The organism is Lachnoclostridium phytofermentans ISDg (genome assembly GCF_000018685.1).
GTDB lineage: Bacteria > Bacillota > Clostridia > Lachnospirales > Lachnospiraceae > Lachnoclostridium > Lachnoclostridium phytofermentans.
The window spans coordinates 80,001-310,686 of record NC_010001.1; the positions used below are offsets into that span (position 1 = coordinate 80,001).

The window sequence follows — 230,686 nt, forward strand, 5'->3', positions numbered from 1 at the left end:
CGACGGGAGAAGCATTGTTAAGGAACTCGGCAAAATGACCCCGTAACTTCGGGAGAAGGGGTGCCTGGGCAACCAGGCCGCAGAGAATTGGCCCAAGCAACTGTTTAGCAAAAACACAGGTCTATGCAAAACCGAAAGGTGAGGTATATGGGCTGACGCCTGCCCGGTGCTGGAAGGTTAAGGGGAGAGGTTAGACGCAAGTCGAAGCTTTGAACTTAAGCCCCAGTAAACGGCGGCCGTAACTATAACGGTCCTAAGGTAGCGAAATTCCTTGTCGGGTAAGTTCCGACCCGCACGAAAGGCGTAATGATTTGGGCACTGTCTCGACAATGCACCCGGTGAAATTGAAATACCAGTGAAGATGCTGGTTACCTGCGCCAGGACGGAAAGACCCCATGGAGCTTTACTTCAGCTTGATACTGGGATTCGGTGCTGCATGTACAGGATAGGTGGGAGACTAAGAAGTAGGAACGCCAGTTCTTACGGAGTCGCTGTTGGGATACCACCCTTGTAGTACTGGATTTCTAACCTGTAGCCGTGACCCGGCTAGGGGACAATGTCAGGCGGGGAGTTTGACTGGGGCGGTCGCCTCCGAAAGGGTATCGGAGGCGCTCAAAGGTTCTCTCAGAATGGTTGGAAACCATTCGTAGAGTGCAAAGGCATAAGAGAGCTTGACTGTGACACCGACGGGTGGAGCAGGTACGAAAGTAGGACTTAGTGATCCGGTGGTATAAAGTGGGATTGCCATCGCTCAACGGATAAAAGCTACCCTGGGGATAACAGGCTTATCACTCCCAAGAGTTCACATCGACGGAGTGGTTTGGCACCTCGATGTCGGCTCATCGCATCCTGGGGCTGTAGTAGGTCCCAAGGGTTGGGCTGTTCGCCCATTAAAGCGGTACGCGAGCTGGGTTCAGAACGTCGTGAGACAGTTCGGTCCCTATCCGGCGTAGGCGTAGGATATTTGAGAGGAGCTGTCCTTAGTACGAGAGGACCGGGATGGACTGACCTCTGGTGTATCGGTTGTTCTACCAAGAGCATGGCCGAGTAGCCAAGTCGGGACGGGATAAACGCTGAAGGCATCTAAGCGTGAAGCCCCCCTCAAGATAAGATATCCCATAGCACAAGCTAGTAAGACCCCTTAAAGACGATAAGGTTGATAGGACAAAGGTGGAAGTGTGGTAACACATGTAGCTGATTGTTACTAATAGGTCGAGGGCTTAACCTAAAAGGTTTGTTTAAACTTTTTTAATTGACAATGTCAAAATCATTTGTTACAATGTAGAAGTATTCCTCGATAGCTCAATGGTAGAGCACACGGCTGTTAACCGTGGGGTTGTTGGTTCGAGCCCAACTCGGGGAGTTTTTTATTAGCATAATTTTGTGTTAATTAATATATAATATAATATGGCGACATAGCCAAGTGGTAAGGCATGGGTCTGCAACACCCTGATCATCAGTTCAAATCTGATTGTCGCCTCTCTTAGAAAAAGCTTCAAACCTTGTAGAAACATAGGTTTGAGGCTTTTTTTCATTTATAATAAGCTAAAAGTAAATGAAGCGTGCTTTTTCTTTATTTGAAAATATCTTGAAATTATTAAAAACTTCTGCTGGATATGTATTTACTGTAGACGATTTAATTATATACAAACAAAACCAGATATATTGATATTATAATGATGTTCTTACTCATTATAGCATTAGTAATTGAATTATTAGTTCATGTAAATATTAGAAGTTAAAAATAAAAAAATTAAGCGAAGATGGAGCTGAATATATTCAATGTTTAAATATGGTTGGCTTTGGATTTTAAATATTAGTACGGAAAAATAGAAATTACAAGTTTCTATCCATGTAAATTGAAAATCAACGCCCTTTCAGTTAATAGAAATTATTTAATATATGATTGTAAATAAATGTATATATGATATAATTTATTATAATTATGAATATTCTTTAGAATTATTATATAAAATTTAATAGAAATGGAGTAAAGAATGATAAAAAAGCAAATTGTTTATACTATAATTTTTTTGGTAGTACTATTTACTTCAGGATGTGAAAAAAAACAAGATTATTTAAATGGAACTGTTTCAGAAGTTTTCGATACGTATATTATAGTAACTCCAAAAGATGATGAATTATTAAAAGAGAAAGCGGAAAAAATTGTAGTAACTAAAACTATAGCTCTAGCAACGGGATTTCCAGATTTAGATGTTGGGGACGAAATTAGAGTAGTATATTCTGGAATAAAAAAAGAAGATGATTTAATGATTTTAGATAGTGTATTTGCTGTATATAAATCTAATGAATTAAAATACTAATATAAATGGCTATACCACGTATAGTATTACTTTTATTTTGTAAGTTATAGTGAGTAGAAGGGGAGATTGAACGCATCGATAAGTTAGAATTAAGATCCATTGCTATTTCTGAGAAAGTAGTGTTATCAATGGGGTTACCAGTAGGAATCTCTATGTACATATCATTTTGCTTTTGATAATAGCTTAATGCACCTAAATAATAAAGGTCATTTTGATCATTGATGTACTTATTGCTTTCCGTTGTCGAGTATTCATGGATGATGTCTAATTTCTTATCATAAATTAAATAACCTCCAGTTAAAAAAGGCAGATAAAAATAACGCTCAGAATTATCATAATCTTTAAGTGATAGTACCGCAGAAAAATCACCTGTTTCATTTAAATTTTCTAATAGTGATAGTATAGCTTTGTTTTTCATTAATGAGTATCTATCAGTTTCTGCAGCTAGGGTTGTAATGCTATTAAATAATCCGGCTAATAAAGTACAAGATATAAGTATGCTTAATATTCTCTTTTTTATATTCATAAATTCATCTCCTTATTATTTATATTTGTTTGGTAGTTTATACAGTGCTCAAGGGTATCACCCACTTCCTGTAGAAAAATGTAAATATATACAATATCATTATATTGGAATCTGACATTTATCTTAAGTAAAAATTTGAAAAATATTATAAGCCTGAGCATCATGAAAATTTTACAGGAGCATTTTATTTCCCAAATTGCGATTTTGTTTGTGAATTAACAAAGGAAGAATTTGAACAGATAAGTGTATTAATTGAGGAATGATAATTAATATTTTATACTTATATTTAAAACATCATCTTACTATAATAGTTAAATAGTAGCTCTGTTTTAGTATTTGGATGTGGCTCCTCTGGAACCTACTAGATACAGGGCTATCTTTAATTTCAATTCTTGGGTTAAGATTGTTATCAATCATACTCCATTACTGAATAGAACAATAATTATATTTGGGGCCTATAACATATATTTCTGAGCATGCAAAATAAACCTCATGCTATTAATTGAAGGTATTTGGTTTATGGTGGTATATTTCGGTAGATTTCATATTAGTTGCTTCCTTTTTTATTGAAACCAGCACTTCCACAATCTGATAGATATCCCATAAATAGTATAGTATTTTCCAAATAGTCCATACTAAAGTTAAAATAATTTTGACGAGGATCAAAGATGAGAACAACCATTGACGAAAATATACACCGAAAAGAGGCTTGGGATAAAGTTACTGGAAAGGCACAATATACAGATGATAAACCTGTTACCGGTTATCTCCATGCCAGGATTTTAACCTCGCCTTATGCTCATGCAAAGATAAAATTCATTGACTATTCAAAAGCCATCCAGTTACAAGGTGTAAAAGCAATTATTACAGGCAGTGATTTTCCCGTATTAAGCGGAGTTCTTATAGAAGATAGACCCCCTCTTGCAAAAGATGTAGTAAGGTATGCAGGAGAAGCGATTGCTGTAGTTGCAGCTACGACAGAAGCCATTGCATTAAAAGCAGTCAGAATGATAGAAGTTGAATATGAAGTCCTAGAAGCTGTTTTTTCGCCTATGGAAGCATTAAAAAAGGATGCACCTTTGCTTCACCCAAACCTTGGTTACTATAAAAAAAAGATGGCGGATATACATCCTGTGGATCAAAGTAATATTGCATCCAAATTCCAGGTTAGGAAAGGGGATACAAAAGAAGGATTTGCAGAAAGTGACATTATCATTGAGAGAAGCTATAAACTTCCGCCTTCTGATCATCTAGCTATGGAAGTCAGGGCGGTAAGAGCCGAAATATCAGCGGATGGAAAAGTAAAAATTGAGACCTCCTCCCAAGCACCTTATACTGTTATAAAGCAAATATCAACTTGTTTTCAGATACCGGCAGGAAATATAGAAGTGCAAGTTCCCTTCGTAGGAGGTGCTTTTGGAGGAAAGGCACCTGTGACTCTAGAGTTTCTGGCATACATGATTTGTGTGAAAGTAAATGGAGCCCCTGTCCGTCTGACAGTACCAAGAGAAGAGGATATGACAACAGCCCCTTGCCGACTAGGGCTGGAAGCTGATTTAAAAATCGGTGCAAAATCAGATGGGACTATAACAGCAGCCAGATTCGTTTTTTATCTGGATACAGGGGCCTATGCTGATATTGGGCCTTATATGGCTAAATCCATAGTAGCAGACTGTACCGGTCCTTATAGAATAGAAAATCTATCGTGCGATTCCTACTGCATTTATACCAATCATACCTATTCCACTTCTTATCGAGGTTTTGGTCATTTGTGTTATACATTCTGTGTTGAGAGAGCAATGGATGATCTCGCCAAACGATGCGGAATTGATCCGCTTGAATTTAGAAAAATTAATGCTATTAAGCCAGGGGATTTAACGCCCACCCAGGTTGTCAGCACTTATAGCAATACAGGAAATACGGAGCTTTGCCTTAAAAAATTAAAAAAGCTAATCCACTGGAATGGAGAAAGTGTAAAGAAAATTGATGAAAATACAGTATCAGCAACGGGAATTTCCTGTCTATGGAAAGCAGCCGATACTCGTACAAACGCTATATCTGGTTCTATAATTACCTTCAATTATGATGGAAGCTTAAACTTAAACACAGGTGTTGTGGAAATGGGAAGTGGCGGTCAGACTTACCTAGCCCAGATTCTTGCAGATAAGCTTAAAATGGATGTAAAAGATATTCATGTAAGCCTTTCCGTTAATACAAGATTGAATCCGGAACATTATAAAACGGTTGCAAGTATGACCAATTACATGGCAGGCAACGCAGTGATGAAAGCGGCTGATGATGTAATAGAGCAATTAAAAGCCATGGGATCACAGATTTATTCCTGTAACCCGGGAGAAATCGAAGTTGCTGAAAGTAAGGTTTTTAAAAAAGCTCAACCGGACGATTATACTTTATTTAAAGATATTGTTTTAGGTTATAAGGCTAAAAACGGGGCATCCATTGGAGAACCGGTAATTGCAAAAGGTGGATTTATGTTAAAAGGTTTGTCCTTGTTAGACCCCAATACAGGAAAAGGAAAGACAGGGCCCGCTTGGACAGTAGGTGCACAGGCAGTTGAAATTGAGTTTAATCTGACGGATTTCACATATAAAATAATCAAAGCAACGACTGTCATGGATGTAGGGAAAGTTATAAATCCCAATGGAATGAAAGAAATGATATATGGCGGTATGGCTATGGGGTTAAGTATGTCCAGTAGAGAAGTTTATCATTATAATAAAGAAGGAAGAGTAAAGACTCCTAATTTACGAACCTATAAGCTTTTGCATATAGGCCAGGATCCGAAGTTTAAGGTGGAATTTGTAGAAACACCACAGGATGATTCCCCTTTTGGCTCCCGAAGTATTTCAGAACATGGTATTATAGGGATTCCGGCAGCACTTGGAAATGCATTGGCAGCTGCATCTGGAGTCTCTATTGATGAACTTCCTATGACACCGGAATATCTGTGGAGAAGGAGGAAGTTGAGCCATGATAGCAAATGATTTTATTTACTGTAAGCCTGAAAACAGAATAGAAGCAATAAAAGCCTATAAAACCTTAAGCAAAGAGAAGAAGGTATTTTACTATGGTGGAGGCAGCGAGATTATAACAATGGCTAGAGCTGGAAGTCGTATGCCGGATGCAGTCATTGATTTAAAAGGAATAAAAGAATGTAATCAATTAGAACTAACAGATGAAAATTTAGTAATAGGTGGAGCGGTATCATTAAATGCAATCGAAGAATCAGGATTATTTCCGCTCCTTGGCACAACAGGTTCCCGTATTGCAGATCATACCAATCAGTGCAGGATTACGCTGGGAGGAAATATCAGCGGAACAATTATCTACAAGGAAACGGTTTTACCATTACTGCTTACTGATGCCAGAATAATCCTCTATGGGCCACGGGGTTTTCGGAGGATAACGTTTAAAAATGCGTTTGATCAAGAAATCAAATTGAGAAACGGTGAGTTCATTTATCAGATTAAGATCAAAAAAGAAATGCTTTCTTTGCCTTTCACCCATGTAAAAAAGACTGCAATAGAAAAAATAGATTATCCATTGGTAACGGTCTGCAGCATTACCTATGAGAATCGTTTAAGATTTGCTATTTCTGGTCTTTGTCCTTTTCCCTTTCGGAGTTTAGAAATAGAGAAAATTTTAAATAACGAACAGCTATCATTAGAAGAAAAGCTTAAAAAAACACATGGTATTTTACCGGAATCACCAATCACAGATTATGAAGGTACCGGAGAATACAGGCTTTTTGTATTTGATAATATTATTAAATCTATTTTAGAAAGGCGAAATGATGAAGTATTATGAAAATGATTGCGTGATCGAACTTGATGTGAATAATGAGATAAGAAAAGCAGCAATTCGTCCTTCTGATGTCTTATTGGATGTATTAAGAGAGCAATTAGGACTGACAGGTGCTAAGCCAGGATGCAAAAATGGTGACTGTGGCACCTGTACTGTACTAATGGATGGATTGCCTGCTAAATCCTGTCTGGTTTTAGCTATAGAGGCTGTGGGACACAAAATTTTAACTGTGGAAGGACTTGGAGGACATGCACCTATACAGGAAGCATTTGTTCAATATAATGCTTTTCAATGCGGTTACTGCACTTCTGGATTTTTAATGGTTTGCCATGCCCTATCTGAGAAGAAACCAGGTGCAGATGAATTTGAGATGGAAAAATGGCTTCAGTCCAATATCTGCAGATGCACCAGTTATCAGGAAATAAGAGAAGCTGTGAAGAGTGTATTAAAGCAAGTTTAAAGGTGGGGTTATAAAATAGCTAATTCGTAGCTATTGATTAGATTTTTTGCTCTATTGTATTATTAAAACACAGCTTTCAGATTCCGTTCATTGAGGTATGTATTAGTGTATGTTCCCTTAGTAATTCAAATTTTAGTTCACGTAAATATTAAGAGCTTAAAGAAGAATTTTAAATAAGTGGTGACTGAATACATTTCTAAAAATCGAAAGGATATATTTACTTGTTGTACTAAGCGCTCATATACGATATGATAGCAAACGTAGTTTGTTTTCCCTAAAGGGGAATGTAATTGATATTTGAGGAGGAAGTACATTGTTAAATATTCCAGGAACATGTGTTAAGTGTGGCAATCATATAGAGCTTGAACGTCATGATAATCTTGCAGGAGCAGCTTACTGCCCAAGTTGTGATTTTGTATTAGAGCTAACAAAGGAAGAATTTGATCAGGTTAGTTTATTAATTGAGGAATAGTAGTTAAAGCATTTAACACTTATATTATTAAAACAGAAAGCCATCTTACTATATATAAAAATAGTAAGGTGGCTTTTAATCAGTGAATTAAAACATTGGTATTAAAAAAGTCTACATAAATGTACAACAGATTAGAGAGTTTCGTCTTTCGACTTTTCCTCATCTTCCGTTAGTGAATAAGAATCCAATTCTTCCGAATTATTTGTTATATTTGTCTGATCCTCTGTTACATTAGCCACCATTTCATCTGAATCATTCAGTACTTCTTTTTTTGCAGTAAGACTAAGAACTACAAAGAAAACAATACCTATGATTAGTAAAAAGATAGAGATAAATTGTGAGGTTGAAAATCGTCCAACATTACCGCGAACTAAGTCTCCACGGAAATATTCTAGTACGAATCTTCCGATGCTATAACATATTAAGTAAAGAGCAGCAACTTGTCCATTCGCCTTTTTACGTTTTGCATAAAACAATAGTAAAAAGCAGTGGAGGAAATCCATACCACTTGAAATTAACTGGGTTGGTACTAAACGTATACCATTTGGTGCGTATTCCGAGTTATGAAAAACAATTCCAAGAGCACAATTTGTTTCAACGCCATAACAACAACCAGAGAGAAAACACCCAATACGGCCAAAGCCTTGTGCTAATGCAATCGATGGCATTGCAAGATCAAAATATGTTAAGAAATTTAGTTTGTGCTTTATACAGAATAGAAAACCAGCAAAGATACCACCAATAATACCACCATATACAACAAATCCATCGGTCACTTTCCAAAGTATACTAGGATCATTTATGATTTCAGGTATTTGTGTTATGTAATATAAGAGTTTAGCTCCAAGAAGTCCGCCAGTAGCACACCAGATAACAAGAGAGAAAACTTTCTCGTGTTCTAGTTTTAATTTTTTTGCTCGGTATTCCGTAAGAGAATATGCTGATAAGATAGCAATCGCAATCATTAGACCATAACCATATACTTTAATTGGACCAATTGCTATTAATTCATTTTTCATAGGTTCATCCTTTCTTTTTATATGTCATCCATTCATATTTCTTCAATGTCTTATGTTGACATTATATAGCAAGGATTCCTAAGGTGCAATATATAGGTGAACTTATTATTTGATAGGGCGAAATCTATTATAGGAAACTTGCTAATAATTAACGAATGTAATCCATTCATTAGTGAACTTTTATAGGTAAAAAGCGTAATTCAATACTTGTTCTATCAAAGAGAAACATTTTAATATGACAAAGGACTTGTGGCTAGAGTGGGGATTGATGGATAGGAAGTCTGAACTTCTAAAAGGATCAGCCAACCAGAGGGAAAAGAACTAGTAGAAACAGTGAGGAATATAGACAGGATTACCAGTATGTGATAGAATACAGGCGTAGAAACCACCTTTGGACCATTGTGGCTCGAAGTAAGATGTTGACCTTTGGTAAATAAGGTGTAACACGACAAATCAGAAATTTTAAATACTCTTTGGTAAGATAGGGGGATTCCAATGGATAAATTAGTTGCGGATATTCATACACATACAATAGCAAGCGGACATGCATATGGAACAATCCGTGAAATGGCACAGGCTGCTGCTGAAAAGCATCTTCGGATTTTAGGAATCAGTGAGCATGCTCCCGGAATTCCGGGAACCGTTGATCCGTTTTACTTTCGCAATCTTGAAATAGTACCGAGAGATTTATACGGTGTTCATATTATTCATGGCTGTGAAATCAATGTGCTGAATGATGGTACTCTGTCTTTGCAACAGGAATACATTGACATGCTGGATTACGCTATTGTTGGAATCCATTGCCAGTGCTATGAAGATCAAGGCCGGGAAAAAAATACGGAAAACCTGATTAAATGCATGCAGAATGAGAAAGTGCATTTTATCTCCCATCCAGATGATGATCATACGCCATTGAACTATAAAGAACTTGTACAGGCCGCAAAAGAAACGCATGTGGCACTGGAGGTTAACAATAGTTCATTGATTAAGAAAGATAGACGGTTAAATTGTATTGAAAACTATAAAACCATGCTTCATTACTGTAAGCAGTATCACGTACCAATAATAATTAGTTCAGATGCTCATGATCCAAGTTATGTAGGAAGATTCAATCTCGCCGTAGACCTTATTGAATCGCAAAATTTCAATAAGGATTTGGTGTTAAATGTTGATTCAAAAAAATTAATAAGCTTTATCTATGACTAAAACAGTGAGGCATAGGAATAACGAATCACAGCCCGTAAATGGTTAATTTACTTGTTAGGAACTTATTCTACAAGAAGAAATGTATTAATATGATAGTTGGATTAATTCATTTGAAATAGAAACTAGATCTTTGCCAAGTACCAGATTATCTTCCAAATATTCTATGATTTCACACAGATTACGGATGCTTTTCTTATGTTCAATCAATGACTTTAATACAAATTGTATCTGAGCATAGGATAATTTATCTGGGATATAGCCGTCCACGAGGACAGGGTAAAGTTTCGACAAATTATCAATTAAATCTTTCACTATTTGACGATGAAGAAGTTTTTCATAATGAGCGGTACATGTTAGATTGAGCTGTTCAAAAATTTCTGGATATTCTGAACTGCTAGGATTTAAGTTATTCTGCTCATAGACAACCTTATCATAAAAAAGTATCTGAAAGCAGTGATTATCCAGTGTAATGTCATCTAAAATCCGTACTGTTGGTAACAGATATCCGCTTTCTTTTGCCATATTGATTCGAACCTGTTGAAGTTTTGGAAAACCCTGCTGATTCTCTTTCATAAGATAATCTACGAAGCCACATCCAACCTTAAGGGTAATTGGCTCCGAGAGAATAGCACGAAAAAGACGTTCTTTATCTTTATCATTATCGGATTCTGTTAATGAGGTTGGTAAATCTAATAGCTCATCCATAGAAAGAGATAGTACTTTACTTAGCTGGTATAGGAGCTCAATGTCTGGTAAGCTAATTCCTCGCTCCCACTTAGAGATAGCTTGAGGTGTCACGCCAACACGCAATGCCAACTCTTCTTGGGTTAATTGTAATTGTTGACGTTGTTTTAATAATTTTGCTGCAAATCTCTGATAATCCATAAAGAGATGTACCTCCTTAAAATATGTTCTATAATTAATGTAAGCTTATGTCTATTGGTATTGTATCTTATTACAAGGAATTAGTAAAACAACGGTTCATTGACCATATACTCAACTGCATTAAAAATAGTGAGGCATAGGAAGAAAGAATCTCATGCCTCACTAGATTAAATCATGACAAGGAAAAGTTCGCAAAGCGTGCTTTTTCCTGTTTACGGGTGAAAAAACAAGGTAAATATTTTTAGAAGAAATTTAGGTATTGATGGATAATGGGTTAGGATAATATCCTTTGCCATAGCCTTTGTTTGAATGGCATCGATAGAATAGCAATAGGTTCCATAGGATTCGTCACCTATGGCTAGATTACCGGAAGCCATTGCACCGACTGCTATTTCCTTAGCAACAGCCAGTGAGCCTAAGGAGTAAACTCCAATGGAAAGGGCGCCGATGGAAATGTATCCGATAGCAATAGAGCCAACTGCAATAGCGCCAAGGGAAATCGCACCAAAGGAAAGTAAGCCTAGTGCCAAGGCTCCTAGAGCAAATAAACCTAAGGAGAGGACGCCGATACTAAAAACTCCAACAGAAATAGCTCCAATTGCGATAATTCCCCTCGCCACTTTGATTCGATGTCTGGAGTATAAAAAGCAGATATGAATTAACGGCAAACCAAACAATGTTTTTTTACTTTTATACTCAAAGCCACGTGGTCTCTTAATATAGTCATTTATCTCATTAATTTGGGTTTCCAGTGATGAATAACGATTTTCTCTATTTGGTATATCTTTATCATCTACTGTATTATCTTTCTTTTCTCTTGTGCCAGAACGATCCATAATGTAATCTCTCATTAAATAATCTAGGGAAACCTCAAAGATTTCGGATAGTGTTATTAATTTCGAAAGTTCAGGCATCGTTTGATCAGACTCCCATTTACTTACGGACTGTCTGGATACATCTAGCTGGTCTGCTAACTGCTCTTGGGAGAGGCCACGCTCTCGCCTTAGTTCTATTAATTTATCACAAAATTTCATAAAACCTCTATTCTGGCACTTTTGTGCCCCATTTAGTTAGATTAAAAATTTTTTTACCGTATACTCACTTCATACCAAATCCGAAAGTAAATATGTTATTTTCATAAATAGGAATAAGCACGCACGTGAAGTAGTGGCGATGAGGTAGAGCTGGTAGCGGAAAAACTTGCCTGTAGGCAAGTAACTTGCTTATAGGCAAGTGGGAATATCCGCTTTGACGTAGTTACGACATATTAATGAAAGAGATTGTTCCGCGGTTTTTGAGTTGATAAGTAAAGTTTCTCTCAACTCCCCTTTCAAGTATTAATATATAGGAATGGAAGAAATATGGCAAGAAGATATGGGTTTGCAAATTGTCAACCATAGGTTGCATTTAACTGTTTGGGTCTGAAATGTTGAATTTATAAATAAAAACAGGTTCTATAATGTTGGGATACTCAAATAAGGGAGGCCCTATAATATCAGTTGGATATGAAATTAAACAGAATATATAATGTTAGGTATTTGTGTATATAAGGTTTGCAACTCCAGTTTTTTAAAGAAAAACCGCAGATTTATACTACGAATTCTATATACAGCTAATTCTATATACTACTTAATATAAAAAAAAGGGACAAGCGATATTTTCGTAAGCTATGAACTTATCGAAGAGGTATCGTTTGTCCTTGATTTATTAAGCTATTAAACTATAATTACAAGGTTTTCTCCTAAAAGAGAAGTAGTTACTGCTTAGGATAGGTAACCTTAAAACTATTAACTTCAGATGCTAATTCTAGTTCGATACCTTTGGTGGTATTTTCATTTATACCCTGCTTACGGATATAAATAGTGGAGCCTTCTGGAGCAGTCGTTGCTGTTATAACTTTTGCTTTGTTAGTATTCATCATAGTAAACGCAGTAGTTGTTTCATTAAAGGTGGAACCAGGTTTTACTATTGCATAGCTATATACATCTGTCTTTGATGCATTGTTAAATTGAAGCATCAGTTTTCCATTCTGATAATAGTAGGAAACATCTTTGCTATTATCACCAATCGTAGGAGCACCAGCTTGACCATTGATCTTTAAGAAAGCGGTTTTGCTATATGCTTTATTTGTTGTAGCTGCGGTACGAATTTTTAAGGTAACTGATTTGGAACCATTTCTAAAAAGAGTAGTAGGAGCGATGTCTTCGATTGTCATATTCTTATCGCATTCTATCCATACATTCTTTCTATCACTAAAATACTCCATAGAAAGGGTAGTGTTTAACATTAATTTATTTGCGTTTACTTTTACAGAAGGAGCATTCGCTCTTTTTGCAAGAGTGATGTTTACTTCCTTTGAAGGACGAGCACCAACATTTTTTTCATTCGTTCCAACCGTTTGTGGAATACGGAAGGATACTTTAGCACCTTTTACAAGCAACCCTTCTATTGTCTTTAAGAAAGACTGATAGGAAGCAGACTTCATATCTAAAGGTACTTTATTCCATACGTAATCATTCGCTTTCTTCCACTCAAAATGAGTAGCAGCATCGCAATTTTCAAAAGTAAAAGTATTATCAGTTTTATCCAATATAACTTTAAGTGAGGTATCCTTTGCTGGAAGTGTTACGTTCTGGATGGTCTTATCGTTTTCTCCTTTAAAGTAAAGGGTGATATCATCGGAAGAATTTACCCATGAGATATCCATAAGGAATGCATCATTTTCAGTTGTTTTATTTCCCTCTACCTCATACCAAGTTGTTTTATCAGTAGAATAATAGACTACGGTATTATTATTGGTATAAACATACATAGTCAAAGTGTCATAGTCAATCTTTCCAATCGAAACTGGTTTTGCTTCAGCTGCACTTATTTTTGCTATAGGTATGAGTAAGAGGAGACCAAATGCTATAAGTATAGGTGCAAGAAACAGTTTTTTGTTCTTTGTATTCATCTATTTAAGTCTCCTTTCTCTACTTTCCAGCATTAATAATTGTTAACTTACAACCTGATTTAATCACAAATCCGTTACTTAAGGTGATAACTAGATTATTGGTTGTTGATGAGGATGAAGTTAATTTATTAATCTTAGCGTTGGACAAGTAAACGGTTGCGGTTCCACCAGATACGGTTGCGGAACGTAATATGGAAGTACCACCCCAAGTTACATCGGATATACCAACTGCATAAGAGCTGTCATGTAGCTTTAACTTTAATTCATAAGTAATTGCTTCAACGGTTTCTGTAGTTTTACTTCCGTCCTCATTTGTAGTAACTTTAGTCTCAGTTTCCTTTAAGCTACCTTCCATAATGGACCAAGCGATTGGAGCATCTAATAAAGTCGCTGTATCTACTAGCTTAATTGTAACTTTATTGTCGATTTCTTCTCCATTATTCAAGGCAATTAGTAATGGAACAGCTTTTCCCTTGGTTGTTATAGTTGAAATAGTTTCAAACTTATTTACGTTAACAGTAACGGTTGCAGTACGAATCTTCTTACCATTATCATTCGTATAGGAACCATATACAACGTTGTAATCCGTAGTTGGTGCCAGAGTATATCCATCATACTTTATGGAGTTAATCTCTGTATCCTGTGTAGTAAAGTTTCCAATTGCAGAGGTATCTGGTACTTTCTCTGTACCTAAGTCAATTTGGAAGGTAAAGGAGGATTTATCTTTTGCCTCTGTCGAACCATATAAACGTTCGAATGCAGAGGTATATTCTTTATTCTCCTTGTTGTTAATTTTACTAGATGGATAGATGTATAGAAGCACTCCAGAATCAGTTGTACTTTCAATCACATCATTGTTTGACAATGTAATATAGGCATATAACTTTGTCTCAGTAAGATTATCTAGGCTTTCTGTGCTTGTAATCTTAGTTGTAATAATATATTGATCTGTAATAAATCTTGAAGCTGTATTTGTACTTACCGAACTCTTTACACTTACGGTACCCTTTGTATTGCCGTACTGATCACGGAAACTAATCGAAGATACGGTAGCTTTGGTTGGACTATAAAGAGTAAAAGTTAGGTTACCAGCAGAATTTTCACTGTTACATACCGAAGCTGTAGTGATTAAAGTTTCTAAAGTGGTTGCCTGTGCAGGGCTTGGGTACTGAACACCTTTGCTTCCTGTAATATCAAGCTCTTTCGATGCAAGAGAAAATTTAATATCTCCAGAAGCTGGTACACTCTTCTTTCTTACATAAACATGACTTCCTACTGGTGCTTTATCTGATTTTATTGTGATTTCTGCATTTGAAGTAATAGAAGTCCAAGATGCAGTTACATAGTCTAATGTATTATCAGGTTTTACGATGGTATATTCAAATGGTTTTGTTTCACTAGCAGCCTTAACCTGTAAAGTAAAGGTAGTTGAACTAGTGTAATTAATTTCTATACCATGATCGGAATCAGAAGGAGGAGCCTCTTGAACAGGAACAGTAACTGTTGAGATATGAGAAACCTGACTGGTACTGGTTGGGTTCTTTCTAAACTGAAGAGTAACTTCACATTGGGTTGTACCTGCATTGGTATACAGAGCACTACCTGCAATGTCTTTTAACCAAAGACTTGTTGTAGTAGTTATATTCTTCCACTCTCCAATGGTTCCATCACTTCCTACGGTGCGATAAGCAAGATTCTTATCTGCTTGGATAGAGAACTTGGAACCGTTAATTACGATGTTTGGAGCAGCTATCTTTTTCGCTATAACAAGTGAAATTTCTTTACTTGGACGCTCTCCCTCAGTTAATGTACCATTTACCAGATAACTATTGGTTGGTGCAAGTCTAAGATAAACGGTTGCACCTTGGGTACAAAGCATCTCAAGCTGTGAAGCGAAGTTATCAGTATTCACAGTATTCCATATGTAGCTATCTTTTTTTCTCCACTGGATAGTACGGTCATAATCATTGGTAAATGTAACAATACCTCTAACTTTATTATAGCTTGCCTTAAAGTTTGTTACCTGCTTTGGTATCGTAACCTTAACAGCTTCGGTTGAGGCATCACCTTTGAAAGTTAATACATACTTATTTGTTGGAGTAATCCAAGAGATATCAAGAGTTACCAAACGATCGGTACCAATATCTGTCGGAATTGTTTCCCAAGTTTTCATGTTTTCATCAGAAAAGTAAACCACAGTATCACCTGAATTTACTTTTACCGTTATTGTGCTATTGTCATAATTAATTTCTTGTATACTGATGCTTGCTCCGGCAGCATACGCTGTTTTTGGAGAAAAGACACCTAACGCCATTGTCAACATAAAAAAGATGCTAGCAATGATGCAAAGATAAGTGTTACGACTGCACTTTGCTGTAGTTTTTACAGCAATAGTTCCTGTTTGCATAGTTTGCATTACCTCCTTTGGTCATGTAGGTGGTTTCTCTGCCGTTCAAAACCACACCGCTTTCTCTTCCTGAGGCCAAACGGTTTTACATGTACTTGTGTTTTCATAAATTGAGTCTTATGTTCTGTATTTATTATCGGTTCAGAGAAGCGGATTCTTTAGTAAAAAAGCCATTGAAACGTATTATTGTACCAAATAAGGCTAAATTATTGCATAAGTTTTCCACTCTCCAACAAAAACAGTATAACATAGGTGTGTCAAAAATAAAGCAAAAGCGCGAAAATACTCGAAAATAGGAAGAAAGAACTGTTTTTAATTATCGGGAAAAAGCTACAAATTATGCTAAATTTATGACATAAAAGTAACACAAAACTAGAATAAAATGGGAGTAACAAGTAGATATTATAGGTAGGGAAGGTGGAGTTTATGTTGCTATTTAAAAAGAAGGTAAAATCGATCGTTTCTTTTAGCATCATTTTTATGCTAAGCATTGTTTTTTTCAGCCAGCCAAATTTTACAGCGTATGCAAGTAATGAGATGCCTGGATATGAAAATCCACAGGACATTATTATCGCTTCTCCAAAAAATAATTACACAACTACGGGTAGTAAGGTAAGCATCCTTGGTGCCTGTGATTATGAATATCCGTTGTATATGAATGGGGAAGAGATAGAGACAAGTGAGTATGGATTTTTTACGGTTTATGTTGAATTAGAAGTTGGAAAGAACGAGTTTGAATTTGAGAATAATGGAGTAATAAATACATTAACAATCACTCGAAATAAAGTAACAACTTCTTCTGGTAATAATTCCACAAGTGGAGGCAATACTACTCCAAAAGTGACCTACAAGGAGTATAAGAATGATGTTTATGGTGTTATAACAAGTAGTTACGCAATGCCAAGAAGCAAGATAAGTGAATCCAATGTAAATTTAATGCCATTAACACTTGGGACTACCTCACGTCTCTTAGGAGAAGATGGCAGCTTCTACAAATTAGCAGATGGTACGTATGTTTCAAAATCTAGTATCAAACGATATGATAAGACACTAGAGCCTAACAAAGTAACCAAGGCGAGTGTGAGTAAAGATACTGTTGCGAATCAATTAGTAATCGAATTATCAATGAATGTGAATGCTTTGTATTCTGTATCCTTTGAAGGGCAAAATATTTATCTGAAGTTATATGATACCATTGCAGCTGCGAAACCGATAACCACAGGGAATGGAATTATAGAGAAGGTAACAGTAAACACAGATAGTAAAAACAAAACAAAGACCTACTGCTTTACCATGTTTGACAATGCATCCATCTATGGATATGATGTAACCTTTAAAAACGGTGTGATGCGCTTTGAACTTAAGCTACCAGTAATATTAAAGGATTCAAAATCACTGGTTGGTGCTACCGTATTATTAGATGCGGGCCATGGAGATTATGATAATGGGACAGTTGGAGCGATGGGTGTCTATGGTCCAGTTGAAAAAGATATCAATTTAAATATTACCTTGTATACAAAACAGTACCTTGAAGCACTTGGTGCAAAGGTGGTCTTAATTCGTGAGGATGATACGTTTTACAGTCTATCAGATCGCGTGGAAACCATAAGAAAGGTAAAGCCAGATATTTCTGTCTCTATTCATGGCAACTCCCTAGATTACGCTAGCGATTATAGTAAATCAAGCGGATTTTTAACCTATTATAGCTACAATCTATTCGGAAATTTTCCAAATCTGATGAATAATAGTATTACAAATGAATTAGGATTAAAAAAACGTGACCCAAGACAAAGTAGTTTATCGTTAACTCGCCTTACAACATGTCCTTCTGTATTACTAGAAACCAGTTTCTTATCTAATCCATATGATTATGAATATTTAATACAATCAAAAAATCAAAAGGATTTTGGTATAGCAATTGGAAAGGCAATACAGGGCTATTTGCAAGGGATAGCAAAGCAAAATGACCAAGTATATGTGGTAAAGAAAGGTGATACTTTGGCTTCTATCGCCTTAAAATATGGCGCACCAATAAAGCGACTGGCAGAGTATAACAGTATCAAAGATATTGATTATATTATTGTGGGACAAAAAATTCTTATTCCGTAGGCACACTGGATGAAACAATGGAATAAAATAAGATAAAAGCAGACACATTGCTAGGCAATGGGGGAGATATATAGTTTGTCTCCTAGTTAGGAGTAGGATGGTTGTTTCTTATGATCCAGCATTGGCAGTTGCATACGCCGTACAATTTGGAGATCAAGAACAAAATGGAATATTTAAACGGATGTCAGAAGACTGTACGAATTTTATTTCGCAGTGCATTTGGGCCGGATATGGAGGTACAGAAGGGTATTCTTTAACAAGTGAGGCAGATATTTTGGCACTTAGAGAAAGAGTAGCTAAGAATTATCGTCAAACAAGCATCTGGTATGGGAGAAACTATGCCTCTCCTTCCCCAATTGCATCTGGGGCATTTATTAGAGTAGAGGAGCTGTGGAATTACGTTACAACAAATCGGGGGCCTGGACCTAAAGCTATTGGCTATAACAATCGGCAATACTGGGGTTATGCGCCTGTGGATTTAGCACTTGGAGATGTCTTACAGTTTTATCATAGTAATCTTGGACGGTACGGTCATACCGTAATGGTGACGGCTACGACTGAGAATCCGCAGCCAATTGAAAGTGCTTTGGGAAATGTCTATGTAGCACAACATACTGCAGATTATAGTTATCGTCCATTTAGCGATGTACTGGATACCAATGGTGGCATCGAAGGAGCGTGGATGCGGGTGCTAAAGTTTACGGATACTTATTTTTAAGTGTATAAATAGTAATTCGTAGTGATATATAAAAGTTCTTGATGAAACGAAGATATAAAAAAATTATGGGAAAATGCAGATACAAAAAGAATTCTTTATGAAAGCGTGTTAGCTTTATAAGGAATTCTTTTTTTGTATCTGTTTTTTCGGTATCATTCGTTGTGCTATAAAATAAACTATGATAAGATAATAGTTAAAGATGGAAAAAGCCTGTGTACGCAGATATCCATTCAATAATATGTGAAAGGTTTCGGTCTGTTACCTTTCATAAGGAAAGGTAGGAGAATCACAAAATGATATCAAAAAGTATTTTAAATGCAGTACTCGCAAAAGCGTTATCTACAGGGGCAGATTTTGCTGAAGTATTTGCGGAAAGAACGTTAAGTAAAAATATCAGCATGATAGACAGTAAGGTAAGTGAAATTACGGATTCCTTATTGTCCGGTGTCGGAATTCGTATACTTATGGGAACAAGAAGTGTTTATGCCTCAACTACCGATTTAAGTTATAGCGGTTTAATTAATTGCGCAGCGCAGGTAGCTTCTGCATTGTCTGGTGTACCAAATGGAAAAAGTATTCATTTAACAGAAAGAATTTTTGGTGACATTCATCCAATCCGTATTGTACCTTCCAGTGTTTCGAATGCACAGAAAATTGACCTTTTAAAAGAGGGCTATTTTAGTGCGAAGAATTACCATAAAGAAATAGCTCAGGTCATGGGAAATATTCTTGATGTAGATCATAATATTATGATAGCAAATAGTGATGGACTTTATACAGAGGACCGTCAAGTAAGAACAAGAATGGTAATTTCAGCAATTGCAAGTAAAGATGGTGAAAACCAGACGGGATCTTTTGCTCCAGGTAGACGCATGGGACTTGAGATGTTTGATATGATCTCCCCAAAGAGTATCGGTGAAAAGGCAGCAAAGCAAGCAATAACAATGCTTCATGCGGACTATTGCCCGGCAGGAAATTATCCGGTGGCAATTGAGAACGGATTTGGAGGAGTTATCTTCCATGAGGCATGCGGTCACTCCTTAGAATCGTCTTCCGTTGCTCTTGGACAGTCCGTGTTTAGTAATAAATTAGGAAAGCAGATTGCGAATCCAAAAGTAACTGCAATAGATGACGGAACAATTTCAAATGCTTGGGGATCAATCAATGTAGACGATGAAGGAAATTCATCTAGAAGAAATGTTTTAATTGAAAATGGTATATTAAAATCGTATATGATAGATAAACTAGGTGGACGTCGTATGGGTATGGAAGCAACAGGTAACTGTAGACGTCAAAGCTATGCTTGGGAACCAACCTCACGTATGACTAATACAATGATTCTGGCTGGTCAGGATAAGAACGAAGATATTATATCCTCTATGGAGTATGGATTATATGCTGCAGACATGGGTGGCGGATCAGTAAATCCGATTACCGGAGAATTCAACTTTTCTGTAAGAGAAGGTTACATGGTACGAGACGGTAAGATTTGTGAGCCAGTCCGTGGTGCTAGTCTAATTGGTAAAGGATCAGAGATTTTAATGAATATTGATATGGTCGGTACAAACCTTGCAACAGGACAGGGAATGTGCGGATCCTCCAGTGGTAGTATACCAACGGATGTTGGTCAACCATTACTACGAGTATCATCAATTACGGTTGGTGGAAGGTAGTACGAAATAATAGGTAGCTTACACTTCTTATTCATGACAAGGAAATGTTCGCGAAACGTGCTTTTTATAATACATGACAAGGAATCGTTAGCGAAGCGTGTTATTTCCTGTATATAGCATATCACATTGGTATGTAGGTGTGGTATGAAAGTGTTAATATAAACTTAGATCGAAAATAGAGGTTAGGAGGAACGCTATGAATTATAATGAATTTAAACAAGCAGTGATTGAAGCAGCAAAAGAGGCTGGTTTAACGGAATATGAGCTTTATTATAGTATGACGTCTAGTATTGATACCGAGATTCATAAGGAAGATGTTAAAAGCTTTAGTAGTAGTAAAAATGGTGGTGCATGCTTTCGTTGCATCATAAATGGGAAAATGGGATATGCAGCAACCGAAAAATACGATGAAGAAGAAGCGAGAAATATTATCATAAGAGCAATGGATAATGCTTCATCAATTGAAAGTGAAGATGAAGTAGTTCTTTATGGTGAGAGAGACACTTATGAACAGGTTACAAAAAAAGCTGAGACTCTTCCGAGTGCAGATTTATTAATAGAAAAAGCGATTGCATGTAATAAAGCAACTTATGAGCAGGATTCACGTGTCATTGATGCAACAGAAAGTGGAGCATTTGCATCTACCGTAAGTGTTAGCATCTATAATTCTAAGGGTCTTGACTTAAATCATGAAGTATCGCTATCTGCTGTTTATTCAGTAGCTGTTATAGAAGAAAAAGAAGAAATGTTAGATTCCTTCGATTTTCAATTAGGAAATATGGAAGCCGTTAATGTAAATAAAGTTGCAAAGAAAGCGGTAGAGGGTGCAGTAGAGCAAATCGGTGCTGTTAAAGCAGCTTCTGGTAAGACTAGGGTTGTATTTTCAGAAAAGATGATGGCAACTATGCTTTCTACCTTTGCAGAAATTTTTTCCGCGGAAAATGCACAAAAGGGATTATCTTTATTACAGAGTAAGGAAAATACTGCAATTGCCTCGGATGTTGTAACGATTGTGGATGATCCTTTTTATTTAGGTTCCACACTCCAGATGCCATTTGATGCAGAAGGTGTTGCTACCTTTACCAAAGAAATAGTTAAGGATGGAAGGCTTAACACACTTCTTTATAATTTAAAAACTGCGAAAAAGGCAGGAATTAAGAGTACAGGAAATGCTTCTAAATCAACATACTCCTCAAGTGTATCCACACTCCCATATTATTTTTATATAAAACCAAGCAGTAAAACAAAAGAAGAATTATTTACTATAGCAGGAGATGGGTTATACATCACAGAACTTCAGGGTATGCACGCAGGAGCAAATCCAACTACGGGTGATTTTTCATTAGGAGCTTCCGGATTTATTATCAAGGACGGAAAGAAGGGAAGTTGTGTAAAAGGATTTACAGTAGCAGGTAATTTCTATAAGCTTCTTCATAGTATTGAAGCAATTTCTAATGAGCTTGAGTTTATTCTTCCGAAGGGTCTAAGCAGTTTTGGAGCACCATGTGTCCTAGTATCAGAACTGTCAATCGCAGGATAATAAAAAAATAACCGTAATTTGTTGCTGTAATGCGCTTATTCCGTTGACTAAATCAACCTAGATGCTATACTAATCTTCAAAGCACAACATCAGTAATATAGAGTGAGATGTTGTATGAAGGACATGAGGGTTACAGTAATGAGGATAACAAGGGGGAAAAAAGAAAAGAGTGCGGAGATAATTGGATGGAGGAAGAAACTTCTATTCGGTTGTGTTTTTTTGCTTGCTACCCTTGTATTGGCAGTCGTATTTGCACCTTTTATATTGGTATATTACATTACAAGAGGACCAGTCCTTTACCAAGTGGAAGCTTCTTTTGATCATCCGTTACAAGAGGTTTATAAGGCTTCGGATTTTTTATTGGAAGATAAGATGCTTCCTATTAGAACTCAAGATGGTTTCTCCTTATGGGCATCTGAAATAGAGGTTGAGAATCCAAAAGCTATTGTTATCTATCTGACGGATCTCAAGCAACCTTCTATCACATATTTTTATGGTCATGCAAAATGGATGAAGGATAATGGGTATGCCTCGATACTATTAGAAACTAGAGGTCACGGAGAAAGTGATGGTGACGTAATAGGCCTTGGTTATACTGAAGTTAATGATGTAAAGGCTGTTGTCGAATATATACAGAAACAGGAATGCTATCGAGATGTTCCAATTGTTCTTCAAGGATTTTCTATGGGTGGAGCAGTTGCAATTAATGCCTTTGGGCAAATACCTGAAATTGATGCATTGATTGCGATGTCTGCTTATACGAGTACTGAAGATGCTATGATTGATTCGATGAGGGATCATGGAGTTCCAGAGTTCCTATGTAAAATTGAGCGCCCATTAATTAAGTTTGCTTTGTCCATAGTGTTTGGAAGAGACGCTGTAGAGACATTAAAGCCAATTGAACAGATTAAGAACGCGAATGATCGCCCCGTATTTTTTATTTCCAGCAAAGAGGATTTGAAAGTTTCATTAGAGAATATCAGACGATTTCGAGAAGTCAATCCTGAGGCGGAATACTGGGTAAGAGACTCTGCGGCACATTTAGATATTGATGATAACGATTTTACTAATGTAGAAAAAGATACGGAATATTGTAATCGAATCTTAGATTTTTTAGACAAAGTTAAAAAAGCAAAGCAAAACGTCCTGAGCATGACGAAAAAGGCTTATTTTTTATTGTAAAAAAGTATGTGATTTCTAAAAAATAGTTGTAATTTGTATCGTTTGTATTATAATATATAATACAAACGATACAAGTAAAATCTGGAAGATAGTTTTTTATTCCAGTTGAATACCAGGAGGTGATTTCATGTTACTTGCTCTTGATTTTTCAAGTGATGTACCAATTTATCTACAGATACGAAATCAAATTGTGCTGGGAATTTCTCAGGGTAAATTATTGCCTGGAGAAAAGCTTCCCACAATTCGTTGCTTAGCCAACGAAATCGGCGTGAATACGATGACAGTAAATAAGGCATACCAAGTTCTAAAACAAGAGGGCTATATTACAGCAGATCGTCGTAGCGGCGCTATGGTTAAGGTAAGAGAGAGCGATACGTTAGGGTGGAAAGAGAAACAGATTGAAGATTTACGGTTGGTAATTTCTGAAATTAAGTTATGTGGGATAGAAAAGGAAGAATTACTTAAAAAATGTGACTTATTCTATGAGGAGGTATCTCGTCATGATCGTTAATATTATCATGTTGATTTCAATGTTGCCAATACTACCAATTATTTATTATCTTATGATAAATGAGGCAGAACCTAAGAAGAATATTGTATTAGGGGTAACACTTCCTGCAGAGCAACTAGATAACTCTACAGTTTTACAAATTATTGCAAGATACAAAAAGGAATTAAGGATATGGACAGTGTGTTTGCTTCCTGTTTTAATTCTACCTTTTTTCATAAAGAGTTTCGCAATAGGATTTTCTATTCAGATGCTTTGGGTACTTATAGTTGCTATGTTAAGCTTCTATCCATTTGCGAAGTATAATATGCAATTATCTAAATTAAAAAAAGACCGCGAGTGGGGCGTGACTTATACGAATACGGTTGTTGTTGACATGAAAGCAGCCAGAGAAATTCAAGTAAGGGGGCTAACTATTTGGTATCTTTAATACTACCATGACGAGAATACGTCGCAAAGCATGGAATGATTGCTTTTTGAGTTTAGCGGTATGCAACACTGTTTATGTAGTTATCACTTACTTTTACTTAAATAACAAAATGATATCTACGATGAGTTTTATGCTATCCACTATGATTTATTCCGTTGTTATAGTATTTATCAGTATATATAGTGAATTAAAAGTACGAAAGTTACAAAGAAAGTACAGTATGGATCAGCCCATGGATGTCGTGGTGGATGATGATAGTAACTGGATTTTTGGTATGCTTTATTATAATCCAAGAGATAAACATACGCTTATAGCAAAACGAGTTGGTATGGGTACGACATGTAATCTTGCTACAAAAGCAGGTAAAGTTTTAGCAGGTTTCGTTATCATTGCCTTGTTATCAATTCCTTTATCTTGTGTATGGATATTCTTCGAAGAATTTACACCCATATCATTACAGGTGGAAAATCATGAATTAATAGCCACTCATCTAAAAGAAGAGTATAAGATACCTCTGGATGAGATCATTGAGATAGAGTATTTGACATCCTTGCCTAGGACATCAAAAAACGTTGGTACTGGTTTGGATAATCTTTATAAGGGTGATTTTTCAGTCAAAGGTTATGGAAGCTGTGAGGTTTTCTTAAATCCGGAGACGGAGGCATTTCTTGTTCTTCATACGAAAGAAGAGACTTACATCTTCAGTGATGAGACTACGGAGAAAACCATAGAGGTATATAAGAAATTAAAGGAAGTAGTTCAGTAATATTCACATCGGCGTGATGAATCCACAGGAGCTTATGAATTAAGCCTCTGTGGATTTTTTTATTGTGTAATTAGCTTACTGTTTTTTATTGTGCATTAGCTTAACGCTTTATTTATTGTGTATATAGGTTGTCATTTATTATTTTCTATTACATACTGGTTCAAATTTTTTATGTGTCAGACATATTAATTTATGAAAACATTACTTTTTTCACATCTGTTGTTCTCTCTTTTGGCACTATCAGAGGGAAGTGCTAAATGATACAATTATTTTGTAAAGTTCTTAAGGAGTCAGGAATAAAGTAGTTAGGTTGGAAAACAGGTTTCAACCGGTTGTGAAGCGAACGACACTCCATCATTTTTAAGGGGCGCTAAAGTGCCAGAAGTGAGGTTAGAATGGATGAAATTATTGTAAAACTTGAGGGATTAGCAAAACGCTTTGATACAAAAGTTGCTGTGGATTTTGTAAACCTGGAAATAAAAAAAGGTGAAATCTTTGGCCTTCTTGGACCAAACGGTGCAGGGAAAAGTACCACTATGAATATGATTTGTACTTTGGTGAAACCTACCTCCGGACAGATTGAACTGTTTGGTAGTGATATAAAAAAAGAGGAGAGGAAGAGCTTATCAAGAATAGGGTATGTTCCGCAAGATTTGGCGATTCATGAGGCCCTAAGGGCTTGGGAGAATGTAGAATTATTTGCCTCTTTATACGGCATAAAGGGAGAAGAATTAAAAAAAGCAGTGGACAATTCGCTTGACTTCGTTGGTTTATCAGAGCATAGAAAGGGGCTTCCAAAAAACTTTTCTAGTGGTATGAAGAGAAGGTTAAACATTGCCTGCGCATTGGGGCATCATCCAGAACTGCTTATATTAGATGAACCTACCGTAGGAATTGACCCACAGTCTCGCAACTTTATACTAGAAAAGATAAAATATCTAAATAAAATGGGTGTTACAGTGCTCTATACAAGTCATTATATGGAGGAGATTGAAGCAATTTGTACACGACTTGCTATTATGGATAATGGAAAAGTGATTGCCTGCGGTACAAAAGAGGAGTTGGTTCAGTTGGTTTCTGATGATCCAATGAGTGAAATAAGCCTAGAGCAAATCTTCTTAACACTAACAGGGAAGAAGCTTCGGGATTATGCGGAAGGAGAAATGTAATATGCTTACGTATCTCGTTAAAAATAATATGAAGCTTATTCTTCGCGGGAAATTAATCTTTATAATGATGATTCTTATGCCAGTATTTTTAATCACCTTATTATCCAGTACATTTGATAGTATGTTAAATGTTAATTATAGCTTAAAAGAATATGAAGTAGGATATGCAGTATCAGAAGATAGCTATATTCATCCCATGCTAGAAACTATGAAAACAGTCGGAGCTAAGAGTAAACTTAAGCTTATTCCGTATACAAAGGAGGTTGGATTAGAAAAGGTAAATGATCAAACCTTAGATTTATATGTTGAATTTGGTACGAAGGAATATGTTATCTATCAAACAGAAGAAACGAAAGCAGCAACAATGATACTTAAGAGTGTCATGTCTTCCTTAATGCAAAAAGATTCCATTCAAGAAGCTGTTTACCGTGTGGAAGATATCCCTGCAAATCCAATTCCAGCGGCAAAGAACTATTATGGAATTGTTGAGATCGTTTACTTTATGTGGTGCGGAATTTTATCCATCTCGGCGGTCATTAATAGTGAGCGAAAAGGGCAAATCCGCAGCCGAATGAAAATGTCTCCTACCAGTACAGCTTCTCTCTATCTTGGAAAATTCATACCATGTGTTATGGTACTGTGTATTCAGATGGGCATTGCAATGATTATTACCTTCTTCACACTTGGAATTGACTGGGGGGAGAAGATTTATTTAAGTTTAGGGATACTATTCCTGCAAAGTATGGCAGTCAGTGCTTTTAGTATTATGCTGTATCATATATTTCAGAATGTAGCAGCAGCGATTGTATCATGTTTTATCATTGTTTTTGGTTGGGGATTGTTTGGAGGCTCTTTCCAAACGTATATGTTTACGACTACAAGTGATACAATGGCAGCAATATCACCAATCTATTATCTGAACCGTACTTTAGTTGAATACTCCACAAGAGGATCTAGTGAGTATGCTCTTCCCTGTGTTTTTATATTGTTAACGATGATATTGATTGGTAGTACAGTTTCGATATTACTATGCAAATTTGGTAAGGGGGAGAGGGTATGACCGGATTTTTTACAATGTTTAAGGCAAATGTTAGGTTATTGTTACGAAACAAAGGCTTTGTTTGCTGTATTTTTTTTCTTCCATTGTTGACATTACTTTGGTTAGCAATGCCGCTTAAATACCCAATAGAATCTGAAGGTATTAATATCATAGAAGTAGAAGCAGGAGAGAGGATATTGCTTTCCATGGTGGATATTGAACTCTCAATAAAGGTATATGATGCATCGGATTCTAAAAGCTCTCAGTACTTATTAGATGGCTTGTTAGATACTGGCGGTTACAGCGTCTATCGCGAAAAGGTAACCGATAAGACAATAGCACAGATAAAAGAAGAGGCTACCTTGACTGCAAATCGAAGTAATCTTGGAATCCAGCTATATTTACCCAAGGATTTTGAGGAACGTATTTTAAGTGGAGAATATAAAGAGGCTATCTTAGTTTTAAAGAGTAATGAGGATGAGAGGATTCCCCTTTTGTATGAAAATCTGAATCGATTGGTTGGTGATATGGTAGAGCTTTCTCATATAGAGCCGCCCACAAAGGAGGATAGTATTCGTAGCTATCATGAATTATTGGAGGCCAAGGATGGAAGTATCGAGAATAGAGTAGAAACAGTTTCCACAAAAAACAGTAGGGTGATTACAGCTAAGGAACGGCATCAGAAAGAGAACTTTGGTTATACAATATCTTTTCTGTCCTTATCTTCTTTATTAATCGGTGTATTTATTACAGGAATATTCCTAAAGGAAAAGGAGTATCAAGTTCTTAAAAGAATTACTTTAACCCAAACAAAGATTGCTGGTTATGGTTTAGCTAAAATTATTCTAATAATCCCTACTACAATGCTGCAGACCGGTATATATCTCCTTGGTCTAAATACATTTGTGAAGGCAGATATTGGAGTCAATAATTCAGAGTTTACTTTGATGGCGTTTGGGATTGGATTTACGTTTCAGCTGCTTAGCATCACTCTTGGAACCTTATTTGATAATATCCTAACCGTGAGTTATGTTGCTTTCTTTGCATGGGTATTTACCAGTACGCTTTCCGGTCTTTACTTTCCTGTGGAAAAGGCGTCGTCTTTGATAAAATCGCTATCCTATTTAATGCCACAATCATGGACCATACGTTTTTTTGATGGTATAAAGGGAGCAAATACTGGGATTTATTCTATGTTTATCTTAATTATGCTGGCATTTTGTATTGTATTTTTAAGCATTGGTGTATTTGGTTTAAAAATTACAGAAAAGGAATGATTAGAAGCTTTAAATTATTTACTTTACAAAGTACGGAATAGACTTTTTATGAAAATATATAGAAACTAAGAAGGAGCGAAGGTGGTGTCATACTTCGCTTCTTATTATAGTACAGTAATTATCAGAATAACTGTGATAAGATAAAAAAATTAGCGCAAAACCATGTTTGACAGATTTGTCATAATTCATTATGCTAAGAAATATAGGGAGTACAAATTTTATAAAAGGGAGTGCAATGATTGAACGAGAATATCATTCGGTATCAATTTGTATTAATAAAGGGTCTCTTACTAGGAGCAGTTTTTTTATATCATGTTATGGAACAACAAAATAAGCTTTTGAGTCAATATGGAGTTTGGGTGATATATGCTCTTTTATTCGCTGCATTAATAGCGCAGGGGATTACTAAGAGGCATAAGGCTCTTTTGCTATTGATACAAACTGGTCTTGTAATTGTTATGATATCTTGGTTTGGAAGGGAATACGCTCTGGTCCTTCCAGTAATATTTTTAAGTATAGCTGGTAGTCTAAAGATTCGATATCCGTACTATGCGACCGCTATCTTAGGAGCATTTGTATATTCCGGTAATATAGCTGTGTATTTATTGTTTACTTTCGTTTGTATATTACTTTTTATCCAAAATGATGTCATTATAGATAAATATAAAAATTTACTACAATCCTATGAGCAAAACGAACAAAGGCTTAAGCATTCCATGGATAATCAAAGTCATATTTATAAAAAAGAATTGATAGAGAATAGCTTATTTTTTGAAAATAAACTGTTAGAGGAAAAAGGACGCTTATCACAGGCATTACATGATAAGTTAGGACACAGCATCAATGGGTCAATATATCAATTAGAGGCAACTAAGGTTTTACTAACAAGTGAGCCAGAGCAAGCAAATGGGATTTTACAAGCGGTTATTGATAACCTAAGAATAAGTATGGATGAAATACGGCAATTACTTCGCGGGGAGAAACCAGACAAACGAAAAATGGCATTACTTCAGCTTATGACCTTGTGTGATGAGTGTAAGAAAAAATACAATATCGAGGCTGAGGTTATTATGAGTGGAGATAATAAGTCGGTGCCAGAGTACATATGGGAAGTCATCTTAGACAATTCCTTCGAGGCGGTATCCAATGCCTTGAAATATTCAAAGTGTAAGCATATCACAATTCAAATCGTAATTTTGAATAAACTTGTGCGATGTACTATAGAAGATGATGGAGTTGGGTGTATGCAGATAAATGAGGGCATGGGAATTGCGGGAATGCGCAAACGGGTTCGAGCAATCAATGGAGTTCTTGATGTCACCGCTCAAATCGGGTTCTGCATTAATATGATTTTACCAATCTCCACATTATATAACAACGCAAGAAGCGAGAAATGAGGTTAATATGGAACCTATCAAGGTAATTATTGCGGATGATAGTGATTTTGTAAGAGATGGCATGCGCATTATATTAAGTGTTGACCCTGACTTTGAGGTAGTCGGATGTGCGAAAAATGGAAAGGAAGCAGTAGAACTAGCTTCTAAAAGTTCTGTGGATGTTATCTTAATGGATATCGAGATGCCGGTGATGAACGGCATTGAAGCAACAAAAGAAATCGTACTTCATAATCTTGGGAAGGTACTCATATTGACTACATTTGATGATGATGAATTAGTGGAGCAGTCGATTCAAAATGGAGCAAAAGGCTATTTAATCAAGAATCACACCCCGGAGAAGTTAAAGCAAATGATTAAATCAATCTATAATGGGGTCAATGTTCTGGATGAAAAAGTGTTTGAAAAGTTTACTTCCCGCAGCATTCATACAAATACGGGTTTTGATCCAAATGGGTATACAACAAGAGAACTTGACATCATCGCTTCGGTGGCGGAGGGGCTATCAAACAAAGAAATTGCTAAGAAGCTATTTATTAGCGAGGGAACGGTTAAGAATCACATTAGTACCATTTTAGAAAAGGGAGGCTTCTCTCATCGAACTCAACTTGCTGTTTATTATTTGACCGGGAAAAAACAAGGCGAGTGATGTTTATAATCGCAAGGAAACTATATCAGTAGGTGTTACAAAAGTCTACCTGTGGGAGATAATTTGTGGCACCTTTTTATTATGACACGAGAAAACTCGTAAAGCAGAGTTTTTCCGTGTTTTCCTATCTAATTCGTGAAGTAACACATGGTAAAGAATTTCTTTCAAACTTTACTAATAAAATAACCAAAATAATCAAATACTATTGGAAATTATGTGAAAAGGAGATTTGTGAAGTGAAAAAGTTTGTATGTAGTGTTTGCGGCTATGTTCATGAAGGTGATTCTGCACCAGATAAGTGTCCAATATGTAATGCGGATAGTAGCAAATTTATTGAAAAAAGCGGTGAACTTCAATGGGCTGATGAGCATGTGATAGGGATTTCCTCAGATGCCAACGATGAAATCTTAGAAGGTTTAAGAGCTAATTTTATGGGAGAGTGTACTGAAGTTGGTATGTATATCGCTATGAGTAGGCAGGCAGACCGTGAAGGGTATCCAGAGGTTGCGGAAGCATATAAGAGAATAGAGTATGAGGAAGCAGACCATGCATCGCGTTTTGCTGAAATGTTAGGTGAAGTCGTAAAGGCAAGTACAAGTGATAACTTAGCAGCCAGAGTTGATGCAGAATACGGTGCTTGTGAAGGAAAGAAAAAACTCGCGACTCTTGCTAAGAGCATGAATCTCGATGCGATACATGATTCTGTGCATGAGATGGCAAAGGATGAGGCACGTCATGGATGTGCATTTAAGGGGTTATTAGACCGCTATTTTGGAAAGTAAGAGGAAACGTGTATAAGTTAAAGAGTTTTAACAGCAACTTGTGCAGAATCACAAGGTTGCTATCATGATGAAAAGGCGCTAAAGCGCCAGAATGGAGGAGTTTATGTCTAACGTTATGTGTGGTGCAACCAACTGTTCCTATAACCAAGGACACGTCTGTTGTGCAAATACCATTAAAGTGGGTGGGAAAGCTGCAACAAGTGAGGAATCTACCTGCTGTGCAAGCTTTTTAAATAGAGCTGTTTATAGTAATTTAGCAGAGTATACATCAATGAGAGGTACTTCAAAGGAGATTCTTTGTAATGTAGCAACTTGTAATTATAATAGCGCTGATCACTGTAGCCTTGATGAGATTGAAGTTGGTGGCAGTAGTCAAACAAGTTTCTATACCGAAACGGATTGCTTAAGTTTTGATAAGCTCTCTTAAGGAGTGTATTAATGGATCCCAAAGCGTTTCATAAAATAAGCTATGGAGTTTTTATAGTCTCAGCAGAGGGAAGTGATCATAAAGCAGGTTGTGTTATTAACACCCTTACACAAGTTACTTCCTCACCGATGAAACTCTCCATTGCCCTAAATAAAAATAATGATACACTAGAGGTGATTAAAGAAGCAGGGACTTTTAGCGCAGTTGTGCTAAAAGAGGATGTAGACCTTGGGTTAATCAAAATCTTTGGTTTTTTTAGCAGTAGGGATAAAAATAAGTTTGAATCAATTTCTTATAAATTTGACGATAATAATAATCCATATCCAGCTGGGGGCATTGTAGCACAGTTTTCCTGTAGATTATGTGACTCTTTAGATGTTGGAAGCCATGTCATTTGCATAGGAGAGGTAACCGATGCTAACTTAGTTTCAGAAGACCCACCTCTTACCTATGCGGATTATCATTCAAAAAAGGGTGGTGCAACACCAAAGAATTCTCCTTCTTATCAAGAGGGAACAACAGGATATCAATGCACGGTATGCGGGTATATCGAAGAGACTGATGATTTGCCAGACGATTTTATTTGTCCAGTGTGTGGCAAGGATGCTAGTTATTTTCGTAAATTATAAGTTAACTTCTAAGCTATAAGTGGCTACCCATATCAGTGAAAATGTGATTTATATAAATTATTATTAATTTATTAGAAGTAAACTAATTACTTCTTTATCAATCTGTTTTGAACTAACTGATTAATTTTTGATTTTTTGGTTTAAGCGAAATAATTATTTTTAATCTATTTAAATTAAACAAAAATTAAACAAAATAATAATCTTGAAGCTAATTATGACGCCAGTAACCTTTATAACATTATGTTTTGCAAGGTGCTGGCGTTCTTTTTATTGGAACACTATTGATGACAATGAAAAGATTATGGACAAGAAAAGGTTATGGACAAGAAAAGGTTATGGACAAGAAAAGGTTATGGACAAGAAAAGCTTTTGGGACAAACAACGTATTATAAAGTAACATTTTCCCTGATTTTGCGCTAATTAATGCAAGAAACATTGAAATACCATGAAAATAAATTTATCAATCTTTATCAATGTGGTATAATTTACATCAACAATAATTTATCATAGGAAGGATATGAGATGAAGGTAGTAGTTTTGGCCGGAGGATTGAGTCCGGAAAGAGAGGTATCATTAAGTTCTGGAAGTAAAATTGCAAATGCGCTAATGGAAAAGGGATACGAAGTATTATTACTTGACTTATATCTAGGAATTAAGGATGTAACTAATATAGATTCCCTATTTCGTAAAATGGAGGATCAAAATCCATATCAGTATCAAGTTCCTAAGGAAGAACCTAACCTTACGAAACTGAAAGAGGATTCCGGAAATGGTGGTATATTGATTGGAGAAAATGTCTTGTTGTTATGCCAATATGCAGATAAAGTATTTTTGGCACTGCATGGTTCTATCGGTGAAAATGGTCAGCTGCAGGCTATGTTTGATATCTATGGAATTTCCTATACAGGAAGTGGATACATAGGAAGCTTACTTGCTATGGATAAAGGATTATCTAAAGTCATAATGCAAAAGCATGGAATTGAGACGCCGGATTATATTGTTGCGGATTTAACAGAGGAACAAGAATTAGAAAAAACGTTAATGCTTCCTTGTGTAATTAAACCATTAAGCTGCGGTTCCAGTGTTGGGGTATCCATAGTAAGAAGTCAAGAGGAATTAGGGAAGGCTCTTGATTATGCGAAAAAGTATGAAAATAAAGTGTTAATTGAAGAACTCATAGTAGGAAGGGAGTTTTCTGTTGGTATATTAAATCATCATGCTCTTCCTTTAATAGAGATTATACCAAAGACGGGATTCTACGACTATACGAATAAATATCAGGCGGGAATGGCGACGGAAGTATGTCCTGCACAATTAGAGGACGAAATCAGTATAAAGATGCAGGAGGCAGCATTAAAAGTTCATGAGGTATTACAACTTGGCTTTTATTCCAGAGTGGATTTCTTATTAAAAGAAGATGGAAGTTTTTATTGCCTTGAGGCGAATACTTTACCTGGTATGACTCCAACCAGTTTATTACCACAAGAGGCAGCAGCAATAGGAATATCGTATTCTAAGCTATGCGAACTAATTTTATTAGGATAAATACATTACTTTTACAAAAAGCAATTTCTTTCGATGATATAAGTCATTGCGTTTTGTGTAACAATCCCATAAAATAAAGTTAGGAAGGAATTCACAAGTGAGAAAAGAGGCTGTCTAATTAACAAAGGCCAAACAATTATCTAGGGGGCTTGTTATGAGAAAAAATAAAATTCTGATTTTATTTCTTGTAATTTTTACACTCACTACAACCAATATTGTCACGTTGTTATACTTAAATCACATCATTCACAGCAATAGTGAACAGTTAGTATTCGCATATGATGCTATTATGGTACGAGACAATGAGATTAGCAGGTTGGAAGGATTAGAGAATGAAAATAACCGATTAACCTTAGAAAACCAAACACTGAATACGACAAATGAGAACCTAACCAGTCAAAAAGAACAATTATCTCGTGAGCAGTCTTCACTAAAACAACAGGTCTCTGAACAATCAGAGGAAATCGTGGTATTAACAAATCAGAATCTTAATATGAATAGGGTTCTGGAGAAATATAGCTATTTTCTAGATTATGAGCCTGAAATATTAAATGAATATCAAACCTATATTAAAGAACTAGAGCAGAAAGTAGAAAGTTCAGGCAGTTTTGATATTTACGAAGTTCCAAAGAGAAAAAAGGTATATGAAGGTTATACTATTTGGTTAGAAGATGGGGCCAGTGAAAGATGGGCAGATCAAGCCATGGATTATTTAAAACTAGTACCTGCGAAAGCATTGGAAGTACTAAATAAAGATAAATGGTATCTAATCATCACTCCAAGAAGCTTAGAAGAAGTGTATCATAGCGGTGTTGAAAACACGATAGGGCTAACGATATATTATAGAAAGCGTATTTACATAAAAAATAATGAATTTTCAATTGATTCGTGTACGTTACATGAGATAGGGCATGCATTGGATGCCTTAAATAGCTACCAATCGTTTACGGAAGGATTTAATGATATTTTTAATGAGGAAAGTGCAGCGTCTGGCTTATCGAAATACTTTACAAGCTCTCCAACGGAGTATTTTGCAGAGACTTTTCAAAATTATTTCATTAGCCCAGAATTAACAAAAAGAAATGCACCAAAATCATATGCATTTATTGAAAAATTTCTTGAGAAATATGAGTAGATGGTATACTCTATTACGAGCATATTTTGACTACAAAAATGGAGCTTTTGTTAAATAGATGCTTACTTATCTATTTTGCAAAAGCTCCCTCCTGAAAACAACTCTAATTAAAGTTATCCCTTTAATTTAGGGATAACAGTATTATAGTAAAAATCCTTAACGGAATCCTTGGATACGCTGTAAATGGTAGGTTCATCGTCAATCTGGACAGAAACGCCGGATTGACAATGGCCAAGACAAAACACGGACTTTAATTCAATCTGCGAGCCATAGCTGTCTTCTTCCATGAGTTGCTGCATTTCGGTTATTACGTTGTAGGAACCTTTTAAATGGCAGGCGCTGCCAATACAAATGTTAATCAGCATAGGTGACCTCATTTCCGGAAGATTAGTCTTCCTTTCGATAGGATACGTGTAGCAATTCGTGAGTACGGTGTTTTAACATACCGTTGTACAAAGAGAGCATCAGAGGGTTCTCTTCACATCTTTTAATCTGTGAAACCTTATCAGCTTTGTACATACCTAATGCACGAGCATTTTTCTCTTCCTTGTGGCTAAATGGCTGACCTGCACCGGCAATACAACCACCAGGGCATGCCATTACTTCAACAAAATCAAAATGTTCTTCACCGCTTTCAATCTTTTCAATCAAAGCCTCTGCATTTGCTAAACCACTGACAACACCGATGCGGACAATAGAGTTCTCTTCCACCTGAAGTTCACAAACCTTTACACCCTCCATACCACGCAGACCTAAGAATTCAATGTCTTTTAGCGCTTTTGGACTCTTATCAGCGACAACACGGCGAACAGCAGCTTCTGTAACTCCACCAGTAACACCAAAGATAACACCTGCACCGGAGTACAAGGAGAATGGCATATCTGGAGCTTCTGGCTCAATTTCTTCAAACTGAATACCGATTTCTTTAATCATCTTTACGAGTTCTATGGTTGTGATTACGTAGTCCACATCAGGGATGTCGTTTCGTTTAAACTCTTCCCTAGAAGCTTCGTACTTCTTTGCAGAGCATGGCATAATTGCAACCGAAACTGTCTCGACACCTTCTGTGGAATCAAGTCCCTTAAAGTGCTCTTTAATTACAGCACCAAACATCTCCATCGGAGATTTACAGGTTGAAATGTACGGAAGTAATTCTTTATGCTTCGTTTCTGCGTAGCGGATCCAGCCAGGGCAGCAAGAAGTGAAGAGTGGGTATTTGTTTTCACCTGCTTCAAGCTTCTTTAATAGCTCTTTAGACTCCTCCATAATAGTTAAGTCAGCTCCAACAGAGGTATCAAATATCGCATCAAATCCTAATCTACGAAGCGCAGCCACAATTTTCCCAATGACATTCTCCCCAGCTTTCATATGGAATTCTTCTCCGAGAGCGACACGAACGGCAGGAGCAACTTGAACAACAACACGTTTTTTAGGATTGTAGATTGCCTTCCATACGTCCTTTAAATCTGATTTTACAGTAATCGCAGCGGTAGGACAAACGGCAGCACATTGACCACAGTTTACACAATTGGTCTCAGCAATTTTTTTATTAAATGCAGGGCTTACTATCATTTTAGCACCGCGGTGTGCAAAGTCAATAGCACCTACATTCTGTATTTCGTTACACATTCTAACACAGTCCCCGCAGAGAATACATTTTCCAGGATCACGAATAATGGAAGCAGAAGAGGTATCAAGTTCCATCTCTTCCGTCTTATTTTCAAAACGGACAGACTTAATTCCAAAACGGTGAGCTAACTCTTGAAGGCGACATTTACCGTTTTTGTCACAAACCGTACAGTCCCTGCAATGTGCAGCAAGTAATAACTCTAATATCATCTTTCTATGTTGATGAAGTTTTGGTGTATTTGTTTTAACTTCCATCTTATCCTTAGGAGGAGTGGAGCAGGAGGCAATAATGCCACCCCATTGATCTTCTACTACACACATTCTGCAAGCTCCGTAGATGGATAAATCAGAATAGTAACAAAAAGTGGGAAGATCGATACCTGCTTTACGAACTAAAGCAAGGATATTTGGCTCATCGTTAAATTCCACTCGGTTGCCATCAATAATCATATATTTTGCCATCGTTATTCTCCTTTCTCCTACTCTTCAATGATTGCTTTGAAACCACAGCTATCTTTACAAGCTCCACATTTGATACACTTCTTTGTATCAATACTATGAAGCTTCTTAACTTCACCGGAGATTGCGGAAACAGGGCACAGTCTAGCACATTTCGTACATCCTTTACAAAGTTCAGGAATAATCTTTAAGGTCATTAATGCCTTACACTGACCGGCAGGACATTTTTTATCAACGACATGGGCAATGTATTCGTCTCTAAAGTACTTGATGGTTGAAACAACAGGAGATGCAGCTGTTTTACCAAGACCACAAAGAGCAGTAGCAGAAATGGTTTCCGCTAATTCTTCTAATAGATCTAGGTGCTCAAGTGTCCCTCTTCCCTCTACAATATCAGTTAAGAGTTCTAACATTCGTTTGGTACCTTCACGGCATGGAACACATTTTCCACAGGATTCGTTCTGGGTAAAGTTCATGAAGAACCTAGCGACTTCCACCATACAGCTCTTATCATTCATAACAACAAGACCACCGGAACCTATCATTGCACCTACTTTTTTTAAGGAGTCAAAATCAAGTGGCATGTCAAGATGGTCATTCTCTGCATTTAATACAAGACACCCACCGGATGGACCGCCAATTTGTACCGCTTTAAACTCACCACCCTTTACACCGCCACCAATATCATAGATAACCTTACGAAGGGTAGTACCCATTGGTACTTCAATTAAGCCGGTATTCATAACATTACCTGTTAAGGCAAATGCTTTTGTTCCATAATTTTTTTCTAAACCATAAGTCTTATACCAGTCTGCACCTTTTAAGATGATAGACGGCACATTACAGAAGGTTTCTACGTTATTTAATACGGTAGGCTTCTCAAATAATCCCTTTTCTACCGTTCTAGGTGGCTTTACTCTAGGCATTCCACGGTTACCTTCGATGGAAGCGGTTAAGGCAGATCCTTCTCCACAAACAAAGGCACCTGCTCCTTGGCTAATTTTTAAAGCAAAGGAAAATCCAGAACCTAAGATATTACACCCGAGTAATCCTAAGCTCCTTGCTTGTTCGATTGCTGTCTCCAAACGGTGTACTGCAAGTGGATACTCTGCACGAACATAGATATAACCATAATGTGCTTTTGTTGCAATTCCTGCGATTATCATACCTTCTATCATTCGATGAGGATCACCCTCCATCATACTACGGTCCATAAAAGCACCTGGGTCACCTTCATCACCATTACAAACCACGTATTTGGTTTCTTCGGTCTGGCGAAGTACCTGTGCCCACTTCTTTCCGGTTGGGAACCCGCCGCCCCCACGACCACGAAGATAGGAATCGGAAATTTCATCTACAATAGATTCAGAGGTCATATCAAAGAGAGCTTTTGCTACTGCTTGATAGCCTCCCATAGCTATGTATTCGTTAATTGATTCTGCATTGATATGTCCGCAGTGTTCTAGGGCGACACGCGTCTGCTGTTTATAAAAAGGTATGTCTTCTTGTTTATTATAGGAGTTACCTTCGCTATCCTTATACAGAAGCCTTTCTACAACTCCATCTTTTATAATACTTTGCTCTACGATTTCTTCACAATCTTCTACTTTCACCTTGATGTAGAGAACTCCTGCCGGTTCGATACGAAGTAAAGGTCCCATCTCACAAAAACCATGGCATCCGCTCTTTTTTATACCTACAGCTTCATGCGGCTCATCCTCTAAGGATACGGAAACATCAAGCCCACTTTCCTCGATTAGTTCTTTTAGTCTGGCATAGATGTTTAAGGATCCACCAGCTACACAGCCAGTTCCACCACAGATTAGTATCTGTTTGTATTGGCTTTTAAAAGACTTTTGATAGCGGACTTTTAAGGCGTCCAATTCTTCTCTGCTTCTAATTAACATTGGAAAGCCTCCTCTCTTAACTGTTCAATGAGTGCTTTTGCTTTTTCTGGTGTCATTGCAGCATGAACGACATCATTTACCGTACATACTGGTGCTAAGCCGCATGCGCCAAGGCAGGATACTGTTTCCACGGTAAATATCATGTCATCTGTGGTTGGATTTTTCTCTGTAACACCAAGAACTTTACGGAATTCCTCCAAAATAGGGATGGACTTTCTAACATGGCAAGCAGTTCCGTCACAAATTTTTATAACGTATTTTCCTTTTGGCTCTAAGGAGAAGTTTTCATAAAAGGTTGCAACTCCATAGATCTTAGCTTCACTTAACTTTAGTTTTTCTGCTATGTAACAAAGTACTTCCTCCGGTAAATAGCGATATACTTTCTGTACTTCTTGCATAATCGCTATTACATGTGACTTATTATAGTCATGGGCTGTGAGGATGTTATCAATGAGCCCTTTTTCGTCTTGCCCTAACATAAGGTAGCTCCTTTCTCAATCCATACTTTTAGAAAAGCGACAGATTACTGTCGATTAATCTCAATAGGTGAATAAAAGATTGATAAATATTTATCAACTAGAACATATATTATCATGGATTTTGAACAAATACAAGAAGATTTATGAAATTCAAAGTTCAGAATAAGCACTAAAATTTGTATAATTGAACAATAAATGTATTTAATTTACAAAATTACTTAGGAATAGTACGAATTACATGAATTTAATTAAAAATTTAAGTACTCCACATAATGATAAAAATATAACGAGCTTATTGAAAAAAAGATGCAAATAGTATGGTTATGAGAGCACATCGCTCCTCAAAACATACTATTTGCATCTTTAATTATATTATGATTTCTTTATTTGCCTTTTTGCAAGTTAGTAAAGCATAATGAAAATTAGCAAACTATTATAGAAACTAATAACCTATTTATAGAAACTAATAAACTTATAGAAACTAACAAACTATAATGGAAACTAGAGAACTAGTGGCGATGCATCTGGATATTTAAATCCTGACAAGAATCTACGGTATCATAAATCTTACGATCATCTGCGGAGCTTAGTAGTTTCGCACGATTTTTAGCTGCAAATCGTCCTGTTAAGATACTTCCAGGTCCGTTGACGCAGCCACCTTCACAGCACATACCTTCCATAAAGTCCTCAGGGAATTTTCCTACTTTTAAAAGTGTGAGCGCTTTTTTACATTCCGCAGCTCCGTTACAACCAGCTACTGTTATTGGAGCGTCAATTCCTTTTTCCTTTAAGGCCTCTACGACAGAAGCAGTTACTCCGCCAGCTACAGCAAAGTTCTTAGCGAAAATACTACCTTGCTGTATGTTCTCACCAATTGTTTCAAGGTTAATATCTTTCGCACGTAGCATAGCGTATAATTCATCAAAGGTTAGAGCATAATCAGCTCCACCTTCTGCAATATGATCGAGTACTTCACCTTTCTTTGCAATACATGGGCCAATAAAGACAGTGATGGCATCTTCATGAATTGCCTTAATGTATTTGGCAGTTGCCTGCATAGGGGAAATCGTACTGGAGATATGTTCTACTAAACTAGGGTAATGATTTTTAATCATCTTAACAAAGGCAGGACAGCAAGAGGTAGTTTTTTTCATACCTTCCTTATAAGCCTCGGCCCATTCTTCTGCTTCAGAAGCAGCAACTAAATCTGCGCCAAGAGCAACTTCGTATACGCCGGTAAAACCTAACTGTTTTAATGCTTCTGTCATTACACCAGTGGTAGCGGTGGCACCAAACTGACCTTCAATTGCAGGTGCAATCATTGCATAAATTGGCTTATCTATACTTAATAAGTTAATAACATCTACCATAAAGGAGCGGTCAGAGATGGCACCAAATGGACAGTTATTAATACATTGTCCGCAATTGATACATTTTTCTTCATCAATGACTACAATATTGTTCTCATCCATAGAGATCGCATCAACTGGACAGCTTTTCTTACATGGACGCTTTAAATCGGCAATCGCATTGTATGGACAGGCACTCGCACACATTCCACATTCCTTACATTTGGCTGGATCGATGTGAGCACGGTCATGAGACATTGAGATTGCTTGAAAGTTACAAGCTTTTTGACAGCGTTTTCCCATACATTTTTGACAATTGTCTGTCACGAGAAATCGTGTAATAGGACATTCTTCGCATGCAGAAGAGATAACCTGTACGATGTTGCTGCTATCATGACTTAAGGATGGGGATTTTCCTTGTGCTAGACGAATTCTTTGACGGATGATTTCACGTTCTTTATAGACACAGCATCTAAAATTAGCCTGTGGTCCTGGTATCATCTCATAAGGAAGAACATCTTCCTTATCTGCTAATTGATTTTTAAATGCTAGTTTAGCTACCTCAAAGAGTACCTCATGTTTTATGGTTCCGATGTCATTATCTGTTTGTAACATATGTGGTTCCTTACCTTTCCAGACCGATTTTCGCGGTCACAACAAATTAATAGTACTTTACAATAGCTTCCTTTCCCATCTTATGAACGATATCAATAATCTGGGTAACGAGATTCATACGAATACTTAAATCAAAAGGAAGACTAGGGTTTTGATGCGCTTCGTTCATGGTACGACCAACAAAAAGATGAAGCTCCGTACATTCTTCGATAATTATTTTGGCAATCTTAGAACCGCCATTATCCTTATCTAACTCTAAGAAGAAGTCTTCATTTACCTCTTTTTCTACATATTCTCGCATGAGCTTTAGAGCCCTTGTCAGTGTTAATACTCCTTCCGTAACTAAATCAATCCCTTCAATATATGCAATTGGAGGCATATTTGGATCGGTATAGTTTAAGGAGGTGTGTATCGGACGATTTAATACACGTGCAACGATATTTGCTGAAGTACCGCCGCTAACGATTCGTGTAGCAGTACCTTCTAGAAACGCATAAACAGCTGTGGTATCATCCACCGGATTTAATGGGGGTCCGGTAAATAAATGCACTGGTTTTGAGTCGATGACTCTGGCAACCGCAACCGTAGTATCATCACCTGGTGATTGCATATACAAATCATCGCAAGCCTTACTAAGGATTGATACCAACCGTGATGCAGAAAGAGTTGAGTTTGTTGCCTGTACAGAGTACTCGGCCATATTAGTCCAGGTCCAACCAAAATTTAAGGCTTTGCCAACACCAGCATGAATTACTCCATCGCTCATTAGAATAAAGCAATCATTTAAGGCAACCTCAAAACGGTATTCACGAATGCACTTACCCTCTATCATACGTTCTTTGTATGGCACTGTCAATAGTGCACCATCACGAATAAAAACGCATGCTGGGTTATCAAATTCTACTAAATAAGCATCTCCGGTCTTAAAAATCTGTAGAATGCTAAAAGTAGAATAAGCAACCTGTCTAACTTGACATACGGGTAAGGTCTTAACGATTGTTTGTACACATTCTTCAATCCCAGCACCGTTTAAAAACATGGTTCCAAGAATTTTTGAAGTTAGAGTAGCGAGGATATTTGCTTTTACTCCGCTACCCATTCCATCAGCCAGTATGATGATATTAGAATCTTTTGTTTTTAAAATCTCAACTTTGTCACCACAGAGTTCTTCATTGTTCTTATTAAGACTCTTATAAGAGACATCGATTGTTACGCTCATCTTAACTCCAATTCCTGCGACTTGGCGCATTTTCGATTGTATTATATTCTAAAAAATATCATAAGGTTTCCCATCGTTTAGTATCGTATCCCGTAGTTTGGTTAGGGTAACTTTTGTTTCTGCTGTGGTTTCACCAAGTAAACCTGCAATTTCCTGTGCAACCTTCATCTGTTTATCAATAACACGTTGTGCCATCTCAATGGTTTCCACCTTCACTTTGTAAGCCTTACGGTCGAGTTCTTCTTGGTGTGAGATATCCTGAAAGATACCCAGTACACAGTTTTGTTCTTTAGAATATACAATGGTCTGCAAAGTTGCAAGATTTCGGTCTTCGTAGATGACTCTCTTTCCGATGATGTCTTTTTGTGTCTCTAGTACTGCCTGAAAATTACTATGGTCAATAAATTCATAGAGATACATTTCCTTAGCTACAGAGCGGGGAGTTCTAAAATATTTTTCAGCCGCCGCAGAAAACTCCATAATTTTCATCTCTGCATCTACGATAATAATAATATTTGGAGTCGTATCAAGAACGAAGTTGGCCATGGATTGTGCACGTTCGTGCATATAGGGGATGCACATATTAAGCTCTGCTTTCCCTTGGTAAACAGCATTTGCTTTATCACGGCAGGTAGCATAACCACAAGCACCGCAGTTTAACATATCCTCAGGTTTTGTTTTACCGATTTTCGCTAGTATCTGCATCACCTCTTTTTCCGTTGGGACCGGGTCCTTTGGGGATCGGCCAAGAAAGAACTTATCAAAATGAATTGGAGATTTCGTAAAAAAATCTTCCTCGGTAATTGGCGCCTTAGGAATGGATTCTTCCATGTCAAGTTTCACTTTAAACCGTGAGATTCGGGTTCGATCTATTGCAGGGCCTTTGATACAACCACCATTGCAGATATTTGCTTCGATGAAACAACCAGTTATTTCACCACGGTTCATGCTTTCTAGTAAGTCGATGCAGTTATTTATACCATGCACGTAAAATTTTCGATAATGATCGGACGTATTTTTGGATGCTACGACAGAGGAGAGAACACCGCTACTGATTGGATAGAGGCGATTTACAAGTGGATTTGGATTATCTGGAGGGGTATCTGGCTGTTTAAAGATATCAATACCTTCCTCTAGTAACCATTCTTCCAATTCTTTAAAGTTAATAACGGCATCAATAATACCAACTGTTCTTGGGTCACTTTCTGCTTCTCTTTTTTTTGAGATACAAGGACCAAGGAAAACAACTTTTACATTAGGACCATATTGTTCTCGTATAATTTTACCGTGAGCTATCATAGGAGATACAACCGGTGCTAAATATTTCGTTAGGGAGGGGTAGTAAATTTCTACGAGATCATTCAGACTAGGGCAGCAGGTAGTGATGATATTTTCCATCTCTCCTGCTGCAATTAAATTATCATATTCCCTCGTAACATAAGCCGCACCTTCTGCAGTTTCTCTGACTGCTGTGAAACCTAACTTTAATAAAGCACTAATTACCTGTCCGGGAGTGTTATAATGTAGCACACCCAGATAGGCAGGTGCAAGAGAAACTACAGTTTGGTACCCCTCTCTTAGATATCCTTTTACGCGTTCTAGATCACTGATTAGGGTTTTTGCATTCTGTGGACAAACTTCAAGACAGTGTCCACATAATATGCATTTATCATTCATAATATAAGCTTGTGCATCCTTAACAGTGATCGCTTTCACATCGCAGTTACGCACACACTTATAACAGTTTTTGCACTTTGCTTCTTTAAATCCAATCACATTCATTATGTAAGTCTCCTTAAAATCTCTCCGTGAAAGAAACTATCCGTATCCTTTGGAGTCAGGGAAAATGGTTCACCGTCTAGTTTTATGCAAACACCTTTTACACATTGCCCCATACAAAAAGCACCATTTAGTTCGACTTTACTTTTAAGTTTGTTCTCCGTAATTAAGGTTTCCAGTCTCGTTATTATTTCTCTGGAGCCTTTTAGATGACAGGAGCTCCCTACACATATTGTAACTACCATACCGTACCTCCTTATAGCGTGTGCTAAAAATTTAACAAAGATAAGGTTATTATAGCACTTCTTATTAAGGGATACAAGATTTCTTAAAGAAGCTTAGCATGGATTTTTATTCCATGCTAAGTGATTGAATTGCAATGCATCCAGGTCCACCCTGCGTAGTAAAAGCTGGGCTTAATTTATATATTATTACGTCAGAATGAGGGAAAGCTTCCTTTAATAATTCACTCGCTGTTATAGCAAGCGACTCCGCAAGAGAGTGAGAAACATAAAGCTTATGATGTTCTCCTATGTTATCGTCTTCTAGACTTCGAATAATTTCATGAATAGCTTTTTTAAAATTACGCTTTATTGAAAAATTACAAAGTTGCTTGCAATCCTTTGTTAAAGTCATAACAGGGACAAGATGAATTGTTTTGCCAACGAAAGCTGCAAGGTGACTTAATCTACCACCTCTCCGTAGATAATCGAAGTCTTGTGGTATTAGGAAAGAACGGGAACTTGCTATCATCTTTTCTAATTTAGATACGATTTCTGATATCGTGTGATTTTGATCAGCTAGATGTTTTGCATGCTCAACAAGCGTTCTGTGTGGGCCACACAGTGTCTTTGAATTTAGAACAGTGATTCGTTCGCTGTCCTTGGCCATGTCTTTCGCTAGTATAGCGGATTGATAAGTACCTGATAATCCATCTGCCATTGTGATGTTTAGAATCTCATCTTCTGGAAATCGATTATATAGGTCTACGACTCTGCCTATTGCAGGCTGTGAGGATAGAGGGATATGGCCTTGATGTATTAAGTCAACAAATTCCTCCGTTTGTATGTCATTAAACTCTTCGTAGGTAGTATCATTAATAGTTACTGCTAAAGGAGAAACATAGATTCCTTTTTCTTCTGCCTCACTTACGGAGTATAGAGTAGATGTGTCTGAAATTATTCTAATCATGAGTTCCTTTCTATGCGTTGGATTCATCCATACCTCATTCATTTTTTCATGACAAGGAAAAGTTCGCGAAATATACTTTTTATTTTATAAGTCTTGCTCATTATAGCGGAAAGTGTCGAAATATGAAAGAAGATAATTTTAATATTTATAAAGATTTAATATCGGTGCGAGATTAGTAATTTTATAAAAGAATATATAGGGATGGAAACCAGTATATTTTCCTTATAAATGGGTGGAGAAATCATCCTGTTTTACCTGTTTTGAAGAAAAATTGTTTAAATCCATTGAAAAATATACAAAATAAAGAAGTATTTTGTTACCCAACTATTGAAATTGTGAGGGTTCTCATACTATAATAGAGCTATCTTTGATAAAGAACATTTCAACCACTGAATCAATGGGAAAGTCTTAAGCTTAAGTCATACAGGCAAGTAAGACACGCTTTCTTAAAAATCAAGAAATTGATTATTGAAAAAAATTAAAACAAGAGAGGTTTATTTTGTAGCATCACTTGTTAAGAATAAAGAAAACGGTAATTGCAGGTAGCACAAGAGTCAAACCTTACATTTGTATAACAGGGATGTTGTTAAGCAAGATAAGGGGGATATTAGTGGAGTGAAAAGGAAGAAAAAGAATGGGATATAGGAAAGGAGAAATAGGGATGGAACTTGTACAAGTAAGAGAACTGTTTCGTAATAAGGAACAATATCTAGGAAAGAAAATAACAGTCGGTGGCTGGGTACGTAGTGTCAGAGACACAAAGACCTTTGGCTTTATCGTAATGAGCGATGGTACTTTTTTTGAAACATTACAGATTGTTTATACTGACAAGCTAAGCAATTTTGCAGAAATCTCTAAATTCAATGTAGGTTCTGCAGTTGTTGTAACCGGTACGCTTGTTGCTACTCCAGATGCAAAACAGCCATTTGAGATTCAAGCAGAGGAGGTACTTTTAGAGGGAGCTTCTACTTCTGATTACCCACTTCAAAAGAAAAGACACTCCTTAGAATTTTTAAGAGCAATGACACATCTTCGCCCAAGAACAAATACTTTCCAAGCGGTATTTCGTGTTCGTTCTTTAGTTGCTTATGCAATTCATAAGTTTTTCCAAGAGAGAGATTTCGTTTATGTTCATACACCATTAATTACTGGAAGTGATTGCGAGGGTGCTGGAGAGATGTTCCAGGTAACTACTCTTGATTTAAACAACATTCCAAAGACAAAAGAGGGTCAGGTCGATTTTGACCAAGATTTCTTTAATAAGCCAACCAACTTAACAGTTAGTGGACAGTTAAATGGCGAGACTTATGCGATGGCATTTAAAAACATCTATACCTTCGGACCAACCTTCCGTGCAGAAAATTCGAATACCACAAGACATGCTGCAGAATTCTGGATGATTGAGCCAGAAATTGCTTTTGCTGACTTAAAGGATGATATGATTTTAGCAGAGTCTATGCTTAAATATGTAATTAAGTATGTATTAGAGCATGCACCAGAAGAGATGGAGTTCTTTAACTCATTTGTAGATCAAGGTTTACTTGAGAGATTACAGCATGTTGCTAACTCAGATTTTGGTCATGTAACATATACTGAGGCAATTGAAATCTTAGAGAAGAATAACGATAAGTTTGAGTACAAGGTTTCCTGGGGATGTGACTTACAAACAGAGCATGAGCGCTTTTTAACAGAGCAGATATTTAAAAAGCCTGTTTTCGTTACTGATTATCCAAAGGAAATCAAAGCATTTTATATGAAGTTAAACGAAGATAATAAAACGGTTGCAGCGATGGATCTTTTAGTTCCTGGCATCGGTGAAATTATCGGCGGAAGTCAGAGAGAGGATGATTATGACAAGTTAGTCGCAAAGATGAAGGAAAGCGACTTAAACGAAGAAGATTATGATTTCTATCTCGACCTAAGAAAATATGGTTCTGCAAGACACGCAGGATTCGGTCTTGGTTTTGAGCGTTGCGTAATGTATCTTACAGGTATGGGTAACATCCGTGATGTTATTCCATTCCCAAGAACAGTTAATAACTGCGATTTATAAAAAATTGTAGCACCTCCACTTGCAGAGGTGGTATGTATGTTAATATCCTACAGAAGCTCTTAATTTCAGGTAAGATTTTTTGAGATTTAATGTAACTATTAGCATATGTAAAATCTAAAAGTCCCTCTCGAAGACCTTTGATCGAGAGGGATTTTTTCTATTATACAATGTCATATTTATCTTTAGATTTTGCAAAACCAGGAATATAAAAAATCTTTTTATATGGTTTTAAGCAATATAATAATATAATACCTATAATTCCACAAGAGATTACTTCACCAATACCAACGGTTAACATCATGAAAGGGATGGACATAGCTTCGCCATAAGCAAAACGTAAAACCCAAGGAATGATTACTGTGTTAGCAACGATTGGTGGAATAGGAACAAGGAACTTATATCTTCGTAAGGAGTAAGAACCAATTGCACCTAGTAAGGTGGCAAGAGTTCCGAAGACAATATCAAGCATATCGCATCCTGCAATAACATTACCAAGCAAACATCCAATCGCAACTCCCGGAATTGCCGCTGGAGTAAAGAAAGGAAGGATAGTCAAGGCTTCTGCAAAACGCACTTGAATATAAGAAACGCTGATTGGTTGAAATAGGACAACCAGCACAACATAAATGGCCGCAATCATCGCAGAATGCAGCAAGAAATAAAGAGTTTTATCTTTCATAATAGTCTCCTTTAGTTTTGTTTTACGTGTGGAAGGTCCCGAACACACGGTTTAATTGCCCTATAGACCTTGTTTTTATGGGCATTTGCGACGTTATTAGTATAACAGGAAAATGAGGGATGTCAAGCGTTACTGAATATGTACGCAGAAGGAAACTTACTGTGTTAGCCGAAATGCTGGTTGCAGGAGATATTAATGTTTGTTTACTCTACTCCTTCTTTTTCAGATGCAACCAGATAAAAAGAAATAAAAATAAAATTACTTAAAAAGTCCTCCATGGGAAGGATAAAGGCTGATAAAAATCAGGTAATAGGGATTACTCAGTAAAAATATGGTAACCAATACTTTACAAAAAGAAAGGCTACTGCTATAATATAGGTAACAGGAAACATAGGATTAAAACCTATGATTGCCCTAATCGGTTAAGAAATGATTATCCTAAACTTTCTCAGGGGTCAGGATAATCATTTTTTGTTGTTCATTTTTATCAAATGAACAACAAGAGTGATTAATGCTATAACAAATGTAGCAAATGCTATCATTAAAGATAAAGCTTCTGCAACTGTCATAAGGCTCACTCTCCTTTCTATGTAATCTAGTCAAGGTAAGTTCACCTCCTCCTATAAAAATAAGAGGGCAAGCACTCGTAATTATCCTATGTCAATAAAATTGACGTTTTCCTGTTACCATAAGAGCATTTTAGCATAGGAAATGGGAAAAGTCGACAAGAGTTGGAATAAAATGGTTCATTTGTTTTAAAGCCACATTTGAATTAAGCCTACAATTGCTTCTTAACAAGGTAGAGAGTATACTTAAAGATTATAACCGTTAAATATAGTATTTATAGTTTGCCTTTCTAATGAAAAAAGCTAATACATAACAAACTCCACGTTAAGTAGACAAATTGGAACACACCGTTTGTATTGGAATTCTAATATATGTTGTAATATTTACCTAATAATAAAAGGAGGGAATATTATATGGATACAGAAAAGATTGGAAAATTTATAGCTGACCGCAGAAAAGTAAGAGGTCTTACACAGCAACAGCTTGCCGATGATTTAGGATTAACGAATAAGGCAATATCAAAATGGGAAACAGGGCAGGGAATGCCAGATATTACGACTTTACCGATACTTGCTGAAATGCTGGGTATAACGGTGAATGAGCTTTTAAAAGGAGAGTTGAATCAAAGTATTGATAAGAAAGAAAATGGGATAGAGACCAATTATAGCGTACACAAAAGCGTTTATTGGTTTAAAGCCATGGCTTGCCTATCAATATTCATTGCACTTATGGGTAATATCGTCCCATTATTTATGCTCAGGGAAACATCAACGATAGCAGCGTTCTTGTTTGGTTGTTGGTTTGAAGTATGTAGTTTAGCAGTGTTCGTGGTATTTTATTTAAGAATGAAAGGTGAGATAGAGTTTAATAGTAAGACCTCAGTTTTAAAGATGAATTCATTGTAATCAGAAACCAATTTATGAAGTATGAACTTTGGTTGTGGTTGCTTGCACCATCTGCTTTACTTGTGACTATGGTATTTAAAGCGTTATCCTGGAACAATCTTGTTATGCATATATTAGTAACAATTGCTATCACCATAATTGTTGGATTACAATTATTTTTTAGAATTATGAATACCGCAAAAGTAACAACGAAAGTAAAATGATAGAAGCAGGTAATCTAAAAATGTATCTTTGAATACAAATAGATTATTAGATAACTTTAAAGATAATAGTATAGAGTCCAATAATAATATAGAGTCATATAATAATCAGATTCAGAAAATAGAATGTTATATTTTATGACTCTATTTATTTAAAGCGCTTGTGGTTCGTCCTCGATTTCAACCAATATTAACGTAACATAATCGTCTCTATCTCTTGTACCTATTTCAAATATAAGATAATCCTCATAAGCATTTTCTCCAAGTTTTATCTTGTGTTCCTTTGCGTACTGCATAATCTTTGTATACATTTCACTGATATTACGATAACTTCCTTTATAATAAACCTGAAGATACCACCCCTCTTTTCGCACCAGGGTGTTATTTTTTTTATCAGCATTGTTAGATTTCGTATACAGATAAGAAAAGCTGTCGAATCTTTTTTCGCGGATATTATCAATGGTAAGTGATGCTCCCAGAAAATCAATCATACTTGCATTACTATTATTTCGGAATGCAATCAGTTCTGTTAAAAAATTTGAATAAGAATTGTCATTGCTGTTATCCATTAAGGTACTGCATAGAGCTTTCATGCTTTTATGATAAGCTGGCTCAATAATATTGTATTCTACGGATAAGGCGTTTTTGGTTAAATCCTTAAGAGCATCGATCTCACGTTTGGTGTTTTTTAATTTAATAATTTCCTTAGCCGCTTCATTTGATTTTTGTTCTAGTAATTCTATCAATTTCGCAGGATTTCTTTCATCCATGTACTGTTTAATTTCTTTTAATGGCATTCCCAACATTTTTAGCGCAGAGATAATAGAAAAAGTATCGAATTGGCGGAAGGAGTAATAACGGTAGCCATTTTCTTTTATGATTTCAGGTTGAAAAAGCTTTATCTGATCATAATGAAATAAAATGTGTTTTGGAATTCCACAGATTTTTGCAAATTCTCCTGTTGTTAAGTATTCATTTTTATTTTCAGACATAAATTACCTCAGTTCTTTGCTGCTTTTTCATTTTTCATATTTGCGGTAGCAGCACAGACACAAACCAGATTTTTGAAACTTTGATGCATATATTTCATCTTAGTTAGCAAATGTTTAAAAAACAGGAAATATCAAACAATAATGCTAGGTTATCAAATTTGGAAAGTTTAAATTTCCTGTTTCACAATCCTTTTTTAAATTTAATGCACCTTAGTAAGGGATTTTTATTGTACGGTTTTCTTCTTGACTATAAGACGACCTTATAGTTTATAATAGTCAAACGGCCCGATCCTGTCAAGGAACGTGGCAAAAATTAAGTATTTATTTAGTAAAGCTAGAAGGAGTTATGTTATGAAATTAATGTTAAAATATTTGAAAAGATATCCGAAACTAATTCTTTTAAACATCTTAGGAATCTTTAGTTTCGTAGCGGTACAGCTCGGTATTCCCACAGTCATGGCATGGATGATTGATAACGGTATTGGTAACAGTGACATTGCCTATATCAAGAAAATGGGGGGTATCATGCTAATCGTCTGTGTTCTTGGAGGTGCAGGAACTATTTTACTTACTTACGCCTCATCAAGGATTTCAACTAATATGATTCGTGACATCAGAAATGATGTTTTTATCCAGTCACAGAATTTCTCCCACACAGAATATAATAAATTTGGTGTATCTTCCATGATTACAAGAACAACCAATGATGCATTTCAGTTAATGCTATTCTCCAATATGCTGTTTCGAACTGCACTTTTGGCACCGGTAATGATTTTCATTAGTGTTTTCATGACAATCAAAACTAGTGTTAGTCTCTCTCTGGTTATCGGAGGTAGTTTTCCATTTATAGTAGCTGGCGTTATTATCATTGCCAAATTAACCAATCCACTTTCCAAGAAGCAACAAAAAGGTATGGATCAGTTGAATCGTATTTCAAGAGAAAATTTAACAGGAGTTCGTGTAATCAGAGCCTTTCGCAAAAGTGAATATGAATCAGAACGTTTTGCAGAAACGAATGATAACTATGCTTCTAATTCAAAGAAATTATTTAAAATTATGTCATTTACACAGCCAGCCTTTTTCTTCTTATTGCATCTTGCAATGATGGCGGTGTTTTGGATATCAAGTTTAATGATTGATAAAGGGACCCTACAGGTTGGACAGTTAGTTGCATTCTTAGAGTATCAATTTCATGCAATGTTCTCTATTATGTTATTTTCTATGGTATTCGTAATGTATCCGAGAGCGCAGGTATCCGCAAACCGCATTCAGGAATTGTTAGATGAAGAACCATTGGTGAAGACCCCTACTAATGGCATTACAGCTGAAAATAAAGGTGTCGTAGAATTTGATCATGTTACGTTCCAATATCCGGATGGCGAGCTCCCGGTTATAAAAGACGTATCCTTTACAGCAAACAAAGGGGAAACAGTAGCATTTATCGGTAGTACAGGTAGCGGAAAGAGTACATTAATTAATTTAATTCCAAGATTTTATGATGTAACAAGCGGTTCTATCAAAATTGATGGAGTGGATACACAAAATTATGACTTAAAGGCACTCCGCCAAAAAATCGGCTTTATCCCTCAAAAAGCATTTTTATTTAAAGGAACCATAGAAGATAATCTTAGATTCGGTAATCCAAACGCTACACCTGAAGAAATCAATCATGCCATCGAAGTAGCTCAGGCAAAGGAATTTATTGAGAATAAGCCGAAAAAATTACAGGAATATATAAGTGAAGGTGCTAAGAATGTATCGGGAGGTCAAAAACAGCGAATTTCGATTGCAAGAGCATTGGTAAGAAAACCTGAAATCTATATTTTTGATGACAGCTTTTCTGCGCTTGACTATAAAACAGATGCAACCTTACGAGCTGCACTTAAGAAAGAAACAAAAGAATCCATTGTATTTATTGTTGCACAAAGAATTAGTACAATCATGAATGCGGACAAAATAATAGTACTAAATGAGGGCGAAGTGGTCGGCATGGGAACTCATAAAGAACTATTAAAGTCATGCAATATATATTATGAGATTGCGGATTCACAATTAACAAAGGAGGAACTAGAGCGATGAAAAAATTATATCCATATATAAAGCCATACTTGAAATTTTTTATAGTTGCTATTCTCCTTACGATTGGATACGCTGGCTTCTTATCAGCTGCACCGATGGTGGAAGGTTTTATTACAACTAGGCTAAAAGATGATGTTGTAAATATCGCGAACAAAGTCCCTGGAGCAGCCATCAGCTTTTCTTATATTATAAAGATCTTAAAGCTGTTACTTGTGATTTATATCGGAAATGTACTTTGCAGCTATGGTTCACAATATTTTTTAACAACCGGTATACAAAATACAATGCGTGATTTAAGAAATGATGTGCAAAGAAAGATTGCAAAGCTGCCAATCAGCTATTTTGATAAGCGTACAGTTGGAGATATTCTCAGTATCATATCAAATGATATCGATACCATGTCAAATGCCCTACAGCAGAGTTTATCAAGGATACTGAGTGCTTTTTTATCCATTACTCTTGCAATTATACTAATGTTTTATATTAATCCGATTATGGGTGCGGTTGCAGTTTTATTGATACCGGGAAGTGCTTTTATTATGAAATTTATTATGAAGCGTTCTTCCGTTATGTTCAAGAAACAGCAGGTTGCACTTGGTAACTTAAATGGTTACATTCAAGAAAGATATACCGGTTTAACAGAGATTAAACTATATGGAAAGCAAGAGGACTCGATAGAACAGTTTAAAGAGATTAATAACAATCTTTGTGAAAATGGATTTAGGGCACAGTTTATATCCGGGCTGATGTCACCGTTAATTTCGTTTCTAACCTATATAGCGATTGTTGCCGTTACCATATTAGGTGCGACATTTACAATTACAGGTGCGATCACGGTCGGACAGCTTCAGGCATTTATTCGTTATATGTGGCAGTTAAATGAGCCGCTCGAGCAAGTAACACAATTGTCCTCCGCTATTCAATCTGCGATGGCAGCATCAGCAAGAGTATTTGAATTCCTTTCAGAGACAGAAGAAGTACCAGAGGCAGAAAATCCAGTTAAAATTAACGACTTGAAAGGAAATGTTACCTTTGAGAATGTATCTTTTGGTTACAACAAAGATAAAATGCTGATTGAGCATCTCAATGTTAACGTGAAAAGCGGTCAAATGGTAGCAATTGTCGGTCCGACCGGCGCTGGAAAGACGACGCTTATCAACCTCTTAATGCGTTTTTATGATGTAAATAATGGTGCAATCAAAGTTGATGGTGTGAATATTAAGGATATGAAGCGAGACGATCTACGTTCTATCTTTGGTATGGTGTTACAGGATACCTGGTTATTTAATGGAACGATTGCCGATAATATAAAATACGGAAAAGAAGACGCGACGCGGCAAGAGATTGAAAATGCTGCAAAAACTGCAAATGTAAATCACTTTATCAAAACACAACCGGATGGCTACAATATGATATTAAATGAAGAATCTTCTAACGTATCAGTTGGTGAGAAACAGCTTTTAACAATAGCGAGAGCATTCTTGGCAGACCCTGCTATCTTAATTCTTGATGAAGCAACAAGTTCGGTGGATACCAGACTAGAGTTAATGCTTCAGACAGCTATGAAGAATATTATGAAGGATAGAACAAGCTTTGTTATAGCTCACCGCCTTTCAACCATTCGAAATGCGGATTTAATACTTGTTATGAAGAGTGGAACGATTATCGAGCAAGGAACTCATGATGAATTAATGAAGAAAAAAGGGTTTTATGAAAAACTTTATATGAGTCAGTTCCAGAATCAAGCTTAAAAAAATATTTATAGTAATAGTAATAGCAATAGTAATAACTTTCCTGTTTTAAATCCCCTTTTATAGAGTTTTGTACTAAGAATTAGGATAAAGAATAAGTAATCAAAAAGGTAGGTTGGCTATCAAAATAATAAGCCAATCTACCTTTTTGAATATTAACCCATTAAGGAAGTCTCCCCCTCCTAAGCGAAGTATAAGCGGGGGTTAGACTTCCTTGTTTCAGTGGGAGTACAAGCACCCGTTGAAATAACAACGATGTTGCTAAGGGGTTACTAATATCCTTTGAATTAAAGAATAGAAGATATCCTAAGTTCTTTGTGTTTAGATAAATCAATGAACTGCTCGTCTACTTTTACGACCGGGCGGGATAGTTTGTTTTTATTAATCATTACGACTTCTCCAACTAAGGAATTACTAAGACGCACAGATGCATTAATATAACACTGCGCGAGCCCTTCAAGAAAAGGAAGAAGGTAGGCAGCATCGTATTTTTGGAATCCTTCTTTTTCAAAATTTTCAACAACATCAAAAGGACAAATTTCTTTACGATATACACGCTTAGCAGTCATTGCATCATACACATCAGCTATCGCTAATATTTTTCCAAAAGGAGAGATGTCTTTCGAGGAAAGTTTATTCGGATAGCCACTACCATCACAACGCTCGTGATGCATGAGAATAGCTTTCTTAACACGTGGATCAATTTTCCTATCTTTCACAAGATCATATCCCGTCACGGGGTGCTGATGTACGTGTTCGAGCTCTTTTTTATTGAGTGCTGCTGGTTTCTGAATGATATCCTTTGGTAGTTTAAGTTTACCGATGTCATGTAATAGTCCAGCAAGCATGAGCTGTTCTGCATCATGTGCATTAAAATTTAACCATGTAGCAAAGGAAAAGCAAATCAGCGCTACATTTAGAGAATGTACATAGATTTGGTCATCTAAATCTCGAATGCATTGTAACATATCAAAAGTTCTTAAAGAACTTCGACATTCCTTTAAAAGCTGTTCCACTGAATCTAGCAGTTTATTTTCATCATAGGGAAGAGAAGATGTCCCAGTTAAGGATGAAAAAGAATCTTTTAAAGTTAGAATACTACCCAAATAAAACTTTTTGAATTTTTTAAATTCTTCGGAATTTTTTAAAGCAGTGATATGCTCTGATGGTTTGGTGGTCTGTTTCTTCACTAAAGTATTTGGTATGTAAACAAAAATCTCTTTAATTGCATGAAGTTTTAGTTTCGTAATACTTTTTGTGGTCACCATCGTATTGCGAGAAAGGATACGTTCGTTCCCGCTATTATACACATCCTCCGCAACAATCATTCCAGACACAACTTGAGCTACCGGAATATTTACTACGTTCATAGATGTTTGGAACCTCCCCAAAATTAATCATACAAAATCTACCACAATTATAAATGCTCTCTATAAAATAAACAATAGTATTCTGTGTTTTTATATAGAAGTATACAATTTTTTAGTGCCGGAATATGGCATGCTAAAAAATTGTATGCTATAATAAGGAAAATAAAATAAGGCTAGAAAGGTGGAGGTATCTTGAATTTTATACATGTTGCAGATGTCCATCTCGGTGCCACTCCTGAGTCGGATCGTGGTTGGGATATAAATCGAGAGAAGGAAATCTACGATAGCTTTAGGCGTGTAACAACAGAATGTGAAGAAAAGAAAATTGACTTATTATTGATTTCTGGAGACTTATTTCACAAGCAACCATTGCTTCGAGAGTTAAAAGAAGTTAATTATATATTTTCAAAATTAACTCATACCAAGGTAGTATTAATTGCGGGTAACCATGATTATATAGGCCCTCGCTCAAACTATCAAAATTTTAATTGGTGTGACTGCGTGACTATGCTAAGTGGCGGAGAAATGGACAGTATTTATTTTGAGGAACTAAATACGGAGGTCTATGGATTAAGTTATGTAAGTAGAGAAATATTTGAACCAAAGTATGATGCTATAATACCAGGAGTGGAAGAGCGTATTAATATTTTATTGGCACATGGTGGGAATGAGAATAATATTCCAATAAACTATAAAAAGGTAGAAGAAGCTGGCTTTGATTATGTTGCATTAGGCCATTTTCATAAACCGCAATTAATTACGGATAGAATGGCTTATGTTGGTTCTTTGGAGCCCCTATCCAAAGGAGAACCACTACCACATGGATATTATTATGGTGAAATAACGAAGGAGAAAAGAAAGACGGAAGAGCGTTATGAATCAAATCTATCCTTAACCTTTGTTCCTATTGCATGTAGAGAATATATGACGAAAGAAATAGAAGTAACACCAGATATGTTTGGTACTGGGATTGTTGATTTTGCTAGGAATATAATAAACGAAAATGGAAGCAGGAACTTTTATCAATTCCTTCTTGTTGGAAAAACAGATCCTTCCATTCTCCTTGATATAGAAGATTTTTATCGGTTGGGTTATGTAACGGAGGTTTTAAATCATACCCTCCCTGATTATGATTTTGGCTCTTTATATGGGGAAAACAAAGATAATCTAATTGGTAGCTATATCCGTCGTATCCGGGAAAGTGATGCAAACGAAGACCTAGTGGACAAGGCATTGTATTATGGAATCGAAGCATTGCTTAATACAAAGGAAAGGTAGGAGCTTAGGTGATTATTAAAGAATTAAACCCTGGGCATTTTGGTAAATTTCATAATGTCAATGTGGAACTTACACCTGGGATCAATGTGATATACGGGAAAAATGAAGCAGGAAAATCAACACTTCATGCGTTTGTAAAAGGTATGCTATTTGGTATTGAAAGACTGAGAGGGCGAGCTGGAAAAGAGGACCTTTATGTAAAATACCAGCCTTGGGATACTCCAGGGGCTTATCAAGGTAGTATGGTACTTTCGGTAGATGGAGAGGATTATCGTATAATCCGAAGTTTTTATAAAAAGGAAAGAAGTATTAAGATAATACGGGAAAGCACTGGAAGAGAATTAACCGATGCAGAGCTAGGAGTAAGTGCCATTATTCCAAAACTTACGGAAAGTATCTATAGAAATACCATTAGTATAGAGCAGTTAAGAGCCAAAACAGAATATGAACTTGCAGAGGAATTAAAAAACTATATAACAAACCTTTCTATGTCTAAGAGCAAGGAGGTTGATGTAAATGGTGCTATTAGCTATCTATTAGAAAAGAAAAAGAAATTAGAAAAGCGACTTCCCGATGATAGATTAGCTACATTAACTAGCGAATTAAAAGAATTACAAGATACTCTTAAAAAGTTAGACGATTTAAGCGGAGAGCTTGCTGAGTTAAAAAAGAGGTCAGAATACTTAGAAAACAAACAGAAGGAATATAATCGCAGTACCAATCAGGAAAGAATGAAAAAGGTTGCGTACTATCCTGCTATCCTTGAGAAGTTTAATCGTTTTTTGGAGATGAAACAATCTGCAAAAAATGCTGAGGAAAAAGTAGAGGGTTTAGGAGAGAAGACAAAAAAACAAGCAAGTGAATTAGATAGCAGTAACACCATAGGAGAGCATCTAAAAGAGCTTGGAGAATTGCGTCAAAGAAAGCAAGAGCTCGAAGAGGAACTTAAGGAAAAACGACAAGAAATTGAGCCTCATCTAAAGCAGGGTAGTATCTCTGGGCGTGTAATTGGTGTAATTATTGTAGTTCTAGGCTTAGCAATTTCCTCGATACCGTTTCCTTTTCCTTTCATGACGATTCTTATACGCTGTATTATCGGCATTGCATTTTTGGTAGCTGGAATTTCAAAATATATATTAACAGCTACAAAGGAAGAGAAAACCAAACAAAAGCTAGAGGATATGAAAACAGAATGTGAACGGCAGATTTTTTATCTTCATAGCAAATGGCATGATATTTTACTAAGTCATCGTGTTAGTAATGAGAGTCAATTGATGGTGAAATATAACGACGTCCTTAAAAATGAAGTAGAACGGGAGCAAGCATTAGAGCGAAAGATAGAGTATCAAGCTGCAGCCAAGCAATTTCATAATAAAGCAGACGAGTTAGAGTATGAAATAATCGACTATATGAAACATTTTCTCGGTAATCCTGAGGCGTCGAAAGAATGTATGCAGGAACTTTGGCAGGAGATAGAGGAATTTAAAGAAGAAATTATCAATGAAATGAGTGCTAACGAAGAAGAACATACAAATATTCGGTCTCAGATGGAGCGTATTCGCTGGACATTAGAATCTAATGTAGAGTGTGAAGTAAAACTTGACCAAAAGCAGACGGAACAGGAAGAACTATGTGAATTAAGGAAAGAGCTATTAGAGGAAATAGAGGCAATTACTTTAGGTATTCAAACACTAAAGGAACTTTCTACCGATATTCATGATAGTTTTGGAAGCACATTAAATCAGATGCTTTCAGAAATTGTATCCTCCATAAGTCAGGGCGAGTATACTTCAATCATAGTAGATGAGAAGTTAAACGTATCCGTCCTTCACCTGGGACAATATGTTTCCCTAGATAAACTAAGTGCAGGTACTATGGATCAAATTTATCTAGCACTTCGGTTGTCAGTCGCATCTCTACTCTTTCCAGAGGAGAATATGCCAATACTTTTAGATGATACATTTGCTTTATATGATGAAGAACGAACGAAAGCAGCCTTAAAATTACTTGCTAAGGAAACGAATCGCCAGGTGATAATCTTTACCTGCCATCGTAGGGAAAAAGAATTGCTTGAGGAGTGCAAGGTTCCTTATCATTATGTTGATTTAAATGAGATAGGTAAGAAGCCTTTTGAATATGCATAGGAATTTGTATACTTAAATGAGGAACGAGAAAGAGGTAACTGAATAATCAGTTACCTCTTTCTCACTTCGATGAAACATAACTGCCTCATCCTATATTAACTTCCTAGTTCATGAAAAGGAAAAGTTCGCGAAGCGTACTCCTTTTTAGTTATCATAAACTTTTATTATTTATTATTATACTTATTAAGAACACTTTGAATACGTTCTGTTGGGCTTAAGAATTCGCTAATGGAAGCATCATGATTCAATGCATCAATTAATAATGCAACATACTTACTCATATCTGCATTGATATAGTAAGGTCTGCTAAGTAATTCCTCTGTCTGATAAACAAGGTTTGTAGTCATTACGAAATCAATCAGTCCTTGTTCGTAAGCTTCATCAAATTTATCAAGGCCATTTGTGAATAAACCAAAAGTAGCGCATACAAAGATACGTTTTGCTTTTCTCTTCTTTAATTCTTTTGCTACATCCAACATACTTTCGCCTGAGGAAATCATATCGTCTAAGATCAGTACATCTTTACCTTCTACGTCTGCTCCTAAGAACTCATGAGCAACGATTGGATTACGTCCATTTACAATAGTTGTATAGTCACGGCGTTTGTAGAACATACCCATATCAAGTCCAAGAACGTTTGCAAAGTAAACAGCACGTCCCATAGCACCTTCATCAGGGCTGATTACCATCATATGCTTAGCATCTACTACTAAATCAGGAACATTCTTTAATAAATTCTTGATAAACTGATAGGATGGCATTACAGTTTCAAAACTCTTTAGTGGAATCGCATTTTGAACACGAGGATCATGTGCATCAAAAGTAATAATACTTTCTACACCCATGTTTGTAAGTTCTTGAAGTGCTAATGCACAGTCTAAAGACTCACGAGAACTTCTCTTATGTTGTCTGCTTTCATATAAGAAAGGCATAATAACAGTAATTCTTCTTGCCTTACCACCAACAGCAGCAATAATTCTCTTTAAATCTTGATAGTGGTCATCTGGGGACATATGATTGGTATGACCACATAAGGAATAAGTTAAGCTATAATTACAAACGTCAACAAGTAAGTATAAGTCATCTCCACGAACGGATTCTTTAATAAGACCTTTTGCTTCACCGGAACCAAAACGTGGACATTGATGCTTAATTAAGTAGGAGTCTCTTTGATAACCAGCAAATTGCATTGTTGTTGTATGCTCACCGGTGCGTTTTTTTCTCCATTCAACAATATAATCATTTACTTTCTGACCAAGAGCCTGGCTGCTTTCCAAGGCAATGATACCAAGAGTTCCTACAGGTAGGGTTTCTTTAAAATTATCTTGTGACATTGTTTTTCCTCCAGTATTGTACTAGACATAAGTTATTTGGGGTTTGCTTACGTCGCCTATAAGGGTATAAATTATAAATGATGGCAAGAGATTCTCTAGATTTCTTCTCTTGTTTTTTAGAATTATAAAATTGGCTTTTTTTATGAGAATTTCGGCCAAAATCATTCCGATTCAACCACTTCCGAAAGCTATATTACTATTATCCTCTTGTTTCGTCAAGATTAAACTCAACTTTTCGAGTGTTTCTTTAGAAGTTTCTGCAAACGAATGTCATCTCCTACAATTTTTAACAATAAATAGTTGCTAGAGATTCGAGAAAATATTCGCTCACTATAATTGGTTTTTAATTGGTCAAAAGACAAATTCGTTGAGATTACGGTTGAATTTTGCCTTAGGTGTCTTTCGTTGATGCATTGATAGAGCTGGGAATTGATGAAGGTGTTATTCATCTCTGTACCGATGTCATCAATAATAAGTAAATCGCAGTCAAGAATATAATCAAATTGATTTCTTATGTCATCCATATCCTCAGCAGAATTAAATTTATATTTTTCTAGGATTTCAAAAAGCTGAAAGGAAGTAAGATAAATTACCGTATGTGCATGATCCATCAGTTCTTTTGCGATACAATTTGTTAGAAAAGTTTTTCCTACACCAGTATTCCCGTAAATCAAAAGATTTTGATAGCTTGTATCAAATTGATTTATGAATTTCTTAGTTTCTGTTACGACTCTCTTAATATTTTCAAGGGGCGTTAACTTTGTAGTTTCATCATAGTAATCATCTGCGTAGTAATCATAAGAGAAAATTGAAAAATTTTCATATTGAACGGAATCTCTTACGTTTGATTGATGATAGAGAATGTCTACAATCGCTTGTTTAAAACAGTGGCATTTTTCATTTTCAATATAACCGGTGTCCATACAATCCGGACAGGTATACCACATTGTTAAATAATGATTTGGATAACCGGCTTTTCTAAGGAGCTCTTGCTTTTTCAAAGAAAGCGTTTCGTTTCGTTCCTTTAAATGATTAAGTGCGGTCTCATTGCCTGAGAGAGAGAGTTTGGCACTTTGAATCGAACCATTGATGATTTCTTCATCAATCAATGTAAGCTCCGGAATCTTTGCATAAACTTCTTCCTTCCTTTTTTTCAGTTCATACTGATTTTGCAGCCTTCGATTATCGTATTCTCTTAATATGGTATTGTACTGATAGTTTTTCAGTGCCATTAAAATCCTCCATTCGTCACCAATCCGTGAACTTGGGCAACAGCACAAATTCACGGATTGGCGAAAGCACAAATTTGCAAGTGAATCATTTTTTATTACTTCCCATTATGAACGATTATTTAAAAGACGTTGCTCCATTGAGAGAAAATCCTCTTCGGAGTACTTTCTTTGAGGAAATGCATTAAATCGGTTGTTTGCAGTAGGTTGTTTTGTGGATGCAGCTTGTTTATTCGCTGCGGAAAGGGCGGATTGTTTTGCATGTGCTTCATCTAATTTTACAATATCAGCGTCGCAGGTGACTCCCTTTTTATACCAGTTCTCAAGTATTTTGTCAGCATATTTAAAGTCTGGTTTCCCTGTTGCTAACATGGTACGATTACAAGCTTCCTCTATAATATTAATATCAAAGCAAAACTCATGAAACCAACGATGCATAAACTTTTTTTCAATAGTTCCTGGAGCTCTATTTAAACCAAATGCCTTGTTGATGGAATTATAATTATTGTTGTAAGAAAGTGTTGCAGCATCAGCTTTTTCAACAGTGTCAATTCCTTCTTCTGCCCAGGAAATCGCTACCGTCTCGATATAGCTTGCACTCCTTTTATTCTTTGATACGCAGTACTCATAGAGATAAAAGATTAATTCAGCGGAAAATCCAACGCTTTCATATAAAAACAGAATTAATTGAACGTCAGTTGATTTTAATAAACGCTCTAACAATCGTTCTACTGTATTCATAATCCACTTCACTTCTTCCATCTCAGTAAGCGCTTTGATCTGTGCCTCGGAGTAGTTTGGTTTATGAATGGTAGTTGCTTTTGAATTATCCTGTTCTTTCGCTGCTGCCTCTGTTACTGCTGTCTGCTCCATAACCTCTTGTGTGATAGAAGGCAAAGTTTCCTCTGTATTTAGATTATCGTTGGATGGAAAAGTAAATGTTATAGCAGTTATTTGACGATTTGCTGCCCTAGTTATAATAAGCAATTGCTCCTTTTCCCAATAACGGATTGCACGTTCAATATCCTTTTCGGTCTCATCTAATTTTTCAGCCAAGTAAGAAAGTGAAGTTTCTAAGGAAGGATCCTGAAAACAACGAAGTAGATAGAGATATATTTTTACGAAGGTACCATTGGCACGTGGCATGTATTCATCTAAAAATCTATTGGAAATTACAGTGATTCCTGCATCTGTGGTTGAAAAGAAAGAAATTTTACTCATAAATTGCCTCCAAGCTATATGAAATAAAAACCTTTTGGGTTGAAGTGAATTTCTTCAACCTATCCCCACTTTATGTAATATTATAAAATGTGCGGAGATTTTTAGAGGTTTCTATGTTGGTCTACCCTTGTTGCATGCACATTATAGCATACAAAAATTAAGAATGAAATAGGTCTTTTTGGAAGGAGGAGGGAATCAGATAAAATGTGAATTATGTGGATAATGTGGATAAAGCAGTGGATGAATTTTAGGGAAAAATGGGACATGCTTAAAAAAGTGGCTTAAACAAAGGGTTTTTACGAAACGAGTCGTTTCTTGTAGAATTTTAAGAAAATATAGAAAAATCCACAACCCTATCGGATAATAAATGTTGATAAGGTTGTGGATAATGTGGATAACTATTTCTGAAGTAGAGATTCTCCAATAGATACAACGTCTCCGGCGCCCATGGTTATCAACAAGTCACCGTTGGTACAATGTTCTAATAAAAATTTTTCTATTTCTGCAAAATCTGAAATATAGTAAGCTTCTTTCCCTATTTTAAGTAATTCGTTTTGTATATCCTTAGATGAAATATCACCTGGATTCTCTTCTCTTGCTGCATAGATATCAGCAAGGACTATTTTGTCAGCAAGTGCAAGCGCTGTTGTAAAATCATGAAAAAAGGATTTTGTTCGTGTGTAAGTGTGCGGTTGGAAGACACACCAAATATCTTTATGAGGATAGGATGCTGCAGCGATTAAGGTTGCTTTAATCTCCGAAGGATGGTGGGCATAATCATCTACAATTGTAATTCCATTTAGTACACCCTTACGCTCAAAGCGTCGTTCGGTTCCCTTATAAGCTAAAAGTGCCTTCTTAATTGCAGACATAGTACCACCAAGGGTATCTACAAGAGAAATTGCTGCTAACGAGTTTAATACATTGTGATCACCAATTACAGCCAGATTAATACGGTCTACAAACTTACCATGCTTATATAAGTCGTAGCTACGAAGGCCAAAGTCATCGCTGGTAACATTGCAGGCAGCATAATCATAACGATCTTTATTTTGTTCTCGCTCTTCTTCTGAGGAAAACATACCATAAGTGATAACGTTACATGAGAGGTCTTCTATCAGTTCCTCATAACGGTCAATTCCACCCCAGACCACTAAGTTTCCATAGTCAGGAAGTTTTTTTGCAAAGGTATGAAAAGAAGTTCTAATGTCTTCAATATCTTTAAAGAAGTCTAAATGCTCTGCCTCTATATTAAGAATAATAGCATGTGCAGGATTAAAACTTAAGAAGCTATTTTTATATTCACAGGATTCAACAATAAAATTTTCGGAATGACCAATACGAATATTACCTTCAATATTATCAAGAATACCACCAACTGATATGGTTGGATCAAAATTCCCTTCTAGCATCATTAAAGAAACCATTGAAGTTGTTGTTGTCTTTCCATGAGTACCGGAGACACCGATGGCATTTTTATATTGTAGCATTACCTGACCTAAGAAGTCAGCACGGTCAAGCATTGGTATGTTATGCTTTTGAACAGCTTGATATTCTACATTATCAGATTTTACTGCAGCAGTATATACTACAAGGTCGATATCCTCGGTGATATTTTCTGCCTTCTGTCCAATAAAAATGGTAATGCCTAAATGTCTTAATCGATCCACAATCTTGCTGTCCTTTGCGTCTGAACCGCTAACGGTGAAACCTTTGGTATGTAGTAGCTCAGCAAGGCCGCTCATACTAATGCCTCCGATACCGATAAAATGTACGTGAATCGGTTTGGTAAAGTCAATGTGATACATATAGAATGTCCTCCAGTCTTTATAAAAAGCGGAATATGAGTAAGTAACCGCTCTAATGCAGGAAACAATAATTCCTGATATAATACTTATGCTATAAGAAAAAAACGGTGCCTCTAGTACGAGGCCTATTTTACAAATGCATGAGAATTTTCATACAGAAATCACAGGATAGTGCAATCACTGTATTTACTTGCTATTATAACCGATTTGTATAAAATTACAATCGTTCGCTGGAAAATAGCAAATATAGGTAGATACTTATTAAGAGAAATGGGATTAGAAGAATAAAGCTAGATAGAAAATTTGGTAGATTCTTTTATATAATATGACAATAAGGGGCAGAGTATTACGTTAATGGACAAGATATATTAAGGCTACAATAGGATAATTATCAAGATGTTTTGCTAAAATGTTAAAAATACCGTAAATATTTCGTAAAAAATAGGATAGAATGTCTATGAAAATCGTAGAAAAATAGAATGATTTGATGATTTGAACAATAATTGATAAAAACTAAGAAAATAACTGGTAAATATATTCACAACTACGTAATAAAATGTTATAATGGAAATATAAAACAGCAAGGGGTGGTGGTATGATAAAAAAAGGAATAATCGTAATGCTATTAGCTGGTGGACAAGCAATTGCATTAATTATCGAGTAGTTACGGTGGGTGTATTAAAACCTCTATATTACAAGACCAATATGGATTTCTTAAATATAGACATAAGGGACTACTTTTTTAAACGGTATCCGGATGTGTATTCTAAGATTGATGACTTACCACCAGCTAATATAACGCTTCGTCGGTAGTTATGAATAGCTTAGTTTCCAGCGGATGTATTTATAAATGGCATGGAGTGTATATACACACTCGAAGAATCCGTGCTATTTAAAAAGGTATATGTAGGAAACAACTGCACCATAAAGAACTCCATAGTTCTTAATGATGTACATATTGGTGACAATACTTACATTGAGAATTGTATTGTTGAGAGTCGTGACACGATTCAGGCGAACACGACTCATGTCGGAGAAGAAGGAAATGTTAAGATTGTCATTGAAAAAAATGACCGTTATGTATTATAGAAAGCATTTATGGTCAATGACAAAAGAATGAGTGCTAAAGGGGGATGCTGTATGCAGATCACGGATGTAAGAGTACGTAGGGTTAGTAAGGAAGGTAAGATGAAGGCAGTGGTTTCAATTACCTTAGACAATGAATTTGTAGTACATGACATCAAGGTAATTGAAGGAGAGAAGGGGCTCTTCATTGCAATGCCTAGTCGAAAAGCTGGAGACGGGGAGTATCGGGACATCGCGCATCCGATTAACTCTATCACTAGAGATAAGATTCAGAGTATTATACTAGAAAAATACGAACTCGCTGCTTTGGAAGGTAATATAGAAGAGGCAGAATAGATTAACTTAGCTAAGGAGCTAAATTAAAACTGTTTAAAAAAGTTATTCATGTCCCAAAATACAGCTGCCAAAGAAAATGGCAGCTGTATTTTTAGGCTATGGCCTGATGCCTTTCGGTATTCTGGGTAGCTGTAATAAAAGGAAAAAATAAAATATTTTTGGGAATTAAAACCTATGAAAACTTATGAAAACTTATTGAAACTTTTTGGAGAATAGAGTACTCTATATATAATGAAGATGTTTTTAGAGTAAATCTTCATGCTTTGATAAGTAACAATATGGATAGAAAAAATGGCATGAAAGTTTACAGAGGTTCTCGCAGAGGACAATAAATGAGGTGGTGCTTGTCCCCCGTGGTAACATACAAAAGATTAAAATCACGCAAAAGTAGGCGTGACAGTTCCCCTAGTAATTATGTATGTAATAATGAAACAGATACGAAAGTGAATAAAGTAATGTAGGTAGTAGATCCCTAGACATAAATTTAACGAGCTATGAAAGACTTTAAAAGCATAGTGGATTTACCAATGTTCTGATAAGACAAAGAAACATCCTTTTGACGCTTACAAAGATGTTACAGTAATAGGCATAAGAGTGGAGGAAGCAACAGATAACTGTTAACTATTGATTAGGAAGGAAAATATTGTGAGACGTCGTAGAAGAAGAAATAGAAAATTATTGTATGCATTACAAATATCTTGGATTGTACTTGCTATTACAGCAACGATTGTAATAATAACACAAAGTAGTAAGTGGTTTGGAAATGGAGATAACGCGGAAGTGAATGCGGCAGGTACCATTGATAATAATGGAGAGCCAAATGGACCAACGGACCAAGATTCCTCCGGTGATATACATACCGGTACACCAACACCAGAAGTCACGATTACCCCTACAGTTTCACCAGAGGGAAGTGGTAATCAGGCAGAAGGAGATGGTACTGGGCAGGTTACTCCAAGTATAACACCTGGTGTGGGAGATAATGATGAGACTACGAACCAAGGAGAAACAACAACTCCTGTGGATAACGATGACTCTAGTGCATCTACCAGTAACTCTGATCGTGTAATTGATCCAGATAAGCCAATGGTTGCGTTAACATTTGATGATGGCCCATATCCACCGGTAACAAAGAGAATTCTAGAAACATTAGAAAAAAACGATGCAAGAGCTACCTTTTTTGTTATGGGAAATCGTGTGGATACCTATGGTGATACATTAAAGCTGGTTCATGATGCAGGAAACCAAATCGGTAACCATTCTTACAGCCATAAGGATTTAACAAAGCTTGATCAAAAAGGTATTGAACACGAAGTGGATTATTCCAACGAGTTAATTAATGAAAAGGCAAATGTAGGAGATGCATATCTTCGTCCTCCTTATGGAGCTAAAAGTGAAAAAGTATCTCAGTATGTCAAAGTACCTATGATTGCATGGTGCGTAGATACGTTAGACTGGCAATCAAGAGACAAGAATAAAGTATTTGAAGAGGTTAAGAGAAGTGTAAGTGACGGTGCCATTGTTCTTATGCATGATTTATATCCTTCCACTGCAGATGCAATTGAATTAATAGTTCCATGGTTAGTTAAACAGGGATATCAAGTTGTAACCGTTGAAGAAATGTTTAAAGCCAAAGGAATTGAGTTAGAACCAGGTAAGATTTATTACAATGCAAAATAATTTCTTAGAAATAGTAGCTATATGCTAAGAGTAAAATAAGGATAAGTCGATAGATTTTAGTAGAACATATTTGTTTCACTAAATCGATCGTCTTATCCTTTTTGTTCCGAAAAGCCAAAAAGATTATGTTGTAATAAGATTTCGAGTAAATTATAATAATAGAAGAGAACAAAAAGATAAATGAAAAATATAAGTAACTAAGTTAAGAAACCGCAGGTATTCCTTACCCAAAAACCATAGGGAGAGGATATGTGCGGTATACTGTGTTTGAAATAATTATATAGGATAAGGAAAAGTTGCGAAGCATACTTATTCTTGCTTACGAGGTAAATTAGCTTTTGCTAATTCATCTTGCACTCGAAATGGTACACGATTAGATAGATTAGAATAGATTATAATTTTAGTTTGCACGAAAAGCAGCGCAGAAATGAGGAATAACATGTATATCATTATAGGTTTAGGAAATCCAACAAGGGAATATGAGGCAACAAGACACAACATAGGGTTTGATGCTATAACGCGATTAGCGGATGATAATAATATTTCACTTGATACAAAAAAGCATAAAGCAATCTGCGGGAAGGGAATGATTGGTGGAGAAAAAGTAATCTTGGCAAAACCGCAGACCTATATGAATTTAAGTGGAGAAAGTGTTAGGGAATTAATAGATTTTTATAAAGTTACAAAGGAAGAGATCATTGTAATTTATGATGACATCAGTTTGGATGTAGGTCAGCTCCGAATTCGAACCAAAGGAAGTGCTGGTGGTCATAATGGAATTAAGAATATCATTGCTCATTTAGGTTCCGACGAATTTTGTCGCATTAAAATTGGGGTTGGTGATAAACCAAAAAATTGGGATTTAGCGGATTATGTATTGGCACGTTTCCCAAAAGAAGAAGAGCCTGCGATAAGAGAAGCATTAGAAAAAGTTTCGAAGGCGTGTGAGACTATCCTTAGAGATGGAGCAAAAGTAGCGATGAATCTTTTTAATAAAAAAGAGATAAACACATAAAGGAAATAACGCTAAAAGCAGCGCAGAAATGAGGTAAAACATGAAAACATTTACTGCACCCTTGCAGGAATATCGGGAGTTTCAAGTAATTGAGCAAAGCATTCAAAAAAATCAATTTCCACTCTTAATAACAGGATGTATCGATTCGCAGAAATGTCACCTGATACATGCGCTTTCTGAGGGGATTGTATGCAAGCTTGTGATTACTTATAATGATATAAAAGCGAAAGAAATCTATGAAGATTTAAAGCTTTATGATCGCAATGTGTATTTATATCCCGCTAAGGATATTATTTTTTACAGTGCGGACATCCATGGGAATGCCATAGTCAGAGAACGTATGAGAATTCTGAAGAATCTTCTAGAACGAAAACCAATGACGGTAGTGGCAACAATTGATGGAGGTATGGATAAGTTATTACCACTTGATTATCTTTCGGATAAAATTATATGTATTAAAGAAGATTCCACAATTGAAATTGAATGCTTAAGTGAAAAGCTAATTCACCTTGGCTATGAACGTCAGGGACAAGTGGAAAATCCGGGTGAATTTGCCATCCGTGGAGGAATTATAGATATCTATCCATTGACTGAGGAAGCTCCTTACCGTATCGAGTTATGGGGGGACGAGGTAGACTCTATTCGTACCTTTGATGTTGGTAGCCAACGCTCTATTGAAAGAGTTAGTACAGCAGTTATCTATCCAGCTTCTGAAATTATTTTAGAGCCAGAGGCACTTAAAAATGGACTTCATAAGTTAAATATAGAACAAAAAGAGTATGTTGGTAAGTTACGAGGAGAGCTAAAAACCGAGGAAGCTGCGAGGATTCATCAGATTGTAGAGGAGTTTAAGGAAAATCTTGAATGCTTACAAGGTTCTTTAAATCTTGATAGTTATATTCGTTTCTTTTATGATAAAACATGTTCTTTCTTTGATTACTTTGCCAATGATAGCTCTATTATATTTGCGGATGAACCAAACCGTCTGGCAGAAAAAGGCGAAGCTGTATTTACCGAGTTTTCAGAGAGTATGGTAGGACGTATTGAAAAAGGATATATCTTACCAAGCCAAATGGATGTTATCTATGACTATAAGGAATTGTTAGCAAACCTAAGTCGAAGAAACAGTGTATTAATAAGTACGATGGACCATAAGGTAATGCAACTTGCAGCAAAAAAGAAAGTGGATATTACCGTTAAAAGTGTGAATCCGTATAATAATAACTTTGAAATTCTAATAAAAGATTTACAAAACTGGAAGAGAAACGGTTATCGTGTGATTTTACTCTCTGGCTCCAGAACCAGAGCAGCGAGACTTGCACAGGATTTAAGAGATAATGAATTGCCTGCTATCTATAGTGAGGATGTAGATAGAATACCGGTAAAGGGCGAAATTGTGGTAATGCACGGCAGTGTTCACCGTGGATTTGAGTATCCGTTAATTAAGCTTGTTATTATCTCAGAAAGCGATATCTTTGGTGCTGAAAAAAAGAAGAAAAAGAAAAAGCCTAGTTATGAAGGTAAGCAGATACAAAGCTTTACCGATTTAAATATAGGTGATTATGTCGTACACGAAAATCATGGGTTAGGAATTTATCGTGGTATCGAAAAAATCGAAGTGGATAAAGTAAGCAAAGATTATATTAAATTAGAGTATGGTGGTGGCGGAGTACTCTACATCCTAGCGACTGGTTTAGATGTTATTCAAAAGTATGCCGGTGCAGATGCGAGAAAGCCAAAACTGAATAAATTAAACTCAGTAGAGTGGAAGAATACAAAAGCCAAAGTAAAGGGAGCAGTAAAAGAAATAGCGAAAGAACTAGTAGAGCTCTATGCGACCAGGCAGGCGAAGGCAGGTCATTCTTTTTGTGAGGATACGGTTTGGCAAAGGGAATTCGAAGAGATGTTCCCATATGAAGAAACAGATGATCAGCTAAGGGCGATTGATGACACCAAACGGGATATGGAAAGTAAAAAAATTATGGATCGTTTGATTTGTGGTGACGTTGGCTATGGAAAGACAGAAATAGCAATTCGTGCAGCATTTAAAGCAATTTCGGATGGAAAACAAGTTGTATTCTTAGTACCAACAACGATATTAGCGCAGCAGCATTATAATACATTTAGCCAGAGAATGATGAATTTCCCAATTAGTGTTGATATGTTATGTCGTTTTAAAACTCCAGCGCAGCAGAAAAAAACATTAGAGAATTTAAAAAAGGGACAACTTGATATCTTGATTGGAACCCATAGAGTTTTATCAAAAGATATTCAGTTTAAAAATCTAGGACTTTTGATTATTGATGAGGAGCAGCGTTTTGGTGTTACTCATAAAGAAAAAATCAAACAGATGAAAGGCGATATCGATGTTCTCACTCTTACCGCCACTCCGATTCCAAGAACCCTTCATATGAGCTTAGTTGGAATCAGAGATATGAGCGTTTTGGAAGAGCCACCGGTTGACCGTTTGCCGATACAGACCTTTGTCTTAGAGCATAATGATGAAATTATAAGAGAGGCAATCAACCGAGAATTAGCAAGAGGCGGTCAAGTTTATTATGTACACAACCGTGTTAATGGATTAGATGAGATAACAAATACAATAGCAAGGCTGGTTCCAGATGCCAATGTAGCGTTTGCTCACGGGCAGATGCATGAACATCAGCTGGAAAAGATTATGTTTGAGTTTATAAATGGTGAAATCGATGTTTTGGTCTCAACCACAATTATTGAGACCGGTCTTGATATATCCAATGTAAATACCATGATTATTGATAATGCGGATCAATTAGGGTTATCCCAATTATATCAGTTACGTGGACGTGTTGGACGTTCCAACCGTACCTCGTTTGCTTTCCTTATGTATAAAAGAGATAAGTTGCTAAAGGAAGTCGCAGAGAAGCGTTTGCAGGCAATTAAAGAATTCACAGAGCTCGGATCAGGATTTAAGATTGCGATGCGTGACCTTGAAATTCGTGGAGCTGGTAATCTTTTAGGTGCTCAACAAAGTGGTCATATGGAAGCTGTCGGATATGATTTATATTGTAAGATGCTAAACGATGCTGTGAAGGGATTAAAGGGAGAGATTAGTGATGAGGATACCTTTGATACCAGCATCGATATGGATATGGATGCCTTTATTCCGTCTACTTATATTAAAAATGAAATGCAAAAACTTGATATGTATAAGCGGATAGCTGGAATAGAGAATGAAGAAGAGTTTATGGATATGCAAGAAGAGATGCTGGATCGTTTTGGAGACATTCCAACCTCTGTAAATAATCTGTTAAACATCGCATTACTTAAGTCAATGGCGCATCAGGTGTATGTTAGTAATTTGGTCCAAAAAGGGACTGAGGTTAAGCTGTCGATGTACCCGAAAGCTAAGATAAAAGTTGAGATGATACCAGAACTTCTTCTAAAAGTAGGCAACAATCTAAAGATGATTCCTGGTGCCACACCGTTTTTTACTTATCATATGGCTAACGTGATTAAAAATCCTAAAGTTGGAACGATAGACACATTAGCAGTTTTTGAGAGTGTAAAAAATCTATTATTAGAGTTTCAAATCCTTGTTTAAGGAATGATAAATAGAAGATACCAAGGAGTTGGAGAATGAATTAATATCAAATAGGATAAGTACTTTGATGAAACTTTCCACAGCAGTGTTTTATAAATTAGATGAAACAAGCTTTAAATGCGCAAAAGCATGCGCAGGAATGGAGGATAAGATGAAAAAGATAAAGAGAATAGGCACGATAGTATTAGCGCTAACCTTAGCGACTTCCTTGTGGGCATGCAGTAAAAATAAAGGTAGTGATGTAACGAATGAAGATGGAATAACGGTAGTTCCTGAAGTGCCTGCGCAGGAAAAGCAAGGGAAAACAGTTCTTACTGTAAATAATCTAACGGTTAGTTATGAGGAGGCGGTACTATATCTTCAATCTAGAAAAGAAGAGATTGAAGAGTTATATGGCAAGGATGTATGGAGTCTTGTTGTTGATGAGGATGGTACCACCTACGAACAGTTATTAAAAGATTCGGTTTATGAAGAGATAGAATACTTAATGCTTGTTTGTTCTAAGGCAGAGGAATTAGGGATAACGTTATCAGAAGATGAGTTGTTGGATGCTGATGAATTTACAGCTGACTTTACTAGTAATTTTTCTCCGGAAGCATTGGATTACTACAATGTGAATAAAGGGGTTGTAAATAAGATCTATAGAGACAATATGCTTGCTAATAAAATATATGAAAGTCTAACCTTAAATGTGGATACGGAAGTATCTGATGAATTAGCAAGACAAGCGGTATTTCAATATATCCTTGTTGGAAAGTATGGATACGATGCCAATGGAAATCGAATTGAATACACAAAGGAACAATTGGAGGAGTCGAAAACTCGTGCGTATAAATTAAGAGAAGAAGCACTTGATGCAAAAAACTTTTACGATTTTGCAGCGGCGAATTCAGATGATGAAAACGAAGTTGAAATTACAGTTGGAAAAGGCGATATGAAGGAAAATCTAGAGAAGGTTGCATTTGCATTAGACGAAGGAGAAATCAGTGATGTTATTGATACTGCAGATGGCTATTTTATCTTTCGTTGTGTTTCCTTATTAGATCGTAACGCTACTGATAGCAAAAAGGAAGATATCATCATAAAGCGTCAAGAAGAAGCATTTGATGTAGAATACAATAAATGGCAGGGAGAGAAGGAAGTTAAGTTAAATAAAGAGATCTGGAACTCCATTGATATTACCGGTGAGTTAGTGAAATAAGTGTGAAGAGAATTTCTAAGGTGCCAAAAGACGCCACCTAAGAATTTTAAAACTTCACACTGGAGGAATAAATTAAGGGGGTGGGAGTATGATAGAAATCAATCATTTGACCAAAATCTATAAACTAACGAAGCGGCAAATGAGGCAGTTAAAAACAAAAGAGAATTTAAAATGTGCAGTGGATAATGTTAGCTTAACTGCAAAACAAGGGGAGATTTATGGATTGTTAGGTCCTAACGGTGCAGGGAAAACGACAACACTTCGTTGCGTAGCCACCCTGTTAAAGCCAACGAAAGGTTTTATTAAGGTGAATGGCTTTGATACAATTACGCAATCAAAGAATGTTAGGGAATCCATTAGTTTTCTAACGAATGAAATAAAGTTAGACCCGCAATTCTCTGCAAAGTATATGTTTCATTTTTTTGCTAATCTTCATGGAGTACCAGAGAAAGAATCGATAGAGAGAAGGGAAAAGTTATTCCATTACTTTGGTATCACCCCCTTCCAAGACAAAAAGATTGAAGAGTTATCTACGGGTATGAAACAAAAGGCCGCGATTGCGGTATCTTTAGCCCATGATCCTAAGATTATAATTTTTGATGAGCCTACGACTGGACTTGATATCGTAACTGCAAGGAGTGTAACTGATTATTTAAAGGAGCTCAAAAATGAGGGAAAACTTATCATTATCTCGACCCACATCATGAGTGAAGCAGAAAAGCTGTGTGATAGAATTGGAATTATCATTCAAGGAAGAAAGGTAATGGAGGGTACTTTATCGGAGATTCTAAAAGAGACTAAGACAAATGATTTAGAAGATGCTTTCTTTCAACTATACCAAACTTATATCAAGGAGGAAGCATAAGATGAAGGGTGCTAATATTATTTTTAAAAAAGAAATGAAACGCATTTTTCAAGATAAAAAGATGATATTTAGCTTATTTATACTTCCTGCAATCATTATTATCGGAATGTATTCGTTAATTGGGGTAATGATGAATCGGATGGTTGATGATATTAAAAAGCATGAATCTATCGTCTATATTCAAAACATGCCAAAGGAATATGAGAGTTTACTAAAAACTTCAGGATTTTTAGAGGTTGCTAAGGTTACCTATCTTACCAAAGAAAGTTCCGTTAAGGAATATGAAAATAAGATCTTAAAGGAGTCAATTGATTTATTGGTATCCTTTGAGAACAACTTTAATAATTCAGTGGCATCTTATGAGAAATCAGGCGATGTTATTCCTAAGGTAACACTATTTTATAATACTACAGGGAAGTACTCTACAGAGGCTGAGAGCAATTTTCGAACTTTGGTGCTAGAGCCACTACAACAACAGTTATTAGCGAAGCGTTTGGGTAATCTTGAAGTTTTGCAGGTATTTCAGATTGCAGAGAAGGTAATTGTAGATGCAGATAAACAAAATGGACAGTTTTTAGCGATGCTGTTACCATATATGATAACATTTATGCTATTTGTCGGTGCTATGAGCCTTGGTGTAGATGCCATTACTGGTGAAAAAGAACGCCAAACGATGGCGAAACTCTTATTAACACCGATTAACAGAAGTGAGATTGTTTTAGGTAAATTAAGCTCTCTTGCTGTGCTATCCAGTATTTCTGCCGTAGTATATGCCATTTCCATGATTATAGCGATGCCGATGATGGAAGGGAATATGGGCTCACAGGGGGGGGCGATTAGTGTACGATTTGGAGTGACGCAGGTAGTAGCGTTATTCATAACTATGATTGTTATGGTCTATTTGTATGTCGGATTGGTTGCCCTTGTTAGTGTATTTGCAAAGACAGCGAAGGAGGCAAGCTCCTACATATCGCCACTTTATATCGTAATCATTGTGGCCGGTATGCTGACAATGTTTCAAGGAGGAATAGAAAAGCCTCTTTATCATTATGCAATTCCGGTATATGGTAACTCACTCGCAATTCAAAATATTATGACAAATGAACTTACACTAGCTCAATTTCTCATATCCAGCTGTTCTACGTTAATCCTTGCAATTCTTGTAACGATAGCAATTGCAAAAGCGTTTAATAATGAAAAGATAATGTTTAATGCATAAGTTGTAGGTAGGGAATAAGTATAACATGCAATAGGTGACCTTATTGATTGAAAATCAACGTTGAATGTGCTAAAGCAAGCGCAGAAATGGAGAAAAGAAATGTTAGAGAAAAAAGAAACTTCAATGCCACTGGAACAATCTCAATTGCATAATCATGACGGAAGTCTTACGAAGCTATTGCACGACATTCCACAGGAGCATGAATTCTTAATGGCTGCAGAGGTTTTTAATCAACTAAGTGATGGCACAAGACTTCGAATTCTTTGGCTATTATGCCATAGCGAAGAGTGTGTAAACGATATAGCGGCTGCAGTTCGTATGACAGCACCTGCAGTATCACATCATTTAAAAACTTTAAAACAGAATGGGATTATTAAGAGTAGAAGACTAGGAAAAGAGGTCTTATATACATTAGAAGATACGCCAAAGGCAATCTTAATTCACAAGATGGTGGATAGCATCTTTGAGATCAATTGTCATACTTCAAGATAGGTTTTTAGCTTTTAATTTTGACTGTGAAAGATAGAAAGAGGAATCCAAGATGGAGGAACAGAGGAAGAATAAGAATGCAATCCCTAGGTATCAGCAGATTGCAGTGGAGATAGCATCAAGGATCGCAAGTGAAGAATATAAAGTCGGAGATAAGATATATGCTCGTTCTTCTATTGCAGGGCAGTATGGAGTTTCTCCGGAAACTGCCAGAAGAGCTATTTGTGTTTTGTGTGACTTAGAGATTGTAACATCTGAAAAAGGTAGCGGTGTTACAATTAAGTCAACTGAAAATGCGATAAAGTTTATTAAGCAGTACAACAAACGCCAAACGATTGATACAATCAAAGATAATATCCAACAAAGTATTATAAGGCAGAGAACGGAAATGGAAGTTATGAACCAACATTTGACGGAACTTATTTCTGCTTCTGAGCATTTTCGTTCGTTAAATCCTTTTATGCCATTTGAAATACTGATTACGAAAGAGTGTGTCTTTCTTGGTAAAACGGTAGCAGAATTACAATTTTGGCAGCATACTGGCGCTACTGTGATAGCAATTCGTCGAGGGGATGAAACCATGGTTTCGCCTGGTCCATATACTCATATTAAAGAGCATGATATCCTATATTTTATTACACAGGATGATGCTCCGTATCGAGTTAAAATTTTTTTATATCCAAATACAACGGAATAGTTAAGATAAAGCACTCACATATCGTCTCTGTAAAGTAGACAAAGAAAAAATATATATTTTGTACCGCCAATCATCTAGTCATGATTGGCGGTTTTTTTGCTCCATGTATGGCGCATATCTACCTTATTAACGAGCTACTTTTTATATTCTAGTGATCATATAGCCAAATTTCAATTTTATATAAATACAGTTTGTAATCTTAGGTATCGTTATATTGTTATCTGTTGATACTATATTTTAAAGCAATTATTTATTTTTTGCTTTTTATTTATTGCATACCATATCTGTAAATAGATGTAATATGCAATGGGAAAACGTGTAAATTATTTGATAATACACATGTGAAATAAGGATTTTTCTTGACATAGTAACAACTTTATATTAGTATTGAAGTTGTTACTTCTGTAAAAGAGGTATAGAGAGATATAATCTTCTCATAGAAAGGTTCTTTCTTTAGTGAGTTTTTTTCTCTCAAAATGTTTGTGTCTGAACTATGGTCACAAATAAAAAGTACGCAATAGACAGCGTAGGAATGAGGTGACTCAATATGATTAAATTTACTAACATAACAAAAAGTTTTAAGTCTAATAAAATACTAAAGGATGTTACTTTCAACATTGATACTGGTAACTTAGTGGCAATCATTGGTGAAAGTGGTTGTGGAAAAACAACATTGCTAAAAATGATAAATCGACTCATCAAGCCAACGAGTGGCTCTATTTCAATTGATGGTGAAGATATTCTATCTTTAGATGAGGTATCGTTACGAAGGAAGATTGGTTATGTAATTCAGCAAACAGGATTATTTCCACATATGACGATTAAAGAAAATATAGAGATTATACCAAAGATTCTTAAAGTAGATTCTGCAGAAATTATGGAAAATACAAAGAAATTGATGAACATGGTAGGCCTTGATTATGAGAATTTTATTGACCGATATCCATCAGAATTAAGTGGAGGACAGCAGCAAAGAGTTGGTGTGGCGAGGGCCTTTGCTAATAACCCTGATATTATATTAATGGATGAGCCATTTTCTGCACTTGATCCGATGACGAGGTCTGATCTACAAGATGAATTAGTAGAATTACAATCTAAGTTAAAGAAAACGATAGTTTTTGTTACACATGATATGGACGAAGCGATAAAGATAGCAGATAAGATATGTATTATGAGAGAAGGACGCGTACTTCAATACGACACGCCAGAAAATATCTTAAAAAATCCAGTTGATGATTATGTCTCAAACTTCGTAGGTAAAAACCGAATTTGGTCTTCTCCGGAATTTATCAAAGTGCATGACTTTATGATGAATAAACCAGTTACAGCAACAAAAGATCTCTCAATTTTAAAATGTATTGATAAAATGCGCCAAAAAAAGGTTGATAGCCTTCTAATTATTAATCCAGATAATCATCATTTGCATGGCATTTTGAAAGCTAGCCAGATAAGGAGTATTGGAGATAGGACACAATCTGCAGAAAACTTCATGGTTACAGACTTCCCAACATTAAATCCCGATAATACCATAGTTGATGCATTAAAGTTAGTAACAGAACAAAAAGTTTCAACAATTCCAGTTACCAAAGAGGATGGATATTTGGTTGGTTTAGTAACTCGTGGTAATTTAGTTACCACACTAAGTCAGCAGTACTATAACGGTGATGAGGAGGTGGATGTATGAACTTCATAGAATATATTACAAATAATTACGAGCAAATATTAAGACTTCTATTGGAGCATATAAAACTTACCGCAATTTCTGTTGGTTTTGCCATATTGATAGGGGTACCGTTAGGAATATTAATCTCTTATGCAAAAAGGGTGAGTAAGCCAATTTTAATGGTAGCAAACATAATACAAGCAATTCCTAGTATGGCATTGCTAGGCTTTATGATTCCATTTTTAGGGATTGGTATGGTTCCAGCAATAGTAGCTGTTATCTTGTATTCTCTCTTACCTATCATTAAAAACACATATACTGGAATCGATAATATCAATCCACAAACATTGGAAGCTGCAAAAGGTATTGGATTAACCCCGTTTCAGGTGTTGACCAAGGTTCAAATACCTCTTGCATTACCGGTTATTATGGCAGGTGTAAGAATTGCTTCTGTAACTGCAGTCGGCTTAATGACTATGGCTGCCTTTATAGGTGCAGGAGGACTAGGGCATCTTGTCTTTTCAGGAATTAGAACAGTAAATAACAATCAGATCTTAGCTGGAGCGATCCCTGCATGTTTACTTGCATTATTAGTTGACTTCTTGCTTGGACTTGTTGAGCAGTTGGTAGCACCGATTAGTTTGCAAAAAGGTGAAAATAACGTGAAAAAGAAAAAGCGTGGTATACAAAAAGGCATTCTTGCAGGAGCAGTATTTGCTATTATAGCCATTTTTGTTTTTACTGCAAAAGGAACAAATGCAAATAATCAAAAAGTTATTACGATAGGCTCCAAAGATTTTACAGAGCAGGCTATCCTTGGTAATCTTGTTGCAGATCTTATTGAAGGCAATACGGATATTAAAGTGAATAGAAAGCTTGACCTTGGTGGAACGCAAGTTTGTTTCTCAGCTTTAAACAAAGGTGAGATTGATATGTATGTAGAATATAGTGGAACAGCATATTTAAGTGCCTTAGGTCATACAGAAAAGAAAGATAAAGACCAGGTATTTGATATTGTAAAAGATGAATTCAAATCAAAGTATAATATTGATGTTCTAAAACAGATGAATTTCAATAATACCTATGCATTAGCGGTAACGAAAGAGGCCGCAGCGAAGTACCAACTTAAGAATATAAGTGATTTAGCAAAAATTGCCCAAACGATGAAATCTGGTACAACTTTTGAATTCTTAAACCGAGAAGATGGATTACCTGGCTTACAAAAGGAATATGGATTTACCATTGGAGAAACCGTTGCAATAGATGGGGCTCCAAGATACACGGCACTTGTAAATAAAGATGTGGACATAATAGATGCTTTTACTACAGATGGGTTATTAAAAAAATTCGGATTAGCTGTGTTAGAAGATGATAAAGCATTCTTCCCACCTTACTATGCTATGCCAATTGTTCGTTCGGAGAGCTTAGAACAACACCCAGAGATAATACCACTCCTAGAAGAGTTAGGGGATGTATTAACGAATGATATTATGCTTGAACTAAATTATCAGGTGGATGAGCTGCAAAAAAGCCCTGAAGCTGTAGCAAAGGAATTTTTGAAGAATCAAAATTTAATTCCTTCAAAATAATAAAAGAAAGACAATCTATAAACGGCAAGCAAGCTTAATATAGATTGTCTTTCTTTGATTTATAGGAAATTGCGGTGCAATCTCCTATAAATCAAAAACTCTCCGAGGGATGCGCACTCACCCTACGGGTTCGGCGCGACAAGGTGACCTCGCCTCTAAGTTTCAGACCTGATAAGCCTGGAGTGGCGAAGCCACCTTGTTTTTATAAAATTAACATTTTTCATATTGACAGCATAAGATAATGTGTTATAATAAAATCAATTAAATGATTGTTTAATTGTTCAACTGTTCAACTATTTTAAATAGAATTAAATTTTAAATAATTTAGAATAGTTAAGAAGAAAAGAATGATGCTAGGGAAAAAGAATTTTCAGTTGAGCTTCATCTTTTGAACATATGCGTTAAGTACGCTAGGATTTGAATAAAAAATGAAAGAAGAAGAGGAGAATCGGTATGAAAAAAGTAGTTAAACTAGAAAATTTAGATTGCGCAAATTGTGCAGCAAAGATGGAGGATGGAATCTCTAAAATTGCAGGAGTAGAGAAGGTTACAGTAAGCTTTCTTATGCAGAAGATGACAATAGTTGCATCAGAGGAACAGATGGAAGACATTTTAAATCAAGCAGAGAAAATTATTCATAAACTTGAACCAGATGTCGTGATAAAATAATAATTCAAAAGTAAGAAATCTAATTTAGAATAATATACAGTAATAACATAATTTTAAATAGAAGTAACATAGAAAGAGTAGGAGGTAGATCAATGAAAAAGCATAAAAAAAATTTAATTCGAATTATCATCAGTACTGCAATATTCTTATTGGCAATCCTCTTGCCATTACCTAAGATTGTAACCTTAATATTATATATTGCCGCTTATTTACTCATTGGCTATGATGTTTTATGGAATGCGTTTCGAAATGTAATCAGGGGGCATGTTTTGGATGAGAACTTTCTCATGTCAATCGCAACCATAGGTGCATTTGCAATTGCTAAATATGATGAGAGTATTTTTGTTATGCTATTTTATCAGGTAGGAGAACTTTTTCAGTCCTATGCAGTTGCGCAGTCTCGTAAGTCCATTACAGCACTTATGGATATACGACCAGATTATGCGAATTTAGTAAAGGATGGAGAAATCCAAGTAGTAGACCCAGAAGAGGTTATGCCGGGAGATCATATCTTAATTAAACCTGGTGAAAAGATTCCATTAGACGGTAAAATCGTGGTTGGCCAGACCTCCATTAATACCAGTGCCCTTACTGGTGAATCACTTCCAAGAGAATCTTCGGTAGGAGATGAAGTGATTAGTGGATGTATCAATTTAAATGGTACGATTGAGGTAGAAGTAACGAAGGAGTTTGAAGAGTCTACGGTTTCAAAAATTTTAGAGCTTGTAGAGAGTGCTAGTGACCGTAAGGCTAAGAGCGAAGCATTTATTACGAAATTTGCGAAGTATTATACTCCTACTGTTGTAATCTTTGCAGTGTTATTAGCAGTAATACCACCAATATTTGTGCCAGGTGCGTTATTTTCTGATTGGTTATATCGTGCTCTTATTTTCTTAGTTGTATCTTGTCCGTGTGCACTCGTAATCTCCATTCCGCTTGGATTTTTCGGTGGTATTGGAGGCGCTTCTAAGAAAGGGATCTTGATAAAGGGTAGTAATTATCTAGAGTCGCTATCGAAAGTTACAGCAATTGCATTTGATAAGACTGGTACCTTAACAAAGGGTAACTTTGTTGTCCATGATATTGTAACGGATTCCTTATCGAAAGATGAGTTACTAGAAGTGGCAGCTCTTGCAGAAAGTCATTCAAGCCATCCAATTGCAACATCGATTCGAGAAGCATTTGGAAAAGAACTATCTATGGATCGCATTCGTGAGGTACAAGAGGTTGCCGGATTTGGAATTTCTGCTATCGTAGACGGAAAGCAGGTTTTTGCAGGAAATAGGAAGATGATGGCAGAGCAAAATATCGAGGTTAAGCAGTTATCGGAAAACATTCCAATTGGAACAACGATTCATATTGCTATCGACGGTAATTATGCTGGTTATCTTGAAATTCGAGATGAGATTAAGTCAACAAGTAAGGCTGCAATAGAAGATTTGAGACACAGTGGAGTTCATTCACTCGTGATGTTAACAGGAGATGCTAAGGTTGTTGGTGAGGCTATTGCAAAAGAGCTTAACTTAGACCATGCATACACCGAGCTACTTCCAGCAGATAAGGTAGAAAAGTTTGAAGAGATGTTAGCAAAACGTGGTGAGAAAGACCAGCTTGCATTTGTTGGTGATGGTATTAACGATGCTCCGGTTCTTGCTAGAGCGGACATTGGAATTGCAATGGGTGGTCTTGGCTCGGATGCAGCGATTGAAGCAGCTGATGTTGTTATTATGGATGATGACCCAGAGAAGTTGGTAACAGCAATTAGAATTGCTCGTAAAACGCTTCGAATTGTAAAACAGAATATTATCTTTGCTCTTGCTGTGAAAGGTATTATCTTAATCCTTGGTGCAGCTGGATTGTCAAATATGTGGGAAGCTGTATTTGCAGACGTTGGTGTCTCTGTAATTGCTATATTAAATTCCATCAGAGCCTTAAAAGAATAGCATTCTCCTTAGAAGCAAAATGATACCTTGAGAATTCTTATTCTGAAAGTAAATATATATACCGGTGAAAACCCTAAATCCTTTGTATAAAATACAATTGGTTTAGGGTTTTTATCGTGACAAAAGAATAATCGTTAAGCGTATTTTTTCTTATTGATAAAAAAGGAGTGATTTATCACTTAAGAATAATAACTGGATAATTTAGGTTACGTACGGTATAATGAAGGTAAAATTTAACTCGGTAAATAACATAAATTAAAATCTTAATTAAGATAGTTACGTGACTTGCTCCCCACCACTTAAATCGCATATTTTGAGTGGGGGCTTAGTCTTGTAAGTATTAGATAAAGGTTAACACGCATCAGTCAGGAAAGGGTTTTAAGATGAGCAGAAGTGAAAAAGCGGTATTTACGAATTTGTGTATGATAACGAATGGTGATGAAATTTTAGTTCAAGAACGTAAGAATAGAGATTGGCCAGGAGTCACATTTCCAGGAGGACATGTTGAGGAAAATGAATCTTTTGTTAAGTCTGTAATCCGAGAAGTCAAAGAAGAGACCGGTCTAAGTATCAAGAATCCTATTTTATGCGGAATAAAACAATTTCAGACAAGAAAAAAGGAGCGGTATGTGGTCCTGTTTTATAAAACGGATCAGTTTGAAGGTAAGCTAACGTCCTCTGACGAGGGCGAGGTATTTTTTATACCACGTACCGACCTTAATAAGTATGTTTTAGCAGAGGATTTTGACCTTATGCTTAAAGTGTTTGAGTCAGAGGATTTAAGTGAATGTATTTATCAGAAATCAGGGGATGAGTGGGTATTAGAGTTACTATAGTCAAGTGTACAATGTAAAAAGACCATTTGCTTTAACTTTGCTACGTTTTATCTTATTATACGAAATGTGCAGACAGGAGAAAGGATAACTATGGAGAATTTAAGAACAGGTGATTCGAACCAGATCACCAGAGATTATTTTGATTCATTGCTAGTTGAAATGAGACATATTGACTCAGTAATACCATCCACAACACTTGAGCTTTATGGGGAAAGATTTGATACCCCTGTTATGATGGCAGCTTTATCACACTTAAACAAGGTTCGAGAAAACGGTATGGTAGAGATGGCTAGAGGAGCTTATCTTGCAAATGCTGTGAATTGGGCTGGTATGGGGGAGGAAGAGGAACTAGAAGCAATTACAGCGACAGGGGCAAAAACAATTAAAATCATAAAACCTTATGCGGATAATAAGATTATTTTTCGAAAAATTAAACATGCCCAAAAATGTGGCGCATTGGCAGTCGGAATGGATGTAGATCATTCCTTTTCAGGAAATGGGAAGTATGACAATGTTCTGGGTCATCCAATGACTTCAAAATCCTTAGATGAGATTAAAGAGTTTGTTAAGTCAACGGACTTACCGTTCATAATAAAAGGTGTGCTTAGTGAACAAGATGCATTAAAATGTCTTGAAGCAGGAGTGAAAGGTATTGTAGTTTCACACCATCATGGAATCATGAATTATGCGATACCTCCACTAAAGATTCTTCCTAGAATTGCTGCTATCGTAAATAAGCAAATTCCAATTTTTGTGGATTGCGGTGTTGCTAGCGGAATGGATGTCTTTAAAGCGTTGGCGCTTGGTGCTACCGCAGTATCTGCAGGTAGGATAATAATGGATCCTTTATCAAAAGACGGTGCAAATGGTGTAAAGGATACTATTATAAGAATGACAGAAGAACTGGCTGGTGTTATGGCTCGAACTTGTTCTTGTGATATGAAGCATATTGACCCTTCTGTTATTCATAATAAGTAAATTCGCTTACTAATTTAAATGATGTAATAGGGTTTAAATGTTTGAAATAGAGTTTAAACGTTTGTAATAGAGTTTAAATGTTTTAATAGAATTTAATCGTTTGCAATAAGCTTAATCTTTTGCAATAAGTTTAATCTTTATTGGTTTTAGGTGGTCGGATGATCACTTATTGTTTGTATCAGGGCTTTTTATAAGGGAAGGAGAATTGTTATGAGAATTGGCGGTGGATTAGAGAAACCATATTCGAATCCCGAAGAATGGTATCAGCTAGTGAAGGAGCTTGGATACCGAGCAGTACTGTCACCCATTGATTATAGAGCGAGTCAGGACGAAAAGAAAGCGTATCAACAATGTGTGAAAGAGCATGATTTGATTATAGGTGAGGTTGGGGCATGGAAAAATGCAATCGCTTTCGATGAGTTAGAAAGAAAAGAGGCTCTTACCTTTTGTAAAAATCAATTGGCATTAGCAGAAGAACTAGGAGCAAACTGTTGCGTCAATATCTCTGGTAGTCGTGGTGAACTATGGGATGGCTGCTATAAGGAGAATTACCAGAGCGATACCTATGCTCTTGCTGTAGATAGTATTCGAGAGATTATCGATGCAGTAAAGCCGACGAGAACTTTCTATACAATTGAACCGATGCCATGGATGGTTCCAGATTCACCAGATGAATATTTGAAGTTAATTGACGATGTGGACCGTAAAGCATTTGGGGTACATCTTGATTTTGTCAACATGATAAATTGTCCTAAGCGTTATGTCTATCATGAAGAATTTATCAAAGAATGTTTTGAAAAGTTAGGGCCGATGATTAAGAGTATTCACGGGAAGGATGTATGGATGGAAAATAAATATACAACTCTTATTCATGAAACCATGCCGGGGAAAGGAATTCTGAATTATCAATTGATTACACGTTTATGTGAGCAGTTAGGGCCAGATACAACACTATTTGTAGAGCATTTACCGGATTTTGATAGTTATAAGCAAGCGGCAGGATATGTGCGTCAGCAAGCGGTGCTTGCAGGGGTGTCACTACCGTAAGGGGCGATATAGAATCCAAATAACAACGTAAATAAAAAAGCAAAAATCATATAACATACATAACAAGTAAATTACGGAACAAAACTCATGGAAAATTAATTAGACTAAAATAAAAAAGTAATAAAAAGATGAAAAATAAAAGAGAAAAAATAAAAGAGAAAAACAAGAGAAGATATGGATAGACTGATATATATCTTCTCTTGTTTTCATTATAGTTTAATGAACTCCTGCGTCAAATCTTAAGGTATTACATAAGAATCGGTTGAACTTAGTGGTACATTATCATTGCCACTTTGTATTACTGTAATAACATCTCCGGATTTCAGCTCATTTATTGGAGCACTTATCATGGAACGGTTGATAAACTTTGTATCGTATATTTTATCATTTACTGAGATTTTACTAAATGGAGTGAAATTACTACCGGTGACAATTACCCTTGCGCTATCATCCCCAGTGGCTTCACCTTCCGGTGGAGCTGATACAAAGTGCGCTTCCGAAATTTTGATTGGAACAGTGCCCATTTGAAGGTCAGTTTTCGTATACGGATTTACCCCATTAAAGCAATCTAAGTCACCATATAACATATCATACTCGAGGACCTTTAACTCATCTAAGTAGATATCAGAATCTTTTTGTGTTTGATGAAGTTTTGTTATCAATCCATTATGAATGTCCAGGAGGTCAAGTACATGTGCGGATAATTGGTAAGCCTCTAAATCCTCATTCTGTTTTGTCATACCAAAGTTATCCCATACAATATATTCAGTCTGGAATAAGGAACCGTTCGTTAAATCGGTTTCTTCAAGTTGAAAACCTGGCAAATGATCACCGTACATAACAAGTATTGTCTCTTCCTTGCGGTTTGACAAGGATTCAATCAATTCTCCTATAAACTCATCCATCTCTTTGATTTGATTTGAATAATATAGAAGCGGATAATATAAACTATCAGAAAGATCTTCACTTAATGTTAAATTTATTCGTGGATTTTCAATAAGGGCACTATCAGGATAGCTTCCATGTCCTTGAACCGAGATGGCATAAATCAAGTCTTGATTCTTGGTTGTATTAAGTATCTGTAAAATCTCTGGTGTAAGGACCTTATCTTTTGCCCAGTTATTTTGATTACGCTCAATATCTTGCATGTATTCAATCGAAGTAAAGGTGTCAAAACCTAACTGTGAAAAGACCGAAACACGATCGTAAAAGGTAGCAACATTGTTGTGAATCGCATGAGTAGTATATCCGAGTGATTTTAAGTTATAGGAAATGCTTTCACAAGAAGTCTTTTGTAAAATTGTTTTATATGGATATTCACCAGGTCCAAAGAAATCAAGGTTCATCCCAGTAATAACTTCAAATTCTGTATTCGCTGTTCCTGCGCCGACACTTGGAACACTTAAATACCCGCTAGAGAACTTCTCTTTCAGTGCTCTATAATTAGGTATAGGGTCCTCTGTGAAGGTAACTCCTTTGATATGTGTTGGGTCAAAGAAAGATTCCAATTGTAAAAAGATAATGTTAGGAGTCTCTTTTGATGCTACTGTATCAGAGGTCGATGTAGAAAGGTCAACTGGTGGTGTTGGAGTTAGTGTTGGAATCGGTGAAGGTGTCTCCGATGGCTCTGGAACTTCAGTAGGCAAAATATCGGAAGAACTAACTATCTTTCCTTGTTCCACTCCTTCTACTATTGTATTTACAACATCGGTAGTATAAATATTAGGTTTATTAATACCGGTATTAATAACGCTATTAACAAAGCAATAAGGAAGACCGTATTGATGGTATGCGTTTGCAAGGTTACCGAAATTCCCAGCTAATACGTTAGTCTTTAGTCCAAGTTTTGTTAAAAGAGTTGAGGAAATTAAGGTAGTTGCAAAGAAGATTGTTATCTTTAATAGTGGTAAGCGGTTATCATAGCGTTTTACTTTTTTCCATACGATAACACAAGAAAAAACTGTAAGAGCGAGACCGATTGCAATAAACACCAAATGAAACCACTTCAAATAATACTGCCAAATCTGAGTAGCAGATTTCATTAATGTAATGTCAACAGCGGTAAATGGTGTTGTTCTAAATTTCAAAAGTATAAAGTCAGTAACACCAATGGCGACCCAGCTAAGAGAAACCAAATAATAAACAAACCATCTTCTCTTAAAGAATAAGGCTATGGACAGTGTTACTAAGATAATAAAGGTATTGTATATAAATACGTGTGGACTCGTAAATAAATAAGCAATGGCTTTAAACACAGAGCGGCGTGACATGATTTCAACAAAGATGTTGAGGGCTAGGGCTAAAAGCACACACTGTAAAAATGGTTTCTTACACTTAGTCTTTACTGAGTCCAATATAGATTTCGCTTTCTGTGGTATGAATTTCATATACTTGCCTCCAAGTAGTTTCCGTGAGAGTTATTAGTGTCTATAATGAATGTGATGTTCTCAATTGGATAATTCTTCGATGTTAGGGAATGAATGTAAAAAATATCCTATCCTTTTATGCTACAACAGTTTATCATATTTTGAAAAAAAAGCAATAGCGCAATTCTTAAGAATTTTTAAGTTATTATAACGAATTGTAGGGCATTTTCACAATGGATAATAAAGGTGAATATCTTACTGAAATCTGATGTAATATGGGGAGATATTCTTTTATAGAGAGTTATGAAGTAGAATATTATTCGAACAAGATTAATTTTAGTTACATAGAAATAGAAATTTCATATAAAATTAATGCAAATTAAATAAAATTTATAATTCGTTAAGAAAAATATTTAAAAAAATTTTGGTGACATATTGAAGAAATGGTTTCTTTTTCATATAATAGAACAACCATTATAAATAAAGTAACTACAACTAATTTAGTTTAGGATCATTTTTTACTTGAAATATTTAGAAAAAGGTTGTAAAATCTTAACTTAGTGTGGGTGCTAATAATTTAACGCTAAGGGTATATCAGTTTGAGGGAGAGCAAAGATGCCTGGTGAAATGGATAGAAAGCGCAACATAAAACTTATCATAAGCTACGATGGGACAAATTATAGTGGTTGGCAGAGAATTCCCAAAGCAGCAAATGGTGATCATTCTATTCAGGGGTTACTAGAAGAATTTTTATCTAAGGTTTTGCTAGAACCAATTAAGCTGATTGGCTCAGGCCGCACAGATACAGGAGTTCATGCTCTTGGACAGGTGGCAAATTTTTATTCGCGCTCCAATCTCGACGTAAATATTATAAGACAAAAGATGAATCAAGTTCTTCCGGAGGATATTAAGATACTACAAGCGAACGAAGTGGACTTAAATTTTCATTCCCGCTTTGATGCGGTAGAGAAAATCTATCAGTATATCATAGATACCAAAGAACGGGAAAGTGTATTTTTTCGTAAATATTCATATTCTTGTGGTAAGGATTTGGATATTGAAGCAATGAGGCAAGCTGCAAAATTACTCATTGGCACGATGGATTATAAGAGCTTCTGTACAGATCGTAAGGATGGTAAGTCGACTATCCGGACGATATCTGAGATAACGATAGAAGAACTACGACAGAATAGAAATCAACAGGGTATTATTTTTACGTTTCGTGGGAATGGATTTTTACATCACATGATACGTATCATTTCTGGAACACTGTTGGAGGTTGGGACACAAGAGAGAAGTGTGGAAAGTGTTAGGCAGGCTATTTTGGGGAAAAAGAGAGAATATGCCGGGATAACACTGTATCCGCAAGGGTTATTTTTAAAACAAGTCATTTATGATAAAAATAGTTAGTACTTAGGTTAACGTAATGGTGCGAGGGTGATTAAATAATGATGGGTTGCAACTATAGACAAAAGATGCCATCATTTTAAATATTTTATGAGAAATAGATTCTTATAATAGGTATAAATTCCTTGATTTTACAAACAATATAGTCATAGCAATATTTAAGTGACAAGCATCTTAGATTGAGAAGTAAATGGAGGAATATGCTACATGAAAGCAACAGGTATCGTACGACGCATAGATGACTTAGGAAGAGTGGTTATCCCAAAGGAAATTAGAAGAACTTTACGTATTCGTGAAGGGGATCCATTAGAAATTTTTACAGACCGTGAAGGAGAAATTATTTTAAAGAAATACTCTCCTATCGGTGAGTTAGGACAGTTTGCAAAACAATATGCGGATTCTATCGGTCATACGACTGGTCATATTGTTGCTATTACCGATAAGGATCAGTTTATAGCAATTGCTGGTTCCGCTAAAAAGGATTGGGTTACAAAACCAATCAGTAAAGAACTTGAGGCATTAATTAATGACCGTGAAACGGTAACTGCAGCGAAAGAAGAAAAAGGATTTATCCGTGTTTGCTCTGATGATGAAGATATTGCCTATGAAGTTATTTCACCGATTATTTGTGAAGGTGATGCTATCGGAGCAGTATTAATTCTTACAAGAGATGTAAAAACTAAGCTTGGCGAAGTTGAGAATAAACTTGCTGCTACTGCAGCTGCATTCCTTGGAAGACAAATGGAGAACTAATCTCTTAGAGAAAATAAAATAAGACAGGTTAGACATATAGCGGAGTAATTACCTTCTATGCCCGGGCATAGTACCAGTAAGGTTAATTCCTCCGCTTTTTTCGTAGGGTTAAGATTCTGTTCTACAACGGTTTAAAAAAAGATTAGTGTGAAAATAAAAACCAATTTTCACACCTAAATTTGTGCCTGCGTAATCCTCGGCACAAATTAAAATACGCAAAAAACTGCGGAGGAATGAGGTATTTATGCAGGAAAAACGTTATGGATTATTAACAGCTATTACTATGATTACTGGAATTGTCATTGGATCCGGAATCTTTTTTAAGTCGGACGATGTACTTCGTTATACCAATGGGAATATGCTTCTTGGTATCTTAGTATTTTTAATCGCTGCATTAGCGATTGTTTTCGGTTCCTTAACTATCTCTCAGCTAGCAAGTAGAACAGACGAACCGGGAGGTTTAATTAGTTATGCCGAAAAATTTGTAAACAAACGAACTGCAGGGGCTATTGGATGGTTTCAGCTTACGATGTATTTTGCTCCATTAGTAGGAGTGATTACTTGGGTATCAGGACTTTACTTTTGCCAATTGTTTGGCATTGAGAGCACGCCAAAAAATAGTAGTTTGATTGGTTTTATCATACTTTGTATGATATTTATATTGAATATTTTATCAGCTAGACTTGGTGGTGCGTTTCAGAATTTATCTATGATAGTTAAACTAATTCCATTGATATTAATTGCATTAGCAGGTTTATTCTTTGGAAAAGCACCTGAGATTATCGCAAAGGATGCAAGTGTAATGAAAGAGGCTATAGCTTCTCCTGGCTGGGTTGCTGCATTTGCACCGATTGCATTTTCATTTGATGGTTGGTCAATATCTACGACGATATGCCATGAAATCAAAAACAGTAAGAGAAATTTACCACTGGCTCTAATCTTTGCACCACTTATAGTATTACTGTGTTATGTGTTGTACTTTGTAGGAATCACCTCCTTAGTATCCGTAGATACAGTAATGCAACAGGGAAATGAGAGTACTTATCTTGCTGCAACTAAGGTATTTGGAAATATGGGAGCAAGACTGATTTTAGTTTTTGTTTTAATCTCTGTGGTAGGTACATTAAATGGTCTTGTGCTTGCTTATATTCAGCTTCCATATTCACTAGCATACCGAGGAATGTTACCTTGCAGTAATGCTTTAAAGAAGCAGTCTGAAAAATTAAATGGTATCCCAATCAATTCTGCTATTCTTGCATTTGTGCTAAGTTCTGTATGGGTTTTCATTAATTATCTTACCCAGAATGCAAACATGATTGGGGATGTATCTGAAGTACCAATATGTCTAAGTTATCTAATGTTTATCATACTCTACATTACAGTTATGAAGTTAAAGAAACAGGGTGAAATTAAGAGTATTTTTATGGGATATGTTGCACCGGTTTTAGCGATTATAGGTTCTCTTATTATAGTAACAGGAACCTTATCGCATCCATTCTTCTGGATTTTTGCTGTCCTTGGGGCGATTGTCGCGGCTTGCGGATTTTGGTATACAAAGAAATTTAGTGTTTCGTAAAAAGGATAGTAGTTTCTTGAAATAGAATCAAAAAATACAAAACATATTATAAAATTACGATGAGATAACAAAAGTTGCTATTGAAATTTTTTTGAAGGTTCGTTATAGTAAGACGGCAAGCTAGTTATCAAAGTATAAGTATCAGTCCTTTAGGACTAGAATACCAAGGAATAGAAAAGGAGCCCTAACCGTGGAAGAACTTACGACATTTCAACGAATATACGAGGTAGTTAAGGAGATCCCTTATGGGAAAGTTGCAACATATGGACAGGTAGCAGCCCTTGCTGGTAATCGCCATCTTGCAAAAGTGGTTGGTTATGCATTGCATGTGAATCCAAACCCGGTCATAATTCCGTGTTATCGTGTAGTAAATGCGAAAGGAGAAGTTTCGAAAGCATTTGCCTTTGGTGGAGTAAATCGTCAGATAGAATTACTTGAGAAAGAAGGAGTACAATTTCTCGAGGATGGAAGTGTAGATATGGAAGTATCTCGCTGGGCAAAGTTAGTGTTCTAAAAAAGCAGGCATAAAAAGAATACCTGTGTAACATACATGGATTTCTTCTTCTTAGCATATAGTTTACTAAATCTAAGGAGGAGTGATGGCCCATGTCAAAGAAAAAAGTGTTAGCTATTGACGGCGGAGGAATGAAGGGCATTGTCTCCGCTGTTTTGCTACGCAGTTTAGAGGATAGGCTACAATATCATAGCAATAATTACAAAGCAAGGATTGCAGACTATTTTGACTTAATAGCAGGAACTAGTACGGGATCAATATTAACAGCACTCTATTTGTTTCCAAATGAGCGGGGAGAATCAAAATTTTCTGCGAAAGAAGTATTAGAGAGCTATTATGAATACGGAGAGTACATATTTAAGAGACAAAAATTTTATCCATTCTGGGGACCTAAGTATACAAATAAGTATTTAGAGGAGATGTTACTAAAGTATTTTGGAGACGCAACCTTAGGAAGTCTTCGTAAACCTTGTTTAATGACCTCCTATGATACAACAACTCGAAGTGCAGTATTCTTTAATTCAGTCACAGGAAGAAAGGATGAAAATCGGAATTATCTCTTAAGGGATGCAATATTGGCTTCAACGGCAGCTCCAACATATTTTCCGCCAAGCTGTTTTCACGCAAAGGATAATTGCTATAACTGTCTAATTGATGGAGGTGTTTTTGCTAATAATCCAACACTTTGTGCATTAATTGAAGCAATGAAACTACCAGGATGTGACGGGATTGGCGATACGATTTGCCTATCGGTTGGAAATGTAAAGAATACGAAGTCCTATACCTATCAAAAAGTACGTAGATTCGGGCTTTTGCAATGGGCAGTGCCAATCTTTGATATTCTTATGGACGCCAGCGAACAAACAGTAGATTATCAATTGAAAAAAATATATAAATCCGTCAATCATCAGCAATATTATTACCGTATGGTTCTTAATACAGAAGAAGAGATACCAAAGATGGACGATTGCTCAAAAGAAGCAGTACATAAATTAACTCTTTATGGTGAAAAGTTAGCAAACCGAGAGAAATATCGTATCGATGAGCTTGCGAAGCGCTTAGTAATGGAGAAAGATAACGATAACTTTGTATTCTAAATTTGGTAATGAAATAAATTTAAGATAATAGATCAGAATTAAGCTGGTAAAAAAGTGAATTTAGGATAGTAGATTAGTGGTCCATGCTAATAATAAAATGATATAGGATAGTAAATCAGTAATTCACGTTAATAGTAAAATGAATATAGGATAGTAAATCAGTAAACCATGTTAGTTATAAAACTTCATGAATAATAATTTAAAATACCAAAAGAAGCGTTGACGCAACTTTTGGTATTTTAAATTTAAAGAATTGTTCACAATAGGAACAAACTTCTTACATATTTATTCAGTATAATAGATATACATGTGTGCTTTCTAGCAAAGGAAGGTACAAGTTTAAGTTGAGAACTTTGGTAAGTAACTGATGGAAAGTTTTTGCTGACAGAGAAATTGGCTGGGTGTTTCGATTTCCTAATTATGGAGAAAATTATAGTTGATAGATTCTATTAAACTAGTTAAAGTAAATATAGGATACTAAGAATCATGCTATTTTGTTTCGATGAACTTTCGTTTGGATTTGGAGGACATGATGAAAAATAGTCATACTATCTACTTAGAGATAAGTATAATACTTGTTGCAATATTTCTTTTTGGGTGCAGTAATGTTTCTTCAAACAAATCAGATTATGAAGGAATGGCTGAAAACCAAAAACAAAGCTCCGAAGATAATATATCAAAGGATATATTAAAGAATACTGGAGAGTCTTTATCAGCTGCCAATATGTCAGGGAATTTGATAGAAGATGGACTTTCATTTGAATCAGCGGATTATTATAAAGATTATAATGAAAGAAAAGTAAATTATATACAGTTAAATGATAGCTCTATTATATTTAGTGGAGAAGGTGCATTTGTCAGTGATAATAAGATTAGTATAAGTAAACCCGGTACTTATGTTATATTTGGCACGTTAAAAGATGGTCAGATCGTGGTGGAAGAAACGGCAGGTGGAATGGTCCATCTTATCTTAAAGAATGCATCCATTCATTGTGAGAATAGTGCGCCTATTTACATCAAAGAGGCTGGTAAAGTTGTGATTAGCATAGCACCAGGAACGAAGAATATGCTTACGGATGACTTAGCAAATCATGATAGTAAGTTAAGTGATCCGAATGCCACCATATATTGTACAGCAGACTTAACCTTAAATGGAGCAGGAAGTCTTGTTATTAATGCAGCTTATCAAAATGCCATATCTTCAAAAGGAGTTTTAAAAGTTGTTGAAGGAGACTATGATATTCATGCTGTAGGACATGGAATTATTGGGAAAGAAGCAGTACTTATTGATGATTCTAGGATAAAGATAGACTCTGGACGGGATGGGATACGTACAAACAATGACACGGAAGATTCAAAGGGACTTATCTTTATAAACCGTGGAGAGTTTGTGATAAACTCTAAGCAAGATGGAATTCAAGCGGATAAACGTTTAGTGATACAAAATGGAAGTTTTCAGATAATTACTGGTGGTGGAAGTACTGGTTCAGTGGAAAAAGAGGATAAAGAAGAACTGCTACTAAATGATTTAATGGAAATTACAGAATACGATAATAGTATGAGTGCAAAAGGTTTAAAAAGTGGAGAAGATATTCTCATTGGAAATGGTAGCTTTACTCTAGACAGTGCAGATGACACAATTTACAGTGATGGTAACATATCGATTGAAAATGGTTCCTTTACGATAGCTTCAGGAGGCGATGGTATGCATGCGGATGCTTCTTTAACTATTGCTAAGGCAAAGATTGCGTTAACATCTTCTAATTATGGAATGGAAGGATCTAAGGTTGAGATTAAGAGTGGTAGTTTAAATATTGTATCATCAGAGGATGGCATTCATGTGTCTGGTAATTTGAATAGTAACAAAGACAATGGAGATAAGGAAGAGGATACATTTATTGAAGAAAAAGGGATTCTCTTTCTTTCAGGTGGTAATGTAATGATCTCTGCGGGTGGTGACGGAATTAATTCCAGAGGTTTAGCGACAATGACAGGAGGTACGTTAATTATTGAGGGCTCACCTAGTAATGCAAACGGAGCTATAGTTTTTAATGGTGTGTTTGATATTAGTGGAGGAACATTGCTTGCAATAGGAAGTAGTGGTACGACAATGGCACCATCGATCACATCAAAACAAAGTTCTATCCTGCTCAATTTAGAGGAAACAGTAGAGGGAGAAACAGTTCTATGTTTACTGGAAGGAGAGGATAGAGTCCCTGTTATGGCATATTTACCAACAAAGTCTTATCAATCGATTGTATATAGCAGTCCTTTGTTGCTAGAAGGAAAAAGTTATACACTATCTACAGGAGGAGATACAACACCTAAGGAAGGTATGAATTTATATACTCCTAAGACCTATGAGGATGGTATAGATAACGCTAATGTTACTATTAACGGTACTGTGACCACATATGGCGAGGTGAAAGCTCCGATTAAGCTACCATCGGAAGGAATAATCGAATAGTTAGAAAGGAACAAAGGACATGAAACCAGAATATGATTTTGAACAGTTTTGTGATATCATAGAGAAACTTCGCTCAGAAAATGGATGCCCATGGGATAGAGAACAGACCCATGATAGTCTAAAAAACTGTATGATTGAAGAAGCATATGAAGTTGTTGATGGAATCAACCAGTTTACTAAGAATGGAGATTACGACAATCTAAGAGAAGAATTAGGAGATGTTTTACTACAGGTTATTATGCATAGTCAAATTGCGAAAGAGGCAGGACGATTTACTGTAGAGGATGTCATTGATGAGATTGCTAAAAAGATGGTGAGAAGACACCCTCATGTTTTTGGTGATGTTCAGGTGAAAGATTCCGAAGGTGTATTAACAAACTGGGAGGAAATCAAAAAGGAGGAAAAAAAGGGAAAGGCAGTAGAGTCCAATCCCCTTTATGTACCAAGTTCTTTTCCTGCTTTGCTCCGAGCACAAAAAATAGTAAAAAAAAGCAATAAATTTAGAAATACGGTCTATACTAAAGAAGAGCTGTTCTCTCAGATGAACAGCGAAGCAACAAGGCTACAAGCCTTATGCCACGAGGGGGCTTCCATTGAGAAACAAGAAGAGGCATATGGTGCATTACTGTATACGATGAGTGCTATAGGATTGGCTTTCAATATGGATGCAGAATCTTGTCTTACAGAAAAAATCAAAGAAGAGATATCAAAATTGGAGTCAAAAATAGGCTAAATTGATAACAGGGCCCATAGTAATGGAAATATTTAGGAGAAATTAGATGCTTAAATTATCTAAAATTTTTATAAATTTTATATTGTGTGAAAATTTATAAATGGTGTTTTATACCTATAAAAATAGCCAATTTCGGACTTAATTAGTCACCAAAAAATTCAAGTAGATAGAAATAAGCTTTTTTCTTCAAAAAACTCTGTCATTTTGGAAATAAATGCAGAAAATTCCTTGACAAATTGCCCTAATAAGTTTATAAATAGATTGAAGGTGATTTTTGAAGAAAAACCTACACCTAGTTGCCCAAGATAGAGTAAGACTCAATTATGGGGAAGCGTGATACAAGACGGACCTAGAAGCCACTCCGCTTGTGAAAAAAACTATATTTAATAATACGTTAGAGGAGGAGTTTATCCATGAACAAAGCAGAATTAGTTGCAGCTATCGCAGAAAAAACAGAGTTATCTAAGAAAGATTCAGAAAAGGCATTAAAGGCATTTATTGATGTTGTTACTGAGGAATTAACAAAAGGCGAGAAAGTTCAATTAGTTGGATTTGGTACATTTGAAGTATCCGCTAGACCAGCAAGAACAGGTAGAAATCCACAGACAAAGCAGACAATTACAATTGCAGCTTCTAAAGCACCTAAATTTAAAGCTGGCAAGGCATTAAAGGATGTTATCAACAAATAATAGATTGCAAGCAAACGATTGTAAGCAATGCTTGATTACAATGTGAACTTCTATAAATTATAGATGTTCTAGTAAACATAAGAACATAGGCTGTTTTGAGGGATTCTTCAAAACAGCCTTTTTCCATAGTTAATGTATCTCAGGTTGTGGCAGGATGGAGGATAGTTATTATGAGATTAGATAAGTATTTAAAAGTATCAAGATTAATTAAACGCAGAACAGTTGCGAATGATGCCTGTGATGCAGGCAGGGTTTTAATCAATGATAAGCCAGCAAAAGCATCAACGAATGTTAAGGTTGGAGATATTATAGAAATTGGTTTTGGTAGTAAAGCAGTTCGTGTTGAGGTACTTGACGTTCAGGAGACAACACGTAAAGATGATGCTAAGGAACTCTATAAATACTTATAGTAAATGAATGCTATGTCTTTAGAATTACTTCTGTAGTTCTTCACAATAACGTCCATGCATATATATGATAATAGCAGGGTAAGTGAAATGAGGAGAATGTATGGAAGATAGCAAACAAGTAAGAAAGAACCAATTGAATTTAAATGATCGAAAGGAAGCGCTAATTACTGGTGTTCGTGATGTCCGCTCTTTTGACGATCATGAAATTATTTTAGAAACTGATCTAGGTATTTTGATGATACGAGGTAGTGATTTGCATATGGGTAGGCTTACCCTTGAAAAAGGGGAAGTAGATGTTACTGGACGTATGGACAGCTTTGTTTACTCTGAACTGAAGGGATTTACGAAGTCAGGAGAATCCGTTTTTAAGAGATTATTTAAATAAACGGAGGGATGCTTATGAATACATCCATCTTTCTAGAACTTCGGTATCTTGCAGCTGCATCCTATTGGGGAATCATATTGTTTTTAATATATGACTTGCTTCGAATACTTAGGAATACCTTTCATCATGGAAAAATAGTGATTGGCATACAGGATATTTGTTTCTGGATTGTGGCAGGCATTTTGATTTTCCGAATGATGTATTTGCAAAATGACGGAATGATTCGATGGTACAGTACAGTTGCAATGGTTCTTAGTATGGTTTTGTATCAAAAGATTTTTAGTCCACTGATTGTTGGAGGCGGTACAAAGTTTACACTATTTATTAAAAATTGTATATTGCGGTTATTAAAACTATTAGTTTCACCGATAATGTTTATAATATCTAAAATAAAAAAATTATTTCGATTTCTTTTTGGGAAAGTCCGAAAATTTGGACGTTTTCTTGGAGGAAAAGTCAAAAAAAGAACTAATATTTTCAAGGCTTGTATTAGAAAACAATTGAAAAAGCACTTGAATAAGGTTAAAATAAAGAAAAGGAAACAAGTGGAGGAAGCTCCTCCGCCAAAAGTAGAACGTCCACGTGGTGTATTAGAATTAATTACACAGCCACAGGAAAAGGGTGAGGTAAGTGAGAAGGAATAAGAAAAGAAGGAACGGTTTAAGATTAATTGGGTTGATGGTTATGATAATCTGTTTCGTAGTTCTTTACAAATCAACCGAACTGAAAAGTGAAGCTAACGCCAAGGTTCAAAAAAAAGCCGAGTTAGAGCAGTTGATCTCTGATGAGAATGATAGAACCAAAGAGATTGAAGAACGCAAGTTATATCCAGGAACAAAAAAATACATAGAAGATGTTGCTAGATCACAGCTTGGATTGGTTTACCCAGATGAGATTATATTTGAACCGGAAAAAGAAAATAAGAAATAAAGAGAAGGTATCGGATGTGTGCGATGCCTTTTTTTTGTTCACCCAGCATAGGCACAATCTAATGGGTAGTAATACTATAAAAAATGGATGAAAATACATATTGACAATAAAAACAAAACAAGTTATAATTTACTTTGTGAATTTGGCGAAGTAGCTCAGTTGGCTAGAGCATACGGTTCATACCCGTAGTGTCGGGGGTTCAAATCCCTCCTTCGCTATTTTTAATAAAAAGCACAGGATAATCTCCTGTGCTTTTTTTGTGTGCGCAGGCATGAGGGTAAGCATATGAATAAAAAAGTAAAAATGTGCTGTCGAACAAAGGAATACATAGAGCAAAATTGCTTTCAAAAGGATATCAAACTTAGTTAAATTAGGGATTCCTATGAATAATTAGGTATAAAAAAGTATAGTAGAAGGCAACTTGTGCGCAAACATTTAAAACCTACTGTTGCAGTAATGAATAAACACATAAAAAATAGAGTCACAATATGTGGTAATACTCACTTACCTCATTCTACAAGATAATGTTGTTTAAGCCATAAAGGGAGGATAGGAAGAGTTATATTAAATGGTGAGAAATTGAACGAAAAGTAATGCATAATTTAAAGTTTAACCTTCTTAAACTAATTGAATTCCCTAAAATCGATTTCCTAAGTGATACAAAAGGATAAATTGTCATAAAGTTTTTGGAATTGGTACATCAATTTGACAAACATTTTACGCCATCAGTTTTATAATCCTAAATTAAACCGCCTGTTTTATTTTTACACGAAAACGATTCATGGCAAGGAAAAGTTCGAGATCATGCTTTTTCTTGTATGAGTTATTGCAGGAAAGCAGGGAGTAATACGGATTAGGGAAGGACGGCGTTCTTATGAAGAAGAGAAGAAGCTGGTTATTGCCATTGGCAGGAGTTGTTGTTGCGTTAGTTACTTTTTTTAATGCAAGTCCGAATGTTGTAGCAAGATATCTGATTATAGCTACCATCGTTATCATATTGATAGGAATCGCGGCAGTGATTGTTGGCTTGCTGCAAGGCAGTGGTTCGGTTGACAATGGAGAGAGTTATGTAAAAGATGAATTTCAAAACACAGCACGAAAGAAATTGGAGGGTATTTCTGGGTCTATTCATAAATTGGCGTCAAGCTTTGATTATATGGCATCCCCCAAGACGGTACTAAATACAGAGGACATGCAGTTGGTACTCGAGGACATTAGTACAAACCTCTGTAAAAATTGTAAAAAATGTGGAGTATGTTGGGAAAGAAATTTTAATCAAAGTTATCAAGCAACATGGAATCTACTTGAGACCGCGAAAGGGAAAGGAAATGTAACTGTAGATGATATGCCTGATATGCTAAGACTTCAATGTATTCAGGTTCCTGAATTTGTGGAGGAGGCAAACCGTAATCTTAGTATGGCTCGCCTAAAGATGGTTTGGCACAACCGCATTGTTGAGAGTAGGGAAGCGGTAGCTGGGCAGCTTGGGGAGATTGCAAGAATTGTGAAAGACTTCTCTGGAAACCTATGCGACACCGGTGAAGTAATAGAGTTAAAACGAAGAAAAATAAATCAAAAACTTCGTGTACATAGAATTAAAGTGCAGCGGGTCTTGATGTTTGAACGGGAAAATCGAGGAATGGAGCTGCATTTAAGAGCAAGATGCAAAAACGGCAGGTGCCTGACAACGAAGGAAGCAGCGATCTTAATTGGGAATGCTTTAGAAAGGAGGTTTGTGCCTAGAGAGGATTCAAGGAATGTCATTGGGCGAGAATACGATGATTATGTCTTTTGTGAAGATGCTAATTTTAAGGTATTAACAGGTGTATCCAGAGCGTCAAAGAAAAAAGGTGAATTAAACGGAGATAATTTTTCTTTTCTCTATCCAGATAGCCAGGATGTTGTAATGATGCTATCAGATGGTATGGGGAGTGGAAGCGAAGCTTATGAAGAAAGTGAAATGGTAATTGAATTATTGGAGCAGTTCTTAGAAGCAGGGTTTCGGGAAGAACCCGCAATTAAGCTTATCAACTCTGTCCTTGTTTTGCGCACCGAAAATTGCATGTCTTCCACAGTTGATTTATGTGTCGTTAACTTATGTGCGGGGACATGCGAATTTGTAAAAATCGGAGCAGCCACCACTTTTATTAAGAGGGATCATTTTGTTGAGACCATAAGTTCGAACAGTATGCCTGCAGGAATTTTAAATCGAGTTGACTATGATACTAAGAGCAAAAAGCTTTATGATGGTGATTATGTTATCATGGTATCAGATGGGGTGATTGATTGTGTTGAAGAGGAGGACAAAGAAGGGTATTTCATAAATTTTATAAAAAATATTCCTTTTAAGTCACCACAGGAAATTGCAAATGCAATTTTATCTGCTGCGCTAGAAAAGCATGGTTATGTGCCAGCAGATGATATGACTGTCTTAGTTACTGGTATTTGGAAAAAGTAAATCGGAAGGTTGCTATTTTATAAAAGAAGATATAAAATACAGGTAACCCTCTATAGAAATAGTTATATTATTGGAGCTAAAAACATGTTCTGATAATCGATTGACGGTGCAAAAGGGCGCACCTTTTATAAGAAGTTTTTAGAATAAACTTCTTATAAGCTATAATACTAGGTTTAGAAATGGTCTTACTGAGAAAGACTTTAAGAGTACGTTAAGAAAGTTGTGTGAGGATGTAATGTTAAAGAAAGTGGAGAACTTTATAAAAGATCAAGGGATGCTCTCGCCTTTTGATACTGTTATCGTAGGGGTATCTGGAGGTGCGGATTCGATATGCCTTTTAACTTGCCTTCATAGGTTGCGTGAACAGTATCATCTAAACCTGTATGCAGTTCATGTAAATCATATGTTGCGTGGGATGGAAGCGGATGAAGATGAGGCATTTGTTCAATCTATGTGTAACAGTTTATCCATACCTCTTCATTGTGTTCGTGAGGATGTTAAGCGCATAGCAGAGCTTTCTGGAACTACGATAGAGGAAGCAGGAAGAAATTTGAGATACCTTAGCTTCGAACAGGAATGTGAACGTGTGAAAGCTCATAAAATAGCGGTAGCGCATAATCGTAATGATAACGCAGAAACGGTGTTATTTCATCTGTTCCGTGGAACGGGTTTAACTGGTATGACAGGGATTCCGAAGAAGCGTGGTCAGATTATACGACCGCTTCTTTGCGTTACAAGAGAAGAAATTGAAACATTTCTTTTCAATGAGCATATCTTTTATCGTATAGACAGCACGAACTTATCAAATGATTACACAAGGAATAAAATAAGACTTAGTATTCTTCCGATTGCAACAAATGAAATCAATGAAAGAGCGGTAGAGCACATCACATCTTTATCAGACCAATTATTAGAGGTTGCAAACTACTTAGACCAAGTGACAGAGAGGGAATTTAAACGGATTGCTACTTTATCACAAGAGAGCGTAACGTTAGACTTAAGGGAATTTACTGCTATTGAGGATTTAATAAAGCGTGAAATCCTTCGCAAAGCAATCAAATTAATTAGTGGGCTTAAAGATATTGAGTCCATTCACCTCGTGGACGGAGTGAATTTGTGTAAATGCCAAGTTGGTAAGGAAATTCATTTGCCAAATCATATTATTGTTAAGCGAGGGTATAATACAATTATAGTTTTTGATAGTCTGAAACACTCGGATAAAAATGATATGATTAGGAATAACCAACTAGACGAAATTCCTCTTACAATTAAAAAAGAGGATAGTGTCACGAATTTGTGCTGTCACCCAAATTCGCAGGATTGTGACGGAATGGAGATTTTCATGAAAAATGGTACCGTTCAATTGGTAGATTTTTTGGGAAAACGCCTTGAAATAAGGGTGTTTCCATATGAGAATTCTTTGACTATTCCAAAAAATAGCTATACGAAATGGTATGATTATGATAAAATAAGAAATGCTGTTGTTATAAGAACAAGACGAGAGGGCGATTTTCTTATGATTCATCCACAGGGAAAAACAAAAAGTTTAAAATCTTTGTTGGTTGATCAGAAAATTCCGCGGGAAGAACGTGATAAAATACCCCTAGTAACATGTGATAGTCATGTACTTTGGGCAGTGGGTGTTCGCTCAAGCGAGGCTTATCGTATAGATAAGGATACGAACTGGGTGTTATCCATTACCACAGACAGGTAGAAGTAAAGATAAGAGAAAGAGGTGCAATACAATGGCAGAAAATATAAAAGTACTCATATCAGAAGAGGAAATAAGCAAGAAAATTAAAGAACTTGGTGAAGAGATTAGTAAAGAGTATGCAGGAAAGACTCTACATTTAATTTGTGTATTAAAGGGTGGTGTGTTCTTTATGACAGAACTCTCTAAGCACATCACAATACCAGTAACAATTGACTTCATGTCTGTGTCCAGCTACGGTGATTCTACGGTTAGCTCTGGACGTGTTAGAATTTTAAAAGATTTAGACGAAAGTATTGATGGTCGTGATGTTCTTGTAGTAGAGGATATCATTGATTCCGGAAGAACTTTAGCTTATTTATTAGATTTATTAAAAAACCGCCAACCAAACAGCTTAAAACTTTGCACGCTTTTAGATAAGCCTAGCAGAAGAGAGGTTGACGTTAATGTGGATTATACGGGCTTTCAGATTCCAGATGATTTTGTAGTTGGTTACGGACTGGATTATGCCCAGATTTATAGAAATCTTCCATACATTGGAGTGGTTCAATCAGAATAACATAAAGGAGGTTTTGTATTGAAAAAGTCGATGAGGGGATATGGCTTTTACGTTATTATCCTACTAATTATTGTCTCAGCAGTCTATTTATCTGAGAGTTTCGCTAGCAATAGCTCTGTAAAACACAGCTATGCGGATTATATAGCTGATTTACAAAGCGGTTCTGTAGCCTCTGTAGATATTTTTCAGAATCAAGAGGCGCCAACCGGTCGTGTTAAGGTGAATTTGTCAGATGGAAAAAACTATACCATCTATATAACGAGTGCAGCAACAGCGGAAGCGGATGCTGCAGCAAATGGTGTTGCTTCTTACGTGCATGATATTGAGAAACCAAGTTGGTTTTTAACAAGTGTACTGCCTTACTTAATTGGTTTTGTAATTATTATTTTAATGTTTTCTTTCCTAACCAGCCAAGTTAATGGTGGCGGTGGCGGTAATAACAAGGTGATGAACTTTGGAAAGAGCCGTGCTAAGATGACGATGGATGAAGGGAAAAATACAACCTTTAAGAATGTTGCAGGTCTGGCGGAAGAAAAAGAAGAGCTAAAAGAAATCGTTGATTTCCTAAAGAATCCTAAGAAATTCATTCAGGTGGGAGCTCGTATCCCTAAGGGTGTTTTACTTGAGGGACCTCCTGGTACTGGTAAGACATTACTTGCAAAGGCAGTAGCGGGTGAAGCAGGAGTACCATTCTTCTCTATTTCCGGTTCTGACTTCGTAGAAATGTTTGTCGGTGTTGGTGCATCCCGTGTTCGTGACTTATTCTCAGAAGCAAAGAAAAACAATCCTTGTATTATTTTCATTGATGAGATTGATGCTGTTGCCAGAAGAAGAGGTACTGGTATGGGCGGCGGGCACGACGAAAGAGAGCAGACCTTAAATCAGTTACTTGTTGAGATGGACGGTTTTGGTGCTAATGAAGGCATTATCGTTATGGCAGCTACTAACCGTGTTGATATCCTTGACCCAGCGATTTTACGTCCAGGACGTTTTGACCGTAAGGTATTAGTGGGTAGACCGGATGTGAAGGGTAGAGAAGAAATTCTTGCTGTTCATGCAAAGAATAAACCACTTGGTGATGATGTTGACTTAAAACAGGTGGCTCAGACAACAGCAGGATTTACCGGTGCTGATCTTGAGAACTTATTAAATGAAGCAGCGATTAGTGCTGCAAAAGATGATAGAAGCTTTATCCTTGGTGAGGATATTAAGAAATCCTTTATCAAAGTCGGAATTGGTACAGAGAAAAAGAGCCGTGTAATTTCTGACAAAGAGAAGAAAATTACTGCTTATCATGAAGCAGGTCATGCGATTCTTTTCCATGTCCTACCTGATGTTGGACCTGTTTATACAGTATCCATTATTCCAACAGGTGGAGCAGCAGGTTATACGATGCCGCTTCCAGAAAAAGATGAGATGTTTAATACCCGTGGAAAGATGCGTCAAGATATTATTGTAAGTCTCGGTGGTAGAATTGCGGAAGAATTAATTTTTGACGATATCACTACAGGTGCATCACAAGATATTAAGGTGGCAACAAAGACTGCTCGTAGCATGGTTACTCGCTATGGTTTCACTGATAGTATTGGTATGGTGAACTATGAGAATGACGATGAAGAAGTATTTATCGGAAGAGATCTAGCACATACAAAGAATATGAGTGAAGCAGTTGCAAGTAAGATTGATGAAGAAGTTAAGAAAATCATTGATGACTGCTATAAAGAAGCAAAACGAATTCTTACAGAGAATATGCATGTACTTCATTCCTGCGCTGATCGCTTGATTGAAAAAGAGCGTATTACAAGAGAAGAGTTTGAATCTTTATTTGAAGTGCCTGAGGTAGTATAATCGAGATATGTAATACAAAATAGCACCTGAATTCACTTAAGTGGATCCAGGTGCTTAATTAATGGTCAGAAATAATTTGAAAACTCTATAAACTATGTATAATTACAAGAAAAGCGACATCTTAATATTTCCTTTGTCTTTTTCATATCATAAAGTCAGTCTAAAAAGTATTAGGTAAAAGAATAGAAATTAAAAAGAAGGAGAGTAATCATAAAAAATGGAGAATAATATAAAAATTCAACTGCGTCCTTATCAGACAAGTGATTGTAAGGAAATGTCAGAACTATTCTATCAAACTGTACACAACGTAACTGTAAAGGACTACTCTCTTGAACAAAGGATGGCTTGGGCTAATGGAAATGTAAATCTTATGGTATGGGATGAATCTTTCCAAAGCCATTATACTTTAGTTGCTACAGATGGAACCTTAGTTCTTGGATTTTCGGATATTGATGCCACCGGATATCTTGATCGCCTTTATGTTCATAAAGATTACCAAGGGATTGGAATAGCGACTATGTTATGTGATGCCTTAGAAGCTTATTACTTCTCAAATGGAAGTGAGAAGATAACCACGCATGCTTCTATTACTGCGAAACCTTTCTTTCATAAACGGGGTTATCAAATTGTGAAAGAGCAACAGGTGATAAGAGGGGGAATTTCTCTTACTAATTATGTTATGGCATTAGAGAAAGAGAATTTTTAGGATGCATTATCTTCTCTATTTAACTGCTTTACTTTGTGGTAGACAGAAGAGAAAATATGCCAGGGACAAAGAGGGAACTTTACCCATGTCTAAATTTGACATATTTTACGTGCAATAAGTAAAATGAATCGAAAATGGTTGGCATTTTTACTAAAAACATTATTAATTTATTGTAAACTTTGTGCACACTTTAGCGTTACCTCATGCTATACTAATAAACGTAAACCCCAATACATTATATAGTTTTTGCTACACCCCATAAGTAACAAAAATACCTTCTCCGAAAAGGACAGCACCCGTGAAGCTGTCCTTTTTACTTTATAAAAATCAATTCATAGATAATTCTTCCTAAGCATAATCGTATAAATATTCCTGAAATCGTAAATGAAAAAATTACCATTAAAATATTTTAATTTTTTTTCAATAAGGGCTTGTACAATGAAGATAACTGTGCTATAATCAATCCTTGTCAGTACCATGGATGGGTTCCCGAGTGGCCAAAGGGGGCAGACTGTAAATCTGTTAGCGACGCTTTCGAAGGTTCGAATCCTTCTCCATCCACTTAGCCGGCGTGGCGGAACTGGCAGACGCACAGGACTTAAAATCCTGCGGGACTAATCTCCCGTACCGGTTCGATTCCGGTCGCCGGCATCTAATATCCTACCTTAGGATATTAGATACGAAATCACCTTAAGTTTTTCTAAATATCATAGTTACAAACATAGTTACAAAAATGAGATAGCCTTTATCTCGAACATAATTCACATGCGGGTGTAGTTCAATGGTAGAACACTAGCCTTCCAAGCTAGATACGTGGGTTCGATTCCCATCACCCGCTTTTTTTGTACGCAAAAATACCAGAAAGGAGCCAGCTATGAAAATCTTATTAACTGCAATCAATGCAAAGTACATTCACTCTAATCCTGCAATATACTATTTAAAGAGCTATGCAAAGGAATATAGAGATCATATCGAGTTAGCGGAATATACAATAAATCAATATACCGATGATATTCTGCAAAGCATATATAAAAAGAGGCCAACTATGTTAGCGTTCTCTTGTTATATCTGGAATATTAGTATGGTTGAAGAGGTCATACGGGAATATCGTAAGCTTGATGCTAGTGTTAAGATATGGGTTGGTGGACCTGAGGTAAGTTATGACCCAGAAGAATGTCTAAAGCGACTTCCTGAAATAGATGGAGTTATGATAGGGGAGGGAGAGGCTACCTTTACGGAATTAGCCTCGTATTATTCAAGTACTCAAAGTAATATAATTGAAGATGCAAGAAAAACTTTATCGGACATTTCAGGTATTGCCTACCGGAAGGAAGATGGAGAGATTATCAAAACTCGTGATCGTAAACCGATGGATTTTTCCAGACTTCCGTTCCTGTACAAAGAGGCGATGGAATTATCTGAGTTTGCGAATCGAATTATTTATTATGAAACCAGCAGAGGCTGTCCATTTTCTTGTAGCTACTGCCTTAGTTCGATTGATAAAAGAGTACGTTTTCGTGATCTTGATTTAGTTTATCAAGAGCTTGGTTTATTCTTAGATAAAAAAGTAGCTCAAGTTAAGTTTATCGACCGTACCTTTAATTGCAAGAAATCTCATGCTATGGGTATCTGGCAATTTATTAAAGAACATGATAATGGGGTTACTAATTTTCACTTTGAGATCGCAGCAGATATCCTAGATGAGGAGCAACTATCCTTATTAGAAACGCTTCGTCCTGGGTTAATCCAATTAGAAATCGGAGTGCAGTCAACAAACGATACTACAATTGACGCAATCAATCGTCGTATGGACTTAAAGATGGTAAGTGAGAATGTAGCCAGAATAAAAAAAGCAGATAACATCCACCAACACCTAGATTTAATCGCAGGGTTACCGTTTGAGGATTATACGAGTTTTGGGAACTCATTTAATGATGTATATGCTATGAAACCGGACCAGCTACAGCTTGGATTTTTAAAGGTATTAAAGGGCTCCTACATGGAGGAAGTAAGTAAAGAATATGGTATCATATATAAAGCGAAACCACCATATGAGGTTTTATACACGAAATGGCTTCCTTATGACGACGTGATACGTCTAAAAGGGGTAGAAGAAATGGCCGAAGTTTATTATAACAGCGGGCAGTTTAAGGAAACCCTTGCATTCTTAGAGCATTTTATAGAATCACCATTTCATTTTTACGAAGACCTTGCAAAATTTTATGAAACTTCCGGATTATTTGGATTAAACCATAACCGAATTCGTAGATATGAAATTTTGCTTGAATTTTTAATAGAACGATTTGATTCAAATATTGTATCTGTAGCAAAGCAGATGATGATTTTTGATTTATATAAAAGAGAACGTTTAAAGACAAGACCTTCTTTTGCACCATATCCGGAGGAGTATAAAAAGATTTTTAAAGCTTATATGACATCACAAGGAACGAATAAAAAGGGTGAACAAATACATTTAGAACACTTTGATTATGACATCATAGAGGCAGCTTCTACTGGGAATATTGTTAAAAAAGACCTTTTTATAAAGTTTGATTATCAGAAGAAAACAATACTTCATGGAGAAGCGGAGTTTACCATCCTTACGCAAAAGGAAATTGAAATTTGAGTTTCACAATGTTTCACGGATACTAGCAGGCATGATTTTTAGTGTGACTGAAAGGAGTATACAAATGGCACGTGAGGACGAAATCAAAAAAAAGAGACTTAGTAAAGCTGAAAAAGAGAGAATTGATGCGATTCTAGCTTTGTTAGATGAGCATTATTCTACAGAGTATAAATGTTACTTAAATCACGAAACGCCGTGGCAGTTGCTAATTGCTACGATTCTTAGTGCACAGTGTACGGACGAGCGTGTCAATATCGTGACGAAGGACTTATTTGTAAAATATAAAAGTGTTGAGGATTTTGCTAATGCAGATTTAAGTGAATTAGAGAAGGATATCCATTCCACAGGCTTTTATCGAAACAAGGCTAAAAATATTATTGCTTGTTGTCAAACGCTACTACGAGAATACCATGGGGAAGTACCAAATGATATTGATGCTCTAACAAACCTGGCTGGAGTTGGAAGAAAGACAGCCAATGTAATTCGTGGTAATATCTTTCATGAGCCAAGTATCGTAGTGGATACACATGTAAAACGTATCTCGAAAAAACTTGGGTTTACCAAAGAAGATGACCCTGTAAAGGTAGAATATGATTTGATGAAGATTCTACCAAGAGAGCATTGGATTCTTTATAACATACAGATTATAACTCATGGTAGAGGATTATGTACTGCTAGAAGTCCGCAATGTGACCGATGTTTTTTATCACATCTATGCAAAGAAAATATGAAAAATATTAGAGTTAGGAAGTAAGAAAAATCTTAATAAAATCTACAATGTTGTATGCTTGTTAAATGAATTAGAATGGGGGTTCGGATGAATTTCTTAGCTATAGATATAGAATCTACCGGACTTAGTCCGGAAAAAGACCGAATCATTGAAATAGCTGCCATACGTTATATTGATGGTAAGCCAAAAGAACGTTTTGAAAAACTAATTAATCCAGGGTGTCCATTACCAGAAAGAATCACTGAATTAACTGGGATCACAGAAGATATGCTTGCTGGTGCAATGACAGAGAGGGAAGTAATCAAAGAATTTCTAACTTTTGCTGGAGAAGATGTACTTCTCGGTCATAATGTATCTGTTGATTTTAGTTTTATAAAAACTGCAGCAGATAGGCTTAAGATAGGTTATGAGCGACAAGGTATTGATACGCTCTATTTATCCAGAACATTAAAATCAGATCTTGAGAAAAAGAATCTCGAATCAATGTGTGAGCATTATGGGATAATAAGAGAATGCAGCCACAGAGCATTGGAAGATGCGATTGCGGCTGCAACCTTATATCAGAAATTGTATGAAGAATTTAATAATAATTTCGAAGCATTATTTCTACCAGTTGAATTAAAATATAAGGTAAAGAAACAAGAACCAATGACAGAGAAACAAAAAAAGTACTTGCTTGATTTGGTCAACTATCATAAAATAGAGGTGCCATCTGGGTTTACTGATTTCAGTAAAAGTAAGGCTTCAAGGTTTATTGATAAAACAATTTTACATTATGGCAGGATGAAAAAATAAGTATTTCATCCCAGAAAAATAAATTTTATTTTTCATCTCGGAAAAATTAAACATCCTCTTTCCCATACATTTCATATAATTGATCTAAGATAGAATCTTTTAAGATGGTTTGTACATCTTTTGCACGGGTAATGAGAGATGATATTTCTTCCTTCCTATCAAACTCTAGATAAAGTTTAGCAAGTAAAGTGTAAGAATTACTGATGTCACTTCCAATTGAGAGTGCGAATTCTAACACATCAACTGCCTGTTGTTTTTCACCACTCTCATATAGCAGGGTTGCCCATTTGTTTAAGAGCCTTATGAGGATGGTAAAGTTTTGATCATATGAACTTAAAAGATTAAGGTTAGCAGTTCCATACTCAAGTTTTAATTCTGTATTGGTAATATGAGACAGATTGACAATCTTTTGTTCGCGAAGCTCATATAACTGTTTTTGAATATGAGCTAGTTCGGCATCACTGGTTTCCTTTAAAGATAGGGAGTCATAAGGAATCGTGATGTAAGGCAGAGTAGATAAGTCCTTTTTACGAACTAAATTGGACTGATTTTCTTTCTCCCAGAAAGCTTTGGAATCTTTTTTGGATCCTCTTTCAGATTTTCTTTTTTGGAAAGCAATCCAAGCTCCAAGTATAATAATGATACCAAGTATAATAGGCATAGTGTTATTCCTTTCTTTAGTTAATTTATTGGAAAAGAGGTGTATGTATGTTTCGCAATAAAAAGTCGCAACGAATCATGGCAATTGTACTTTGTGTAGTACTTATTTTAGCGATGGTGGTGCCAACAATATTAAGTATCTTCTCGTAACGAGAAATAAATAATGCGGTTACGCGTTTTAAAACGAATTTGCTATAGCATATACTTAAGAAAAATATACATAAATATATTGTAAATGTCAAACAATAGAACATAAGAGATATTGATGGAGGCAATCATGAAAATGAAACAAAATGTCCTTATGACCGTACTACTATGTTTGATGGTAATAATTTGTGTAGGATGCAATAATGAGGCCCCACCAAAGGAACAGGATCATTCTTTGGATGGGGCTTTACTTGATGTAACACCTTCCATATCACCAGAGTCGGTAACGGCAACACCAAACGCCGATTTCATTTCGGAGGAAGGGAAAGAAACGATTACGGAGAATACAACTCCATTAAAGCCAGGAAATGTAGAAATCGATGCCAATGCAATTTTGGGGCAATTTACAACTCATTTTTACAACTCATCGAAAGCAAGAAAAAATAATATTGTTAATGCAGCGAAGAAAATACATCTTAAAGTTGTAAACCCAGGAGAGGTATTTTCAACTGTTGGTGCTATTTCTCCTATTACAAAGGATAATGGTTATGATGATGCAGGTACCTATCAAGATGGTAGAGTTGTCAATGCTATTGGTGGAGGAGTTTGCCAAGTGTCCACTACACTTTACAATGCAGTACTTGGGGCTGAATTAAAAGTAACAGAACGGCACCCTCACTCCATGACGGTAAGTTATGTGGAACTTGGTAGAGATGCAGCTATCGCTGGTGATTATATGGATTTTTGTTTTCAAAATACATTAGAAACGCCCATTGTAATTGAAGCAATTGCGGATCCAGCTGGTAGTATAACAGTACGGATCCGTGGAGTTGAAACAAGAGATAAAAGTAAGCGAAAAGTTTCTTATGAATCCGTTATTCTCGAAACAATTGAGCCAGGGCCTGCAGTTATAACTTATGATAAAAATCAACCAAAAAATTATTTGAAAGTTACACAGTCTGCTCATAGTGGTTATAAAGTTGAACTATACCGTTTAATCTACTACCAAGGAGAGCTTATCGACCGTATTTTATTAAATACTAGTACGTATGAGGCAGCCCCACAATATTTAACCATAGGAATTAAATAGTTTATGGCAGAAATTTTCCAAGAATTTATTGAAAGTAATTCTAGGATGTTGTATAATAGCGCTTAATTGTACTGTGAAACCTAGAAATAATGCTAGATTTTATTAATTTTCAGAAATTATGAATGAGAAGCGAGGGGAGTATCTTAAGATAAATCGTTTCGAAAACTAGCACATTGTTTCTAGGAAAGTACGTTAAAAAGGATGGAGAAAGATATGAAAACGGGAAAAGTAAGCGAGGTTATTTTAAAACGTTCCGTCTTAAAGTTTTTAGGAACGAAACAAAGGAATACACCCGTGATTAGTCTGGATGCAGGTAAGATTGAATTTGATGAAAGTACTGATTTGCTTTTTGCAACAGCTTCTATGCAGGGTAATCAGTTTGGACTAATAGAATCAGTTTTTCACCGAGCAGTGAACAATATCTATGCTAAGGGTGGAAAACCGATTGCAGTATCTACTTCTTTAACACTGCGAAGTCATGCAGATGAACAGGAGCTAAAATTATATAGTAAAGAGTTGAATCGATTAAGTACATTGTATTCCATTCCAGTGTTATCTGGAGAAACGATGGTTGGTGCAGGGGCAACACAAAACACCATAACGATTCATGCAACAGGAAAAGTTAATAAGCAATCAAATACGATGGATAAAAAGCAGGAATCGATAGAAGATTCCGCAAAAGAATATCAAATCGTAATGTCTAAATATATTGGTTTATCCGCAACAAAACTTTTAATTGAATCTAGGAAAGAGAAATTAAAAGAACGCTTAACTGAGAGTTTTTTAGCAGGTGGTAAAAAAATTGGCGAACTTCTATCGATACAAAAAGAGATGGAAGTTTCAACGGATTTTGATATCCTATGTTCCCATGATGTGTCTGAAGGGGGTATCTTTGCAGCACTTTGGGAGGTTGGAGAATCTTTGCAGTGTGGAATGGAGGTTTCATTAGATTCCATCTTACTAATTCAAGAGACTATTGAAGTATGTGAGACTCTTGATCTTAACCCTTATTTACTTTATTCCGGTGGATGTGTTTTATTTGTAACAAAACAGGGAGAGGCATTGGTTGAGAAATTAAACAATGAAGGTATCCCTGCTTCTGTGATTGGTAAAACCACAAATTCTCCAGACAGGATTGTAAGGAAAGAGGATGAAATACGTTATCTTGAGCCTTTTAAGGGCGATGAGATATATAAAGGTCTATCCGAATAGACCTATTATAATTAAGTAAAGGAGAGGATTATCATGAGAGAGAAGATTTTGAAAGCGATTGACAAGAACAGTAAACTAACTGCCAAAGAACTAGCGGTGATGCTAGGCGCCGAGGAGGCAGCAGTCGCGGCCACGATCAAGGAATTGGAAGCAGAATCAATCATTTGTGGGTATCCTACTCTGATTAATTGGGATAAAACCGAGAGCGAGAAGGTTACTGCTTTGATTGAAGTAAAAGTTACTCCACAAAGGGGCCAAGGCTTTGACCGTATCGCGGAACGTATCTATAAATTTGAAGAGGTAGAATCAGTATATTTAATGTCTGGTGGTTTCGATCTTACCGTAATTATTGATGGTAAGAGTATGCGTGAGGTAGCGAATTTTGTATCGAGTAAGCTTGCCCCAATGGAAGCTGTTTTAAGTACAGCCACCCACTTTGTATTGAAGAAATATAAAGAGCATGGTATGCCGCTTGTTCATGAAGTCGAAGATGAAAGGATGCTGATTACACCTTGAGAAATCCATTAAATAATAAAGTCGTAAATATACAACCATCCGGAATACGTAAATTTTTTGATATCGTTAGTGAAATGAAAGATGCTATCTCCCTTGGAGTGGGAGAACCTGATTTTGATACTCCTTGGCATATTCGCGAAGAGGGTATTTATTCGTTAGAGAAAGGTAAGACTTTTTATACTTCGAATTCCGGACTTGTTGAACTTAGAAAAGAGATTTGTAATTATTTATACCGCAGATGCAATTTAACATATGATTACCGCCATGATGTATTAGTTACGGTTGGCGGAAGTGAAGCTATCGATGCTGCACTTCGTGCAATGATAGACGAAGGGGATGAGGTGCTAATCCCTCAGCCAAGCTATGTTTCCTACTTACCATGCGTATTATTAGCAGATGGAAAGCCAGTTATCATTGAGTTAAAGCATGAGAATAACTTTAAATTAACCAAGCAAGAATTGTTAGATTCTATAACAGATAAAACAAAAATTCTAGTCTTACCATTTCCAAATAACCCAACCGGAGCAATCATGACCGAAGAAGAGTTAAAGGAAATTGCAGAAGTAATTATTGAGAAGGACTTGTTTGTTCTATCGGATGAAATCTATAGCGAGCTTACGTATGGTACGAAGCACGTATCCATCGCAAGTTTACCTGGTATGAAGGAAAGGACTATCGTAATCAATGGTTTCTCTAAATCCTATGCGATGACAGGCTGGAGATTAGGCTATGCAGCTGGTCCAAAAGAGATTATTGAGCAGATGACTAAAATTCATCAATTTGCTATCATGTGTGCGCCAACCACGAGTCAGTATGCTGCAGTGGAGGCACTTCGTGCAGGTGATCCGGATGTGGAGATGATGCGAGATGATTATGATAAGCGAAGAAGATATGTAGTAAATGCATTACAGGAAATGGGATTGGAATGTTTTGAACCATTTGGCGCATTCTATGTATTTCCATGCATTAAGAGCCTTGGAATGACCAGTGATGAGTTTGCAAATGCTTTACTTCAGGAAGAAAAGGTAGCAGTAGTACCTGGTACAGCATTCGGAGATTGTGGAGAAGGATTTCTTCGTATTTCCTATGCTTATTCCATTGAGAATTTAAAAGAAGCATTAGGAAGAATGGCTAGATTTGTCAAAAAACACAGATAATGTGAAAAAAAGTTGATAATATATTCGAAACTATGATAGAATAGTAAGTAGACATAAAACATATAGAAAATAAGCTCACATAACTTATCGCTTAATAGTAGCTGTGTGAAAGAAAATTTAAATTTATTTCACACAGCCTTATGGATTTAGCGTTAAGTCTATGTGATTTGCTTATTTTCTTACTGATACCAATAATATAGAATCAAGCGTATTTCTACTGTATGGATAAAACGTGTTGATACATAGGAGGGAATATGGCGGTAATTAGCGCAGACTATATAAATCCGTTTTTAATAGCGGCAACTAAGGTACTGAAAGATATGGTAATGATTGATACCAAAGTAGGTAAGCCATACACAAAAGAAGCAGTTATTGCAGATCAGGCATTACTTATTATGCTTGGAGTAACTGGAGAGATGAGTGGTCAAGTTATCTTAAGTTTTGAAGATAAAGTGGCACTCGATATCGCATCAAAGATGTGTATGATGACCTTAAACGAACTAGATGAATTGTCTAAGAGCGCCATCTGCGAGCTATGCAACATGATTTTAGGAAATACAGCAACAGTTTTTTCTACCAAAGGAATCGAAGTAGATATCACACCTCCAACAATGTGCACAGGAACTGTGAAGTTTACAAATAATTTTGCTGCAAATATCTGTATTCCACTCATTTATGAGGATGGAAAAACAATCGAAATAAATGTTGCAATTAAAGAAAAGTAAGGATTAGACTACTCGGGTGCTGCCATTATGGTAGCACCCGTAAATGTTTTAAGAAAAAAAGTGAAGATAAAACTATCACTTAAGAAGTTTGCGCCTTCTAGGTATAAACTTTAGATGCGTAAAAAGATGCGCGAGAAAGGGGATAATTATAATTATGAATATTATACTATTTGAGCCAGAAATTCCTGCAAATACAGGAAATATAGGTAGAACTTGCGTGGCTACCGGAACAAAGCTACACTTAATTGAGCCACTGGGATTTCGTTTAGATGAAAAGGAAATTAAGCGTGCAGGCCTTGATTATTGGAAAGACTTAGATGTTACCGTATATGAAAACTATGATGACTTTTTACGAAGAAATCCGAATGCGAAAATCTATATGGCAACAACCAAAGCTAGACATGTCTACACGGAAGTTTCTTATGAACCGGATTGTTTTATTATGTTCGGAAAGGAAAGTGCAGGAATACCAGAGGAAATCTTACTAGAGAATAAGGAGACCTCCATTCGTATTCCAATGATCGGTGATATTCGTTCTTTGAATCTATCCAATTCTGTTGCAATTGTTTTATATGAGGCATTAAGACAGCAAAACTTTGATCATATGCGTCTACTTGGAAATCTCCATCATCATTCTTGGGAGGAAGCAAAGTAAGCTTACTTAGAATAAGAAGGGTACGATATTGAAAGAATTATAAAGCTACATGCTTTTGCATAGTTCTTTAGGATATCGTATCCTTTGTTGCTTTATGTCGAAATAGCTGAAATATTAGAAAGATATTGTTTTCTATAGCTAGAAACCGTTAGAGTTGTTTTACTTTTATTATAAAATATAGTAAAATAAGAATGCCTCTATCGTTGTGGACTTCAAAGGATTTGCATCTGAAGAATTGATCAGTGACAATGAGGGCGATGTTTGATATATTGATTTGATTTGAAGGAACTTCGTTCTTTCAAACAGAAGTTTCTGCCTACGTAATCCTCGGCACAAACTTCCGGCCTACTACAAAGCAGGTGTGTTTTCGAGTGTGAAAATTAGAAGCTTCACACTGTGTCAGAATGGAGGATTTTATTATGAATGAAAAAGCGTTACGTACATTAGAATATCATAAAATTATAGAAAAACTCAGTGCTCTTGCTGGTTCTTCCCTTGGACGGGAAAAATGTCATCAGCTATTGCCACTTGTTAAGTTAGAAGATATTGTTCAGATGCAGCAAGAGACAACGGATGCACTAACAAGACTCTATGCAAAGGGGACACTCTCCTTCTCCGGAATACCAGATATAAGAGATACTCTGATGAGATTAGAGATAGGTGCATCTTTGGGAGCTGGAGAGTTATTAAAAATCAGCTCTGTTTTAACTGCAACCTTAAGAGCTAAAAATTATGGCTATAATCAAAAAAATAACGAGGAAACAGAGGAAGCTGCACAGGATACCTTAACAGAACGTTTCCATTTGTTAGAACCGTTATCTCCAATCAATAATGAAATCAGACGTTGTATTATCTCTGAAGAAGAAATTGCAGATGATGCTAGCCCAGGATTAAAGAGTGTAAGAAGACAGATTAAAATAACAAATGATAAGATTCACGAATCGCTTGGAAGTATTTTAAATTCTGCTTCTACCAAGGGAATGCTTCAGGATGCTATTATTACGATGAGAAACGGTAGATATTGTCTTCCGATTAAGCAGGAATATAAGAATACCTTCCAAGGTATGATGCATGACCAGTCTTCTACTGGATCAACTGCTTTCATTGAACCAATGGCGATTGTTAAGTTAAATAATGAACTTGCAGAACTTGCGGTAAGAGAGCAAGAGGAGATTGAGAAGATTCTTGCTGAACTTAGTAATTTGGTAGCCACGGAGAAATATAATCTTAAGTATAATCAGACTACGCTTGCAGAACTAGATTTTATCTTCGCACGTGCGGGGCTGTCAAAGAATATGAAAGCAAGTCAGCCACATTTTAATAATCGTCACTATATTAATATCAAGAAGGGCCGTCACCCACTGATTGACCCAAAGAAGGTCGTTCCGATTGATATCTATTTTGGCGATAAATTTGATCTATTAGTAATCACAGGGCCAAACACGGGTGGTAAAACCGTATCATTAAAAACAGTTGGCTTGTTTACTTTAATGGGACAAGCGGGTTTACACATTCCGGCATTCGATGGTTCGGAATTATCAATTTTTGAGGAAGTATATGCAGATATTGGTGATGAGCAGAGTATTGAACAAAGTTTAAGTACCTTCTCTTCTCATATGACCAATACCGTGTCTATTTTAGAACATGCCAACGAGAATTCCCTAGTCCTATTTGATGAGCTTGGTGCCGGTACAGATCCAACGGAAGGTGCTGCACTTGCGATGGCAATTCTTAGTTACCTTCATCAAAGAAAGATTCGTACCATGGCAACTACACATTATAGCGAGTTAAAAATATTCGCTCTCTCCACAGATGGTGTCTCCAATGCATGTTGCGAATTTAGCGTGGAAACCCTTCAACCTACGTATCGTTTATTAATCGGTATTCCTGGTAAGAGTAATGCATTTGCAATATCTTCAAAGCTTGGTTTATCGAATTATATCATTGAAAAGGCAAGAGAATTTATCGGTACGAAGGACGAGAGTTTTGAAGACGTCATTAGTAATCTAGAGGCTAGCCGTATTGCGATGGAGAAAGACAAAGCAGAGGCGGAGCAATACAAAAAAGAAGTAGAAGAATTAAAACGAAAGTTAGCAGAGAAGAATTCAAAGATTGATGATGCAAAGGATCGAATTCTTAGAGAAGCAAATGAAAAAGCTAGGACTATTCTTCAGGAAGCCAAGGACTATGCGGATGAAACTATTCGTAAGTATAATAAATGGGGTGCGGGTGGCGCCAACAATAAAGAGATGGAGAATGAACGTGCTGCTTTACGTGAAAAGCTTGGAGATACGGATTCTAGTCTAGTTTCTAAAGCGAAGAAGAACCGCAAGCAGCATAAACCTTCTGACTTTAAAGTTGGTGACTCTGTCCATGTTATTAGTTTAAATTTAAAGGGTTCCGTAAGTACTCTTCCAAATGCGAAGGGAGACTTATATGTACAAATGGGAATATTACGATCCCTTGTAAATATTTCAGACCTAGAGTTAATCGATGAAGAAACTATTGTTGCGAAGGCTTTGACAAAGACCCAAAGCGGAAAGATTCGTATGAGTAAATCTATGTCAATAAGTCCAGAGTTAAATATTATTGGAAAACGTGTGGATGAAGCACTTCCACTCGTAGATAAATACTTAGATGATGCTTATCTTGCTCACCTGCCACAAGTTACGATTATTCATGGTAGAGGTACAGGTGCGTTAAAAGAAGCTGTTCATGCACATCTAAAAAGAACCAATTATGTAAAGGGCTATCGTGTAGGTGGATTTGGCGAAGGTGACCATGGGGTTACGATTGTTGAATTTAAGTAATCTGTCCAGATTCGTGGCAGAATGGAGGAAAGTATGGCAACAAAGCAAAAGATTTTAATTGTGGATGACGATGCTAATATTGCAGAGTTAATTTCACTGTATTTGATGAAGGAATGCTTTGATACCAAGATCGTCTATGATGGGGAAGAGGCGATTACACAGTATAGGGAATATCAGCCTAATTTAATTCTTTTGGATTTGATGTTACCAGGAATTGATGGATATGAAGTATGCAGGGAAGTTAGAAAGACTAGTACGATACCAATTATCATGCTCTCTGCAAAGGGAGAGATCTTTGATAAGGTCCTAGGGCTTGAACTTGGTGCAGATGATTATATGATAAAACCCTTTGATACGAAGGAGTTGGTAGCAAGAGTAAAGGCAGTACTTCGTCGCGTAGTGCCATCACAGTCAACATCAGAGCAAGTAATTACTCAGGAGCTAGGCGATTTTGTTTCTTATCCTGATCTTATCATTAATCAATCGAATTATTCAGTAACTTACTTCGGGGATTCCATTGAGATGCCACCAAAGGAATTAGAATTGTTTTATTTTCTTGCTTCTCATCCAAATCAGGTTTTCACAAGAGAACAGTTACTAGATCATATCTGGGGATATGAGTACATTGGAGATACTAGAACGGTAGACGTTCATATCAAGCGATTGCGTGAGAAAATAAAGGATCATATCTCATGGAGACTTTCCACGGTATGGGGAATCGGATATAAATTTGAAGTGAAGAAAAATTAGTTTAATTGTAAAAAATATTACATGAAGAATAGAGGATGCTATGAAGAGAACAGCATTTGTAAAATTAATTCTATGCTATTGCTTCGCTGCGATTTCGATGTTTCTGCTTTTGAATACCTTTGGGGTTAAATTTATGGAACAAAAGCTAATGGATCGAAAGAAGGATGAGCTTTATAAGGAGGCAACCATTATTGTTTCTGACTATGCTACAAAGCTATCTCATTCAGATATGGAAGAACAAATGCGAGTAATAGATAAATTCCTTGGGACTCGAATTTGGATTGTCAGTGAAGCAGGTATCGTAGTAGCAGATACAAGAAGTAATGCAAACAGAATGAATATTACAAATATGGATGTCAATTTTTTGGAGCAGACATTTTCGGAAAATGTATATTTTAAAGGGATATTTTCAGAACCTATGCTTAGTGTAGTAGTGCGTATTCCTTATAACTACTCCATTAAAGGGTATGTATGTATCCATATACCAATGGATAGCATTCGAAGTGAAAGTATTTATTATACAGATTTAGTCAGTGTCTGCTACTTAGTATTTTTAATCATATTATTCCTAATCTTTATGATTATCTACTATATTACGGTATTTCCTGTACGTCGTATTACAAAAGTTTGCAGTGAATATGCCAAAGGAAACTTTGATGAGCGGATGGAGATACGAACGAATGACGAGTATAGGGAATTAGCGAATAGCGTCAAATACATGGCAGATGAGCTTAAGAATCTGGATGATTATCAAAAGAAGTTTGTAGCTAACATTTCTCATGATTTCCGCTCTCCTCTTACCTCAATTGGAGGGTATGCAGAAGCAATGAGAGATGGAACGATACCATACGAGATGCAAAATAAATATCTTGATATCATTTTATTTGAAACCGAACGTTTGACAAAGTTAACGACTAACCTATTAGCCTTAAATAGTTTTGAAAATAAAGGTACGTTACTTGATATTTCTTCCTTTGATATCAATGCTGTTATACGAAAGACGGCAGCTACCTTCGAGGGACAATGTACAAAGAAGCGTATTGTGTTTAAATTAGAATTCTCAGCGAAGGAAACTTTTGTAGATGCAGATATCGATAAGATTCAACAGGTTCTATATAACTTGATTGATAATGCGATTAAGTTTAGTAATGTAGATTCCACTATCAAGGTGACAACGGAAGAGAAGGGGTCTAAGGTCTTAATATCAGTAAAAGACCATGGAATAGGAATACCGAAAGATAGTATTAAAAAGATATGGGAACGTTTTTATAAGACAGATTCCTCAAGAGGAAAAGATAAGAAGGGAACTGGCCTCGGGTTATCAATTACCAAGGAAATCATTACCTCCCACAATGAAAATATTAATGTTGTCAGTACGGAGGGTGTTGGTACAGAATTTATTTTTTCTCTAAAGAAAACAGATTATTAATAAAGCCGATGGTAAAGACTATGAATCGAATAATGTCAAAATACAGTAAATTACCGCAAAATCGTAGTTTTATTGTTTACAGATTCTTCATAGTTAGTTCATAAGTCTGTGCTAGTATGAAAAGACAGGCACAATTGATACTTATGTATGCGTAAGGAGAGCACATATGGAAACGAAGACACCTGAACCTGAGAAAGAGTTTCGCTTTATTCAGGAAAAAGTAGTACCGAGGAGGAAACACAGGGTTAAGAAAATGGCGTATGCCACTGCCTTTGCTGTGGCTCTCGCAATTATTTTTGGCTTGGTGGCAAGATATGTATTCATAAAATCCGATCATTTTTGGATTAAGGTGCTTGGAATTGATACGACTAAAAGAGAACCGATTACTTTTCCGTCCGAGGGGCAAGAGGATCCTAATGGAGTTGACGGAACTGGAGAGAATGTTACAATAACACCGAGTATCAGTACGACACCAGAACCAACTGTTTCTGTGACAGGGGCCCCAAGCGAGGGGAACGGGGATCAAGAGACGGTTGTTGAGAAGAAGATAGAAGCAACCATAGAAGATTATGAACGTATGCTATTTGAACTAAGGAAGGTTGGTACTACGGCTATGAGTGGTTTGGCTATGGTAACAGCCATAGAAAATCGAGTAGATTGGTTTGATGAAACGTATGAAACCAAACGCACTACTACCGGTATCGTAATTGGTGAAAATAGTGCAGAGATACTTATCCTAACGAGTCTAGATAAGATTAATGGTGCAAGTGATTTAGAAGTAACATTTAATTCTGGTTTTACCGCTTCTGGACTTACCGTTCCCGGTAAACTGTGGTCTTTTGATAAAGATTATAACCTAGCAGTGATTGCGGTTAAATTAAAAGATATACCACCACAGCAAGTGTCATCAATAAAGACTGCGAAACTTGGAGAATCCCATTCAGTTACGCTTGGTACGCCAGTGATTGCACTTGGTAAGCCTGATGGATATTTTGGCTCAATGATGTTTGGTATGATCTCTAGCAGAGGTGATTACTATTACATTATGGACAATCGCCTTGATGTATTTCATACTGATTTGAATGTAAATAGTAACAGTGATGGTGTCATTATTAATACAAATGGTGAGATTATTGGTATCATGACTCAAGCGATGAAGGATCCCGCAAATCCGAATGTAAGTACAGTGATTGGTATCTCTAGGCTAACATCAATCATGGACAAATTAGCTAATAAAACTGAGAGAGTTACTTTTGGAATTATTGGTGAAGATATTCCTTCCGATGTCTTACAATCGTTTAATCTTTCAGGAGGTATTTATGTTACAGAAGTTCGTTCTGATTCACCAGCATTTAATGCAGGGATTAAGCAGGGAGATATTATTACTCAGGTTAATGAATTCTCAATTTCTTCCGTAACTAATTTCAATACTATATTAAATAATTATAAGCCGAAAGAAACTGTAACTGTTGTTGTTCAACGAAAGGTTAAGCAAGAGCTTTCGGAAAGTAGTGTTAAGGTGGTACTGGAACTAAAAGAATAGAAATAATAAGGGGCTTTTGTAAAATAGATGAGTAATCAATCTATGGAGCATAAGCTCTTTTGATGTCTTAAAAGGAACAAAAGCAGATCCAGAGAGATCTGCTTTTGTAGTATATTAAGCATGAGATAGGTCTTGAAAATGCAATTTCAGACGTTCTATAGCAAGTAACTCTTCACCAAGAATAAATAAAGTACTATCCTCCTCATGATAAGTAGATACTTCGTATAAAGAGGTATGAAACGGGGTAAACCCTAACTCAATCGTTTCAATTTTATCACTATAAAATAAGGCGATATCCTTCGGTTCAATAATTTTTGAAGCAATAATTTGTTGAAGGAAAAGAATTTTTTCGTGGATTGTTGCTACGATGTAGGCATCTAGCTTAGGTAGGTAATAAATGTTATTAGAGTATGGACCCGTTAGACAAAAAGCCATAAGGCCAAAATTATCCATGGAGAAAGCTTCATTTGGGACGCTTTGTTTCGCAGCTTCTATTAAGAATTCTCTTTGATTAGGATCGGTAATATCTACTTTTTGAGGTTCGAAATCTTTACAATCTAAATTGTTTTTTAATTCGGAAGAATTTACGTGATAGCGATAGACATATTCGTTACTTTTGGTAAATCCAAACTTCGGATAAAACTCAAGCACACTGTCATTTGCAAAGAGATAAATTCCGTCCACTTTACCTAGATATTTTTCTAAAATTGATACCATCAATTGTCGACTAAGGCCTTGATTACGATAGGCAGGGTCTGTCATAACAGTTCCGAGTTGTAGGAAATGCTTCTTTACCCCATCGAGTGTCGTAGTCATATGATTGACGGAAATATTAGCAACAACAGTATTACCATCTATCATGGAATGTGGCTCATAGGATTCGCTCCAATACCCATTTTCATACCAATCCCCTAGTTGAAAATGAAATACCTTTTGGGTTAAGGCATGAAAACTATTTCTTAAAGTTGTGTCATTTTGAAAATTTACTTTATACTCCATAATTACCTCGTTTCTGAATTTGATCGATAGATTCCAGCAAATTCCATGTTAATTTTACCATAAGAGGAAAGAGAAGAAAACCTTAAATGTGGGTTAGAAAAAAGTTTAAGGTATTATTAGAAGGCAGAAGCAATTTCTTTTCGATAATGATAGAAAAATGTATAAGAGTTCTAGTATTTCACACTTTATATATTGACTTAGGTGGGGTATAATAGAATATAGGTGGTTGAAGTAAGAGTTAATTTCAATCGCAGTTGTTCTAGAATAGAAAGGCTAGGTAATAAAATGAGATATTTAGGTGAGTTACGAGACGGAGAAATGTTTAAGGAAACATATCTTTGTAAGCAACTTCAAATTTTAAAAACAAAGGCTGGAAAAAGCTATTATTCCATGTTAATACAAGATAAAACCGGAATAAAAGATGCTAAGGTATGGGAACTAGGCCCTGGAATTGAACATTTTGATACCATGGATTATATACATATCGAAGGGCAAGTAACTTGTTTTCAAGGCTCCTTACAGCTAAATGTAAAACGTGTTAGAAAATGCCAAGAGGGTGAATATGATCCTGCAGATTATATGCCGTCTACCGATAAGAATGTCGAGGATATGTATAAGGAATTACTAAGATATGTAGACAAAATAAAAGAGCCACATGTAAAGAAGTTAGCGCAAAGTTTTTTTGTGGAAGATAAGGACTTTGCATTACGATTTAAGAGGCACTCTGCTGCAAAGAGCGTACATCACGGCTTTATGGGCGGATTACTGGAGCATACACTAGGAGTGGTACGTTTATGTGATTACTTAGCGGATCAATATCCATTGATTCAAAGAGATTTATTATTAGTATCAGCGATGTTTCATGATCTTGGTAAGTTAGATGAAATCTCTAGCTTCCCTGAAAACGATTACACCGACGAAGGTAACCTCCTTGGTCATATCTTTATTGGAACTGCTAAGTTAAATGAAAGAATGAAGACAATTCCTGGATTTCCCAAGAAGATGGCGAGCGAAATTATGCATTGTATCTTAGCACATCATGGAGAACTGGAATATGGATCACCAAAGAAGCCAGCACTTATGGAAGCATTAGCTCTTAGTATGGCGGATAATTTAGATGCAAAGTTACAGACTATGAAGGAAATCTTAACAGGAGAAGAGGATAAGAATGATTGGCTTGGATTCCAGCGCTTATTTGAGTCTAACGTGAGAAGAACTTCAGATTATGAATAAAATGAATTGTTTTTAGTAAATTGATTACCATAGTATTATTAGAAGATTTGTGCCATTTTATTGTGGCACAAACTTCTTTTGCGTAAGAGCAGATTCTAAATTGGGTGTAATAGTAATTCCGATATAATAGAATACTTTTAAATCTCATGTGTAATTGCTATAGAAAGAGAGAGTAACAAGTTTGTGCTACGCCAAACTTGAGCCATTAGTTACTCCTAAAGAACAGTCGTAGCGTGGAGGCTAGATATGGAACAGGTTAAGATACCAGGGAAGAATGAAGTCGTACCAATAACGATAGAAGACATCGGTGCAGATGGGGAAGGGATTGGAAAGGTACATGGATTCACTCTGTTTGTAAAGGATGCAGTAGTAGGAGATGAACTTCTTGTTAAGGTAATGAAGACTAAGAAAACCTATGGTTATGCCCGTATCGAACAGATTGTAACCCCATCCCCTTACCGTGTTAATCCAAGATGTGAGATTGCATCAAAGTGTGGAGGTTGTCAGATTCAACAATTATCCTATGAGGAGCAATTACGCTATAAGCAGAATAAAGTTCTTAATTGTTTAAAGAGAATTGGTGGAATTGAAAATCCACCGATGGAGCCAATTGTTGGTATGGAGAACCCTTATTACTATCGTAATAAAGCGCAATTTCCAGTTGGAAAACGAACGGACGGTGAAGTAGTGATCGGATTTTATGCAGGTAGAACTCATTCCATTATCGATACTGCTAAATGCCACATAGGTGACGAAAGTACAGAACCTCTCATTGCTTGCATTCGAAATTTTTTGAAGCAGGAAAACATCAGTATTTATGACGAAGAAAGTCACCAAGGACTAGTAAGACACATCCTACTTCGAGTTGGATTTACTACAAAGGAACTAATGATATGCGTAGTTATCAACGGCAAAGAGTTACCAGCTAGCGATAAGTTAATAAAACAAATTTTAGCATGTCCGAACCTTCCAAAAGATTTTAGGGTCACCAGTATCTGTCTTAATAAGAATACCAAGAAAACGAATGTAATCTTAGGGGAGGAGATCATACCTTTATATGGTCCTACCTACATTACGGATTATATCGGTGATATAAAATATCAAATCTCACCATTATCCTTTTATCAGGTAAACCCAGTACAGACAAAGAAGCTATATGAGCTGGCACTGGATTATACAGATCTAACAGGGAATGAACTTGTTTGGGATTTATACTGTGGGATTGGAACGATTTCGTTATTCTTAGCCCAAAAAGCAAAGATGGTGTATGGGGTTGAGATTATACCGCAAGCTATCGAGGATGCCAAATCAAATGCTAAATTAAACGACATCAACAATGCAGAGTTTTTTGTAGGTGCAGCAGAAGAGGTATTGCCAAAACAGTATCAATTAAGCGGTGGTAAGATCTATGCAGATGTGATTGTTGTAGACCCACCTAGAAAAGGATGCGACGAAAGTTTATTAGAAACTATCGTTGCTATGGAACCAAAAAGAATTGTTTATGTTTCCTGTGACCCGGCAACACTGGCAAGGGATTTAAAATATTTGATAGAGCATGGGTATGATCTTAAGAAGGTTAGACCAGTTGATCAATTCCCGCACTCGGTGCACGTTGAATCCGTAACACTTCTTACAAGAAGGAATGAGTTGTAAGCAGATTGTACATCTCATGCAAAGATTCACCAAGAAATCTGAAGGGTTGATTGGCTAAGAATCGATTGTTGAGAGTATAATTCTGATGACGTATTGTGGTGACAAGGATAAAAAGTAGGGCTTGACACAATATCTGGCTAGTCTTTTTCAATGTAGATACAGATTAATATATAATGTATTGATTTACTAAAGTGGAGATAGTATGACATATTCAGTAGATAGAGAAAATTTAAACAATATCCTTGTTTCAAGTAAGGATATAAAAGAGTACAAGGATGAAATTCTTAGAATTGTTCCAGAACTTATTATTTGTGTTGACTGTGAACAGAATATGCCTGCTCATATTTATAATGTATTTGATCACATATTAGAAACAGTAAACAAAGTTGATTCTAATTTGATTTTAAAGATAGCAGCACTTTTACATGATATAGGTAAACCTTATAGAAAAACTGTTATTGATAATGTTGATAGTTTTAAGGGACATGAGGAAGCAAGTGAAATAATAGCAAATCTAATTTTAACAAGACTTGGATATGAAGAAGTTTTTAAAAATAAGATATGTAGACTTATTAAATATCATGACTATTATATCACCCCTACAGTAGAAGGTGTTAAGGAAGCTGTTGATTTGATAGGAGATGAGCTTATGCCATACCTTTTCTGTTTTCAAAAAGCAGACTTGTTAGCTCATTCAGAGCAACGCTACAAACCGAGATTACCTAAATTAAATGAGGCTAATGTAATATATGAGTCCTGTATTAGAGAGAGTTGTGGTATAAAATGACCTTCCATCAAGGGATTTGCGGTGCGGGTGGAATCAGGTCACTTTGGTGATATTCTTCATCAGGAGATTCAGCAGGAAGGTGCGGCTGCACTGACCCGTGTTCATTGTGTGTTGTTAAATCGTAAGGAAGACAGGCTGGTTGCGGTAAATATTGCGTTGGATCATATATTTATATATGCAGTAAATCAAGGTTATCTGACCTTGGAACGAATCATAAAGGCTCCGGAAGGCAGCGGCCCAAGGCATGCCCTGTTCTCAGAGAATGAGTCATATCTTTATGTAATCACAGAGTATTCCAATGAGATAAAAGAAAAAGCTTATTGAGGAGCACAAGGAGGGATAACCATGGAGGGCAATTTTAAGGGACGGAAAAAAAATGCACTGAATTTAAAAACACCTTCGGCATGGATCATTGTTGCTGCGACCGTATTCGTCTTAATCTTCAGTATAGTGTTTGCAACGAATAGAGCAAATGAAGGTATTGGCGATCATGATTTTTATAACTTTAATGTTAATGGGTTTACTCTCGGGGCTGACATAGATAAAATGGATACATCGGCACTTACTCCCACTGAACCTCTGAATATAAATAACGGATATGATTATAACTTTGAAGAAGTTCGTTATAGTGCTGATGAGAACACCGGGCGACTAAAGAAGATGTTTGTCAATGTCTACGATGGCGCTTATATTCCAGTTGTGACAATACATACGGGAGAAGCGGCGTCGTATATTCCCAATAATCTAACTACTATTGAGCAGATTACAACTATTTTTGGTCAAGGAAAGAAGGGCTGGCAGGATAGGGAGCAGGGGCTTCGCTATATGGAATATCGCCAGAAAGAGGGGCGCTTGTCGGCAACGGAATAGCAGCCTGTTTCATGCGGGGACCTTGCACCAAGTAATATTTTTGCTTATTATAGAATAAGAGAAAATTTAAATATAGCATACAATAATAAGAGGTAAATGAAGAATAATAAATCACACAAAAGGAAACAGTGATTTGGGATAGTTAAAGAAGGAGGTACTGTAATGTTAGAAATTAAAAAAGGCACTAAGAGTTTTTATATAGGAGATTCAGAAGAAAATCCGTTAGCAATAATGACATATATTTTTTCTGGTGAAAATCTGATTATAGTTGATCACACATATGTCTCGGACGAACTAAAGGGTCAGGGTATTGGAAAGCTGTTACTGAAAGAACTTGTTGATTGGGTAAGGAAAGAAAACAAAAAGATAATTCCTCAATGTTCTTACGTAAAAGCACAATTGGAAAAGAATAAAGAGTACCATGATATATTAAATTAATGGCAGTTGAGTCATTGAAATAATGATTAGCAGATACAATGAGATCTCTGAATGGGAAGCAATACGTTGGAGGAAGAGCAATGTACGAATTAATACAAGTAGGCGAAAAAACATATTATATCAATTGCCCTGCCAAAATAGGAATTTATAGAATAAATGAGAGTGATGTGTGCCTAATTGATAGTGGTAATGATAAAGAAGCAGGGAAGAAAGTACAAAAAATTCTTGAAGCGCACCATTGGAAATTATCAATGATTATTAATACACATTCACATGCTGACCATATTGGTGGAAATAGTTTATTACAACAGCGTTTAGAATGTCCTGCATATTCAGCAGGAATTGATAAATCATTCATTCAAAATCCTGTTTTGGAACCTTCTTTTCTATACGGAGGATATCCTTGTAAAGAATTAAGAAATAAATTTTTAATGGCACAAGCAAGTACAATTTCAGAACTGACAGAAGAAGTGTTACCAGAGGGGCTAGAGATGATTCGCTTAGATGGTCACAGTTTCTCTATGGTTGGATTAAAAACTTCTGATGATGTGTGGTTCCTCGCAGATTGTTTAACTAGTTCTAATATTATTAAAAAATATCATGTTTCTTTTTTATATGATGTAAATAAGTATTTGGAGACATTAGTAAAAGTAGAAAATTTGCAAGGAAAACTATTTATCCCTGCACATGCGGAGCCGACAGATAATATAAAGGAACTCGTGGACATAAATAGGAATAAAATATTTGAAATAATTGAATTGATTAAAAAAACATGTAAAGAACCCAAATGCTTTGAAGATATTTTAAAGAACATCTTTGATAATTTCCAATTAACAATGGATTTTACCCAATATGTACTTGTAGGTAGTACTGTACGTTCTTATTTGTCATATTTACATGATAAAGGGGAATTGGAAGTAGAATTTAAGGATAATAAGTTACTGTGGCTAGCAGGTAGCTAATGAGTGGGGGAAGTGTCAATACACTTGCCCTGCTTACGATTGTAGGCACGATTCCGGAAGGCTTTCGCTTAAAGGATGGTGTATATTCAGATATGCATATTATGTACCTCCCATTCAATTAATCGAAGTACAATGAAAAAATATAGGTTTCCAATGAAATGTCAATTATAAAGTATAGAGCAAAATACTTTAATTGACATTTTTTATATGTTATTATCAAATTAAACAAAGATAAAAAGGACGTCTAGTTAGCAAAACGGGAACAGCTTTCTAATGGAGTTACTGTTATACTAAAGTCACCGTACGGAGAAAGGCTTGGTGGAGGTGTTATTGAACTATAGAGAAGATATAGAAACATGTGTGGAATACATCGAAGAGCATATCAAAGAAAATATAACGATGGAGGAAGTTGCTAGCCAGATTGGCTATTCTCTTTATCATTTTAGTAGAGTGTTTAGCTTATGTAAGGGAATATCCGTTATGGAGTATATCAGAAACCGCAGATTATCTTTAGCAGCGACCCAATTATTTCAAGGAAGAAAGATTATTGACATTGCATTTGATTATGAATTTGAGACTCCAAGCGGGTTTGCGAATTCTTTTCGCAATGCATTTGGTTATAGTCCCACACAGTTTATGAAGCGGATGGCTGGTTATGCAGAAACGAAAACAACAGTAGAAATCGGAGGTTATATTATGAATCCTGCAATTGTTAAAAGACCTGAATTTATGGTAGCTGGTTATGGAATAAAGACCAATATTACCGGAGATGCGTACACAAAAGATGTTGCGTCCTTTTGGAGCAATTATGATGGTGAAAATCTAGAGAGTAAAATGTATAAAATCCTAAACCCGAAAAAACATGGGGAAGTAGGCCTTTGTGTACCCCTATCGGAAGATGGAAATGCAATCTATCTTTTAGGTGTTATAGTTGAAGATTTTTCAAAGGTTGAGGAAGATATGTTAACCGTAGTCGTACCAGAGGCTGTGTATGCCGTATTCACTACTCCTCCGGTCGATACGACAAAGGATATGGAACAAAAGGAATTTGCCAAGATCATTGCAAGTACATGGAAGTATATCTTTGAGGAATGGTTTAAAGATAGCGGATATGTTTATGACGAAAGTAAGCTTGACTTTGAATATTACGATGAACGTTGCCATCATAGACAGGATACGGTAATGGATATCTATGTTCCAGTGAAAGTGAAATAACATTCCTATTTCGAAAGGCAGATTTGATTTAATTTGATATGGAGGTATGGGGAAGTGAACATTAATAAATTAAAAAGAAAAGAAGATTGTTCAATGATAAGGACTTATAAATAGGATGAGTTAAATTGGAATATATCAAGACTAAGGTAAGGGGGTTCTATGAATATCATATTTAAATGTGAGAAAGGCATCGGTGCAATCTCAAATACAGTCAAAGCAAGTACGCACAAGCACTATATGTTACAATTGTTTTTAAGCAGTGAAGATAATCTTGAAATCATGATTGGAAAAGATATGATTCATTGCAGATGCATTATTGTAGATAGGAATGTACAGCATAATTTTACAACAGGTGATAAGGTACATTTCACTATGCTGATTGACCCAACATCAAGGTTCATAGAGACGGCGTTACATATGGATTTGATGAGCGTATTCACAGGCTTCTTTCTTACCTTGATCTATGTGAGTGTGGGGAAGAAGAGCATAAATTAAAGCATTTTGCTAGCCAATTGGCGCTATCGGAAAGTAGGCTGGCACATCTATTTAAAGAAGAAACGGGTATACCGTTAAAGAGTTACATCGTATTGTATGCTCTGCAAAAGGCTTATGATGTGGTATTTGATGGAGGAAGTATAACAAAGGCAGCGATGACAGCAGGCTTTGATACTCCTGCACATCTGGCTTATACTAACAAAAAAATGACAGGGATGTCTGCAAGCGGAATTTTAAAAGATAGCGAGTTTTTGAAAGTCTCTATCGACTCTCTATGATAAAGTAGAATCAACAAAACTTAAGTTTGTGGTAGTTGGAATGAAACACTACTTTGGTACTGAAGATTTGTAAGATGCTACTTGACACGAACAAATAGTGCAAATAGTTTGCACAAAAGTGAGGAAAATTATGGAGAAACATTTGAAAGCTACTTTACTATTAGATTACCGTGATAAGTCAATACAAGAACTAATCAGAATGAAAAACTGGGATCAGTCCAATGAATTTGATAAAATATTGCAAACATATAATTATGTTCGAGATGAAATCAAGTTTGGTTATAACGTGGATGATGCAATCCCTGCTTCCAAGGTACTTGCAGATGGTTATGGACAGTGCAATACGAAGCTTATCTTATTCATGGCACTTCTTAGAGCGCTTAACATTCCTTGTAGAGTTCATGGTTTTTCTATTGATAAGGAGCTGCAAAAAGGAGCTTTACCAACCTATCTATATAAATTTGCTCCTAAAAATATTATACACAGCTGGGTGGAAGTATACTATATGGGGAAATGGTATAACTTAGAGGGAATCATTATTGACTCACAGTACCTCCTTAAGTTACAAGAGAAATTTCCGGATTGCAAAGGACGTTTTTGCGGATATGGAGTATCCGTTGATAACTTTAAGAACCCTGTGATCGATTGGAGTGGCAATGATACTTATATTCAGAAGGAATCTATCAACGAGGATTATGGTACCTTTGATAATCCAGATGCATTATTTTCAAATTACCCTCAGAAGTTAAGTCTTTTAAAAAGATTCCTGTATCGTCATTTTGGTAGACATATCATGAACCGTAGGGTAGATAAAATCAGAAACTTATAAGAAGATGGGAATTCTTCCATTATACCATCATAGACAAAATATAATAAGGCCCATTCTAACCAGAACGTACGTCTAGCGCTAAACGCTCCGGTTAAAAAGGGCTATTTTTTTCTTGCTTTAATTTTTATAAATTCCAAGATATCATCTTGATCTTTTGTAGATATTTTTTCAAAGCAAAACAATAATTCTTTTTCTTTTCGATTAAGCATCTTAAGTTTCTTTTCATTATCTGGATTTCCCAAATAGTCCAAAAAGTCAGATAGCATATTGGAGGCAATGTTATTACTTTCAGGCGTTGTATAGGTTTCCTGTGGATGTGGAGATAGCAACTTTAGTAGATCATTGACTGGAATATGGTAAAGGGAAGCTAATTTATAAAGTGTATCGGTTGTAGGTGCATTCCTTCCAGTTTCATAGTGAGAATATGCCTGCCTTCCTATGTTCAAATAAGAGGCTACAAATTCTTGAGTATATTCAAAAGATTTTCTAAGTTCTTTTAATCGTTTCGCTATAAGTTCATTGTTCATGTAATCACCATCCTAAGAAAGATTATAGTAGCTTTTTAAGAAAGAAAGGATATTTTAGATAGCGATAAATTGTAGTATATGCTATAATAAGTAGCATATAAAAGAAAATCAGCTAATAATACGTTATCAATTCTATTGTTACCTATTTCGCAGTAAGGAATGTAAGAGTTTTCGATGATTTTATTAGGAAAGGTCTATGTTAGGTGGTAGGGATGAAAATTAATGTTTATAATACCATGCTAAATGAGGAAACAAGGCATAATGAATTAAAAATAGAAAAAAGTATTATTTGTGAGGATAACAATAAGTTAGAATCACCGTCTGAGATTCAAAAACTGATGAAAGAGCAATTTCAGATTCATAAGAAGGCAGAGGAATATGTTTATTTAGTTTCACTGGATATGAAATGTAACCCTCTGGGGATCTTTGAGCTATCGCATGGTACGGTGAATAGCTCTCTGATTATGCCGAGAGAAATATTTATACGTGCGCTACTTTCCGGTGCAGTTGGGATTATTATCGTACATAATCATCCATCCTCTGATATTACACCAAGCAAACAGGATTTGCTGGTAACAGAGAAAATAGCGCAAGCTGGGAATATGATTGGAGTAGAATTGCTTGATCATATTATTATTGGAGGAAATGAATATTGTTCCTTAAAAGAGATGGGAGTTCTATAGGGAAAGGTGGAAATATGCTGCTCTTTATGAATAAAAAAATCCTGGAAATGATATTAAGGCGGGAATTCTAGCCTTGATAAACTTTCCAGGATTTTCGTTTATTCTAACTATGACAAAAATGTACCAACGTGAATATAAGCTATTACAAAAATAATTATAGTGTATTAATTGATAGCATAGTAATTAATCAATGATATTCTGTACTCGAAGTTTATTGGTAATCAGATTCATAAATGCATGTAATATTAATGTCTCTACATCTGAGATATCCTCATTGAGTAACTTAACACCATAATTTGCTGTCAACTTAACAGCAGTTCCATTGATTTGAAAAGAAGTCTGATTAAAATTATTCTTTATATTATCTGCTGTATTACATGCGCTCTCGTAATCGGTATCATATAAAACTAATAAAAATAAACTACCAGCATAACGACCAGCCCAATCTTTTTTGTTTACTAAAGAAGACGTAATAAGACGGGTGAATTCTTTTAATATAGAATCGTAAGATTCATAATCACTATAGTTATCTATAGATTGCAGCTCATCAATAACGAACAATACAATGAACAACGATTTTCTCTCAAGAATGCTATGTCTCATGGAAACTGGTAATTGATCACTTATGTATCTTCTATTATAGAGCCCAGTGAGTTCATCCTTTTCCTCCCGAAACTTTTTATCAATTACAAGAGTAGGATTTTCTGGACTTTCTGCTTTTATGTTGATTGACAATTGTTTTGTTACATCTTTCATGATTTCTACAATATAGGTGTCTTTCCCAACTGTCTTTGGCGTTGCTATCATTAAAAAGGTATCGTTATCTCGATGTTCAATTTTAAAAAATGTATCATTATGCAAATAGGACTTCATGGAAATGCAGTTTTGACAAGATTCGCTTCTATACCAAAAGTGATAGCAGGTTTCTTCAGGGAATACCGTATCACTTGTTTTAATAAACATGGATTTATGACGTATCGGGTCGACAATTCGCGCTGCATCAAACAAATGTGAGAACATTGATATTTTATTATTTATCTGCTCAACTACATTTATTAGGCTATTTTCAAACTCGCTTGAATTTGTGTTTTGTTTATAACTCATGGTTTTTCTGTATTCCGTGGGTGTAAGATCGGTATATTTTTTAAATATAGATGCAAAATGATTTTGATAGTTGAAACCTACCCTTTGAGCCACATCAAGAATACTGATATTCATGTTTAAAAGTAAGGGTTTACTCTTTTCAATTCGAACTTTATTTACAATATCAGGGAGACTAAGGTCGGTTTCTTTCTTAATTAAATTGGATAAGTAAAAAGTACTAAGTTCGGTATACTCTGATAGTTTTTCCAAGGTAATTTTCTCGTCATAATGGCACTGAATATACTCCATTACCTGCCGGATAGGTTTAGAGTAAATGGTATTTCGATTCATCGCCACCGCTTTGGTATATGAAATCATTACTTCTTTTAAGAGAGCTATTATATCATTGATATTATCATTAGTCTCAATCTTAGAAATATAGTCATCTGAAATATCCATAACCTTTTCATATGAGGCATTTGCGTCTATAGCAGCGTAACAGCCCATCGAACAAGTTTTGATAAAGCTATTCTTTATAGAACGCATAATATCTGAGTCGTTTGACTGATTCATCAGTATTTCGCCAACACTAATTTCATTCATAGCACTTCGTAACCTTACCACATCACCACTTTTAATAATTTCTATAATCTGTAGATAGGTAGAAAATGGAGTGTATTTTACAGAAGATGTTATGACAATGTTTTGTTTTTTATTTGAGTTATGGTTTAATGCAGACGTTCTTGCTTTATGCTCAATTATGATTTGTTGTGGCATGTTTTCGGAATATGTCTTGGAAAGTTGATAAAGAACAGTGCCAATTGGTAATATATTTATGTATGGTATTACAGGCACTTTAAACAGGATATTTTCAAATGTTTTTTTATCTTGATTGGAAAGTTCGGATCGATTCAAAACCTTATCAAGGTCACTTTTGTTTAGTTTTTTTAATAATACTGGCTCTGTTAGAAAAGCCCCTATATAGCTATTTTCTTGAGTAAGAAAAGCAATATTGCAGAGGAAATTGTTTGGTAACACATAGGTATAAAATGCAGAGTTAGTACCTGGTTGCTCCGAAAAACGATCTGCTAAATAAGCCATAACCTCACTAATACCAAGAAAAGGATAATATGTGGTTAATTTTTCAGAAGCGCGGTGCATAATGAGATTAAGCTCGGTATCGAAGAAAATGGCTTCAATCCCAGTGGATTTATAAAATATATCTAATATTTGGTGGATATTTAATTGCTGACGCTTCATAATGTTAAAACCATACCTTTCCTAATATAAAATGGTGCTGCGACTTGGGTTCATACCAAAATATATAATAATAAGACATAAAATTCAATGAAATAAATTAATTTCTAAAGATTGTAACAATATTATCTCTAGAATGACAACTTTTTAGCAATGCATGAATTAACATTGATACATAATAGAGACATTGAATTTTGGAATGAAACAAGAAGATGCTCGCTTTGAGAACTTTTTTTTGCCGTGAATTAGAATTGATTTAATCAAGGAAAATGATTTAATAAAAATTTAAGGAGGAGGGTATGAATTTTATAGGAAGCATCATTAGAGAATATCGTTGTAAGTTAAAAATGAGCAGAACGATGTTAGCAGAAAATATCTGCTCGGAAAAATATATATATTTAATTGAAAAAGGAGAGCGTACCCCATCTGCTGATATGGTGCGATTATTAAGCGATAGGATGGGGGTAGACTTATTTGACCATTATCAGTACCTTGACTGTAGTAATCCAATCTCCGTACGAGAAACACTAAAGAATTTTGATATCTGTCAGAGAAAATCAGATTTCATAACTGCGAAGAGTATAGTGGATAAGGCTATGTATCTTGCGGATTTTAAGAATAAGCCATGGCTATATGAGCTTGAAGCAAATAGGCTTGGTTATATGGTTTTTATAGAAAATAAGTATGAGGAGGCAATTATGGATGCCAACAAAGTACTAGAAGACATGGAACCTAAATATTTAAGTAGTATTCATGTGGTAAATCTATATGTATTACTATCCACTTGTTATCAAATTATAGGTGACCTCAATAACGCTAAGTCTATAACTTTAGCAGCTTATAATATTGTGCGATCGAAATATAAGATTGAAAAGTATGATCATAACATTGTCTCAGTCAGATTAAATTTAATAACCTTATATTATTTAACGAAAGATTATGAAAAAGCAATAACGGAAGGTAAGGAGTTAATAGATTATCAGATTGAATTTAACTCCTATGCAAGAATACATATCGCCTATGCGTTTCTTTCATTTTCCTATTTTAAGAAAGATGCCTTTAAAGAAGCCTTTTTATATTTTAATCAAACGATTAGTGTATTAATGGCATTCTATAATCCTATTGATTTAAAGTACATAGTGGCACAGGATATATTTCAACTCATGGTAAAAGATGAGAGGGTAAATCACAAATTAGTAAAAGAATTTAAAATGAAATATGAGCTAAGTTATGATAAATAATATGTTATTCGGTAAAATGAAAAAGCGTTGATTATAATTGGTAACAATTGTTCCATGACCAATCCTACCTATATATGATAACATATCTCTTACATTTACAAGTGATGAAAGACAGATTTAAGATGTACATTTATATCAATAACCTTCAAAATTAAATAGCAGTATAATGGTGTAACAACGAATGTAGGTTATTTTCCTTACAATTACCATATTCGCTGTCCATAGATTTTGCTGTTTTTTAAGGAGCGCTGTAGTATGAAACAAAAACATAATGGAGTAAGACGTATTCATCAAGATAACATGAGGGAAAACAATCAGTCGAGAACTTCCATTCTTTTCGCTATTGCTCTATTGATTTATATTGTTCTTAGTATTTATCAATTACAAATTAGGAATCAGTTAGTCAAACAGATACTGTTACATTTCCAGGTTATTCTTACAGTTTCATTTGTGATTAGTGAGATAAAGCATAGTTACTTGATTTCTATTCTGGTAACTCTTTTTTGCTTTCTTTTGTCTTTTCTATCGTTCTTTACAGATGAGAATGAGCAAGCGATTCATGCAATGATAATATATGGGACTACGATAGTGATAATAAGTTTAATACACAAATATAGAGTAAAGCTTACAGGTAATCTGGAACATGCTATTAGACATAATAAAAAATCTGATGAATTGATTAAAGAATTACGAAAGAAGAACAAACAGCTGTCAAAGTTAAACAAGGATATGAGAGAAAAAGAGAAGCAATTAAATCAGTTGGCATTTTACGATATTTTGACGAAGGTTGCAAATCGGAAAATGCTAATTAATCAAATGGATTTCTTAATCAGCATATCAAAAAACTTTTCAGTTGTATTTATTGATCTCGATAATTTTAAGAAAATAAATGATACGATGGGGCATCAGGCGGGAGATTCCTTATTAAAAGCAGTCACGTTACGAATTGGTGATTATATTCATCCCAAAGATATGTTTGGTCGATTAGGTGGAGATGAATTTGTATTAATCGTACAAAGGGAGTTAGGAAATGAGGAAATACTGTCCTATGTCGAAGGGTTAAGGCAACAACTTATTAGACCTTTTAGAATAAAAAAGGCCGAACTTACTATCACTGCAAGTTTTGGTATTTCAGCTTTCCCAAAGGATGGTAGAACATCTTCCGAGTTGCTAAAGTTTTCTGATATTGCTATGTATCAGGTCAAAAGTATGGGGAAAAACGATGTCGAGTTTTTTACTATGAGTATGAAAAGGAAGAAGATAAAAAAATTATAATTCTATTCACCGTCATAAAGGCTTGCTTTATTTGCGTTCTTAAAAAATGTAATAGGTCCATTTTGTAGTTTGATACCTACCTTATCAGAGTCTGGATATTGTATAATATCTGGTGAATTTGCAGTATCAAAATCAATGTATTTTAAAGGCTCTGATTCGGAATTTTATCGTTCATAGAAAACCTCACTTTCTATAAAAATTGCAGTCCTCAATTCTACCTCGTTTTCAGGATTTAAGAGAGGCAACAATAGGGGGGCTCCGCGCTTTAGAGGACATTTCATTTGAAGATAGTAAGGTAAAACCATTTTACGCATTAATCGATGGTTCCTATATTTTTATAGGCGACGACTGTGAAACCTTATATGGGGAAGCGCATTGGATTGAGAATGGTACGATAACAAAGATATGTGATAAGGGAGAATGCAAACAATTAACATTAGATAAGGGTAATTCTTAAGGATTGTGGATAATATAAAAAATAAGGATTAAAACTGTGTATAGTTTATGTAAGAGAATCATAGGTATCTGTTATTCTTAATATCAACAGATGTAATATTTTACGCTATTTAAAATGCATTTTTTGTTTGAATTATCAAGTATTAGCCAGCTTTTTCAAGCTGTAAAATTGAGTAAGTAATTAAAGAAGATAAATAGTAAATTCAAGTTTAAACTACATTCGAATATTTCAAAACTAAAAAGGATGGTCACTCATAGCTATGAATTAGCTATGAATTAGCTATGAATTAGCTATGAGTGACCATCCCTTCTTTTTTTATTAAGTCAAAACCTAAGTTAGTAGGAAGTAATTAAACTAATTATATTACATTATACTCCTTAAGAAGTTTTTCGATTTCAGTATCTTTTAACTTCTTAAGTCCTTCCTTTAACGCCATTTTCCCCTTGAATCCTAAATCAACATCGGTAATCTTTTTACCATCTGTTAATTGAACGGATGCATTTAATAAATCGCGGACATCATAAACGCTACCCCAAACTTCTGGTACGCCACGGTCTATATCAAGTAAGGTATATACAGCTTCCATACCGGTACGTACAGAATATTCGGTTGTAAATATAGTATCACGTTTTGTCTCAGCAAATTGTCCAATAAATGCAAAGTTTACGCTTCCTTCTGGAACAACCAAAGGACGGTCCTCAGTGTTACGTGGCATAAAGAAAGCTGTGATATAAGGCATCATACAAGGAACAGTGTTTGCACTATTTTCTGCGAGTTGTTCGATTTGATTTTCAGGAACTCCCATATGGTATAACCATTCCATACAGATTTCTTTACCAGTACATTCGCGCATTGTTTTCTTCACAAAGTTACCTGGTACATCACTAAATAATCCATAGATCCAGCCAACTAATTGATTCTTTGGCTGATTTCTAAACTGTGGCTGGCGGTTAAAGGTCCAGCTAAGAAGCCAGTTAGAGTCAGTTGCTGTAACAATACCACCAGTAACAACTTTGCCGCTAAATGGATCACGCTTACAGATGTTTTGAACATAAGGAGGAATTTTATCATCTAGTGTAGTTACTGTGGCAGACATCCAATTTGTTTTTTCTGGATCACCACAGAACTTATCTGGATTACCAAAGGATGGGTCTTGTGCTGCAATCTTACGCCACATATCCCAGCCACTGCCTGCTTTTATTTCGGTATTATACTCAGCTGTATGATTTTGATCGCCTAAAGAAGAATTTTCAACACAGCCACCATTGCTGATAAATATAAGATCATCTTCACTTAAATCAATGGATTCTTCCTGATTCTCATGAATACAAACAATACGTTTAGCAACCTTTTTATCTTTTTTGATATCAAATTCCACATTAACTACCTGTGTATCATAATGGAACTGAACATTATGTTCTTCTAGATACTTCATCATTGGAAGGATTAGTGATTCATATTGATTGTACTTTGTAAAACGAAGTGCTTTAAAGTCTGGTAGACCTCCAATGTGATGAATATAACGCTGGATATAACGTTTCATCTCAAGGGCACTATGCCAGTTTTCAAAGGCGAACATAGTACGCCAGTACATCCAAAAGTTTGAGTTTAATACTTCCTTAGAGAATAATTCATCAATACGTTTTTCAAATAGCTCTTCATCTGGTGTGAAAAATAGATGCATAATTTCCATAGCACCTTTATCGGATAAACCAAACTTACCATCAGTATGTGCATCTTCTCCGCGGTTTACGGTAGCACGCATAAGGGAATAGTTTGGGTCACTTTTATTTAACCAGTAATATTCATCTAAAACACTAACACCTTCTGTTTCAATCGAAGGAATGGATCTCATGATATCCCACATGCATTCAAAATGGTTATCCATTTCTCGGCCTCCACGCATAACGAAACCACGGTCAGAGTATTTATAACCATCGCAGGCGCCGCCAGGGAGTTTATCCTTTTCAAGTATGTGAATACGTTCTCCTTTTAACTGACCATCTCTTACCAAAAAGCAAGCTGCTGATAAAGATGCAAGTCCAGAACCAATTAAATAAGTTGATTTACGATCAGCACCTTCTGGTTTTACTGGTCGTGCAAATGCTTCATAATTACCACTGCTATAATACATATAAATTCCTCCTCTTAAATGTTGTATTTTTTTCTTCTTCCCTAATTTATCAACTTTTGAAAGGAGTCACAATGGACAATGAAATAGCGGTGGTCGAAAGTCGAACACCGCCACTAATTTGTTGGGTTTTTAGACATTTGATCTCAAGTGTCTAATTGACATGATAAGGATAAGTGCGAAGCGTAATATTTTTTGTTTTACCAAGAATCATTTAATTTAGCGCTTCTTTCTAAAGACAGAGCAATATTGCCATCGAAGAGAAGTCCAATTCTATGAATTACTTTTGGAGGGTCCTCCTTCATTCCTGAAGATATCCAATGGAGAAGCATCTCTGTGAGCGCACTTTGATAAAAGGACACAATAAGTCTCTTATCTTCTCCCGAGGCTTTTAAATCTTTACTGGCATCCTCAACATAACGTGTCATAACATTACCTGCAACATTAAATAAGTATTTTTCCAACTCTTCTTTTTGAATCGAGTTATAGACATGGTAAATAGCGATTTTATTCTCAAGTGCAAATTTCGTAGCTGCTAGAAAACTTTCTTCCCATGAAAGGGTATCGTTATATTCCTCAATAACCGTTTGAAGCTCTGTCTGAAATATTTCTGCAAGTATCGCATAGAGATCCGGATAATAATAGTAAAATGTATTGCGATTAATCTCACATTCATTAACAATATCCTTTACGGTGATTTTACTCAGTGGACGCTCATTTAACATCTGTACAAATACTTCGCGAATAACTTTTCTGGTATACTGTTGTGCCATAGTAACACCTCCGTAAATAAAAATTAGCAACTTATATGTTCTTAAAATATATAAACCATTATATTGCCTAAAAAATTGAGATGCAAGAAAAAAGTACTGGATACTATCTTACTTTCCTTTTCTTACAGTTTTGGTAAATTAGAAAATTAGTTTGATTACTTTATTGAAATACTTATTAAAATACTTTTATTGAAATACTTTATTGAAATACTTCTAATATAGAATATTATTTACTATTCTCCGCTTAAGATTCTATACATTATCTGTCTTAAAAAATGAATTTCTGTAACCATTTATTTATGATATAAATAGTATTTGTCCTTTTTGATTTTACCATGTTGACTTTACTCACTTTTCTACATAAAATAAGTGTTAAAACTTGAGTCTAATTTGGATTTATGTGAATGTGAACGGAAAATTGGGAAAATAGGAGCAGGGATAGAGAATACTATGGATAGAAAAGTCAGTTTAAGTGAAATCTCCGATGGAAAGTTGTATGGATTAAATGATATGGTGAAAGCAGGATGTAATGATTGTAAAGGATGTTCTGCTTGTTGTAAGGGGATGGGAAAATCTATTATATTAGACCCATTTGATATCTTTCGATTCACAACTAATCTTGGGAAAAGCTTTGAGGAATTACTAAATGATAAAATTGAGCTAAATATTGTAGATGGGGTTATCCTACCGAATCTTAAGATGGTAGGGGAATCCGAAAGTTGTGCTTTTCTTAATAACGAGGGAAGATGTAGTATTCATGCGAATCGCCCAGGAATTTGTAGAATATTCCCGCTTGGGAGATATTATGAAGATCATGCGTACCAATACATACTACAAATTCATGAATGTAAGTATAAGAATCGTTCCAAAGTCAAGGTGAGCAAATGGATTGACACGAACGATTCCAAAAGAAACGAACAGTTTATTATCGACTGGCATTATTTCTTAAAAGACTTACAGGAGCAAATAAAAAAATCAGCAGATTCTACTTGGATAAGAAATATAAACTTATATTTGTTAAATGCCTTTTATCAAAAGCCTTATGTGAAAGACAAAGATTTTTATTTACAATTTGAAGAGCGATTGGAGCTAATGAAAAGTTATCTGGTTTCTTTGGAAAGATAAATCTTTATAATTAGATGAAGTATTACCTTAACTTTAATGATAGGATGAAGTAAAATGAGTAAAACATTTGATAGGGAGGAAAAGATATGGATTTTGAGAGCTTAAGAAGGTTACAAAAAGATTCCGAACGTGTCGATGCATTATATCAGATAATGAAAGAAGATAGCAGGTTAAACCATTCCAAAGCAGCACGAGTTGAGTTTATTACAACTACAACTTATATCGAAAAATACCTAAAAGAAGGAGATCGCATCTTAGATCTTGGCGCTGGTGCAGGGGAGTATAGTCTATACTTTGCAAGAAAAGGTTATGAAGTAACTGCTGTGGAGCTTGCAAGTGCTAATATAGAGGCATTTCAAAAGAAGATAACAGGGGAAGATAAGATTGAACTAATCCATGGCAATGCGCTTGATCTTAGTTGCTTTGCAGAGGATAGTTTTGATGTAGTGCTTCTCTTTGGACCGCTCTATCATTTATCAAAAGAAGAAGACCGTCAAAAGTGTATTACTGAGGCGAAAAGAGTATTAAAGCCAACAGGAACGATTTTCTTTGCTTTTATATTAAATGATATGGTTATCTTAACCGAACTTTATTATCGGCAAGATTTCTTTCTTGAGAATAGTTATGACCATGAAACCTTCAAAGTCGAAGATTTTCCGTTTGTCTTTTTTACAGTGGATCAAACTCGTGAAATGTTACAGGCAGCAGGGATACAGATATTAAAAGAAATTGCTTCTGATGGAGTTAGTGAATTGCTAGAAGACAAGATTAATGCGATGGATGAAGAAAGCTATAAGCAATATGTAAGATATCATCTGTATTGTTGCGAGAAACCTGAGATGTTAGGACGAAGTAACCATCTCTTAACCATAGGGAAAAAGTAGATAACGATAGCAGAAATATACATGCCTTACCTTGTATTCATTTAAAAGGAGTGCCTTGATTAAGTGGAGAAGCACCATCTTAAATAAGGCGGCCGCACTCGTATTGATATAGAGAATAAGGTAGTGCACTTCCTTGACACAAACATTATCTGCGTGTATTCTTAATTTAGATTAATATCTAAATAATAAGGAGATGAGAAATTGAGTTTTCAAGAGAGTTTTAAGGCTCTTTCTGACCCGACTAGACGAGAAATCATTAATATTTTAAAACGTGGGAAATTAACTGCTGGGGAAATTGTAGAGCATTTTGATATGACAGGGGCTACGATTTCTCATCATTTAACAATACTAAAGGCTGCAGGGCTTGTTACGGATGAAAAAAAGGGAAAGTATATTTATTATGAACTTAATTTATCCGTTGTAGAGGAAATTATGACATGGTTTGCAAGTCTTAAGGAGGAGTAAGAGTGATTCACTCGGCAAGTTTGTGCTGCGCCAAGCTTGAGCCATTAGCTGCTCCTAAAAGATAGTCGCAGCATGGAGGCTAGTAATGAAAAAGTTGTTTCATCAGGATAATTATAAGCTATGGCTGATTGCTATTATCGCATTGCTTATTGCAATAATTGCATATCCATTTTTACCCGCGGAGATCCCTTTCCACTTTGGCGCTAACGGGGAGGTGGACCAATATGGAGGACCATGGACGATATTTTTAATGCCAGCGATTATTATAATTCTTATCGTTTTAGCTGAACTACTTCGTATTATTGATCCGAAGAGACAATCCTATGCTAAATTCTCAAGGCATTATTATGGGGTATATTTCTTAATCTCCCTGTTGTTTATGTTCTTGGAAATCTATATTATCGCAATGAGTTTTGGGATTGAGGTAATGAATATCAATCATCTTATGCCTGCTATTATTGGTATATTGTTTTTGGCACTTGGTAATAGTATGCCAAAATTTAAGCATAATTACTTTTGTGGGATAAGAACTTGCTATACATTAGCAAATGAGGATGTTTGGTTTATGACCCATCGTTTTGCGGGTAAGCTATGGTTTCTTGGAGGTTTTTGTATGATATTAACCATATTGTTACCAGCCAAAGCTAATTGGATCGTTTCCTTTATAATCGTTGCAATTCTTGGAATCATACCGGTTCTGTATTCATATTTTGCATATCAACGTATAAATAAGAAATAGGATAAGTTAACTATTCAGTGTGGTACTTATTGCTGTTATGATGATGAATAAGAAATAAAGTGAAATAATTCTATGGTTGTGGCATGATAAATTGGAGCATGTCCCTAAGAAAATAGATAAAAAAGCCTTCTAAAATAGAGTTAATAATTGAATATGAATGAAAAGATAGGAAGAGAGATGAAATTATTTATTTGGAAGTTAAAAGACTTTTATTTAAAATAGTTTCTCTCTTTTTTAGTAATAAACTAAATATTTTATCAAAGTGATTTTTTGAATTATTACCTTATCCATGTATTTCACTTGACAAGCATATGAAAAAACTATAATCTAATCCATAGAAAAACTGTAGGAATTATAGTGAAGGAGACTTTTCATGATATATCTTGATTATGCAGCAAATACACCAGCATCTGAAGAAGTACTTAAGGTGTATTTGGAAACGGAACAGCAATTTATAGCAAACCCCAATTCCTCACATCCGTTAGGAATATTAGCAAAAGAACGATTGACAGAAGTGACCAAGGAGTTAGCAACACTCCTTAAGGTTGAACCAGAGCAGATTATCCCGACTTCTGGTGCAAGTGAAGCAAATAACCTTGCAATCAAAGGAATTACTTATGGCTACCGTGAAAATGGCAGACATATTATATCTACATGCTTAGAACATCCATCGGTAAGTGGAAGCTTAACATTCTTACAAAGTCTTGGCTATGAGATCGATTTGGTAGACATTTTGCCAAATGGACAGGTGGATTTAGAACATTTAAAGGAGCTGCTTCGTAAAGATACGGTACTTGTATCAATCTGTACGGTTGACAGCGAGTTAGGAACGGTTCAACCTATCAAAGAAATTGCAAAAATTCTTGAAAGTTATGAGAACTGTTTCTTCCATACAGATGCAACACAAGGCTTTGGAAAGATAGAGGTAGACTTATCCTTAGCAGACCTTACTACCTTTACTCCTCATAAATTCTATGGATTAAATGGAACCGGTGTCTTAGTAAAGAAAAAAGATGTGGTATTGCTACCACAAATCCATGGTGGTAGCAGTACCACAATTTATCGTAGTGGAACACCTATGCTATCGAATGTAGTTGCATTAACGGAGGCGGTAAATCTTTCGTTGGAGCATTATGAAGACAGGCTTAACAGAGTGGTCTCATTGCGTAAACAATTTGAATCAAAATTAAGTAAATACCCAAATGTTCGTATCAATAGTACAGAGTGTGGGGTTCCCCATATCCTAAACATCAGCGTGAAGGGTGTTAGAGCGATTACGATGAAGGAACATCTTGAGGAATATGGCATCTGTATCTCGATTAAATCTGCTTGCTCGGCTACAATGACACCTTCAAGACCAGTCTATGCAGTTACGAAAGATAAAAAAAATGCATTATCTTCTTTTCGAATTAGCCTAAGTCATTTGACGACAGAGGAGGAAGTAGAAAAGTTTTTCGAAGGTTTTGATGCAAGTTATCAAAAGGCTATGAAGAATTAAGGATTCTTATTAAGAATACACGTAAATTTACCATCCCAGGTGCTGTTTTTTATCTGTTAGTGTTATGGACTTTATGATATACTAGCTCTATCATAACCTTAGGATTAACAGGATACAGGAAATTAAAAAAGGAAACGATAGGGTAACATATAGATTAATGTAAAGGATAGTAAAAGCATGGAACGTTATCAGGAAATAGAAAGAAGTATTGTAAAGAAATATCGAAAAGAAATATGGCGTCCGTTTGTAAAAGCGGTACAGGAATATGAACTAATCAAAGAAGGAGATAAAATAGCAGTTTGTATCTCCGGAGGCAAGGATTCTATGCTTCTTGCAAAGTGTATGCAGGAGCTTCAAAAACATGGTAAGATCCCATTTGAATTGGTATTCCTCGTAATGGACCCAGGGTATAATGAGATTAATCGTCAGACGATTATTAATAACGCAAAACTATTAAATATACCGATTGAAATTTTTGAATCGAATATCTTTGATATTGTAGCGGAAGTAGATGAAAGTCCTTGTTATTTATGTGCTAGAATGCGCCGTGGGTATCTTTATAAGAATGCAAAGGCACATGGATGTAATAAAATTGCATTAGGTCATCATTTTGATGACGTGATTGAAACTATTTTAATGGGTATGCTTTATAGCGGTCAGATTCAAACTATGATGCCAAAGCTTCATAGTACGAATTTTGAAGGAATGGAGCTAATCCGTCCAATGTATTATGTAAAGGAAGATGCAATTCTTCATTGGAAACAGTTCCATGAACTTCAATTTATCCAATGTGCATGCAGATTTACAGAAAACTGTACATTATGTGATAATGGAGGCGGCGGTTCAAAACGTCAGGAAATGAAAGCGTTAGTTAAAAAGTTCCGTAGCCAAAGTAATATTATTGATAGCAATATCTTCCGAAGTGTAGAAAATGTGAATTTAGATACGGTTATAGCGTATAAAACCAAGGGTACAAAACATCATTTCCTTGATACGTATGATAGAGAAGATAGTGTAGACTTAAAGGACACGGACTTGCAGTAACTGCTTTCGCCGTATGAGGAAGAAGCAAAAATAGGTAATAACTATATTTAATTCAGATAAGAATAGTTAGTCCTGTTATATATATATTTGGTAAAATCCCCATACTATAATGTCAATTCATGGTGGAGTGAAATGACATTATAGCATGGGGATTTACTGACTAAATTATATTATAATAACTATAAAAATAAAAGTTCTAGTCCGTTAAAGTTTCGCTAAGAAAAATAGATGATAATAGTGCGGATATATACATTTAACCCGATTATTAGAACATGAGGATTCATAAAGTGACACCTTCCTGATAGCAAGAATTTTTACTTTACTTCTAAAACAAGAAATATACATATAGTATCATTTTTAATATGACGTTGGATGTCATATTTATATAGTATACTAAGATTAGACTCTTATCTTATATAGAGTTTGTAATAACAAGCAATGATATTTTACTTAGATTTTTGTTATGAAATAGTTTATTTACCATAGTAATCTCTACCAAACAAAGAAGGGAGATAAGAAAGAACTGTGCACTATAAAGAAGCGAAAGGAATTCTATCGAGTACCAATGGAATGAATTTATATAGGGGCTGTACTCATGGCTGTATCTATTGCGATGCTAGAAGTAAGTGTTACCAGATGGACCATGAGTTTGAAGATATCGAAGTAAAGATAAATGCACCGACGTTATTGGAAAGTGCTCTTCGTAGCAAGAGAAAAAAGTGTATGATAGGAACTGGTGCAATGAGTGATCCCTATCTTTCTCTAGAGCCTGAATTAAAGCTAACTAGAACCTGCTTATCTTTAATTAATCAATACGGGTTTGGTCTTAGCATTCAAACAAAATCAAACCGGATCCTTCGTGATATTGATCTCTTAAAAAGTATTCATGAAAAATCAAAGTGTGTCGTTCAGATTACCCTAACTACCTATGACGAAGAGATATGCAAAATCATTGAACCGGGGGTATGTACCACTAGAGAACGGTTTGAAGTGCTATTAAAAATGAAAGAGAATAACATACCAACGGTAGTATGGCTTGATCCAATCTTACCATTTATTACGGATACAGAAGAAAATTTAAGAGGTATCTTAAATTACTGCGTAGAAGCCAAGGTATATGGAATCATTTGCTTTGGAATGGGACTAACGTTAAGAGAAGGAAATCGAGAATATTTTTATCAACAATTAGACAAACATTTTCCGGGGCTAAAAAAACGATACCAAGAAACCTATGGCTATGCCTACGAGATAATGAGTAAACATAATGATAAACTTATGAAAATTTTCTATGATATTTGCCAGAACAATCATATCGTATGTGACAACAAAAAAGTTTTTCAATATCTTCATGAATATGAGGAGAAAAATAAGACGGAGCAGTTGAGTTTATTCTAGATAACACAATGGATTTATGAAAGAGTGAAAGTTTAAAATGTAACTTTAAGTTTATGTCAGCGTTGCACTCATAGTTGTAGGTCACAGTAAGCAGCGCGGAAAGAGGAGGATTATGGGTGAAATCGTGAATACTCGAGTAAAAAGATTGTATGACAGCATTGAAAAGCATGTTGGAAAAGAAAAGGCAGATACGCTTCTTACTAAGATAACATTACCAAAATCCGCTTCACCCCAAAAACGCTTTGAGTGGGCATGCAATGTATGTACACTCCTAGAAGAAAACTTTGATGAAGATACGATTTGTGAGATTCGTATGGACTGTTGTTGTAAGCCATCTATGTTACATATGAAAAAATTAAAAGAACTTTATTCTAAGTCGGAAAGTCTTCCGGGTTATGCGAACCTTGCAAGCAATGAAACTCCTGCAAAGTTTTGGGCAGAAGGAAGTGTTTTGTATATGAGTTATCCAGAATGCTATTGTTCCGATGTAAAACATACCAAAGGAACAATGTCGAAAACATGGTGTTTATGTACGTTAGGATATACAAAGTATATGTACGAATATATCTTTGGTTGTGCTGTTAAAGTAGAACTGCTTGAGAGTGTAAAGTTAGGAAACAATCGTTGTGTAATAAGGATTGAATCGGAAGAAAAACCAGTTTAGAATAGAGTAAAAATGAAAGTTTTGTATTATGAATAACATAGGTATGATAGGAAATGAAATTTAAGAAGAATAACAAGTGAATTAAAGCGAAGAGAAAAGGATATGAAAATCTTAAATATTTTCATATCTTTTTCTTTTGGGAAAGATATTGGAACATTTGGGAAAAGGATGTTGACATTATATTACTTTAGATATATAGTTAGCTACATAAGCAACTAACTGATTATGTAATTAATATAAAAAATCAATAAGTTAATAAACAGAGCAAAAAATTAATTTCAGGAAGGAGGACTTTCATGAAAATTGATTTTGAAAGTGGTAAACCAATCTTTCAACAGATAGCAGAGCAAATTGAAGATGCCATATTTATTGGAGCTTTTGAAGAAGGTACACAAATACCATCTACTACGGAAGTTTCAACGTCATTTCAAATTAATCCAGCAACTGTATTAAAGGGAATGAATCAGCTTATGGAAGACGGAATTTTATATAAGAAAAGAGGGGTTGGAGTGTTTGTCTGTGAAGGAGCAAGAAACCAGATCGTTGGAAAAAGAAAAGAAAAGTTTTATGAAAGTTATGTAGAAAGCTTAATAACAGAAGCAAGAAAACTTGATTTAACAAAACAAGATATTATTGAGTTAATAGAGAGGGGGTTAGCAAAATGAATGGAATTACGATTGAACAAGTGAGTAAAAGATTTGGAAATGTTGTTGCATTAGATAACATCAACCTATCGCTTAAAGCCGGAAAAATCTATGGCCTTCTTGGTAGAAATGGTGCTGGTAAATCAACATTATTAAATGTAATAACCAACCGATTATTTGCAGAAGATGGAAAAGTAGTAATTGACGGGGAGAATGCAACTGAAAATGATGAGACATTATCTAAGATTTTTTATATGAGTGAAGGTAACTGTTATCCTGAAAACTACACAGTAAAAGATGTTTTTCAAGCAGCGAAGTTATTTTACGGTGAATTTGATTTTGAATATGCGAAGAGGCTTTGTAAAAAATTTGATTTGAACATTAAGAAGAAAATTAAGGGCTTATCAACTGGGTATGGTTCAATTTATAAAATTATCACAGCATTGTGTTTACCAGTACCCTATCTATTATTAGATGAACCTGTATTAGGACTGGATGCAAATCATCGAGAACTATTTTACCAACTAATCTTAGAGGATTATAACCGATATGAAAGAACGATTATTATCTCAACGCATTTGATTGAGGAAGTGTCAGGACTAATTGAGGAAGTAATCATAATAAATAAGGGTAAGGTAATTCGACAGGAGTCATGCGAGGAAATATTAAGTTCTGGTTATACAGTTTCCGGAAATGCAAAAGATATTGAACAGTTCATTAAGGATAAGAATGTGTTAAGTGAGACTAGTCTTGGTGGGCTTAGGAGTGTATGTATTCTCGGAAAGTTAAATCGTGCAGAGATTCCAGATACCTTAGAGATTACGAAGTTAGATCTTCAGAAATTATTTGTTAATCTTACAAGTGAAAAGGAGGAGATGGAATAATGAAGTTAGGTAGAGCATTTAAATTTCAAATGAAGGAGATTATAAAATCGATAGCTACTTTTTATGGATTTCTATTTCTATTTCTTTTTCTGTTTATCACTATTTCAAATAACTCTGGCGATAGGAATGGAAGTATTGGGGGATTTGAACTCTTTACCATGGTGATGATTTTTATAACTATGCTTAATATAATCCGATCCGATTTTCATTTGTTTTTGCAACATGGTTACTCAAGAAAAACTTTATTTTTAAGTACAATACTTTGCATAATAACCACCTCGTCGGTAGTTGCTTTAATGGAATCAATTCTCTTTAAGATATTCAGTCACTTTGTAACATACAATGGGATGTATATTCAAGGTTATGGAGCTGCATATCTTAGTGATGTAGGAGTAAAAGGAATGGTTGATGAGTACTTTTGGAAATTTTTCCTTTACATCTTAGCAGGAGCCATCGGTATTTTTATTTCTCTTCTTTATTACCGTATGAATAAACTGCAAAAAATGATAGTCAGTGCAGGTGTTCCAGCCTTATTATTCGTTATATATCCGATTTCGGATGAATTCTTATTTGATGGTGCTTTATCAAAAATTTCAGCAAAGATAATGAATTTTTATACTGGTTATGCCTTTGGCAGCGAACCATATGTTAATGTGCTATGTAATATTGCACTGTTCGCTTTATTTGGTGCTTTCAGCTTCTTACTGTTAAGAAGATGTAATTATAAAAAATAGTATTAAGGATACACACAATAAAAAGCGGCTTGCGGTAAATAACATATCGCAAGACGCTTTTATTTGAAAAGGCACCCACTTCATTTAGGTTTATGATATTGATAAATAATTTTACCATCGATAATGGTATAGAGACAGTTTGTAAAGACTTCTAATGGGTTTCCATCAAAGATGGCGATGTCAGCATCTTTTCCAACCTCCAGGCTCCCTATACGATGGTCAACTCTACATATTTTTGCAGCGTTTATTGTGATTGCTCTTAGTCCGTCCTCCATCGGTAGCCCATTCTTAACAGCGAACCCAGTGCAAATAGGAAGGGTTTGTATAAGACTAACTGGATGATCAGTTGTAATAGAAACTAAAACACCTGCTTTGCTAAGTTCACCTGCTGTCTTAAATGCCATGTTTTGTACTTCAATTTTATTGCGGGAGGCAAGGTCGGGACCAACAATGGCGGGAAAACCAGAGTCTAAGATTTCCTCAGAGATGAGATGGCCTTCCGAACAGTGATCTAAAGTCATATCCAATTCGAACTCTTTTGCAATACGTATCGCTGTTAGGATGTCATCGGTACGGTGGACATGTGCTTTAAGAGGAATCTTTTTTTCTAAGACGGGTATCCATGGCTCTAATCGAAAGTCCTCATCAAATTCCTCTGAAGTTTCTTCAGCCTTCTTCTTTTTCTTAAGATACTGCTTAGCTTTCCATAATTCTTCCCGAAGTAAGAACGCAATACCCATTCGGGTGAATGGCATCATAGCTTGTTCCCCATAAAAGGATTTTGGATTTTCACCAAATGCAACCTTCATTGCTGCTGGATTTAAGATAGCTAAATCCTCAATGCATCTCGAACCCGCTGTTTTTAAAAAAGTAAATTGTCCACCTACGACATTTGTACTTCCTGGCCCAACCATAATTCCCGTAATACCTGCTCGTATGGCATCATGAAAAGCTGGATCTAGCGGATTGATAGCATCGATTGCCCGTAGATATGGAGAGACCGGATTGCTTGTCTCGTTCGAGTCGTCTCCTTCTTTTCCTTTCTTTTCTTCAGAAATACCGACGTGACAATGCGCTTCAATTAATCCTGGCATCACAATACAGTTTGTTGCAGGTATGGTTATGAGTGAATTATCCTCACTGATTGAGATTGTAGGGGCGATTTCTTTAATTTTTCCATCCTCTATTAATAAATCACCGGGTTGATACTTTGTTTCGGACATCGTTAAGATGATTCCGTTCTTAATTAATAGTTTCATAGTGACTCCTTAGTTAACCATAGAGTTAAGTGACGATCTATGGATATTAGTTTATTCATGACAGGAAAAGTTCGCGTAGCGAGCTTTTTTCTGTTTATGGCATTACTACATCTGCAAACAACAGTGATATGCTATGGCTGTGCGTGCGATAAGATATAATTTCAAATTTATGAATTTCTTACATGTGTAGTATTAACAGACGAATTAAAAATATGAAGATGAGTTTACATTCGTAACTGTTTTTTCTTGTATAATAAAAAACAGTATGCTATTCTAGGTGATAATAGAGATTCAGGAGGCGTTATAACGTCAGAAAAGGAGTTAACATATGGAACGTAGAGACAAAGTGAATTACTATCTTGATATTGCAGAAACAGTTTCCAAACGTAGTACTTGTCTTAGAAGAATTTATGGAGCAGTGATTGTAAATAATGATGAGATTATTGCAACCGGCTATGTCGGAGCGCCCAGAGGAAGAGCAAATTGTTCTGATCTGAATTATTGCATACGCACTAAACTTTCGGTACCACGAGGAGAACGTTATGAGCTATGCCGTAGTGTACATGCAGAAGCAAATGCAATTATTAGTGCACCAAGAGAAAAGATGCTTGGATCAACGCTTTATCTGGTGGGATTTGAAATGCCAGATATGACTTATATTCAGAATGCTAACAGCTGTTCCATGTGCAAACGTATGATTATTAATGCGGGAATCGAAAGTGTAGTTATTAGAGATAGCAAAGAAGATTATCGAATTATTGAAGTTAATGATTGGATCGAAAATGATGAATCTTTGGATGGTGTAAGAGGGTATTAGTGAGTATAAAATTTCTTCAAGAAAAGATTTGAGGAGATTATGGAAAAGGTAAATATTATTATGCTGAGATATTTCGATAGCAATCTCTATAAAAGAGATAAATTAGAATAGCATTAGTTATGACAAGAAAAATTTTGAAAGCGTACTTTTTCTTGTTTAGAATAGAATGTACAGAAACAACGAAACTATTGAATTTACCACCGAGGAGAAAGAGATGAATATGACAAATAACAAAAAATTAATACCAGAAAAAGCAGTGAAGTCATTTCTTAAACAAATACAGGGTGACCGAGTGAATCTGCATGGTTTTCTTATGATGTTAGAGGATGAAGTTATTTATGAGGGCTACTGGGAGCCATTTCACGCAGAATCGATGCATCGTATGTATTCTGTTGGAAAAAGTTTTACTTCAATTGCAATTGGCCTGCTTGAGGAAGAAGGGAAACTGAAACTTACAGATACAATCTGCCCTTATTTTGAAGATAAGTTACCGAAAGAGGGAGTACATCCATGGATTAAAGAAACCACAATTCGTGATATGCTTTGTATGACAACAGCTCACCATACAACGACATATAAGAGATTTCCAGAGGATGACTGGGTAAAATCATTTTTTCATGTTGAGCCTACTCATAAACCAGGTACCATTTTTTCTTACGATACCTCTTCAACACATGTTCTATCCGCTTTGGTAGAAAGACTAACAGGAATGGAGTTACTTGATTATCTAAGAGTAAAATTTCTAGATCGTATAGGATTTTCCAAAGATGCTAAGATTCTAAAAGATCCTATGGGGGTTTCTCAAGGTGGTTCTGGACTGATTTGTACACTAAGAGACTTAAGTTTAGTAGCCAATGTATGTCTTCATATGGGAGAGTATAGGGGAGAGCAGCTATTACCAAGAGAATACCTGATGGAGGCAACAAAAAAGCAGGTAGACACAGTACTACAACCATATCTTGATGAACAATTTGGCTATGGATATCAAATATGGAAAACAAGACATAATGGATTTTGTTTCTACGGAATGGGCGGGCAGCTTGCGGTGTGCTTTCCAGAGCATAATTTTGTATTTGCAACCACAGCGGATACACAAGGCTCACCTAATGGACTTAAAAATATATATGATGCGTTTTATCAGCAAGTATATCCGTATTTAGAAGGTGTTACCTTAGATGATTCGGAAGAAACTCTTTCCGATATAATAAATCATCTAAGAGTCCCTATAGCTTCTTCTATTTTTGAACCATACATAGAAGGAAAGAAAATAATGGCACAAAGTTATAGGATGCAGCCAAATCAGATGGGATTAGAGGAATTAACTGTTACTATAGATGGGGAAGTTGGACATTTTGATTACAAAATGAAACAAAAATCACATCGATTAACCTTCCATCTAAAGGAAGCATACCATCAAAACTTCCCTGATACACAGTTTGAGTGCATGTGTTCTGGGGTATGGCTTACAGAAGATGTACTTTATATTAAGACGAATATTATAGAGGAATATTTCGCTTCTATGAATATGCTGCTAGTATTCCGAGAGGATACGGTAACTATTTGTATGAAGAAGGCAGCAGAGACGATTTTACAAGATTATGAGGGTTTTGCTACTGGAACGAGAACATATGGAGGTCAGGCATAGATGAGACAAGAATATTGTAATCCAGTACAACGAGGATTTTTCCCAGATCCGTCTGTTATTCGCGTTGGAGATGATTATTACATGGTGAATTCCTCCTTTCAATACTTCCCGGCAATTCCTATTTCACATTCCAAGGATATGGTTCACTGGCATATTATAGGACATGCGATAACGAATCCTGAATATCTTCCATTAGAGGATATCAAAGATTCACACGGTATTTGGGCACCAGATATTTCGTACCATGATGGAACCTTTTACATTTATGCGACACTTCGTTTAAACGGTAGCGGTACCAGAGGAAATAATGTTCTTCGAAGACAGCTTTTGGTTACTTCAAAGACACCGGAAGGTCCTTACTCTGCACCTACTTGGCTCGAAGTAGATGCGATTGATCCATCCCATTTTGTCGATGACGATGGAAAGCACTATATGGTAATTGCGAAAGCAGCTACCGTTATTCCATTAAGTGATGATGGAAAACGTGTGATTGGTGAACCATTTGCAGCATGGACTGGAACAGGAGAGTGTTGTCCAGAGGGACCACACATTTTAAAAAAGGATGGGTACTACTATGCTATCGTTGCAGAAGGTGGAACTGGGTATGGGCATGGAATAAATGTGGCACGTTCTAAAAACTTATATGGTCCTTATGAGGAGTGCCCTTATAATCCAGTACTGCGTCAGTTTAAGGAGGATTCTCCTATTCAGCGTACCGGTCATGGGAAATTGGTTCAGACACAAAATGGTGACTGGTGGATGTATTATTTACTTGGTAGACCAAACCAAGGGAGATATACGACCGTTGGTAGAGAATCTGGCCTTGATCCAGTTACCTGGACAGAGGATGGCTGGTTTATCGTAAATGAAGGGAAAGGTCCAAGTGAAAGACAGATAGCTCCAGACCTTAAACCACATGTCTTTGAGAGAAATTTAAAGGACGATTTTGAGGAAGAGAAGCTTAATTTAGATTGGGAATTTGTTCGAAATCCTGACTATGGTAGCTGTTCGTCAACAGAGAGACCTGGATACTTTCGCATCTGGACAAGAGATGGTAGATTAGATGAGATTCGTGCTAAGAATACTTTAGTTCGTAGAGAGCAAGAACTATCTTATGAAGCAGAAACAAAAGTAGAATTCTACCCAACCAAAGATGGTGAGCAGGCAGGTTTAACTTGTTATTATAGTACGGCCACTTATGCAAGATTTTCTCTTTGCTATGAAGGAGGAAGAAAACTTCAGCTTGTAATAAATCGAAATCATGGAGAAGAATTGATGGCGGAAGTTCTAGACATCAAGGAAAGAGCAGTTTATCTAAAAGTAATAGTGGAGAAGTTAACCCGTAGTTTTTATTATAGCTACGATGGTAAGGAGTGGACTTTGGCTGGAGTATTAGAAAATTGTATTTACCTTTGCGATGAGGGTGTTCCAGATGATCCAAAGCGCCATACCGGCACTTTAGTAGGCATTTATGCCAACAACGGAGGTTGCGGTTCTAGAATACCAGCAGACTTTGATTATTTTTATTATCAGGAATAGTTTACCATAATGATTAGGATCAATGGTTGAAAGTATTCAGTAAACAACAGCCTCAAAAGGAGGAGAAGCGACACCAAATTGGTCTCACTTCTCCTCCTTTATTAATGTCTTTACTTCAGAGTTTCTTTGATAAATATCATTCTCACTTTTTCAGTGCTATCGCTGGCTCGGTACGTATTAACTTATAGCTCGCTACAGCACTTAGAAGCATAACAATGGCAAAGGTAGCCACTATGGATAAAACGACCTGCGCTCCTGTAAAAATCAGCGCGAAATCAAGCAGTTTACCAAGTAATATGCTGGCGAAAAGGAGAATGAGGTTTACTACTGTGGCGAGGGAGGACAGCAACAAATTTTCACATCGAATCATCGAGCTGATTTGCTGTCTGCTAAACCCAAGAGCTGACAACAGTCCTATTTCGTGATAACGAGTGTTTTGTAGCTTGTTCAGCAAAATAGTGCAGATGAACAAACTAATTGCCAAAATCAAAAAGGAAATCACAAGAAATAATTTATTAAGACTGTGAAACGTGTTTTGTAGCGCGTACACCTCGTCAGAGGCCGTTTTGGCAGTGATTCCCCGTAACTTTAGGACGTTGCTAACCCCTACGATATCGGAAAATTCCTTGACATCATAGCTAATAGAATAGTTTTTTTCATCCGTAATATTTTTATAAAATTGTTGCTCAATATCAGAGCTGACAATAAAATCATCATAGCCAGCGTTATAGATTCCACTCATAGTAAGCTTATGTTTTTGTCCATCCAGTTCTAATATAAACTCTTTTCCTAGAAGTTTCTTAATGTCTGAATCAAATTTCTTAGCAAGGCTTGGTGTGATTGCAATCTCATTTTGTCCGAGACGAGGCATCACACCATAAGATAAGCTCTCGGTCGCTTTTGGCGTCGGAAACTTCTCCGCTATCTGCTCTGATTTATCACCTGTCGATAAAGTGAGATTACGAAGCTTATACTGATAATACACGTTTTCGATGCGTTCGTCCTTCTTAAGATATTCGAGTATTGTACCATCGTCCGCACCCTTGATATAGCCATTATTAAAGGCGGTGTTCTTGGTCTTAAAGTCGTCGATAGAGCGTTCCATCACATTGCCAAAGGATAGAGAAAACAGGAAGGCAAGTAAGCCAATGGAGATAGAGAGAGATACCGCAGCATAACGCGTTAAGTGCACCTTAAAGTTTTTCACAGCGCGAGAGAATATAGAAATCTTAGGCGACGAACCGACTACCAACGCTTTTTCGTCTGTCACATCGCGTCTTATTACCCGCTCCTCTATGATTTTTTTCTCCTTAATGTGAATGATCTCATCGGCAAATTCGCAAATTTTTGCATCGTGAGTAATTACCACAACAAGTCTGTCCCTAGATATTTCTTGCAGCAGCTTCATAATTTCTGTTGAGGTCGTGCGGTCAAGAGCACCGGTAGGCTCATCAGCGAATATGATTTGCGGGTCACTCATCAAGGCCCTGGCGATCGCAACACGTTGCTTTTGCCCGCCAGAGAGGTTTTCCACTTTTTGATTTTCCTTTTCTCCAATTCCTAGTCGCGTTAAAAGTGTTGCGGCTTTTTGTCGGCTAGCATCTGGAGAATCTTTCGACAGTGCGGATGCAAGTAGCACATTTTCCGATGCGGTATAACCTGGAAGCAGGTGATAATTTTGGAACACAAAGCCGATGTTATCCCGGCGATACTGACAGAGCTTTTCAGCGTCCATTCCGCTAATTAATGTGCCTCCTACCAGGATTTCTCCTTCGTAATCAGTATCGAATCCAGCAAGAAGGTTAAGCAGGGTGGTTTTACCACCACCAGACGCACCCATTAGGCACACGATACCTTTGGAAGGAAAGGTATAGCTACTGTTTTCTAATATAATGGCATTTCCATATTTTTTTGTCACATGATTTACTTGTAACATAATTAACGATCTCCTGTCTTTAGTGAGGCAGACGCCTTAGTCATAATACCTGCAATGGTTGTGGTTGTACAGGCAAGGATGCCCATTACAAGGACAAGTAACACTCCAGCAAAAAGTAGATTTCCGTTTAATATATTGACACTCCAAAGTGCAGTGGTTGCTAAGTTTATAAGAGGAGAAATGCATAGGAATAGAATGCCAGATGCTGCTGCTAAAATCATAAATTCCGAAGCCGTCATCAGTAAGAGGTGCTGGTTTGCATATCCACTTACTTTAAAAATCGCATATTCTCTCCTACGTGTTAGAGCGGTCATTAAGGATACCGAAAGAATGATTACTGCTGCCAAGATACCGATAACGAGGATAGCAGAACCGGACTGTTCGGTAGTCTGGTCATTTAAACGTACCATATCCTCCACCAGTTCAAAACGCCCTAGTGGGACGATACCTTCTGCATTGAGTTCATCCTTAATAGCAATTAGATCAGCAGGTGTCTTGGTGCGGATTGTAAAATTCCCTTCGCCGTTTTTTATGTCCGCTTGTGTGCGCATCTCATTTAGTGCAGATCTACTAAAAAAGAAGGCGTCATCCACGGAATATTCCATCAACTGACCACCGTATTCATATTTGACTGTGGTGTCTACCACACCAACGATGTTCGCTGTGGTAGACACCGGCATTGAAACAGGCTCACCACTGTCCCAGTTATAGATGTTTCCTTTAAAGTCAATGGTTTTACCTAGTGCTTCTTCCGCTGAAACACCTAGCTTTTCAATAAAGCTTTTTGGGACAACAATTTCGTTATCTTCTCCCATAGGCATTTTGCCTGCAATTAGCTTGTTGACAGTAGGGACGGAACTGCCTGTGTCGATGCTGTACTCTTTGCCATCTGCTGATACCTTAATGTCGTTGTAGTGTTGCGTGAATACGATGTGGGACACTCGCTTGTCATTCAGATATTTATCATACAGCCCATCAATATTTTGGTCTACATTGGCGTTTGGCTCATCCTTTTGGGAGCCATCTGTTCCACCTGCACTCATAAAGCTCCCCACGATGCTGATATCCAAAATGCTTTCACCATAGGTTTCAAACAATTTGTCGAAGGCAGATTGACTACTGTCTGTAATCGCACCACTGACTGTGACTAACAGAAGGGTTGCAGCAACCACCAGTGAAAGCGCGGTAGTAATTGTACGATTCCACTTACTTTTGATGTTACTTAAAGACAGTTTACAGGCACTCGCAAAAGAAAGCTTGTGAGGTTTTAATGTATCAGCTTTTTCTTCCTTTATGGAAACCTCCTCGGTAGCAGCGGTCAATTCACCCTTATCAAGCTCATAAACCTTGGCACTCTGGTCAATCAGCGAGGTATCGTGAGTAACCACAATCACAGTTCTGTTTTTGGCAATGTCACGCAAAATATCCATTGTAGTTTTTGAGGATTTTTCATCCAAAGCACTGGTTGGCTCATCTGCAATGATGACTTGTGGATTTTTCATCAGCTCTCTAGCTATTGCCACACGCTGCTTTTGACCGCCAGATAACTTACCTACCTTTTGATTGTCAAGCTCACTAATTTTTAGTTCGCGTAACACCTTCATAATTGCTTTTTTATCTTGACCATGTTTTAAAAATTGTGGAAGCATGATGTTTTCCAAAACTGTCAAATCATCTAACAGGTTAAAATCCTGCCACACAAAGCCGAATATATTATTATAGTAATAGCTTTTTTCCTGCTCGGTGAGTGCTTTTACATCTTGCCCACAATAAAAAACCTCACCGTCAAATTTTTGTTCCATACCACTGATGATTTTTAGCAGCGTAGTTTTACCGCTGCCAGAGGAACCAATAATAAAATTCAGCCCCTTGCCAATGGTCATAGAAATATTTCTAAGGGCATATTCATCCCCGAATTGCTTGGATACATTTCTTATTAAAAACATCTTAATCTCCTTTACTTACCGAAAGCTTCCTCCTGCAACTCTTCAAAGGTTGCATTGCTATTGTTATTTTTCCATTGCTCTTCAATTTTTTCATTACTCATGGGAATCATTGTGCAGGACGATTGAAGCTGTCCTCTGCTGTTTGCCAGTCCAGAAACAGGATCGCCTAAGTTTGGCATTACAATAAATTGAGAGTAAAGTTCCTTATTGTTTTCGTAAAACTCCTTTGAAAAGAAATTGGAAATACCATTGTATCGAGATGCGACTTCATCATTCCAAATAATGTTGGTAAAGCCTAAGTTCGTAGTCATCTCCTTGGCTTTGTCGGAGTTCTCTTCTCCATCCATGACGATACCTACGATTTTATAGCCATTTTCCTTAGCAATAGGGAGCATATCATTTAACCGGGTAAGCTCTGTGAGACTCTTATCGTTATCTGTTTGCCAGAATACAAGCCATACGCCACGCTCTGTTCCAGAAAAAATCTCATTAGTGACAGGTGTACCATTGGTATCTTTGGTGTGAAAGGTCATATCCACCGTTTGGTCAAAGCCTTCCGCCATAGCCATGGGTGCGCCTTCCTCTCCAAGGAGCTTGCCAGGGCAAATGTCCTCGTCCTGCGCCGTCTGCTTTTTTGCACAACCAGTGATAGAAGTTGCGATTAGCGCAGCCATTAATATTGTGATTAATTTTTTCATGATCTTACCTCTTATTTCATTTTGATGAGGCTATTGTAGCAAAGATGATATAAAATCCGTGTTAAGAAAATCTGATAAGGTACCGCTTGTTTTTATATAAGTGGAAGCAATCTTATTCCTTCTGTGAGATTGTTTCCAATGGAAAGAAGAAGACCACGAACAAATCTGCTCATGGTCTCCTTTTTATAATTGTATGGTGAATCGACTGCCCGCTGTTTCATTTTCGGAAACGGACACGACCCCGTTATGCTTTTCTATTATTGTTTTCACGGTTGACAGTCCTAAACCTGCGCCACCTATTTGTCTTGAACGAGATTTATCCACACGAAAGAAGGGTTCAAAAATTAACTCTTCTAGCTCCTTCGGTATTCCGATACCTGTGTCCGCAATCGTTACAACAGCATGGTCTGCCGAATCCCCAATGCAAATGTCAACTGTTCCGTTTTCGGTATTATATTTGATGGCGTTTTCGACTAGATTGTAAAAGGCTCTGTGCAGCAGACTTTTGTTTCCAGCTATGCTTTTTGATGTGCCATTTACATTAATCGTAATATTTTTTTCTTTCGTAAGAGGAATCAACTCCTCCACAACATCTTGGAGCAATGCGTTTAGTTCGATTTGTTCATCATAGTCTAGATCGTCCATATTGGTCAGGTCTAATAAATCCTTCACTAGCTCTGACAGTCGGTTTGTATGAGTGGTGATGACCGATAGTAAATTATCATATTCTTCGGATGTATGTTCTTTTTTCTTTTTAAACACATCCACCTTTGTTCTTAGCACTGTAAGCGGCGTACGTAGCTCATGGGCGGCACTTTGGGAAAAACGTTTTTGCATGGCAAAGGCTTCTTCTAATTTGCTGGACATTTGGTTAAAGGAAACCGTCAGATCTGCAATCTCATCGTGAATTTCTGGCACCGGTAAATCCTCAGACAGATTGTGCACCGTACGATTTTTCATCTGGTGACTCAACACCCGTAACGGCATTAAGGCTTTCCCTGTAATATAGTAGGTAAGTCCACCGCCTATGGTCACGATCAACACCATATATATAATGCTTTGATATAAGAAACGAGTTCGCGCTATTTGGGAGCCTTCTGACGGTGTGGTTGTTGTCCTACTAAGCAAGGGGGCTTGTTCTATAGCAGTTGCATCCTTAGAAACCTCGTATGCCGGCGTGATTGGAATAGCTTCGATTACATCTGCCATGTGATATGCAGAGAGGTTTAAAATAGTAGTTAAGCCAATACAGCAGGTGGTAAGTGCTAAGATACTAAGAGCAGTAAGACGAGCACGAATGGATAGCTTTTTTATCATAGTGATCCACCGCCGTTCAAAAAATAACCCTCGCCGATTTTGGTTGCGATGGGATCATATCCAAGTGCTATCTTAAGCTTTTTACGCAGAGAAGCAATGTGCACTCGCACAGCGTTACTAAAGCTATCTGCTTCCATATTCCAAACGTGCTCCATCAGCTCTTCCTGACTGATGACCTTGCTTTGATTCAAAAGAAAATACTCCAACAAGGCCAGCTCTTTTTTGGTCATAGTAACATCGATGCCACTTACAGATACCGTGCGTCCAACTGTATCTAAGGAAATTTCGTTCCATACGAGCACCGAGTTTTCCTGTACGAAGGAGCGTCGCAACAGACTACGAATACGTGCTTCTAGTTCCTCAAAAGCAAAAGGCTTTGCTAGGTAATCATTTGCACCGATATCTAACCCCAAAACCTTATCGGACACGCTGCTTCGAGCGGATAAAATAAGAATTTTCATATCCTTATTTGTTTTTCTAAGATCTGACAAGATATCAATGCCATCCATACCAGGAAGATTTAAGTCCAACACAACAAGATCATAGGTTTCTGTGGAGATAAGTTCATATGCCACATCTCCATGATAACAGGTATCAACGGCATATCCATCTATTTGTAATCCCTCTGCGATGGTATCGCATAAATCAATTTCATCCTCAACGATTAAAATCCGCATCGAAACACCTCCAATTTTTTATTTATTATACCACATCAACATAAATTCTACGTTAAGGAAATTCACATTTCATCTTAACACGGATTTTATGTGTCACTTGCTACAATGATTGCAACAAAACGAAAAACGAAAAGGGAGGATAACGACTTGAAGAAAACAACTGTAGCTTTATTTACCGCACTTCTGGTGCTTTCTCTTGCAGGCTGTAGCTCTGCGCCATCAGATGAAAAAATCAAAACCGCTTTGGAGGACGGTACCATTACCATCGAAGATGCAAAGGAGAAGGGTTGGATTGATGATGAGTGGGTTGAGGCAAATTTTGAACCGATTAAGGCGAAAACAAAAATCTATCTGTTTGACTCGTTTCAAACCACTTACCTTGATGGAACACCTGCTTCCTCTGAACTGATTGAGGGAAAAATGTGTCTTGTATTTTTTAACACTGCAAAAGATGGCACCATGGATAAACTTAAGGTGTTTAATGACATACGTGAAGAAATGGAAGACATCGGTGTTCCTATACTAGGTATCATTACGGACGAACAACTAGAGGATGCAAAGGAAAAGCTAAACGACATCAAGTTCCCAATTCTTGTTTATAATGAGGAAATGCAAAAATCGCTTGCAGAATTCAATGAGCTGATTGATAGCGATGTAGTTTCTATTTTTACCAAGGAGGGAGGATTTTACTCCGCCTGGAATAGTGGCTGTGACTCTGAGTCCTTGCTAGACTTTGCACGAGGGCTTGCTGATGAAGAATAAGCTACCGATTTTCCTATTCTTTTCAGCCATTACTTTGATTGGAATCGGTGCTTTTCGTGGCGAGGCACTGGAAGTGTTAAATAAGGGAATCAATCTGTGTTTGGAGTGCGTGGGTATTGGCTAAGAATAAAAACAGATGGAAAGTGCAAGCAGCCGCCACGCTACTGACTAACTCCCATATAAGTGGATTTTTTACAGGAAAAATCTATAAAGGTAAGCTGAAAAGCATTTGTGTTCCAGGGCTTAATTGTTATTCCTGCCCTGGAGCGATAGGCTCCTGTCCCATTGGCTCTCTGCAAGCAGTAATCGGTTCCTCAAAATTTAAATTCTCCTATTATATTGTAGGGTTATTGATTTTATTTGGCGTCTTGCTTGGACGGTTAGTATGTGGATTCCTCTGTCCATTTGGATGGTTTCAGGAACTCCTACACAAGATTCCGACTAAAAAATTCAGTACAAAAAAGCTGAAAGCATTGACCTATATGAAATATGTTATTCTAGTTGTATTTGTCATTATCCTACCTATGACCATTATAAACGAGGTGGGAATGGGCGATCCATGGTTTTGCAAGTGGCTTTGCCCTGCGGGTATATTAGAGGGCGCACTACCACTTTCCATTGTGGACAGCGGAATAAGGGCAGCACTTGGTACGTTGTTTACATGGAAAAGCTGCTTGCTGGTTGGAATTGTTACCTTGTCCGTTTTCTTCTATCGCCCATTCTGTAAGTGGATCTGTCCTTTGGGAGCTTTTTACGCTCTGTTTAATAAATTGTCTTTTTATCGGTTTAACATTGATAAAGAGAAATGTACAAGCTGCAAAGCCTGTGCAAAAGTCTGTAAAATGGATGTAGAGGTTTATAAATCACCCAATCATAACGAATGTATCCGCTGCGGAGATTGTATTCGTACCTGTCCCCACGGCGCAATTTGTAAAAGTATCAATTTAAGAAAAGAGGATAAGAAAAATGAAAAAATGGCTTAGCATGTTAATACTGGCTATATGTATGTTTTCGCTTGTTGCTTGCAGCAACAACGAAATTGAGGGTACAAAGCAGCCCTTTCCTGAATTTGAAGGAGTTGACTTTGAAGGTAATTCCGTAAGTAACGATATTTTTAAGGATTATGATGCGACAATTATAAACTTTTGGACAAACGGATGTGGTAGCTGTATCGCAGAGATGCCAGAACTTGAGGAATATTATCAAAAATTTAAGGAGAAAAACATCAATCTGATTGCAGTAGCAGCCAGCGCGGGTGATTCTGACGAGATGAGATTAGGAGCGGAGAAGATATTAAAAGAAAAAGGAGTTACTTTTACCAATATCATCCCTGATATTAATAGCAGCTTTTATAAGGACTTTATTTGTGAAATAACGGGATTTCCTATTACCTACATTGTGGACAGCGAGGGAAATATGATTGGAGCTCCACTTATTGGTGTGGTAAAAAAACAGGAGGATACGCTGATGAAACGGTTAGATAAGATTACAGAGCAGTGATATTAGACGAGTGGCGGACAACGATATACGCTGTCCGCCCTATACATAGAGAATTATATCTGAATTTTAGTTTTGTCCCTATGGACATCTGAAAACTTATTGTTGACTTTGTTATGAGTCATTCGAATAATTTATAATTCATTATCTGTAGAATGGATTTTCTGTTGGATACATCATGGAGGCTGGTCTATTAAATTCAATATCAGCTACATCAAAGTATTTAAATACTTCAAAAATTGCCTTACCGAAATGTCCGAATGCAACAGCTCCGTGATGAGGGTAATTCTTTTCTACTAATACATGACGGTAGAAACGCTTCATCTCTGGAATAGCAAATACACCGATGCTACCAAAAGACTGAGTCGGAACAGGAAGTACTTCACCTTCTGCAACATAAGCACGTAATACAGTATCAGCAGTGCTTTGAAGACGAAAGAATGTGATTTCACCTGGAGCGATATCACCCTCTAAGGTACCTCTTGTGATGTTTGGTTCCTGATTTGGCTCAAGGCTTCTAGCCATAATCTTCTGATTCTTCATAGAACAGGAGGATAATTTCTTAGATGGTGTATTTCCACAGTGGAAGCCCATGAAGGTATCGGTTGGCTTATAGTCAAACTTGCCTTTGATAGAAGCATCGTACATATCAGCTGGTACAGTGTTGTTAATATCAAGAAGAGTAACGGAATCTTCACTGACACAAACTCCAAGGTACTCACTTAATGCACCATAGATATCAACTTCACAGGAGACTGGCATACCCTTACTTGCAAAACGACTGTTTACATAACATGGTACGAAACCAAACTGAGTCTGGAAGGAAGGCCAGCACTTATTAGCGAATACAACAAACTCTTTACAACCCTTGTGAGCCTCTGCCCAGTCAAGTAATGTAAGCTCGTACTGTGCAAGCTTAGGAAGGATGCCAGGCATATTATTTCCAGTACCAAGTTCTTCTTCCATATCTTTTATCACATCTGGAATTCGTGGATCATTGGCATGATCGTTAAATGATGCGAATAAGTCAAGCTCAGAGTTTTCTTCAATTTCAACACCTAGGCTGTATAACGCTTTGATTGGAGCATTACAAGCAAGGAAATCCTGAGGTCTTGGACCGAAGGAGATAATCTTTAAGTTCTGTAAACCGATAATTGTACGAGCGATTGGTAAGAAATCTTCAATCATAGTAGCAACCTCAGTTGGTGTACCAACCGGATATTCTGGTATGTATGCACGGATATTACGTAACTTTAAGTTATAGCTTGCATTTAACATACCACAGTATGCATCGCCACGTTCATCTGCAAGTATAGAGGTAGTTTCCTCTGCAGCTGCAGCAAACATAACAGGACCATCAAAATTCTTTGCTAATAATGTTTCGCTGCTTTCTGGACCAAAGTTACCAAGGTAAACAACGAGAGCATTACAATTTGCTGCTTTTACATCAGCAAGTGCTTTTAACATATCTTTCTCATTTTCAATCGTGATTGGACATTCATAAATTTCAAGCCCTTTTTCGCGATAAGAGGAAACAACAGCTTCTCTTCTTCTGTTGGAGAGACTCATAGGGAAACAGTCTCTACTTACGGCAACAATGCCGACATTAATGTTTGGAATGTTATTCATTTGAAAATACCAAACCTTTCTTAGTAATGGGTGTTGTAAGTTGGTTTCGGAATAATTAGTTTAGTCATAAAACTATGTAATTGTATTATAAGTTTAACTACACGAAATGTCAAGGAAGTACAAGTTATATACAAAGAAAAATACAAAACAGTTTATAAAAAAATACAAGATATTTGTAAAAAAAATACAAGAGATTTATAAAGAAAATATAAGCGGGAATTTATAAATTCAAAGGGATACCTTAAGAAAAAAAGTTCCATGAGACACTTTTTTGAAAAAATTAATATAAGCGCTTTAATATGCAACACAACTTGTCGATATATGTTGAACTTAGTTGTATCTTGTGGTAATTAATGTATAATAGAATTAGGAATGACATCATTGAAGAACTGGAAAAGTGTAGTAGATAGCAGTAATTTTAAGAAAGTGCGGAATTCTTTTATGAAAAATATGGCTGAGAAAGCTGTAAATTTACAAATTAAAGGAAGGTTCATTATGATGAAAAAGAAGGGGAATCAAGAAGAATTTAAGGTAAAGCGATTAAAAAGACAATCGAAGAAGGAAGAAAACATTGAGAAGTTATACAAGCTAAATAAAGAATTAAAGCAAGAGAAAGAAATTAGACAAGATAGGTATTCAAAGAAAAGGGAGAAAAAAAGGATCTTTGGAATTCGCTTAAGGTTAGCTTTGGCGTTTATGGTACCAATCGCCTTCATTATCATTCTAGGAATTACATCATATAATAAAGCGTCAGAAGCAATGTTAAAAAGCTATGAAGAATCATCCTTTCAAGCTCTTAAGACTACAACAAACTATTTCGAATTAGCAATGCAAACGGTAGAATTACGTTTAAATCAGCTAAAAGGCTATGAGAATTTAAAGAATTACTATTCTGGTACATATAAAAGTGATCCAATAACGGAGATGACTACATATAAGAATCTTCAAGTGTATATTGAAACAACGACGTATTCGGATAATGTTTTGGCTAACTTATACGTATTTAGCAAACGTGGTAATAACTTAAGTAACTACGGGAGCATGGATTTAAGTGGTGCAGAGTTGGTGGAGGCTTATCTTGAAACTGAAGAAGGAAAAAGAGATGAAAAAGAGAATGGAGCATATTCTTGGTCTGGCAAGCATCAGTTTGTCGATGAGCATTTTGTGCAGGATAAGAGTAAAATTACAATCCCATATGCTTTTTCCGTATCCTCAGCCTTTTTTGGGAATGGATTTAAACAAATCGGTTATATGGTAGCAGATATTAGGTTAGACTTATTTCAAAAGAAATTATCAGAGCTTGAACTATCTGAAAACTCTATCTTTGTAGCTATCTCAAAGGATGGTTATGAAGTGCATAGTAATGAGGCTGAGGGCGTTTTGATTGCTGACAAATCGTTTTATACCGATGCATTAGCAAGTTCAGAGCTAAGTGGAACTAGCTATGTAGACTTTAATGGTGAAAAGCACCTATTTTTATATTCGAAAGCTACGAAATCAGGAATTACCGTATGCGGGCTGGTTCCATACTCCTATTTGATATCACAAGCAAAGGCTATTAGAACATCAACTGTGATATATGTTCTTATAGCAGTGGTCAGTGCTTTGTTCATTGCAGTCATTATGTCAACCGATATGGGAAGTGCTATTAATAAAATTATTGTCGCACTAAAAAAGGCTTCGGAAGGAGACTTAACGGTATCTGTTAATTGCCAAAGAAAAGATGAATTTGGTATGTTAGCGGATAGCGCTAATAATATGATCTCTAATGTAAAAGGGCTTATTGATAAAGCACAGAAAGTAAAGGATACTATTTCATTATCTACGGATGAGGTATCGGATTCTGCAAAGCAGCTTTTAATAGCGACTCAGAATATTTCTACTTCGATTGAAGAAATTCGTCAAGGTATTGTACAACAAGCGGAAGATTCTGAAAAATGCCTTCGTCAATCAGACGAATTAACAACGAGAGTGAATCAGGTATCCTATAATGTTACAACGATTGAAAAACTGACAGAGGACTCTAAAGCGGTCGTACAGCAAGGATTAGTTTCCATTGACATTTTGCGAGATAAGTCAGAAGAAACAACTAAGATAACAAATAACATTATCGGGGATATCGAATCGTTAGAGGCAGAGAGCGAGTCCATTGGTAAGATTATTGGTGTTATTAATGATATTGCTGAGCAGACGAATTTGCTATCTTTGAACGCGTCAATTGAAGCAGCTAGAGCAGGGGATGCTGGTCGTGGATTTGCAGTCGTTGCAGATGAGATAAGAAAACTTGCAGAACAATCAGTCAGGGCATCTGGTGAGATAGCAACTATCATTAGTAGCATTCAAGGAAAAACGAAGCTTACCGTAACCACAGTTCAAAAGTCAGAGAATATTGTAAAATCTCAGGGAAATGCGTTATTAAATACCATCGATTTATTCCAGAAAATTGATGCATCAGTTGGTATGATTGCAAAAGAGCTTACTGAAATTACGTCTGGTATATCGGGGATTAAAGTTGCTGAAAATACTACATTAAATGCGATAGAGAGTATATCTGCGGTTTCGGAAGAAACAGCTGCATCCTCAGAAGAAGTAGATAGTGCGGCAAATCGCCAAGTAGAATCGGTATCGAAATTAAGAGAGGCAACTTTGCATTTAGAAGCAGAAACGAAAGAATTGAATGAAGCGTTGAATCAATTTCGTATATAAGTTTAGGAGGTAACAACGATGGCCATGCCGGAGTTATTAACAGAAGTTAATGTAGTATCAACAACCGTCCGCCTGCTGTTAGCATTAGTTTGCGGTGGAATTCTTGGGATTGAACGAGGACGGAAAAAACGCCCGGCTGGTTTTCGAACTTATATGTTGGTCTGTATAGGATCAACCTTAGTAATGATTACGAGTCAATACATCTGTTCACTGTATCAAAATTCTGATCCTGCGCGTATGAGCGCGCAGGTTATCAGTGGTATCGGTTTTCTTGGTGCAGGGACAATTATCGTGACAGGTAGAAATAGAGTGATGGGGTTAACAACAGCTGCTGGACTTTGGGCATCAGCTTGTATTGGTCTTTCCATCGGTATTGGTTTTTATTCTGGTGCTATTATTGGTTGTATTCTCATTTTTTTTGTAATGTCAGTACTTCATCGATTAGACGAGCGTGTGATATCCTCTGTAAAGATTATTAATCTCTATGTAGAGTTATCACAAATGAGTGATGTCGGGCATCTTATGAGATTTGCAAAAGAGCAGGATTTAAAAGTAAATGATGTTGAATTTGTAAGAGGAAAATCAGCTTCAGGGCTAGCCTTAACACTTACGTTAAAATTTCCGAAGTGTTATACGCAGATCGAAATTATAGAGCTATTCAGTACAATTGAGGGAGTTACTTATATGGAAGTAATCTAAAGTAGCAAAAAATCAGTATTTAGTAAAAAGATTGAAAATAAGCTGGTTGAATGAAAGCGCTTTCATATGCTATAATTAGATATCATGCGTATTATCTTTCATTGATCTTAGATTGATATGCCATAATAATCGCACTGTAACAACATAGTTACCAAGAATACTAGGAGGATTAGACCATGGATATGATTGTAAAGTACATTAATGAGTTACTTGATAAGAGTACACCAGAAGTACCGATGTGGAACATAGAAAAAATTAAGAGCGGCGAAAAATCAGAATGGAACTACATTGACGGTTGTATGATTAAGGCTGTTCTTGAGATGTACGCAATAACAAAAGAAGAGAAGTACCTAAAATTTGCAGATGATTTTATTGATTATCGTGTGGATGAGGAAGGTAATATTTCCGGGTATGAAGTGGAAAAGTTCAACATTGACGATGTAAATGCAGGTAAAACATTATTTGAACTTTATGATTTAACTGGGAAAGAAAAGTACCGCAAAGCAATTGATATCATTTATAAGCAAGTAAAAACACAGCCAAGAACTAGAGAAGGTAACTTTTGGCATAAACTAATTTATCCTCAACAGGTATGGTTGGATGGTTTATATATGGGTCAGCCATTTTACATGGAATATGAGACTCGTTTTAATAATAAAAAGAACTATGAGGATATCTTTCATCAGTTCTTTAATGTATATGAGATGTTAAGAGATGAAAAGACTGGTTTATATTATCATGCATTTGACTCTTCAAGAGAAATGTTCTGGTGTGACAAAGAAACAGGATTATCCAAGCATTTTTGGTTAAGAGCTCTTGGCTGGTATGCGATGGCACTCTTAGATACTTTAGATAAGTGCGAGCCAACTGGTTATGAGAAAGAGTATGAAAGATTAAAGCAAATCTTTATTGAATATATGGAAACAATTTTAAAATATCAGGATGAAAGCGGTATGTGGTATCAGATTCCTGATATGGGTGGACGTGAGCGCAACTACCTTGAGACAAGCGGAAGTTCTATCATGGCATACGCATTACTAAAGGGTGTACGTCTTGGTTTCTTACCAGAGAGCTATCGTGAGAATGCAAAGAAGGCAATGGACGGTATCTGTGAGAAATACCTTCATACAGAAGAAGGCAAGATGAGCCTTGGAGGAATTTGTCTTGTGGCTGGTCTTGGCGGTAAGCAAATGAGAGACGGTACTTATGATTATTACATGTCGGAGCCTATTGTAAAAGACGACGCTAAGGGTGTTGGACCATTCCTATTAGCATATACAGAATTACTTCGTCTTCAGAAATAATAGAAAGCTATAAATTTTATTTAACAAGCGTTGTCGTAATATATTGTTGGTTTATCAAATAAATAATCGATTTATAAATAAAAAATCCCAAATTCGACAAAAAAACAAAAAAGGAAGCCTCCCAAAAAGTTTAAAATTTCTGTGAACTTATTTGGAAAGGCTTTTTTTTTGCAATAAAGTGTGGTATAACTAGATACACAGACTGTTTACTAAAATAGAAACGGTATGCCTTAAATTAGCAAAACAAGATGCTTTGCTTTGTGAGGGCTAGTTCATGCATGGGAATATCCTGTGGGGGAAATTTTTAGTTGCATAGTTAAAAAAAGTAGAATATAAGAGAGGGTTTAAGATGAAGAAGAAAGCATTATTACTTGGGCTTTGTGGATGTCTTATGCTATCAGTGGTAGCATGTAGCAAGAAAAGCAGCGGCGGTGTTGATGTAACATTAGGGCAATACAAAGGAATAGAAGTTACGGTAGAGCCTGTTGAGATTACAGAAGAGCAAGTTAATCAACAATTAGATAATTTTAATAAACAAAAAGGTAAGGACGTTAAGATAACAGATAGAACCGATGTACGTAATGGTGATACGGTAAACATTGATTACGTTGGTAAGGTTGATGGTAAGGAATTTGATGGCGGAAAGGGTGAAGGTTACAATTTAGAAATTGGATCCAATTCTTTCATTGATGGATTTGAGTCTGGCTTAATCGGTAAGAATGTTGGCGAAACTGCTGATGTCCCTGTAACATTTCCTAATCCATATGATAGTAACCCTGACTTAGCTGGAAAGGATGCAGTATTTACTGTTACAGTTAATTACCTAACAGATGGTAATAAAGAGCCTTTAACAGATGAGGTAGTAAAACAGAATTCAGATTATGAGACAATCGATGCTTATAAGGATTATATTAAGACAGCATTAACTGAAAGTGCAGAGCAACAAGCACAAACACAGAAAGAAATTGACATTATTCAAAAGGCAATTGATAACACTACCTTTAAGAACTTAGAGCAGAAAGAGTATGATGCGGAAGAAACAGATATGAGAGCTTATTATACAAGCGTAGCTTCTCAGTATGGTGTTGATTTAAAGACTTATATTCTTTACTTCTTTGGTATGTCAGAAGAACAATTTAATACTGAAATCAAAAAAGCAGCAGAGTTTAATGTAAAACAAAGACTTATGTTAGATGAAGTTGTAAAGACTGAGAAATTAGATATTACAGACGAAGAATATACAGATAAAGTAACAGAATATACAGAGCAGAATAACTATAAAACTGTTGAAGAATTTGAAGAAGCATACAAAGGCAAGGAAAATGTTAAGATTGCTTTATTAAGAGAAAAGGCACTTGATTTTGTAATTAATGCTGCTGTTGTAAAATAATTAGATGGCTTTTGTGGCTTGCTTGAAGCGACCAATTGCCATCTAAGGACAAGGGGTATCTTAAAGTGATTTGACTTTAGGATACCCCTTTTTAACTCTTATTTAAATTATAGGTAAATACAGAGCAATTTCCTAAAAATATTTGTATTATCCATTATTTCTAATAAATTTGAAACTGACGATTGTAGAGATAATATACGAAATCCCAATTGATAAGATCAAACCATTCGTCGATATAATCGTTACGCCTATTTTGGTAATCAAGATAGTATGCATGTTCCCAGACGTCAATTGGAAGAAGTGGAATGAGACCTAAAGTAAGCGGTGTATCTTGATTCGCAGTTGTAACGATTGATAATTCACCACGCGAATTAGACACAAGCCAGGCATAACCAGAACCAAAAACTTGTAATGCAGCTTCCTTCATTTTGGCTTTAAATTCATTAAAATTGCCAAAGGTTTGGTTAATTAGATTTAGAAAATCATTTCCTGTTACTTGGCTGGTATTTTGTGCTGGTGGCATGGATGGTTTACTTGGAGATTTCATGGAGTAAAAGTATAGATTATGATTGTATACTCCGCCTGCGTTATGTTGTACTGGTATTTGAATTGCGGATGGAAGAAGATTGTTATGAACAATTAATTCCTCAAGATTCCATGATTGAAATTCTGGATAATCTTTAAGTGCTTTATTGAGATTATCGACATAGGTCTTAAGGTGTTTTTCATGATGAAAATAGAGAGTATATTCACTTATGTTTGGAGAAAGAGCATCGCGTGCATATGGCAGCGGAAGCAATGGAAATGGATAAGTTTGATTGTTTTGACTCATAATGAGAACATCCTATCGTATTATTTACTATAGTTTATGTAAAAAACGACAGAGTGTGACGGCGATAAGAGTTTGTAATAAAATATGGAGGTGGATTGATGAGTTATCAGTATTTAGAGTATCCGAAATGTACAACATGTATAAAAGCAAGAAAATGGTTAGAAAAAAATCAGATTGCTTTTGAATCAAGAGATATTACAGTAAATAATCCTACGAAGGAAGAACTAAAACTTTGGCATGAGAAAAGTGGATTGACACTTACTAAATTTTTTAATACCAGTGGACTTCTTTATCGAGAACAAAACCTAAAAGAAAAGGTTAAAGTAATGACAGTTGAGGAAATGATTGAAATATTATCTACCAACGGCATGTTAGTAAAACGACCAATTTTAGTTGGCGATGACTTTATACTTGTTGGATTTAAAGAAGATGAATGGAAGAAGAGATTGCTTCCACCAGTTTTGAAAAGGTATTAGTAGCGTTTATCCATAATGTATCTGGTATTTAACAAATTTATCCGACCTGTTCGGATAAATTTGTTAAAACATTATTAAAATTCAAAGAAATCTGATGAATCTTGTTAATATAGCTGTTATAATAAGCAAAGATTAAAGTTAACTAAAGTATTAGTTGGAGGATTCGATGTTTGGTTATATAGGAATACATAAGCCGGAACTTAAAATGAAGGAATACTATAAATACCGTGCATACTATTGTGGCCTATGTCAAGTTCTAAAAGAACGCTATGGACGTTTTGGACAGATGACACTGACTTATGATATGACATTTTTAATTATACTCTTAACTTCCTTGTATGAAAGCAAAGTGACAGAGGAACAGCATCGATGCCTTGCACATCCAACGAAAAAACATTGGATGCTTCGCAATGAAATAACGGAGTATGCAGCCGATATGAATATTGCGTTAACTTATCACAAATTTCTAGATGATTGGAACGATGAGAAAAGCTTGGTAGGGCTTAGCGCAAGCAAGCTATTCGTTAGAAAATATCACAAAATAGAGAAGAAGTATCCTGAAAAATGCCAGATGATTGCGGAGTGCTTGGCAAAGTTACAAAAATATGAAAAAGAAAATGTTACTGACCTTGATAAGATAGCAAAATCGTTCGCTGATTTGATGGGAGAGATGTTTGTCTACCGTAAGGATGAGTGGGAGGACACGTTAAGAAGGCTAGGTTTCTTTCTCGGAAAATACATCTATTTATTAGATGCTTATGAGGATGTTAAGGAAGATATAAGAAAAGATAATTATAATCCATTAAAGGAGAAGATAGGCGAACCTTCCTTTGAGGAGGAATATCGACAAATATTAATCATGATGATGTCCGAATGCTCCAAGGAATTTGAAAGGCTGCCATTAATCCTTGATGTCGAACTGTTAAGAAACATACTATATGCGGGGGTATGGAAGAAGTACGACGAACAAGGTACAAAGAGTTGTAACAAGAAAGCAATTGACGAAGAAGGGAAAGGAATATAGTATGACACAAGATCCATATCAGGTACTTGGGATAAGCAGAACAGCTACCGATGACGAGGTAAAAAAAGCTTATCGTGAATTAAGTAGAAAATATCATCCAGATTCTTATATAAATAATCCTCTATCTGATTTAGCAGAAGAGAAATTTAAGGAAGTACAGGAAGCATACGACACCATTATGAATGAACGTCAAAATGGTGGTTATTCCACATTTAACGGTAATTTCAGTGGGCAATCCTATGGAAACCAGACATATTCTGAAGATGGTGTCCTTGCTGATGTCGCTTCCAAAATTAATGGACGTCGCTTTAGTGAAGCCCTTAGCCTACTCTCAGGCATTAGTAATCGTACTGCCAGATGGTATTATTATAGCGCAATTGCTAATCTTGGTGTTGGTAATAATGTACTTGCAGCGGATCATGCGAGAACTGCGGTTTCAATGGAACCAAATAATTCTGAGTATATTAATCTATTGAATCAGTTACAGTGGGGAAGCCGAAGATATACGCAAACCGGATCTGGTTATGGTCGTGGTATGGATGCAGGCGATATGTGCTGTAACTTATGTATTGCAGATGCTTGCTGCGAATGTATGGGAGGCGATTTGTGCACATGCATCTAAGCACAAAAAAAATAGCGTTTTCAGGGTTATTACTAGCATTAACTATTTTATTTACGATACTTAGTTCTGTATTTGAAACAAGTACTTTCTTTTTTCTTGCAGCGGCATCGTATCTAGTGGGTATAAATTTTAGAGAGAGTGGAGTTAAGTTTGGTATTGGATTCTACTTATCAGCCATCTTACTTAGTATAATACTAGTTCCAAATAAACTCTATTGCCTAACCTTTGCAACCATTAGTGCTTACATTGTCATAATGGAAATTATCAGAGTATACTTAACCAAAAAGGAATTAAAAAAATTAGCTACAACAAACAGAGATTCTATCGAAAAAAAGTCCAATGCTTTTTTTTATAGCATTAAGTTTGTTGTGTTTAACGTTCTTTATCTACCATTTTTGTTTTTATTTCCGGGTTTATTGTATAGTGGTGAAATCTCACCAATGGTTTATATACTATTCATCATAGGCGGTCAGATCATATTTGTCATCTACGATATGGCATATGATGTATTTATTCAAAAGTACTGGAAACGAATCAAAAAGAGTATCATCCGAAATTAAAAGTAATGGTCTTAAAATGGTTATTTAAAAGCCGTTAATTAAAAACAGTCATTTAAAAAACAGTTATTAAAAACAGTTATTAAAAGCAGTAAAAATAGTTATATAAAAACCATTATTAAAAACCATTATTAAAAACTTTATATTACTTCATAATGTAAAGAGGCTCCACATTAAATCTTGAGACTAAGACTTAATGTAGAGCTATTTTTATGTTTTCTCTTTACTAATGCTTTTTAAGTATTTATATTTCTCTATTCTAATTTCTAATAAATTTTAAGCATTTATTTCTCTCTATTTCAAGTTCTAATAAATTTTAACCATTTATGTTTTCTCTATTTTGTTTCAAATAAATTTTAAGGTTTAAGTTTAACTAATGCTATGATTGTACTGGAAGCTGATTCCATTTGTCTGCGCATTTATAATAGCTTCATCATCCGTAGTTTCATCCTTTCGTGAGGTGTAAAGGACTTTCACTTATATACTCAACAAATAGTTTGATTGGTTGCAGGAATCATAAAATAATAATTTAGTTTGTGGAAAAGAGAAAATTACATGTTCTATAAATATAGTAATTCCTTAATTTACAAAAGTATTTGTATATTGCATAATTTATCTGTACATGGAATAGATTATAAAAACAAGTATTTCAGGTGGAACTTCCATGAAAGGCTCCAATTTGTTTAAGCATAAACAAATCGAGGAACGTGCTGCTGAGATTGCTGCATTCATTATTGAAAACAATGCAACAGTCAGACAGACCGCAAAGCAGTTCGGTATCTCTAAGTCGACGGTACATAAGGATGTTACCGAGCGTTTGTTACAAGTAAATCCTTCTCTGGCAGAGCGAGCACGTGTCGTTTTGGATTTGAATAAGTCAGAGAGACATATCAGAGGTGGATTGGCTACCAAGGAGAAGTACCTACATAAAGGAAAGACAGTGCAAGGATATTAAAATGGGTTAGTGGTGTTCGTTACAAATGTTTATGAATATTGTTAATGAAAATTCGTTCGTGAGCATTAAGTAAGATCGGAATGTTTGTTGGATAACTCAGACATTCCGGTTTTTCTATGTGCTAAGCCAAGAAGCAATCATTCTGTTATTTTAGCAAATTTCATGTTTCAATAAGGATATAGACTTTTAAACCATGGTTTGAAAAAAAGGATTAATTATACCCATTAATAAATATAGTAATTTTATAAGGTGTTTAGCGAAAATGCTCACGAACTATGTAATAAACTGTTGGAAACCAAACTATATTATGGTATAATTAAATGGTTGGTGTTAATAAATTTTCTTATTATTTATATGAAAGCGCTTACATTATGTGAATAGTTTCACACAATCTGGTACATACCTACTAATCAACATTTAAGGAGAATATGATAATATTTTATCAATATCCAAAGGATTAATAGTGTAATCGCTTACAATTGACACAAAGTACGGGTACTACGTATGGACGGAAAGAGAGAAAGTATTTTATTTTCAAATTTGTCGATTTAGAAAAAGATTTGCAAATAGTTAAATTCTTTCATTCAAAAAGTACTTATTTTGTGTTAAAATAGAAACGAAAGCAAAGAAAAAGACTATTGTATCATCAACTCACGCTAACTATGTGTTAATTTTATCACAGGTTTGTGGAAAGTATCTGAAATGTTTATAGCTGTACACCGAGAAGGAGTCAGTTAAATTAGAAAGAAAGAAGGAGAAAAAATGGCAGCAGGAACATTCAAAGGCGGCATTCATCCTTATGAAGGAAAAGAGCTAACGAAGGATAAACCAACCACTTTATTGCTACCAAAAGGAGATCTTGTGTATCCAATGTCTCAACACATTGGTAATCCAGCAAAACCTATTGTTGCAAAAGGCGACAAAGTTTTAGTAGGTCAAAAAATTGGTGAAGCAGATGGAGTAGTTTCCGCCTGCATCATTAGCTCTGTATCTGGTACAGTAAAAGCTGTTGAACCAAGATTAAATGTGGCAGGCACTATGGTGGAATCCATTGTTGTGGAAAATGATAACGCTTATACTCAGGTAGAAGGATTCGGAGTAGAGAGAGATTACGAGACTCTTAAAAAGGAACAAATTCGTTCTATTATTAAGGAAGCTGGTATTGTAGGTATGGGAGGTGCTGGTTTCCCAACACACATCAAGCTAACCCCAAAGGATGATAGCGCGATTGATTATTTAATCATTAATGGTTCTGAGTGTGAACCTTATCTAACTAGTGATTATCGCATGATGTTAGAAGAGACAAATCGCTTAATTAAAGGTATTAAGATTACACTTCGTTTATTTGAAAATGCAAAGGCTATTATTGCAGTAGAGGATAACAAACCAGAAGCAATTAGTATGCTTACACATGCATTAAGAAATGAGAACAGAATTGAATTAAAAGTTATTAAAACAAAATATCCTCAAGGTGCGGAACGTGTGCTAATTTATGCAATAACGGGACGCAAAATGAATTCTACTATGCTACCATCGGATATTGGATGTATCGTAAATAATGTAGATACGATGATTTCAGTTTGTAGAGCAGTAGCAGAGAATACACCTCTTATTAAAAGAGTCGTAACAGTATCTGGAGATGCTGTGAAAAATCAAGGGAACTTTATCGTATTAACTGGTACTAATTATAGTGAACTCGTAGAAGCTGTAGGAGGATTTAGTGCAAAACCTGCGAAGCTGATTTCTGGTGGACCTATGATGGGACTTGCTCTTTACTCCTTAGATATACCAGTTACGAAGACCTCTAGTGCACTATTAGCATTTGCTTCAGATGAAGTAGCGGATATGGAGGAGGGACCATGTATCCGTTGTGGACGTTGTGTGGAAGTTTGCCCAGGTAGAATTGTTCCACAGAAATTAATGGAGTTTGCAGAGCGTTTTGATGATAAAGGCTTTGAAGGGTTAAATGGTATGGAATGTTGTGAATGTGGCTGTTGTTCTTATATCTGTCCAGCAGGACGTCATTTAACACAGGCTTTTAAGCAGTCTAAGAGAAGTATTCTTAACGAACGCAAGAAGTAATTAAAGAGGAGAATGAGACAAGACTTAAGAAAGAGGTGGAATCTTTGAAAGATATGTATAATGTCTCTGCATCACCGCACGTGCGTAGTGGTGTAACGACAGCTCAGATTATGAGAGATGTTGCAATTGCGTTAATGCCTGCTTGTTTATTTGGTATTTATCAATTCGGTTTCTCAGCATTTTTGGTATTATTAGTTTCGGTGACATCCTGTGTGGTATCCGAGTTTTTGTATGAAAGATTAATGAAACACCCATATCGTCCTTATGAGTGTAGTGCTCTAGTTACCGGTCTATTAATCGGTATGAATATGCCTGCTACCATTCCAGTATGGATTCCAATGGTTGGTGGTGTATTTGCAATTATCGTAGTAAAACAGTTATATGGTGGACTTGGACAAAACTTTATGAATCCTGCTCTTGCAGCTAGATGTTTCTTATCCATCTGTTTTACTTCTCGTATGACAACATTTGCAGTAGATGCATTTACAAATTCAGGTACTTCAAGTAGAACATTATATTTATTTAACTATGGTTATGCTGGATTAGATGGCGTCAGCGGTGCAACTCCACTTGCAGCGATGAAAGCTTCCGAGGCAGCTCCAAGTTTACTTGATATGTTCTTTGGTTTCCATGGTGGTGTGATTGGTGAAACAAGTGCCATGATGCTTTTAATCGGTGCATGCTATTTATTATACCGTAGAATTATTTCCTTACGAATTCCATTGACATATATCGCAACATTTGCAGTATTTATAATTTTATTTAGCGGCAAAGGATTTGATGTAGAATATGTGTTAGCTCAGATTCTTGGTGGTGGATTAATATTAGGTGCTTTCTTTATGGCAACTGATTACGTGACCTGTCCAATTACGAAGTATGGTCAAATCCTCTTTGGTGTTTGTCTTGGCGCGTTAACCGGATTATTCCGTGTATTTGGTGGTTCCGCAGAGGGTGTATCTTACGCTATTATCTTCTGTAACTTATTGGTGCCGTTGATTGAAAAAATCACGATGCCAAGGGGCTTCGGAATGGGAGGTAAGAAACTTGCAAAATAAGAAAAAGTCAACAATAATTAAAGATGCGATTGCATTATTTGCGATTACCTTAGTAGCGGCTGTTGCACTTGGTTTTGTATATGAAATTACGAAAGACCCAATCGCAGAAGCAGAAGCAAAAGCGAAGGCTAAAGCATATTCGATGGTTTTTGCCGATGCAAAATTGGTAGATGATAAGAATGAAGATGTGAATGCCAAAGTAGATTCTTCCAAAGAATTTTTAACTTCTCAAGGATTTACTTCAAGTACTATCAACGAAGTATGTATTGCAAAGGATGAAGCCGGAAATGCACTTGGCTTTGTTATGACTTTAACTTCTTCAGCAGGATATGGCGGGGATATTAAGTTTACAATGGGTGTAAAAGCAGACGGAACTTTAACTTCAATAGAAATTATTAGTATGAATGAGACTTCGGGCCTTGGTGCAAAAGCCAATGACGATAGTTTTAAAGGACAATATTCCGATAAAAATGTAGACTCCTTTAAAGTTATTAAGTCAGCTGAGAGTAAGACTGGTGATGATCAAATTAATGCCATCAGTGGTGCAACAATCACAAGTTCTGCAGTAACAGGTACAGTGAATGCAGGTCTTGCCTTTGCGAATGATTTATTAGAGAATGGTGTAGGAGGTGTTACTCATGAGTAAAGCGTTAGAGCGTATTTATAACGGTGTAATTAAAGAAAATCCTACATTTGTCTTAATGCTTGGTATGTGTCCGACTCTTGCGGTTACAACTTCAGCAATCAATGGTGTAGGTATGGGACTTACGACAACAGCAGTTCTTATCATGTCAAACATGCTAATTTCTATGCTTCGTAAGGCTATCCCTGATAAGGTAAGAATGCCAGCATTTATCGTAGTGGTAGCTTCCTTCGTAACTATTGTGCAGTTATTATTGCAGGCATATCTTCCTTCATTAAATGATTCCCTTGGTATCTACATCCCATTGATCGTTGTTAACTGTATTATCCTAGGTAGAGCAGAGGCTTATGCATCAAAGTATCCAGTATACCCATCTATCTTTGATGGTGTAGGTATGGGACTTGGATTTACCGTTGGTTTAACTTTAATTGGTTTATTCCGTGAAATACTTGGTGCAGGTACTGCGTTTGGTTTTTCTATTATGCCAGATAGCTATGAACCATTTTCTATCTTCGTATTAGCACCGGGTGCATTCTTTGTCCTTGCGATGTTGACAGCCCTTCAAAATAAGTTGAAGTTAAAATCTGCAACAAATGTTCCAATGGCTGACAAGCTTGCATGTGGCGGTAACTGCAGCAGTTGTAGCGGTAGTGCATGCCATAGCAATCATGAGCTACTTGATTCCGTAAAAGAAGAAGCAACTAAAAAAGCAGCAGCTGAAAAGGCACGTGCAGCTAATCAGACAGAGAAGAAATAGGAGGAGAGATTTAGATGAAGGAATTATTACTAGTGCTTATTGCAGCAGCGCTCGTGAATAACGTAGTTTTAAGTCGTTTCCTCGGCTTATGTCCGTTTCTCGGCGTTTCTAAAAAAATTAGTACAGCAGCAGGTATGGGTGGAGCAGTAATCTTCGTTATTACCATAGCCTCTGCATTATGTAGTGTAATCTATGATGTGGTTTTGGTTCCACTTGACTTAAAATATATGAATACGATTGTATTTATTATTTTAATTGCAGCCTTAGTTCAGTTTATTGAAATGTTCTTAAAGAAGTTCTCACCAGGTCTATACAATGCACTCGGTGTATACCTTCCATTAATCACAACAAACTGTGCAGTTCTCGGTGTTGCCATCGATAACGTCCAAAAGGGAAATGGCTTTGTAATTAGTGTTGTTTATGGTGCTGGTACGGCTATTGGTTTCTTAATTGCTATTGTTATTATGGCAGGTGTAAGAGAGCGAATTGAGAATAACAATGTCACGAAATCCTTCCAAGGTTCACCAATTGTGTTGATTACAGCAGGATTGATGTCAATTGCCTTTATGGGATTTGCAGGCTTGTTATAGGATAGGGGGAAAAGAGCATGACGAATTTAGCATTATTTGACCTCTTATCTAATACTGGTGTACTTGCTTTCAATATGCAAGGGCTTATTACAGCAGCAGCTATTGTTGGTGGTGTTGGCTTAATCATTGGTATTCTTCTTGGACTTGCAGCCAAGGTATTTGAGGTTGAAGTAGATGAACGTGAGTTAATAGTAAGAGATTTATTACCTGGTAATAACTGTGGTGGCTGTGGATATCCAGGTTGTGATGGGCTAGCAAAAGCGATTGCAGCTGGTGAAGCACCTGTGAGTGGATGTCCTGTTGCAAGCGCCGAAATTCACGCTAAAATTGGTGAAGTTATGGGTACAGAAGCAATAGAGAGTGAACGTAATGTTGCATTTGTAAAATGTAATGGTACCTGTGATAAGACAAACGTAAAGTATCACTATACTGGAACTCCAGATTGTAAGAAGATTTCTACGGTACCTGGAAATGGCGAGAAGACTTGTATCTATGGTTGTATGGGTTATGGTAGCTGTGTACGTGCTTGTGCATTTGATGCAATTCATGTTGTAAATGGTATTGCGGTAGTAGATAAAGAAAAATGTGTTGCATGTGGAAAATGTATTACAGCGTGTCCAAACGACTTAATTGAATTTGTTCCAGTAAGTTCAACTTGCAAGGTACAATGTAACTCTAAGGATAAGGGCAAAGATGTGAACGCTGCATGTAGCGTTGGATGTATTGGATGTATGATGTGTGTGAAGGTATGCGAAAGCGATGCAGTCACCGTAACCAATAATCTTGCTCACATTGATTACTCTAAGTGTACTCATTGCGGTAAGTGCGCTGAAAAGTGTCCAAGAAAGATTATTACCATTGCATAATAATTTAATAAACTATAATTTAATAAAATTTCAGTAGAAGTTTATTTATCTTTTTAAAAAAAAGTGTTATGATACATGAAAAGACTTCTAGCAGAATAGGAACGACCCAAAGGATAAGAAGTACTTTTTACTTCTTATCCTTTTTGAATACAAAACAAGGAAAAGTTCGCAAGACTTGCTTTTTCTTGCGGATAGGAAAGTTCTGCAATTCCCTATCCGATATATTTGAACAAGAGGATATGGCAAAGAGATTTTAAAAAGTTAAGATTGATTTGCTAATAATTAATAAAGGCAGGTTTATTATGGTTTGTAAAATTTGTGGAAGAACGATACAAAATGAAGAAGCTAATTTCTGTGAGTATTGTGGAGCACCTTTTCGTCCAGGAATGGATAATCGAGTGTTAGAGAATGAGCATTCTTCGAGTCCTAATGTCTATGGACAAGATATTACAATGCAGCAAAGATTAGGTCAGGGGAGTGCTAGTCAGAATGGCCCTTGGCAGACAAATTATGAACAAAGCGCTTATGGAAACAGCTCTATGAAGGATCAAGTGCTTGGAAGATTTACTAATCAAGATAGTAATACCAATGCTCAAGGGAGTGCAGTAGTGCAAGAAAAACCAATGTCCGTAGGGAAATGGCTCGCAGTAATGATGTTAGGGTTTATTCCTCCAATAGGACCTTATGCATTCCTAATATTACTGTTTTATTGGTCTTTCAGTAAATCAATACCTCTGACAAGAAAGAATTGGGCACGTGCTACACTTATTGTTGCACTTGTTCTTGTCATATTTCTTTTTGCTGCGATAGGGATGACTGGTGGTGAAATACTATCTGATCCAACCGCAATATTAAATTCGATTTACGGAAAATAAAATACATTAGCTTATAAAGAAGCCTAATTAGCTTAGATTGTACTTAGATTGTACATAAGTTAATTAAGGCTTTTTTGATTTGTAACAAGGGAAAGTTCGGAAGTGCTTTTTCTTAGGTAACTTTGCGCCTACAATCCAGGATTTGTAAGCTATGGAAAACACCATTATTAGTATAAAAGAATTATAACATAATACATCGAAGAAGAAAGAATGCTTTATTCTTATCCTATTAGGACTATGATATAATACTTGTAACGGATGTGAAACAATGAGTTTTTTAGTATCAAGGTAACATTCACATTTCATGTTCATGACAGTATACAATAATCTTAGCCTGAAAGAAACTATAGATTTTCTTTCAAACGGATACTACAGGCACATCTTCAAGAGTGGTAAAAGTGTCTCGCACAGATATAATTTAACGTGTGCTAAAGCACACAGATTGGAGTTGTTATGAAGTTCAGTAATGGATGTTGGTTACAAAAGAAAGGTACTGAATGTTTTTCACCAGTGCAGGTTTATGATTATCAAATCAAAGAAAACGAGGTAAGAATACTTACCACAACACATCAAATCAATCACCGCGGTGATACCTTAGGTGGCGTGAATCTTACGATATTTATTACAGCACCGGCACCGGAAGTTTTGCGTGTTAAGACTTATCACTATATGGGAGTTAGAAAGAAGAGTCCTGAGTTTGAGTTAGACTTATCAGGGGCTTGTACACTAGAGTGTGAGGACACAGAGGATATTTTAATAATTAAAAATGGAAGTCTTCGTTTGGAAGTACAAAAATCAAACGCAGCTTTTGCTTATTATCGTGGGAATGAGAAATTAACCTCCAGCGGTTGGCGAGATCTAGCCTATATGAAAACAGATTGGCAAGGGCTTGCTTACGATGATGGTGGTGAAGAGGATACTTACATGAGAGAGCAATTAACGCTTTCTGTAGGTGAACTTGTTTATGGACTTGGTGAGAGATTTACACCGTTTGTAAAAAATGGTCAATCTCTTGATATCTGGAATGAAGATGGCGGTACCTCTACCGAACAATCTTATAAGAACATTCCATTTTACATAACAAACAAAGGCTATGGTGTCTTTGTTAATCATCCGGAGAAGGTTTCATTTGAAATTGGCTCTGAGATGGTGACCAAAGTAGGCTTTTCAGTACCTGGAGAATGCCTCGATTACTTTATTATCAATGGGCCAGATATAAAGCAGGTATTGGCTCGCTATACTGACTTAACAGGAAAGCCTGGGCTCCCTGCACCTTGGACTTTTGGTCTGTGGTTATCGACCTCCTTTACTACAAATTACGATGAAGAAACAGTAAATAGCTTTGTAGATGGCATGTTAGAACGCGGAATCCACCTAGGAGTATTTCATTTTGATTGTTTCTGGATGAAGGATTTTTGCTGGTCTGACTTTACATGGGATAGCAGAGTATTTCCAGATCCAAAGAATATGTTAGCTAGATTAAAGGCAAAAGGGTTAAAGATTTGTGTTTGGATTAATAGCTATATCGGCCAGGAATCGGTTCTTTTCGAAGAAGGTGTAAAAGGAGGCTATTTCCTAAAAAGAAAGAATGGGGACGTATGGCAATGGGATATGTGGCAGCCAGGTATGGCGGTTGTTGACTTTACAAACCCAGAAGCGTGTAAGTGGTTTGGTGAGAAACTGAAAGCTTTACTTGATATGGGAGTAGATTGCTTTAAAACAGATTTCGGTGAGAGAATCCCTACTGACGTTGTTTACTACGATGGTTCCGATCCGATGAAAATGCATAATTATTATACATATTTATATAATAAAACAGTCTATGATGTTTTGGCTAGCTGTAAGGGAAGAGAAGAGGCAATTTTATTTGCTAGATCCGCAACCGTAGGCGGGCAAAAGTTCCCTGTTCATTGGGGTGGTGATTGTTGGTCTGATTATGAATCTATGGAAGAAAGTCTTCGCGGAGGCTTATCCTTAACGATGTCTGGATTTGGGTATTGGAGTCATGATATCGGAGGATTTGAGAGTACTTCAACACCGGATGTATATAAGCGCTGGGCAGCTTTTGGTTTATTATCCACCCATTCCAGACTTCATGGTAGTACTTCGTATCGTGTTCCTTGGGCGTATGATGAAGAAGCAGTCGATGTGGTTCGTTTCTTTACTGAGTTAAAAGGTTCCCTTATGCCATACCTTTATCGTAATGCTGTGGAGACCTCAGAATCAGGTATTCCAATGATGAGAAGTATGGTGATGGAATATACCAAAGATCCAAATTGCTCTTACCTAGATAAGCAGTATTTTCTCGGCGACAGTTTACTAGTTGCTCCGATATTTAATGAGAATAGTATGGCTCATTATTACTTACCTAAGGGGAAATGGACCAATTATCTGACCGGTGAAGTAAAAGAGGGTGGGAGATGGTATGAAGAAGAACATAGTTACCTAAGCATACCACTCTATGTAAAACAAGGTAGCATCATTGCCTCTGGTCCGAAAGGTCAAGGAGCAGTCTATGAGTATACGAAGGATCTTGAGTTAAAAATATATGAGTTACAAGAGGGGGTAGAGGTAGCAACTACTGTTTATCAAGAAACCGGAGAAAAGGCGGTAGTAATGAGTGCAGTATTAAATGGTGGTAAGATAACAATAAATCTTACATCAAAAGTACCGGTAAGTATTGTCTTAAAGAACTATGTCGTAAATAGCGTAGAAGGTGTTTCATTTAAAGTGGATGGAAACGATACGATTATTTTGGCACAGGAATCTGTGGTTGCTATAGTTGCAATTTCTTAATGCTATGAATCTATCATTACGATAAAGATAGAACCTTGCATTACCTAGGTTGGTAGTGCAAGGGAGTTCGTGTGGATAAAAGAGTATGTGCAGAAAAAGGAGCTCATGCAGACAGAGGAGCTCGTGAAGACAAAGGAACTCGTGCAGAAAAAGGAACTCGTGCAGACAAAGAAATTCGTATAGATAAGGGTAATTGGTAGGTAATAAAATTTTAAATATTTTAAAAAAAACAACGCAAATGAGTGTCGTAAGAAGATACAGTGAAAAAATAAAATAGAAAAGGACTGTGATATTTTGAAGAAGGTAAATGAATCAGTAATCGAAGAATTATTAAGTCAGATGACCTTAGAAGAAAAGATAGGTCTAATTCATGGTAATGGCATCTTTCGTAGTGGTGGGGTGGAACGCCTTGGCATACCTTCCTTGAAGATGTCGGATGGCCCAATGGGTGTTCGTAGAGAGTTTGAAGACAATAGGTGGTTTCTTGCGTGCAAAACGGACGATTACGTATCTTATCTTCCGAGCAATAGTGCAATAGCAGCTACATGGAATAAAGATCTTGCCTATACTTCAGGTCAAGTTCTTGGTAGTGAAGCAAGGGGAAGAGGAAAAGATGTTATCTTAGCGCCAGGTATTAATATTAAAAGAAGCCCTCTCTGTGGTAGGAATTTTGAATACATGAGCGAGGATCCAAAGCTAATTGAAGAATTAGCAAGTTTCATGATTCAAGGGATACAGGAGAATGATGTAGCAGCTTGTGTAAAGCATTTTGCTGTAAATAATCAAGAGACTGACCGTTTGGCAGTGGATACAGATTTAGAGGATAGAGCATTATTTGAAATATATTTGCCTGGTTTTAAGGCCGCAATTAAGAATGGCGAAAGTTATTCCATCATGGGAGCATACAATAAGTTCCGAGGTGCTCAGTGTTGTGAAAATTCTTATCTGCTTGGGACTATCTTAAGGGAAGAATGGGAATATGATGGAACCATTATATCGGATTGGGGTGGTGTCCATGATACAAAGGCAGCAGCGAATTCACCACTCGATATTGAGATGGATGTGAAACCTAATTTTGATGAATATAACATGGCAAATCCGCTTCTTGAGGCGGTTCATAGAAATGAAATCTCTGAAGCTGAGATAGATAAAAAAGTTAGAAATATTCTTCGACTTATGCTTCGATTAAAGATGATTGGAGAAGAGTCAGAACAAAGAGAATCAGGGACTTATAATATGATTTCACATCAACAAGAGATACTTAAGGTAGCGAGGGAATCTATTATATTATTAAAAAATGAAGAGGATAGACTACCTTTAAAGAAAAATATTAAGAAGTTAGCTGTCATTGGGCAAAATGCGAATATCTTGCATGCCGCTGGTGGTGGAAGTGCAGAAGTCAAAGCACTTTATGAAATTTCACCTTTATTAGGAATTCGTATGGAACTTGGTGGTAATACGGAAGTCACCTATCGTCCAGGTTACTATGTATCATATCAAAAAGTCTTTGATATAATTGGATATCAAGAAACAAGCACTGACGTTATGGCGGAGAGAGCAAAGAGAAAACAAGTCTGGCTAGAGCTAGAAAAAGAAGGTAAAGAAAAAAGAAAGGCAGAAGAGAAACGTCTTCGGGAAGAAGCGGTTTTACTTGCAAGAGAAACGGAGGATGTTATTCTTGTTGTAGGATTAGATCATCATCAAGATATGGAAGGTCGTGATCGTAAAAGATATGAATTACCTTATGCTCAGGAAAAACTAATTGAAGAAGTGCTCGATGCGAATCCTAATACAATCTTGGTTGTTTGTGCAGGATCACCGGTTTCTATGCAGAAATTCTCCAATAAAGCTAAAACAATCGTTTGGAGCTATTATAATGGAATGCAAGGTGGTAAAGCTTTAGCAGATGTATTGTTTGGAATTGTAAATCCATCTGGAAAATTACCTGAATCGATGCCAAAGGAGCTAAATGATTGCCCAGCACATAAATTTGGGGAATTTGGTACAAAAGGAAGTGTTTATTATAACGAAGGCATTATGGTAGGATATCGTTATTATGATACGGAAAATATCACACCAGAATTTTGTTTTGGTCATGGACTTTCTTATACAAATTTCACTTATAAAAATTTAACAGTAAGAGCAAATAAGGGAAAAGGCGCATTCCTAAGTTTTAGTATAAGAAATACAGGGAAGACAGCTGGAGCTGAGACAATTCAAGTTTATGTTTCTGATCCAGTTTGCAGTGTAAAGCGCCCTATTCATGAATTAAAAGGGTTCACCAAAGTTTTTTTACAGCCGGGAGAGGAAAAAGAATTGATGATGGAATTAAAGCCATCTGCCTTTACCTATTATTGTACCGAGAGTAAGAAATTTGTATTAGAGGGCGGAGAGTTCATCATTGAAGTTGGTAGCTCTTCTAGGGATATCAGGTTGAGCAAGATGGTAAGAATTGAGTAAGTCATTTTTCGGGAATTTGACAAAAGATATAAGAATTTGAGAATATAGAAGAAAAGCAGGGTGAGATAAGCGTTAAGTTTATTTTACCCTTTTCTGTGTATGGATAATTGATGATATCTGTATTTAAATAATTGATGATATTTGTCTTTAAATAATAGATGATATTTAAATAGAAATATAGGTGAATAACGGATGGATAAAATGCAGAAAAGGATGTATCTTATTACCTTGACAGGACATTTTGGATGGATTATAGTAATACATATTGAATCTTGGGATTCTAGTAAAAGTACGAGTTTCACATATATGAAATCGGCACGAGATGGCAATTATTATAGAATCCAAAGAAAATTTTAGAAAAGGCGGGATTACAAATGGCTAAGGTTAGAACCAGATTTGCACCAAGTCCAACAGGGCGTATGCATGTTGGTAATCTAAGAACTGCACTTTATGAGTATTTGATTGCTAAACATGAAGGTGGAGACTTTATATTAAGAATAGAGGATACAGATCAGGAACGTTTGGTAGAAGGTGCTACTGAAATTATTTACCGCACCATAGCAAAGACAGGGTTAATTCATGATGAAGGTCCAGATAAAGATAAAGGATTTGGTCCATACGTTCAAAGCGAGCGTCAGGCTACCGGAATTTATTTAAAATATGCAAAAGAGTTAGTAGAAAATGGGGAAGCTTACTATTGCTTCTGTACTAAGGAACGCTTAGAAACATTAAAGAGTGCTGTTGGTGAGGAAGATGGAGAAAGTAAAGAAATAACCAAATACGATAAGCATTGTCTTCATTTAAGTAAGGAAGAAGTTGAAGCGAATTTAGCGGCTGGTATGCCATATGTAATCCGTCAGAATATGCCTACCGAAGGAACTACATCATTTACTGATGCTATTTATGGAACTATTACCGTTGAAAACTCTGAATTAGATGATATGATTCTAATTAAATCCGATGGATTCCCAACTTATAATTTTGCTAACGTAATTGACGATCATTTCATGGAAATTACTCATGTAGTGCGTGGAAATGAGTATCTATCTAGTACACCAAAGTACACTAGATTATACAAAGCATTTGGTTGGGAAGAGCCAGTTTATATCCACTGCCCATTAATTACAAATGAAGAGCATCAAAAATTAAGTAAGAGAAGCGGACACTCCTCTTTTGAAGATTTAATTGAGCAGGGATTTGTTACAGAAGCAATTGTTAACTTTATCGCTCTTCTTGGTTGGAGTTCTACAACTAATGAAGAAATTTTCTCTTTAGAAGAATTAGTTCGTGAATTTGATTATACTCACATCAATAAATCTCCTTCCGTTTTCGATATGAATAAACTTCGCTGGATGAACGGAGAGTATATTAAGAGAATGGATAGTGAGAAGTACTATGAGTATGCACTTCCACAAATAAAGAAAGTAGTTACAAAAGACTACGATTTGAAATTTATTGCTGATTTAGTAAAGACAAGAATTGAAACCTTTCTTGATATTGCAGAGATGATTGATTTCTTCGATGAGCTTCCTGAGTATGATATCGCTATGTATACTCATAAGAAGATGAAGACAGACTCTGAGAATTCTTTAAAGGTATTACAAGATGTTCTTCCAAGATTTGAGGAACTTACGTGTTACTCTGTTTCCTCTATTGAAAGTGTATTAATGGGCTATATTGCAGAGAATGGAATTAAGAATGGTCAAGGCTTATGGCCAGTTCGTACTGCAGTGTCCGGTAAGCAGTCTACACCAGGCGGAGCATATGAAATTATGAGCATTCTTGGAAAAGAGGAAAGTCTTAGAAGAATACGCATCGCAATTGATAAATTAAGCAGTTCCCTATAAGAAGAATGTGCTCTCTTAAAGTTTAAAATTTTAGAAAACAGTATTTTCCATGTTCAATATGCACAAGGAAGATACTGTTTTTTTTCTGTACGATCTACTAGGAGCACGCTTTTATCTATGGTATGATAGTAGTAAGGATCAGTTATGTGAGAGTCAAGGATTCAAATGCTTAAGGATTGTCAAGGCATGTTGCGAACTGAGGCAAGGTCTACTGAGAGCTACTTCACCGTAATATTATGCCTGAATAAGTCATTGACATAAATTTAAGATGCACAAGAGTTAGTGTAGAAATAGAGGTTAGTTATGAAAACAGTGAATGAAGCGCAGGAGAGAGCGATTAAACATCATAAAGGTCCCATGCTTGTTCTAGCGGGACCCGGTTCTGGGAAGACCTTAGTGATCATAAGAAGAACGCAGTATCTTATAGAGCAGCATGGTATTTCACCAAATAACATTCTAGTAATTACGTTTACCAAAGCTGCTGCTATGGAGATGCAGGAACGCTTTGATAGGTTAATGGGACAAGGAAGGTTTGGTGTTAATTTTGGAACCTTCCATGCAATCTTTTTTAAGATATTACGATTTGCTTATAACTACAGTGTTTCTAATATAATAACAGAAGAAGAGAGATACCGCCTCTTACGCGATATCATCCAATCGATGGAGCTTGAGATAGAGGATGAGAAAGAATTTTTAGAAGGGATTGGATCGGAAATCAGTTTAGTTAAGGGAGAAAACATGGATATTTCTCATTACTACTCTATGAATTGTTCCGAAGAGACTTTTCAGGAAATATACAAAGAATATGATAAGAAGTTACGTCATCAAAACAAGATTGATTTTGATGATATGTTGCTTCTTTGTTATGAGTTATTAATAGAAAGACCTGACATATTGTCCTTATGGCAACAGAAATATCAATACATCCTTATTGATGAGTTTCAAGATATCAATCGTATTCAATATGAAATTATCAAGATGCTTGCGAAACCTAAAAACAATCTATTTATCGTGGGCGATGATGATCAGAGTATCTACCGGTTTCGGGGTGCAAAGCCGGAGATCATGTTATCCTTTGAAGAAGAATATAAAGGAGTAAAGAAAGTCGTTTTAAATAAAAACTACCGTTCCAAAGGGAATATTATTACAGGAGCACTTAAAGTTGTTGGTAATAACAAAAAGAGATTTCCGAAAGAGATACAATCGATACATGAGCCAGGAAATGAGATTAATGTAAAATCATTTTCCGATTTGCCAGCACAAAATCAAGCGATTCTTGAGGAGATTGATCATTATCGTAAGATGGGGATGCGCTATTCTCAAATTGCTGTCCTTTATCGAACGAACACGCAACCAGGTTCACTCGTTACGAAGCTTATGGAGTATAACATACCATTTAAGATGAGAGACAGCTTACCAAACATCTATGAGCACTGGATTGCTAAGGATCTAATTTGCTATATTAAGTTATCCATGGGAATTCGGGAGAGGGGTCTTTTTTTACAGGTAATGAATCGACCAAAACGGTATATTAGTAGAGAGGCATTAGAGCAGACAGATGTGGATTTAAACACAATAAGGGAATTCTATATGGAAAAGCCTTATGTTGTCGAACGAATTGATAAATTAGTTTACGATTTAACACTAATTCGTAGAACAAATCCATATGCAGCAATTAACTATATCCGTAGGGCAGTAGGTTATGATGATTACTTAAAGGAATATGCGGCCTTTCGTAGAATAAAGGTGGAAGAGCTCTATGACATTTTATCCGAGCTTCAAGAAGAATCAAGAGAATATAAAACGCATGAGGAATGGTTAAATCACATTGATGAGTACAAAGACGGACTAAAGGAACAGGCATTAAAACAGAATCAAAAAGATGTGGATGGCGTGATATTAACTACGTTTCATGCTTCCAAGGGTTTGGAATTTGATGTGGTTATCCTTATGGATGCAAATGAAGGAATAACACCTCATAAAAAAGCAGTGGTACCAGAGGATATGGAGGAAGAGAGAAGGATGTTTTATGTCGCCATGACGAGAGCAAAGAGTTTTCTTCATATCTTTTATGTGAAGCAACGGTATAATAAAGAATTATCACCCTCCAGATTTGTCGGGGAATTACTTGTTAGTCCTATGGAATTAAGAGAAGGGATGAGGATTCATCATTCCATCTATGGAGAGGGAAGCATTAAGAAAATGGAAGAGAATAAGTTAACAATACAATTTGATAAGATTTTTCTTCCAAAGGTGCTAGACATGGAATTTTGTATACGAAATCAAATGATCAAAGTGGTCTAGACAATCAGTATTTCATATGATAGGGATAGGTTGATTGCGCCTGCGTGGGCGCACTAAATTGAGAAGAGTACGCTTCGTAAACTACCTTTTATGAAAAAAGTGAGAGCAGCGAATCCTTGGAATATACTATGCTTCCTGTAGGTCTATTCGAGACTCTCACTTTATAATTCTTATCAAAAAAAGCACGCGAAGCGTGCTTTTTCTTATTTGGGATCTGCTTTCGCAATATCCTTAATATTTATTCTTCATCCTCTGCTTCTTCGTCTCCAAACATTTCGTCGAATTCTTCAGAATCTATGAACTCATCAAATGCTTCAGAAACAGCTTCAAATTCAGCATCATCTTCGATGGACTCTAATTCGATCTCATCACCATTCTGGATGAATTCATATAAGAATACTTCACCCTCTTCTCCAGCATCTTCTGGAAGTAATGCAATGTATTGTTTCTCGCCGCATGGGAATACAGCTATAATATCACAAACAACTTCGGTATCGTCCTCTAAAGTTAATGTTACTTGGTCATGAAAAAATTCGTCACTGCTGCAGTTACAGTCATCGCCATGTTTATCCATTTTATATACCTCACTTCTCAAAATTGTGAAAGTTAAATTCCACCATTTGACTATAACAGATTCAATGGAAAAAAGCAAGGCTCTACTTTGTATTAGAACACCGAAACACTTGTTCTTTAATTTCTTGAATGCTATAATAAAAAGGATAGTTTCTATGACTTAAGAAAGAATAAGAAGAGAACGTTTAAAAGGGTCAAAGCGGATATTTGCAATCCGCTTACACTACTTACTCATAACCTCATTGCCACTACACTAACGAGGTTAAATTAGTAATCTGACTCATTACATAGAACTAAGAGATGGGAGAAACCAAATGCCGGATACTGACTTAAAATCGATAAAGATATCTGTTCGTAATCTAGTAGAATTTATAATGAAATCAGGGGACTTAGATAACTCTGTTGGAAAAAGGGATCCTGATGCCATGCAAGAAGGCAGCAGGCTACATCGAAAGATTCAGCGAAGAATGGGGCCTGAATATAAGCCAGAAGTGGCACTTCGTGTTACAGTTCCGGTGTCGAGGGAAGATATCGAATTTGAGCTTATTATTGAAGGCAGAGCGGATGGCATTATTACGAATATAGAGCCTACTAAGGAGGATAACCCTATTCTGGAGGAAAAACCTACTTTAGAGGAAAAACCTACTTTAGAGGAAAAACCTATTTTGGAGGGAAAACCTATTTTGGAGGGAAATCCTATTTTGGAGGAAAATCCTACTTTGGGGGAACATCATCCTTCAGAGGAACATCCTTCAAAGCAGAATGGGGCAGAAGGTAACATCCACGTTATCATTGATGAGATAAAATGTGTTTATGCGGATATCAGTCAGATTACTGAGATGATTCCAGTTCATCGTGCACAAGCTTTATGCTATGCCTATATTTATGCCAAGGAGCGAGTACTGGATACAATAAGTATTCAGATTACCTATTGTCATCTTGAAACTGAGGCAATAAGAATTTTATCGGAAGAACTTAAGTTTAAGGAACTATCAAACTGGTTCCAGAATTTGATACAAGAGTATTGTAAATGGGCGGCATGGCAGATTAAGTGGATGGAGAGCAGAAATGAATCCATCAAACAGATTGAATTTCCTTTTGAATATCGCCCTGGACAAAGAGATTTAGTGACTGGCGTTTACCGGACCATAATAAGAGATAAAAAATTATATATAGAAGCACCAACGGGAGTTGGAAAAACCATTTCAACAGTATTTCCGACAGTGAAGGCGATGGGAGAAGGCTTTGTTTCAAAAATCTTTTATCTGACTGCCAAGACAATTACACGTACTGTCGCAGAGGATACTTATCAGTTGCTCTTGGAGCGGGGCTTATCGATGAAACTTGTTACGATAACAGCAAAAGATAAGATTTGTATCTTAGACAAGCCTAACTGTAATCCGGCCGCATGTGAACGAGCCAAAGGACACTATGACAGAGTAAACGATGCAGTTTTTGATTTATTAACGAGTGAATCAAGAATATCAAGAGAACTGATTGAGCAGTATGCTATGAAGCATTGTGTATGCCCATTTGAGATGTGTCTTGATGTGACATTATGGGCAGATGGCATCATATGCGATTATAACTATGCATTTGATCCCAATGTGTATTTAAGAAGATTTTTTGAGAATGATAAGAAACAGGATTATGTTTTTTTGATTGACGAGGCTCATAACTTAGTAGACAGAGCAAGGGAAATGTACAGTGCTATGCTGTATAAACAGGATTTTTTAACGGTAAAAGGTATTGTAAAAGATAAGTCGAAGACAATGGTGAAGAGGCTCGAAGCCTGTAATGAGGTAATGCTTCGGTTAAAGCGTGGTTGTGATGACATAGAAGTATTACAAGATGTGAATGATTTGGTACTGCCTCTTTTAAGACTTATGTCAGAGTATGAAGAGTTTTTTAAGGAATATGGTGATTTTGAAGGCAGAGAGGTTGTATCACAGCTATTTTTTGATCTACGAAAATTTCTTGCTATTCATGACATATTAGGGGAGGACTATCTAATCTATTCCGACTATGATGAGAGAGGAGAATTTCGTGTAAAGCTTCTTTGTATGGATCCTGCAAGAAACTTATTAACCTGTTTAAATAAGGGAAGGAGTTCCATCTTTTTTTCTGCTACATTATTACCAATTACGTATTATAAGGAACAGCTTGGCGGTTCCGAGGAAGATTATGCTATCTATGCACCCTCTCCATTTGAAGTTTCAAAAAGGCTGCTCATGATAGCAAAAGATGTCAGTACAAAATATACAAGGCGGGGTCAAGATGAGTATGAGAGGATTGTTTCCTATATCGAAGGCTTTGTAAATGCAAAGGTAGGGAATTATTTTGTGTTCTTTCCTTCTTATCAGATGTTGCAACAAATCGCCCAATTAAGCGAAGATAGAATCCCAAATCTTTTATTACAAAAGACAAGTATGGGAGAACTAGAGAAAGAGGAATTTTTAGCTGCGTTTGAGGAAAATCCTACGAATACGAAGGTTGGCTACTGTGTTATGGGAGGAATCTTTTCAGAAGGAATCGACTTAAAGAAAGATCGTTTGATTGGTGCGGTGATTGTAGGAACGGGATTACCGCAGGTTGGTAACGAAAGAGAATTATTCCGTGGATATTATGATGATCGAAACGGATCTGGTTTTGACCATGCTTACCTTTACCCGGGGATTAATAAAGTACTTCAATCTGCTGGTAGAGTGATTCGTACGGTCGAAGATAAAGGAGCGATTTTATTGCTTGATGAACGTTTTTTAAATTCTCAGTACAAAAATCTATTTCCAAGAGAATGGGAGCAGTATGATATCGTAAATCAAGAGAAAATGCAGGAATTATTGGAGGATTTTTGGAGTCAAAAAAACGAATAACCTAAGAAAAATTTTTCTATGGGTTATTCGTTTCTAGCTTTTATTGATATTAACTTCCAGGCAACTACGTTGATATCTAGGCTTATATTAACTTCTAGACTACTATATTGATTCTAGGCTTATATTAACTTCTAGACTACTATATTGACTTTTAGGTTATTATATTAACTTCTAGGTTATTATATTAACTTGTTCACTGGTACAACGAAGTGTTAAATCTGTATGTTCTCCAAGCACTTCACCATCCGTATGAACATATAACGGGGATTGCGTGTGAATAGATACAGAGCTACAAGTAATCATCTGAACACCTTTAATCTTGGTATGCTTGCCCAAAAAGATGGTTGGCATTACAAATAATATTTTTAACTTTGGAATATTTGATACCAAACAAATAGAAAGTTTTCGATCATTATCACTGGCATCGGGAGCCATCAATAATCCACCACCTTCACATTTGTGGATGAGGGATGCCATAAATATTAAGTTTTTAACGGAATAAGTGATACCATCTGCTATTACAGTAGCATCGCATGGCTTATTTGCGAAGATTTCTTTTACTCCTATTAAGAAGTAAGTCAATTTGCCTATCCCAATTTTATTTAGAAAATTTTTAATCTTTGTTGTTTGAGCAACTTGACAAATTGCAGCATCGTAACCAATCCCTGAGCTAACTGAAAATCTTCTAGGTAATCCATCTTCGAATGTTACTTGTCCATGATCAACGGCACGTATCTTTCTTGGATTTAATACTCTATCTAGTGCCTCCGCTGGATTTTTTGGTAATAATAATCCACGGGCAAGATCATTACTAGAGCCCATTGGTATGTAACCAAGTAGGACGTCTTCATAATTATCAATACCGTTAATCACTTCATTAGCGGTTCCGTCTCCACCGACAATAACAATTGTTTTTCTTTCGTTATCTATTGTACAGATTTCTTTTGCGATTTGGGTAGCATGGCCATGTCCGGTCGTAAAGTACTCTTTGTAATTTATGCTTTCGTTCTCTAAACGTTGTCTTAACCCTTGCCATAATTCTTTGGCTTTTCCAGTTTTGGAATGTGGGTTTATGATAAAGTGATACATTCGCGCTCCTTTTCATGCTGAGTTTCAATGTAAAACTACAGCAAATGGGAAAATTATATACTTATCTTATCCAATTTAAATCGGGATGTCAACAGAACTTTCCGACAGATATGGTAGAAATATGTTATTCATCTAAGGTTCATAAAAGCAGGCTATTCTTGTTGCAAAAATTATAAATTAAGAAGGAAAAATTATAAATTAAGGAGGGGAATATTATAATTCAAGGAGGAAAATGTTGTAATTTTACTAAATTACGGTATAATTACAAAAAAGAATGCTATATAAATTGCTATCGTTAGAGTACATAGTATGAAAAACTTTACACTAGCAGAAGACAATAAAGGAGGAGTATATGAAAGATCTAAAAAAAAGAGGTAAGCAAGGCTTAGTTACCATTGCGTTAAGTTTATCGATTTTGGTAACGGGCTGTGCGAACAAGGAGAAACCCAAAGACTTAACATTTGAAGATTATAGCAATCAGATGTTTCAGGAGATAGTTTCATCAAGTGCAATAACATATTCTCAATTTATAGAAGATCCAGAGAATTTCGGTATAACAGAGTATGATCATGTTCTGGCAACATTAAGTAAGAAGGAATATGATAAATCTATCAAGCAGTGTGAGGAAGATTTAGCACAACTTTTGAAATTTGACTATGATACCTTAACAACAGCTCAAAAAATTGATTATGACATTACGAAGGGAATGCTGGAACGAAGCATTGCTTCGAAAGATTCTTACTATTATAGTGAGCCACTTTCTCCGCTTGATGGAGATCATATTACGCTATCAGGGATTGTTAGCTTGTATGGTAATCGTTATTTTCAAACCTTAGTTGAAAAAGAAAAGGGAAACAAGAAAGAGGTCGAAAAATTTTTCGAAATCTATGAAATGATTGGAAAGTACTTTAATGAAGTCGCTCAGTATGAAAAAGAGAAAGCAAAAGCAGGGCTTTTTATGAATTCATCACGAGCAGAAGTTGTACGAAAGGCTTGTCTTAGTGTAGTGAATAACAATGCTTCGGATTATAAAAAGACTTTTCAGGAAGAGGTAACTAAGTTAAGTTTTCTAAGCGATAGTGAAAAGAAGGAACTAATTGAACAAAGCGATTCTTTAGTTGAAAAGCATATCGTACCTGCATATCAGAAACTAGTTGACACCATGAATGATTTAAAAGATCAGGGTGGGAAATCAAAAGGATTCTATGAAACAGAAGCAGGAAAAATCTATTATGAGAATCTCCTTAAGTCTACTTGTAGTGTGAATGCAACTCCAGAAGAATTAATGAAGTTGTTGGAGGAGAATCTTGCTGTATTTGTGAACGAAAAAGATCAGATTTTAGCTGACCATCCGAATATTGAGAATGAAATAGTTATAAGTGCGAGACAGTGGCCTGATGCAGAAAGTATCACAAAGATGTTATCAAATAAAGCAAAAGAAGATTTCCCTGATGCAGACTTAGCGTGGGGAGTGAAAGAAATGCCAACTTGTATGAATAGTTTTGCGGGTGGATTATTCTATCCATTTGCAATCGATTCGACATTAAAGGAGGAGTATATCTATCTTGGAACTATGAATGCTCCTGGGACTTTATCATTCCTACAAGTATTGGCGCATGAAGGAGTACCTGGACATCTTTTTCACTATAATTATTTAAATGATATTGGTACGACAGACTACCGAAAAGTCTTAGCATGGGCAGGTACAGGATTGGTTGGATATCTAGAAGGTTGGACGACATATGTTGAAGAAATAGGATACTCCTACGGTGGATTGTCAGATGTTCAAGCAAGAGAAGCTCAGCTGAATCGTTTAATAGAAATTACATTAGTCACTATGGTTGATATCGGTGTGAATTATTACGGCTGGGAAAATGACAAGATTTCTGAAGTAATCAGCCAATATGCACCACAATACCTGATTATGAGTACTTATATTAAGAGTATTGTTGAGGAATCGCCAGGTTTATATAGTTCTTATGCGGTTGGATATCTTTATACAAAGCATATTATCGATGCAATCAATGAGAAATCAGGTGGTACAATGAGTAAAAAAGAAGTTCACGAGAAATATTTGAGTGTTGGACCGGTGACCTATGATATCTTAATGAGAGAGTTAGGGGTAGCACAGTAATTCATGATTAGAAAAAGCACGCGAAGCGTGCTTTTTCTTATTTAAACTATACATATCTTTTCAAACTAACGATTCATCTCGCTCTGAGGCCCAATGTTTTGATGGGAGGAGATGATTTTTTGTATTTCTTTTAAATCAGTGGATGGTAAGTCTCCAGGAATGGTATTCTTCACTGCGCTTGCAGCATTACCGATTTCAAGAGCCTTTTGGCAGTCATCATATGCTAACAATCCGTAAAGAACACCAGATACATAAGCATCTCCACTTCCGATGCGGTCAATGACTTCTATATTCTGATATGGTGCCTCTTCGTAGAATTTATCTTCTACTGCATTATATATTGTGGAACCAAAGGTATGCTTCTTCGGACTAATTACGATACGTTCTGTTGTTGCTACAATTTTTATATTAAAATCTTCGGTATAGGATTTCATGATTTCTTTAATTGTACCGGTTTTGCCAAATGTTCGGCGAGAAGTTTCTTCGGATACAAATAAGATATCAACATATGGGAGGATTCGCTCAATGTATTCCTTTGCGGTTGCTTCATCCCAAAGGTTTGCGCGGTAATTTACATCAAAAGAGATAAGCGCTCCTTGTTCTTTAAACTTCTTAATGCACTCTTCTGTAACGTCCCTAGTTTGAGGGGATAGTGCTAAGGTAATACCGCATGTATGGAATAATTTGGTGGATGAGAAAGTGCTTTCTGGAATATCATCCATGGAAATCGTGTTGATGGAAGAGTTTCGTCTGTCATAAACTACAGAAGATTTTCTAGGATATGCTCCATTCTCATAAAAATAGATTCCTAGTCTAGCGTCTCTGCTTTCATCGAAGATAAGGCAGTCATCACTGACGCCACAGAAACGAAGGTGATTCTTTACATAAGTACCGATGTCGTTTTGTGGGACTTTTGAAATAATACCAGTACGAAGTCCCATCATAGAAATTCCAGATACAACATTTAATTCCGCGCCACCAGCGCATTTTTCAAATGTATCTCCACGTACAATACGCTCATTGGAGGGAGCAGAAAGTCTTAATAAGATCTCTCCTAAAGCAAGTGCGTCAAATTCGCGATTTTCATTAACCGTCAGCATACAAATTACCTCCCATTCATTCAAAATGTAAACGCTTACATTTAGTTATCTCAATTATACTTTAAATAAATTAGATGTCAAGAAAATAACGTCAGGATTCGAGTTTTAACGTCAGAATTCGAGTTTTTAAATTAGTTTGAAACTTTTCTTTAGAACATATTATCTAACTTAAGGTGCCCTAAAAATAGGAATCGATTTAATGTTAATGAAAAAGTAATAACAGAATTGGCTTTATCACACTTTCTACTTATATTATGGCAATAAAGAAACGTATTGCAAGATTTAAAAGTCCACATAATAATTTTTGAAAAAAATTTAAAATTAGGTGTAACTTTTTTTGTTACTAGCCGAATAATAGATGTCGACATGAAAATAAGAATATGAAAATGGAAGAAAAAGTTGTGATTCAGTCACACGAAGATTACAAAAGAAAAGAGAATAAGAAAATTTTTGATGGATTAAAGGAGAGAGAAAACAATGAGAAATAAAAAATTAATGGCATTATCTTTAGTAGCAGTATTAGCATTCACAGCATGTGGTAAGAAAGAAACAAATGAACCAACACCTACACCAACAGTAGCACCAACAGAAACACCAGCGGCAACTGAGACACCAACTGAGACACCAGCGGAACCTGGTACAGATGGATCTGGAGAGGAATTAGGAGCAACAGAACTTACAAGCAATGAGACTCTTGATAAGATTCATGAGGAAGTAAAGGCAGCTTATGGTGATAATTATCTTCCAAATATGCCATTCACTGTTGAAAACTTAGATGAAATGTTTGGCATAAAGGCTGATTGGTATGATGCAGCGATTGCAGAAGGTCCTATGATGAGCGCTCACGTTGATAAATTAATCGGTATTCATGTAACAGAAGGTAATTTAGAGAATGTACAGAACGCATTAAATGAATATCAGAAAAAAATAGCTACTGATATCCAATACCCAATGAACTTACCAAAGGTTCAAGCTTCTGTAGTTGAAACAGCTGGAGACTATGTATTCTTCGTAATGCTTGGTACAATTGATGAGATGAAATACACAGAAGATAGTGATATGATTAAAGCTTTTGGTGAGCAGAATCAGATTGCAGTAGATATTATTAAGAAAAATATTGAAGCAAAGTAAAAACTAAATCTAAATGAAGAATATAGCTTAAGTTTAAGCATTGTCGACATCTGCAATTTGTAACACTACCGTTGCAAACGCATTCATTCATAAAAGTATACAATTTTGAAATACTATTAATGGAGCGTCGCAGTATTGCCAGTGAGTGTTGAGGCATTCCTTTGGTTCTACTGTGGCGCTTTATAAATTTTTGTGTTATACTGATGGACGCGCGTTACGAATGCAAAGGCAGAGAGGATGAGATGCACGATGAATAATGCGGACAATTTCTCCTCAGTGGGGAAGGATATATCTTCCAAAGAGGGAGTTCAATCGGAACAAGATAAGATAATCTATCAAAATTTTTTAGATGGCGATATGGAAGCCTTTGAAGAACTGGTTATTAAACATAAAGATCGTTTAATCTATTTCATACAGCGCTTGGTAAATAATTTGACAATAGCGGAGGATTTGGCACAGGACGCTTTTGTGGAAGTATTAGTTCATAAAGAACGGTATCATTTTCAGGTGAGTTTTAAAACATATTTGTTTACGATTGGGCGAAATAAAGCTATAGACTATATACGAAAGAATAAACGGATGATGTTGGTGGAAGATTATCCGGAAAGTTATGATGAAGAAAATCGAATGGAAGAAAATATAATTCGAAAAGAAGAGAGTAAACTTTTATATGATGCCATGAAGAAATTAAAGCCAGATTATAAAGCAGCTATTTCACTCATTGATTTAGAGCAAATGTCTTATGCAGAGGCTGCCAAGGTTTTAAAGAAAAGTGATGCACAGATGAAAGTTTTAATCTATAGAGCTAGAAAAAGTCTTGCAAAGTTAATGGAAAAGGAGGGCTACTCCTATGAAAACAAATAGGGAATTTATCGAAGGGATCTATAAAAAAGCAGAATTATTAAGACAGCAGAAAGAGAATTCAAAATCAGAATCTTGGCATTTAAGATTTCTTCGTTTTAATCGGGAAAAGAAAAGAGTTCCAGCATTTGCTGCAAGTTTGGCAACATTTGCATTGTTTGCATTGGTTATAATCACTGGTTCACAAGCTGGTAAGAGCCCAAATATCGACAACATCGAAAACAAGCATTTACGAACAGTAGAGGGACAAAATCCTATTGCTAATGTTTCGGCATATGGTATAGATGAAGATGTCTCAAACGAAAATATAAATACTGTTCTAGGCGTGATTACTGAGGTTGTTGATATTCAGAATCAAAAGTATATTAATATTCAGGTTTCCAAACTACTTTGTGGGGAGGGAACACCAGATTATATTACGATAACAGAGGGTCTACCGCTAACGATTACAACAGAAAGCTTAAAAGAAATGAATGTGATTGTATCTGTGAAGCCAATTCTAGGACAAGAGGAATATGCGCTGATCGATGAAAACAGCATTTACTTCTATGCAAAAGAAGAAAATAATCAGAATTATTATCAAGCTATTGATGGAACAATTGTCTCAGAAGATAGTTTTAAATAATAATTTTGCTGTAAGACCCTGAAAATAATTATTATCGGAGGGGAACGATGGTTTTTAGTAGTTTACCATTTTTATTTCGGTATTTACCGATTGTTTTAATTTTATATTTTATTGCACCTAGAAAGTATAGGAATGCAGTACTTTTCTTTACAAGTTTGGTGTTTTATGCATGGGGAGAGCCGATTTATGTTTTGCTTATGCTGTTCTCTACTTTGGTAGATTACACCCATGGTATGTTAGTGCACCATTTTAAACAAAAAGGTGAAATCACAAAAGCAAAAATCGCTTTATCATCTGCGATGATTATCAATATATCATTACTTGGTTTTTTTAAATATTCTGATTTTGCAATTTCAAATATCAATGCATTAACCGGCAGTGATATTGGATTATTAAAATTAGTATTACCAATTGGTATTTCATTTTACACATTCCAGACCATGTCATATACGATTGATATATATCGCGGAGAAGCAGAAGTACAGAAAAATATTATATCCTTCGGTGCATATGTGGTACTATTTCCACAATTAATTGCAGGTCCGATTGTACAATATAAGACAATTGCGAAACAGCTTCAGGAGCGTAGAGAGGACTTTGATCAGTTTTCTTATGGAGTGCTTCGTTTTATGAGTGGTTTAGGTAAAAAAGTTTTACTTGCTAATAATATCGGAATCTTATGGGATAGGATATCAGTAACACCGAATGGTGAATTAACAGTAGTAACTGCATGGTTAGGTATTACTGCATTTGCATTTCAGATTTATTTTGATTTCTCAGGCTATTCTGATATGGCAATCGGTCTTGGAAATATGTTAGGGTTTCAATTCCTTGAAAACTTTAACTATCCTTATATGTCAAAAAGTATCACTGAATTTTGGCGTAGATGGCATATCTCCTTAGGAACTTGGTTCCGCGATTATGTTTATATTCCTCTTGGCGGTAACCGCTGTGGATTAGGAAAGCAGATTCGTAACATTGCTATTGTATGGTTTTTAACAGGATTTTGGCATGGGGCAAGTTGGAACTTTATCATGTGGGGTGTCTACTTTGGAGTAATACTTATCCTTGAGAAATTTGTATTGCTTAAATTTTTAAATAAACTCCCGTCATTTCTATCTCATATCTATGCAATTGTCTTAGTCTGGATTGGTTGGGCTATCTTTGCATTTGATGATTTCTCGAAAGGGATCAATTATATTAAGGCTATGTTTGGCGTAAATACGATCGGATTTATCAATGATAATGCACGATATCTTCTTATGAACTATGCAATCATTCTCATTGTTCTTATTTTAGGAAGTACAGACTTACCAAAACGAGTTGCGAATCGTTTAGTTGGAGAACATAGTGAGAAAAAGACAACAGCAGTAGTACAAGGCTTATTTATTGTGGGAGTATTTGTTATCTCCGTTGCATATCTTGTGGATGCTTCCTACAATCCATTCTTGTACTTTAGATTCTAGGAGGTGAGTGTATGTCAGAAGTGAATAAAAACTTAGAAGCAATACCTAACCCTCCTACCGTCAAGAAAGGTAAGGGGAAGGGGCAACGTGCAAAGTATAGTAATGTAATTATCTTTTTAGTTTTAATCTATGTATTAACAATAGCTAGCATGGTTAAGCCTGTAAAAGGATATTCTGAAAGTGAAAATAGGGTACTAGAAGGACGGCCAAAATTCTCTCTGGAATCCTTGTTTAACGGTACTTTTATTAGCAAATATGAAACGTTTGTTACTGACCAGTTTGTATCTCGAGATGCTTGGATAGGAATTAAGACCAGAACTGAACTAGCAATGTTGAAAAAAGATATCAATGGAGTATATATAGGAAAAGATGGCTACTTAATCGAGAAGGTAGACAATTCAGACCTTGAGATGGAACAAGTGAATCGTAACGAGAAGAGATTGTATGCTTTTATTAATAAGTATAAAGAACAACTTGGTGATGAGCATGTATTTGCAATGATAGCTCCAACTGCGTTTGAGATATTAAAAGATAAGTTACCACCGTATGCATCTGGATTTGATCAAGGAGCATTTCTTGATCGATTGGATGAGGCATTAGCAAACCAGTTTATTGATCTAAGGGAAACACTTACAGAGCATAAGAAGGACTATATATTCTATCGAACCGACCATCACTGGACTACCTTAGGGGCTTATTATGCTTATGTAGAATGGGCTAATAAAATCGGTGAGACACCAATGAGTCAAGATGAATTTGAGATTAAGAAAATATCAAATGATTTCTTAGGAACCATTTATTCTAAGATTAATCTAAAATTATCCTCGGATGATATGTATCTATATGATTCGGGTAAAAATTATACGGTCGAGTATAATATGGATGGGGTAAAAAAGAATAGCTTATATGAAATGAGCCATTTGGATACCAAAGATAAATATTCTGTTTATTTAGGTGGTAATAATCCTGTCGTTAAGATTGATTCTGATAATCATAACGGTAAAAAGTTATTGATTATTAAGGATTCTTACGCACATTCATTTGCACCGTTTGCTGCAAACCATTTTGAAACTACTTATATGGTAGATTTACGTTATTTTAATATGCCTATGTCTCGTTTTATTGAAGAAAATGGAATTACGGACGTATTAGTTTTATATAATGTGAATACTTATGTGAAAGAAAAAAGTCTTGATAATATGGTAAGATAATAGAACTTATGATTACCGGAACATGTTTTGGGTTCCGATAATAGAACTTATGATTGCCGGAACACGTTTTTGGTTCCGATAATAAAACTTATGATTATCGGAACATGTTTTTGTTCCGACAATGGATATACGAGAATAAAAAAATAACAGAAAGCGAAGCGCTTTCTGTTATTTTTTATTCTTGAGCAAATTTTGCAATCGTTTCTTTAATCATATTTTCAACCAACTCAGCAATCTCAGTAGATTTCATTCCCTTATAATCGTCATAATAAAGTGGTTTTAAATAATGAATTTGAACGGTGATTTTCTTAATAGAATTTGTATCGAAAGCCTTGAAGGCGTCAATCAACGCTACTGGTACAATTGGACAACGAGCATTCATTGCACTCTTAAAGCTACCGCCTTTAAATTCTCCAATTTGATTTCCATTTTTACTTCTAGTACCTTCCGCAAAAATAACAAAATTCTCGCCACCCTTTACACGAGTGGTCATATTTTTAATTACAGTCATAGACTGACGGATATCTTCGCGGTCGATAATCTCAGCCTGTAACAATTTAATTACGTCACGAAGGAAAAAGATGTCTTTCACTTCTTTTTTCATTACAGTAACAAAAGGACGTTCATGAGTTTCCAAAAACGCAAGTGCATCAAAAAGACCTTGGTGGTTTGGGAATAGGATGTATCCATCTTCCTTCGGAAGATTCTCTAATCCGTGGCAATCAATTGTTACCCGACCTCTACGGTTAGCAACCGGTGCATTTTTATGAAGCCATGCATAACGTTCAAAACGGTCATGCTTTTCTATGTTACACAATCGTTTTAATTGAAAAAACCAGATGGGTAAATTGAAAAAGCTACGTAAAAGCATGAGAAGAATTCTCTTCATACGATTGCTCCCTTCCTATTAAAATAAACTTATCAGAAGTCGCGAAGCAAATTCTGATGAAAGGTGCGTTTTTTGCACCGTCAATAACTAACTTAGTTTAGTTCATAACCCTTTAACATCCGTGCGCGACTTGGATGTCTTAATTTACGAAGTGCTTTTGCTTCAATCTGACGGATACGTTCTCTGGTAACGTTAAATTCTTTACCAACTTCTTCTAAAGTACGACTTCTTCCATCTTGTAAACCAAAACGTAGTATTAAAACTCGTTGTTCACGCTCGGTTAATGTATCTAGTAGTTTTGATATCTGGTCTTGTAAAACGGCATAGGATGCAGCATCTTCTGGTCCCATAATTGTATCATCTTTGATGAAATCACCAAGATGGCTATCGTCCTCTTCACCGATTGGTGTATCGAGGGAGATTGGGTCTGCAGATACCTTAAGAATTTCACGTACCTTTTCAATAGGGAGATTCATTGCATCTGCAAGTTCCTGTTCGCTAGGCTCACGTCCTAATTCTTGGAGAAGATTTCTTGATACTCGATATGTCTTATTGATAACTTCTGACATATGTACCGGTATACGTATGGTACGAGACTGGTCAGCAATGGATCTTGTGATTGCTTGACGAATCCACCAAGTTGCGTAGGTACTAAATTTATAACCTTTGTTATAATCGAATTTGTCAACTGCTTTGATAAGTCCTAAATTTCCTTCTTGAATTAAATCAAGGAAAGAAAGTCCTCTTCCTACATATCGTTTTGCGATGCTGACTACTAATCGAAGGTTTGATTCGGCAAGGATCTGCTTTGCCATATTATCTCCAGCTTCAATTTTTTTAGCAAGCTCAATTTCTTCTGCTACAGAGAGAAGAGGGTAGCTACCGATTTCTTTAAGATATTGTTTTACTGGGTCGTCAGAAATGGTTGACGTCATAGCAGATAGATCTTCTGTATCACCTATCATATCAGAATCATCTTCTAATTCGAGTAGGGCATCCTCGTTAGGCTCGTCCTCATCCGTCGGATTAAGCACAACAATATTGTTTGCCTCAAGGTACTCATATATTTTATCAATCTGACGTACATTCAGATTTAATTCTTTAAAGAAATCATTCACTTTATCAACTTCGATGACACCTTTATTATCATTCGCAAATGCAATTAATTCTTTCAGGCGTGCTTCAAAGGTATTTACTTGTTCTTCCATGAGAAGGACCTCCAGTATTTTCGTCTTGGGCGAAAAAAGTCACCAAACAACATTATATCACAGAGTATGTCCGTTGGGAATAAAATCTTTTCAAAAGCAATTTCAAATATCTGGAAGTGACTTGCTTTCCTATGATAAAATATGGTAAAACACAATATATAGTAGTAAATTATGGAATCAACTCCAATATGTTGACTAGTTTAAAAGTATGGGGTATAATTTTTTATGTCGATATGACATGTCGAGCAAATACACGAAAGAGAAAACATCGTCTGGTAAAGTTACATAGGATGTATGTGAAAACGACAAACCGTATTGTACTTTTTAGATTTGACAAAATACAAATGACAAAGAAGAATTGATGACGTCATTACCAAAAGATACGAAAGAGAAATAACGAAAGTTATAAAGTACTTTAATAAGGAAGAATTCAAGAATTCACTAAACTAGTAAGACCAACCACAAGGGGCTGCCACTGAAAAGTGGCAGTTTCTTTTATTTCGTAGCAAGGAAAAATTCGCAAAGCGTGCTTTTCTTTGTTCAAAATAGTTTTGATAGTTTTTGCAGAGTTCTTTCTATCTAAATGGTTTATTTACAAGATTACCAATTTTAATACAAAATGGCATGAAAAATAAGTAGGTTACGGTAAAATAACCTTGACAACAAAGTTAGATGGAAGTATAATCAACTCTGCGTGCATTAAATGCATGTGAAAAAATTTACGCAGATCAGTCTGCATAAGCAACCACGAATTTTCGAATACTTATCAGGAGGTGAAAAATTAATGCCAACATTCAACCAGTTAGTAAGAAAAGGCAGAAAGACTATGGAGAAGAATTCTCAGGCTCCAGCGTTACAAAAAGGATTTAACTCCTTAAGAAAGAAAACGACAGATGCATCCGCTCCACAAAAGAGAGGTGTGTGTACTGCAGTTAGAACGGCTACACCTAAGAAGCCTAACTCAGCGCTTAGAAAGATTGCCAGAGTTCGTTTAAGTAACGGAATTGAAGTAACAAGCTATATCCCAGGTGAAGGCCACAACCTTCAGGAGCATAGTGTTGTTCTGATCAGAGGTGGTAGAGTAAAGGACCTTCCAGGTACAAGATATCATATCGTCAGAGGTACACTTGATACAGCAGGTGTTGCAAAGAGAAGACAGGCTCGTTCCAAATACGGAGCTAAGAGACCTAAAGAAGCAAAGAAATAATTTCTCATTACTAATTTGTTGCAACAAGTTTAGCTTGTATGAAGTAAAACTGTTGTTTCGTAGCGTAAGCTACATTGGAATGCCGGGTTAATTTTTTATTTCGAAGACAAACAACTCCCCTGTGGTTGCGGTATGTTGGATTTGAAAATAGATATTAAACTGAGCATGAACACAGTAATGTGAGTACCGTAGAATTAATGACTGTTATTTAACAGTCGATATTAAGGAGGGAAGCAACGTGCCACGTAAAGGACATATACAGAAAAGAGATGTACTAGCAGATCCTATTTACAATAATAAGACTGTTACTAAGCTGATTAACAACATCATGCTTGACGGTAAGAAGGGAACTGCACAAAAAATTGTATACGGTGCATTCGAGAAAGTTGCAGAGAAATCCGGTAAAGACGCGACTGAAGTTTTTGAAGAGGCTATGAACAATGTTATGCCTGTTCTTGAAGTTAAAGCTCGTCGTATCGGTGGTGCAACATATCAGGTACCTATCGAAGTTAGACCAGATAGAAGACAGGCACTTGGTCTTCGTTGGTTGACAATGTTCTCTCGCAAGAGAGGCGAGAAGACTATGGTTGATCGTCTTGCTGGAGAAATCTTAGACGCAGCAGCCAACACAGGTTCTGCTGTTAAGAGAAAAGAAGATATGCATAAGATGGCAGATGCAAACAAGGCGTTCGCACATTATCGTTGGTAAAATACAAGCGTATGTAGAACGTTTCGGCGTTCGCACATTATCGTTTGTAAGATACAAAGCGTATATAGAACGCCATGCCATTCACACACTATCGTTTTCAAAGTGTTTGTGGAGCGCTTAGGCGTTCGCTTGCTATCGCTAACAAGATGTTAGTATGCCTCGGTATACGCTCGTTATCACTGGTAAAAACTGGAGGATAATGAGCGCTTAGGCATTTTTGTGTGAATTTTTGTTAAACTCGAAGTTTATATTTACGATTGACCCTGTAATGTATGGGGTTCAATTGCTAAGAATTAAGGAGGAATTATCCTTGGCTGGAAGAGAATACCCATTAGAGAGAACAAGAAACATTGGTATTATGGCTCATATTGATGCTGGTAAGACAACTCTATCAGAGCGTATCTTATACTATACTGGTGTTAACTACAAAATCGGTGATACTCATGAAGGTACTGCTACCATGGACTGGATGGAGCAGGAACAAGAAAGAGGTATCACAATTACTTCAGCCGCTACAACATGTCACTGGACATTAGAGCTTGAGCATAAGAAAGCTCCAGGTGCATTAGAGCATCGTATCAACCTCATTGATACTCCAGGACACGTTGACTTTACTGTCGAAGTAGAGCGTTCATTACGTGTACTTGATAGTGCGGTTGGTGTATTTTGTGCTAAGGGTGGTGTAGAGCCACAGTCTGAAACCGTATGGCGTCAGGCAGATAAGTACAACGTACCAAGAATGGCATTTGTTAACAAAATGGACATTTCTGGTGCAAACTTTTTTAACGTTGTAGACATGATTAAGAGCAGATTAGGTAAGAATGCAGTACCAATTCAATTACCAATCGGCAAAGAAGACACATTTAAGGGAGTTATCGATCTTTTCGAGATGAAAGCTTATTATTATCTTGATGATAAGGGCGAGCAAATCGAAATCAAAGAGATTCCTGATGATATGAAGGATCAAGCTGAAGAGTACAGAGCAGCTATGATTGAATCTATCTGTGAAACAGATGACGATTTAATTGAAGCATTCTTAGAGGGTAATGAGCCTTCCAATGAAGAGCTTAAGAAAGCTTTAAGAAACGCTACAATTAGTGTTCAAATCATTCCTGTACTTTGCGGTTCCGCATATAGAAATAAAGGTGTTCAGAAGTTACTTGATGCTGTTATCGAATTCATGCCAGCTCCTACTGATATTGAAGATATCAAAGGTTTTGATGAGGAAGGTAACGAAATTCATAGAATTTCTTCTGACGAAGAGCCTTTTGCAGCTTTAGCATTCAAGATTATGGCTGACCCATTCGTTGGTAAGCTCGCATTCTTCCGTGTATATTCTGGTACATTAAACGCAGGTTCTTATGTACTCAATGCTACAAAGAATAAGAAAGAGCGTGTTGGTCGTATTCTTCAGATGCATGCAAACAAGAGAGAAGACCTTGATAAGGTTTACTCTGGTGATATCGCAGCTGCTGTTGGTTTTAAGTTCACTTCAACAGGTGATACTATTTGTGATGAGAAACATCCAGTAGTCCTTGAGGCTATGGAGTTCCCAGAACCAGTTATCGACGTTGCTATTGAGCCTAAAACAAAAGCAGGTCAGGATAAGATGGGTGAAGCTTTAGCAAAACTTGCAGAAGAAGATCCAACATTCCGTGTTCGTACGAATGAAGAGACAGGACAGACAATTATCGCAGGTATGGGTGAGCTTCACCTTGAGATTATTGTTGACCGTCTTCTTCGTGAATTTAAAGTAGAAGCTAACGTAGGTGCACCTCAGGTTGCTTACAAGGAAGGCTTCACTAAAGAAGTTGATATCGATAGCAAATATGCAAAACAGTCTGGTGGTCGTGGTCAGTATGGTCACTGTAAAGTTAAGTTTAGTCCAATGGACGTTAACGGTGAGAAGGTTTTCGAATTCGTATCTACTGTAGTTGGTGGTGCTATTCCTAAGGAATATATCCCAGCTGTTCAGGCAGGTATTGAAGATGCAATGAAGTGCGGTGTACTTGGTGGTTACCCAGTACTCGGTGTTCGTGCAAATTGTTACGATGGTTCTTACCATGAAGTAGACTCTAACGAAATGGCATTTAAGATCGCTGGTTCCATGGCATTTAAAGATGCTATGCATAAAGCAGGCCCAATTCTTTTAGAGCCTATCATGAGAGTAGAAGTTACTGTACCAGATGATTACATGGGTGATGTTATCGGTGATATCAGCTCCCGTCGTGGTCGTATCGAAGGTACAGAAGATAACAACGGATCTAAGATTATTCGCGGATTTGTGCCATTGTCCGAAATGTTTGGTTATTCCACAACACTTCGTTCTAAGACACAGGGTCGTGGTGCTTACTCCATGTTCTTCTCCACTTATGAGCCAGTTCCAAAGAACGTTCAGGAAAAGGTTCTCAGCAATAAAACAAAGTAATTTAAGTTCGATGGAGGGTGTACTTTCTAGTACATTCTTCCATTGATATAAATATAAGCCAAGCGTATTTTTTTATACTTGAAAATATTTTGCTTTTGAAATATAATTAGGCTTATAAGGCGCTTTTTCTGCCAGTGCAGAGAGCATATATATCATTGTGACAATTGTCAGGTGATATACCGATCATAAAATATTTTGCACCCTATGATGGGGTGAAATTAAAGGAGGACGTTTTAAAATGGGTAAAGCTAAGTTTGAAAGAAACAAACCACATTGTAATATCGGAACCATCGGTCACGTAGATCATGGTAAAACAACATTAACAGCTGCTATCACAAAGACACTTCATGACAGATTAGGTACTGGTGAAGCAGTAGCATTTGATAAGATTGATAAGGCTCCAGAAGAAAGAGAAAGAGGTATCACAATTTCTACTTCTCACGTTGAGTATGAGTCAAAAGCTCGTCACTATGCTCACGTTGACTGCCCAGGCCATGCTGACTATGTAAAGAACATGATCACTGGTGCTGCTCAGATGGACGGTGCTATCCTTGTAGTTGCTGCTACTGATGGTGTTATGGCTCAGACTAAAGAGCATATCTTACTTTCCCGTCAGGTTGGTGTTCCATACATCGTTGTATTCATGAACAAGTGTGATATGGTTGATGATCCAGAATTACTTGAATTAGTAGAGATGGAAATCAGAGAATTATTATCTGAGTATGAGTTCCCAGGAGATGATACTCCAATCATCCAGGGTTCTGCTCTTAGAGCTCTTGAAGATCCAAACAGCCAATGGGGTGACAAGATTCTTGAGTTATTCGACGCTGTTGATACCTGGATTCCAGATCCACAGAGAGCAACTGATAAGCCTTTCTTAATGCCTATCGAGGACGTATTCTCCATTACTGGACGTGGTACTGTTGCTACAGGCCGTGTTGAGCGTGGTGTTCTTCATGTATCTGAAGAAGTTGAAATCGTTGGTGTTAAAGAAGAGACTCGTAAGGTTGTTGTAACTGGTATCGAGATGTTCCGTAAACTTCTTGATGAGGCTCAGGCTGGTGATAACATCGGTGCACTTTTACGTGGTGTTCAGAGAACAGATATCGAAAGAGGTCAGGTTCTTTGTAAACCAGGTACAATCAAGTGCTACAAGAAATTCACAGCTCAGGTTTACGTATTAACAAAAGACGAAGGTGGACGTCATACTCCATTCTTCAATAACTATAGACCACAGTTCTACTTCAGAACAACTGACGTTACTGGTGTTTGTAACTTACCAGAAGGCGTAGAGATGTGTATGCCTGGAGATAACATCGAAATGAATATCGAATTAATTCACCCAATCGCTATGGAGCAGGGTCTTGGATTCGCTATCCGTGAAGGTGGACGTACTGTAGGATCAGGTAAGGTTGCTACAATTATCGGCTAATCGATATTTCGAACAATTAATTACTGAATCTATTTCCCGTAAATCCTAATTATTAGGGTTTACGGGATTTTTTTTACTCATTTGCTTTTTGGGGGAAACTGTGTTATACTATTGATATAATAAAATAAGTAAAAGAACCGTCGATCAAAGAAGGGCTTTTAATATTCTACTGTAAAGTAGCTGTATGAAAAGCACCTTCTTTTTTTTATATCGAGGGTAGAAAGGTGGTTACAGATTATGAATATGCAGAATAAAACAGTATTTCATAGGAAGTTTGGAAAAGGTATTATTGTCGATCTCAATCAAAACAAATTATCCGTACAATTTGATGCAGGGAAGAAGATATTTGTATATCCAGATGCCTTCCGTCAGTTTTTGGTTCTCATGGAGAAGGATGGTAAGAGTTATGTAGACGGTATGCTAAAAGAACTGGATAGAAAAGAAGAGATTAGTAATCGCATAGCTAGAAAGATGGAACGACATAATCAACTCATTGATAAACTAAAACTCCACCCAAGCTCACAAATTGTAATACGTTTTGTTGAAAATGATAAGGCAACATTTTTAGAAGACAAAATAATAAACACTGGTTTAATACAGACGGGAAAGACGAAAGGAAGTCCAGTCAGACCATCAAGATTGCATCAAAACTCAGCATGTATTTTAACCGAACGCAATGAGGAAGAGGATGAATCAAGCCGTACTATTTTTGGAATTGCAATGGTTGAAGAGGATTTCTTAGGTACAGATTGCAAAGATGGTAAAGTTACACTTCATTCACAATATGTTTTGTTACTACCGGATCATTTACAAAAATTAAAATTCTGGAATTACTATACGGACGAAAGATATCCAGAAAAATTAGTTTGGAAGTCAGGAGAATTTAGATACTGTTCTAATCTTATATCTGCTCAAATCTTAAAGGATATTATGAGTCTACCACTTGAAAATGATGCTGCTGCACTTGCAGAAGAATTTTATCATTATTTCTGTGAAATTAATCAGATAGAGGAAAGTACACTCCCATTACCATTAGGTAAATTATTAGAAGAAGGAATTAAATAGTGATAAACTCACTAGGATTGTAAAGTTTTAATAAAATTTCATAATTAGGAGGTGTTATAATTATCTTCCCAATGATAAGCGGAGATAACACTAAATCCCTATGATGAAGCACGTTTGCTTTACTTGGAATTTAGGTTATCTCCGCATTTGTTATCAACAAGGATAAGTTCTCAATTATTATAGATTTTTCAATAATCTTCCATGGATATAGTTGCATGGGAAATTATCACATGTTATAATTAATTATCAAATAATATGACATAATGTCGTATTTTGCTGATGTAAAAATGGTATATATACATAAATAATAATGAAATATCATCTCCGATATGTAATTAGGGATTAGAGGGTGGAAAGTACTTAACTGAAAGTTAGATAACAAAAACTAGGTGCAGGGGGAGCATTCTATGATACTTGGGGGGCTATCAAGCCGTAGAGGCTATTACGATGAACACAATACTCGAAATAAAAGAAAGATTCGTTTTTTTGTAATAATGGGAATTGGGATTCTATCGATAGTTGCATTTTTATTGTCGCTAAAGGGGATGCTTCATTCAGAGGCTGAAAAGAAGTTATTAGAATATACAGGGCTAAGTGCAGATTACATTAAAAAAAGCGAAGCGGGTAAACAGTTTATGGAAGAAAAGTGGGGATCAGGCATTTTTACGATCATACCTGGAGCTAAAAATCCAACTTACTTTCAAGGAAACGCACATAGCTATGTTGTTACAATAAAGGGAGAGGCAATAGGTGCTTTCTCAGAGTCTGGTAAGGATGCATTATCGATTTATGGAAACAATGTGATTGATAGTATAGAAACTTGGGAAGATACAAAGGTTTATCAAGAGATCATAGATAAAAAAGGTTTGGTTATACTCACTAAGCTTGCTAATGGGGAGAAGTACTATATTGCATTCACATCACCAAGTTGGCTAGAGAATGGGTACATCATAAGTATCGTTTCCTATCAAGAAATTATTCAAGAAATTCAATCCGTTTTAAAGATGGCAATTGTAATTGTACTATTTTCACTTCTCGCAATTATTCTGGCTTTTTTCTATAGTATTCTACATCGGAATAGAATCAAGAAAAGGCGTATGGATATGGGAGCCGTGGACAAGATTACAGGCCTACCTAACCCACTTCTCCATAAAAAGAAAGTGAAAGAAAAATTAACAAAAGGAAATGAAAGTTATGCATATGTAACTTTTTGTATAGATAATTTTGAGCTTATATATGAATTATCCGGTAAGCAATACTGCGAAAAACTATTAAAACAGATAGCAAGTAAGATTCAAATCATGTTAGTTGATGGGGAACTTTTTACAAGATACCAAAATGATGAATTTGGAATGCTGCTTGAATATCATGGAGAACTAAATCTACGAAAGCGTTTGGTTGAGATGTTTAAGTATGCGGGAGACTTACCACAAGAGGATAATAATTTTTGTTCTATTACATTCCAGTGCGGTGTATGTGAGATGAAAAAGAATATGGATGTAAAAGATCTCATTCAATATGCTAGGCAGGTTAGGAATAATGAAGTAAATGGCTATACGCCTAATATTGAATTTTATAATAAGAAAGAAGAAAAGGGCGAGCAGCCTAAGATAGAAGAGATCACAAATGCTCTAAGTCATAATGAGTTTCTGGTATATCTACAACCAATTCTTCAATTGGATACAAAAAGGATAGCTGGTGCAGAAGCTTTAGTACGATGGAATCATAAGATGGATGGAATATTACCTCCTAATGTATTTCTTCCTATGTTAGAAGAGGATGGTTCCATTGTTAAACTTGACATGTATGTGTTAGAGGAGGTATGTGAGTATCTAAGAGACTGGATGGATAAGGGGAAAAGAGCTGTGCCAATATCAGTGAATCTATCTGGAAAGCACCTTGAGAGACCTGAATTTATTACAGAGCTTGTAGAGATTGTCGACTATTATCAGATACCACATGAACTATTGGAGTTTGAATTTTCGGAAGTCAATCTTTATGGAGCTATGGATATGATGAAGAACGCAATACAAAAGTTAAGAGAATTAGGCTTTCTTATTGCGATTGATCAATTTGGTGCTGGATTTTCCTCTTTGCAATTATTAAAAGAATTGCCGATTCATGTATTAAAGATTGATAAAAAACTTATTATGAATTTAGAAGACTCGGAATTTTCAAATCAAGAGAAAACAATTGTTATGCATATCCTCTCCTTCGCAAAAGCGAGAAATCTTACCGTGATTGCGGAAGGAGTGGAAACGAAAGAACAACAAGATTTACTTATCGATCAACAGTGTGATATGATGCAGGGATTTTATTATCAAAAACCTATGCCATCGGAGGAGTTCGAACGATTGTTAGATGCCTCCGGAGCGTAGGCTATAGTGAATATAACATTCATAAAAAATAATACAAATAAATCGAGTTAATACGATTACTGCTAAAATTGCAACTGGCATATAACGATAAAGATAAAAGTTGGTTTGAGTTAAATCCTGTTGCTGCCACAAGTATAAAAAGAAGCAAGTCAATAAAAAAGAAATTGAGTTACTTTGGTACTTTACTCTTGAATATTGATATTTTTTCTTAAGTTGTGGGAGCAGAGGAGTATCTGCTTCCATTTCTTTGGCAAAACTAAAAGATAAGGTATGCTTTTTTTTAGGCTCTTCCTTTACTTCATCATAAGCAGAAGGTTTTAGTATTCTCGGGCTTTTCGTATTTGAGTTATTTTTATTAGTAAATAAGAAAAAAAACACTGCTGGTAAAATATTGTGAAGTAGAAGTATATATAATGCAGGACTTTCGTCAAATCCAGTGATGGCAGCAGGCGCAAAGTATAATATAAGCAGGAGGGTACCAATATGTTTTGCAATTAATAGTGCTCGGTAATTGCTCACCAGATGAATTTCATGAGTTATTTTTTTTCGTTCCATTTTTGTTGTATTCATAGACACCTCAAAATTTATCCATTTTTTCATATCATATCATTAATAGGACGAAATTCATAGAAAAAGTAGTCAGCTTTTAAAAAAAAATGCCGATATATTAAACGTGTTGCAAAAAAATGATAACCCAGGTATACTCCTATGAAAGAACAAATCGAGAACGAAGTATATAACACCTAAAATCATGAAAAAATAATAAAAAGTACTGGAATGAGATTTTAAAAACCTTTACTATGCAATTGAAAATGTTAAAATTTATCGTAAATTGATGATTTTAGGAAAAGTTATGAAAATTTCCTTTGAAAATTTTCTGAAACATGTTTATAATATAATAGTATACGTTTAGATTTGGATTAATCGATAGAGAATAAGATAGAATATCTATTTTGGTGGATTTTTGAAAGGAGAATTACAATGTTGGGTTGCGACATCGGAATCGATTTAGGAACAGCTAGTGTTCTGGTATATATTAAAGGTAAAGGCGTTGTATTAAAGGAGCCTTCCGTAGTTGCCTTTGACAGAGATACAAATAAAATAAAAGCAATTGGTGAAGAAGCTAGACTAATGCTTGGTAGAACACCTGGAAATATCGTTGCGGTACGTCCATTACGTCAGGGTGTTATCTCCGATTATACAGTAACTGAAAAAATGTTAAAATACTTCATCCAGAAGGCAGTTGGTAAGCAACGTTTCCGTAAACCAATTATTAGCGTTTGTGTACCAAGTGGAGTAACAGAAGTAGAAAAGAAGGCAGTAGAAGATGCAACTTATCAAGCAGGTGCTAGAGATGTTGCTATTATAGAAGAGCCTATCGCAGCAGCAATTGGTGCTGGTATTGATATCTCAAGACCATGCGGTAATATGATTGTAGATATTGGTGGTGGTACAACTGATATCGCAGTTATTTCCTTAGGAGGAACGGTAGTTTCTACCTCAATTAAGATTGCAGGCGATGACTTTGATGAAGCGATTGTTCGTTATATGCGTAAAAAGCATAATTTATTAATTGGTGAAAGAACAGCGGAAGATATTAAGATTAAGATTGGTTCTGCTTACCGCAGACCAGAAGTTGTAGCCATGGATGTTAGAGGACGTAACCTTGTTACAGGTCTTCCAAAAACAATTTCTGTTACTTCAGAAGAAACAGAAGAGGCATTAAAAGAAACTACTTCTCAGATTGTAGAAGCAGTTCATAGTGTACTTGAAAAAACTCCACCGGAATTAGCTGCAGATATCGCAGATCGTGGTATTGTATTAACAGGTGGCGGTTGTTTATTATATGGGCTAGAAGAATTAATCGAAGAAAAAACTGGTATTACAACAATGACTGCAGAAGATCCTATGACAGCAGTAGCAATTGGTACTGGTAAGTACGTTGAATTTTTAAGTGGTAAAAAAGACTGATTATAAGAATAGAATTTTTTAGCATGCCATATTCAGGCACAAAAAAAGTATAACAAACTTAGCTTCACAAAATACAAGGAATGGATAAATTCATTGACAGATATGTCATGAGAGGAGAATGGAATGGTTAGAGGTCTATATACTGGTTGGACTGGTATGGAAAATGAACAAAAGCGTCTAGATATCATATCAAACAATTTAGCGAATTCCGCTACTGTTGGATATAAAAAGGAAGGCGTCACAAATCAATCCTTCGATGATGTTCTAACGTTAAAAATTCGAGATGAATCCGAGAATTTTACTGATAAGAGAATTGGTAAAATGACACTTGGAGTGAAGCTTGGTGAAGTTTATACTGATTATACACAGGGTTCTTTAAGAGAAACTGGGAATACATTTGATTTCGCAATTGAAGGTTCTGGATTTTTTAAGATGGAAGTGTTAGATAAGGATGGTAATTCAAAAGAACGCTATACCAGAGCCGGACAGTTTTTAATGGACAAAGAGGGTTATGTTGTAGATGTGAATGGAAATCACCTCATGAGTGAAGGGGGTTACCTTCAGGTGCCAACAGATGCCAGCCAAATCGTCATTGATTTACAGGGTAACGTGTTTGCAGATGGCGCACAGGTGGACAAGTTAGTCGTAACAGATTTTGAGAATTATGATTATCTAAAAAAATTTGGCGAGTCTATGTATGAAGCAGTAGACGGTGCTAGAGTAAAAGATACAGCTGCTGGTATCCGTCAAGGATACACAGAGCAGTCTAATGTCAATGTTGTTAGTGAAATGGTAAATATGATTGCAATTACAAGAGCTTATGAAGCAAATCAGAAAGTACTTCAATCCATAGACGGTACATTAGAATTAGCTGCAAACTCAATAGGTAAAATCTAATCTTAGAGATTTTTATATCAATTATGTTACGATAAGATAACACTTGCACTGAACAAAACGAATTACTGCTGTCGCCCATATTCGAGGCATTGCGACAGAATGGAGGATTTTTATGATGAGAGCACTTTGGACTGGGGCATCGGGTATGATTTCTCAGCAAACATCTTTGGATACCATATCAAATAATTTATCAAACATTAATACTGCTGGATATAAAAAGGAGAACGCACAATTTTCTTCCTTGTTATATTCTAAAATACAAAGTAAAGTAACGGATAGTGAAGGAAAAGTAAAACCTGTTATAGGACAGGTTGGTTCTGGTGTCAGAGTAACTGGTATCGTATCCTCCTTTACTCAGGGAACTTTACAAGAAAGCAACAATGATTGGGATCTTGCGATTTCAGGTAATGGTTTATTTTCTGTTCGTGATTCCGATGGCAATACCGCATATACTAGAAATGGTTCCTTCCATATCGCAATAGGTGCAGAAGGAGTTACCTTAGCTTCCGCTGACGGATATCCGGTATTAAATACAAAGGGACAGCCAGTTGTATTTAACAACAATTGGGATATCTCGAAAGTAACGATGGATGAGTATGGAAACTTAATGTATCCTGATGCAAATAATATTGCGCAGCGTACTGGAATTCAAATCGGTCTTACTCAGTTTGTTAATCCTGCTGGATTAGAGAAAGCCGGTGGAAGTTTATTTTATGAAACTGAAAGCTCGGGAGCTCCTCTTAAGGAAGTGGAGAATAATAATCTAAAACAAAGTAAGATTCATACTGGATATCTCGAAGCATCCAATGTACAAACTGCGGATGAAATTGTGAATTTAATTGTGACACAGAGAGCTTATGAGATGAATTCCAAAGTAATTACAGCTGCAGATGAGATGTTGCAGCAAGCGAATAACTTACGTCGTTAAATGATATGAAACCATTAGGCAGAATTTTATCCATACAGTAGAATATCTGTTATTAGACAGAATTTCTGCAAACAGAATTTCTGTAAACTGAAAGGAAGAAGCAGATGAGTATTTCCGTTGGAAGTGACGCAATGTTTCAGACATTGACCCAAACTGCACAAAGTACATCAAAAACATCAAAGTTAGAAAACAGCCTTGTCAAAGATGTTAAGACTGCATCGGACGAGGAACTAATGGAGTCCTGTAAGAGCTTTGAAAACTATTTAGTAGAACAAGTTATGAAGCAGGTAAAGAATACCATTGCGAAGAGCGATGATGATGAAAATGAGTATATGTCCTACTTTGGCGATATGTTATACCAAAGCTATGCTAAGGATATCACAGAATCCGGTCAATTAGGGATTGCAAAGCAGCTTTATGAGGCAATGAAGAGAGATCAGAACACTTGATAGAATTTAAAATAATCAGGATTTAAATAAGATAAAAGATAAGCCTCATTGGCAAAGACATCAATATTACTTGATGTTTTTGCTAATGAGGCTATTTACACACTTAAGGCGCACAGTGAAGTGTACACTTAAAAACATACCCACACAGTAGACAATGTGAAAGAATTTTGTTCCTTCACAAATTTTTATAGTGCATTAAATCTGTATACAGATTCGATATGCACTGGGTGTAGAAAGGAAGAGTATGGCAGAAGAGTTAAAAGGATATGTAGAGAGAATTGTATATCGAAATGCTGAAAATGGTTATACTGTACTAAGTCTCTCCGCAGAGGAAGATGAAGTGACCTGCGTTGGCACATTTTCTTTTGTGAATGAAGGAGAATATCTTTCTTTAACCGGTAGCTATACTGCACATCCATTGTATGGTGAGCAATTTCAGGTGAGCTCCTATGAGATGAAGGAGCCAGAGGACTTACTATCGATCGAACGTTACTTAGGGTCCGGTGCAATCAAAGGAGTAGGAACCGCATTAGCCGCACGTATTGTTCGTAAATTTAAAGAAAAAACATTTGTGATTATTGAAGAAGAACCGGAACGTCTTTCTGAAGTGAAGGGGATCAGTGATAAGTTAGCAAGAGAGATTTACAGGCAGTTTTCCGAAAAGAGAGAGATGAGAAGTGCTATGCTATTTCTTCAACAATATGGCATCTCCTTAAATCTTGCAGTAAAAATCTATAAGCAGTATGGAGAGCGTATGTATGAGGTTATAAAAGAGAATCCATATCGCTTGGCAGAAGATATTAGTGGAGTAGGTTTTAAGATTGCAGATGAAATCGCCTCTAGGATAGGAATTCGAACTGACTCAGACTATCGCGTAAAAGCAGGTATCCTTTATAACTTATTGCTTGCAAGCGGTAACGGACATGTATATCTTCCAATGCATAGTTTGGTAGGTAAAACCTGTGAGATGCTTATGGTGGAAGCAGATACGGTTAAGAGGCACATTACCTCTCTCGCTCTTGAAAAAAAGCTGGTAGTAAAAGAATCAGGGGAAGAACAGCATGTTTATAGTACATCTTTTTACTATATGGAGTTAAATGTTGCGAATATGCTTTCTGATCTTAGTATATCCTATGATATCTCCCCAGCTCAAGTTGAAACGAGACTTGCAAAAATTGAACAGGAAACAAATCTGGAGCTAGATGAAATGCAACGCTATGCTGTGATGGAGGCTGTCCGCAGCGGGTTATTAATTATAACCGGTGGTCCTGGTACTGGTAAAACTACAACCATTAATACAATACTTCGCTTTTTTGAAGCAGAAGGGATGGATATGCTTCTAGCAGCGCCTACTGGACGAGCTGCAAAGCGTATGAAAGAAACGACTGGTTATGAAGCAAGTACGATCCATCGTTTATTGGAGCTTACGAAGGGAATGGACGATAAGGATGGTAGGATGAGCTTTGAACGTAACGAGCTAAATCCTCTTGAGGCGGATGTGATTATCATCGATGAGATGTCGATGGTTGACATCTCGTTAATGCATTCTTTATTAAAAGCGATTACGGTTGGCACCAGAATAATCTTAGTTGGTGACGTTAACCAGTTACCTAGCGTTGGACCGGGTAATGTACTGCGAGATATGATTGAATCGAAGGCATTTCCAGTTGTTATGCTAAAAAAGATTTTTAGGCAGGCATCCGAAAGTGATATTATCGTAAATGCTCATAAGATCAATTCCGGAGAACATATTACCTTGGATAATAAGAGTAAGGATTTCTTTTTGCTAAAAAGAGATGATGTTAATGTAATTATTAGCGTAATTATCTCTCTAGTTCGCGATAAGATGCCCAAGTACGTGAATGCTTCTGTTTACGATATTCAAGTACTTACGCCGATGCGAAAAGGAGAACTTGGTGTAGAAAGATTGAATCAAGTATTACAACAGTATCTAAACCCTTCCTCCCAGGAGAAAAAGGAAAAGGAACATTTCGGTGGAATCTTTCGTGAGGGTGATAAGGTTATGCAGGTGAAGAACAATTATCAAATCGCCTGGGAGACCAAAAGCCGTTATGGTATTACAATTGATAGTGGGACTGGTGTATTTAACGGCGATACAGGAGTAATTAAAGAAATTAATCTTTTTGCAGAGGAGTTAACGGTAGAGTTTGATGAAGGACGTCTGGTTACCTATCCATTTAGTCAATTAGAGGAATTAGAACTGGCTTATGCAGTGACGATTCACAAATCACAGGGTAGTGAATACCCAGCGGTTGTTCTACCTATATACAGTGGGCCAAGGATGTTATTTAACCGAAACCTTTTATATACAGCGGTTACAAGAGCAAAGCAATGCGTTACTATCGTTGGTAGTGATAATATGGTGCAGTCAATGATTGATAACGAAAGTGAGTTAAAGCGTTATTCGGGTTTACAGTCTAGAATTATGGAAAGGAAGCAAATATTAAGCTAGTTTTCAAAAAAGTGGTGCATATGGTAGTTTCATAGTGTATAATAATTTTAATGAAGATAGGAAATTGAAAAGTCAAATGAAATAAGACAATTAACCACTTCATCTTATTAAGCACAAAGATGCATCATAATGTATCTATTGTTGGATGAACGGCGCAAGGTAGCGCCTATTATATTAGGAGGGGTTCCTTATGAATAAGACTACATTAGTAATTATGGCAGCAGGTATTGGTAGCCGTTACGGAGGAGGAATCAAGCAGCTTGAAAAAGTCGGACCAAGCGGCGAGATAATTATGGATTACTCTATCTATGATGCGATAGAAGCGGGATTTAGCAAAGTCGTATTTATTATTCGTCATGACCTTGAGAAGGATTTTAAAGAAATCATCGGAAGTCGTATTGAGAAAGAAATCGAAGTAGAGTATGTATATCAGGAACTTGATAAACTTCCAGCAGGTTTTTCAAAACCAGAAGACCGTACAAAACCATGGGGTACTGGACAGGCTGTATTGTGTTGCAAGGGTGTAGTAAATGAACCATTTGCAGTTATTAATGCTGATGACTATTATGGAAAAGAAGCGTTTGTAAAGGTTCAGAATTTCTTAAGAAATGTCGATACTTATAACAAGGAGAATGAATACTGTATGGCAGGATTTGTTCTTGGTAATACCTTAAGTGACAATGGTATTGTAACAAGAGGTGTATGTAATGTAGATGAATCTGGTTACTTATCCCATGTAGAGGAAACCTTTGGGATTGAGAAACAGGGTGATGTAGCAGTTGGTAAGGATGGCAATGGTAATCCTGTAACGATTACATTAGATAGTTCTGTATCTATGAACATGTGGGGATTTATACCAAACTTCCTACAAGAGTTAGAAACTGGATTTATTGACTTTTTACAAGGCCTTGATAAAAATAATACAAAAGCAGAATACCTATTACCAAATGTTGTTGGCAAGATGGTGTCAGAAGATAGAGCGAAAGTAAAGGTATTAAGAACAAACGATAAATGGTTTGGAGTAACTTACAAAGAAGATAAACAGTTAGTAGTAGACTCCATTCTTGAATTAATTGCACAGGGTAAATATCCTAATAAATTATTCAATTAGTTTAGATAGAAGGTGAAAACCTGTGTGGAGAATGGTATGGAGAGAAATATTGGATGCTGTTTATCCAAAGCGATGTCCGATTTGTAATGAGATTTTAGTTCCGAAGGATCGAAAGATATGCAGTATTTGCAGTGAGGAGCTTCCTGTACTTATGGAACCTCGCTGCAAAAAATGCAGCAAACCTGTTTTAGCAGAAGAACAAGAATATTGTTTTGACTGTGTTAAGAAGCAGCATCATTATACGAGAGGATTTGCTTGTTTTCTTTACAATGAAAAATTAAAGAAATCTCTAAGTGAGTTTAAGTATCACGCAAAAAAAGAATATGCAGAGTTTTATGTAGACTACATGGTATCAAACCTTGGAGATTGGATATATAAAACGAAGGCAGAAGTGCTAATACCGATTCCTTTACATAAAAACAAATATAAGCAAAGAGGATTTAATCAGGCTCAGTTGTTGGCCGAAGGACTATCAAAGGCACTTTCTATTCCAGTGGATACCAAACTTCTGGTACGAACCATGGATACAAAACCACAAAAAAAGCTAGATAACAAAGAACGAATGAAAAATCTGGAGAAGGCATTCTCTGTTTCAACAAATGTCAAAAAGTCAGAGGAGTTGTTCCCATACAAACGTGTGATACTAGTTGATGATATCTACACGACAGGAAGTACAATTGAAGCGTGTACGAATGTATTACAAAAGGCTGGATGCCTTGAAGTATTCTTTGTTACGGTTTGTATAGGCAACGGATTCTGAGAAATGGGTCACACGGTAAATTTTTGCTGTCGCCCCAATACGCAGAATTGCGACAGAATGGAGGTTTAATATGGACGTAAGAAATTGTAGAAGTTGTGGAAAATTATTTAATTATCTCAGTGGGGTTCAATTTTGTCCTGCTTGTATGCGTGAATTAGATAAAAAGTTCGAAGTCGTAAAAAACTACATATATGACAATCCTAAAGCAAACATTCAGGAAGTGGCGGAAGTAAATGAAGTAACTGTGCAACAACTTAGACAATGGGTTCGTGAGGAGAGACTTGCATTTTCGGAGGATTCTTTGGTAGGCCTAGAGTGCGAAAATTGTGGTACTATGATCCGCACCGGACGTTTTTGCAATTTGTGCAAAGATAAGTTAGTAAATACACTTGGAAGCGCATATAAAACAGACGATCCAAAGGGATCAAAAGATTATCGAGATCACGCTAAAATGCGTTTCTTAGATAACTAATACCTCCATGGGGACATAAAGAAGCAGTTGGAATAATGAGAGTGGAACAATCTCTTAACTTATTCTGGCTGCTATTTTTAATTATTCATAACAAGGAAAAGTGTGCGAAGTGATTTTCCTTTATAAATCAAAAAATTTTGCAGCCGCCTGGAAAATGTTTTCGAAGGCTTGATGGAGAGATATTTTATAATTACATATCATAAGAAGGTTTGGAACCTTTTTGGATGTCAAAAAAAGCGTTGATGTAAGTGTATGTAGACACACTCGCACCAACGCTTTCTATAGAACCTATACTATTTGAATTCCATCCTCTAAAATCTTAATTTTATTATCTTTCATCAGACGACCAATAGCTCGTTTGAATGCATTCTTGCTTAGGTTAAATTCCTTCTTAATTGCATCTGGTTCGGATTTGTCATGGAATGGAAGGAAACCACCTGCAGCAGTTAACTTCTCATAGATTATCTCAGCATCGGAATCAAGCTGTAAGTAAGTCTTTTCGCGTAGACTTAGGTCAAGCTTACCGTCTGCTTGTACCATAGTAACACGTGCGGTAACCGTTTCACCTGGATTTAATTTCGTGTGTAGTTCCTTATTTGGGATAAGAGCTGAATATTTATTATCAACTGCAACAAATGCACCAAAGGCAGGAATGATTTCATAAACGATACCAGTAACCTTATCATCCTTTCCATAAGGTGAGTCTGTTTGCAACATGTCATAAATCTTCATGGTTGCACAAAGGCGTTTACTCTTATCAATATAAAGGCTTACAAGAACTTCTTCATCTGCTATAACAGGATGAGTCTGTTCTTTAAATGGTAAGAATAAATCTTTTGCAATTCCCCAATCTAAGAAGGCACCAATCGTGGTAACCTCTTTTACTTTTAATACGGCAATTTCTTTTAATGTTAGCTTTGGAGTAGTTTGTGTTGCGATTGGACGGTCTTCTGAGTCCTTATATACAAAGACAGAAAGTTGATCTCCGATCTTTGTTCCTGCTGCAACTTGGTTTTTTGGTAGCAGAATGGTATCTTCTTTTCTAGAATTATCGTTGTCTGCTAGATAAACACCAAAATCCGTCGTTTTAGCAACGGTAAGTGTTTGGATTTTTCCTAATTGAATCATAGTAATTCCTTTCTATACTGTAGTGCCATAAAAGGCAACGGTTACATAGGGTTGTCCTTCCTTATCGGAAAGAACTATGGTAATACAATCGTTCGTTTTTGATATTTTGGGATAGATGATATCTCCCAAAAGGGCTGATTTTCGGTAATCTGCTCTCATTTGTGTTATTTGGAAATTCTCATCGACATAATCGGTCGCCATTCGGATATACTGAGCATTGTTTACATGATTTAATACATCAATAAAAGAAGGCATTACCGTAAATGGAGTTAGGGAAGTTAATTCTTTTGGAACCCTAATTTTACGGTCAGCATACTCCATAGGATAAGCAGGTTCATTTCGATAAGCCTGATAATCCTCATCTGTAATCTTAACCGGACGATTTAGATTCGTGTCCATGAGCACCCAAATTGAATTTGCCACGGCAGCAACTTCTTTTTTTTCATCATAAAGAATAAAATTACGATATCCATAGATTCCATTATATTTATATGGCCATGTCCCAATGGTAATTTGTTCACCTATGGTAGGATAGCGGTTTATCACTAGTTGCCAAGAGCTCATAATCCATACTCGAGATCGCTTTGTTAATTCTTCGATACCGACACCTAAAGAATCCGATTGAAAATTAGAGCAATCTTGAAAATAGTTGATAATAGTT

200 protein-coding genes, 6 tRNA genes, 1 rRNA gene and 1 pseudogene (2 of these 208 only partly in view) are annotated in these 230,686 nt (G+C 36.2%); 162 read left to right on the top strand and 46 right to left on the bottom strand.

The features are described 5' to 3' along the window. The 4 genes from CPHY_RS00355 to CPHY_RS00370 all read left to right on the top strand — a co-directional run. Positions 1-1,228, top strand: a 23S ribosomal RNA gene (locus CPHY_RS00355) (it extends 1,688 nt beyond the left edge of the window). A 63-nt stretch (positions 1,229-1,291) separates the two neighbouring features. Then, positions 1,292-1,363: transfer RNA gene (locus CPHY_RS00360), tRNA-Asn, on the top strand. A 46-nt stretch (positions 1,364-1,409) separates the two neighbouring features. Continuing rightward, positions 1,410-1,480, top strand: a tRNA-Cys gene (locus tag CPHY_RS00365). Positions 1,481-1,997: 517 nt separating this feature from the next. Beyond that, entirely contained in the window at positions 1,998-2,324 is a 327-nt protein-coding gene (locus CPHY_RS00370) for a hypothetical protein (protein WP_012198089.1), read from the top strand. Here CPHY_RS00370 and CPHY_RS00375 read toward each other — a convergent pair. After that, entirely contained in the window at positions 2,305-2,850 is a 546-nt protein-coding gene (locus CPHY_RS00375; protein ID WP_012198090.1) for a hypothetical protein, read from the bottom strand. The genes CPHY_RS00370 and CPHY_RS00375 overlap by 20 nt on opposite strands. Positions 2,851-3,518: 668 nt before the next feature. On the opposite strand from CPHY_RS00375, the gene CPHY_RS00380 reads away from it, so the two are divergent. From CPHY_RS00380 to CPHY_RS21545, 4 genes are all read left to right on the top strand, one after another. After that, complete coding sequence (locus tag CPHY_RS00380) at positions 3,519-5,855, top strand: xanthine dehydrogenase family protein molybdopterin-binding subunit (RefSeq protein WP_012198091.1); 2,337 nt, start codon at positions 3,519-3,521, stop codon at positions 5,853-5,855. Further along, complete coding sequence (locus CPHY_RS00385) at positions 5,842-6,678, top strand: FAD binding domain-containing protein (protein WP_012198092.1); 837 nt, start codon at positions 5,842-5,844, stop codon at positions 6,676-6,678. Before CPHY_RS00380 ends, CPHY_RS00385 begins: the two co-directional genes overlap by 14 nt. Further along, positions 6,662-7,135 carry a (2Fe-2S)-binding protein gene (locus CPHY_RS00390; RefSeq protein ID WP_012198093.1) on the top strand — a complete coding sequence of 158 codons (474 nt, stop codon included), beginning with the start codon at positions 6,662-6,664 and terminating at the stop codon, positions 7,133-7,135. The genes CPHY_RS00385 and CPHY_RS00390 overlap by 17 nt, the downstream gene beginning before the upstream one ends. Positions 7,136-7,448: 313 nt before the next feature. Then, positions 7,449-7,607, top strand: coding sequence for a hypothetical protein (locus CPHY_RS21545; protein ID WP_012198094.1), 159 nt, complete (start codon positions 7,449-7,451; stop codon positions 7,605-7,607). A 131-nt stretch (positions 7,608-7,738) separates the two neighbouring features. Here CPHY_RS21545 and CPHY_RS00395 read toward each other — a convergent pair whose 3' ends face one another. Further along, positions 7,739-8,626, bottom strand: coding sequence for a prolipoprotein diacylglyceryl transferase (locus CPHY_RS00395; protein ID WP_012198095.1), 888 nt, complete (start codon positions 8,624-8,626; stop codon positions 7,739-7,741). 495 nt (positions 8,627-9,121) lie between these two features. Here CPHY_RS00395 and CPHY_RS00400 point away from each other — a divergent pair, with 495 nt between their 5' ends. Continuing rightward, positions 9,122-9,832, top strand: a complete 711-nt coding sequence (locus CPHY_RS00400; RefSeq protein WP_012198096.1) for a phosphatase — start codon at positions 9,122-9,124, stop codon at positions 9,830-9,832. A gap of 84 nt (positions 9,833-9,916) precedes the next feature. On the opposite strand, the gene CPHY_RS20440 is transcribed toward CPHY_RS00400, so the two are convergent. The 4 genes from CPHY_RS20440 to CPHY_RS00420 all read right to left on the bottom strand — a co-directional run bounded on the left by CPHY_RS20440 (position 9,917) and on the right by CPHY_RS00420 (position 16,077). Beyond that, a complete protein-coding gene (locus tag CPHY_RS20440; RefSeq protein ID WP_012198097.1) occupies positions 9,917-10,717 on the bottom strand; it encodes an FHIPEP family type III secretion protein in 801 nt (266 codons plus the stop codon). A 212-nt stretch (positions 10,718-10,929) separates the two neighbouring features. Further along, complete coding sequence (locus CPHY_RS00410; RefSeq protein WP_012198098.1) at positions 10,930-11,751, bottom strand: helix-turn-helix domain-containing protein; 822 nt, start codon at positions 11,749-11,751, stop codon at positions 10,930-10,932. Positions 11,752-12,473: 722 nt separating this feature from the next. Continuing rightward, positions 12,474-13,670: a hypothetical protein gene (locus CPHY_RS00415; RefSeq protein ID WP_012198099.1), complete on the bottom strand. Its 1,197-nt coding sequence runs from the start codon at positions 13,668-13,670 to the stop codon at positions 12,474-12,476. 19 nt (positions 13,671-13,689) lie between these two features. Continuing rightward, a complete protein-coding gene (locus tag CPHY_RS00420; RefSeq protein WP_012198100.1) occupies positions 13,690-16,077 on the bottom strand; it encodes a hypothetical protein in 2,388 nt (795 codons plus the stop codon). 426 nt (positions 16,078-16,503) lie between these two features. Between CPHY_RS00420 and CPHY_RS00425 the strand changes: the two genes are divergently transcribed. From CPHY_RS00425 to CPHY_RS00515, 19 genes are all read left to right on the top strand, one after another. After that, positions 16,504-18,186: an N-acetylmuramoyl-L-alanine amidase gene (locus tag CPHY_RS00425; protein ID WP_012198101.1), complete on the top strand. Its 1,683-nt coding sequence runs from the start codon at positions 16,504-16,506 to the stop codon at positions 18,184-18,186. A 97-nt stretch (positions 18,187-18,283) separates the two neighbouring features. Further along, complete coding sequence (locus CPHY_RS00430; RefSeq protein ID WP_012198102.1) at positions 18,284-18,904, top strand: amidase domain-containing protein; 621 nt, start codon at positions 18,284-18,286, stop codon at positions 18,902-18,904. Between the two features lie 293 nt (positions 18,905-19,197). Further along, entirely contained in the window at positions 19,198-20,577 is a 1,380-nt protein-coding gene (locus CPHY_RS00435) for a TldD/PmbA family protein (protein ID WP_012198103.1), read from the top strand. 196 nt (positions 20,578-20,773) lie between these two features. Further along, positions 20,774-22,117: a TldD/PmbA family protein gene (locus CPHY_RS00440; protein ID WP_012198104.1), complete on the top strand. Its 1,344-nt coding sequence runs from the start codon at positions 20,774-20,776 to the stop codon at positions 22,115-22,117. 114 nt (positions 22,118-22,231) lie between these two features. Further along, complete coding sequence (locus CPHY_RS00445; protein WP_242657961.1) at positions 22,232-23,299, top strand: alpha/beta hydrolase; 1,068 nt, start codon at positions 22,232-22,234, stop codon at positions 23,297-23,299. 127 nt (positions 23,300-23,426) lie between these two features. Then, positions 23,427-23,810: a GntR family transcriptional regulator gene (locus CPHY_RS00450; protein WP_012198106.1), complete on the top strand. Its 384-nt coding sequence runs from the start codon at positions 23,427-23,429 to the stop codon at positions 23,808-23,810. Next, on the top strand, positions 23,800-24,237 hold the full coding sequence (locus CPHY_RS00455) for a hypothetical protein (RefSeq protein ID WP_012198107.1): 438 nt from the start codon (positions 23,800-23,802) through the stop codon (positions 24,235-24,237). Before CPHY_RS00450 ends, CPHY_RS00455 begins: the two co-directional genes overlap by 11 nt. Before the next feature lie 121 nt (positions 24,238-24,358). Beyond that, positions 24,359-25,003, top strand: a complete 645-nt coding sequence (locus CPHY_RS00460; RefSeq protein ID WP_157668633.1) for a PH domain-containing protein — start codon at positions 24,359-24,361, stop codon at positions 25,001-25,003. A 395-nt stretch (positions 25,004-25,398) separates the two neighbouring features. Beyond that, complete coding sequence (locus tag CPHY_RS00465; protein WP_012198109.1) at positions 25,399-26,172, top strand: ABC transporter ATP-binding protein; 774 nt, start codon at positions 25,399-25,401, stop codon at positions 26,170-26,172. Between the two features lies 1 nt (position 26,173). After that, on the top strand, positions 26,174-27,232 hold the full coding sequence (locus tag CPHY_RS00470; RefSeq protein WP_012198110.1) for an ABC transporter permease: 1,059 nt from the start codon (positions 26,174-26,176) through the stop codon (positions 27,230-27,232). After that, positions 27,229-28,488, top strand: a complete 1,260-nt coding sequence (locus CPHY_RS00475; protein WP_012198111.1) for an ABC transporter permease — start codon at positions 27,229-27,231, stop codon at positions 28,486-28,488. The genes CPHY_RS00470 and CPHY_RS00475 overlap by 4 nt, the downstream gene beginning before the upstream one ends. 239 nt (positions 28,489-28,727) lie before the next feature. Further along, on the top strand, positions 28,728-29,885 hold the full coding sequence (locus tag CPHY_RS00480) for a sensor histidine kinase (protein WP_012198112.1): 1,158 nt from the start codon (positions 28,728-28,730) through the stop codon (positions 29,883-29,885). 7 nt (positions 29,886-29,892) lie between these two features. Beyond that, positions 29,893-30,531 (top strand): response regulator, encoded by a 639-nt coding sequence (locus CPHY_RS00485; RefSeq protein WP_012198113.1) that lies wholly within the window; start codon positions 29,893-29,895, stop codon positions 30,529-30,531. A gap of 236 nt (positions 30,532-30,767) precedes the next feature. Next, positions 30,768-31,313 carry an NADH peroxidase gene (locus CPHY_RS00490; protein WP_012198114.1) on the top strand — a complete coding sequence of 182 codons (546 nt, stop codon included), beginning with the start codon at positions 30,768-30,770 and terminating at the stop codon, positions 31,311-31,313. Between the two features lie 103 nt (positions 31,314-31,416). After that, the gene (locus CPHY_RS00495; RefSeq protein ID WP_012198115.1) at positions 31,417-31,740 is read left to right on the top strand and encodes a DUF1540 domain-containing protein; all 324 of its coding nucleotides are present in this window, start codon (positions 31,417-31,419) and stop codon (positions 31,738-31,740) included. Positions 31,741-31,751: 11 nt separating this feature from the next. Next, positions 31,752-32,369 (top strand): flavin reductase family protein, encoded by a 618-nt coding sequence (locus tag CPHY_RS00500; protein WP_012198116.1) that lies wholly within the window; start codon positions 31,752-31,754, stop codon positions 32,367-32,369. A gap of 214 nt (positions 32,370-32,583) precedes the next feature. Then, the gene (locus tag CPHY_RS00505; RefSeq protein ID WP_041703017.1) at positions 32,584-32,766 is read left to right on the top strand and encodes a hypothetical protein; all 183 of its coding nucleotides are present in this window, start codon (positions 32,584-32,586) and stop codon (positions 32,764-32,766) included. A 125-nt stretch (positions 32,767-32,891) separates the two neighbouring features. Beyond that, entirely contained in the window at positions 32,892-33,914 is a 1,023-nt protein-coding gene (locus CPHY_RS00510) for a D-alanine--D-alanine ligase family protein (RefSeq protein WP_012198117.1), read from the top strand. A gap of 154 nt (positions 33,915-34,068) precedes the next feature. Continuing rightward, positions 34,069-35,049, top strand: coding sequence for an anthrax toxin lethal factor-related metalloendopeptidase (locus CPHY_RS00515; protein ID WP_012198118.1), 981 nt, complete (start codon positions 34,069-34,071; stop codon positions 35,047-35,049). Between the two features lie 113 nt (positions 35,050-35,162). Here the strand turns inward: CPHY_RS00515 and CPHY_RS00520 are convergent, their stop codons facing one another. The 9 genes from CPHY_RS00520 to CPHY_RS00560 form a co-directional block, all read right to left on the bottom strand. Then, on the bottom strand, positions 35,163-35,414 hold the full coding sequence (locus tag CPHY_RS00520) for a (2Fe-2S) ferredoxin domain-containing protein (RefSeq protein ID WP_041703020.1): 252 nt from the start codon (positions 35,412-35,414) through the stop codon (positions 35,163-35,165). Between the two features lie 22 nt (positions 35,415-35,436). Continuing rightward, a complete protein-coding gene (locus tag CPHY_RS00525) occupies positions 35,437-37,140 on the bottom strand; it encodes a [FeFe] hydrogenase, group A (protein WP_012198120.1) in 1,704 nt (567 codons plus the stop codon). A 17-nt stretch (positions 37,141-37,157) separates the two neighbouring features. Then, positions 37,158-39,044 carry an NADH-ubiquinone oxidoreductase-F iron-sulfur binding region domain-containing protein gene (locus CPHY_RS00530; protein ID WP_012198121.1) on the bottom strand — a complete coding sequence of 629 codons (1,887 nt, stop codon included), beginning with the start codon at positions 39,042-39,044 and terminating at the stop codon, positions 37,158-37,160. After that, a complete protein-coding gene (locus CPHY_RS00535) occupies positions 39,038-39,523 on the bottom strand; it encodes an NADH-quinone oxidoreductase subunit NuoE family protein (protein ID WP_012198122.1) in 486 nt (161 codons plus the stop codon). The genes CPHY_RS00530 and CPHY_RS00535 overlap by 7 nt, the downstream gene beginning before the upstream one ends. Positions 39,524-40,032: 509 nt before the next feature. Continuing rightward, complete coding sequence (locus CPHY_RS00540; protein WP_012198123.1) at positions 40,033-41,487, bottom strand: 4Fe-4S dicluster domain-containing protein; 1,455 nt, start codon at positions 41,485-41,487, stop codon at positions 40,033-40,035. 46 nt (positions 41,488-41,533) lie between these two features. Continuing rightward, positions 41,534-42,706: a SpoIIE family protein phosphatase gene (locus CPHY_RS00545; RefSeq protein ID WP_012198124.1), complete on the bottom strand. Its 1,173-nt coding sequence runs from the start codon at positions 42,704-42,706 to the stop codon at positions 41,534-41,536. Between the two features lie 48 nt (positions 42,707-42,754). Continuing rightward, positions 42,755-44,488 carry a [Fe-Fe] hydrogenase large subunit C-terminal domain-containing protein gene (locus CPHY_RS00550; RefSeq protein ID WP_012198125.1) on the bottom strand — a complete coding sequence of 578 codons (1,734 nt, stop codon included), beginning with the start codon at positions 44,486-44,488 and terminating at the stop codon, positions 42,755-42,757. Next, positions 44,488-44,730: a (2Fe-2S) ferredoxin domain-containing protein gene (locus CPHY_RS00555; protein ID WP_012198126.1), complete on the bottom strand. Its 243-nt coding sequence runs from the start codon at positions 44,728-44,730 to the stop codon at positions 44,488-44,490. Before CPHY_RS00555 ends, CPHY_RS00550 begins: the two co-directional genes overlap by 1 nt. Before the next feature lie 106 nt (positions 44,731-44,836). After that, positions 44,837-45,703 carry a DegV family protein gene (locus CPHY_RS00560; RefSeq protein WP_012198127.1) on the bottom strand — a complete coding sequence of 289 codons (867 nt, stop codon included), beginning with the start codon at positions 45,701-45,703 and terminating at the stop codon, positions 44,837-44,839. Positions 45,704-46,337: 634 nt separating this feature from the next. On the opposite strand from CPHY_RS00560, the gene asnS reads away from it, so the two are divergent. Beyond that, positions 46,338-47,729 (top strand): asparagine--tRNA ligase, encoded by a 1,392-nt coding sequence (gene asnS, locus CPHY_RS00565; protein WP_041703815.1) that lies wholly within the window; start codon positions 46,338-46,340, stop codon positions 47,727-47,729. A gap of 160 nt (positions 47,730-47,889) precedes the next feature. Here asnS and CPHY_RS00570 read toward each other — a convergent pair whose 3' ends face one another. Continuing rightward, positions 47,890-48,408 carry a QueT transporter family protein gene (locus CPHY_RS00570; RefSeq protein WP_012198129.1) on the bottom strand — a complete coding sequence of 173 codons (519 nt, stop codon included), beginning with the start codon at positions 48,406-48,408 and terminating at the stop codon, positions 47,890-47,892. Positions 48,409-48,872: 464 nt separating this feature from the next. After that, entirely contained in the window at positions 48,873-48,977 is a 105-nt protein-coding gene (locus tag CPHY_RS00575; protein ID WP_041703024.1) for a putative holin-like toxin, read from the bottom strand. Positions 48,978-49,388: 411 nt separating this feature from the next. Here CPHY_RS00575 and CPHY_RS20445 point away from each other — a divergent pair, with 411 nt between their 5' ends. Together CPHY_RS20445 and CPHY_RS00585 are read left to right on the top strand one after the other, a co-directional pair. After that, complete coding sequence (locus tag CPHY_RS20445; protein WP_012198130.1) at positions 49,389-49,880, top strand: helix-turn-helix domain-containing protein; 492 nt, start codon at positions 49,389-49,391, stop codon at positions 49,878-49,880. A gap of 14 nt (positions 49,881-49,894) precedes the next feature. Then, on the top strand, positions 49,895-50,083 hold the full coding sequence (locus tag CPHY_RS00585; RefSeq protein ID WP_041703027.1) for a hypothetical protein: 189 nt from the start codon (positions 49,895-49,897) through the stop codon (positions 50,081-50,083). 149 nt (positions 50,084-50,232) lie between these two features. Here CPHY_RS00585 and CPHY_RS00590 read toward each other — a convergent pair whose 3' ends face one another. Next, positions 50,233-51,072 carry a MerR family transcriptional regulator gene (locus CPHY_RS00590; RefSeq protein WP_012198131.1) on the bottom strand — a complete coding sequence of 280 codons (840 nt, stop codon included), beginning with the start codon at positions 51,070-51,072 and terminating at the stop codon, positions 50,233-50,235. Positions 51,073-51,423: 351 nt separating this feature from the next. Between CPHY_RS00590 and CPHY_RS00595 the strand changes: the two genes are divergently transcribed. Continuing rightward, the gene (locus tag CPHY_RS00595; protein WP_012198132.1) at positions 51,424-53,151 is read left to right on the top strand and encodes an ABC transporter ATP-binding protein; all 1,728 of its coding nucleotides are present in this window, start codon (positions 51,424-51,426) and stop codon (positions 53,149-53,151) included. Beyond that, positions 53,148-54,902 carry an ABC transporter ATP-binding protein gene (locus tag CPHY_RS00600; RefSeq protein WP_012198133.1) on the top strand — a complete coding sequence of 585 codons (1,755 nt, stop codon included), beginning with the start codon at positions 53,148-53,150 and terminating at the stop codon, positions 54,900-54,902. Before CPHY_RS00595 ends, CPHY_RS00600 begins: the two co-directional genes overlap by 4 nt. A gap of 287 nt (positions 54,903-55,189) precedes the next feature. Here CPHY_RS00600 and CPHY_RS00605 read toward each other — a convergent pair whose 3' ends face one another. Then, a complete protein-coding gene (locus CPHY_RS00605) occupies positions 55,190-56,272 on the bottom strand; it encodes an HD-GYP domain-containing protein (RefSeq protein WP_012198134.1) in 1,083 nt (360 codons plus the stop codon). Positions 56,273-56,464: 192 nt separating this feature from the next. On the opposite strand from CPHY_RS00605, the gene CPHY_RS00610 reads away from it, so the two are divergent. After that, positions 56,465-57,550, top strand: a complete 1,086-nt coding sequence (locus tag CPHY_RS00610) for a metallophosphoesterase family protein (RefSeq protein ID WP_012198135.1) — start codon at positions 56,465-56,467, stop codon at positions 57,548-57,550. An 8-nt stretch (positions 57,551-57,558) separates the two neighbouring features. Next, positions 57,559-59,694: an ATP-binding protein gene (locus CPHY_RS00615; RefSeq protein WP_012198136.1), complete on the top strand. Its 2,136-nt coding sequence runs from the start codon at positions 57,559-57,561 to the stop codon at positions 59,692-59,694. Positions 59,695-59,858: 164 nt separating this feature from the next. Here CPHY_RS00615 and CPHY_RS00620 read toward each other — a convergent pair whose 3' ends face one another. The 4 genes from CPHY_RS00620 to murC all read right to left on the bottom strand — a co-directional run bounded on the left by CPHY_RS00620 (position 59,859) and on the right by murC (position 65,286). Continuing rightward, on the bottom strand, positions 59,859-61,028 hold the full coding sequence (locus tag CPHY_RS00620; protein WP_012198137.1) for a ribose-phosphate pyrophosphokinase: 1,170 nt from the start codon (positions 61,026-61,028) through the stop codon (positions 59,859-59,861). Positions 61,029-61,255: 227 nt separating this feature from the next. Further along, a complete protein-coding gene (locus CPHY_RS00625) occupies positions 61,256-62,260 on the bottom strand; it encodes an ATP-binding protein (RefSeq protein ID WP_012198138.1) in 1,005 nt (334 codons plus the stop codon). Between the two features lie 105 nt (positions 62,261-62,365). Continuing rightward, positions 62,366-63,478: a DnaD domain-containing protein gene (locus tag CPHY_RS00630; protein ID WP_012198139.1), complete on the bottom strand. Its 1,113-nt coding sequence runs from the start codon at positions 63,476-63,478 to the stop codon at positions 62,366-62,368. 398 nt (positions 63,479-63,876) lie between these two features. Continuing rightward, on the bottom strand, positions 63,877-65,286 hold the full coding sequence (gene murC / locus CPHY_RS00635) for a UDP-N-acetylmuramate--L-alanine ligase (protein ID WP_012198140.1): 1,410 nt from the start codon (positions 65,284-65,286) through the stop codon (positions 63,877-63,879). A gap of 690 nt (positions 65,287-65,976) precedes the next feature. Here murC and CPHY_RS22525 point away from each other — a divergent pair. The 17 genes and pseudogenes from CPHY_RS22525 to CPHY_RS00720 form a co-directional block, all read left to right on the top strand. Beyond that, positions 65,977-66,375: pseudogene (locus tag CPHY_RS22525) on the top strand (GlgC family sugar phosphate nucleotidyltransferase); the annotation flags it as partial. Positions 66,376-66,426: 51 nt separating this feature from the next. Beyond that, positions 66,427-66,708 carry a septation regulator SpoVG gene (gene spoVG, locus CPHY_RS00645; RefSeq protein WP_012198141.1) on the top strand — a complete coding sequence of 94 codons (282 nt, stop codon included), beginning with the start codon at positions 66,427-66,429 and terminating at the stop codon, positions 66,706-66,708. A gap of 645 nt (positions 66,709-67,353) precedes the next feature. Then, positions 67,354-68,388 (top strand): polysaccharide deacetylase family protein, encoded by a 1,035-nt coding sequence (locus CPHY_RS20450; protein ID WP_012198142.1) that lies wholly within the window; start codon positions 67,354-67,356, stop codon positions 68,386-68,388. 439 nt (positions 68,389-68,827) lie between these two features. After that, complete coding sequence (pth, locus tag CPHY_RS00655; protein WP_012198143.1) at positions 68,828-69,403, top strand: aminoacyl-tRNA hydrolase; 576 nt, start codon at positions 68,828-68,830, stop codon at positions 69,401-69,403. 40 nt (positions 69,404-69,443) lie between these two features. After that, on the top strand, positions 69,444-72,983 hold the full coding sequence (gene mfd, locus CPHY_RS00660) for a transcription-repair coupling factor (protein ID WP_012198144.1): 3,540 nt from the start codon (positions 69,444-69,446) through the stop codon (positions 72,981-72,983). A gap of 151 nt (positions 72,984-73,134) precedes the next feature. Further along, positions 73,135-74,184 carry a peptidylprolyl isomerase gene (locus CPHY_RS00665; RefSeq protein ID WP_157668634.1) on the top strand — a complete coding sequence of 350 codons (1,050 nt, stop codon included), beginning with the start codon at positions 73,135-73,137 and terminating at the stop codon, positions 74,182-74,184. Between the two features lie 88 nt (positions 74,185-74,272). Next, positions 74,273-75,049, top strand: a complete 777-nt coding sequence (locus CPHY_RS00670) for an ABC transporter ATP-binding protein (protein ID WP_012198146.1) — start codon at positions 74,273-74,275, stop codon at positions 75,047-75,049. Position 75,050: 1 nt separating this feature from the next. Next, positions 75,051-76,268, top strand: a complete 1,218-nt coding sequence (locus tag CPHY_RS00675; protein ID WP_012198147.1) for an ABC transporter permease — start codon at positions 75,051-75,053, stop codon at positions 76,266-76,268. A 99-nt stretch (positions 76,269-76,367) separates the two neighbouring features. Beyond that, complete coding sequence (locus CPHY_RS00680; protein WP_012198148.1) at positions 76,368-76,760, top strand: ArsR/SmtB family transcription factor; 393 nt, start codon at positions 76,368-76,370, stop codon at positions 76,758-76,760. Between the two features lie 49 nt (positions 76,761-76,809). Further along, positions 76,810-77,454 (top strand): TrkA C-terminal domain-containing protein, encoded by a 645-nt coding sequence (locus CPHY_RS00685; RefSeq protein ID WP_012198149.1) that lies wholly within the window; start codon positions 76,810-76,812, stop codon positions 77,452-77,454. A gap of 547 nt (positions 77,455-78,001) precedes the next feature. Beyond that, positions 78,002-79,138 (top strand): ABC transporter ATP-binding protein, encoded by a 1,137-nt coding sequence (locus CPHY_RS00690; RefSeq protein WP_012198150.1) that lies wholly within the window; start codon positions 78,002-78,004, stop codon positions 79,136-79,138. Then, positions 79,135-80,706, top strand: coding sequence for an ABC transporter permease/substrate-binding protein (locus CPHY_RS00695; RefSeq protein WP_012198151.1), 1,572 nt, complete (start codon positions 79,135-79,137; stop codon positions 80,704-80,706). The genes CPHY_RS00690 and CPHY_RS00695 overlap by 4 nt, the downstream gene beginning before the upstream one ends. Before the next feature lie 453 nt (positions 80,707-81,159). Beyond that, positions 81,160-81,375, top strand: a complete 216-nt coding sequence (locus tag CPHY_RS00700) for a cation transporter (RefSeq protein WP_012198152.1) — start codon at positions 81,160-81,162, stop codon at positions 81,373-81,375. Between the two features lie 92 nt (positions 81,376-81,467). Next, the gene (locus CPHY_RS00705) at positions 81,468-83,318 is read left to right on the top strand and encodes a heavy metal translocating P-type ATPase (RefSeq protein ID WP_012198153.1); all 1,851 of its coding nucleotides are present in this window, start codon (positions 81,468-81,470) and stop codon (positions 83,316-83,318) included. A gap of 383 nt (positions 83,319-83,701) precedes the next feature. After that, the gene (locus CPHY_RS00710; RefSeq protein WP_012198154.1) at positions 83,702-84,154 is read left to right on the top strand and encodes an 8-oxo-dGTP diphosphatase; all 453 of its coding nucleotides are present in this window, start codon (positions 83,702-83,704) and stop codon (positions 84,152-84,154) included. Positions 84,155-84,244: 90 nt separating this feature from the next. After that, complete coding sequence (locus CPHY_RS00715) at positions 84,245-85,132, top strand: alpha-hydroxy acid oxidase (protein ID WP_012198155.1); 888 nt, start codon at positions 84,245-84,247, stop codon at positions 85,130-85,132. Between the two features lie 210 nt (positions 85,133-85,342). Beyond that, positions 85,343-86,179 carry a sugar phosphate isomerase/epimerase family protein gene (locus CPHY_RS00720; RefSeq protein WP_012198156.1) on the top strand — a complete coding sequence of 279 codons (837 nt, stop codon included), beginning with the start codon at positions 85,343-85,345 and terminating at the stop codon, positions 86,177-86,179. Between the two features lie 239 nt (positions 86,180-86,418). On the opposite strand, the gene CPHY_RS00725 is transcribed toward CPHY_RS00720, so the two are convergent. Beyond that, a complete protein-coding gene (locus tag CPHY_RS00725; protein WP_012198157.1) occupies positions 86,419-88,566 on the bottom strand; it encodes an LTA synthase family protein in 2,148 nt (715 codons plus the stop codon). Between the two features lie 594 nt (positions 88,567-89,160). On the opposite strand from CPHY_RS00725, the gene truA reads away from it, so the two are divergent. From truA to CPHY_RS00845, 24 genes are all read left to right on the top strand, one after another. Further along, the gene (gene truA / locus CPHY_RS00730) at positions 89,161-89,955 is read left to right on the top strand and encodes a tRNA pseudouridine(38-40) synthase TruA (RefSeq protein ID WP_012198158.1); all 795 of its coding nucleotides are present in this window, start codon (positions 89,161-89,163) and stop codon (positions 89,953-89,955) included. Positions 89,956-90,159: 204 nt separating this feature from the next. Then, positions 90,160-90,705 carry a stage V sporulation protein T gene (gene spoVT, locus CPHY_RS00735; protein WP_012198159.1) on the top strand — a complete coding sequence of 182 codons (546 nt, stop codon included), beginning with the start codon at positions 90,160-90,162 and terminating at the stop codon, positions 90,703-90,705. Positions 90,706-90,949: 244 nt separating this feature from the next. Then, entirely contained in the window at positions 90,950-92,281 is a 1,332-nt protein-coding gene (locus CPHY_RS00740; protein ID WP_012198160.1) for an APC family permease, read from the top strand. Positions 92,282-92,471: 190 nt separating this feature from the next. After that, complete coding sequence (locus CPHY_RS00745) at positions 92,472-92,795, top strand: MGMT family protein (RefSeq protein ID WP_012198161.1); 324 nt, start codon at positions 92,472-92,474, stop codon at positions 92,793-92,795. A 92-nt stretch (positions 92,796-92,887) separates the two neighbouring features. Next, the gene (locus CPHY_RS00750; RefSeq protein ID WP_012198162.1) at positions 92,888-93,892 is read left to right on the top strand and encodes a patatin-like phospholipase family protein; all 1,005 of its coding nucleotides are present in this window, start codon (positions 92,888-92,890) and stop codon (positions 93,890-93,892) included. A 532-nt stretch (positions 93,893-94,424) separates the two neighbouring features. Continuing rightward, complete coding sequence (locus tag CPHY_RS00755; RefSeq protein ID WP_012198163.1) at positions 94,425-96,359, top strand: carbohydrate-binding domain-containing protein; 1,935 nt, start codon at positions 94,425-94,427, stop codon at positions 96,357-96,359. A gap of 19 nt (positions 96,360-96,378) precedes the next feature. Beyond that, entirely contained in the window at positions 96,379-97,092 is a 714-nt protein-coding gene (locus CPHY_RS00760; RefSeq protein WP_012198164.1) for a MazG family protein, read from the top strand. Positions 97,093-97,505: 413 nt separating this feature from the next. Beyond that, entirely contained in the window at positions 97,506-97,781 is a 276-nt protein-coding gene (locus CPHY_RS00765; protein WP_012198165.1) for an HU family DNA-binding protein, read from the top strand. 170 nt (positions 97,782-97,951) lie between these two features. Then, the gene (locus CPHY_RS00770; protein ID WP_012198166.1) at positions 97,952-98,191 is read left to right on the top strand and encodes an RNA-binding S4 domain-containing protein; all 240 of its coding nucleotides are present in this window, start codon (positions 97,952-97,954) and stop codon (positions 98,189-98,191) included. Positions 98,192-98,291: 100 nt separating this feature from the next. After that, positions 98,292-98,576, top strand: a complete 285-nt coding sequence (gene yabP, locus CPHY_RS00775) for a sporulation protein YabP (RefSeq protein WP_012198167.1) — start codon at positions 98,292-98,294, stop codon at positions 98,574-98,576. A gap of 14 nt (positions 98,577-98,590) precedes the next feature. Further along, positions 98,591-99,220, top strand: coding sequence for a spore cortex biosynthesis protein YabQ (yabQ, locus tag CPHY_RS00780; protein ID WP_041703036.1), 630 nt, complete (start codon positions 98,591-98,593; stop codon positions 99,218-99,220). After that, positions 99,207-99,506: an FtsB family cell division protein gene (locus CPHY_RS00785; RefSeq protein ID WP_041703039.1), complete on the top strand. Its 300-nt coding sequence runs from the start codon at positions 99,207-99,209 to the stop codon at positions 99,504-99,506. The genes yabQ and CPHY_RS00785 overlap by 14 nt, the downstream gene beginning before the upstream one ends. A gap of 144 nt (positions 99,507-99,650) precedes the next feature. After that, positions 99,651-99,724, top strand: a tRNA-Met gene (locus CPHY_RS00790). A 656-nt stretch (positions 99,725-100,380) separates the two neighbouring features. Beyond that, positions 100,381-101,964 (top strand): SpoIIE family protein phosphatase, encoded by a 1,584-nt coding sequence (locus CPHY_RS00795; protein WP_012198170.1) that lies wholly within the window; start codon positions 100,381-100,383, stop codon positions 101,962-101,964. 235 nt (positions 101,965-102,199) lie between these two features. Continuing rightward, positions 102,200-103,678 carry a tRNA lysidine(34) synthetase TilS gene (gene tilS / locus CPHY_RS00800; protein ID WP_012198171.1) on the top strand — a complete coding sequence of 493 codons (1,479 nt, stop codon included), beginning with the start codon at positions 102,200-102,202 and terminating at the stop codon, positions 103,676-103,678. 31 nt (positions 103,679-103,709) lie between these two features. After that, on the top strand, positions 103,710-104,234 hold the full coding sequence (hpt, locus tag CPHY_RS00805; protein ID WP_012198172.1) for a hypoxanthine phosphoribosyltransferase: 525 nt from the start codon (positions 103,710-103,712) through the stop codon (positions 104,232-104,234). A gap of 18 nt (positions 104,235-104,252) precedes the next feature. Continuing rightward, positions 104,253-106,082, top strand: coding sequence for an ATP-dependent zinc metalloprotease FtsH (gene ftsH, locus CPHY_RS00810; RefSeq protein ID WP_012198173.1), 1,830 nt, complete (start codon positions 104,253-104,255; stop codon positions 106,080-106,082). Between the two features lie 217 nt (positions 106,083-106,299). Next, on the top strand, positions 106,300-106,788 hold the full coding sequence (locus CPHY_RS00815) for a GNAT family N-acetyltransferase (protein ID WP_012198174.1): 489 nt from the start codon (positions 106,300-106,302) through the stop codon (positions 106,786-106,788). 479 nt (positions 106,789-107,267) lie between these two features. Next, a tRNA-Tyr gene (locus CPHY_RS00820) sits at positions 107,268-107,349 on the top strand. A 4-nt stretch (positions 107,350-107,353) separates the two neighbouring features. Then, positions 107,354-107,439 (top strand) — tRNA-Leu (locus CPHY_RS00825). A 116-nt stretch (positions 107,440-107,555) separates the two neighbouring features. Then, positions 107,556-107,626: transfer RNA gene (locus tag CPHY_RS00830), tRNA-Gly, on the top strand. A 36-nt stretch (positions 107,627-107,662) separates the two neighbouring features. Continuing rightward, on the top strand, positions 107,663-109,414 hold the full coding sequence (locus CPHY_RS00835; RefSeq protein WP_012198175.1) for a B12-binding domain-containing radical SAM protein: 1,752 nt from the start codon (positions 107,663-107,665) through the stop codon (positions 109,412-109,414). 64 nt (positions 109,415-109,478) lie between these two features. Beyond that, complete coding sequence (gene nth, locus CPHY_RS00840) at positions 109,479-110,168, top strand: endonuclease III (RefSeq protein WP_012198176.1); 690 nt, start codon at positions 109,479-109,481, stop codon at positions 110,166-110,168. Between the two features lie 63 nt (positions 110,169-110,231). Next, complete coding sequence (locus CPHY_RS00845; protein ID WP_012198177.1) at positions 110,232-110,939, top strand: 3'-5' exonuclease; 708 nt, start codon at positions 110,232-110,234, stop codon at positions 110,937-110,939. Positions 110,940-110,985: 46 nt separating this feature from the next. On the opposite strand, the gene CPHY_RS00850 is transcribed toward CPHY_RS00845, so the two are convergent. Continuing rightward, positions 110,986-111,600 (bottom strand): hypothetical protein, encoded by a 615-nt coding sequence (locus CPHY_RS00850; protein WP_012198178.1) that lies wholly within the window; start codon positions 111,598-111,600, stop codon positions 110,986-110,988. Positions 111,601-111,876: 276 nt separating this feature from the next. Here CPHY_RS00850 and CPHY_RS00855 point away from each other — a divergent pair, with 276 nt between their 5' ends. From CPHY_RS00855 to CPHY_RS00900, 10 genes are all read left to right on the top strand, one after another. Then, positions 111,877-112,836, top strand: coding sequence for a VanW family protein (locus CPHY_RS00855; protein WP_012198179.1), 960 nt, complete (start codon positions 111,877-111,879; stop codon positions 112,834-112,836). Positions 112,837-113,049: 213 nt separating this feature from the next. Then, entirely contained in the window at positions 113,050-114,048 is a 999-nt protein-coding gene (locus CPHY_RS00860; RefSeq protein WP_012198180.1) for an AIR synthase family protein, read from the top strand. 33 nt (positions 114,049-114,081) lie between these two features. Continuing rightward, on the top strand, positions 114,082-114,564 hold the full coding sequence (locus CPHY_RS00865; RefSeq protein WP_012198181.1) for an Lrp/AsnC family transcriptional regulator: 483 nt from the start codon (positions 114,082-114,084) through the stop codon (positions 114,562-114,564). After that, positions 114,561-115,721 carry a pyridoxal phosphate-dependent aminotransferase gene (locus CPHY_RS00870; protein WP_012198182.1) on the top strand — a complete coding sequence of 387 codons (1,161 nt, stop codon included), beginning with the start codon at positions 114,561-114,563 and terminating at the stop codon, positions 115,719-115,721. The genes CPHY_RS00865 and CPHY_RS00870 overlap by 4 nt, the downstream gene beginning before the upstream one ends. 254 nt (positions 115,722-115,975) lie before the next feature. Then, complete coding sequence (locus CPHY_RS00875) at positions 115,976-116,446, top strand: chemotaxis protein CheX (RefSeq protein WP_012198183.1); 471 nt, start codon at positions 115,976-115,978, stop codon at positions 116,444-116,446. A 154-nt stretch (positions 116,447-116,600) separates the two neighbouring features. Continuing rightward, positions 116,601-117,101 carry a tRNA (cytidine(34)-2'-O)-methyltransferase gene (locus tag CPHY_RS00880; protein WP_012198184.1) on the top strand — a complete coding sequence of 167 codons (501 nt, stop codon included), beginning with the start codon at positions 116,601-116,603 and terminating at the stop codon, positions 117,099-117,101. A gap of 419 nt (positions 117,102-117,520) precedes the next feature. Then, positions 117,521-119,911, top strand: a complete 2,391-nt coding sequence (locus CPHY_RS00885; protein ID WP_012198185.1) for an endonuclease MutS2 — start codon at positions 117,521-117,523, stop codon at positions 119,909-119,911. 33 nt (positions 119,912-119,944) lie between these two features. After that, positions 119,945-120,661 (top strand): response regulator transcription factor, encoded by a 717-nt coding sequence (locus CPHY_RS00890; RefSeq protein WP_012198186.1) that lies wholly within the window; start codon positions 119,945-119,947, stop codon positions 120,659-120,661. Between the two features lie 40 nt (positions 120,662-120,701). Then, a complete protein-coding gene (locus CPHY_RS00895; protein WP_012198187.1) occupies positions 120,702-122,090 on the top strand; it encodes a sensor histidine kinase in 1,389 nt (462 codons plus the stop codon). 166 nt (positions 122,091-122,256) lie between these two features. Beyond that, a complete protein-coding gene (locus CPHY_RS00900) occupies positions 122,257-123,633 on the top strand; it encodes a S1C family serine protease (protein WP_012198188.1) in 1,377 nt (458 codons plus the stop codon). Between the two features lie 114 nt (positions 123,634-123,747). Here CPHY_RS00900 and CPHY_RS00905 read toward each other — a convergent pair whose 3' ends face one another. After that, on the bottom strand, positions 123,748-124,632 hold the full coding sequence (locus CPHY_RS00905; RefSeq protein ID WP_012198189.1) for a GNAT family N-acetyltransferase: 885 nt from the start codon (positions 124,630-124,632) through the stop codon (positions 123,748-123,750). Positions 124,633-124,917: 285 nt separating this feature from the next. Here CPHY_RS00905 and CPHY_RS00910 point away from each other — a divergent pair, with 285 nt between their 5' ends. The 12 genes from CPHY_RS00910 (at position 124,918) to CPHY_RS00955 (ending at position 133,392) form a co-directional block, all read left to right on the top strand. Continuing rightward, positions 124,918-125,865 (top strand): 3'-5' exoribonuclease YhaM family protein, encoded by a 948-nt coding sequence (locus CPHY_RS00910; protein WP_012198190.1) that lies wholly within the window; start codon positions 124,918-124,920, stop codon positions 125,863-125,865. 246 nt (positions 125,866-126,111) lie between these two features. Beyond that, positions 126,112-127,518 carry a 23S rRNA (uracil(1939)-C(5))-methyltransferase RlmD gene (gene rlmD, locus CPHY_RS00915; protein ID WP_012198191.1) on the top strand — a complete coding sequence of 469 codons (1,407 nt, stop codon included), beginning with the start codon at positions 126,112-126,114 and terminating at the stop codon, positions 127,516-127,518. A 202-nt stretch (positions 127,519-127,720) separates the two neighbouring features. Beyond that, positions 127,721-128,305 carry an HD domain-containing protein gene (locus CPHY_RS00920; protein WP_012198192.1) on the top strand — a complete coding sequence of 195 codons (585 nt, stop codon included), beginning with the start codon at positions 127,721-127,723 and terminating at the stop codon, positions 128,303-128,305. Between the two features lie 21 nt (positions 128,306-128,326). Beyond that, on the top strand, positions 128,327-128,629 hold the full coding sequence (locus tag CPHY_RS21890) for a beta-propeller fold lactonase family protein (protein ID WP_012198193.1): 303 nt from the start codon (positions 128,327-128,329) through the stop codon (positions 128,627-128,629). Positions 128,630-128,650: 21 nt separating this feature from the next. Next, the gene (locus CPHY_RS21895) at positions 128,651-129,175 is read left to right on the top strand and encodes a hypothetical protein (RefSeq protein ID WP_012198194.1); all 525 of its coding nucleotides are present in this window, start codon (positions 128,651-128,653) and stop codon (positions 129,173-129,175) included. Between the two features lie 162 nt (positions 129,176-129,337). After that, positions 129,338-129,613, top strand: coding sequence for a GNAT family N-acetyltransferase (locus CPHY_RS00935; RefSeq protein WP_012198195.1), 276 nt, complete (start codon positions 129,338-129,340; stop codon positions 129,611-129,613). A gap of 80 nt (positions 129,614-129,693) precedes the next feature. Then, on the top strand, positions 129,694-130,575 hold the full coding sequence (locus CPHY_RS00940) for an MBL fold metallo-hydrolase (RefSeq protein WP_012198196.1): 882 nt from the start codon (positions 129,694-129,696) through the stop codon (positions 130,573-130,575). Further along, on the top strand, positions 130,575-130,697 hold the full coding sequence (locus tag CPHY_RS22265) for a hypothetical protein (RefSeq protein WP_278183983.1): 123 nt from the start codon (positions 130,575-130,577) through the stop codon (positions 130,695-130,697). Before CPHY_RS00940 ends, CPHY_RS22265 begins: the two co-directional genes overlap by 1 nt. A 202-nt stretch (positions 130,698-130,899) precedes the next feature. Beyond that, positions 130,900-131,790, top strand: a complete 891-nt coding sequence (locus CPHY_RS00945; RefSeq protein ID WP_408611165.1) for an AraC family transcriptional regulator — start codon at positions 130,900-130,902, stop codon at positions 131,788-131,790. Positions 131,791-131,949: 159 nt separating this feature from the next. Next, complete coding sequence (locus CPHY_RS22375; protein WP_049762275.1) at positions 131,950-132,285, top strand: hypothetical protein; 336 nt, start codon at positions 131,950-131,952, stop codon at positions 132,283-132,285. Positions 132,286-132,302: 17 nt separating this feature from the next. Beyond that, positions 132,303-132,563, top strand: coding sequence for a helix-turn-helix domain-containing protein (locus CPHY_RS22380; protein ID WP_049762276.1), 261 nt, complete (start codon positions 132,303-132,305; stop codon positions 132,561-132,563). 130 nt (positions 132,564-132,693) lie between these two features. Further along, positions 132,694-133,392 carry a transglutaminase-like domain-containing protein gene (locus CPHY_RS00955; protein ID WP_012198198.1) on the top strand — a complete coding sequence of 233 codons (699 nt, stop codon included), beginning with the start codon at positions 132,694-132,696 and terminating at the stop codon, positions 133,390-133,392. A gap of 101 nt (positions 133,393-133,493) precedes the next feature. Here CPHY_RS00955 and CPHY_RS21120 read toward each other — a convergent pair whose 3' ends face one another. Next, positions 133,494-133,919 carry a helix-turn-helix domain-containing protein gene (locus tag CPHY_RS21120; protein ID WP_012198199.1) on the bottom strand — a complete coding sequence of 142 codons (426 nt, stop codon included), beginning with the start codon at positions 133,917-133,919 and terminating at the stop codon, positions 133,494-133,496. Between the two features lie 212 nt (positions 133,920-134,131). Here CPHY_RS21120 and CPHY_RS00965 point away from each other — a divergent pair, with 212 nt between their 5' ends. Beyond that, positions 134,132-134,602 (top strand): JAB domain-containing protein, encoded by a 471-nt coding sequence (locus tag CPHY_RS00965; RefSeq protein WP_012198200.1) that lies wholly within the window; start codon positions 134,132-134,134, stop codon positions 134,600-134,602. A gap of 183 nt (positions 134,603-134,785) precedes the next feature. Here the strand turns inward: CPHY_RS00965 and CPHY_RS00970 are convergent, their stop codons facing one another. After that, positions 134,786-136,945, bottom strand: a complete 2,160-nt coding sequence (locus CPHY_RS00970; protein WP_012198201.1) for a diguanylate cyclase — start codon at positions 136,943-136,945, stop codon at positions 134,786-134,788. A 296-nt stretch (positions 136,946-137,241) separates the two neighbouring features. Between CPHY_RS00970 and CPHY_RS00975 the strand changes: the two genes are divergently transcribed. The 3 genes from CPHY_RS00975 (at position 137,242) to CPHY_RS00985 (ending at position 139,915) form a co-directional block, all read left to right on the top strand. After that, on the top strand, positions 137,242-138,183 hold the full coding sequence (locus CPHY_RS00975; RefSeq protein WP_012198202.1) for a helix-turn-helix domain-containing protein: 942 nt from the start codon (positions 137,242-137,244) through the stop codon (positions 138,181-138,183). A 255-nt stretch (positions 138,184-138,438) separates the two neighbouring features. Next, complete coding sequence (locus CPHY_RS00980; RefSeq protein ID WP_012198203.1) at positions 138,439-139,458, top strand: GGDEF domain-containing protein; 1,020 nt, start codon at positions 138,439-138,441, stop codon at positions 139,456-139,458. A gap of 199 nt (positions 139,459-139,657) precedes the next feature. Continuing rightward, positions 139,658-139,915: a hypothetical protein gene (locus tag CPHY_RS00985; RefSeq protein WP_012198204.1), complete on the top strand. Its 258-nt coding sequence runs from the start codon at positions 139,658-139,660 to the stop codon at positions 139,913-139,915. A gap of 358 nt (positions 139,916-140,273) precedes the next feature. Here CPHY_RS00985 and CPHY_RS00990 read toward each other — a convergent pair whose 3' ends face one another. Together CPHY_RS00990 and CPHY_RS00995 are read right to left on the bottom strand one after the other, a co-directional pair. Beyond that, on the bottom strand, positions 140,274-142,049 hold the full coding sequence (locus CPHY_RS00990; RefSeq protein WP_012198205.1) for an oleate hydratase: 1,776 nt from the start codon (positions 142,047-142,049) through the stop codon (positions 140,274-140,276). Positions 142,050-142,246: 197 nt separating this feature from the next. Continuing rightward, positions 142,247-142,819 carry a TetR-like C-terminal domain-containing protein gene (locus CPHY_RS00995; RefSeq protein ID WP_012198206.1) on the bottom strand — a complete coding sequence of 191 codons (573 nt, stop codon included), beginning with the start codon at positions 142,817-142,819 and terminating at the stop codon, positions 142,247-142,249. A 450-nt stretch (positions 142,820-143,269) separates the two neighbouring features. Between CPHY_RS00995 and CPHY_RS01000 the strand changes: the two genes are divergently transcribed. The 11 genes from CPHY_RS01000 (at position 143,270) to CPHY_RS01050 (ending at position 152,895) form a co-directional block, all read left to right on the top strand. Further along, positions 143,270-143,944 carry a YkgJ family cysteine cluster protein gene (locus tag CPHY_RS01000; RefSeq protein ID WP_012198207.1) on the top strand — a complete coding sequence of 225 codons (675 nt, stop codon included), beginning with the start codon at positions 143,270-143,272 and terminating at the stop codon, positions 143,942-143,944. Between the two features lie 86 nt (positions 143,945-144,030). Then, entirely contained in the window at positions 144,031-144,828 is a 798-nt protein-coding gene (locus CPHY_RS01005) for a class I SAM-dependent methyltransferase (protein ID WP_012198208.1), read from the top strand. A 201-nt stretch (positions 144,829-145,029) separates the two neighbouring features. Continuing rightward, positions 145,030-145,293 (top strand): autorepressor SdpR family transcription factor, encoded by a 264-nt coding sequence (locus tag CPHY_RS01010; protein ID WP_012198209.1) that lies wholly within the window; start codon positions 145,030-145,032, stop codon positions 145,291-145,293. Positions 145,294-145,378: 85 nt separating this feature from the next. Then, positions 145,379-146,032 carry an SdpI family protein gene (locus tag CPHY_RS01015; RefSeq protein WP_012198210.1) on the top strand — a complete coding sequence of 218 codons (654 nt, stop codon included), beginning with the start codon at positions 145,379-145,381 and terminating at the stop codon, positions 146,030-146,032. 373 nt (positions 146,033-146,405) lie between these two features. Then, positions 146,406-147,530, top strand: a complete 1,125-nt coding sequence (locus CPHY_RS01020; protein ID WP_012198211.1) for a cysteine desulfurase family protein — start codon at positions 146,406-146,408, stop codon at positions 147,528-147,530. 177 nt (positions 147,531-147,707) lie between these two features. Further along, positions 147,708-148,574, top strand: coding sequence for a tRNA 2-thiocytidine(32) synthetase TtcA (locus CPHY_RS01025; protein WP_012198212.1), 867 nt, complete (start codon positions 147,708-147,710; stop codon positions 148,572-148,574). 525 nt (positions 148,575-149,099) lie between these two features. Then, positions 149,100-149,969, top strand: a complete 870-nt coding sequence (locus CPHY_RS01030; RefSeq protein ID WP_012198213.1) for an SPL family radical SAM protein — start codon at positions 149,100-149,102, stop codon at positions 149,967-149,969. A gap of 112 nt (positions 149,970-150,081) precedes the next feature. Continuing rightward, on the top strand, positions 150,082-150,633 hold the full coding sequence (locus CPHY_RS01035; RefSeq protein WP_012198214.1) for a DUF6144 family protein: 552 nt from the start codon (positions 150,082-150,084) through the stop codon (positions 150,631-150,633). A gap of 296 nt (positions 150,634-150,929) precedes the next feature. Then, entirely contained in the window at positions 150,930-151,298 is a 369-nt protein-coding gene (locus tag CPHY_RS01040) for a GntR family transcriptional regulator (RefSeq protein WP_012198215.1), read from the top strand. Then, on the top strand, positions 151,295-152,161 hold the full coding sequence (locus CPHY_RS01045; RefSeq protein ID WP_012198216.1) for an ABC transporter ATP-binding protein: 867 nt from the start codon (positions 151,295-151,297) through the stop codon (positions 152,159-152,161). The genes CPHY_RS01040 and CPHY_RS01045 overlap by 4 nt, the downstream gene beginning before the upstream one ends. Beyond that, on the top strand, positions 152,161-152,895 hold the full coding sequence (locus CPHY_RS01050; protein WP_012198217.1) for a hypothetical protein: 735 nt from the start codon (positions 152,161-152,163) through the stop codon (positions 152,893-152,895). Before CPHY_RS01045 ends, CPHY_RS01050 begins: the two co-directional genes overlap by 1 nt. An 80-nt stretch (positions 152,896-152,975) precedes the next feature. Here CPHY_RS01050 and CPHY_RS01055 read toward each other — a convergent pair whose 3' ends face one another. Beyond that, entirely contained in the window at positions 152,976-154,154 is a 1,179-nt protein-coding gene (locus tag CPHY_RS01055; RefSeq protein WP_012198218.1) for an amidohydrolase, read from the bottom strand. A 328-nt stretch (positions 154,155-154,482) separates the two neighbouring features. Here CPHY_RS01055 and CPHY_RS01060 point away from each other — a divergent pair, with 328 nt between their 5' ends. The 3 genes from CPHY_RS01060 to CPHY_RS01070 all read left to right on the top strand — a co-directional run bounded on the left by CPHY_RS01060 (position 154,483) and on the right by CPHY_RS01070 (position 158,155). Next, positions 154,483-154,971 carry a deoxycytidylate deaminase gene (locus CPHY_RS01060; protein WP_012198219.1) on the top strand — a complete coding sequence of 163 codons (489 nt, stop codon included), beginning with the start codon at positions 154,483-154,485 and terminating at the stop codon, positions 154,969-154,971. A 214-nt stretch (positions 154,972-155,185) separates the two neighbouring features. Next, positions 155,186-156,616, top strand: coding sequence for a serine hydrolase domain-containing protein (locus tag CPHY_RS01065; protein WP_012198220.1), 1,431 nt, complete (start codon positions 155,186-155,188; stop codon positions 156,614-156,616). After that, positions 156,617-158,155 carry a glycoside hydrolase family 43 protein gene (locus CPHY_RS01070; RefSeq protein ID WP_012198221.1) on the top strand — a complete coding sequence of 513 codons (1,539 nt, stop codon included), beginning with the start codon at positions 156,617-156,619 and terminating at the stop codon, positions 158,153-158,155. A 142-nt stretch (positions 158,156-158,297) separates the two neighbouring features. Here the strand turns inward: CPHY_RS01070 and CPHY_RS01075 are convergent, their stop codons facing one another. The 5 genes from CPHY_RS01075 to CPHY_RS01095 form a co-directional block, all read right to left on the bottom strand. Next, positions 158,298-160,091 carry an ABC transporter ATP-binding protein/permease gene (locus CPHY_RS01075; protein ID WP_012198222.1) on the bottom strand — a complete coding sequence of 598 codons (1,794 nt, stop codon included), beginning with the start codon at positions 160,089-160,091 and terminating at the stop codon, positions 158,298-158,300. A 2-nt stretch (positions 160,092-160,093) separates the two neighbouring features. Then, on the bottom strand, positions 160,094-162,037 hold the full coding sequence (locus tag CPHY_RS01080) for an ABC transporter ATP-binding protein/permease (RefSeq protein ID WP_012198223.1): 1,944 nt from the start codon (positions 162,035-162,037) through the stop codon (positions 160,094-160,096). An 11-nt stretch (positions 162,038-162,048) separates the two neighbouring features. After that, positions 162,049-162,735: a redoxin domain-containing protein gene (locus CPHY_RS01085; RefSeq protein ID WP_012198224.1), complete on the bottom strand. Its 687-nt coding sequence runs from the start codon at positions 162,733-162,735 to the stop codon at positions 162,049-162,051. A 183-nt stretch (positions 162,736-162,918) separates the two neighbouring features. Next, entirely contained in the window at positions 162,919-164,052 is a 1,134-nt protein-coding gene (locus tag CPHY_RS01090) for a sensor histidine kinase (protein WP_012198225.1), read from the bottom strand. Then, on the bottom strand, positions 164,049-164,729 hold the full coding sequence (locus tag CPHY_RS01095; RefSeq protein WP_012198226.1) for a response regulator transcription factor: 681 nt from the start codon (positions 164,727-164,729) through the stop codon (positions 164,049-164,051). The genes CPHY_RS01090 and CPHY_RS01095 overlap by 4 nt, the downstream gene beginning before the upstream one ends. Positions 164,730-164,876: 147 nt before the next feature. Between CPHY_RS01095 and CPHY_RS01100 the strand changes: the two genes are divergently transcribed. Genes CPHY_RS01100 through CPHY_RS01110 form a run of 4 tightly spaced genes read left to right on the top strand, consistent with a single transcriptional unit; the run spans position 164,877 to position 166,991 of the window. Next, positions 164,877-165,491, top strand: a complete 615-nt coding sequence (locus tag CPHY_RS01100) for a hypothetical protein (RefSeq protein WP_157668635.1) — start codon at positions 164,877-164,879, stop codon at positions 165,489-165,491. Then, the gene (locus tag CPHY_RS22270; protein WP_278183984.1) at positions 165,481-165,615 is read left to right on the top strand and encodes a CD1871A family CXXC motif-containing protein; all 135 of its coding nucleotides are present in this window, start codon (positions 165,481-165,483) and stop codon (positions 165,613-165,615) included. The genes CPHY_RS01100 and CPHY_RS22270 overlap by 11 nt, the downstream gene beginning before the upstream one ends. Then, positions 165,608-166,474, top strand: a complete 867-nt coding sequence (locus tag CPHY_RS01105) for a 4Fe-4S binding protein (protein WP_012198228.1) — start codon at positions 165,608-165,610, stop codon at positions 166,472-166,474. Before CPHY_RS22270 ends, CPHY_RS01105 begins: the two co-directional genes overlap by 8 nt. Beyond that, a complete protein-coding gene (locus tag CPHY_RS01110; protein ID WP_012198229.1) occupies positions 166,458-166,991 on the top strand; it encodes a TlpA disulfide reductase family protein in 534 nt (177 codons plus the stop codon). Before CPHY_RS01105 ends, CPHY_RS01110 begins: the two co-directional genes overlap by 17 nt. 141 nt (positions 166,992-167,132) lie before the next feature. On the opposite strand, the gene CPHY_RS01115 is transcribed toward CPHY_RS01110, so the two are convergent. Beyond that, positions 167,133-168,617 (bottom strand): L-fucose/L-arabinose isomerase family protein, encoded by a 1,485-nt coding sequence (locus CPHY_RS01115; RefSeq protein ID WP_012198230.1) that lies wholly within the window; start codon positions 168,615-168,617, stop codon positions 167,133-167,135. A 495-nt stretch (positions 168,618-169,112) separates the two neighbouring features. Here CPHY_RS01115 and CPHY_RS01120 point away from each other — a divergent pair, with 495 nt between their 5' ends. The 4 genes from CPHY_RS01120 to tig all read left to right on the top strand — a co-directional run bounded on the left by CPHY_RS01120 (position 169,113) and on the right by tig (position 174,716). Then, positions 169,113-171,323, top strand: coding sequence for a methyl-accepting chemotaxis protein (locus CPHY_RS01120; RefSeq protein WP_012198231.1), 2,211 nt, complete (start codon positions 169,113-169,115; stop codon positions 171,321-171,323). Positions 171,324-171,341: 18 nt separating this feature from the next. Next, a complete protein-coding gene (locus CPHY_RS01125; protein WP_012198232.1) occupies positions 171,342-172,022 on the top strand; it encodes an MgtC/SapB family protein in 681 nt (226 codons plus the stop codon). 176 nt (positions 172,023-172,198) lie between these two features. Further along, the gene (locus CPHY_RS01130; protein WP_012198233.1) at positions 172,199-173,326 is read left to right on the top strand and encodes a glycoside hydrolase family 88/105 protein; all 1,128 of its coding nucleotides are present in this window, start codon (positions 172,199-172,201) and stop codon (positions 173,324-173,326) included. A gap of 349 nt (positions 173,327-173,675) precedes the next feature. Next, a complete protein-coding gene (gene tig, locus CPHY_RS01135) occupies positions 173,676-174,716 on the top strand; it encodes a trigger factor (protein WP_012198234.1) in 1,041 nt (346 codons plus the stop codon). A gap of 160 nt (positions 174,717-174,876) precedes the next feature. On the opposite strand, the gene CPHY_RS01140 is transcribed toward tig, so the two are convergent. Further along, positions 174,877-175,548 (bottom strand): superoxide dismutase, encoded by a 672-nt coding sequence (locus tag CPHY_RS01140; RefSeq protein ID WP_012198235.1) that lies wholly within the window; start codon positions 175,546-175,548, stop codon positions 174,877-174,879. A 98-nt stretch (positions 175,549-175,646) separates the two neighbouring features. Between CPHY_RS01140 and CPHY_RS01145 the strand changes: the two genes are divergently transcribed. The 17 genes from CPHY_RS01145 to CPHY_RS01220 all read left to right on the top strand — a co-directional run bounded on the left by CPHY_RS01145 (position 175,647) and on the right by CPHY_RS01220 (position 195,457). Continuing rightward, positions 175,647-176,024 carry an arsenate reductase family protein gene (locus tag CPHY_RS01145; protein WP_012198236.1) on the top strand — a complete coding sequence of 126 codons (378 nt, stop codon included), beginning with the start codon at positions 175,647-175,649 and terminating at the stop codon, positions 176,022-176,024. 166 nt (positions 176,025-176,190) lie between these two features. Next, positions 176,191-177,048 (top strand): DUF5685 family protein, encoded by an 858-nt coding sequence (locus tag CPHY_RS01150; RefSeq protein WP_012198237.1) that lies wholly within the window; start codon positions 176,191-176,193, stop codon positions 177,046-177,048. Position 177,049: 1 nt separating this feature from the next. Then, positions 177,050-177,670: a J domain-containing protein gene (locus tag CPHY_RS01155; protein ID WP_012198238.1), complete on the top strand. Its 621-nt coding sequence runs from the start codon at positions 177,050-177,052 to the stop codon at positions 177,668-177,670. After that, entirely contained in the window at positions 177,655-178,230 is a 576-nt protein-coding gene (locus CPHY_RS01160) for a hypothetical protein (RefSeq protein WP_198301329.1), read from the top strand. The genes CPHY_RS01155 and CPHY_RS01160 overlap by 16 nt, the downstream gene beginning before the upstream one ends. Positions 178,231-178,891: 661 nt before the next feature. After that, positions 178,892-179,182, top strand: a complete 291-nt coding sequence (gene spoIIID / locus CPHY_RS01165) for a sporulation transcriptional regulator SpoIIID (RefSeq protein ID WP_012198240.1) — start codon at positions 178,892-178,894, stop codon at positions 179,180-179,182. A gap of 762 nt (positions 179,183-179,944) precedes the next feature. Continuing rightward, positions 179,945-181,264 carry an electron transport complex subunit RsxC gene (gene rsxC / locus CPHY_RS01170; protein WP_012198241.1) on the top strand — a complete coding sequence of 440 codons (1,320 nt, stop codon included), beginning with the start codon at positions 179,945-179,947 and terminating at the stop codon, positions 181,262-181,264. Between the two features lie 44 nt (positions 181,265-181,308). Beyond that, positions 181,309-182,319, top strand: coding sequence for an RnfABCDGE type electron transport complex subunit D (locus tag CPHY_RS01175; protein ID WP_012198242.1), 1,011 nt, complete (start codon positions 181,309-181,311; stop codon positions 182,317-182,319). Next, positions 182,309-182,965 (top strand): RnfABCDGE type electron transport complex subunit G, encoded by a 657-nt coding sequence (locus tag CPHY_RS01180; protein WP_012198243.1) that lies wholly within the window; start codon positions 182,309-182,311, stop codon positions 182,963-182,965. Before CPHY_RS01175 ends, CPHY_RS01180 begins: the two co-directional genes overlap by 11 nt. Further along, positions 182,958-183,719, top strand: a complete 762-nt coding sequence (gene rsxE, locus CPHY_RS01185; protein WP_012198244.1) for an electron transport complex subunit RsxE — start codon at positions 182,958-182,960, stop codon at positions 183,717-183,719. The genes CPHY_RS01180 and rsxE overlap by 8 nt, the downstream gene beginning before the upstream one ends. 14 nt (positions 183,720-183,733) lie before the next feature. After that, a complete protein-coding gene (rsxA, locus tag CPHY_RS01190) occupies positions 183,734-184,309 on the top strand; it encodes an electron transport complex subunit RsxA (RefSeq protein WP_012198245.1) in 576 nt (191 codons plus the stop codon). A gap of 74 nt (positions 184,310-184,383) precedes the next feature. Further along, positions 184,384-185,175 carry an RnfABCDGE type electron transport complex subunit B gene (locus CPHY_RS01195; RefSeq protein WP_041703832.1) on the top strand — a complete coding sequence of 264 codons (792 nt, stop codon included), beginning with the start codon at positions 184,384-184,386 and terminating at the stop codon, positions 185,173-185,175. Between the two features lie 302 nt (positions 185,176-185,477). Then, positions 185,478-186,050 carry a zinc-ribbon domain-containing protein gene (locus tag CPHY_RS01200; RefSeq protein WP_012198247.1) on the top strand — a complete coding sequence of 191 codons (573 nt, stop codon included), beginning with the start codon at positions 185,478-185,480 and terminating at the stop codon, positions 186,048-186,050. Between the two features lie 453 nt (positions 186,051-186,503). Continuing rightward, a complete protein-coding gene (gene yicI, locus CPHY_RS01205; RefSeq protein WP_012198248.1) occupies positions 186,504-188,846 on the top strand; it encodes an alpha-xylosidase in 2,343 nt (780 codons plus the stop codon). 71 nt (positions 188,847-188,917) lie between these two features. Further along, complete coding sequence (locus CPHY_RS22275) at positions 188,918-189,046, top strand: hypothetical protein (protein WP_012198249.1); 129 nt, start codon at positions 188,918-188,920, stop codon at positions 189,044-189,046. Between the two features lie 94 nt (positions 189,047-189,140). Next, positions 189,141-191,306: a beta-glucosidase family protein gene (locus tag CPHY_RS01210; protein ID WP_012198250.1), complete on the top strand. Its 2,166-nt coding sequence runs from the start codon at positions 189,141-189,143 to the stop codon at positions 191,304-191,306. Positions 191,307-191,680: 374 nt separating this feature from the next. After that, a complete protein-coding gene (gene gltX, locus CPHY_RS01215; RefSeq protein ID WP_012198251.1) occupies positions 191,681-193,153 on the top strand; it encodes a glutamate--tRNA ligase in 1,473 nt (490 codons plus the stop codon). A 303-nt stretch (positions 193,154-193,456) separates the two neighbouring features. Then, positions 193,457-195,457 (top strand): ATP-dependent helicase, encoded by a 2,001-nt coding sequence (locus CPHY_RS01220; protein WP_012198252.1) that lies wholly within the window; start codon positions 193,457-193,459, stop codon positions 195,455-195,457. Between the two features lie 238 nt (positions 195,458-195,695). Here the strand turns inward: CPHY_RS01220 and CPHY_RS01225 are convergent, their stop codons facing one another. Then, on the bottom strand, positions 195,696-196,031 hold the full coding sequence (locus tag CPHY_RS01225) for a DUF1292 domain-containing protein (RefSeq protein ID WP_012198253.1): 336 nt from the start codon (positions 196,029-196,031) through the stop codon (positions 195,696-195,698). Positions 196,032-196,344: 313 nt separating this feature from the next. On the opposite strand from CPHY_RS01225, the gene CPHY_RS01230 reads away from it, so the two are divergent. Continuing rightward, entirely contained in the window at positions 196,345-198,903 is a 2,559-nt protein-coding gene (locus tag CPHY_RS01230; RefSeq protein WP_012198254.1) for an ATP-dependent DNA helicase, read from the top strand. A gap of 171 nt (positions 198,904-199,074) precedes the next feature. Here the strand turns inward: CPHY_RS01230 and CPHY_RS01235 are convergent, their stop codons facing one another. Next, positions 199,075-199,992, bottom strand: a complete 918-nt coding sequence (locus tag CPHY_RS01235; protein WP_012198255.1) for a diacylglycerol/lipid kinase family protein — start codon at positions 199,990-199,992, stop codon at positions 199,075-199,077. A 352-nt stretch (positions 199,993-200,344) separates the two neighbouring features. Here CPHY_RS01235 and CPHY_RS01240 point away from each other — a divergent pair, with 352 nt between their 5' ends. Next, the gene (locus CPHY_RS01240) at positions 200,345-202,126 is read left to right on the top strand and encodes a DUF885 domain-containing protein (protein WP_012198256.1); all 1,782 of its coding nucleotides are present in this window, start codon (positions 200,345-200,347) and stop codon (positions 202,124-202,126) included. A 65-nt stretch (positions 202,127-202,191) separates the two neighbouring features. Here CPHY_RS01240 and CPHY_RS01245 read toward each other — a convergent pair whose 3' ends face one another. Continuing rightward, complete coding sequence (locus tag CPHY_RS01245) at positions 202,192-203,226, bottom strand: sugar kinase (protein WP_012198257.1); 1,035 nt, start codon at positions 203,224-203,226, stop codon at positions 202,192-202,194. 477 nt (positions 203,227-203,703) lie between these two features. Between CPHY_RS01245 and CPHY_RS01250 the strand changes: the two genes are divergently transcribed. The 5 genes from CPHY_RS01250 (at position 203,704) to CPHY_RS01270 (ending at position 208,520) form a co-directional block, all read left to right on the top strand. Next, complete coding sequence (locus CPHY_RS01250; RefSeq protein ID WP_012198258.1) at positions 203,704-204,357, top strand: DUF4358 domain-containing protein; 654 nt, start codon at positions 203,704-203,706, stop codon at positions 204,355-204,357. Between the two features lie 249 nt (positions 204,358-204,606). Then, a complete protein-coding gene (locus tag CPHY_RS01255) occupies positions 204,607-205,221 on the top strand; it encodes an RNA polymerase sigma factor (RefSeq protein ID WP_012198259.1) in 615 nt (204 codons plus the stop codon). Then, complete coding sequence (locus CPHY_RS01260; protein ID WP_012198260.1) at positions 205,208-205,843, top strand: hypothetical protein; 636 nt, start codon at positions 205,208-205,210, stop codon at positions 205,841-205,843. The genes CPHY_RS01255 and CPHY_RS01260 overlap by 14 nt, the downstream gene beginning before the upstream one ends. A gap of 47 nt (positions 205,844-205,890) precedes the next feature. Next, positions 205,891-207,309: an MBOAT family O-acyltransferase gene (locus CPHY_RS01265; RefSeq protein WP_012198261.1), complete on the top strand. Its 1,419-nt coding sequence runs from the start codon at positions 205,891-205,893 to the stop codon at positions 207,307-207,309. 11 nt (positions 207,310-207,320) lie between these two features. Beyond that, positions 207,321-208,520: a DHHW family protein gene (locus CPHY_RS01270; protein WP_012198262.1), complete on the top strand. Its 1,200-nt coding sequence runs from the start codon at positions 207,321-207,323 to the stop codon at positions 208,518-208,520. 175 nt (positions 208,521-208,695) lie between these two features. On the opposite strand, the gene CPHY_RS01275 is transcribed toward CPHY_RS01270, so the two are convergent. After that, entirely contained in the window at positions 208,696-209,409 is a 714-nt protein-coding gene (locus CPHY_RS01275; RefSeq protein ID WP_012198263.1) for a lysophospholipid acyltransferase family protein, read from the bottom strand. Between the two features lie 92 nt (positions 209,410-209,501). Beyond that, a complete protein-coding gene (gene rpoD, locus CPHY_RS01280; protein ID WP_012198264.1) occupies positions 209,502-210,617 on the bottom strand; it encodes an RNA polymerase sigma factor RpoD in 1,116 nt (371 codons plus the stop codon). A gap of 784 nt (positions 210,618-211,401) precedes the next feature. Here rpoD and rpsL point away from each other — a divergent pair. From rpsL to CPHY_RS01315, 6 genes are all read left to right on the top strand, one after another. Beyond that, a complete protein-coding gene (rpsL, locus tag CPHY_RS01290; protein WP_012198265.1) occupies positions 211,402-211,824 on the top strand; it encodes a 30S ribosomal protein S12 in 423 nt (140 codons plus the stop codon). A 238-nt stretch (positions 211,825-212,062) separates the two neighbouring features. Next, the gene (gene rpsG, locus CPHY_RS01295; RefSeq protein WP_012198266.1) at positions 212,063-212,533 is read left to right on the top strand and encodes a 30S ribosomal protein S7; all 471 of its coding nucleotides are present in this window, start codon (positions 212,063-212,065) and stop codon (positions 212,531-212,533) included. A gap of 310 nt (positions 212,534-212,843) precedes the next feature. After that, on the top strand, positions 212,844-214,961 hold the full coding sequence (gene fusA / locus CPHY_RS01300; protein WP_012198267.1) for an elongation factor G: 2,118 nt from the start codon (positions 212,844-212,846) through the stop codon (positions 214,959-214,961). A 238-nt stretch (positions 214,962-215,199) separates the two neighbouring features. Continuing rightward, positions 215,200-216,393: an elongation factor Tu gene (tuf, locus tag CPHY_RS01305; protein WP_012198268.1), complete on the top strand. Its 1,194-nt coding sequence runs from the start codon at positions 215,200-215,202 to the stop codon at positions 216,391-216,393. A gap of 237 nt (positions 216,394-216,630) precedes the next feature. After that, positions 216,631-217,458, top strand: coding sequence for a hypothetical protein (locus tag CPHY_RS01310; RefSeq protein WP_012198269.1), 828 nt, complete (start codon positions 216,631-216,633; stop codon positions 217,456-217,458). Positions 217,459-217,865: 407 nt separating this feature from the next. Next, positions 217,866-219,836 (top strand): GGDEF domain-containing phosphodiesterase, encoded by a 1,971-nt coding sequence (locus CPHY_RS01315; protein WP_012198270.1) that lies wholly within the window; start codon positions 217,866-217,868, stop codon positions 219,834-219,836. Here CPHY_RS01315 and CPHY_RS01320 read toward each other — a convergent pair. Beyond that, positions 219,816-220,406: a hypothetical protein gene (locus CPHY_RS01320; protein ID WP_041703052.1), complete on the bottom strand. Its 591-nt coding sequence runs from the start codon at positions 220,404-220,406 to the stop codon at positions 219,816-219,818. The two genes, CPHY_RS01315 and CPHY_RS01320, sit on opposite strands and share 21 nt — an antisense overlap. A gap of 411 nt (positions 220,407-220,817) precedes the next feature. Between CPHY_RS01320 and mreB the strand changes: the two genes are divergently transcribed. From mreB to CPHY_RS01360, 8 genes are all read left to right on the top strand, one after another. Then, positions 220,818-221,807, top strand: coding sequence for a rod shape-determining protein (mreB, locus tag CPHY_RS01325; protein WP_012198272.1), 990 nt, complete (start codon positions 220,818-220,820; stop codon positions 221,805-221,807). 123 nt (positions 221,808-221,930) lie between these two features. Then, the gene (locus CPHY_RS01330) at positions 221,931-222,704 is read left to right on the top strand and encodes a flagellar hook-basal body protein (RefSeq protein WP_012198273.1); all 774 of its coding nucleotides are present in this window, start codon (positions 221,931-221,933) and stop codon (positions 222,702-222,704) included. A 112-nt stretch (positions 222,705-222,816) separates the two neighbouring features. Next, the gene (locus CPHY_RS01335; protein WP_012198274.1) at positions 222,817-223,632 is read left to right on the top strand and encodes a flagellar hook-basal body protein; all 816 of its coding nucleotides are present in this window, start codon (positions 222,817-222,819) and stop codon (positions 223,630-223,632) included. A 104-nt stretch (positions 223,633-223,736) separates the two neighbouring features. Continuing rightward, complete coding sequence (locus CPHY_RS01340) at positions 223,737-224,081, top strand: rod-binding protein (protein WP_012198275.1); 345 nt, start codon at positions 223,737-223,739, stop codon at positions 224,079-224,081. A 244-nt stretch (positions 224,082-224,325) separates the two neighbouring features. Next, entirely contained in the window at positions 224,326-226,554 is a 2,229-nt protein-coding gene (recD2, locus tag CPHY_RS01345; RefSeq protein WP_012198276.1) for an SF1B family DNA helicase RecD2, read from the top strand. 190 nt (positions 226,555-226,744) lie between these two features. After that, positions 226,745-227,665 carry a nucleotidyltransferase family protein gene (locus tag CPHY_RS01350; protein ID WP_012198277.1) on the top strand — a complete coding sequence of 307 codons (921 nt, stop codon included), beginning with the start codon at positions 226,745-226,747 and terminating at the stop codon, positions 227,663-227,665. A 31-nt stretch (positions 227,666-227,696) separates the two neighbouring features. Next, the gene (locus tag CPHY_RS01355; RefSeq protein WP_041703054.1) at positions 227,697-228,425 is read left to right on the top strand and encodes a ComF family protein; all 729 of its coding nucleotides are present in this window, start codon (positions 227,697-227,699) and stop codon (positions 228,423-228,425) included. Between the two features lie 70 nt (positions 228,426-228,495). Further along, positions 228,496-228,897: a flagellar protein gene (locus CPHY_RS01360; protein ID WP_012198279.1), complete on the top strand. Its 402-nt coding sequence runs from the start codon at positions 228,496-228,498 to the stop codon at positions 228,895-228,897. Positions 228,898-229,185: 288 nt separating this feature from the next. Here the strand turns inward: CPHY_RS01360 and CPHY_RS01365 are convergent, their stop codons facing one another. Both CPHY_RS01365 and CPHY_RS01370 read right to left on the bottom strand, forming a co-directional pair. Then, complete coding sequence (locus tag CPHY_RS01365) at positions 229,186-230,025, bottom strand: CvfB family protein (RefSeq protein ID WP_012198280.1); 840 nt, start codon at positions 230,023-230,025, stop codon at positions 229,186-229,188. 12 nt (positions 230,026-230,037) lie between these two features. Continuing rightward, positions 230,038-230,686 carry the 3' portion of an acyl-[acyl-carrier-protein] thioesterase gene (locus CPHY_RS01370; protein WP_012198281.1) on the bottom strand. 65 nt of this gene lie beyond the right edge of the window, so only the last 649 of its 714 coding nucleotides appear in the window; its start codon lies off the right edge, out of view; it ends in the stop codon at positions 230,038-230,040.

Bases quoted from the DNA above. Each gene is read 5' to 3' on its own strand.
- CPHY_RS00370 (WP_012198089.1), top strand. From the start codon at position 1,998: ATGATAAAAAAGCAAATTGTTTATACTATAATTTTTTTGGTAGTACTA.
- CPHY_RS00375 (WP_012198090.1), bottom strand. From the start codon at position 2,850: ATGAATATAAAAAAGAGAATATTAAGCATACTTATATCTTGTACTTTA.
- CPHY_RS00380 (WP_012198091.1), top strand. From the start codon at position 3,519: ATGAGAACAACCATTGACGAAAATATACACCGAAAAGAGGCTTGGGAT.
- CPHY_RS00385 (WP_012198092.1), top strand. From the start codon at position 5,842: ATGATAGCAAATGATTTTATTTACTGTAAGCCTGAAAACAGAATAGAA.
- CPHY_RS00390 (WP_012198093.1), top strand. From the start codon at position 6,662: ATGATGAAGTATTATGAAAATGATTGCGTGATCGAACTTGATGTGAAT.
- CPHY_RS00395 (WP_012198095.1), bottom strand. From the start codon at position 8,626: ATGAAAAATGAATTAATAGCAATTGGTCCAATTAAAGTATATGGTTAT.
- CPHY_RS00400 (WP_012198096.1), top strand. From the start codon at position 9,122: ATGGATAAATTAGTTGCGGATATTCATACACATACAATAGCAAGCGGA.
- CPHY_RS20440 (WP_012198097.1), bottom strand. From the start codon at position 10,717: ATGGATTATCAGAGATTTGCAGCAAAATTATTAAAACAACGTCAACAA.
- CPHY_RS00410 (WP_012198098.1), bottom strand. From the start codon at position 11,751: ATGAAATTTTGTGATAAATTAATAGAACTAAGGCGAGAGCGTGGCCTC.
- CPHY_RS00415 (WP_012198099.1), bottom strand. From the start codon at position 13,670: ATGAATACAAAGAACAAAAAACTGTTTCTTGCACCTATACTTATAGCA.
- CPHY_RS00420 (WP_012198100.1), bottom strand. From the start codon at position 16,077: ATGCAAACAGGAACTATTGCTGTAAAAACTACAGCAAAGTGCAGTCGT.
- CPHY_RS00425 (WP_012198101.1), top strand. From the start codon at position 16,504: ATGTTGCTATTTAAAAAGAAGGTAAAATCGATCGTTTCTTTTAGCATC.
- CPHY_RS00430 (WP_012198102.1), top strand. From the start codon at position 18,284: ATGGTTGTTTCTTATGATCCAGCATTGGCAGTTGCATACGCCGTACAA.
- CPHY_RS00435 (WP_012198103.1), top strand. From the start codon at position 19,198: ATGATATCAAAAAGTATTTTAAATGCAGTACTCGCAAAAGCGTTATCT.
- CPHY_RS00440 (WP_012198104.1), top strand. From the start codon at position 20,774: ATGAATTATAATGAATTTAAACAAGCAGTGATTGAAGCAGCAAAAGAG.
- CPHY_RS00445 (WP_242657961.1), top strand. From the start codon at position 22,232: ATGAAGGACATGAGGGTTACAGTAATGAGGATAACAAGGGGGAAAAAA.
- CPHY_RS00450 (WP_012198106.1), top strand. From the start codon at position 23,427: ATGTTACTTGCTCTTGATTTTTCAAGTGATGTACCAATTTATCTACAG.
- CPHY_RS00455 (WP_012198107.1), top strand. From the start codon at position 23,800: ATGATCGTTAATATTATCATGTTGATTTCAATGTTGCCAATACTACCA.
- CPHY_RS00460 (WP_157668633.1), top strand. From the start codon at position 24,359: ATGAGTTTTATGCTATCCACTATGATTTATTCCGTTGTTATAGTATTT.
- CPHY_RS00465 (WP_012198109.1), top strand. From the start codon at position 25,399: ATGGATGAAATTATTGTAAAACTTGAGGGATTAGCAAAACGCTTTGAT.
- CPHY_RS00470 (WP_012198110.1), top strand. From the start codon at position 26,174: ATGCTTACGTATCTCGTTAAAAATAATATGAAGCTTATTCTTCGCGGG.
- CPHY_RS00475 (WP_012198111.1), top strand. From the start codon at position 27,229: ATGACCGGATTTTTTACAATGTTTAAGGCAAATGTTAGGTTATTGTTA.
- CPHY_RS00485 (WP_012198113.1), top strand. From the start codon at position 29,893: ATGGAACCTATCAAGGTAATTATTGCGGATGATAGTGATTTTGTAAGA.
- CPHY_RS00495 (WP_012198115.1), top strand. From the start codon at position 31,417: ATGTCTAACGTTATGTGTGGTGCAACCAACTGTTCCTATAACCAAGGA.
- CPHY_RS00500 (WP_012198116.1), top strand. From the start codon at position 31,752: ATGGATCCCAAAGCGTTTCATAAAATAAGCTATGGAGTTTTTATAGTC.
- CPHY_RS00505 (WP_041703017.1), top strand. From the start codon at position 32,584: ATGACGCCAGTAACCTTTATAACATTATGTTTTGCAAGGTGCTGGCGT.
- CPHY_RS00510 (WP_012198117.1), top strand. From the start codon at position 32,892: ATGAAGGTAGTAGTTTTGGCCGGAGGATTGAGTCCGGAAAGAGAGGTA.
- CPHY_RS00515 (WP_012198118.1), top strand. From the start codon at position 34,069: ATGAGAAAAAATAAAATTCTGATTTTATTTCTTGTAATTTTTACACTC.
- CPHY_RS00520 (WP_041703020.1), bottom strand. From the start codon at position 35,414: ATGCTGATTAACATTTGTATTGGCAGCGCCTGCCATTTAAAAGGTTCC.
- CPHY_RS00525 (WP_012198120.1), bottom strand. From the start codon at position 37,140: ATGGCAAAATATATGATTATTGATGGCAACCGAGTGGAATTTAACGAT.
- CPHY_RS00530 (WP_012198121.1), bottom strand. From the start codon at position 39,044: ATGTTAATTAGAAGCAGAGAAGAATTGGACGCCTTAAAAGTCCGCTAT.
- CPHY_RS00535 (WP_012198122.1), bottom strand. From the start codon at position 39,523: ATGTTAGGGCAAGACGAAAAAGGGCTCATTGATAACATCCTCACAGCC.
- CPHY_RS00540 (WP_012198123.1), bottom strand. From the start codon at position 41,487: ATGTTACAAACAGATAATGACATCGGAACCATAAAACATGAGGTACTC.
- CPHY_RS00545 (WP_012198124.1), bottom strand. From the start codon at position 42,706: ATGAGCGTAACAATCGATGTCTCTTATAAGAGTCTTAATAAGAACAAT.
- CPHY_RS00550 (WP_012198125.1), bottom strand. From the start codon at position 44,488: ATGAATGTGATTGGATTTAAAGAAGCAAAGTGCAAAAACTGTTATAAG.
- CPHY_RS00555 (WP_012198126.1), bottom strand. From the start codon at position 44,730: ATGGTAGTTACAATATGTGTAGGGAGCTCCTGTCATCTAAAAGGCTCC.
- CPHY_RS00560 (WP_012198127.1), bottom strand. From the start codon at position 45,703: ATGAATCCAACGCATAGAAAGGAACTCATGATTAGAATAATTTCAGAC.
- asnS (WP_041703815.1), top strand. From the start codon at position 46,338: ATGGAACTTGTACAAGTAAGAGAACTGTTTCGTAATAAGGAACAATAT.
- CPHY_RS00570 (WP_012198129.1), bottom strand. From the start codon at position 48,408: ATGAAAGATAAAACTCTTTATTTCTTGCTGCATTCTGCGATGATTGCG.
- CPHY_RS00575 (WP_041703024.1), bottom strand. From the start codon at position 48,977: ATGACAGTTGCAGAAGCTTTATCTTTAATGATAGCATTTGCTACATTT.
- CPHY_RS20445 (WP_012198130.1), top strand. From the start codon at position 49,389: ATGGATACAGAAAAGATTGGAAAATTTATAGCTGACCGCAGAAAAGTA.
- CPHY_RS00585 (WP_041703027.1), top strand. From the start codon at position 49,895: ATGAAGTATGAACTTTGGTTGTGGTTGCTTGCACCATCTGCTTTACTT.
- CPHY_RS00590 (WP_012198131.1), bottom strand. From the start codon at position 51,072: ATGTCTGAAAATAAAAATGAATACTTAACAACAGGAGAATTTGCAAAA.
- CPHY_RS00595 (WP_012198132.1), top strand. From the start codon at position 51,424: ATGAAATTAATGTTAAAATATTTGAAAAGATATCCGAAACTAATTCTT.
- CPHY_RS00600 (WP_012198133.1), top strand. From the start codon at position 53,148: ATGAAAAAATTATATCCATATATAAAGCCATACTTGAAATTTTTTATA.
- CPHY_RS00605 (WP_012198134.1), bottom strand. From the start codon at position 56,272: ATGAACGTAGTAAATATTCCGGTAGCTCAAGTTGTGTCTGGAATGATT.
- CPHY_RS00620 (WP_012198137.1), bottom strand. From the start codon at position 61,028: ATGTCACAAGATAATTTTAAAGAAACCCTACCTGTAGGAACTCTTGGT.
- CPHY_RS00625 (WP_012198138.1), bottom strand. From the start codon at position 62,260: ATGGCACTGAAAAACTATCAGTACAATACCATATTAAGAGAATACGAT.
- CPHY_RS00630 (WP_012198139.1), bottom strand. From the start codon at position 63,478: ATGAGTAAAATTTCTTTCTTTTCAACCACAGATGCAGGAATCACTGTA.
- murC (WP_012198140.1), bottom strand. From the start codon at position 65,286: ATGTATCACATTGACTTTACCAAACCGATTCACGTACATTTTATCGGT.
- spoVG (WP_012198141.1), top strand. From the start codon at position 66,427: ATGCAGATCACGGATGTAAGAGTACGTAGGGTTAGTAAGGAAGGTAAG.
- pth (WP_012198143.1), top strand. From the start codon at position 68,828: ATGTATATCATTATAGGTTTAGGAAATCCAACAAGGGAATATGAGGCA.
- mfd (WP_012198144.1), top strand. From the start codon at position 69,444: ATGAAAACATTTACTGCACCCTTGCAGGAATATCGGGAGTTTCAAGTA.
- CPHY_RS00665 (WP_157668634.1), top strand. From the start codon at position 73,135: ATGAAAAAGATAAAGAGAATAGGCACGATAGTATTAGCGCTAACCTTA.
- CPHY_RS00670 (WP_012198146.1), top strand. From the start codon at position 74,273: ATGATAGAAATCAATCATTTGACCAAAATCTATAAACTAACGAAGCGG.
- CPHY_RS00675 (WP_012198147.1), top strand. From the start codon at position 75,051: ATGAAGGGTGCTAATATTATTTTTAAAAAAGAAATGAAACGCATTTTT.
- CPHY_RS00680 (WP_012198148.1), top strand. From the start codon at position 76,368: ATGTTAGAGAAAAAAGAAACTTCAATGCCACTGGAACAATCTCAATTG.
- CPHY_RS00685 (WP_012198149.1), top strand. From the start codon at position 76,810: ATGGAGGAACAGAGGAAGAATAAGAATGCAATCCCTAGGTATCAGCAG.
- CPHY_RS00690 (WP_012198150.1), top strand. From the start codon at position 78,002: ATGATTAAATTTACTAACATAACAAAAAGTTTTAAGTCTAATAAAATA.
- CPHY_RS00695 (WP_012198151.1), top strand. From the start codon at position 79,135: ATGAACTTCATAGAATATATTACAAATAATTACGAGCAAATATTAAGA.
- CPHY_RS00700 (WP_012198152.1), top strand. From the start codon at position 81,160: ATGAAAAAAGTAGTTAAACTAGAAAATTTAGATTGCGCAAATTGTGCA.
- CPHY_RS00705 (WP_012198153.1), top strand. From the start codon at position 81,468: ATGAAAAAGCATAAAAAAAATTTAATTCGAATTATCATCAGTACTGCA.
- CPHY_RS00710 (WP_012198154.1), top strand. From the start codon at position 83,702: ATGAGCAGAAGTGAAAAAGCGGTATTTACGAATTTGTGTATGATAACG.
- CPHY_RS00715 (WP_012198155.1), top strand. From the start codon at position 84,245: ATGGAGAATTTAAGAACAGGTGATTCGAACCAGATCACCAGAGATTAT.
- CPHY_RS00720 (WP_012198156.1), top strand. From the start codon at position 85,343: ATGAGAATTGGCGGTGGATTAGAGAAACCATATTCGAATCCCGAAGAA.
- CPHY_RS00725 (WP_012198157.1), bottom strand. From the start codon at position 88,566: ATGAAATTCATACCACAGAAAGCGAAATCTATATTGGACTCAGTAAAG.
- truA (WP_012198158.1), top strand. From the start codon at position 89,161: ATGCCTGGTGAAATGGATAGAAAGCGCAACATAAAACTTATCATAAGC.
- spoVT (WP_012198159.1), top strand. From the start codon at position 90,160: ATGAAAGCAACAGGTATCGTACGACGCATAGATGACTTAGGAAGAGTG.
- CPHY_RS00740 (WP_012198160.1), top strand. From the start codon at position 90,950: ATGCAGGAAAAACGTTATGGATTATTAACAGCTATTACTATGATTACT.
- CPHY_RS00750 (WP_012198162.1), top strand. From the start codon at position 92,888: ATGTCAAAGAAAAAAGTGTTAGCTATTGACGGCGGAGGAATGAAGGGC.
- CPHY_RS00755 (WP_012198163.1), top strand. From the start codon at position 94,425: ATGAAAAATAGTCATACTATCTACTTAGAGATAAGTATAATACTTGTT.
- CPHY_RS00760 (WP_012198164.1), top strand. From the start codon at position 96,379: ATGAAACCAGAATATGATTTTGAACAGTTTTGTGATATCATAGAGAAA.
- CPHY_RS00765 (WP_012198165.1), top strand. From the start codon at position 97,506: ATGAACAAAGCAGAATTAGTTGCAGCTATCGCAGAAAAAACAGAGTTA.
- CPHY_RS00770 (WP_012198166.1), top strand. From the start codon at position 97,952: ATGAGATTAGATAAGTATTTAAAAGTATCAAGATTAATTAAACGCAGA.
- yabP (WP_012198167.1), top strand. From the start codon at position 98,292: ATGGAAGATAGCAAACAAGTAAGAAAGAACCAATTGAATTTAAATGAT.
- yabQ (WP_041703036.1), top strand. From the start codon at position 98,591: ATGAATACATCCATCTTTCTAGAACTTCGGTATCTTGCAGCTGCATCC.
- CPHY_RS00795 (WP_012198170.1), top strand. From the start codon at position 100,381: ATGAAGAAGAGAAGAAGCTGGTTATTGCCATTGGCAGGAGTTGTTGTT.
- tilS (WP_012198171.1), top strand. From the start codon at position 102,200: ATGTTAAAGAAAGTGGAGAACTTTATAAAAGATCAAGGGATGCTCTCG.
- hpt (WP_012198172.1), top strand. From the start codon at position 103,710: ATGGCAGAAAATATAAAAGTACTCATATCAGAAGAGGAAATAAGCAAG.
- CPHY_RS00815 (WP_012198174.1), top strand. From the start codon at position 106,300: ATGGAGAATAATATAAAAATTCAACTGCGTCCTTATCAGACAAGTGAT.
- CPHY_RS00835 (WP_012198175.1), top strand. From the start codon at position 107,663: ATGAAAATCTTATTAACTGCAATCAATGCAAAGTACATTCACTCTAAT.
- nth (WP_012198176.1), top strand. From the start codon at position 109,479: ATGGCACGTGAGGACGAAATCAAAAAAAAGAGACTTAGTAAAGCTGAA.
- CPHY_RS00845 (WP_012198177.1), top strand. From the start codon at position 110,232: ATGAATTTCTTAGCTATAGATATAGAATCTACCGGACTTAGTCCGGAA.
- CPHY_RS00850 (WP_012198178.1), bottom strand. From the start codon at position 111,600: ATGCCTATTATACTTGGTATCATTATTATACTTGGAGCTTGGATTGCT.
- CPHY_RS00855 (WP_012198179.1), top strand. From the start codon at position 111,877: ATGAAAATGAAACAAAATGTCCTTATGACCGTACTACTATGTTTGATG.
- CPHY_RS00860 (WP_012198180.1), top strand. From the start codon at position 113,050: ATGAAAACGGGAAAAGTAAGCGAGGTTATTTTAAAACGTTCCGTCTTA.
- CPHY_RS00865 (WP_012198181.1), top strand. From the start codon at position 114,082: ATGAGAGAGAAGATTTTGAAAGCGATTGACAAGAACAGTAAACTAACT.
- CPHY_RS00875 (WP_012198183.1), top strand. From the start codon at position 115,976: ATGGCGGTAATTAGCGCAGACTATATAAATCCGTTTTTAATAGCGGCA.
- CPHY_RS00880 (WP_012198184.1), top strand. From the start codon at position 116,601: ATGAATATTATACTATTTGAGCCAGAAATTCCTGCAAATACAGGAAAT.
- CPHY_RS00885 (WP_012198185.1), top strand. From the start codon at position 117,521: ATGAATGAAAAAGCGTTACGTACATTAGAATATCATAAAATTATAGAA.
- CPHY_RS00890 (WP_012198186.1), top strand. From the start codon at position 119,945: ATGGCAACAAAGCAAAAGATTTTAATTGTGGATGACGATGCTAATATT.
- CPHY_RS00895 (WP_012198187.1), top strand. From the start codon at position 120,702: ATGAAGAGAACAGCATTTGTAAAATTAATTCTATGCTATTGCTTCGCT.
- CPHY_RS00900 (WP_012198188.1), top strand. From the start codon at position 122,257: ATGGAAACGAAGACACCTGAACCTGAGAAAGAGTTTCGCTTTATTCAG.
- CPHY_RS00905 (WP_012198189.1), bottom strand. From the start codon at position 124,632: ATGGAGTATAAAGTAAATTTTCAAAATGACACAACTTTAAGAAATAGT.
- CPHY_RS00910 (WP_012198190.1), top strand. From the start codon at position 124,918: ATGAGATATTTAGGTGAGTTACGAGACGGAGAAATGTTTAAGGAAACA.
- rlmD (WP_012198191.1), top strand. From the start codon at position 126,112: ATGGAACAGGTTAAGATACCAGGGAAGAATGAAGTCGTACCAATAACG.
- CPHY_RS00920 (WP_012198192.1), top strand. From the start codon at position 127,721: ATGACATATTCAGTAGATAGAGAAAATTTAAACAATATCCTTGTTTCA.
- CPHY_RS21895 (WP_012198194.1), top strand. From the start codon at position 128,651: ATGGAGGGCAATTTTAAGGGACGGAAAAAAAATGCACTGAATTTAAAA.
- CPHY_RS00935 (WP_012198195.1), top strand. From the start codon at position 129,338: ATGTTAGAAATTAAAAAAGGCACTAAGAGTTTTTATATAGGAGATTCA.
- CPHY_RS00940 (WP_012198196.1), top strand. From the start codon at position 129,694: ATGTACGAATTAATACAAGTAGGCGAAAAAACATATTATATCAATTGC.
- CPHY_RS22265 (WP_278183983.1), top strand. From the start codon at position 130,575: ATGAGTGGGGGAAGTGTCAATACACTTGCCCTGCTTACGATTGTAGGC.
- CPHY_RS22375 (WP_049762275.1), top strand. From the start codon at position 131,950: ATGAATATCATATTTAAATGTGAGAAAGGCATCGGTGCAATCTCAAAT.
- CPHY_RS00955 (WP_012198198.1), top strand. From the start codon at position 132,694: ATGGAGAAACATTTGAAAGCTACTTTACTATTAGATTACCGTGATAAG.
- CPHY_RS21120 (WP_012198199.1), bottom strand. From the start codon at position 133,919: ATGAACAATGAACTTATAGCGAAACGATTAAAAGAACTTAGAAAATCT.
- CPHY_RS00965 (WP_012198200.1), top strand. From the start codon at position 134,132: ATGAAAATTAATGTTTATAATACCATGCTAAATGAGGAAACAAGGCAT.
- CPHY_RS00970 (WP_012198201.1), bottom strand. From the start codon at position 136,945: ATGAAGCGTCAGCAATTAAATATCCACCAAATATTAGATATATTTTAT.
- CPHY_RS00975 (WP_012198202.1), top strand. From the start codon at position 137,242: ATGAATTTTATAGGAAGCATCATTAGAGAATATCGTTGTAAGTTAAAA.
- CPHY_RS00980 (WP_012198203.1), top strand. From the start codon at position 138,439: ATGAAACAAAAACATAATGGAGTAAGACGTATTCATCAAGATAACATG.
- CPHY_RS00990 (WP_012198205.1), bottom strand. From the start codon at position 142,049: ATGTATTATAGCAGTGGTAATTATGAAGCATTTGCACGACCAGTAAAA.
- CPHY_RS00995 (WP_012198206.1), bottom strand. From the start codon at position 142,819: ATGGCACAACAGTATACCAGAAAAGTTATTCGCGAAGTATTTGTACAG.
- CPHY_RS01000 (WP_012198207.1), top strand. From the start codon at position 143,270: ATGGATAGAAAAGTCAGTTTAAGTGAAATCTCCGATGGAAAGTTGTAT.
- CPHY_RS01005 (WP_012198208.1), top strand. From the start codon at position 144,031: ATGGATTTTGAGAGCTTAAGAAGGTTACAAAAAGATTCCGAACGTGTC.
- CPHY_RS01015 (WP_012198210.1), top strand. From the start codon at position 145,379: ATGAAAAAGTTGTTTCATCAGGATAATTATAAGCTATGGCTGATTGCT.
- CPHY_RS01020 (WP_012198211.1), top strand. From the start codon at position 146,406: ATGATATATCTTGATTATGCAGCAAATACACCAGCATCTGAAGAAGTA.
- CPHY_RS01025 (WP_012198212.1), top strand. From the start codon at position 147,708: ATGGAACGTTATCAGGAAATAGAAAGAAGTATTGTAAAGAAATATCGA.
- CPHY_RS01035 (WP_012198214.1), top strand. From the start codon at position 150,082: ATGGGTGAAATCGTGAATACTCGAGTAAAAAGATTGTATGACAGCATT.
- CPHY_RS01040 (WP_012198215.1), top strand. From the start codon at position 150,930: ATGAAAATTGATTTTGAAAGTGGTAAACCAATCTTTCAACAGATAGCA.
- CPHY_RS01045 (WP_012198216.1), top strand. From the start codon at position 151,295: ATGAATGGAATTACGATTGAACAAGTGAGTAAAAGATTTGGAAATGTT.
- CPHY_RS01050 (WP_012198217.1), top strand. From the start codon at position 152,161: ATGAAGTTAGGTAGAGCATTTAAATTTCAAATGAAGGAGATTATAAAA.
- CPHY_RS01055 (WP_012198218.1), bottom strand. From the start codon at position 154,154: ATGAAACTATTAATTAAGAACGGAATCATCTTAACGATGTCCGAAACA.
- CPHY_RS01060 (WP_012198219.1), top strand. From the start codon at position 154,483: ATGGAACGTAGAGACAAAGTGAATTACTATCTTGATATTGCAGAAACA.
- CPHY_RS01065 (WP_012198220.1), top strand. From the start codon at position 155,186: ATGAATATGACAAATAACAAAAAATTAATACCAGAAAAAGCAGTGAAG.
- CPHY_RS01070 (WP_012198221.1), top strand. From the start codon at position 156,617: ATGAGACAAGAATATTGTAATCCAGTACAACGAGGATTTTTCCCAGAT.
- CPHY_RS01075 (WP_012198222.1), bottom strand. From the start codon at position 160,091: ATGTTACAAGTAAATCATGTGACAAAAAAATATGGAAATGCCATTATA.
- CPHY_RS01080 (WP_012198223.1), bottom strand. From the start codon at position 162,037: ATGTTTTTAATAAGAAATGTATCCAAGCAATTCGGGGATGAATATGCC.
- CPHY_RS01085 (WP_012198224.1), bottom strand. From the start codon at position 162,735: ATGAAAAAATTAATCACAATATTAATGGCTGCGCTAATCGCAACTTCT.
- CPHY_RS01090 (WP_012198225.1), bottom strand. From the start codon at position 164,052: ATGATAAAAAAGCTATCCATTCGTGCTCGTCTTACTGCTCTTAGTATC.
- CPHY_RS01095 (WP_012198226.1), bottom strand. From the start codon at position 164,729: ATGCGGATTTTAATCGTTGAGGATGAAATTGATTTATGCGATACCATC.
- CPHY_RS22270 (WP_278183984.1), top strand. From the start codon at position 165,481: ATGAAGAATAAGCTACCGATTTTCCTATTCTTTTCAGCCATTACTTTG.
- CPHY_RS01110 (WP_012198229.1), top strand. From the start codon at position 166,458: ATGAAAAAATGGCTTAGCATGTTAATACTGGCTATATGTATGTTTTCG.
- CPHY_RS01115 (WP_012198230.1), bottom strand. From the start codon at position 168,617: ATGAATAACATTCCAAACATTAATGTCGGCATTGTTGCCGTAAGTAGA.
- CPHY_RS01120 (WP_012198231.1), top strand. From the start codon at position 169,113: ATGATGAAAAAGAAGGGGAATCAAGAAGAATTTAAGGTAAAGCGATTA.
- CPHY_RS01125 (WP_012198232.1), top strand. From the start codon at position 171,342: ATGGCCATGCCGGAGTTATTAACAGAAGTTAATGTAGTATCAACAACC.
- CPHY_RS01130 (WP_012198233.1), top strand. From the start codon at position 172,199: ATGGATATGATTGTAAAGTACATTAATGAGTTACTTGATAAGAGTACA.
- tig (WP_012198234.1), top strand. From the start codon at position 173,676: ATGAAGAAGAAAGCATTATTACTTGGGCTTTGTGGATGTCTTATGCTA.
- CPHY_RS01140 (WP_012198235.1), bottom strand. From the start codon at position 175,548: ATGAGTCAAAACAATCAAACTTATCCATTTCCATTGCTTCCGCTGCCA.
- CPHY_RS01145 (WP_012198236.1), top strand. From the start codon at position 175,647: ATGAGTTATCAGTATTTAGAGTATCCGAAATGTACAACATGTATAAAA.
- CPHY_RS01150 (WP_012198237.1), top strand. From the start codon at position 176,191: ATGTTTGGTTATATAGGAATACATAAGCCGGAACTTAAAATGAAGGAA.
- CPHY_RS01155 (WP_012198238.1), top strand. From the start codon at position 177,050: ATGACACAAGATCCATATCAGGTACTTGGGATAAGCAGAACAGCTACC.
- spoIIID (WP_012198240.1), top strand. From the start codon at position 178,892: ATGAAAGGCTCCAATTTGTTTAAGCATAAACAAATCGAGGAACGTGCT.
- rsxC (WP_012198241.1), top strand. From the start codon at position 179,945: ATGGCAGCAGGAACATTCAAAGGCGGCATTCATCCTTATGAAGGAAAA.
- rsxE (WP_012198244.1), top strand. From the start codon at position 182,958: ATGAGTAAAGCGTTAGAGCGTATTTATAACGGTGTAATTAAAGAAAAT.
- rsxA (WP_012198245.1), top strand. From the start codon at position 183,734: ATGAAGGAATTATTACTAGTGCTTATTGCAGCAGCGCTCGTGAATAAC.
- CPHY_RS01195 (WP_041703832.1), top strand. From the start codon at position 184,384: ATGCAAGGGCTTATTACAGCAGCAGCTATTGTTGGTGGTGTTGGCTTA.
- CPHY_RS01200 (WP_012198247.1), top strand. From the start codon at position 185,478: ATGGTTTGTAAAATTTGTGGAAGAACGATACAAAATGAAGAAGCTAAT.
- yicI (WP_012198248.1), top strand. From the start codon at position 186,504: ATGAAGTTCAGTAATGGATGTTGGTTACAAAAGAAAGGTACTGAATGT.
- gltX (WP_012198251.1), top strand. From the start codon at position 191,681: ATGGCTAAGGTTAGAACCAGATTTGCACCAAGTCCAACAGGGCGTATG.
- CPHY_RS01220 (WP_012198252.1), top strand. From the start codon at position 193,457: ATGAAAACAGTGAATGAAGCGCAGGAGAGAGCGATTAAACATCATAAA.
- CPHY_RS01225 (WP_012198253.1), bottom strand. From the start codon at position 196,031: ATGGATAAACATGGCGATGACTGTAACTGCAGCAGTGACGAATTTTTT.
- CPHY_RS01230 (WP_012198254.1), top strand. From the start codon at position 196,345: ATGCCGGATACTGACTTAAAATCGATAAAGATATCTGTTCGTAATCTA.
- CPHY_RS01235 (WP_012198255.1), bottom strand. From the start codon at position 199,992: ATGTATCACTTTATCATAAACCCACATTCCAAAACTGGAAAAGCCAAA.
- CPHY_RS01240 (WP_012198256.1), top strand. From the start codon at position 200,345: ATGAAAGATCTAAAAAAAAGAGGTAAGCAAGGCTTAGTTACCATTGCG.
- CPHY_RS01245 (WP_012198257.1), bottom strand. From the start codon at position 203,226: ATGCTGACGGTTAATGAAAATCGCGAATTTGACGCACTTGCTTTAGGA.
- CPHY_RS01250 (WP_012198258.1), top strand. From the start codon at position 203,704: ATGAGAAATAAAAAATTAATGGCATTATCTTTAGTAGCAGTATTAGCA.
- CPHY_RS01255 (WP_012198259.1), top strand. From the start codon at position 204,607: ATGAATAATGCGGACAATTTCTCCTCAGTGGGGAAGGATATATCTTCC.
- CPHY_RS01260 (WP_012198260.1), top strand. From the start codon at position 205,208: ATGAAAACAAATAGGGAATTTATCGAAGGGATCTATAAAAAAGCAGAA.
- CPHY_RS01265 (WP_012198261.1), top strand. From the start codon at position 205,891: ATGGTTTTTAGTAGTTTACCATTTTTATTTCGGTATTTACCGATTGTT.
- CPHY_RS01270 (WP_012198262.1), top strand. From the start codon at position 207,321: ATGTCAGAAGTGAATAAAAACTTAGAAGCAATACCTAACCCTCCTACC.
- CPHY_RS01275 (WP_012198263.1), bottom strand. From the start codon at position 209,409: ATGAAGAGAATTCTTCTCATGCTTTTACGTAGCTTTTTCAATTTACCC.
- rpoD (WP_012198264.1), bottom strand. From the start codon at position 210,617: ATGGAAGAACAAGTAAATACCTTTGAAGCACGCCTGAAAGAATTAATT.
- rpsL (WP_012198265.1), top strand. From the start codon at position 211,402: ATGCCAACATTCAACCAGTTAGTAAGAAAAGGCAGAAAGACTATGGAG.
- tuf (WP_012198268.1), top strand. From the start codon at position 215,200: ATGGGTAAAGCTAAGTTTGAAAGAAACAAACCACATTGTAATATCGGA.
- CPHY_RS01310 (WP_012198269.1), top strand. From the start codon at position 216,631: ATGAATATGCAGAATAAAACAGTATTTCATAGGAAGTTTGGAAAAGGT.
- CPHY_RS01315 (WP_012198270.1), top strand. From the start codon at position 217,866: ATGATACTTGGGGGGCTATCAAGCCGTAGAGGCTATTACGATGAACAC.
- CPHY_RS01320 (WP_041703052.1), bottom strand. From the start codon at position 220,406: ATGAATACAACAAAAATGGAACGAAAAAAAATAACTCATGAAATTCAT.
- mreB (WP_012198272.1), top strand. From the start codon at position 220,818: ATGTTGGGTTGCGACATCGGAATCGATTTAGGAACAGCTAGTGTTCTG.
- CPHY_RS01330 (WP_012198273.1), top strand. From the start codon at position 221,931: ATGGTTAGAGGTCTATATACTGGTTGGACTGGTATGGAAAATGAACAA.
- CPHY_RS01335 (WP_012198274.1), top strand. From the start codon at position 222,817: ATGATGAGAGCACTTTGGACTGGGGCATCGGGTATGATTTCTCAGCAA.
- CPHY_RS01340 (WP_012198275.1), top strand. From the start codon at position 223,737: ATGAGTATTTCCGTTGGAAGTGACGCAATGTTTCAGACATTGACCCAA.
- recD2 (WP_012198276.1), top strand. From the start codon at position 224,326: ATGGCAGAAGAGTTAAAAGGATATGTAGAGAGAATTGTATATCGAAAT.
- CPHY_RS01350 (WP_012198277.1), top strand. From the start codon at position 226,745: ATGAATAAGACTACATTAGTAATTATGGCAGCAGGTATTGGTAGCCGT.
- CPHY_RS01355 (WP_041703054.1), top strand. From the start codon at position 227,697: ATGGTATGGAGAGAAATATTGGATGCTGTTTATCCAAAGCGATGTCCG.
- CPHY_RS01360 (WP_012198279.1), top strand. From the start codon at position 228,496: ATGGACGTAAGAAATTGTAGAAGTTGTGGAAAATTATTTAATTATCTC.
- CPHY_RS01365 (WP_012198280.1), bottom strand. From the start codon at position 230,025: ATGATTCAATTAGGAAAAATCCAAACACTTACCGTTGCTAAAACGACG.